The sequence below is a fragment of the Pseudomonas sp. RIT-PI-S genome, assembly GCF_025642975.1.
Classification (GTDB): Bacteria; Pseudomonadota; Gammaproteobacteria; order Pseudomonadales; family Pseudomonadaceae; genus Aquipseudomonas.
The window spans coordinates 282,846-511,897 of sequence record NZ_JANZKJ010000001.1; the positions used below are offsets into that span (position 1 = coordinate 282,846).

Consider the following 229,052-nt stretch of genomic DNA (forward strand, 5'->3'; position numbering starts at 1 on the left):
GCTTGCGTCATGGCTTCGGTCCTTGGTTACCGCTCGCAGCGCTCTGATTCGGCGCCCACGGATGCCCAGATTAGGGCAAGCGCCGGCAGCAGCACCGGTACGGTCGCAAGGAAGTGGGCCGAACTGTACTGTTGGCTGACCATGACAGTGGGGCCTCAAGCGCATGCGTAGCACGGCCCTGCGCCGCTCAAGCCTTCGGTGGTCAATAACGAACAAGCCCGGCGATCGCCGGGCTTGTAGGGGGTTAGCGAACCTCGACAGCGAGGCTTTCAGCGATCTTGTTTTGCCAGATCGCCGGGCCGGTGATGTGCACCGACTCGCCCTTGCTGTCCACGGCGACGGTGACCGGCATGTCGGTCACGTCGAACTCGTAGATCGCTTCCATGCCCAGTTCCTCGAAGGCCACCACACGGGCGCCCTTGATTGCCTGGGCGACCAGGTAGGCAGCGCCGCCCACGGCCATCAGGTACACGGCTTTGTAGTCCTTGATCGCGTCGATGGCGGTTGGGCCGCGCTCGCTTTTGCCGATCATGCCCAGCAGGCCGGTTTGGTCGAGGATCTGCCGGGTGAACTTGTCCATCCGGGTGGCGGTGGTGGGGCCAGCAGGGCCGACCACTTCCTCGCGAACCGGGTCGACCGGGCCCACGTAGTAGATAAAGCGGCCCTTGAGGTCCACTGGCAGGGTTTCGCCCTTGTTGAGCATGTCCACCATGCGCTTGTGCGCGGCATCGCGGCCGGTGAGCATCTTGCCGTTAAGCAGCAGGGTTTCACCGGGCTGCCAGCTCTGCACGTCTTCCGGGGTCACGGTGTCGAGGTTGACCCGGCGCGCGGAGGGGCCGGCTTCCCAGACGATTTCCGGATAAGCGTCCAGGGGCGGTGCCTCCAGCGCGGCCGGGCCGCTGCCGTCGAGCACGAAGTGGGCGTGACGGGTGGCGGCGCAGTTGGGGATCATGCACACCGGCAGCGAGGCGGCGTGGGTCGGGTAGTCCATGATCTTCACGTCCAGCACCGTGGTCAGGCCGCCCAAGCCCTGGGCGCCGATGCCCAGCTGGTTGACCTTCTCGAACAGCTCCAGGCGCATTTCCTCGAGGCGGTTCTGCGGGCCGCGGGCCTTGAGCTCATGGATGTCGATGGGGTCCATCAACACTTCCTTGGCCATCACCGCGGCTTTCTCGGCGGTGCCGCCGATGCCGATGCCCAGCATGCCGGGCGGGCACCAGCCAGCGCCCATGGTCGGAACGGTCTTGAGCACCCAGTCGACGATCGAGTCCGACGGGTTGAGCATGGCCATCTTCGATTTGTTCTCGGAGCCACCGCCTTTGGCGGCGACGTCCACTTCCACGGTGTTGCCAGGCACGATCGAGTAGTGAATGACCGCCGGGGTGTTGTCCTTGGTGTTCTTGCGGCTACCGGCCGGGTCGGCCAGGATCGAGGCGCGCAGCACGTTGTCTGGCAGGTTGTAGGCGCGGCGCACGCCTTCGTTGATCATGTCGTCCACGCCCATGGTGGCGCCATCCCAGCGCACCTCCATGCCTACCCGAACGAAGACGGTGACGATGCCGGTGTCCTGGCAGATCGGCCGGTGGCCGGTGGCGCACATGCGTGAGTTGATCAAGATCTGGGCGATGGAGTCACGTGCCGCGGGGGATTCCTCGCGCAGGTAAGCCTCATGCATCGCCTGGATGAAATCGACGGGGTGGTAGTAGGAAATGTACTGCAGGGCATCGGCGACACTCTGAATGAGGTCGTCTTGCTTGATCACGGTCACGGGCGCGCTCCTCTTTGACACGGGAACATTATCTCGGCCTCGCGCAGGGCACGCGGGGCGACCTCTCCAGGCATTACCACGCGCCGTGGGACTCGGCAAAGGCAGGCGGGGGCTGGGAAAAGGCGCGGCAGTATACCCCGCTCGTGGCGGTCGCACATCCGCCATCGAACGATGGCGTGCGGTAGTCGGCAGCCAGGCAAAACGACCTTGACGACTGGTCTGTCATCGGATGAACGAAAATCCGATGGTCATTTTTGCGTTGGATCACTAAAGTGGCAACTTGCCATAACCGTGGTAAGGGATGGGATCCCTATGAGCACGATGAGTCAACGAGTGACCCAGCACAATCTTCAGAAGCTTTTTATAAAGCGCTTCCTTCTGGCCGCCAGCAGTTATCTGATGATGCTGATGCTGGTGGGCGTCGCTTTTGTGGGCGGCTATTTCAACGGCAGCACCGAAACGGTGATGGCTGGCGGCGCACTGGTGCTGCTCAGCCAGGCGCTGCTGGGGCTGGTGTTTTTCAGCGGTAACAACCTGCGCTTCGCCGATCCTAGCCTCACCGAGGCGCAGATCTGGCTGGCGGTCGGCTGGGAGACCTGGCTGCTCAGCCATCTGGATAGCGCGCGCGGGCCGTTCATGGTCATTTACGTGGTGCCGCTGATGTTCGGTCTGTTTCACTTGTCCAGGGCAGTGTTCCTGCGCTGCGCAGCCTTGGTGTTCGGCAGCTTTGCCATGCTGAACCTGTATGAAGCGGGGCAGGGCCGGTTGGACGAGCCTGGGCTGGCGGCTATCCAGGCCGCCGTGCTGTTTATCGTACTGTTCTGGCTGTGCCTGTATGGCAATTACGTGCAGGCCTCGCGCCAGCGCATGCGCCAGCGGCGCTTCGCCCTCCAGGCGCATCAAGACACCCTGCGCGGCATGATGCGCCAGCTCGAAGACCTGGTGGCTACCGATGAGCTGACCGGGCTGTTCAACCGCCGGCACTTCCTGCGCCTGGCTTCGCGTGAATTGCACGGGTTGCGCCCTGGGCAGACCCACGGCCTGGCGTTAATCGACCTGGACCATTTCAAGCGCATCAACGACGTACATGGCCATGCCGCCGGGGACGCGGTGTTGCAAGGCTTTGCCCAAGTGGCCGCGGCCTGCCTGCGCGAGGGTGATGTATTAGCCCGCTACGGTGGTGAAGAGTTCGTGCTGCTGATGCTCGATTCCGACGCCGATCGCCTGACCCTGTGCTGCGAGCGCCTGCGCCTGGCCTTCGCGGCGGCACGCCCCGCCGATGGTGCGGTGACGTCTTTGAGCCTGTGCGCCGGGATGACCCTGCTCGGCGAGGGTGACCTGCTGGACGACGCCCTGCACCGTGCGGACAAAGCCCTTTACCAAGCCAAGCGGGAAGGGCGCAACCGCTGTGTGGCCGCCTGGGAGTACATCGATGCCTGAGCTGGCCGTTGGCGGCCAGCGTTGGCAGGTAGCTGCGGGGGTTAACCTGCTCGACGCCCTGAACGGCCACGGTGTCGCGGTGCCATCTGGCTGCCGGGCTGGGCATTGCCATAGCTGCCGGGTGCGCTGCATCGGCGGCGAGCCGCACGATCAGCTGCCGCAAGCCCTGCCTAGCAGTGAGCGCGCCGCCGGCTGGCGGTTAGCCTGCCAGTGCCGGGTAGTCGAAGACCTCGAAGTAGTGCCCTATGACCCACGGGCTGATGGCATCGACGCGCAGGTCAGCGCGCTGAGCTGGCCCAGCCCATGCGTGCTGCGCCTCCGGGTGATCCCCGCGCGGCCGTTGCGCTACCAGCCAGGGCAGCACGTATTGCTGTGGAGTGAAGACGGGATAGCCCGGCCGTATTCGCTGGCAAGCCTGCCCGGCGATGCCCCCTGGCTGGAATTTCATCTGCAATGCGCCCGGCCAGGCGCCTTCGCCGACCGCGCCAGGGCGTTGCAGGTAGGGGATCGCTTACGGCTGGGCGAGGTCCTCAGCGGCCCGCTGCATTACGACCCGGCATGGGAAGCCCGGCCGTTATGGTTGCTGGCCAGCGGCACGGGGCTCGCCCCGCTGTGGGCGGTGCTGCGGGAAGCGTTGCGGCAAAACCATCAAGGGCCGATCCGCGTGCTGCACATGGCAGCGCCCGGTGAGCACTACCTGGCCGCTGAATTGCAGGCACTGGCGGCAAGCCATCCGGCGTTGGTAGTGGATTTGCGCGGCCCCGATGCCGACCTGGGCGACCTGCGCCCGTCACGCCAGGCCATTGCCCTGGCCTGCGGCGCGCCTACGAGAGTGGAGGCCATAGCCCGGCGCATGTTCATGGCCGGGCTGCCACGTAATCAGCTGTTTACCGATACCTTCGATAAGAAGCCGGCTGATTCCGTGTAGGCGCTAGCAAATGCGGCAGGCCGGCCATCCAGGCGCGGCGGCTGAACGCAGGTTCGCGGGGCCGCTCTAACTCAACAGCTCCGCGAATGCCTTGTCCGCTTCCAGCACTTGGGGCAGGGCATCGAACAGCAGGTCCAGGTCTACTCCTTTCATCAGCTCGTCGTGCAACTCGGCCTTGGCTTCCTCGGTGGGGCCACCGAATTGCTGCAGGCGGTCGCTGACCTCATCGGCCTGGGCGACCAGCAGCGGCAGCGGCGCGTTGCCCGGTGCCTGGTGGGGCTTGGCCTGGTAGGCAATGCCATCCTGGATCTGCTTAGGCAGGTTCCAGCGCTTGGCAAGCTCGGCGCCCACTTCCGGATAGCCGAAGCCCAGTTGCAGCGTTTCGTCCGCGGCGTGGGCCGGGGAGGTGGTCGGGCGACGTGCATTCAAGCGCTCGACCATTTCCGGCGCGCCGGTTTGAATCAGCAGTTCGCCGATGTTGTGCATCAGCCCGCAGGTGAAGGCGACTTCCGCGTCGGTGCCGCCTTGTTTGGCCAGCACCCGGGCGATGCTCGCCACCTGGAAGCTCTTGAGCCAGAAACCCTTGAGGTTGAACGAAGGTGGGGCGCTGAACGCGCCGGTGACCGCGCTGGCCAGCACCAGGGTGCGCATGGTGTTGAAGCCTAGCCGCATGGCTGCGTCTTCGATGCTCGTGGATTCCCGCGCACCCTTGAAGCGCGCCGAATTGGCCAGCCGCAGGATTTTTGCCGAGATGACCGGGTCCTTCTCGATGTTGCGGGCAATGGCTTCCAGGCTGGACGAAGGGTTGTCGAACTGGGCGATCAGGTCCTGCGCAACCTTCGGAATACTGGGCAAACTGTGCAGCTGGGCGAACAGCTTTTCGATTTCCATGGCTCCCACCTCTTTTACGACGATTCCCACAACGATAGGCAATTTTCGCGACTGTGCGTTCGTCCCCTTTTTCAGCTCGGTCGTTCAATCGGATTCACAGCCAGGCACGCAGGCCGTAAAAGGCCGCCATGCCCAGCACCACGCTGGTCAGCACGCTACGGGTCGCGAGCATCAGGCCAACCGTACACAGCCCGGCCAACAGGTAGGGGTTGCCCAGCGAGAGGTTCAGCCGATGGTCGGGCATGAACACGATAGGCCCGCAGATCGCCGTGAGCATGCCGGGCACGGCAAAGCCCAGGAATTCCTGGGCGCGGCGCCCCAGGCGCAGTGGCAGCCGCGGTTCAAGGAACACATAGCGATTGAAGAACAACACCGCGCCCATGCCAAAGATCACTGCCCAGATCACCGTTCACGCTCCATCAGCCGCTTGCAGCCATACCCCGCCGTCATCGCGCACAGCCCGGCCAATACCAATGCAGACTCCAGCCCCCAGAGGCTGAACAGCACCGAGCACAGCAGCGCCACGGCTACGCAGACCGCCGCCGGAACCGAGCGCACCACCGGGGTAATCAAGGCGATAAAGGTGGCGGCGATGGAAAAGTCCAGCCCCAGGTGTTGCAGCCCGGGAATGTTCTTGCCCAGCACGATGCCAGCGAAGGTGCACAGGTTCCACGCCAGGTAGAACGTGAGCCCTGCCCCCAGTGCGTACCAGCGCTGGAAGTGTTCCGCGCTCTGCTGGCTGGTCAGGGCGAACAGCTCGTCGGTGAGCAGGAAGCCCAGGCCCATTCGCCAGCGCGGCGCCAAGGGCGCGACCCGGGCGCGCATGTGCATGCCGTAGAGCAAGTGCTGCGAGGTAAGCAGCAGGGTCGTGAGCAGAATCGACAGCGCTCCGGCGCCCCCCTTGAACATGCCGATGGCCACCAGTTGCGCCGCGCCGGCAAACACGATGGTGGACAACCCCTGGCTCTGTAAGGGGCTCAGGCCGGCATCCACTGCCAGTGAACCGGCCAGCAGCCCCCAGGGCAGGCAGGCGAGGGAAAGGGGTAACACAGCGACAGCGCCGTGCATGAACGCGGGGCGGTGAGGGGCGGGTACGGGCATGATGAAGCTCGAACGATACCGGGCCGCAAAGGATGTCAGTTTGTGACAGGCTTGTCTTGGGCAAACCGCCGCGAAACCTTGGGTTCGCAGGCCCTGCCTGCTCCTACAGCGCAGTGGCTCACGCTTGGAGGAGCAGGCGGAGCCTGCGAACAGGGCAATTACGAATACCAACCCCAGGGCTCGGCGCTTACGTACTCGGTCACCTGTTTGACCTCCAGGTAGTTCTCCAGCCCCCAGCGCCCCAGCTCGCGGCCGATGCCGCTTTGTTTCATGCCGCCCCAGGGCGCCTCAACGAAGGTGGGTTGCGAGCAGTTGATCCACACGATGCCGGCGCGCAAGCCGTTGGCCACCCGGGTGGCGCGGGCGGGATCGGCACTCATCACCGCCCCGGCCAGGCCGAAGCGGCTGGCGTTGGCCTGGCGCAGCGCATCGGCTTCGTCGGTGAAGCGGCGCACGCACAGCACTGGGCCGAAGATTTCATCGCGCCACAAGGCGCTGTCTTCGGCGGGCTGGTCGAAGATCGTCGGCTGCAGGAAATAGCCCCGGTCCAGGTCTTTCGGGCGCCGGCCGCCGCTGATCAAGCGCGCGCCCTCGGCTTCACCGCGGGCGATCATCTGCAGCACCTTCTCGTACTGGCCGGCGCTCACCAAGGGCCCCAGCAGCATCCCTGGTTCCAGGCCCGGCCCTATGGTGATTTGCCGCGTGGCCGCCACCAGCCGCTCCAGCAGGCGCGGGGCGATACCTTGCTGGACCAGCAAACGTGAGGTGGCGCTGCACACCTGGCCCTGATTCCAGAAAATACCGAACAGAATCCACTCCACCGCCGCTTCGACGTCGGCGTCGTCGAACACGATGAACGCCGATTTGCCACCCAGCTCCAGGCTGATGTTTTTGATGTCGTGTGCCGCCGCGCTCATGATCTTCGCCCCGGTCGGCACGCTGCCGGTAAAGGCCAGCTTGTCCACGCCTGGGTGGGCGCTCAGCGCGCTGCCCGCTTCGGCGCCCAGGCCGGTGACCACGTTCAGCACCCCCGGCGGCAGCCCGCTGCGCTCGGCGGCCACGGCCAGCTCCAGCGCGCTCAGGGGCGTGAGCTCGGAAGGCTTGAGCACTACGGTAGCGCCGGCCGCCAGCGCCGGGGCGACCTTCCAGGCAGCCATCAGCAAGGGGTAATTCCAGGGGATGATCTGCCCCGCCACGCCCACCGGCTCATGCCGCACGTGGCAGCGAAAGCGCGGGTCCGCCAGGGCCAGCGGCTCGTCCTGGCGAGCGTCCAGTTCGCGCGCAAGGCCTGCATAAAAGCGAAAACAGCCAATGGCGTCGGCCACGTCCCATTGGGCCTCGGGTAGCGGCTTGCCGTTGTCGCGTACTTCCAGTTCAGCCAGGGCGGCTTGGTCCTGCTCAAGGGCATCCGCCAGGCTATCCAGCCAACCCGCGCGCTGCTCGCCGCTGGTGCTGCCCCAGGGCCCGTCGAAGGCCGCGCGGGCGGCGCGCACGGCGTTGTCGATGTCTTCCTCGGTGCCCGCGGCCACGCTACCAATCACGTGTTCGGTGGCGGGGTCGATCACCTGCAAGTGCCCACCCAGGTCTGGGCTGACCCACTGGCCGTTGATGTACAGCTGGTCACGCATGGTGTGCCTCCCGGCCGTCAACGCGGCGGTTCTGCAAATAACGTGAAGTGAACAGCAAGGCCAGCGAGGCGCCGATGATCACCGTGGAAATAGCGTTGATCTCCGGCGTGATGCCCCGGCGGATCGACGAGAAGATGTAGATCGGCAAGGTGGTATGCGAGCCGCTCACGAAGAAGGCGATGATGAAGTCGTCGAAACTGAAGGTGAACGCCAGCAGGAACCCGGCAAGAATCGCTGGCGTGATCTGCGGCAGGGTGACCCGGCGGAAGGTTTCCAGAGGCGGCGCATAGAGATCGGCCGAGGCTTCCAGCAATGCCGTATCGAGCGCTTCTACTCGGGTACGGACGATCACCATCACCAGCGCCATGGTGAACAGCGAATGCGCCGCCACCACCGTGAAGTACCCCATGTTCAGCGGCGCGATACCTGGCAGCAGCGCCGCCAGCACGGGGTTGAGCAGGTCGAACAGGCTGATGAAGGCGATCAGCGTGGAGATGCCGATCACGATGCCCGGGATGATGATCGCGCAGTAGGTAAGGGCGTCGAACACCAGGCGCACCCGCGGCCCTACCCGTTGCAGGCCGAACACCGCCAGGGTGCCGAACAGGGTGGCCAACAGCGCCGAGCCCAGGGCGATCATTGCGCTGTTGCCCAGGGCTTCGAGAATGAAGGGGTTGGCGAACGCGCTGCCGAACCACTGGGTGGAGCAACACTGGAAGGCCAGCCCGCTGCGTCCGGCGTTGAACGCGAACACCACGATCAACGCGATGGGCGCGTAAAGGAACAGATAGAGGAAGGTCGAATAACCGCGCAGCCACATGTTAGAGTGCTCCTTCGCCGGGCCGGCCGCCATGCCGGGCCACCAGTTTCAGATACAGGCCGATCACCACCAGCATGATCGCCACCAGGGCCATGGCCACGGCGCTGCCGAACGGCCAGTTACGCGATTGCAGGAACAGGTCCACCAGGGCATTGCCCACGAAAAACACCTTGCCGCCGCCCAGGATTGCCGGGATCAGGAACTCACCCATCAGCAGGATGAACACCAGCATTACGCCGGTGATCACCCCCGGCGCAGACAACGGCAGGGTGATCCGCCGAAAGCCTTCGAAGGCGCTGGCGCCGAGGTCTTGCGAGGCTTCGAGCAGGCGCTTGTCGAGCTTTTCCAGGCTGACGTAGATCGGGAACACCATCAGCGGCAGGTAGCCGTAAACGATGCCGATCAACACTGCGCTGGGCGTGTTGATCAACCGCACGTTTTCCAGCCCCAGGCTGGCGAGCATGGCCGGCAGGCCCTTGCCGCTGAGGATGAAGATCCAGGCGTAGGTGCGGATCAGAAAGCTGGTCCAGAACGGCACGATCACCAGCGTCAGCAACAGTGAGCGGCTGCGCTGCACCTTCACCGCCAGGAAGTACGCCAGCGGGTAGGCGGCCAACAGGCACACCAGGGTGCCCATGGGCGCTAGCAGCAGGGTGTTGCTGAACGCTGCCGCGCGCGAGCCAAGGTTCAGGTAGTTGGCCAGGGTAAGCCCGCCGGCATAGCCGCCCACGGCGCTGCGCTCGCCGAAGCTGAACACCAGGATGATCAGCAGCGGCGTCACCAGCAGCAGCAAGAACCACAGGGTGGAGGGCAACAGCATCAGCACGGTGACGCGCCGGCCTAAGTCGCGCGCCCGGCCTTTGAGCGCGGTGGCGTTCATGGTGTGCACAGCGGTGGACATAACCGCTCCTCGTTCGGGGTCAATGGACGGGCGCCCCGGGCAGGCGGCGCCCGCAACCGTCAGGCGGCCTTGAAGCGCGCCATCAGCTCGGCCCGCAGCGGGCTGGTAAGAGTGGCGGCGGCGCCGAACTCCAGCGGGCTGAGTTGTTCGGCGGCCGGGTACATGATGGGGTCGTCGAGCAGCTTCTGCGGCAGCAGCGCATCGACTCGGCTGTCGCCGCTGGGGTAGCCGTGGGCGAGCACTTCGAGCTTGTTGTGCTGAGGGTCGAGCAGGTAATTGATAAAGGCGTAGGCGGCGTCCTTGTGTTCGCTGCTTTTAGGGATGGCGAAGAAGTCGCTCCAGATCTCGCCGCCTTCCTTGCCCAGGGCGTAATGCATGCTCGGGGTGTCGCGCTGCAGCTGCAAAGCATCGCCGGTCCAACTCATCGCCAGCCAGGCGTCGCCGCTGCGCATGGAGGGCTGGATGTCTGAGTTGATCGCGAACAGGTGCGGCTTGACCTCGATCAGCAATTTTTCCGCCTCGGCCAGCTCCTTGGTGTCCAGCGAGTTGAAGCTATAACCGCAGGCCTTGAGGGCGTTGCCGATGGCCGTGAGCTGGTAGTCGTGAACGATTACCCGGCCGTCAGCCTCGCCCTTGGCCAGCTCCCAGAATTCCTTCCAGCTGGTCGGCCGCGCCTTGAGCTGCGCGCTGTCGTACACCATACCGGTGGTGCCCCAGTTCTTCGGCACCGCATACACCTTGCCGTCTACCGTGCCCTGGGCCATGAAGCGTTGTTGAAAGGCCTTGGGGTCGAAGTTGGGGATGCGGGAGAGGTCCAGAGGCTCGATCAGCCCCAGCTTTACGTAAGTGCTGATGGTGTAGTTGGTGGGCACCAGCACGTCCCAGCCGCTGCCTCCCGCCTGCAGCTTGGCAAGCATTTCTTCATTGGAGCCGAACACGCTCATGCTCACCCGCGCGCCGGTGGCGGTGGCAAAAGCGTCGAGGTTCTGCTGGCTGTGATAATTGGGCCATGTGGCCAGCGCCAGGCGGTCGCCCATGCTGCCTTTTTCCGCCGCATAAGCGCTGCTGGCAAGCAGGCCAGGCATCTGGCTGGCCACGACCGCCGCTGCCACGCCCAGGCCGGTGCGGCCAAGGAAGTCTCGCCGGCTGATCGAGCCGTTCTGCCAGCTGCGCAGGGTGTTGATGAAGGTTTTCTGATCCATATGACGTCTCCCCAAGGCGGTTGAAAAGGCAGTTCAGAAGGTCATTGCAAGGCCACTGGCCTGGTCCCAGCCAACCTGGACCGGCGCGCCGTGTTCCAGCGGCTGGGTTTCCTGTTGGCGAGGCACGCGTACGCAAAGGATGCCGAACGGTTGGGTGCGCACCCGATATTCGGTGGTGTTGCCCAGGTAGATGCGGTCCTCGACCTGGCCGTCCAGGCGCACGTCCCGGGCCAGGGTGCTGCCGGCAGCGCGGATGTCGATGGCTTCCGGCCGAACCGCGATGCAGCCTGGCGCGTTCACCGTCAACGCCTGGCCGCTGGGGGTGGGCGGGCAGTTCAGCTGCAAGCCCTCGGCGGTGCGCAGGCTGACCACGCTGGCGCTGACCGCGCTCACCGTGCCTTCGATCACGTTGGATTCGCCGATAAAGTCCGCCACGTAGCGGCTGGCCGGGGTTTCGTAGAGCTGCTCGGGGGTGGCGGTCTGCACGATAGTGCCGTCGCGCATCACGCTGATGCTGTCGCTCATGGACAGCGCCTCTTCCTGGTCGTGGGTCACCAGCACGAAGGTGATGCCTACTTCGCGCTGCAAGCGCAGCAATTCAGACTGCATCTCCTTGCGCAGCTTGCGGTCGAGCGCCGCCAGCGGCTCGTCGAGCAGCAGCACGGTGGGCTTGTTCACCAGCGCCCGGGCCAGGGCCACACGCTGCTGCTGGCCCCCGGAGAGTTCGCTGGGGCGACGGCTACCGAAGCCGGAGAGGCGGACCATCTCCAGGGCTTCGTCGGCCAGCCGCCGCTGTTGCCGGGTATCGATGCGCGGAGTGCGGTAGCGCAAGCCGTAGGCGATGTTCTCGCTGACGGTCATGTGCGGGAACAGCGCGTAGTGCTGGAACACCATGTTCACCGGGCGCTGGAACGCCGGCACCCCCGCCACGTTGCGCCCGGCCAGCAACACATGGCCTTCGCTGGGCTGCTCGAAACCCGCGATCATTCGCAGGGTCGTGGTTTTGCCGCAGCCTGAGCCGCCGAGGAAGGCGTGGAAGCTGCCGCGGCGCACGGCGAAATTCAGCCCGTCGACCGCCGTGACGCTGCCGTAACGCTTGACCACCTTGCAGAACTCGATGTCGTTGCTGTCGCCCATCGGCGGACCCTCCCATGCCGTGTTGCGGGCCAAGCTAGCGTGGCGCAACGGCACGGGTATATATCCCTTAGGGGATAGTGGTCGTTTTTAGACATGCCTGCCGGGGTTGGCCGGCCCGGCGAGGTCGCGGATGAACAGCCCCAGCAACTCGGACTGGCTATTGATCGCGAGCTTTGCGTAAAGGTGCTTGCGATGGATCTTCACCGTGCCCGGGCTGATGCCCAGCACCTCGGCCACGGAAGCGCTGGAATGCCCGCGCAGCAGCAACTGAACGATCTCCTGCTCGCGCTGGGTCAGGCAGTGGGCGCCGAACTGGTCGAACGCGGCGCGAATGGTGAAGTCCAGATCCTGCGCCGGCCGGGGCGGGCCGGCCTGGTGCAGGGCCCAGGCATCGACGACTACTTGCTCCACCGCCGCTCGCGCGCAGCCGAGCCAGGCCAGGTCGTCTTCACTGAAAGCGACACGGTGGTTGGCGCGCATCAGCGACAACACGCCCCGGGTGCCCTCGCCGAGGTCGACGAAGAACGCCACCTCTTCGGCAAGGCCGGTCTGCTGGTAGTAGGTCAGGTAATACTCGCCCAGGTAGAAGTGGTCCGGCGCGAGCTGCCGCAGGCGCCACAGCCCTGGCGCCTGGCCCCGGGCGCAGGCGAGGTAGATGGGGTCTAGCAGGTAGGGGCCGCTTTGGTAATCGTCCACGTACACCTTGCGCCGTTGCGCCGGGAAGGTGTCGAACAGTGCCAGGGGGCGGTGGTTGCCCTCATAAACGAACAGCACGAAGTGGTCCACCGGCCGCACCCGCCCCAGCCAGGCGCACAAGGCATCGAGGCGCTGCGCAGGGGCGGCGGCAAATACGCGGGTGAGTTCCTCTGTCCAGAGGGCGACATCCTGGGTGTGCATCGATCGGCGCCGGCAGTGAGCTGCGGCACAGGATGCATGTTCCACGCCAGCGGGGCAACGCGTACCCCACTGTGCGGGAGCGGGCATCGCCCGCGAACCATGAGGTCACGCCTGCCCTGGGGCGATAAAGTCGCTGAGCAGGTCGTCACGCAGCGTGATAAAGGCGCTGTCGCTGCGGTTGCGCGGGCGCGGCAGGTCAACGTCCAGCACCCTCCGGATGCGCCCGGGGTTGGGCTGCATGACCACCACGCGGTCGCCTAGGAAGACCGCTTCGTCCACATCGTGGGTTACCAGCACCATAGTGATCCGCTCCCGCGCCCAGATGCCTTGCAGCTCATTCTGCAGGCGGGTACGGGTCAGGGCATCCAGCGCGCCGAAGGGTTCGTCCAGCAGCAACACCGATGGCCGATTCACCAGGCCGCGAGCGATCGCCACGCGCTGCGCCATGCCCCCGGAAATCTGCTGCGGGTAGGCATCGGCGAAGGCTTCCAGCCCCACCAGTGCCAGGTGTTCGCGCACGGCCTCGGTTTTTTCCCGAGCGCTCAAGGGCGAGTTCTTCAGGCCTACCGCGATGTTTTCCCGCACCGTGAGCCAGGGAAACAATCGGTGGTCTTGGAACACGATGCCGCGCTCCAGCCCGGTGCCGCGGATCGGCTTGCCGCCCAGCAGAATCTGCCCATCGAAGGCTTGGTCCAGCCCCAGCAGCAGCCGTAGCAGGGTCGACTTGCCGCAGCCGCTGGCGCCCACGATGCTGACGAACTCCCCAGCGCGCACGTCCAGGCGGATGTTGTCTAACACCCGTAGGGTTTCACCGGGCCGCTGTGGGTTATCGAACTGCTTGCTTACCCGATCCAGCACTAGGCTGTTGCTCTGCATGGGCGCCTCCGTGATTCATTGATAACCGAAGCGCCGGCTCAGGCGACGCTCGCCCAACCGCGCCAAGGCGTTGAGGGACCAGCCGACAATGCCGATCACCAGCATGCCGAACAGCACCAGGTCCATTCGAAAGTGTTCGCTGCCTTCGATCAGCGCATTACCGATGCCTTCCCCCGACACCAGCAGGTATTCCGCGCCGATCGTGGCCAGCCACGAATAGATCAGGCCCAGGTATAGCCCGGTGAAGATCGACGGCAGGGCTGCTGGCAAGCGCACTTCCAGCAGCGTTTGCCAGCGGCTGTAGCCATACACCTGGGCCACTTCCAGCAGCGCGGGCGACACCCGGCGCAAGCCGTCGCAGGTGTTCACCGCCACCGGTACCAGGGCGGCCAGCGAGAGAAACACCACCTTGGCCAGGTCTCCCAGGCCGAACCACACGGAAATCAGCGGAATCCAGGCGAACAGGGAAATCTGCTTGAAGGTGTTGAAGCTTGGGCCGATCAACCGTTGCGCCAGCGGGGACAGCCCTAACAGCGCGCCCAGCAGCAGGCCACCAGCGGTGCCGATGAAGAAGCCGCTGAGGTCCCGCGCCAGGCTAGCCCCCAACGCTCGGGCCAAGTGCCCGCTGCTGATCTCATGCCAGGCGGTGGCCGCCACGGCTTGCGGCGTGACCAGCAAGCGCGAATCGCTCCAGCCCTGCGCCGAGGCTAGCCACCAGAGGGCGACCGCGGCGATTGGCAGCACCCAGCCACGGCGGCGCGAGAAGGCAGACGGGCTCATGCCGGCCGCCCCTTGCTCAAGCGCCGCTCGAGCAGATCGAAACCGCGATCGATTGCCAGGCCGAGGGCACCGACCACCACCACGGCGGCCATCACCAGATCCAGCTGGAACAGCTGGCGCCCATAGACGATCAAGTAGCCCAGGCCTTCGCTGGAGGCCACCAGCTCCACTACCACCAGCGACAACCAGGCCTTGGTGAAGCCCAACCTTAAGCCGGTGAACATAGGCGTGACAGCCGAGGGCAGGACCACGTGGCAGATCAACTGGCGCCGGCTGAACCCATAAGCCTCGCCCACTTCCAACAGGCGCCGCGGCGCCTGATCGAACGCCTGCACCGTCGCCAGGGTGACCGGCACCAGCGCAGCCTTGGCGATCAGCACGTACTTGAGCGGCTCGCCAATGCCGAACAGCAACAGGGCGAAGGGCAGCCAACCCAGCACGGGGATCTGTACCAGCGCGTTGAAGGTCGGCAGCAGGTAGTCGCGCACCGGCCGGAACAGCCCCATCAGCGCGCCCAGCACCAGGCCCAGGCTCGCGCCGAGCGCAAAGCCAACCAGCACCCGTTGCAGGCTGGCAGCGGCGTTGAGCCAGAGGTCACCGCTGCGCACCAGCTCAACCAGGGTTTCCCACACATAACGCGGGGCCGGCAACACCTGTTCGGACACCCAACCCTGGGCTGCACCCACCTGCCATACAGCCAGCAGGCTCAGCGGCAGCAGCCAGGGCAGCACGCGCTGGCCCAGCCGCCACTGACCGATGCGCCAGGTGGGCGGGGCAATGGGGCGGGCTAGTACAGCCGTGCTAGCCCGGCTCATGGCTGGCCTCCTTCGGCGCGGGCACGGCAGCGGTGGCGGCAGTGTCTTGCGCGTGTTTGCCGTCTGGGCCAAAGGCGGTCCAGTAGCCTTGCAGCCCCTTGGCCTTAAGCGCGGCATCCAGGTAGCGGGGCTCGAACCAGCCTTCGGTGGACACCTGCCGGCGGATGAGTTTTTCCTGATAGGCCTGGTCTGCCACGGCCTGGTAGCGGTCGCGAACGAAGCCGTCGAGCAAGGGGGATGCGCGGGTTTTCAAGGATTGCCCGCGGTAATCCGCCTCCCACGACGCTAGCGGCGCGCCAGATTTGGCCCATTCCTGGAACACCGCCTGCTGGTTGCCCGGATCGCTGGTCCACTGCGCCGCATCCACCAATGCATCCACGACCTTCTGTACGTTGCCGGGGTTGTCCTTCTCATAAGCGGCGCGCACCACCAGCGCCGTTTGCCGAGTGAAGCGAGGGTCCTGCTGGCTGTTGTCGTAGATCACGTCCACCAGGCCTTCATCGCGTAGCTTGAACAGCTCGAAGCCGCCGAACGCTGCGTCCACGCCCTTGGCCGCCAGCGCCGCGAGGGTGCTGCCGGTGTCCAGGTTGATGACCTTCAGGTCCCGCTCGGTCAACCCTTCGGTGCCCAGCACGTTGATCGCCACCAAGTGCGCGTTCGTGCCGCGGAAGATCGCCACTTTCTTACCCTTGAGGTCGGCGAGGGTGTGGATGTCCGAACCCTTGGGCACGGCCACGTATACGTTGGCGCGGGTGCCGATGGCGGCCAGCAGGCGGGTGTCCAGGCCGTTGGCCCGGGCCACCACCTGGGGCAGGTCCCCTTCATAGGCGAAGTCGATCTGCTGGTTGGACAGCGCCTCGTTCACCGCCGGCCCCGCCCCTTTGAAGAAGAACCACTGCACCTCGGTACCGCTACCTTCGAAGGCTTTTTCCACAAGCTGTTGGTTACGCGCGATGCCAAGGCTGGAACCGCCGAAGGTGACCGGATCGCCGCCGCCGGCGCTGGCCACGCCAATGCGCAGCACGTCGGCCTGGGCCACGCCAGCGGCCAGGGTGATCGCCAGGCCCAGGGGGGCCAGGCGGCGAAGGCGTGATCTAAACGTAGGGTTTGCCATGGTGCGGTGCTCCTTGTGCCGGGGGTCAGGCGGCGAGGTGTTTCTTGTCTGCTTCGGTGCGCGGCGAGCGCGCCTCCGGGCTGGGCTTGAGTGCGCGGCTGTGCTGGCCATCCACGCTCAGCGGGATGTCGCCGGCGATGGTGGTGCGGCGCACGATGCGTTCGGCGTCGGCGTAATCGTTGACCGCGATGTGTTGGGTGGCGCGGTTGTCCCAGATGGCCACATCGCCCGCCTGCCAGCGCCAGCGCACGGTGTTGTTGAGGTCGGTGATGCGTTGATGGAACAGTTGGAACAGGTGCTTGGAGTCTGCAGTGCTCACGCCTTTGAAATGTTTGACGAAGTGGCCCAGCAACAATGCGCGCTCGCCGGTTTCCGGATGCACATGCACCAGTGGATGTTCCGTTTCATATTCCTGCGCGGTGAACTCTTCGCGGTAGCGTTTGAGCGCGGCTTCTGTCGCATGTCGCGGCGCAACATAGTCATAGAGGTTGCTGTGCACGGCCCATAAGTTGTCGGCCAGCTGTTTGAGTGGCGCGGGTAAGTCTTCATAAGCGGTAGCGGTATTGGCCCACACGGTATCGCCGCCGTAAGGCGGGATAACTACGCCGCGCAGGATGGAAATCTTTGGAAAGTCTGCAACGAAGGTGACATCGGTATGCCAGGAGTTGGCCCGTGCTTCTTTCGAATCGAGGTTCAGCAGCGCGGACGTTTCCCCGGCGGAACGCACGGTAGGGTGTGGCACCTGGTCGCCGAACAGGCGCGAGAAGCGCTCTTGTTCAACATCGGTTAAATGTTGCTGGCGGAAGAACAACACCTTGTGGCGCAACAATGCATTGTGAATAGCATTGAACACTTGCGGGTCCAGGTCACCGCTCAGTGTTACCCCTGAAACTTGAGCGCCAAGTTTGCCGGCGACTGGTTGTATGCTTATAGCCATTTCGTCACTCCTGTGGTGGGTGACCACAGGTTAATTGCATAATGCGTGGCGCTTCCAAGGCTCATTGTTCATAACGTTATGGCCCCGCACGGATCTATCCTTAGACCCGAACAGCGTTGTTGCCGCCACGCAACCTTGCAGGCATTTAACGTTCTCATAAGCGCCATACGCCCATGCTGGTGCTTAATCGCCATTCACAGGACCGCCTGATGCCCTACCGCCCCAACAGAAGAACTTTCGTTAAAAGCATCGCCGCGTTTGGCGCGGTGGGCTGCACCGGCTTGTGGCGCACCCCGGGTTGGGCAGCGCTCGGCCCAGCTGGCGAGTTGGCGGAGCTCAGTGGCGAGCACTTCGAACTGGTGATCGACCAGCGCCAGGTCATGCTCGGCGGCCAGGCGCGCAGCGCGCAGACTATCAACGGCGGGCTGCCTGGCCCGCTGCTGCGCTGGCGCGAAGGGGACACTGTCACGCTCAAGGTGCATAACCGCCTCAGCGAGCCGACCTCGCTGCACTGGCATGGCATCCTGCTGCCGGCCAACATGGACGGCGTGCCGGGCTTGAGCTTCCATGGCATCGCCCCGGGCGAAACCTACGAATACCGCTTCAAGGTCCGCCAGCACGGGACCTACTGGTACCACAGCCATTCGGGGTTCCAAGAGCAGACCGGCGTCTATGGCCCCCTGGTGATCGAGCCCCGGGAACCTGCGCCAACGCCGATGCGCGAGCACGTGCTGATGCTTACGGATTGGACCGACGAAAGCCCGGAGCGGATCTTTGCCCGGCTCAAGAAGGAGCCTGGTTACTACAACCAGAACCCGCGCACCCTCGGTACCTTCATTCACGACGCAGGCGTTCAGGGGCTGGGCGCTACGCTGCGTGAGCGCTGGATGTGGGCGCGCATGCGAATGGACCCCACCGACCTCGCCGACGTCACCGGCCAGGCCTACACCTACCTGGTGAACGGGCGTGCGCCGGACGACAACTTCAATTGCCTGTTTACCCCTGGCGAGCCGCTGCGCTTGCGCTTCATCAACGGCTCGGCGATGACCTACTTCGATGTGCGCATCCCCGGCCTGAAGATGACCGTGGTCGCCGCGGATGGCCAGCCCGTGCAGCCGGTGAGCGTGGACGAGTTCCGCCTGGCCGTGGCCGAAACCCTCGACGTGGAGGTGCGGCCGGAGGCGGAAGGGCCCTACACGGTGTTCGCCCAGGCCATGGACCGCAGCGGCTATGCCCGGGCCACCCTTGGCACCCGCCCCGGCGTGGCCGCGGCGGTGCCCGCCCTGGATGCGCCGGTGGCGGTGAGCATGGCTGACCTGGGCATGGGCCACAGCGAGCACGGCGGTATGCCCGGCATGGACATGAAGGGCATGGATATGGAGGGGATGGACATGAAGGGCATGGACATGCCCCAGGCGCCAGCGACTCATCACCCGGCCAGCGAAAGCGGCAACCCGCTGGTGGACATGCAAGTCACGGCGCCGACGGCCCGCCTGGCTGATCCCGGGATCGGCCTTCGCGACAACGGCCGCCGGGTGCTGACCTACGCCGACCTGCGCAGCACCTTCAGCGACCCCGACGGGCGCGAGCCCAGCCGGGAATTGGAGCTGCACCTCACCGGGCACATGGACAAATACGTGTGGGCGTTCGACGGCGTGAAGTTCGCCGACGCCGAGCCCATCCGGCTCAAGTATGGGGAGCGGGTGCGCATCACCCTGGTCAACGACACCATGATGGCCCACCCCATCCACCTGCACGGCATGTGGAGTGACCTTGAGGATGAACACGGGCGCTTCCTGGTGCGCAAGCACACCATCGACGTGCCCCCCGGTACCCGCCGCAGCTACCGGGTAAGCGCCGACGCCCTGGGCCGCTGGGCGTATCACTGCCATATGCTTTACCACATGGAAGCGGGCATGTTCCGCGAGGTACGTGTCGATGAATAAGCCCGCCGTTTTGTTGCTACTCGGCCTTTGCGCCGGCCACGCCCTGGCCGCTGAAAACGCTCCCATGCCCGGGATGGACCACGGCAGCATGGAGGGCATGGAGGGCATGGAGGGCATGAATCACGGCGCCATGAACGGCATGAGCCACGGCAGCATGGCCGCTCCGGCGCCTGCCGGCCCCCCGCCCTTGCCGGCGCCTACCGCGGCGGAGCGCGCCGCCGCCTTCCCTGATGTTTCGGGCCACGCACTGCACGACAGCGACCTGCGTGCCTATTGGCTGTTCGATCGCCTGGAGTACCAGAAAGCCGACGAGGGGACCGCCTTGGCGTGGGACGCCGAGGGCTGGGTAGGCGGCGATACAGACCGGTTGTGGTTGCGTTCCCAGGGCGAACGCACCAATGGCCACACCGAGAACGCCGAGTTGCAAGCGCTGTACGGCCACGCGGTAAGCCCTTGGTGGACGCTGCTCGGTGGTGTGCGCCAGGACTTCAAGCCCGAAAGCCCACAAACCTGGGCGGCCTTTGGCGTGCAGGGCGAGCCATTGGCGGACCTGGACACCGAAGCCACCCTTTACCTGGGCGAAAACCATCAGTCGTCCCTGCGGCTGGAAGGCGAATACGACCTGGCGATCACCAATTCGCTGGTGCTCCAGCCGCGGATGGAGGCGAACTTCTTCACCCGCAACGATCCGGTACGCCAGCAAGGCGCGGGCTTGTCCACCCTCGAGGCAGGCCTGCGCCTGCGCTACGAGATCATCCCGGAGGTGGCGCCCTATATCGGCGTGAACTGGACCAAAAGCTACGGCCGCACCGCCGACTACGCACGCGACGAAGGCGACGACGTGGAGGAGGGTCGTTTGGTCGTGGGCGTGCGCCTGTGGTACTGACCGCGCAGGGGGCTGAGCGCCAGCCCCGCGTTCACCTCTGCGGCGGCTCGCCAAGAATGGTGTAGGCCAGGCGCACACGTTCGGCGTTGGGGTAGTTCTTGTTTGCCAGGATCACCACCGCCTGCTGTTTCGAAGGGATAAAGGCAACGTAGGCACCGAAACCCCCGGTAGCGCCGGTCTTGTTGAACCAGGCGTTGTCCTGTGCCGGCAGCGCAGGTACCTGTTCCACCGCGGGTACGCTTTCGTAGGCCATGCGGTCGCTGTTGCCCTCTAGCAGGGCCTGGAGCGGCACGGGGTAATCGTAGTGTTCCCAGATCAGGTCCTGGGTGAAGGGGCCGCTTTTGAAGTAGCCCCTGTGGGTAGCCATCACCGCCTCCCTCAGCGGCGCGCCGGCAGGCTGCGGCCATTGGCCCAGGTTGGCTTCGATAAAACGCAGCAAGTCCTGGGCAGTGGTTTTCACACCGTACGCCTGCGCGGCGAGCATCCCTGGTGCCAACCGTACCGGCGCATCGTCCTTGTTGTACCCCTGGGCGTAACGCCCCGCTTCACTGGCGGGAACGTCCAGGTAGGTGGACGTGAGCCCCAGTGGCGAGAACACCGATTGCTGCATCGCCTGCTCGAACGGTAGCTGCAGGCTTTTCGCGGCGATGACCCCGAGCAAACCGATGCTTGGGTTGGCATAGGTGCGGTGCGTGCCTGTGGGGTATTGCGGCGCCCAGGCGCGGAAATAATCCATCAGTTGGGCCTGGTTCTGGATGTCGTCCGGCACTTGCAGCGGGAAGCCCCCAGCGGTGTGCGTGCCCAGGTTCAACAAGCGGACCTGGCCGAGTGGCCGGCCAGCCAGCTCAGGCAGGTAAGCGCTGATCGGGTCGGTTAGCGAAAGCTGCCCCTGGGCCTGCGCGTAGGTGGCGAGGGTGGCAGTGAAGGTTTTGCTGATCGAGCCGATTTCAAACAGGGTGCGTGGCGTTACCGGCTGGCCGGTTTCCTTGGAAGCCACGCCGTAGCTAAAAAAGGACTGTTTGCCGTGGTCGCTGACGGCGATGACCATGCCCGGAATGTGATGGCGCGCCATGACGGCGCGAACGGCAGGTTCCACGGCAGATGGCAGCGGTGCCTGCGGAGGGCTTTGACCCGCAAGGGCGGCTTGGGCCATCAAGCCTGCCATGGCCACGAGGTTGATCAGGCCGCATCGCTGCAAGCGTGAGGAGGGGGAAGAGCGTTGCATCAAGCGTTCCCTGTCTTGGCTAAGGAGCCGGGAAGGGTATCAATGATGGAAATCAGGGCCTATCCCACAATTGCACCACTGGGCGCGCTGTGCTGGCTAGAGAAGGCTAGGCGGGCAACCCCAACCCGGGGTTAGAGGGCTCGGGGCGGAAACGCTTGAACGGTGCTATTTGCCTGGCCGGCCAGCGAGTGCTGGCCGGCAGGCTTCCGCGGTTTTAGTGCTTGGTCTGCAACTCGTAATAAGTCACGCGGCCGCCTTCGGTGGCGTAGCCGCTGTGGTCCAGGGTGTAGTTGCCGGCCTTGAAGAAGAACTGGTAGGTCTTCCACTTGCTGTCGATGGTCGCTTGGGTGGCCACGCCATTGATGATGGCGGTCACCACACCGGTGTTGTTCATCTGGATGCTGTAGGTGAACGGCGTGCCCAGCGGAACGTTCTTGAGGGTGTAGATGATCGGCGACTTATCGTCCCCTGGCTTCTTGCGCCAAGTGATGTCCACGTTGCCAGCGCCCTTGGCCCAGCGATATTGAAGTTTGAGCAAGGGAGAGTCCGCGTCCTTGGCGTGGATCTGCGCCACGACGACTTTCCCCTCGGACGGCACCTGGTTGACCGCGACCTTGCCGCTGATCATGTTGGTCCCGCTGTTCCAGGTCCAGTTACGCTGGCTGCCGCTTTTGCTCACTTCGCGCATTTCGCTGCGCGGATAGTGGCTGCTGCCGGAGTGGGAACCCGTTACCGGCGCCCACAGCACCAGGCCGGTGCCGGTGTTCTGGAAATAGGGGTCGGAGAAGCCGGTCAGCTTGGCTGCCGGAACTTCCTGGGCGGGGCTGCCGATGGGGAGGATAAGGTCCCAGGTGCTCAAATCGATCATGATGGTGGTCCGCAAAAATAGGATAGGGTCTGGGCTCCTTGCCAAGGTCTGTAACCCGGCTATCCGCAGGTGCGGGCATACCTTTAGAACCGTTCGGCGGCTTGGCACAGTGCCATGATGCCTACGCCGCTCGGGTTACTGGCAAAGCCAGGCGGCAGTACTACCCTCACTTCCACCCCGCTATTTCGCTTCGGATCTGCCTGAGACGCGGCGCCATTAAAAGGCCAGCTCATGCCCTGCATGAGGGGTATCATTTGCCGCCGGATACCAAGTGAGGGATCACTATGCGCGACAGAACAGCCGCTACCGAACCGCAATACACGGCCGAGCACAAACGGGTGCAGCAGCGCCGCGAGCAGCTGGGCCTGCCCACCGAGGGCAAGCGCTGGGCGTTGGCGTTGTCTGGCGGCGGGATTCGTAGCGCAACCTTCTCCTTGGGCGTGCTGCAGGCGATGGCCCGCGCGCCGGTGCCGCCTGCCCGCGCCGGGGGGCCAGAGAGCAGCCCGGTGGACGTGCCAGCTGGCAACCTGCTGGCGCATTTCGATTACCTGTCCACGGTCAGCGGGGGCGGTTACATCGGCGCCTTCTTCACCAGCCTGTTCATCCCCGACCGCCTGCGCCAACGGGAGCAGGGCAAGGGCGACGACAGCCTGCACCCCTCACAGACGCCTAAGGCGGCGGCTGAGCAGGCGTACGAGGTGCTCAAGTACGAACCCCCGGAACGCATTCATTCTTCCGCCGACTACGCCCGCGGCCCGGTAGGGCGAGGGCCGCTGGGCTGGCTGCGAGAAAACGGCCGCTACCTGGCCCCCGCCGGGGCCGGCGATGTGTTCTATGTGCTGGCGACCACCTTGCGCAATCTGCTCTCGGTGCACTTCGTGATCGGCATGCCCCTGCTCAGCCTGCTGGCGCTGGTGTCATTGCTCAAGCTGGGGCTGGCGGATCATTTCTGGCCGGGCGCCGTGGCAGCGCTGGCGGCGGGGCCGCTGGAAACCACGCTGTGGTGGTTGCCCTTGCTGTGGTTGCTGGTAGGTACCTTGCCGTTATTGATCGCCTACTGGTTGGGGGTAGCGCGAACCAGCCAGGGCGATCCGGCAAAGCTGGTGAACGTGAGCAGCGTGACCATGGCCGTGGTTGCCAGCGTGGTCACCCTGGTGCCGCTGTGCGTGCGGTGGTTCTCGGTCGCGCTGCCCAGAAGCTTCTTGGTGGTGCTGAGCGTGGCGGCCCTGGTGCTGTGGCTGGCGCTGGTGGCGTTCATCTGGGTTGCCTCGACGTTGCCGAGGCGGGCCGGCAACGATGGCGCCGACAACAGCGTGCGCAACTATCGCATCCAGGTTACCCGCAGGCTCTCCGGGCACATCATCGTGTTGCTGGGGTTGATGTTGCTGGCGGCCCTGGACAGCCTTACCGGCGAGCTGTACCAGGCGCTGGCGGCAGCGAAGCTGTCGCAACTGAGCATGGTCAGCCTTGGCCCGCTGTTGATCGCCCTGGTCCGGCTGGTGGTGAAGTTCAGCGACGGCAACACCCTGCCGCGCTGGATCAGCAAGCTGCCGCTGAGCGTGATCGCCGGCGTGGCGGGGGTTGCGACCTTGCTCTTTGTGGCCCTGCTGTGGGACCTGCTGGTGTATTGGGTGCAGGCCAGCGCGCTGGTGTATGGGGCCGCGACCGCTGTGTATTGCCTTGCGGCGCTGGCACTCGGCGCCTTTGCGCTGGCGGTGTGCACCGGGCAGTTCATGGGGTTCATCAACCTGTCATCCTTGCAGAGCTTCTATGCCAGCCGGCTGGCACGCACGTACCTGGGGGCGTCCAACGGGTTGCGCTTTCGCTACGCAGGCAGGCGCGGCAACCCGATGCTGAGCGTAGTCGACGCAATCAAGGACGACGACATTCAACTGGCGCAGCTGTATTCGGCCACGTGCGCGCCGCTGCACTTGATCAACGTGACCCTCAATATCACCGTCGACCCTTCCGAACAGCTGGTGCAGCGTGATCGCAAGGGCAAGCCGTTGTGCGTGGCTCCGGGCATCCCTGGGGCGGCGGACGCCAGCGGCGCCAGCTTTATTCTCGATGGCGTGTATCGACCGCGCCTGCCACCCAAGCCCAGCCTCTGCGAACTGAACCAGCCGATGAGTGTGTCCTACTGGATAGGCACCTCTGGCGCCGCACTGACCACCGGCCTGGGGCGCGCCACCAGCCTGGGTACCTCGCTGGCGCTGGGCCTGGCCAACGTGCGGCTGGGCACCTGGTGGCCGAGCGCGTTCGCCGAGTGGGCCGCTGGCGGGGGCACCATTGGCCCGGGCGACGCACCGATGCACAAAAGCCTGTCGTTGAGTTTTTCGCGAAGCTTCAAGACGCAAACCTACTTGTTATACGAAATGACCGCGCACTTTCATGGCTTGCGCCGCGAATACCAGTACCTGTCCGACGGTGGCCATTTCGAGAACACCGCCGTGTACGAGCTGTTGCGGCCGCGGCGCGAGATCGAGCTGATCGTGGCATGCGACAACGGCTGCGACCCCGCCTGCCGCTTCGATGACCTGGCCAACCTGGTGCGCCTGGCACGCATCGACCAGGGTGTGGAGCTGGAGGTCGACACCCGCGTGCGCGACCACGCCATACTCGCGCCGTATTTCGCGCATCCGGAAGACTTCGCCGAGCCCGTGCAAGGCCCTGACCGCCGCTGCGCAGTGCTGCTCAATGCCTGGCACGTGGACAGCAACGAGCGCCGGCACCTGCAGGCGCGGGTGCTGTTGCTCAAGCCGCGGCTGATCAGCGGCCTGCCGGTGGACGTGACTAATTACGCGGCCCTGACGCCGAGCTTTCCGAACGAAAGCACCGCTAATCAATTCTTCGATGAAGCGCAATTCGAAAGTTACCGCCAGCTTGGCCTGCACATTGGCCAGGCGCTGTTCGGTAGCCGCGGCGACGCACAGCATTCGGTGGCCAAGGCGTTGTGGGAGTACCTGGAAGCGCCGTTGTAGGCGGCGGGTTCGGCTGTTCGGGGCCGGAAGGTTCCCGGGCTTTGCCCGGGCCACAGCGCCTGGCGTCGATCAGGGGTCTGTGGGAATAGGCCACACCTGCAAAAGCACACTCATAGGCCGCTGGTTCGTTGCTGGTGCCCCGGTATTCCCGAGCTTCGGCCCGCTCCGTAGGGCAAGGCGCAACGCCGGGCTGTACATCGCCATGCCCGACGGCATAATCGCTTCCCCCCTGCCAGTTGGAAGTTCGTTATGCAAGTTGGTAAACCCGTGGATGGCCGTGCCGTGGGCCTGATGACTGTCCTGTGCGCCATCTGGGGTTTTCAGCAGATCACCCTGAAGGCCGCCGCAGCGGACATTGCCCCGGTGTTCCAGCTCGCCTTGCGTTCAGGTGGCGCGGCGCTGCTGGTGCTGCTGTTGATGTGCCTGCGCCGGGAGCGCCCGCAGGTCGCCCAGGGCTTGTGGCGCCCTGGTTTGGCCGTAGGCGTGCTGTTCGCATTGGAGTTTCTGCTGGTGGGGGAGGGCCTGAAACACACCACCGCCTCGCACATGGTGGTGTTCCTCTACACCGCGCCGATCTTCGCCGCGCTGGGGCTGCATTACTTTCTGCCCCATGAGCGGCTGACCGCGGTGCAATGGCTGGGCATCCTCATCGCTTTTGCCGGCACCGCCGCCGCGTTTTCCGCCAAGCTGTTCGAGGCCGGCGGTAGCCAGCAGCTGTTCGGCGACGCCCTGGGCCTGCTCGCCGCCATCGCCTGGGCCGCTACCACGGTCACTGCGCGGTGCACCCGCCTGGCCACCGCCGGCACCACCCAAGTGCTGCTCTACCAACTGGTGGGCGCCTTTGTGCTGTTGCTAGGCGCCAGCGTGCTCACCGGCCAGGCGCATCTGAACCCCACTCCCGTTGCCTTGGCCAGCATCGCGTTTCAGACCCTGGTGGTGTCCTTCGGCAGTTTTCTCGTGTGGTTCTGGCTGCTGGGCCATTACCTGGCGTCGCGGGTGGGGGTGCTCTCGTTCATGACGCCGTTGTTCGGTGTGGTGTTCGGGGTGGTGCTGTTGGGCGAGCCGCTGGAACCCCCGTTCATTGTCGGCGCGCTGTTGGTGATGGCCGGGATTTTACTGGTGAGTGGCCATGAGTACCTGCGCGGGCGGCTGCGCCACAGGGCGGTTTAACCACCCCGCTCGGTAAAACGCCGACCTTCGGTGAGGTCCGAGTGGCGCCAGGCCCTGTAGCCGAGCGCGTTTTGAGTGGCTCAGCGCGGGCGCACCCCTTCGTAGGCGTCCTGCAGCAGCTGGCGGATGCCAGCCGCTTCGATGGGGCGCGGGTTCCAGTAGGGGTTGGAGAGGGCGATATCCGTTGCCCGGTCCAGGTCAGCCTCCGTCAGGCCCAGGTCCTTGAGCCGCGTGGGCGCGCCCAGTGAGCTGGACAGGTCGAACAATGCGCCTGCAGGGCTGCTGTCCGGCGCGTTCAACGCCCGGCAAATGCGGGCCAGGGCAGGGGCGGCGGCTTGGTTGTAGGCAATGGCATGGGGCAGCACGATGGTGTGGGTCTGGGCATGAGGCAGGTTGAAGCTGCCGCCGAGGGTGTGGCAAAGCTTGTGGTGCAGCGCCATGCCCACGTTGCCCAGCACGGTGCCGCACAGCCAGGCGCCATAGAGGCAGTCGGCACGGGCGTCGAGGTCGGCCGGGTTGTCCCGGATAGTCTTCATTCCTTCGGCCAGCGCTCGAATGCCTTCTTCGGCCATAAGCGACATCACCGGGTTGCCGTCTTGGGCGTACAGCCCCTCGGCCGCATGGGCGATGGCATTCATGCCGCTGGTGATGGACAGTTCGATCGGCAGGCTCACGGTGAGCTCCGGATCGTAGATAACCGTTTTAGGTAGCACCCGCGGATCCTTGCCGGTGCGCTTGAGGCCGTTCTCGGTAAGCCCGAACACCGGCGTCATCTCCGAACCGGCATAGGTGGTCGGGATCGCCAGGATGGGCAGCCCGGAATCCATCGCAATGGCCTTGCCAAGCCCAGTGGTCGAACCGCCCCCGATGGCCACCGCGCAGTCCGCGCCCAGTTGGCGCGCCACTTCACGCGCTTCGCGCGCCGTTTCGATGGGCACGTGCATCACGGCCTTGGGGAAAATCCCGGCAGCGCGATCTCCAAGCAACCGGGCGATGTGCTCGGCCTGGGCGTGTTGCTCGGGCGTGCACAACACCAGCGCCCGCTTGGCACCGAGACGGTCGATTTCCGCTTCCAAGTGTTGCAGCGAGCCTTTGCCAAAGATGACGCGTGCCGGCTGGCCGTTATAGATGAACGCTGGCGTTGCCATGGGGCTGTTCTCCTGAGGTTGAAGCGGAGGAAGAGGCTCTGGGTTGTACCGAAGACGTATTCATGGGGCTTCGCAGCGGGAACGTCACTGCGCTCAGGCCGCGGTGCTGCTGGCCAGAACAAAGTCGAACGCCAGGGTGTAAAACGCGGCGGCCGCCGGCGCCCCTGCCACGTTAGTACCTGCCGGGTGCAATACCCAGTCGGCCACCAGCGATGAGCGCACGCCGAACACGGCATCCGAGTCCAGGTAGGGGTCGCCTTCGCGGAACACCTGCGTGGTCACGCGTTGGTAACCCGGTGCACTGACGGTGAACTCCAGGTGTGCCGGGCGCCAAGCATGGCGGTTGAGCGCTGCCAGCAGCTCGCTGACCGGGCCGTTCTCCGCCACGCACTGGCTGCGGGGCGCCGCCACACAAAAGTGGTACTGGCCGCGATCATCAGCCTGCAGCAGCGCATGGCGTGAGCCTTGGCCCTGCTCGGCGGGCACGTTCACTTCGATAGAGGCATACGCTATCGGTGCGCCCTGGGCATCTCGCACGGCGCCTTGCACGTACGCCTTGCTGCCTTCCTGGCCGGGGCTGAGGTCCGCGCCCAGGTCGTGCATCACCGCGGGTTCAGTGACGCCTGGCTGGAATGCCGCCGCCTCGGTGCACTCGGACGGCTTATCGTCGCTCTGGGCCAGCACCAAGGTAGATACCCCCAACACGTGCGAAAGCAACGCGAACTCCTGGCGTTGCGGCGAACAGGCCTTGCCGACCTGGCTCAGGAACTCGATACCCCGGTGCCATTCGGTTTCGGTCAGCCTGATGTCCCGGGCAAAACCATGCAGGTGTTGAACGAGGCTGGTCATGACTTCACACAGGCGCGCATCCGCTGTATTGCGATTGTTCGCCAGCACCGCTTGGGTAATGGTCGTTTCGTCCAAATTGCGCATCTGAGCTCCTCTGAAACTCCTGCGGGCCTATGGCGCAGCGCTTGCCCAGGCAGTGTCGGCAGCGCTGCCGTGCAGGCCCTGTTGGCGCACGTTATAGTTCCGAAAAGTGTAAGAAAAGGCCGTTCGCGGAATTCTTTATTTCATATATGAAAAAGTAGGAAGGGGGTGCACCTTGGATCGGCTTACCGAACTGGAACTGTTTGTGCTTACTGCAGAGGTAGGGACGTTAAGCAAGGCCGCGGAACTGCTGGGGTTGTCCAATGCCGCGGCAAGCCGCCACCTGGTGGCGCTGGAGCAACGGCTGAACACGCGGCTTATCGACCGCAACACGCGGCGCCTGGCGCTGACCAATTCTGGGCATCAGTTCTACACCAGTTGCAAAAGCCTTTTGGGTGAACTCAAAGAAGCCGAAGCCTCTTTGAGCGAGTCCTTGGTGCAGCCGGTGGGCACGCTCACCATCACATCGTCTATTTCGTTTTGCATGCTGCATATCGCGCCGTTGATCCCCGCGTTTCGCAAACAGTACCCGCACATCACGGTCAAGGTGCTAGGCGAGAACCGCTACTTCGAGATCATCGACAGCGAGATCGATCTGGCGATCAGAACACGAGAGTACGAACCCGATTCGAATATCACCATCCGCCGCCTGGCTGAAACACGCCGTGTGCTCGCAGCGTCGCCCGGCTACCTGCAACGCATGGGTACGCCTAAAACGATCGAGGACCTGGCCCGGCATGACCTGCTGATCTACAGCCATGCCAACCAGCCGCGGGTGATGCGCTTTACCAAGGGCCAGGAAGAGATTGCGCTCAAGGTAGATCCCATCCTTGAAACCAACGACGGGCAGATCGTGCGCGCAGCGGCCTTGGCGGGCGGAGGCATCCTGGTGCAGCCCAAGTACATCATCAACACGGACCTGGTCGCCGGGCGGCTGATCCCGGTGCTGGATGACTGGGACCTCCCGCGCCTGACCATCAACATGGCGTTCCAGAGCCGGCGCTACATGCCGGCCAAGCTGCGGGTGTTCATCGACTTCCTCTTGGCCGACTTCGCCCGGCACGACTACGAACGCCACTGGACGCGCTAGCGCAGTTTTCCACCAGCCGGAAAACACATTTGCCGTTTCAGCGTTTGTTTTCCAAATCAATCGCAGTAGTCTCACTTCCACTGAGCGTACCCATAACTTCAATAAAGGTTGACCTCATGCCGAAGGACCAAACCGCCAGCCGCGCGTCGTCGAAAATTCTTTGGCGTATCGCGGTCATCATCACCATGGGCTCGTTGGGGTTCGGGTACGACACCGGGGTCATTTCCGGCGCGCTGCCGTTCATGGCCCTCGATGCCAGCCAGGGAGGCTTGGGGCTCACACCTGTTTCCGAGGGCTTGGTGGCTTGTGCGTTGATCTTCGGCGGCGCCGTCGGCGCCCTTTTCGCAGGCCAACTCTCCGACCGCTACGGGCGCCTCGCCGTGCTCAAGGCCCTGGCGCTGCTGTTTGCCGTAGGTGCCCTGGGCACGGCAATGGCGCCTACGCTCTGGGCCATGGTCGCTACCCGCTTCGTGCTGGGGATCGCAGTAGGTGGTGCCTCCTCTACGGTCCCTGTGTTGATTGCCGAGCTGGCCGCGCCGCAGCATCGCGGCCGGTTGGTGTGCCAGAGCGAAGTGATGGTGGTGTCGGGTCAATGCCTGGCCTACATCGCCAGCGCAGGCTTGGCGCACCTGTTCGACAGCCCATTCATTTGGCGCTACATGCTGGCGATCGCATTGATCCCGGCCGCCTTGCTGTATATCGGCATGCACTTCGTGCCCTCGTCGCCACGCTGGCTGGTGGCCAAGGGGCGAGTCGCAGAGGCCAAAACCACGCTGTCTGGCATCCGCGACTCCTCACGCGAAGTTGATCATGAGCTCAAGGAAATCATCGCCCAATGCGATGTGGAGCGGCGCCACGGCGGGCTGTTCAACATCCTCAAGGAGCCGTGGCTGCTCAAGCTGCTGGGCATCGGCATCGGCCTGGGTTTCGTGTTGCAGTTCACCGGGGTCAATGCGTTTGTGTATTACACGCCGATGATCCTCAAGGAAACCGGCATGGGCACCAACGCGGCGCTGGTGGCCACCATCGGCAATGGCGTGGTGTCGGTGGTCGCTGCACTGATTGGCATGTGGGTGATCAACCGCATCGGCCGGCGCACCATGCTGTTGATGGGCCTGATGGTGGTAGTGCTGGCGCAGGTATTTCTCGGTGTGGTGCTCAACTTCCTTCCGCATTCGCTGGCGCAGAGCTACCTGGCCCTGGGCGGCGTGCTGGTGTTCCTGTTCTTCATGCAGATGTGCATCGGCCCGGTTTATTGGCTGCTGATGTCCGAGCTGTTCCCTACGCGCGCCAGGGGCCTGATGAATGGCATCTCGGTAAGCGTGTTCTGGGTGTTCAACGCCATCGTTGCCTTCCTCTTCCCGGTGCTGCTGAGCGAACTGGGCGGCATGACCTTCTTCCTTTTCGCCGTCATCAATATCGGCTCGATCCTCTTCTGCCTATTGTGGCTGCCGGAAACCAAGGGCCTGACCTTGGAGCAGATCGAGCAGCACATGGAACAGCGCCTCGGCGGGCGCAAATGGCAAGGCAACGAAGCCCCGGCTTATTGAATCAGGCCCTGGCGCTGGGCATCAGCGCCGGCATTCAAGAATAAAAAGCGAGGAGATACAGCCATGACTGCGCATCCGGAAATTGACACGCCCATTGGTGGCCTCTTCGAGGAAGAGCGCTCCGCCGAGATCGTCAACGCCCGCATCAGCGACACGGCAAACCCGCGGCTGCGCGAGGTGATGGCGGTGCTGACCCGGCACCTGCACGCGGCGATCAAGGAAATCGAACCTACCCATGAGGAGTGGTTCAAGGCGGTCGAATTCCTGACCCAGACCGGGCAGATGTGCACCGACTGGCGCCAGGAATACATTCTGCTGTCGGATGTGCTGGGGGCGACCATGCTGGTGGACGCGATCAACCATCGGCGGCCCCAGGGCGCCACGCCCAATACCATCCTCGGCCCTTTCTATGTGGCCGACGCCCCGCGCTACGAGAACGGCGCGAACATCTGCCTGGACGGCAAGGGCGAGCCGACCCTGGTCAGCGGGCGGGTGCTGGACACCAACGGCCGGCCCATCGCAGGCGCTACCCTGGACATCTGGCAGACCAACGACGATGGCTTCTACGACGTTCAGCAAAAAGGCGTACAGCCGGACTACAACCTGCGTGGGTTGTTCACCACCGATGAGCACGGCTGCTATGCGTTTCGCACGGTCAAGCCGCGGCATTACCCGATTCCCGCCGATGGCCCGGTGGGCAAGCTGCTGGGGCAGCTGGGCCGCCACCCCAACCGCGCCGCGCACCTGCACTTCATCGTGACCGCGCCGGGGTATGACCAGGTGATTACCCATATCTTCACGCCGGACTGCCCCTACCTGCACGAAGACACGGTATTTGGCGTGAAGAAGGAACTGATCGCCGAATTCACCACGCAGACCGACGCGGCCTCGGCCCAGCGCTACGACCTGCAAGTGCCTTTTTTAGCGGTGAACTGGGACTTCGTGCTTGCCCCGGCCTGATCCTCCGACCCCTTTGACTTCCGCCACCTGAAAAGTGATCGTCATGCCCGATAAAAGTGTTGAGCTACTTGCCGCGTACTGGACCCTTGCCGGTGACACTTACCCCGGCGCGCCGAGCGAAATCAGCTCGTTCACGCTGCAGGCACGGGCGGAGGCGGCGGCCCGGGCCGGCTGGCGCGGAATGGGCCTGGTGCACGCCGACCTGGCACATAACGTTGCTACGTTGGGGATCTCCACGGTGCGCAATATCTTCAAGGACAACGGCATCAAGCACCTTGAAGTGGAGTTCCTGGTGGACTGGCACCTAGATGGCGCTCGCCGCGCAGCGTCCGACAAGATGCGCGACGAGTTGCTCGAAGTGGCGGGGGAGCTTGGCGCCCGCAGCCTCAAGGTCGCCGGCGGATTGTTCGAAGAAGGCCCGCCCGATGTACCGCGCATGCGCGATGCATTCGCCGTGTTATGCGACCGCGCGCGGCCCTTTGGCGTGAACGTGGTGATTGAGTTCCTGCCGTTTTCCAGTGTGAACACCATCGACCGGGCCCTTGCCGTGACCGAGAACGTGCGCCCGAACGGCGGCTTGCTGATCGATACCTGGCACGTAGCGCGAGGCGGCATGAGCTTCGATGAGATCGCCAAGATCCCGCTCGAGCTGATCAAGTCCATCGAACTGGACGACGCCAACCATGCCATCGTCGAGTCCCTGTTCAACGACTCCACCCACCACCGCAAGTGCTGCGGCGAGGGCGAGCTGGATGTGCCGGGTTTTATCCAGCAGGTGGTCGATGTGGGGTATCGCGGGCCATGGGGCGTGGAGCTGATCAGCGCCGAGCTGCGCAAGCTGCCGCTGGAGGTGGCCGCCAAGCGAGCCTTCGACACCACCATCGCGCAATTCGAGAACGTGAATTTCAACGCTTGATGCTGCCCAAGCGACCTCGTTTGAAAACAACTAACAACAAGTCAGAGGAGCAATAACCATGGTAGGTATCGCAGTGCTCGGCGCCGGCCGTATCGGCAAGATCCACGCCGCCAACGTGGCGGCCAGCAAGTTCGCCAGGCTAGTGGTGGTGGCCGACCCGTTCGCCGAAGCCGCCGCCACGCTGGCCGATGAGCTCGGCGCGCAAGCCATGACTGACTGTGAAGCGGCCATCGACCGCCCTGATGTCGACGCCATCGTGATCGGCACGCCCACCCACACGCATATCCAGTTGATGCTGCATGCCGTGCGCCAGGGCAAGGCCGTGCTGTGCGAGAAGCCCATCGACCTGGACATGGCCAAGAGCCTGGCCGCAGTGGAGGAAGTCGAGCGGCTGAATGGCCGCGTAATGCTGGCCTTCAACCGCCGCTTCGAAACCACCTTCGCCCAGATGCGCGCGGCCATCGACGCCGGGGACATCGGCGAAGTGCGCCAGGTGATCATCAGCAGCCGCGATCCGGGGCTGGCCCCGGAGGGCTACATCGAGCATTCGGGCGGGATCTTCCGCGACATGACCATCCACGACCTGGACATCGGCCGTTGGCTGCTGGGCGAAGAGCCGGTGGAGCTGACCGCCATCGGCAGCCGGCTGATCGATGCGGCGATGATGGAAAAATACGACGACTACGATACGGCGATGGTGCAGATGCAAACCGGCTCGGGCAAGCAGTGCCATATCAACAACTGCCGCCAGGCGGTGTATGGGTACGACCAGCGCATCGAAGTGTTCGGCTCCAAGGGCATGCTGCAGATGGACAACCTGCGGCCCACCACCCTTCGGCGCTGGAGCCAGGACGCCACTGACGCCCGCGAGCCGTTGCTCAATTTCTTCCTCGAGCGTTACCAGCAAGCCTACAAGGCCGAACTCGATGCCTACATCGATGCGCTGGTAAACCACAAGCCCATGCCGACTACGGTGCAAGACGGCCTTCAGGCCCTGCGACTGGCGGACGCTGCGGTGGAATCGGTCAAGACCGGGCGCGCCGTCAGGCTCTGATGCACGCGCAATGCCCCGGATTCACGCATTTGAACACGGAGAATCATCATGCCTTACCTGCTTGAGCGTGGTACCACCCTCGGCGTGGCGTGCCTGGGGATCACCCACCCGCACACCTCGGGGCGCGTCAAGGCCTTCCAGCGCATGGCCGACGTGCAATTCCACGGCGCCTACGATGACAGCCCGTTGCTGGAACCCTTCTGCGATGCGCTGGGCTTGCAGGCCCGCAGCAAGGAAGAGATCCTCGCCGACCCCAACGTGCACGTGGTGCTGGTGCACCCCAAAAGCTACCTGATGGCCGACTGGGCCATCGAAGCACTGGAGGCGGGCAAGGCAGTGCTGTGCGAGAAGCCGGCCGGCCGCGGGACGCAAGACACCGTTCGTATCGTGGAGGCGGTAGAGCGCACCGGCGGTTTGTTCCAGGTGGGGTACTGCTGGCGCTACGCGCCCTCTGTGGAAAAAATGCAGGAAGTGCTGAAAAGCGGCGAGATCGGCAAAGTGCTGCAGGTCCGCGCCCATGCCGGTTGCTCCCACGACGAAGCCGACACCAACCATATGAAGCAGCCGGGCGACCGCGGCGGTGCGTTCTATGTGATCGGCTGCCATACCATCGACCGGATCCTGCTGCACTTCGGAAAACCCAAGTCGGTCAACGCGCGCATCACCAAGTTCGCCGGGCAGATGAGCGACTCTGCGCGCGAAGACGCCGTAGGTGCGGTGCTCAACTACGACGACAAACTGGTCACTATCGATTTTATGTCCTGGGACCCGATGCCCTGGACGGAAAGCTGGGACATCACCGCCTACGGCACCCATGGGGTGATGCATTCCACGCCCATGCCGGCGTCCTACAAGCTCTACCACGATGGCAAGAACGGCCATCAGCAGGGCTGGACGCACTGGAACGAAAACAGCTTTCCGGAGATATGGGCGGTGCGCAAAACCGTGTACTCCCCGGAAATCGCCGAGATCGGTAACCCGGTGTATTTCGACCGGGAGGCCGCGGCCTTCGTGAACTCGCTACGCACCGGCAGCCCCTCGACGGTGCCGGCCACCCAGGCCCACGACATCAACCTGATCCTCGAAGCGTTGTTCGAGTCCGCTGATGCCAATGGCCAGGAAGTCCACCTGGCGCGTTGAACCCCCGCTGTCGCGGTAAGCGAAACGACCTGCTCGGCCCTTGTTGAAGGGCCGAACGGGACCTTGCATCCCCAGCAAAACACCACAACAAGAAGAGGGCGTTATGCACACATTCATCAAGGTTGCCGCAGCGGTTGTGTTGGGCCTGGCCGTGAGCGCGTGTTCCAAAAGCGAAAGCAACACCAAGGGCACGATCGGCATTGCGATGCCTTCGAAAACCGAGGCCCGCTGGGTTTCCGATGGCAGCAATATCGTGGAGTCGTTGAAAAAGCTCGGCTACGACACCGATTTGCAATACGCCCAATACGAAGCGCCGACGCAGCTTTCGCAGATCGAAAACATGATGGTCAAGGGCATCAAGGGGCTGATCGTGGCGCCCATCGACGGCACCACCATGGCGGATGTGCTCAAGCAGGCCAAGGAGAAGGGCATCAAGGTCATCTCTTACGACCGGCTGATCCGCAACTCCAAAAACTTCGACTACTACGTCACCTTCGATAACTACCGCACCGGCGTGCTGCAGGGCCAATCCATCGTCGATGCGCTGGCGCTCAAGGAGGGCAAGGGGCCTTTCAACCTCGAGATCTTTGCCGGCTCCACCGACGACAACAACGCCTATGTGGTGTACGCCGGCGTGATGTCGCAACTCAAGCCTTACCTCGACAGCGGCAAGTTGGTGATCCGCAGCGGCCAGCAGACCATGGATAAAGTCGCCACGCCCAACTGGGACGGCGCGCAGGCCCAGGCGCGCATGGATAACCTGCTCAGCGCCTTCTATGGCACGGCGCACCTCGACGCGGTGCTGGCCATGAATGACCAGATTGCCACTGGCGTGGTGTCGTCGTTGCGCGGCGTGGGCTACGGCAGCGGCAAGGCGGCGATGCCGGTGGTCACTGGGCAGGACGCTGAAATCCCGGCGATCAAGGCGATCATCCGCGGCGACCAGGCCTCGACCGTGTTCAAGGACACCCGCGCGCTGGCGGGCGCCGCAGCCACCATGATGGATGCCACCCTGAGCGGCAAGGCGGTGGCCGTCAACGACAGCACGTCCTATGACAACGGTGCGATGGTCGTGCCTACCCAGCTGCTCACGCCCCAACTGGTCGATGGCAAGAACTGGCAGAAGGTGCTGGTGGACGACACCAAGTTCTATACCCCGGAACAGCTGCACTAGTCGTTCGCATCGGTTGCCGGCCCCGGCTTTGCCGGGTACTGGCCTGGCAGGAGAGAGGAAATGGCTAAAACGATTCTCGACATGCGTGACATCCGTAAGCGCTTCGGCCCGGTCAAGGCGCTCAGTGGGGTCAACCTCAGGGTCGTCGACGGGGAAATCCACGCGATCTGCGGGGAAAACGGCGCGGGCAAATCCACGCTGATGAAAATCCTCAGCGGCGTGTATCCCCATGACAGCTTTGAGGGCGAGATCATCTTCGACGGCGCCGCGCGCGCCTTCAGCAACCTGCGCGACAGCGAGGCGCTGGGGATCTGCATCATTCACCAGGAACTGGCACTGGTGCCGCAGCTGTCGATCACCGAGAACCTCTTTCTGGGCAACGAGATCGCCCGCCGGGGGGTGATCGACTGGGACGCCGCGCACTTGCGTGCCCGCGAGCTGCTGGCCCGAGTTGGCCTGAACGCTCGCCCACAGACGCTGGTGGGCAACCTGGGCGTGGGGCAGCAGCAGATGGTCGAGATCGCCAAGGCGCTGGCCAAGGATGTGCGCTTGCTCATCCTCGACGAGCCGACCGCGAGCCTTAACGAGAAAGACAGCGACACGCTGCTGTTGCTGATGCTCGAGCTCAAGAGCCGCGGCATCACCTCCATCATCATTTCCCACAAGCTCAACGAGATTGGCCGGGTGGCTGACGAGATCACGGTAATCCGCGACGGCAGCACCGTGGATGTCATCGACTGCCGCGCCGAAGGCATCGATGAAGGCCGGGTGGTGCGCTCCATGGTCGGCCGCGAGCTGTCGGACCGCTATCCCACCCGGGTACCGGACATCGGCGAAACCCTGTTCGAGGTCCAGGGATGGTCGGTGGGCGATCCGGAACGGCCCGGCCGGGACCGCATTCGCGACATCAATTTCCATGTGCGCCGTGGCGAGGTGGTAGGCATCGCCGGCTTGATGGGCGCTGGCCGCACCGAGTTCGCCATGAGCGTCTTTGGCCGCTCCTACGGGGTCAACGTGCGCGGTACGGCGCGGATCGAAGGGCGTGAAGTCGACCTCGGCACCGTGCGCAAGGCCATCGACCAAGGCCTTGCCTATGCCACCGAGGACCGCAAGGGCGCGGGCCTGGTGCTAGGCGAAAGCATCACCCGCAACACCACCCTAGCCAACCTGGCGGCGGTTTCCAGGCGCTGGGTGATGAATGAGGTCACCGAAACCGCGGTGGCCGTGGGCTACCGGTCGCAGCTCCGCATCCGCAGCCCAGACGTGACCCAGGCGGTGGAAAAACTGTCCGGCGGCAACCAGCAGAAGGTGGTGCTGGGCAAATGGCTGTTTTCCGACCCCAAGGTGTTGATCCTCGACGAGCCCACGCGCGGTATCGATGTGGGGGCCAAGTACGAGATCTATGGCGTGGTCAACCAGGTCGTCAGCGAGGGCCGTGGCGTGGTGATGATTTCCTCGGAAATGCCTGAGCTGCTCGGGACCTGCGACCGCATTTATGTGATGAACGAAGGGCGCTTCGTGGGCGAGTTTCCAATCGCCGAGGCCTCTCAGGAAAAAATCATGCACGCAATCATGAAAAACGAGGTGGCCCCGTGAGCGACATCAGCATGCCCCTGGCAACCAAACCTACTGCATTCACCTCTTTCAAGCGCGGCGCCCGGGAGTACGGCTTGCTCGGGTCGCTGCTGGTCATCATGGTGTTCTTCCAGGTGGCCACGGGCGGGGCCCTGATGCAACCGCTGAACCTGACCAACCTGCTGCTGCAAAACAGCTACATCGTGGTCATGGCTCTTGGCATGTTGATGGTCATCGTGTGCGGCCACATCGACCTGTCGGTCGGTTCGGTAGTGGGCGTAGTCGGGTCCATCGCTGCGGTACTGATGGTCCAGTACCGGATGGATTTCTACAGCGTTACCTTGATATGCCTCTGCGCCGGGGCGCTGATTGGCGCAGCCCAGGGGTATTGGGTGGCGGTGTGGGGCATGCCGTCGTTCATCGTGACCCTGGCCGGGATGCTGATCTTTCGCGGCGCGACTATCGCCATCTCCCAGGGGCAATCCATCGGGCCATTCCCGCCGGCCTTCTCGGCGATCAGCTCGGGGTTCATTCCAGACTTCTTCGCCAACGAAAGCCTGCGCATCACCTCGCTGCTGCTGGGTGTCGCGGTGGCCTTGGCGTTCTGGGCAGTGGAGTACCGCAGCCGCGCCCGTACCCTCAGCAGTGGCGGCACGGTCGCGCCGATCGGCTTATTCGTGCTCAAGAACGGCGTGGTGGCGGCGCTGATCGTCTACTTCTGCTACCTGCTTTCGACCTACCGCGGCATCCCCACGGTGCTGGTGATCATGAGCGTGCTGATCGGGGTGTATACCTTCGTGATGAACCGCACCGTGCTTGGCCGCTGGGTCTACGCAGTGGGTGGCAACCTCAAGGCGGCGAGGTTGTCTGGCATCAACACTGCGCGGGTGACCTTCTTCGCGTTCGTCAACATGGGCGTGCTGGCCGCCGTGGCCGGGTTGATCTTCGTTGCCCGGCTTAACAGCGCCACGCCGCGCGGCGGCACCGGCTTCGAGCTGGACGTGATCGCTGCGGTGTTCATCGGCGGCGCCTCGGCGTCTGGCGGCGTGGGCAAGGTGGTGGGGGTGGTGATCGGTGCCTTCATCATGGGTGTGCTGAACAACGGCATGTCGATCATGGGCATCGGCATCGATTACCAGCAGATGATCAAGGGCGCCGTGTTGCTCGCAGCGGTCTTCGTGGACGTTTACCAGAAGAGCAAAGGTTGAGATGACAGGCACGGATGACACGGCGGAGAGCGTAATGATCAAGCATATCGTGATGTGGAACCTGGCCGGGGAAACGGCAGAGCGCAACCGCGAGGCCTGCCTGTTCCTCAAGGAACGCTTCGAAGGGCTGGCCGGGTTGATTCCGGGGCTGTTGAAGATCGAAGTAGGTGTGGACATCAGCCAGATCGACTATGCCTGCGACGTGGTGCTTTACACCGAGTTCGCCTCGGCTGAAGCCTTGGCAGCCTATGCCACGCACCCCGAACACTTGAGGGTGAAACAAGAACTGGGTAACTCCCGCATCGCCCGGCATCAGGTGGACTACTTAGTGCAATAAGCCGGCGCGGGGCAGGGCTTTTGTGCGAAAACTGGCGTCAGCGCCTACGCTTCCAGGTAGATGCACACGTGGGGCGCCACCGTTCTGGATCGGTGGCGCCCAGCCAATATGTCTGGATTGACACCCTATAAGTGTGCTCATCCCAAGGATTTGTTGGAGAATCTTCCGGCATGTATCGCTTCCTTGCCTACGGTAGAACCTATTGACCCAGACCCCTGGCCCTTTCGACCGCGCCCTGCCGCGCGCGGTGGCAGCCTGATGCTGCGCCACTTCGGTACCATCCGCGGGCAGATCCTGGCGATCGTGGCTGGCTCCTCGGTGTTGACCTTCCTCGTGTTCATTGCCCTGCTGTTCTACCCAGGCGGCCCGCCTAGCCCGCCATGGCCCTGGCAGACCACTTACCGTGTGGCCAGCCTGGTACAGATGCTGCGCGGAACGCCGCCGGCCGAGCGCGAACGGCTGTTGATCGCGGCACAACCGCTGGGGTTGGCGATGAGGCTGGTACCCGCGGCCAAGCCCTGCGACAACATCGATTTCGACGCCCGCGATTTACAGGCCACCGTGCGCGCCGAACTCGCCGATGACACTGAGGTGGTGGCCCGTTCCTGCGCTGGCACGGGCGCGGTGCCGGATATTCAGCTGCTGGTGCCGTTGGGCGACAGCGTGCTGGAGGTCAGGACTGCCCGCGTCGGGCGTGAGCCGCCGCGGCTTTCGTTTCCTTTTTTCGGCGCGCTGTTATTTCTCTGCATCGGCGTTGCCGCGCTTTCTGCCTGGGCCGCCCTGCGTGTGGTGCGGCCGCTGCGGCGGCTGTCTGACCAGGCTGAGGCGTTCGGCCGGGACATCATCGTCGCGCCCATCCGGGAGGAGGGGCCGCTGGAGATCCGCCGCGCCGCGCATGCTTTCAACCTCATGCAGGAGCGCATTACGGCCTCTATCCAGAGCCGCACGCGGATGCTCGCGGCGGTCAGCCACGACCTGCGCACGCCCCTTACGCGCATGCGCTTGCAACTCGAAACCGACCGCAAGGACATCTCCCGGGAAAAACTGGTGCACGACATCGGCCTGTTGCAGAGCATGGTGACGTCGGCCCTGGCGTTCCTGAGCAGCAGCTCGCAAACCGAAAAAAAGGAGTGGCTCGATCTAGGGGCGTTGCTCTCGACCCTGTGCGATGACTACGAAGACACCGGCGCGCGGATTGCCTACCAGGGCCCAGGCAAAATCCCTTTCCTGTGCCGCCCCGAGGCCATTCAGCGAGTGATGAGCAACCTGATCGACAATGCCTTGGGCTTTGGCACCGTGGTGGAGGTGAGCGCGTCGGTGGTCGGCGAGGTCATCACCATCGAAGTGGCCGACAACGGCCCTGGCATTCCCCCGGAGCGGCTGGCAGACGTGCTCGAGCCGTTCTTCCGCCTAGACCCCTCCCGCAGCGGCCGCCCAGGCAGCGTTGGCCTGGGCCTGTCGATCGTGCATGACATCGTGTTGGCGCATAACGGCACCTTGAGCCTGGCGAACCGCAAGCCCAGCGGGCTAGTGGCGCGCGTGGTGTTCTAAGCAGTTCAAGGGAGGGCGTAAACATCAGCCACCGGGCCATAGCAGTGCCTCGGCAAGCCCGGCCTCACCGCCAGGGGCGCTTCGCTGACCGTCAATAGTCGCCCACAGTGGATTGTTCCGAGCAGTCTCCGGCACATTGACTACAGTGGCGGAGCGATCCCGTTACCGTATTGGAGCCACCATGAGTGCTGAACCTTCAACCGCAGGCCCCTTCACCGCCACCGGCGAATTCGAGGTGAGGATTGAACCGCCCATCGCGGTTAATGTGCCGAGCGCCGCATCGCCGCTAGGCCGGCGAACACTCGAAAAAAACTATCACGGCGCCCTGAGCGGCCGCGCGTCAGGCGAAATGCTAACCAGCGGCGACATGCAAACAGGCGAGGCCACCTATATTGCGCTGGAGTCCTTCATTGGCACGCTCGACGGCCGTGAAGGGGGGTTCACCCTGCGCCACTTCGGTCAGATGCATGCCGGGCAGCAGGCGTTGAGCATCAGCATTACGCCTGGGTCTGGCAGCGGGTTGCTGGTGGGCATTGAGGGGGAACTGCTCATCCGGTGTGAAGGCGGGAAACATTACTACACGCTGAATTATCGGCTGGGCTGAAAGCACGGGCCTGTAGGTGCAAATGCCTTGCGTGCGCGAGTGCCGAAGGAGAGCGCTCTATTGCCTGCTGCGAAGGCGCTTACCCCGGCCAGGGCAGGCTTTTCATCGCCATCACCGCTACCACCCAAAACATCCCGACGAAGCCCGCCACCCCCAGGTAAAACCAAGGGCGATACAGCCTCAGGAATTCGTTCCCCAGGGCTGCACCGCACGCGTCGGCCTGGGCGGCGACTGCTTGCATGCGTTTTTGCAAGATCAATACAGGAAGCCATAGCGCCCCGACTCCGAAGAAGATCAATACACCGCTCAACAGCCATCCGCGGGTCAGATCAAGGCCGGCCATTCTGGCCATCGCATAGCCCGTAGCTAGCTGAAGCACACCTGCTGGTGTGGTAATCCAGTTGTCGAAACGCACCACCATCCCCGCGACTTGGGCGATCACCCGAGGGTCGCCGCTGCGCTTGGCAGCAATCAGGTACAGATAAGAGCCCATGCCGAAGCCAAACAGGAAGATGGCAGCGAGAATGTGCAGGTATTTAACGAACAGATAGCTCATTCAAGCCTGCCCCTCATGGAAGCGCACGCTGTAGCGAACCCTTTGCGGCTCACCAATGGCCGCCATGTATTGAGCGACGCTCAGTTCCCCCACGCACGGGCGTGCACCCGGCGCTGGCTTGTAGCCGCTGGCGACTCTGGCCATCAGCGCAACCGCGGCGCAGCTCGGGATCTCGGGCCCTTTGTCTGCATAAGCGGTCACCTGCGCATATAGAGACAACGATTGGCCGGACTCACCAATGCCTCGCACATCGATATACATCGCGCTTTTGCCATCGCCCCACCGTTCGAAGTGGCTGCCCCAGCGGTGCAGGCGACGCGCCCAGGGCAGGGGCTTGCACACCAGGCCACGCTTCACCGCCTGCGCCAGCAGGGCGTTGGCAAGCCCGCCGAACTTCAGCCCGGAACCCGCCTTGAAAGCCAAGGTGCGCGCACCGTAACGGGTGGCGAAGATGTCCATGTCTGGCACGTCCACGTTGGCCAGCAATCGCCAGCCCAGACCTGGAAGGCGCCGCAACGTCAGGCCGAGCCAGCCGGTGACCTCGTGGCGGTGGCTGTTGCGTAATTGGCTGATCGGCTTCCCGGCATAGGCCAGCACGCCCTCTACCGTGGAAAGCCCCGGCATTTTGGCCGATGAGGAAATGCCGTGCTCGATCGAGTCGATGCGTTGGAAGCGATGACGATGCTCATCGATGATCGCCGAGGATAAGCCTGGTACCGAGCTGCAACCGCTGAGCAGCGTCACGCCGGCTTGCCGGGCCTGCTCGTCGAGGCGGCCTATGTTGTTGACGAAAGCGCGGCAGTCGGACAGGTCGCAATAATTCACGCCAGCGGCGATACAGGCCTCGGCCACCACATAGGGCTGGCTCTGGAACGGCCCGCCGGTGTGGATGACCCACTGGACATCGAGGCGCTTCAGTGCATCGGCGAACCCTGGTGCCAGGGCGTCGCCGCACCAACGATCGCGGAGTGCCCCCGGGGGTGCGGTGAGTTCGGTGAACCGACGCGTGAGTTTTTGCTCGTCGCGGCCGGCGATCACCAGCTCGACTCCGGGCATTTCATTCAAATGCCGGCTAATGATTCGGCCAAAATTTCCATAGGCGCCGATCACCAGAATACTTACTGCCATTGGGCGTTCCCTGTTCCAGGCGGGTATTGGGTCTGAAAGACCGGCCAAGGGTAGGGATTTGGCGGGAAAAGGGAAAGCGTGGCCGCTTAAGGCAGCTCATAACGGTGCAGGCGCCATGCCCTTGCGTGCGGCTGGCGCCTACTCAGCAGCAGGCCCGGCGCTACCGGGCCTTGAGGCCGCTCAATATTTCCAGGTTACCGAGGCAGTGAGGTTGCGGGGGGCACCGTAGTTAGTGGCGGTCTGGCTATACAAGGACAATAGGTATTTACGGTCCGTCACGTTGTTCAGGTTGAGCGACGTGCTCCAGTGATCGTCGATGTCGTAGCTGGTCAGCAGGTCCAACAATGCATAGCTGTTTTGCCGTACATAGCTGAGCGAGTCGTTCTGTATCGCGCTCTGCCAACTTACGCGGGCGCCGACCTTGGCCTGCGGCAGATTCGGCAACCGGTAGGTGGCCAGGCCATGGAAACTATGGGTCGGCACGTATTTGCGGGCCTTGTCGCCGTCTTCATCGTCGATGCGCACATAGGTGTAGCCCGCCAACACGTCCAGCCCCGGCAATGCCTCGCCGGAGGCTTCCAGTTCTACGCCGTGGCTTTTGTAGTCCACACCGTCGTAAACATACTGCGTACCTGCCATGCCCATGTAGAGGGGGACGTTCTGCTGCTCGGTCTTGAACACGGCTGCCGTCAGGTCAAGGCGGTTATCCATCAGCCTGCCCTTCACACCGGCTTCGATGTTCTTGCCTTCCAAAGGTGGCAGCAACGCGTTGTTGGTGCCGAGCACGTACTGCGGGTTATAGATCTTCGTCCAGCTGGTGTAGACGCTCCATTGCTTGGTCAGGTCGTACACCAGGCCAGTGTAAGGCGTGACCTTGCCGTGCTCGCGCGTGTAGTGGTCGGAACCATAGCTGGTGCCTGAGCCGTCGGCGCTGAGCATGCGCGCGCCGGCGATCCAGTGCAGGTCGTCCGCCAGGCTGAAGCGGGCACCGGCGAAGATACTCTTCTGGGAGTCCTCGAAGTTTTGCGTATTCTTGTCGGCGGTCCAAGTGAGCGCCGGTCTTACCGCTGTGCCGGCCAGTAATCCTGCAAAGGAAGTGTCGTAGTTGGCGTTCTCGGCCACATCGTACTCATTGGCCTTTTGATGAGTTTGGCCGTAGTTGGCACCAAAAGTCAGCTCATGTTCGCGGCCGAACAGGCTGAAGGGCCCCGACACCTTCGCTTCTCCAACCAGCTGGTGTGCTTTGCTGCTGGTGTCGCCGACGTACACGTTGGCGACGTCGTCCGTTACCGTCGAGACATAGAACATATTGGTGTCCTGGTACTCGGTAATCCCGGTAGCCGTGACAGTCGCGTTCCAGCCATTGGCGAAGTCATGTTTGAGTTCGGCGAAGGCCCGCTGGGTGTGCATGTTCCAATATGTCCACGGCTGGCCAACGCTGGAGCTGCGGCTGCTGTAGTGGATGGGATTGCCGGCGCTATCCACCAACGGCAAGTTGCCCCAGGTACTGCCGTTGGAGTCGCTGTTGTGCTGGGAAAAGCCGACCGTAAGGGTGTCGGCATCGGACAGGTCAAAGGCCAGCAAACCGGCGGCAACGTTCTTTTCATGGCTGTAGCGGTCCAGCCAGGAATTGCCTTTGTCGTGCGCATAGATAAAGCGCCCGCGTACGTTACCGCTCGGGGTCAGCGGGCCGGATACGTCCACATCCACCCGGCGGTTATCCCAGGAGCCCACGCTGGTGCCTACTTGCGCCTGGAAGGTGTCGGTGGGGCGCTTGCGCACGAAGTTGACCGTGGCCGACGGGTTACCCGCACCGCTCATCAAGCCATTGGCGCCGTGGAGCACGTCGATCTGCTCGTATTCCGCCATGTCCTGGTCGCCGATCAGGGTCGTCTGCGCGAACGGCATGCCCATGCCGTCGTATTCGAAGGTGCCGATATCGAAGCCGCGGGAGGTGAATTCGGTACGGTCCGTTTCGGACTGCTCTACGGTCACCGAGGGCGCGGAACGCAGCGCATCCTTGATGCCGTTGATCTTGAAATCATCCATCTGTTTACGGGTGATCACGGTGATCGCTTGCGGCGTTTGCTGGTTAGTCAGCCCCAGCTTGGTCGTGCTGGAAGACGCCCTGCCTCGATAGCCCTGGGTCTGGGTGTCGTCCTGGCCGACGGTGTCCTGGACCTGGGTAGTCGGCAGGGTCACAACATCGTCGGCATGAACCAGCGGTACGGCGCTGCACGCACCAACCAGCAGCAATGTGGCAGGGAGGCGAGGGGTCAAGGTCGCGATTCCTAGGAGTATGAAAAGATCCTTTTATTCTGCCGTAAACGATAACTATTTCCAAATGTTAGCTAGGTGCGCATGGAAATGCGAGATGATCAAGCCAGCAGGCGGAGTGTGTGTTTCGTATTGGCCTAGCCTGGGGCTGCTAAAGGTCATGCCTCGGGCGCGACGGCACTGAGGCGAACCACTTCAGTGCAAAGAAGGGGAGTTTGTGCATACGCTTGAAAACGAGGCTTGTAGAGTCATCTCCTCACCCTCTTCCCGCAACACTTCGAGCGCACAGTCATGGCAACTCCTCATACGATTCATCGGCCGCCTTTGCCTTTTACCGAGCATGAACTGGCCCAAGCGAGGCGGTTCAACACATGGCTTGCCCGGTTGCCACGTTTCCGGATTCGCAACCGTATTACGCCTCGTTTGATCCAGGCACTGTTGCGCCTTGGCCAGGTCGGTGGTTCGGCCACACTGGTAAAGCACGGGCTCCGGGCTGAAACCAGTGTGGTGGGGGCGGGAGGTGTGCGGGTGCCGGTGCCGGTGCGAATCATTAGGCCCAAAGGGCAAGCCAAGGGCGTGGTGTTGGACATCCACGGCGGCGGCTGGGTTGTTGGCAATGCGCAGATGAACGATGCGCTTAACATCGCGATGGTCGAGCAATGCAGCGTTGCAGTGGTGTCGGTGGATTATCGGCTTGCCGTGGGCACGCCAATCGAAGGTCTGATGGACGATTGCTTGTCTGCCGCCCGCTGGCTGTTGAATCCCGGCAACAGAGAGTTTGCCGAACTGCCGGTGATCGTCGTAGGCGAATCGGCCGGCGGGCATCTTGCCGCGGCAACCCTGTTACGCCTCAAGGCGTGGCCCACCTTGCTGCAACGTATAAGCGGTGCGGTGCTGTACTACGGCGTCTATGACCTTACCGGCACCGCCAGCGTTCGCGCGGCCGGCCCGGAAACCCTGGTGCTGGATGGGCCGGGCATGGTCGACGCGTTTCGCCTGCTCACCCCGGGTTCCGGTGAGCACGAACGCCAGCAGCCGCCGCTATCGCCGCTGTATGGAGACTTCACCGGCTTCCCGCCCGTGCTGATGGTTGCCGGGGAGCTGGATCCGCTTCGCGATGACACCTTTGGGCTAGCTGAGCGATGGCGCCATTGCGCCCCAGTTGAGCTACAGGTTCTGCCGGCGGCACCGCACGGGTTCATTCATTTCCCCACAGCGATGGCGGCCAGGGTGCTGGCGCACGGCCATGCCTGGATATCGAAACGTATCGGCGATACCGACAACGATGGGGCTGCTTCTGAGGCCAAGGTCAACCCAGCAACTGAGTGATCCACTGAACCTGCTGGGTGAGTGCTTGCACCTTGGCCTCAGGCACGGGCTGTCGCGCCTGGGCGAAATCAGCCAGGGTGCGCTGCTTGAGTGGCAACAGGCGCCGCCATTTGGCGAGGAATGCGGGTGTACGCGCCTGCATGTGCAGCGGGCCGAAGTAAAGCTGCGCGGCGGTATACAGCACCGGCCCGGTGCGCTCGGCCACGATGATTTCGTAGTCGAAACGGTTTTCCCGCAGCACCTCCTCACAGAGGATTCGGTAAGTGTTGTCCATCAGCCATTGGCGTAGCGGTTGCTCACCGCCGTTAGGTTGGAGGATCAGGCGTTCTTCGCCATGGAGCCGCGCCTTACCGCTGTCGAGGAGGTCCCGGATCGTTTCGCCGCCCATGCCGCACAAGCTGAGGGCGGTGATTCCGTCTCCCGGCTCGATAGCCTCCAAGCCATTGGCCAGGCGCACGCTGATCCGCTGTTCCAGGCCGTTCTCGCGCACGGTACGTACGGCCGAGTGAAAGGGCGTCAGGGCCACTTCGCCGGCCACTGCCGACGCGATGGCGCCCCGGTTCATCAGCGCTACCGGCAGATACGCATGGTCCGAGCCGATATCGGCCAGGCGCGCGTCAAGGGGCACGTGCGCCGCTACGCGCTCCAGGCGCAGGGATAGGGTGTGTTCGTTCAACTGCAGCCTCTTTTCACCGGGCCCGCGATAGCGCTGGCCGGTCGGGGCGCGATTCTGTCGAGTAAAGGCGAGTGTTTCAAGGTGCCCCGGTCGGCCTGGGTTAAGGCCCCTCAAAGTGCGTGTTAAAGCTCTGAGCGAAGCGGCCGATAAATCATGGATCCATTGCAAACGTTTAGGGCAGCCCGAACGCCACTAATGAGAAGTAATGGCAAAATGCTACATGCGCCACATTTCGGGCGCCATTTTATTTACGGCACTTGCTGGTACGGCTGTAATAACTAGCCTTGCGGCCTAGGGCGCCTCCACCCCGCCGCGTCATTTAAGGAAAAGTGACTGTGATCATCGGTATCGACCTGGGCACCACCAACAGCCTTGTAGCTGCCTGGGATGGCGAACACGCCCGGATACTCCCCAATGCCTTGGGCAACCTGCTCACACCTAGCGTGGTTGGCCTGGACGACCAAGGCGAGCTGGTCGTAGGAGACATTGCCCGCGAACGGCTACACACCCATCCGCAGCTCGCCGCTTCGCTGTTCAAGCGTTACATGGGCAGTGCCCGCGAAACGTTCTTGGGCACGCGCGCCTACCGCGCTGAGGAACTGTCGGCAATGCTGCTGCGCAGCCTCAAGGCGGATGCCGAGCGCGCGTTGGGCCAGCCTGTTCATGAAGCGGTGATTAGCGTGCCGGCGTACTTCAGCGATGCCCAGCGCAAGGCCACGCGCATCGCCGGCGAGCTGGCCGGGCTGAACGTTGCAAAGCTGATCAACGAACCCACCGCTGCCGCCCTAGCCTATGGGCTGGAGCAGCGCGAGGAGGCGACCTTTCTGGTGTTCGACCTCGGCGGTGGCACCTTTGACGTATCCATCCTTGAGCTGTTCGAAGGCGTCATGGAGGTCCGTGCCAGCGCTGGGGACAACTTCCTGGGAGGTGAAGATTTCGATGACCGGCTCGTCGAGCATTTCGTTGCCAAAGTGGGCGCCGCTGACTTGCCAGACACCTCCCTCCCGGCCATCGCTCAGCGCTTGCGCCGCGAGGCGCAGCGGGTTCGCCATGCCCTCGGGCAAGCGCAACTCGCCCGCTTTACCCTGCGCGAGCAAGAACGCGAATGGAGCCTTGAGCTAACCCAGGGCGATCTGGCGGAGATCACCCGGCCCCTGCTGGACCGCTTGCGTGCGCCGATTGACCGCGCGCTTCGGGACGCCCGGATCAAGGTCGCAGACCTGGATGAGATATTGCTGGTGGGCGGCACCACGCGCATGCCGCTGGTGCGCAAGCTGGTCGCTACGCTGTTCGGGCGAATTCCGGCAATGCAGCTCAACCCCGACGAAGTGGTTGCCCAGGGGGCGGCAATCCAGGCGGCCCTACAGGCGCGCCACGCATCGTTAGAAGAAGTAGTGCTCACCGATGTGTGCCCGTACACGCTGGGGATCGAAACTTCGGTACAGCAAGGCGCGGGCTACCAGAGCGGCCATTACCTGCCAATCATCGAGCGTAACACCGTGGTACCGGTCAGCCGTTCGCGCACCGTGTCCACGCTCAGCGACAACCAGAAAGTAGTCCAACTGGGGATCTACCAGGGCGAGAGCCGGCTGGTGAAAAACAACATTTTTCTGGGTGAGCTAGAAATTCCAGTTCCGCCGCGCAAGGCTGGGGAAGTCACCCTGGAAGTGCGCTTCACCTACGATAACAACGGCTTGCTCGAAGCCCAGGTGCATCTGCCGATCAACGGCGAAACCCGCAAGGTGGTGATCGAAAACAACCCCGGCGTGTTAGCGCCGGAGGAAATCGCCAAGCGGCTGGCAGCCCTCGAAGCGCTGAAAGTGCATCCGCGGGACAAGCAGATCAATACCCTGCTGTTGGCCCGGCTGGATCGCCTGTACCAGGAAAGCCTCGGCGACGGTCGGCAGTACATCGCTGGGCTGGCGAACCATTTCCAGCAAATGCTCGACACTCAGGACGAACACCGCATACGCGAAGCGCGTGGCGATATCACACTGCGCCTTGCTCACTTAGAGCAAGAGGGCTAAGCGGTGATGAACCATTGGCATGTGCTGGGCCTCACCCCTGAGGCGGACGAGCGCAGCATCAAGCGCGCCTATGCGCGACTGCTCAAAAGCCATCGCCCGGATGAAGATCCCGAAGGCTTCCAGCGCCTGCGCGAGGCGTATGACGCTTCGCTGGTTGAAGCCCGTTGGCGCGCCGAGGAGGGCGAGCGGGCAAGTGATGCCCTACTGTTCGTCAGCTTGCTGGCCCCGGATGAATCGCCGTTAGCGGCTCCGGTAGTGGTAGCCACTGCGCAGGCCGTGGCGCCTGCCTCGCGGCTTGCCTCACAGGCGCCGCCCGCGTCGGTGGAGATACTTGCCGCACCGGAGCACCATGAGGCCCTGGCCACCATCGACCCGCCGCAACCGGCGTTCTGGCAAATGCAGCAGTGGTTGGCCGAAGGCAAAGACCGCCAGGTGCTGGACGCGCTGCGGGTATGGCTAGCCAGCGACTGGCTGTTGCCCTTCGAGCGCCGGCAGCAATTCGAGCAGGATGTATTGGGCTGGCTTGAATCCGCCCCGCAGTGGTCGCCCGCGTTCTTCGACGCCGTTTGCCAGGCAATTGGCTGGGACGAAACCCGCGGCGATCTGCCCTGCGAGCACTGGCGCTGGAACGCCCTTATCCGACGGTGCGAGGCGCAGGCGCAGGCTGACACTGTGCGCGCCGAGCTCGCCGCGTTCGAGGCTGACAGGTCCCGCGGCTGGGGCGCCGCGCTATTGCTCAAACCCATGGCGGATCGCAAGCGGCGCCAGCTCGCGGATAACCTGATCAGCAATGACTGGCAGCGCTTTGCCGAGCTTGCTCAAACAATCGAATACCAATACCCGGAGCTGCCCAGGCTGGTGGGCGCGGAGCCTTTGAGCAATTGGCGAGACTGGCTGCCGGCCACCAGCTATCGGGGGGTGTATCTGTTCCTTTGGCTTGCGCTCTTTTTAGTGCTGATCGCTTCGGCAATGCTTGGGGGGCAGAAGCACGACGCTTTAGGCGCTCTGGTGATGGCGCCGTTGATGGTGATCGTACTGATCTGGATCGGCATGAAGGCGTACCACGTATGGGCCATGGTCGCGGTGACAGCGGCGCAACTGGATGTGGTGCTCAGCCGTCCATTGCTACCACGCCGCCTTTATCGGGATGGCGCCGGGCTGCTGCTGCTTCGACACATTCTCCCGAGCGCCGTGCCGGCCTTCGTGGCGTATGCATGGTCTGGCCCAGCGCTCTGGCTGCGCTGCGCAAGCCCGGCGCTGGTCATGCTTGGCACCTTGTACTTCACCCACCTGGCACTGAGGGGCGGGAAGGTTTCGTTCGGGGTTCGGGTTTCACGGCTACTGAAGGCGCAACTAGGGCGATTGCCCTGGCACCTGTTGGCGAATGAAGGCCTGCTTGCCGTGATTGCGGTGGCGGTGACGGGAACTTCGATTTACCTGCACATGAAAGGAAGTGTGTAGGGCGCGGCGCGCGGAAAAAGAGGGCGGGTAGGCCCGGTGGGCAGCAACTGCCGAACTTGTTCAACACTTCTTGGCCAACCGGCATGGGCCTGTTGGTCGCTCTAGCACTTCTCTATCAAAGGAATAACGCTTCAATGAAACTGTCTGTCTGGTTGTCGTCACTGGCCATGGTCATTGGTTCCGCCAATACCCTGGCTGCTACCACGCCCTTGTCCAATTTCCTTGGGTGTACCGATCAATCCTTTCCAGTAGTTACGCAGGCGCCGTTCGACAAACTGATTTCCAGCGTGGTCGAAAATGGCCGTATCACGCTAAAAGCCGGCACCAAGAGCGATATGGGCCAGCGTTGGATGTTCGATAAACCTGTAACTGTTAACGGGCTGGTCGTTACCGGTTTTTTTGCCGAGGACATGGACATAAAGGGATCGCGCATCATCAACTGGGGCTTCTATTCACAACAGACGCCGGGCCAGATCGCAGCGCTGCTGAAAACAACTGGTGTTGATCTTCCCGTAGCCGGCGAAGTGCTCGCCCGGCCAGAGATATGGTCGGAACAACACGCCACCTGGCAGTTAGAAACATCTGACGCGACGGCAGGCAAATTGGTGGCGGATACTTCCGAACGCGTCCTTATGGTCGAACCTGCCCCGGAGGATGTGGCAGGCAGTCACGGCATGTTGACCTGTTCGCTGCAGGGGAAAGTGAGCCAGGCGGCCTTGAAGTCTAGCCGGCCCGATCTGCTGGCCAGGTAAAAGCCCGCCGTCGAGGGCGGAGCTGGCTGTGGCCGTCATATCTATTATGACCTGGCGGCCACGAGCTGCGCATGGGCAGCCCAAGGCCGGGGCTATCAGCGCTTGAACTGCATCACCGCATCCGCGAAGCGATGGGCCAGGGCAAGGTCAGTGACAACGGCCTTATACAGGTTGCGGCCCTTGGCGTTGCGCACCAGGACAATGGTGCGGCCACGGTTTTTTTCGATCAGGTCAACCTTGGATACATCCTTGTAATACACCTGCACCTGCACACTCTTGCCAGCAGCTTTTGGCGTTTCGCCATTGGCGGCGGGCTCTGCGTATAGCGGGCCCCGGGCATAACCGAAATAGTCGGGGGTTACGAATACTTTATCCGGCCCACGCTTGCCTGGCAGGCCACGCAGTACTTGTTCGATGCTCGCCCGGCCTAATGCCGGATCAATGGCCGAAGGGGTGTAATCCAGCGTGCGTGCGCCGCAACCGCCGAGAAGAAGGGCTACCGCCAGTACCATCCATGCTTTCATTTGCTACTTCCTTTCAAAAAAGGCGCGCAGAATACCCGTTGTATAAGGTCCCGGCCACCCCTGATGAGTAAGTTTCGAAGTTAAAAAGTTGATTCGTGGAAGCGCAAGGTTTGCTGTTTTCAACAACCCTGTGTAGCGCGGAAAATAAACTACACCCCACCCCTAAAGTTTTTATCGGAAAGGTCGATATAAAGGCGCCGCCCTGCGCATGGCACATGACATCGCCAACACGGTGTTTATATATATCCGTTGCGCTGAATAACAAAGCCCCCTTGAGAGTTGAAACCGCCGGAACGTCTGGCTGACGGGGCGTTGTTATTTAAACCGGGAAGGTATGCGGATGGTGGTCGAAAGTGGCTAGAAGGCCATAACGCAAGAAAACCCGAGAGCCGTCACCGATGCCATGGCCAAGGCGCTGTGACGACCTGTGCTTGCGCTACCGCCGCAAGCGCTTCAGCGAGTGCCCAAACCTGAACGATGCGGGACTCCGTCGCTTTTGCGCGCCGCGCCAGGAAGCGGGGCGCCATCACTGATATTCTTGTGGTTTAGGATCCCAAGCCCAAGCGCTTTCAAGGACGTCGATGAACCCGCAAAACACTGTGCGCTACTGGCATGCCGTCGAGTTGCTGCAGCCCCAGGCTGTACCCAAGCTGAAGAAGCGCGACAGCGACTACCAGCCTTACTTCCAGGACATACCCACCTCCGGCGAAACCCTCCCGTGGATGCCAGGCAACCTGTTGAGCAGACAGCGCCTGCCCAACAAGCGCGTGTGGAGCCACACGCTGTATGCGCATCTTTACGAAAACCTTGATGTGTCTCGTCAGCTGGAGGCCCTGTACGGCGCCGACCAGGGCTACAAGGAGCCGCAGCGCCGGCAGTCGGCCCTTTTTGCATTGAAATTCAACAACGACGGCATGATGGTCGCCGACAGCTTGGCGTTGTCCAGCGAGGCATGGTTCGTGGGCAAGGCCATTCAAGGCATGGACTGGACCCACGGCTTCGACGAAACCCAGCAATTTCTACGAGAACAGGCCAATAGCCTGCTTGGTAGCGTGGTACAGGCCGCCGACCTGGCGCTTATGACAGGCTATGTGCGTAAGGAACTGGGGCTCGACGCGTTCTTTGCTGAAGCCCCGCGCCTGCACCGCTTCCGTTCGGCACCGATCAACCCTAACAAGCCAGAGCAGGAAGACGACCCCCTCAACAGCTTCCTGCTCGGTGACCTCGCCGCCGTGGCCGAGGCCTTGGAGCGTGGCGAGACCAGCGTGCCTTTGGCCCGTTATCTTAGCCAGCACGATGCCAGCCACCGGCTGCATCTGGACCAAGCCGATGCAGACCTCGCCGTGATCGATCGCCTTTCGCCATCGCGCTACGCCCCCGGTTGCTGGCCGGCCGAGCGGCACTTGGGCCTGGTGCATTCCCAGCAACTGGCGGTTAACAGCCTGCTCCAGACCCTGGGCGATGACAGCGGCGTGATGGGCGTCAATGGCCCGCCCGGGACGGGCAAGACTACGCTGCTACGCGACCTGATCGCCGCCGTGGTGACGCAACGGGCCGATGTGCTGGCGTCGCTGAGCAAGGCGTCGGAAGCTTTTGTGCAGAACGGTCGCGAATCTGCCAGCGATGGCGGGCGTGAACGTTGCGCCTACCAGCTTGACCCACGCCTGTTTGGCTTCGAGATGGTGGTGGCCTCGTCCAACAACGGCGCCGTCGAGAACGTGACCCTTGAGTTACCTCAGCGAGACAAGGTAGACCCCTCTTGGTTACCCGAAGCCGAATACTTCAGCCAGCTGGGCGAAACCACCAGCGGCAAGCCGGCCTGGGGCCTGATTTCCGCCGCGTTGGGCAGCAAGGCAAAGCGTACGCAGTTTGTCGATCGCTTTTTCTACGGCCAGCGCCCGCCTACCGCGACCATGCCCAGAAACGAGCCTGTGGTTGCCACCCCGGAATACTCCGACGGCCCAGCTGGAGACGAAGACCTCGAAAGCGGTGAGCCTGGGGGCGATAACCTTGAAGCAGGCAGCGCGGGCAATCAGCCGGCGCCCAAGGGCATGCGCCAATGGTTGAGCGAGCAGGCGCAACAAATGAAGCTGCTCACACCTGCAGACAAAGCCAGCTTATGGCGTGCCGCCGTGAAGCAGTATCAGAGTGCCAAGGACGCCGAACGGGCGGTGCGCGCCCAAGTCAGCGGCATACTGGAGGGGGTTCAGGCCGTGGTCGGTGGCAAGGCGCGGTTAAAGCAGATGGAGCAAGCGCGCGAAACCCATCAGGCACAGCGCCGCGGCCTGGAGGATCAGCACGCGACGCTGGAAGCTCAGCAGCTCATCCCTGCCCGCGAGCAGTTGCACCGTGAGCTCCAGGCCCTGCAGGCCCATTTGATCAGCAAGCCTGGCTTGCTTGCCAACCTCGCCAGCCTGTGGGGCGCTTATCGTGCCTGGGCTGCTAGGCAGCGCCTGCTCGACGGCGCCCATGCCGTGGCCAAAAGCGCTTTCGACAGCGCCCAACGCCAAGCACAGCGGCTTAGTGGCCAGCGTGCGGAGCTTGATCGGCTATTAGCGGCGGACGAACAGCAGATCGACGAAGCCGCGCGGCACCTGGGCCTGCAGATCGAGAAGGCTCGCAGTGCTGCCCAGGCGGGGCAGGCTGAGCACCTGCTGGCTTGGCTTGAAGGGGGGCAACTGGGCCGAGGCAGCGCCATCGAACTGGCCGAACCCTGGATTATCGAAGGCTGGCGCCAGGCCCGGGCGAAGGTGTTCATCGAAGCGCTCAAGCTGCACCGCACGTTCTTCGAGATCGAGGCGTCGCGCCTGGGCTATAACCTAGCCTTCATTACCAGCCTGCTGACCGGCAGCCGTTATCGTGGGGTGTCCCAGGCCGTGGTGCGTTCCGCCTGGGCTTCGCTATTTATGGTGGTTCCGGTACTTAGCAGCACCTTCGCTTCCTTCGCGCGCTCCTTCGGCAGTTTAGGGTGCGGGGAGATCGGATGGTTGCTCGTGGATGAGGCTGGCCAGGCCACTCCGCAAGCGGCGGTCGGAGCCTTGTGGCGGGCACGCCGCGCGGTGCTGGTCGGTGACCCGCTGCAATTGGAGCCCATTTTCACCGTCTCCGATGCCGTGCTCGAACACATGCGCACGCGCTATCAAGTCGATGCCCACTGGCTTCCCAACCGACAATCCGCCCAGACCCTTGCCGACCTCGCCACGCCTTGGGGGCGCATGGCCGGCCCTCAAGGCCAGAAATGCTGGGTGGGCTTGCCACTGGTGGTACACCGCCGCTGCGACAAGCCAATGTTCGAGCTGGCCAACCGCATCGCTTACGATGGCGCCATGGTGTACGGCACTATCGATGCGCACCCTTCGAAGGACACGCCTGCGCGGCTGGCCACCGGCTGGGTACATGCAAGCGGCCGCTCTTCCGGCAACTGGGTCGACAAAGAGGGGCAGGCCCTTGAACGGCTGCTGGCCTTGCTCGATGCCGACGGCGTGGCGCCAGACAGCATCGCCGTCATTACGCCCTTCCAGGACGTTCGCAACCAGCTCAGGGTGCGTTTAGGTGGCAAGATCGTGCACGGCACCATCCATACCATGCAGGGGAAAGAGGCCGCAGTGGTCATCCTCGTGTTGGGCGGCAACAGCGAGAACGGCGGTGCACGCAATTGGGCGGTATCCCAGCCCAACCTGCTGAACGTCGCCGCTACGCGGGCCAAGCGTCGGCTCTATGTGATCGGCGATCGCAATGACTGGGTGCGACGCAACCTCTTCTGCGATGTATCAGACCTGCTCCCCGCTCATCCCCAATTGGCTGTGGATGCCCCGGCTTGAAAAGAGGCGGCGGGTGGATGCGTGAGGGCCGCGAGAGCGAAACAAGGCGGCCCTCAACTTCAGTACCCCGTCATCTCCAGATACCCAACCCCCCGGTGCGTGCCCGCCAAGGTGACAGGCCCCTCCCAATAAGGGATGCGCAGGTTCATCCAGGCCTTGGGGTTCAATGCCGTAGCAGTAATGCTCACGCCCTTGCCAGGGATGTTCAGCGACCAACGGGTCGGCATGTCATGCCCCTCCACCCAAGTGGTGGCCGTGGGCGCCAGCATGATGTCCTCGCTGGCCAAGCTTTGCGTGCTGCCGTCGGCATTGATCCAGGTGCCGGTGAGGTAGGGCGCGCCCTGCCGTTGCCGCATGCGGTAGAGCATCACTTGCGCGCCGCCCTCCAAGTGCAGCGAGAACCAGTCCCAGCCGGTCTGGTTGGGGGTTAGCGGCTGGCTGCTCCACTCACGGTCCAGCCAAGCGGAGCCAGTGACTGTGTAGGTTTTGCCATCGACAGTGATGCTGCCCGTGGCGTCGAAAAATGGCTGGCTGTAGTAATACGACGCCTGGCCTGCCTCGGATTTTTGGCTGAAGCCTTCCTTGCCCTGCAATACCAGTGGGCCAGTTGACGTCAGGTGCAGGCGGTAGCTGAAGCGGGGGTCGCTCGCCTGAAGCTGCATATCGGCAAGCGGGTCGGCCACGCCCGGTTGGCTGCTCAGGAACCAGTCGTCGATCCACGCGGCAAAGGGGGTGAGCGCGACGCCCGCCTGGCCGATGCCGCCACGGGCATAGCGCTCGGCGGCGTAATGGCGGTCAGCGGCGGTGACGGCGGCGTGGCCCATCCACAGGTTGCGGTTGCTCCAGCCTTGGTTGCTGCTGACCACGTTTGCCGAGCGCGGCAGGGCGTTGCGGAACAGTGTCCATTGCACGCCGAATTGCTGGCCTTTGTCGCTCACCAAGTTAGCGGTGATGTACCACCACTCGATGCGGTAGCCGTCGTGCGGGCCGTGGTCTTGGGGGAATTCAAAGCGCTTGCCTGGCGCTACTTGCGCGTAGCTCGCGGCGTCGTCGGCCAGGCCGGCGAAGCCTTTTCCTGGCTCGGGCGTGTGGTCACACCCGGCGATCAGCAGCACCACGCAGGCTATCCAGTTAAGCCTCATTGGCGAAAGTCCTGAGCAGGTCGGCGGGCTGGGTGCGGAACAGCCGATACAGCGGCCACGCCGAGGCCAGCAGTGTCGCCAGCAGTGCCAGCGCCATCAGCTGTAGCAACTGGAGGGGGAACACGTGCAACGGCAGGCGCCAGCCAAAGGCTTGCACGTTGATCACCGCATCCAGGCACCACGCCAGCAGCAGGCCCAGGGGTAACGCCAGCACCAGGGTCAGCACGGCCAGCAGCCAGGTTTGCGCCAGGTTCAGCAGCATCAGTTGGCGCCGCGTGACCCCCAGTGCCCACAGCGGCGCGAGCTGGCCGAGGCGGCTCTGGCTCTGGGTCAGCAGGCTGATGAACAACGCCACGCCGGCCACCCCTAGCGTCAGGCTGTTAAGCGCGGCGGTCGCGGCGAAGGTGCGTTCGAACACTTGCGTCGACCAGCCTTTGAGCTGGGCCTGGTCGATGATATGGCTGTCGTCCAATGCAAAGCGCTCATGCAGCAACCGCAGCAGTTGCGGTACGGCGTCGTGCTGCATGCGCAGGTTAAAGCGGTTGGGCACCAGTTGCCGCCAGTGGGCCAGCAGGTGGTCAGCGTTGACCAGCAGATGCCCCTTAGGGTTGCCGTAATCGGCGTAAATCCCCACCACGCGCAACGGCCACTCCCCCTCAGGGGCCGGGAGTTTCACCTCGTCACCCACCTTGACCTTGAGCCGGCGTGCCAGTTGTTCGCTGAGCATCACGGTTTGTTCGTTGGCCAGTTGCGCCCAGGCATCCCCGCTGGCCGATTCCAGCAGCGGCCAGTGCTGGCGGTAGTTGGGATGGTCGATGATACCGAACAGCTCTGCGGGCCAGCCTTGCAGCTCGACCGACACCTGCCAATTGGGCAACACCGCGCTAATCAGGCTTTGTTGGCTCAACCAGCGTTGCAGCGGCAGCGCCTGGGCGGCATCGGCCGGGTTGATGTACAGCTCGGCCGTGAGGCGCTGCTCCAGCCAGTTGCTGAACGTGTGGCGAAACCCCGAGGTCATGCTGCCCGCGCCGATGTTCGCCGCCATGGCCAGCAGCAGCGCCATCAGCGCTAGGCTCAGCGCGGGCAATTGTTGGCGGCAATCGGCGAGAAACCATTGGCCCAGCACCGAGCGGCTTTTACCGAGTAAGCCGTTGAGCAGCGCATTGAGCAGCACTGGCAGCCCCAGCGCGGCACCCAGTAACAGCCCCGCCATCAATACAAAGCCCATGGCCAGGCTATTGCCCCACAACCCAGCCGCCAGCGCGATGGCCAGCGCCAGCCCGGCGACCCAGCCTTGCCGGCGCAACCAGCGCGCGTGTTCCTCATGCCAGGCCTGGGCATTACCCAGCGCCAGCAGGGGCAAGCGGGCCGCGCGCAGCAAGCTGTTGCCACCGGCTAGCAAGGCCCCGAGCAGGCTCACCCCCACGCCACTCAACCACCACAGCGGGCTGAGGGTCAGTTGCCCGGCCACTTCCGCGCCATACAGGCCCCGCAGGCTCGCGGCCACATTGGGCAGTAGCGCACTCGCTAGCCCATAGCCACTGGCCACGCCGGCGATCCCGCCCAGCACCGCCAACGCGCCCAGCTCCACGATCAGCGCGATGATCAACACGCGGGCGCTCACCCCGCAGGCGCGCAGGTTGCGCAGCAGGCCACGGCGTTGTTCCAGCGCCAGGCCAATGGCCGCATGCACGATAAACAGCCCGACCACGAACGAGAGAAAGCCCAGGGCGCTGAGGTTGAGGTGGAAGCTTTCGGTGAGTTTGCCGAGGTCGTTGTCTTCACCGGTTTGCTTGAGCACCAGTTGCCCGGCAACCTCAGCGGGCAGCGGCGGCATGTGCTTGGCGAAGCCCTTGGGGATCAACAGGCGGGAAAGCTGATCCGGCAGGTTCAGCAGCGGTTGGGCGAAGCCGATGTCCACCAACAGCAGCCCTGGCGCCATGTCTGCCTTGGCCTGCAACGGCGGCAGTGCCTGGCCGGTTTCGCTCAGCGGTCGGTCGCCCTCGTGCAAGCCCAGCGCCTGCAGGGTTTGCGGCGCAATCCAGGTACTGCCCGGTGGGGTAAAAAACTCGACAACCTGCGCCGTGTCCAGTGCCTCCCCAGCCAGCGCGGTGCCGCTAGGCATGGACACCGGTTCGATACCCATCAGTTGTAGGCGCTGGTCCGGTTGGTCTTGTAGGGTAATGCGCCCACGCAGCACAGGCGACACCGGCCAGCCGGCACGACGGAGGCTGACGAACAATGCTTGGGGGAAGGCGGCACCGCTGGCCGGAGCCAAGCTGGCTTGAGGTTCGCCGCCAATCAACTGGCTGGCCTTGGCGTAACTGTCCCGCGCCTGGCTGTTGAGCGCTTGCACGCCGGTGAGCAAGCTCGTTGCCAGCCACAGCCCAGTGAGCACGCTGAAAAACTGCACGGGGTGGCGGCGCCAGTGGCTGACCAGCGCCCGAAGCGCCCAGTAGAAAACCCGCACGTCAGCGCGCTTCGCCAGCGGCGAGTTGCCCGCGCTGCAACACTGCCTGGCGCGATAACCTCCCAGCCACTCTCGGGCTATGGGTCACCATCAACAGGCTGGTGGGGCTGTCGTTCAGTAGCTCTAACAGCAATTGCAGCACGTCATCGCTGGTGGCTTCATCGAGGTTGCCGGTGGGCTCATCGGCCAACAGCAGGGCAGGGCGCGACGCCAGCGCCCGCCCAATGGCCACGCGCTGCTGCTGGCCGCCGGAGAGCTGCTCGGGGTAGCGTTTGAGCAACTCGGCCAGCCCCAGCCGCAGCACCAGTTGTGCTTGCCATTCGGGGTCAAAGCGCCCCGCCAGCCGCGCTTGGAACGCTAGGTTGTCCTCGACCTTGAGGCTGCCGATCAGGTTGAACTGCTGAAACACCAGGCCGATCTGCGTGCGCCGCCAGTTGGCCAGTTGCCCTTCGTTCATCTGGTCCAACCGCTCGCCCGCGATCTCGATGCTGCCGCTGTCCACCCGTTCAAGACCTGCCACCAGGTGCAACAGGGTGCTTTTGCCACTGCCGGACTCGCCCATCAGCGCCAGGCTTTCGCCTTGCTGCATGTGCAGGTTGGCACCGCGTAGCACGGCCAGAGGGCCTTGGGCGGTGGGGTAGGTTTTGAACACGGCATGCACGTGGAGCATGGGGGGATGGCCTGAGACGGGGGCGCAAACTCACCGCCAATCGACGGGTTTTCTCTCCGTGGGACCGGACAGCGTCTGGGAAGATTCCGGCACTCTTTGGGTTTTACGACAGGCATGGCGCAGTGATGCAAACGGGGGCTGTCGCTACAGAGTAGCGCCGAGTGATGCAGCAAGCCCCCGCCGCCCGGTGCTGAACTACTGCCCGTCGGTAGCTTTAAGCAGGTGCAGTTGCAAATCCGCTGGGTTCTCGTTCTGCCACTCCGGCCAGTACTCCATGCTTGGCTTCGAACCGAGACAGGGCCCATGAAGGCTTAAGCATTTCCAATTCGGGGTGAGCAATGAGCGTGCTCACTCATCCCATCGGGTTAAAACCCGATGCAGCGGAGCAGTACCGTTGCCGTGCGGCATTGTCGCTGTCGCTGCCTTGGTGATTCGCTTGCTGGCATTTGTTTCTGACCCAATGCTTGGCGCCTTTACGGCATTCGCGATACGCAATCGAGCCTCTGCCGTACTCTAGGCACACGCTGCTGTACTCGACTTGGTTGTCGCTGACCTGCCACTGAGCCAGATAATTTCCTTTGCCATCCCAACCCGTTATCTCATGCATTTCAGGGTAGGTAGGTCGAGCAGTAGCCCCGCTTGGGCGGGCATCACGCTCAGCTTTGTACTGAGCCAGGTAAGCCGGGGACACCATCCCTTGTGCAGGCGCCGCGCCTGGCTTGGGACGAGGCACCTCGCCGAAGCGGCAACGTAGGACGTCGTCATCGATAACGGTGCCAGCTGCCATGCACTCAGACAGCGGCCTAGGGGAGGAGGGCGCCTCTGCCTGACTTAGTTGTTGAAACCGATCAACTCCCGTGTTTTTAACTGAGTTCGCTGGGCCAGGCGCTGGCGTATCGGCCGCTGCGCCTGGCGAGATCGGATGGTACTGGGAGAAAAGCGTTGGCCAGTTCAGTGCAAGAAGAGCTACCGGCACGAGTAACCAGATCCATAGCATGGGGCCGGCGCTTGGTGCGCTGCGCCGTCGTGCATTGCGTGCGCTGGGCCTGCTGAGCAGCGATTCCCGCTCGTCCGCGGCAAGCGTTTCAGTAGGGTCTTGTAACGGCATGGGGCGGCACCTGGTTCACACGGCGGGCAGGTGATTATCGCTGACCTGCTTTTCCAGTGCCTGTTCTTTAAGCAGTGCTTGCGTGACGTGCTCCACATGGCGCACTGGAAACGTTGAGCGCCGTAGTGACGCTTGCAACCATGCGTATCCCACTGGGCCCATGCTACAAATCCTTTATCCCAGCGCTTTAAGCGCAGTTTTTCTTGAGTGATCTAAGAAAATCTTGATTTCGGGCGGTTATCCTCATTTTTTCTTGAGTCGTCAGCTTTACCTCTGCTAAGGCCCTTCGCCAGAATCTTTGGGTTGGCCAGGAGAATTGGTTGGGAATCGAAGTTCGTACCATACCGAATCCACGATGGCTTTCGAGCTTTCCAGTGCGTGGAGCGTGAGCCAGGCTTTCGAACCGCTTAGCGGGGTTCCCATTGCGGCATCGAGTACCAGTTCGCGGACCTCTGCGAGCAGCTCGGAGGCTTTGTTCAGCGCATAGTTGGCGTCGATGCCCTTGGACAGTTGGAAGAGGTGTAGGCGGTGTTTGGCTAGGCTGAAGGTGGCGTGGCCGGTGAGTAAGCGGTTCGGGTAGTTGGAAGTATGCATGGGCGTAGCTCCTATTGTTGAGGAACTGCCACGGATCGTCGCCAAACGATGAGGGTGGCAGCTGTACGCAGGTTGGCGAACCGGGACAATAGGAACCCGGCAGACCCGAAAGTCTCCCGCGCACAGCCGCCATAACTTGGACTGCGGGCATAAAAAAAGCGCCTGCAATCGCAATGGGGCGCCTATGCGCCTATTGTGCTCGGGTCGCCAAACCCGGCCGCTGAATTTGCAGCGACGACCGGAGCATATCCTCGGGCACGGCTGTGGCGCAACGTTTGCGTCCACGATCACTTATCGTGGGTACATTCATTTCGTGCGGTTTACCCTTACTTGCTTAAAACGCTCGCCATGTCGCAACGAGAGGCCAGCCACTGTGGCCGAGAAGCCTGATATTGAGCAAGTTGAGGTGATCAATATGAGTGGTCAGCGGAGGATTTCGCCAGGGCCAAGCCTGCCCGCGAGATGCTCAAAGGATTGTATGGTCACGTGTTAACCACAACTGCGCCCTGACGAAACCGCTTATGACCTGGCCTACTAGACCCGCGCTACACTCCGATGCTCCGACAATCAGCGAGGTCATCCTCGCCGCGCTGCGAACGACCAATGCCAAGGACTATTCAGCAGAAATTCTCCAGCGCGTGGCGCTCAGTTTTTCCCCGTCAGCCGTCTTGGCGTTGATCAATACGCGCGACGTGTATGTCGCATTGAGCGAAGACGGGATCATCGGCACGGCAAGCTTGGACGGTACGGTGATCAGAACAGTATTTGTCGCGCCGGCCTACCAGGGCAAAGGCGTGGGAACGGCATTGATGACCGCGGTCGAGCAGTTGGCTATCGAGCGAGGTATCACGCGACTGAAGGTGCCCAGCTCGGTGACCGCCGAGATGTTTTATCGGGGGCTTGGCTTTACTGTTGTGCGGGAAGTTATAGAGGAAGGGGAACGGACGATTGTAATGGAGCGTTCTTGTTAGCGTAATTGAGGATGTCAATTAATTATCTTAGGGTTATAAGCGCTTTCCTTCGTTAATTCCCATCGAGACCTCTTGCTGTATGTTTTACTACTTATTTAGCTATCCGCATTCAGCGCTCGGCAGGCTCTCGTAAAATCCGTACTCAATGAATTCTTTAATGTAGAGCGTGTATTAGATAGTCGTGCCTCGATTTGTTCCCGGGTTTTGAATCAATAGCTCGTCAAGCTCCTGTCGACGGCATTTCATAACAAAAGCCACTGCAGCTTCAACGTCTTTTTGGAAAAGCTCAAATCTAAGACGATCTATTTCATAGTATTCTTCATAGTCAACCATCCTGTTACTTACAGGAAAGGAAACATACAATCGGCTTGAAGTTTCTTCGATGCCTAAAGAAAACATTTTTTCACGATTTATAAACGTCGCTTTAAATTTCATGGCATCCATTGGGGGGATGGAAAGGCCTCAAGTCTATATGAATGGGGTTTGTTGTGTTAGTAAAATTTTGCATATAATGATCACCGCAATAGTTTCCTTTTTCTGACGTCTTTGCTATTTATCTCTTACGGCTCGCAGCTTGGACGCTATCTATGTCCTTTATGTCTCAATTTGAACACTCTTAAAGCTTCCGATTCTCCGCCTGTAAGCTCGATGTAGAACGCCGCATAAGCTTCCGATAAATCACTGTGCCCTTGCAGTGTGGTTTCTGTAAGCACCTTATATCCCGGTATGTCTCTGATCTCCACGTCGCTCAAGATCCCGCCTCGCTCGGCGTTATCTAACAAGTCCTGAAGCTGGGCTTTGAGGACGACGGCAACAGGCTCGAATGCTGAGTATTTATCTAATATATGTCGAAGCTTGGTGGCTGTTGACTTTAGTTTTAGTGAGTTCATTTATTCCGCTTTAAAAATAGTACCTAGGAGCATTAGATGATATTTCTGTCGGTAGTGAGATATTTTTCTCATTTTCCCTATAAGCAGGATGGCGCTAGGCTTGGCTGTCGATAATATGACTTAAAGCTTCCCGGAAGCCATAAGGTCCAAAAATTCAGAGCGGTATCCTGCTAAACGATTTTTAGGCAGCCTCGGGGCAACCTTCAATGAAGTCTTATACAGTCATGCATAGGCAGTGATACGCTTGATCAGAAATTCGTAAAAATTTGCCGCATATAATTCATTTTTTCCAGAAGGGAGTCGTAAGAAAATTTTGCATTCTTTATCTTTGTACGTGTCGTAGTTAAAGAAGAATACTTCACCTAAGTCGGTTTCACTAATGACTAATTTATTTGGCGTGGTCAGATTGTTTTTCAGCCCAATTAGATGCTGATGTACGATGTCACCTCCTTCAACACTGTCGAAATCCATACCGTAAATACTATATATTTCTTCACCCCCTATTTCCCCACCAGCGTATTTCTTTAAAAACCACTTATAGGAGCAGGGTAAGTCATGGGCTAGTTTTTTTTCAGCCATCTGTACCCAGTCCTTAGTCACTGCATCCAGTGGGGAACCGAGCTGAGCTATAGCAGGATGCGAACTGATCATGTGTTCCGCGTCTGCTGCTGTCTTATCTGTCATTTTTTCGTTCCATATGTTAAAGCTCGATTGTTATAGTAGTGAGCTTTTCACTTTGGAAGAGTGTTTTTCGATTCTTGGCGGGATTGTATCAGGGTTGATATGTAATGAACTAAAGTCTCGCCCAAAATACACAAGCTCATCGACAGAGTGAAAGTGGGTATTTTGTCGATCAGTCACCTTTATGGGGCATTTGTCGTGTGAGTAGCAGTCTCATACTGCATTGATATATAAGTTCTTATATTTTGACATTGAGTCAGTCAGACGCTGTTTTAAATACCCGTTCACATCGCCAAGGACATCGCAGATGTGGTGAGACTCTGCCAGATACGACACACGCTTTTCATCCCCCCACGTAGCAGGCGCTGATTGAAGGTTTGTGATGCGGTCACATAATTTGATGCAGGCAGCCTCCTGAGAATGCTCTGCAATGCCGCGCAGATATTTTTCCTCGGAGAATGGCGTAATGAGGTTCTTGCTGAGGCATGCAACTGTTGACGCGACCTCAACGCCAAAGACGGCTGCAAGCTCCTCCTGCGTCGTGGGGGTATCTTCGAGCACGTCATGCAATAGCGCAGCCGGCAAGGCGATGTCGAGAATACCTATGGGCTCATTAATGCTGGCGAAAATCAGTTCATTGGCAACCATTGCCACGTGGGTCGCATACGGAAGCTCTGAGCCTTTCATCTTTTGATTTATATGAGCCTGAGAGGCGAACAACCAGGCTTTGTTGTATAGGTGGGGCAGGTTAATTGCATTCATGAAGGTGGTCTCGTTAAAAGCGTCTCTGAGCAACTCGCGCCCTACATTCCCCGCTAAGCTCCAATGAAGCGCTTGGTCATTTGAAAATTTAGCGACGAGGGCGTCCCGCTAAGTATTCCTCTTGCGTTATCTCATCGCCAAAGCAAAGCGCTTCATTGAATAGGCGATTATCGTACGGTACTGTATGGCTACTTTCGGAAGCACCGTAAAATCGCACAAAAACTTTTTTTGAGCGATGATCCCAGCGATACATGACCTCTTCGTAAGGATAGGACACGAAGATATCTTCAAGTTCGAACCGCTCGCCTTTGTTAATGCCCATTGAGACCTCTTACTGCGTTGTAGTATGCCTTGCTCTCCTCGGCAATCGCTTTTGCACTTGCAGCGGAGGGGTCTAGTACTCGCCAATCTTCATAAAGGCGGTGTCCGAGACCACCCGGAACACCTGCCTTGGCTGCAACTGCATCGTAGGTCTCACTGCCAAGCAAATTTCTAGCGAGAGCCTCGGGTTCTTTTGCAAAGATCATCTGAGGAGAGTTCACTTGGATTTCTCCGATAAGGCCCGTCTTGGTCATCATCGAAGAGTTTACCCCGCTGTAGCCTAACGGATGGAGGCTCCCATCGATGCTTTTCACATCGGCGCCACGCTGAGCAAGCTCTGCTGCGACAGCGCTAATTTTTTCTGCAGGCACGACAATGGTATTTCGCGCTAAATCCTTGATGCGTGTGGCGTCGCCGCCATAATCATTCATGATTTTTTGCAAAGCTCGCATTCGCGATTTGATGGGGGCTTTGGCTACTGTCCCACCATACTGAGCGGCAAGGTTATCGGCTAGGGTGTCGATTTCGGCCTTGGTGGCACCAGCCTTCGCATACATCTCTTCAAAGGTGCTCGGCTTCTCTTTGGGAGATTCTTTTCCCTTCTGCTGAGCCAGAGGGGCTGGCTCAACCTTTGCCAAAGGCGCCGGCTCATTCACGCTTAACTCAGGATTAGCTAGCATCTTCTGCTCGTTGCGCGCCAGCCAAGCAGCAAGTTCCTTGTTCGGCATCCCGGCGCGAAGGCTTGCGCTGCGCGTTGCAATGCTCTCCATGCTGCTAAGCACGCCAGCCTTGATCTGCCCCCGCGTCAGGTAAGTAACGATAGCCGTCAGCAGGAGCAGCACCAATTGTTCTTGGCCGCGTGCTAACTGCCGCGCTGCGCGCCCGATGCGTTCATCTTTTAGGGCTGCAGAGCCGCCAGTTGGATCAAGGTCTGGATGCTGTAAACCTTCTTCGGCGTGCCAGGCGCTGGTGATTCCGTCATACAAAGTGGAAAGGCAAGGCATTAGCCCCTTGCAGAAATATTCGCTAATAGCGCCCAGGCCGAGCGCCATCAATATGAGGTTACCCACTTGCAGGCCGATACCGCCTCCGAGCATTGCACCGGGAGCTGCACCCGCACCCAAGGCCATTGAACCTGCGGCGCCACCCGCCAATGCCCCAATCGCCACGCTGCTGCCCACGATCATCACGACTTCACGGATCACCTGCATGAGGACCGGAAGGATTTGCTCAATCTCAATAGACGCCCACTTGCGCATCAGATTGGCCTGGATGATCGGGTAGGATTTCGCCATCGCGAGGCGCACAGCGTCGATACGACTGCCGCCTGCATAGCCATAGGCAAGAGTAGCGGTATTGCTGGCGCGGCGTGTGAAACCGTTCCAGCCGTCATGAGCGCTCTGAAAGCCGCTGTGGACGCTTTGATTCAGCGCGTTGAATGTTTGGTCGAGGTTCCTTTCGACGTCATCCCAGCTCGGGACACTCCTTGAAAAATCCATTTAATTCCTTTGATTCCAGTTTCTGCTCGCGAGCATTGTGTGCTCGCTCCATCTTGGTACCCCAAAGCTTGGTATTTATTGGGATACAAGCGGGAAATACTACGGGAAACAGGGTTAGACGCAGATGATCAGGCACAAAAAAACCGGCTCATTTGGCCGGTTTCTTTTTCGCTGTTCCGTCACCGGAACCGCGCTACAGCTAGATGGTGCCCCGAGGGAGACTCGAACTCCCACTCCTTTCGAAAACGGATTTTGAATCCGCCGCGTCTACCAATTCCGCCATCAGGGCTTGATGGGCGCGAAGTATAGAGAGGGCGCGACCGTTGGTCAATCGTGTTTCATGGTAAAAAATACAGTTTTCCGCTAAGCTTTCCGGCCCTGCTGATCCCCTTGTGCCTACGATGCGTGTCGCTGATTTCTCCTTTGACCTTCCCGATGCCCTGATCGCCCGCCACCCCTTGGCTGAAAGGCGTGCCAGCCGTTTGCTAGTGCTCGATGGCCCCAGCGGCGAGCTGGCGCATAAACAGTTCGCGGACCTGCTTGACTACCTGCGCCCCGGCGACCTGATGGTGTTCAACAACACTCGAGTGATCCCCGCGCGGCTGTTTGGCCAGAAGGCCAGCGGCGGCAAGGTCGAGATACTGGTGGAACGGGTCACCGGCTCGCACCAGGTACTGGCCCATGTGCGCGCCAGCAAAGCGCCCAAGCCGGGCACCACCTTGCTTATAGACGGTGGCGGCCAGGCGCAGATGGTGGCGCGGCATGACACCTTGTTCGAGCTGCAATTCGACGAACCGGTGCTGCCGCTGTTGGAGCGGGTGGGGCATATGCCGTTGCCTCCTTATATAGACCGGCCAGACGAAAGCTCCGACCGCGAGCGTTATCAAACCGTATACGCGCAGCGCGCCGGTGCCGTGGCCGCGCCTACGGCCGGGCTGCATTTCGATGAGCCGCTGCTGGAGGCGATTCGCGCCAAGGGCGTGGGCACGGCCTTCGTGACCCTGCATGTGGGCGCCGGCACCTTCCAGCCCGTGCGGGTCGAGCGGCTTGAAGATCACCAGATGCATAAAGAGTGGCTCGAGGTGAGCGCCGAGGTGGTCGAAGCCGTGGCGGCGTGCAAGGCGAGGGGAGGGCGGGTGATCGCCGTGGGCACCACCAGCGTGCGCTCCCTGGAAAGCGCTGCACGCGATGGCGAGCTCAAGCCGTTCAGCGGCGACACGGACATTTTCTTGTTCCCTGGCCGGCCGTTCCATGTGGTCGACGCCTTGGTCACCAATTTCCATTTGCCGGAATCCACGCTGCTGATGCTGGTTTCCGCGTTCGCAGGTTACCCGCAGACCATGGCCGCCTATGCCGCGGCCATCGCCGGGGAGTACCGCTTCTTCAGTTATGGTGATGCCATGTTCATCACCCGCAATCCGGCGCCCGAGGGTCCTCAGGGTAGTGCCGTCGAGGATCGAGCATGAGTCGCACCTGCCGTATGCAATTCGAGTTGTTGGCCACTGACGGCAAGGCCCGCCGCGGCCGCCTGACCTTCCCCCGTGGCGTGGTGGAAACCCCGGCGTTCATGCCGGTGGGCACCTATGGCACGGTCAAGGGCATGCTGCCGCGGGATATCGAGGCCATTGGCGCGCAGATCATCCTGGGCAATACCTTCCACCTGTGGCTGCGCCCGGGCACCGAAGTGATCAAGGCCCACGGGGACCTGCATGATTTCATGCAATGGAAGGGGCCGATCCTTACGGATTCGGGCGGCTTCCAAGTGTTCAGCCTGGGTGCCATGCGCAAGATCAAGGAAGAAGGCGTGACCTTCGCCTCGCCGGTGGACGGTTCCAAGGTGTTCATGGGCCCGGAAGAATCCATGCAGGTGCAACGCGACCTGGGTTCGGACATCGTGATGATCTTCGACGAATGCACCCCGTACCCGGCCACACATGACGTGGCCCGTACTTCCATGGAGCTGTCGCTGCGCTGGGCGCAGCGTTCCAAGAACGCCCACGCTGACAACACCGCGGCGCTGTTCGGCATCGTCCAGGGCGGCATGCACCAGGACCTGCGCATGCGCTCCTTGGAAGGCTTGGAAAAGATTGGCTTCGATGGGCTGGCCATCGGCGGCCTTTCGGTGGGCGAGCCCAAAGAAGAAATGATCAAGGTGTTAAACTACCTGCCCTCCCAACTGCCCGCGGACAAACCTCGTTACCTTATGGGCGTTGGCAAACCCGAAGACCTCGTTGAGGGTGTGCGCCGGGGCGTCGACATGTTCGACTGCGTGATGCCAACGCGCAATGCGCGCAACGGCCATCTGTTCGTGGACACCGGCGTGCTGAAGATCCGCAACGCGATTCATCGCCACGATGATTCGCCGCTGGACCCAACCTGCGATTGCTACACCTGCACCAACTTCTCCCGCGGCTATCTGCATCACCTGGACAAGTGCGGCGAAATGCTGAGCGGGATGCTCAATACCATCCATAACTTGCGCCATTATCAGCGCCTGATGGCTGGTTTGCGCGAGGCAATCCAACAGGGTAAATTGGCCGCCTTTGTCGACGCCTTCTATGCCCGGCGCGGGCTGCCCGTGCCGTCTCTGGACCCACTTTAATAATTGACGATTCACGTCGAATGGAGCGCTGAATGAGCTTTCTGATCCCCGCCGCCTACGCGGACGCCGCCGCACCTGCGGCCGGCCCGGCCGGTACCGGCTTCGAATGGATTTTCCTGGTCGGCTTCCTGGTGATCTTCTACTTCATGATCTGGCGCCCGCAGGCCAAGCGCGCCAAAGAGCAGAAGAACCTGCTCGGCGGCTTGCAGAAGGGCGACGAAGTGGTCACCACCGGCGGTATTGCCGGCAAGATCATCAAGGTCAGCGACGACTTCGTGGTGCTGGAAGTGTCCGACACCGTCGAGCTGAAATTCCAGAAAGGTGCGATTGCCGCCACCTTGCCCAAGGGCACGCTTAAAGCGATCTGATCCAAGACTTCTACCTTGGCGGGGTGCGCAACGTGCCCCGCGTTTGAACGGGCGGCGTGATGCTGAACAAATACCCTCTGTGGAAATACATCCTGATCGTGGCGGTACTCGCGGTCGGCTTTATCTATTCCGCACCCAACCTCTACCCAGATGACCCGGCTATCCAGCTGTCCGGTGCCAGCACCGCGCTGCAGGTGGGCCAGGGCGACCTGGACAAGGCCACCAAGGCGTTGAGCGATGCCGGCATTGCCGTCAAGGCCGCCAGCCTGACCGGCAATGGCAAGGGCGGCCTGCTGCGCCTGACTCGCCAGGAAGACCAGTTGCCCGCCAAGGATGTGGTCCGCAAGGCCATGGGCGACGACTACGTGGTGGCGGTGAACCTGGCGCGTACCACACCGCAGTGGTTGCGCAATCTGGGTGCCAGCCCAATGAAGCTCGGCCTGGACCTCTCTGGCGGTGTGCACTTCCTGCTGGAAGTGGACATGGACAAAGCCCTCGATGCCCGCATGAAGGTCTATGAAGGCGAAGTGAAGACCTTGCTGCGCAAGGAAAAAGTACGCTACCGCAGCCTGCCCCAGCAGGATGGCGGCATCATGCTGGGCTTCTCCGACGATGCTACCCGCGACCAGGCTCGTGACCTGATCCGCAAGAATTTCAAGGACTTCGACCTCGCCACCACCGAGCGCAACGAGCTGGCGGTGCTGCGCCTGGGGCTGACCCAGGCCAAGGTGTCGGAGATCCGCGACTACGCCATCAAGCAGAACCTCACCACCGTTCGCAACCGGGTGAACGAGCTGGGCGTGGCCGAGCCGCTGGTGCAGCGCCAGGGCGCCAACCGCATCGTGGTCGAGCTGCCCGGCGTGCAAGACACCGCCGAGGCCAAGCGCATTCTCGGCAAGACCGCCAACCTGGAGTTCCGCCTGGCCGCGGGCCCGGATGACAGCCGCGCCACCACCGAGCAGTTCGAGTTCCGTGAAGGCAACCGCCCGGCGGCGACCGTTGAGCGTGGCCTGATCATCACCGGTGACCAGGTGACCGACGCCCAGGCGAGCTACGACGAGCACGGCCGCCCGCAGGTGAACATTCGCCTTGATGGCCATGGCGGCGACCTGATGAGTCGCGCCACCCGCAGCAATGTGGGCCGTGGCATGGCGGTGATCTTCATCGAGCAGAAGCCGACCACCAAATACGTCAAGCAGACCGTGGACGGTGTCGAGCAGGAAGTGGCAGTGCCCACCTTCACCGAAGAGAAGAAAATCATCAGCCTGGCGACCATCCAGTCGCCGCTGGGCAGCCAGTTCCGTATCACCGGCCTGAACGGCCAGGGCGAGTCTTCCGAGCTGGCCCTGCTGCTGCGCGCCGGCGGCCTGGCGGCGCCGATGTACTTCGCCGAAGAACGTACCATCGGCCCGAGCCTCGGCGCGGACAACATCACCAAGGGTATTCATGCTGCCTTGTGGGGCATGCTCTTCGTGTCGCTGTTCATCATCGCGATCTACCGCTTCTTCGGCGTGATCGCCACCGTGGCGCTGGCCTTCAACATGGTCATGCTGTTGGCGTTGATGTCCCTGCTGGGAGCCACCCTGACCCTGCCGGGCATCGCCGGTATCGTGTTGACCATGGGCATGGCGGTGGACGCCAACGTGCTGATCTTCTCGCGTATCCGTGAGGAAATCGCTGCCGGCATGAGTGTGCAGCGGGCCATTCACGAGGGCTTCAACCGTGCCTACACGGCGATTATCGACGCCAACCTGACCAGCCTGCTGGTGGGCGCGATTCTCTTCGCCATGGGTACCGGGCCGGTGAAAGGCTTCGCCGTGACCATGTCCCTCGGGATCTTTACTTCGATGTTCACCGCCATCATGGTGACCCGCGCGATGATCAACCTGATCTACGGCGGCCGTGACGTCAAGAAGCTGTGGATTTGAGGCCACTGCCATGAAAAAGACCATCAACTTCATGGGCGTGCGCAATATTGCGTTCGCCGTCACCTTGCTCCTGACCCTGCTGGCGCTGTTCAGCTGGTTCTACAAGGGGCTCAATTTTGGCTTGGACTTCACCGGCGGTACGCTCATCGAGCTGACCTACGAGAAGCCCGTTGAACTGGGCGGCCTGCGTAAGGAACTGGCCGACGCCGGCTACCACGAAGCGATCGTGCAGAGCTTCGGCGCCGCCACTGATGTGCTGGTGCGCATGCCGGGTGAAGATCCGAAGCTGGGCACCGAGGTCGCCAATGCCTTGCGCAAAGTCAGCGGGGATAACCCGGCGACTCTCAAACGCGTGGAGTTCGTAGGCCCACAGGTGGGCGAAGAGCTTCGCGACCAGGGCGGCCTCGGCATGCTGCTGGCGCTGGGCGGCGTGCTGCTTTACCTGGCCTTCCGCTTCCAATGGAAGTTCGCGGTGGGCGCCATCGTGTCGCTGATCCACGACGTGGTAGTGACCCTGGGTATCCTCTCGTTCTTCCAGGTCACCTTCGACCTGACGGTGCTGGCGGCGGTGCTGGCGATCATCGGTTATTCGCTCAACGACACCATCGTGGTGTTCGACCGGGTTCGTGAAAACTTCCGGGTCATGCGCAAGGCCTCGCTGATCGAAAACATCAACGTGTCCACCACCCAGACGCTGCTGCGGACCATCGCCACGTCGGTGTCGACCTTGTTAGCCATTGGCGCGTTGCTGCTGTTCGGTGGCGACAACCTGTTCGGCTTCTCGCTGGCGTTGTTCATCGGTGTACTGGCGGGTACTTACTCGTCCATCTACATCGCCAACGTGGTGTTGATCTGGCTGAACCTCACCAGCGACGACCTGATCCCGCCGGCTGCCAAGGATACGGTCGACGACCGCCCCTGAGTGCCCGGCAGCGTAAGCTGCGCTAAGTCCTTGAAAACCGGCGGAAGTTGAACTTCCGCCGGTTTTTTTGCTCCAAGGCTAGGCAAAGTGCGAGGCCATCATCCCCCTCGCTATCAGGAGGTTCCCGTGAACAAATCGTTGCTGGTCGGTGCAGTGTTGGGTGCTGTCGGTGTAACTGCCGGGGGTGCTGTCGCTACCTACAGCCTCGTAAGCAACAAGGCTCCGGAGTACGCCCAAGTGTTGGCGGCGGAGCCGATCAATGAACAGATCAAAACCCCGCGTGAGGTCTGTAAGGACGTAGCCGTGACCCGCCAGCGGCCGGTGCAGGATCAGCACCAGATCGTCGGCAGTGTGCTCGGCGCAGTGGCGGGTGGGCTGCTGGGGCACCAGGTCGGCGGTGGGCATGGCAAGCAGCTCGCCACGGTAGCTGGTGCGGTCGGCGGTGGGTATGCAGGTAACAAGGCTCAGGAGCACCTGCAGGCCGGCGATACCTACACCACCACTCAAACCCGTTGCAGCACCGTCAGCGATATCAGCGACAAGCTGGTGGGCTACAACGTGAAGTACCAGCTCAATGGCCAAGTGGGCCAGGTACGCATGGACCACAACCCAGGCGCGCAGATTCCAGTGACCAAGGATGGGCAGTTGGTGCTGACCCAGGCGCCAGCGGCGCAATAGCCTGTGTGAATGGAGGGGGCGGTCATTCGGCAAAGCCCACGAGTGTCAGGTATCGGCACATGAGCGACGGCTGGTTCCCAGGCTTCGCCTGGTCCTACAGGGCACCTGTTCAATCGCCATAGCGCTTGGTACCGGCACAAAAAAAAGCACCCCGCGGGGTGCTTTTTTATTGAGCTAGGGACCGATCAGCGCTTCATCGAAGCCGGCAGGTGCGGTTGGATGGCCGTCAGCACGGCCTTGAAGCATTTGGTGTTGCCCGCAACCACATGACCTTTTTCGAGGAATTCATGGCCGCCGGTGAAGTCGCTCACCAGCCCGCCAGCTTCCTGGATCAGCAGGGCGCCAGCGGCCATGTCCCACTCGGACAGCCCCGATTCCCAGAACGCATCGAAGCGGCCGGCGGCTACATAGGCGAGGTCCAGGCTGGCGGCGCCGGCGCGGCGGATGCCGGCGGTTTCGCCAACCAGCGCACGGAACATGCCCAGGTAGTTGTCCAGGTGCTCCATCTGGTTGTCGCGGAACGGGAAGCCGGTGCCCAGCAGGGCACCTTCCAGGCTGCGGCGTGCGCTGACCCGCAGGCGGCGGCCGTTCAGCGCGGCGCCACGGCCACGGCTGGCGGTGAATTCTTCCTGGCGGACGGGGTCCAGCACGACGGCGTGTTCCAGGCGGCCACGGTATTTGCAGGCAATGCTGACTGCAAAGTGCGGAACGCCGCGCACGAAGTTGGTGGTGCCGTCGAGCGGGTCGATGATCCAGAGGTAATCCTCGCCTTCGCCGCTGCCGGCATGCAGGCCGCTTTCCTCGCCGAGGATCCCGTGGTTCGGGTAGGCCTTGCGTAATGCGGTGATGATCGCTTGCTCGGCAGCGCGGTCGACTTCGCTGACGTAGTCTTTGGCGTCCTTTTCATCGACCTTGATGCTATCCAGCCGCTCGATGGAGCGGAAGATCAGTTCACTGGCGCTGCGGGCGGCGCGCAGCGCGATATTCAGCATGGGCTGCATGGATATTCTTTCACCTGGGTCATTAAAAAGAGCCGGGCATTCTACCAGAAAAGCCAGCACTAAGAAGTGGGCCTTGAGCCTTCATAGCGTTGCTTTCGTCGCTTCTGTAGAATTCGCCCCCTTTCCTTTTACGGGAGCGCCCAAGGTGCTGCAGAACATCCGCATCGTTTTGGTCAACACCAGCCATCCCGGCAATATCGGCGGGGCCGCACGTGCCATGAAAAACATGGGGTTGTCGCGGCTGGTACTGGTGGATCCGCACGTTTTTCCCTCTGATGAAGCCAGCGCTCGCGCTTCGGGGGCCGATGACATTCTCGCCAACGCCCAGGTGGTGCCCACGCTCGAAGAGGCGCTGGTCGGCTGCAGCCTGGTGATGGGGACCAGCGCCCGCGACCGCAGCCTGCCTTGGCCGTTGCTCGATCCGCGGGCTTGCGCCGTCAAGGCCGTGGAGGATGCGCGCGCCGGTGGCGAGGTTGCGTTGGTGTTCGGCCGCGAGCACGCGGGCCTTACCAACGAGGAGCTGCAACGCTGTCATTTCCATGTGCACATCCCTTCGGCGCCGGAGTTCAGCTCGCTGAACCTTGCCGCGGCGGTACAGGTGCTGGCCTACGAAGTGCGCCTGGCGTTCCTTGCCCTGGCGAACGTAACGTCGGCCGCGCCGGCCGAAGCGCCGGCGGAGCTGGCCACCGCCGAGGAGCTGGAAGGCTTTTATGGGCATATGGAGGCCACGCTGGTGGATATCGGCTTCCTCGATCCGGAAAAGCCCCGGCACCTGATGGCTCGCTTGCGCCGTTTATACAGCCGCTGTCGGCTGGAGCGTACCGAGGTGAGTATCCTCCGGGGCATTCTCACGGAAACGCGCAAAACCGCCCGGGGCGAGCCGCACAAGCGCAAGGATCAATAAACGTGCCCTTATGCCGCTCAAGGCAGCCGAGCTCGCTCGCGACCAGGCCTGATGCTCATGCGGCGTCGGTAGCGAATGGCCGATGACAAGCCCAGCGGCGACGGGTCCCATGGCGCATAGGCCTGTGCTATTATCCGTCGCCGCTTCCTGCCTAAACCCGAGTAATACAGTAGGTCTTATAGTTGACTTAAATACTCGGGAATCGCATAATTGCCCCCATCGCGTCCCTATTCGCAAACCGTGGTAACAAAACCGTGCGACTGACAACCAAAGGCCGATATGCCGTAACCGCCATGCTTGATTTGGCGTTACACGCGCAGCGCGGGCCGGTGTCGCTGGCCGATATTTCCGAGCGCCAGGGCATTTCCCTTTCGTATCTCGAGCAACTGTTCGCCAAGCTGCGGCGCGGCAACCTGGTATCCAGCGTGCGTGGGCCTGGTGGCGGCTATCAGTTGTCCCGGGATATGAATGGCATCCAGGTCGCGCAGGTCATCGACGCGGTGAATGAATCGGTGGACGCAACCCGTTGCCAGGGCCTGGGCGATTGCCATGCCGGTGATACCTGCCTGACTCACCACCTGTGGTGCGACCTCAGCCAGCAGATCCACGAGTTCCTCAGTGGCATCAGCCTGGCGGACCTGGTCACCCGCCGCGAAGTGCAGGAAGTCGCCCAGCGCCAAGACCTGCGCCGTTGCGGCCAGGCCGCGAAGCAGGACAAGCCCGTTCTCGAAAAGATTGAAACATCTGCCGTCGACTGACCGCCGTAGAGCGGAGCGCGCCTGATTAGGAGATTCCCGATGAAATTGCCGATTTACCTGGACTATTCCGCGACCACCCCAGTGGACCCCCGCGTTGCCACGAAGATGATCGACTGCCTGACCATGGAGACGAACTTCGGTAACCCGGCGTCGCGTTCCCACGTGTTCGGTTGGAAAGCCGAGGAGGCGGTCGAGAACGCCCGCCGCCAAGTGGCCGACCTGGTCAACGCCGACCCCCGCGAAATCGTCTGGACTTCCGGCGCCACCGAATCGGACAACCTCGCGATCAAGGGCGTTGCCCACTTCTATGCCAGCAAGGGCAAGCACATCATCACCACCAAGATCGAGCACAAGGCGGTCCTGGATACCACTCGCCAGCTCGAGCGCGAAGGTTTCGAAGTCACCTACCTGGAACCAGGCGCGGACGGCTTGATCACCCCGGCGATGGTCGAGGCGGCCCTGCGCGATGACACCATCCTGGTGTCCGTCATGCACGTGAACAACGAGATCGGCACCATCAACGATATTGCTGCCATCGGCGAACTGACCCGTTCCCGCGGCGTGCTGTTCCATGTGGATGCAGCGCAGTCCACCGGCAAGGTGGAAATCGACCTGGCAGCGCTGAAGGTGGACCTGATGTCGTTCTCCGCCCACAAGACTTACGGCCCCAAAGGTATCGGCGCGCTCTACGTGAGCCGCAAGCCGCGTGTTCGCCTCGAAGCCCAGATGCACGGCGGCGGGCACGAGCGCGGCATGCGTTCCGGCACCCTGGCCACGCACCAGATCGTCGGCATGGGTGAAGCCTTCCGCATCGCCAAGGAAGACATGGCCAAGGATCGCGCTCACGTCAAAGCCCTCAGCGACCGCTTCTTCAAGCAGGTCGAGCACCTCGAGGAGCTGTACGTCAACGGCAGCCAGGTTGCCCGCGTGCCGCACAACTTGAACCTGAGCTTCAACTACGTCGAAGGCGAGTCGCTGATCATGGCGCTCAAGGACCTGGCCGTATCCTCCGGTTCCGCGTGCACTTCCGCCTCGCTGGAGCCGTCCTACGTGCTGCGCGCCCTGGGCCGTAACGACGAGCTCGCCCATAGCTCCATTCGTTTCACGTTCGGCCGCTTCACCACCGAGGAGGACGTCGACTACGCCGCCGCCAAGGTCTGCGAGGCGGTAACCAAGCTGCGCGCTTTGTCGCCGCTGTGGGACATGTACAAAGACGGTGTCGACATCTCGAAGATCGAGTGGGCCGCGCACTGATGACCAAAGCCGCCAGAGAGCGGCTTTCGATGAATAGATGAGGAGTACCTGACATGGCTTACAGCGAAAAGGTCATCGACCACTACGAGAACCCACGCAACGTCGGCAAGATGGACGCCGAGGATCCGGACGTGGGTACCGGCATGGTCGGCGCGCCCGCCTGTGGCGACGTGATGCGCCTGCAGATCAAGGTCAACGAGCAGGGCGTGATCGAAGACGCCAAGTTCAAGACCTACGGCTGCGGTTCCGCCATCGCTTCCAGCTCACTCGCCACCGAGTGGATGAAAGGCAAGACCCTCGACGAGGCGGAAACCATCAAGAATACCCAGCTGGCCGAAGAACTGGCGTTGCCGCCGGTGAAGATCCACTGCTCGGTGCTCGCCGAAGACGCCATCAAGGCTGCCGTTCGCGACTACAAGCAGAAGAAAGGCCTGCTTTAATCGCTTGAATCGTATGCTTGCACGCTAGGAGTTCCGATGGCCATCAGCATGACAGAAGCCGCCGCCAACCACGTTCGCCGTTCCCTGCAAGGGCGCGGCAAGGGCGAAGGCATTCGCCTGGGCGTCCGCACCACGGGCTGTTCCGGGCTGGCGTATGTGCTCGAGTTCGTTGACGAGACCGCCGGTGAAGACCAGGTGTTCGAAAGCCATGGCGTCAAGGTGATCATCGATCCCAAGAGCCTGGTTTACCTTGACGGCACCGAACTGGACTTCGTCCGGGAAGGGTTGAACGAAGGCTTCAAGTTCAACAACCCCAACGTGCGCGGTGAGTGTGGCTGCGGCGAAAGCTTCAACGTTTGAGGTCCGCCGTGGGTACTCCCTGTCACTTTGCCCTGTTCGACCTCAAGCCGGCGTTTCGCCTGGACCTCGAGCAGCTAGCGGCGCGCTATCGCGAACTGGCCCGGGTGGTGCATCCGGACCGTTTCGCCGACGCCTCCGCCGCCGAACAGCGCCAGGCGCTGGAGAAGTCCGCCGCGTTGAACGAAGCCTACCAGACCCTCAAGAACGCGCCGCGCCGCGCCCGCTACCTGCTCGCGGTGGGCGGTCATGAGGTGCCGCAAGAAGTGACGGTGCACGATCCGGCGTTTCTTCTGCAGCAGATGCAATGGCGCGAAGAGCTCGAAGACCTGCAAGACAGCGCCGACCTGGCGGGCGTGGGGCGTTTCAAACAGCGCCTGAAGGCAGCGCAAGCTACCCTCGATGACGATTTTGCCGCCTGCTGGGATCAGCCAGCCGAGCGTGAACAGGCCGAGCGCCTGATGCGCCGGATGCAGTTCCTGGACAAGCTTTCACAGGAAGTGCGCCAGCTGGAAGAGCGCCTCGACGATTAACCCCGTGCCACTTCGGTCGCACGCCTGAAAACAGACAAGCATGGCTCTACTTCAGATCGCCGAACCCGGCCTGAGCCCTCAACCGCATCAGCGTCGGCTGGCGGTGGGGATCGACTTGGGCACCACCAATTCACTGGTCGCCGCCTTGCGCAGCGGGCTCTCCGAAACCCTGCCCGATGCGCAGGGCAACGTCATTCTGCCGTCTGCGGTGCGCTACCACGCAGACCGCGTTGAAGTAGGCCTCGCTGCCCGCCAGGCGGCTGCCACCGATCCATTCAACACCATCTTGTCGGTGAAGCGGCTGATGGGGCGCGGCATTGCCGACGTCCACCAGTTGGGTGAGCAACTGCCTTATCGGTTCGCCGAGGGCGAGTCGCACATGCCGTTCATCGAAACGGTGCAAGGGCTCAAAAGCCCGGTGGAAGTCTCTGCCGAGATCTTGCGGGCGCTGCGCCTGCGCGCGGAGGCAAGCTTGGGGGGCGAGCTGGTAGGGGCGGTGATTACGGTGCCCGCCTATTTCGATGATGCCCAACGCCAAGCCACCAAGGACGCCGCCCGGCTGGCCGGGTTGAACGTGCTGCGCCTGCTCAATGAACCAACCGCCGCCGCGGTCGCCTATGGCCTCGATCAACAAGCCGAGGGCTTGGTGGCTATCTACGACCTGGGCGGCGGCACCTTCGATATCTCCATCCTGCGCCTGTCGCGCGGTGTGTTCGAAGTGCTGGCCACGGGCGGCGACAGCGCCTTGGGCGGCGACGACTTCGACCATGCCATCGCCACCTGGATCGTCGAGCAGGCTGGCCTTTCGGCGGACCTCGCTCCAGCCGCCCAACGCGAGTTGCTGCAAGTGGCGTGCGCCGCCAAGGAAGCCCTGAGCGACGCCGACGCCGTGCCGCTGGCCTATGCCGGCTGGGCGGGGGAGCTGTCGCGAGCGACCTTCGAGGCGCTGATCGAGCCTATGCTCGCGCGTAGCCTCAAGGCTTGCCGCCGCGCCGTGCGCGACAGCGGCGTCGAGCTCGAGGAAATAGGCGCCGTGGTGATGGTTGGTGGCTCCACGCGGGTGCCGCGTGTTCGCCAGGCGGTCGGCCAACTGTTCGGGCGCGAGCCGTTGACCAACCTGGACCCCGACCAGGTAGTTGCCATAGGCGCCGCTATCCAGGCCGATACGCTGGCTGGCAACCAGCGCGACGGCGAAGCGCTGCTGCTGCTCGACGTGATTCCGCTGTCGCTCGGCCTGGAGACGATGGGCGGGCTGATGGAAAAGGTCATCCCCCGCAACACCACCATCCCCGTGGCTCGCGCCCAGGAATTCACCACCTACAAGGACGGCCAGACGGCCATGGTGATTCACGTGCTGCAAGGCGAGCGCGAGCTGGTCAGCGATTGCCGCTCGCTGGCGCGGTTCGAGCTGCGCGGCATTCCGCCCATGGTTGCCGGTGCGGCGAAAATCCGCGTGACCTTCCAGGTAGACGCTGACGGCTTGCTGAATGTGGGCGCGCGGGAGCTGGCGTCGGGGGTGGAGTCGAGCATTCAGGTCAAGCCTTCCTATGGCCTGACCGACGGCGAGGTCGCTCGCATGCTCAAGGACTCGTTCGAGTTCGCCGGCCATGACAAGCAGGCGCGCCAGCTGCGCGAACACCAAGTGGATGCCGAGCGCTTGCTCGAAGCCGTCCAGGGCGCGCTGGAGGTCGACGGTGAGCGGTTGCTCGATGCCGAAGAGCGCCTGGCGATCGAGTACCAAATGCAGGAACTACGTGATTTGATTACCGGCACCGATGGCGTAGCCATCGAGCAGCAGACTCGCCGTCTGTCGCAGGTGACCGATGCATTTGCCGCCCGCCGCCTTGATTCGACGGTCAAAGCCGCACTGGCCGGGCGCAACCTGAATGAGATCGAGGAGTAACCGATGCCCCAGGTGAAATTCCTGCCGCACGAGAAGTTCTGCCCGAATGGGCTGGTGGTGGAGGTGCCGCCGGGGACCAACATCCTGGAGCTGGCCCACGAACACCATATCGAGATGGAAAGCGCCTGCGGCGGCGTTTGTGCCTGCACCACCTGCCATTGTGTCGTGCGCCAGGGCTTCGGCTCGCTCGAAGGCGCCGACGAGATGGAAGAGGACATGCTGGACAAGGCGTGGGGGCTCGAAGCGCAGTCGCGCCTGGCTTGCCAGATCAAGGTCGGCAACGAGGACCTCACCATCGAGATTCCCAAGTACTCCCTCAATCACGCCGCCGAGGCGCCACACTGAGCCAGGAGGCGATCATGGTTCTTAAATGGGTGGATGTGCAGGAAATCGCTATCCAGCTGGCCGAGTCTCGGCCAGAGGTCGATCCCCGTACCGTCAGCTTCCCCCGGTTGCGCCAATGGGTGATGGAGTTGCCGGAGTTCGACGACGATCCAAACCGCTCCGGCGAGAAGGTACTGGAGGCGATACAGGCGCACTGGATCGAAGAAGCGGATTGAAATGCTCCTTCGTTAGGAAATACCTCCGAACCCGCGTATAATTCGCGGGTTTAATTTTTGCTTAACTCACTGTTTCTGGAGTGTCACATGGCTGTTCAACGTACCTTCTCCATCATCAAGCCCGATGCCGTCGCCAAGAACGTTATCGGCAAGATCACCACCCGCTTCGAAGACGCTGGCCTGCGCGTCGTTGCCTCCAAGCTCAAGCAACTGTCCAAGGCTGAAGCCGAAGGCTTCTATGCTGAGCACAGCGAGCGCGGCTTCTTCGGTGACCTGGTTGCCTTCATGACCTCCGGCCCGGTTGTCGTTCAGGTGCTGGAAGGCGAGAACGCCATCGCCAAGAACCGTGAGCTGATGGGCGCCACCGATCCGAAGAAAGCCGACGCTGGTACCATCCGCGCCGATTTCGCTGACTCCATCGACGCCAACGCTGTTCACGGTTCGGATTCCGAAGCTGCTGCTGCGCGTGAAATCGCTTACTTCTTCGCCGCTACCGAGGTGACCACTCGCTAAGCAGCGCTTACGAGTGAGGGTGAATCCATGACGACATCTACCGACAAAATCAACTTGTTGGGCCTTACCCGCCAGGAAATGGAAAAATTCTTCGACACGCTCGGGGAAAAGCGCTTCCGCGCCGGTCAGGCGATGAAATGGATTCACCACTTTGGCGTCGATGATTTCGACGCCATGACCGACTTCGGCAAGGCCCTGCGCGCCAAGCTCAAGGCCTGCGCGGAAATCCGCGGCCCCGAAGTGGTCAGCGAAGACATCTCCGCGGACGGTACCCGCAAGTGGGTAGTGCGCGTGGCCTCGGGCAGTTGCGTCGAGACCGTGTACATTCCCCAAGGCAAGCGCGGTACCCTCTGCGTGTCTTCCCAGGCCGGCTGCGCGCTCGATTGCAGTTTCTGCTCCACCGGCAAGCAAGGCTTCAACAGCAACCTCACCGCCGCCGAAGTCATCGGCCAGGTGTGGATCGCGAACAAATCCTTCGGCAGCATCCCCGCCACTGTGGACCGCGCCATCACCAACGTGGTGATGATGGGCATGGGCGAGCCGCTGCTGAACTTCGACAACGTCGTCAGTGCCATGCACCTGATGATGGATGACCTGGGCTATGGCATTTCCAAGCGCCGGGTCACCCTGTCTACCTCCGGCGTAGTGCCGATGATCGACGAGCTGGCCAAGCACATCGACGTGTCGCTGGCCCTGTCGCTGCATGCGCCCAACGACGCGCTGCGTAACGAGCTGGTGCCGATCAACAAGAAGTACCCGCTCAGCGTGGTACTCGATTCGTGCCTGCGCTACATGAGCGCGCTCGGTGAAAAGCGCGTGCTCACCATCGAGTACACCCTGCTCAAGGACGTCAATGACCAACCCGAGCATGCGGTGGAGATGATCGAGCTGCTGCGCAATGTGCCCTGCAAGATCAACCTGATCCCGTTCAACCCTTTCCCGCATTCTGGCTACGAGCGTCCGAGCAACAACGCCATCCGTCGCTTCCAGGATGCGCTGCACCATGCCGGCTACAACGTGACGGTGCGCACCACCCGCGGTGAGGACATCGACGCGGCCTGTGGCCAGTTGGTGGGGCAGGTCATGGATCGTACCCGCCGCAGCGAGCGTTACATCGCCGTGCGCCAGCTCGAGGCCGATGCCGAGGCTGTGGCCCGCACCGGTAGCCGCCCCTGAGCGGACCCTGAGAGAGGAACTCAATGACCCCGCGCAGCGCGCTCCTGCTTGTTCTCGCCCTGGTGCTCACTGGTTGCGTCACCACTGGCAAGGTGAACCCAATGGACACCCGCCAGGGCCGGGATCAGGCGCGTGATGCTTACATTCAGCTTGGGCTGGGTTACCTCAAGCAGGGGGAAACCGAGCGCGCCAAGGTGCCGCTGAAGAAGGCCCTGGAACTCAACGGCTCCGATGCCGACGCCAACGCCGCGCTGGCACTGGTGTTCCAGGCCGAGGGCGAAGGGGACCTGGCCGAGCAGCAGTTCCGCAAGGCGCTTTCAGCGCGCCCAGGCGATGCCCGCATTCTCAACAACTACGGTGGCTTCCTCTACGAGCGCAAGCGCTACAAGGAGGCCTACGAGAAATTCAGCCAAGCCTCCGAAGACAGCCTCTACCCAGAGCGTTCCCGGGTGTTCGAAAACCTCGGGATTACTGCATTGATGCTCGGCAACAAGGCCGAGGCCCGGCAGCTGCTCGACAAGGCCCTGCGCCTGAATAGGCAACAGCCCCGCGCCTTGCTCGAAATGGCCGAGCTATCGTATGAAGCGCAGCAATATGTGCCCGCGCGCGATTACTATGAGCGCTTCAGCCAGCTCAGCGAGCAGAACGCCCGCAGCCTGTTGCTCGGAACGCGACTGGCCAAGCTGTTCGACGATAAGAACCGGGCCGCCAGTTACGGCCTGCAACTGAAACGACTCTATCCCGGCACGCCGGAATATCAGCAATACCTGTCGGAGCAATGATGAAAGCGGCGCATCCCGAAGTTGTAGCAGCGGCTCGCACGAACCCCGGCGAAACCCTGCGCCAGGCCCGCGAAAGCAGAAACTGGTCGTTGCAGGAGGTCGCGGCGCGGCTCAACCTCACCACCACGTCCCTTGCCAACCTCGAGGCCGGTGCGTTCGAGCGCCTGCCCGGGCATACCTTCGCCCGCGGCTACATTCGCGCCTATGCCAAGTTGCTGGGCATGGACCAAACGCCATTGGTGCTGGCCTTCGACCAGTACACCGGTACCAACGCCCAGGGCTCGGACGTCCACGGCCTGGGCCGGATCGAAGAGCCGGTGCGGTTGTCCCATAACATCCTGCGCATCGTCAGTCTGTTGTTGCTGGTGCTGGTGATCGGGGGCGGCTTCCTCTGGTGGCAAGACCAGAACGCCTCGCGCGGCAAGGACCAGGCCGGTACCGCGCTGGAACACGTGGAGGTCGAGAGCGCCGACGGCACCACGCAGATCCACCCGATCGACGAGCCCGAAGACCAGGCCGTCACCGATAGCCAGGCGGTACCAACCCCCGGCCCGACCGAGCCTGCCCAGGTGCCCGTGGAGCCGGCCGGCTCCACTCCGCCAGCCGCTGTCGCACCGGCACCGTCTGCGCCGACAGCGACCCCATCGGCGCCAGCCCCGAGTGGCACCCATGCGCCGACCGCGGCCGCGACGATACCGGCAATCCCGCAGCCTACGACACCCGTGGCCCCCGCCCCAGTGGCGCCGGCAGCCGGGGAGGCCAAGGTGCAGATCCAGTTCACCGCCGACTGCTGGACCCAGGTCACGGACGCTTCCGGCAAGGTGCTGGTGAGCGGCCTCAAGCGCAAAGGCGACAGCATCGACGTCAACGGCAATGCACCTTTCCAGGTGCGCCTGGGTTATGCCCGCGGCGCACAGGTCACGTATAACGGCGAGGCCGTCAACGTGGCCCCGTTCACCTCGGGCGAGACCGCTCGCCTGAAATTGGGGCAATGACAGTCATGCACGGCGAATCTCCGATCAAGCGTCGCGAATCTCGTAAAATCTGGGTCGGCTCGGTGCCGGTGGGCGGCGATGCGCCCATCGCGGTGCAGAGCATGACCAACACCGACACCCTGGACGTGATGTCCACCGTTGCCCAGATCGCCCGGCTCGAAGAGGCCGGCGCCGACATCGTGCGGGTGTCCGTGCCGGACATGGACGCCGCCGAGGCCTTTGGCAAGATCAAGCAGCATGTGAACGTGCCGCTGGTGGCAGACATCCACTTCGACTACCGCATCGCCCTGCGGGTGGCCGAGCTGGGCGTCGACTGCCTGCGCATCAACCCAGGCAACATTGGCCGCGAAGATCGCGTGCGCGCCGTGGTCGATGCCGCGCGCGACCGGGGTATTCCGATCCGCATCGGGGTTAACGCCGGTTCCCTGGAAAAAGACCTGCAGAAGAAATACGGCGAGCCTACCCCCGAGGCACTGGTCGAGTCTGCCCTGCGCCATGTGGAACACCTGGATCGCCTGGACTTCCAGGACTTCAAGGTCAGCGTGAAGGCATCGGACGTATTCATGGCTGTGGCCGCCTACCGCCAGTTGGCCGGGCAGATCATCCAGCCCCTGCACTTGGGAATCACCGAAGCCGGCGGGCTGCGCTCCGGTACGGTGAAGTCCTCGGTGGGCCTGGGCATGCTTCTGGCCGACGGTATCGGCGATACCATCCGGATTTCCCTGGCCGCAGACCCAGTGGAGGAGGTGAAGGTCGGCTTCGACATTCTCAAGTCCCTGCGGCTGCGCTCCCGTGGCATCAATTTCATCGCGTGCCCCAGCTGTTCCCGGCAGAATTTCGACGTGGTGAAAACCATGAACGAGTTGGAAGGGCGGCTGGAAGACCTGCTGGTACCGATGGACGTCGCCGTGATCGGCTGCGTGGTCAACGGCCCGGGCGAGGCCAAGGAGGCCCATGTGGGGCTCACCGGCGGCACGCCGAACCTGATCTACATCGACGGCAAGCCCTCGCACAAGCTGACCAACGACAATCTGGTGGAGCAGCTCGAACGGCTAATCCGCCAAAAGGCGGCGGAAAAAGCCGAAGCCGATGCAGCGCTGATCGCCCGCGGCTGATTGCCGAGGGCAACCGCCGTGGCTAACGAAATCGTTAAGGACACCCCGTGACAAAGTCTCTGCAAGCCATTCGTGGCATGAATGACATCCTGCCCGAGCAGACCCCTCTGTGGCGCTACTTCGAAGGCACGGTGGCCGGGCTGCTCGATGGCTATGGGTATCGCCAGATCCGCATGCCTATCGTCGAGTTCACCGAGCTCTTCAAGCGCTCCATCGGTGAAGTTACCGACATCGTGGAAAAAGAGATGTACACCTTCGAGGACCGCAACGGTGACTCCCTCACCCTGCGCCCGGAAGGGACCGCCGCCTGCGTGCGGGCCGTGCTCGAGCATGGCATCACCGGCAGCGGCCAGCCTCAGAAGCTGTGGTACATCGGGCCGATGTTCCGTCACGAGCGGCCGCAGAAGGGCCGCTACCGCCAGTTTCACCAGATCGGCGTGGAGGTGTTCAACCTCGCCGGCCCGGATATCGACGCCGAGCTGATTGCCCTGACCTGGCGCCTATGGGGCGCATTGGGCATTCGCGATGCAGTCAAGCTCGAACTCAACAGCCTGGGTACCAGCGAAGCGCGCGGGCGCTATCGTGATGCGTTGGTGAGTTTCCTTTCGGCACGGCAGAGCCAGCTGGACGAAGACAGCAAGCGCCGCCTGAACAGCAACCCGCTGCGCATCCTGGACAGCAAGGTGCCGGAAACCCAGGCCTTGCTGGTAGACGCGCCCAAGCTCGCTGATTACCTGGACGAAGAGTCCCGCGTGCATTTCGACGGCCTCAAGGCACGGCTGGATGCGCTCGGGATTCCTTACGTGATCAATCCCAAGCTGGTACGCGGGCTGGATTACTACTCCAAGACGGTGTTCGAATGGGTTACCCACAAGCTCGGCGCCCAGGGCACCGTCTGCGCCGGCGGCCGCTATGATGGCCTGGTCGAGCAGATGGGCGGCAAACCGACCGCTGGCGTAGGCTTTGCCATGGGCATCGAGCGGCTTATCCTGCTGCTCGAAACCCTCGAACAAGTTCCCGAATCGCTTGCCCGCCAGGTGGACGTCTACCTGTGCGCCATCGGCGACGCCGCTGAGCTGGCCGCGCTCAAGCTGTCCGAGCGGTTGCGCACGGAGATGCCGTCGCTGCGCTTGCAGGTCAACGCCGGCAGCGGCAGCTTCAAGAGCCAGTTCAAGAAAGCCGACAAGAGCGGCGCGCTCTTTGCGCTGGTGCTGGGGGAGGACGAGCTGGCCCACGAGGTGGTAGGGTTCAAGCCCCTGCGCGGCCAGGGTGAACAACAGGAAATCGCTTGGACCGCGCTGGCCGATCATCTCGCCAGTGCCTTGCAGGCCTGATCAACTGCCCGCTTGGGCAAGATGTCTATAAAACACAGGAGTATTGGGGTGTCGGGTAGCGATGATGAACAGCTCGTCCAGTTCAAGGACTGGTGGCAGCGCAACGGCAAGCCCTTGGTCACCGGCGGCCTGCTCGCGCTGGTAGTGGTCTTTGGCTGGCAGGGTTGGCAGAAGTATCAGGGCAACCAGGCCCAGGGGGCATCGAGCCTGTACCAGCAATTGCTGGAGACCGCGCTCACCCCCGGCGGCAAGCCTGACCAGGCGAAGGTGGACTACCTGGCCGGCGAGCTGAGCAAGAATTACAGCGGCACGGCCTACGAACAGTACGCCAAGCTGTTCCAGGCGAAGGTCAATGTCGATGCCGGCCGCGCGGATGCCGCCGCCGGGCAGCTCCAGGCCGTGGTGGACAAGCCGTTGAACCCGACCCTCGGCGAAGTCGCCCGGCAGCGGTTGGCCCAGATATTGGCCGCCCAGGGCAAGACCGAAGACGCGCTCAAGCTGCTTGACGGCGAAGCGGACAAAGCCTTCGTGGCCAGCCGCGAGGAACTGCGTGGGGACCTGCTGGCGAAGCTCGGCCGGGCCGATGATGCTGCCGCTGCATACCGCAAGGCCAAGGGTGCACTGGCCGACGATGCCGCGGTAGGTGACCTTCAACTCAAGCTCGACGACCTGGCCAAAGGGGATGCGTGACGTGATTCAGTGGAAACGTGCGGTATTGCTGGCCTTGGCTGTCGCGGTCGTGGGCTGCAGCAGCAACAGCAACAAGGAATTGCCTCCGGCGGAGCTCACCGATTTCAAGGAAGAGGTCTCGCTGAACAAGGTCTGGAGCCGTTCGATCGGTGACGGCCAGGGCGACACCTACAACATGCTGGTGCCAGCAGTGGAGAACAACACCCTCTACGCCGCTGAAACCAATGGCCTGGTCATGGCGATGGACCGCATGAACGGCGACGTTCAGTGGAAAAAGGACATGGAAATGCAGATCTCCGGCGCCGTTGGCGTCGGCTCGGGCATGGTCATGTTCGGCACCCTGCGCGGCGACGTGGTGGCACTGGACGCCAGCAACGGTGAAGAACGCTGGCGCGCCCACGTGAAAGCCGAGGTGCTGGCCCCACCGGCCACCAACGGTAACGTGGTCGTGGTGCAAACCCAGGACGACCGCCTGGTTGGCCTGGACGCCAGCAATGGCAACCAGCTGTGGATCTACGACAGCACCCCTGCCGTACTCACCCTGCGCGGCACCAGCGCGCCGCTGGTGACCAACCAGCTGGCCGTGGCCGGGCTGTCCACCGGCAAGGTAGTTGCCTTGGACGTGCGTAACGGTACCACCGTGTGGGAAACCCGCGTGGCGATCCCGCAGGGCCGTTCCGAGCTGGACCGCGTAGTGGACATCGACGGTGGCTTGCTGCTGTCTGGCGGCACCCTTTACGTATCTACCTATCAGGGCCGCATGGCTGGCCTTGAGCTGGAAAGTGGCCGGGTGTTGTGGCAGCGGGATGCTTCCAGCTATGCCGGCGTCGCCCAGGGCTTTGGCAGCGTTTACGTGGCAGAAGCGTCTGGCACCGTCGAGGGCGTGGATGAGCGTTCCACCACGGCCTTGTGGAGCAACGACTCGCTGGCGCGCCGCCAGCTGACTGCGCCCGAGGTGTTCTCCAGCTACATCGCGGTGGGTGACATGGAAGGCTACCTGCACCTGCTCAGCCAGGTAGATGGCCGCTTCGTCGGCCGTACCAAGATCGACGGCGACGGCCTGCGGGCTCGTCCGCTGGTGGTTGGCGACATGCTCTACGTGTATGCCAACAGCGGCAAGCTCGAGGCGCTGACCATCAAGTAATGCTTGCTATGCTTGAGGCTTGACCGCCCCGGGCGCGCGGGGCGAACCCGCATTCGTTAATGGCCGCTGCCCCGCAGCGGCCTTTGCCTTTCTGAAATTGCAACGTGGAGAGCCGCATGGTTCCCGTAATCGCCCTGGTTGGCCGCCCAAATGTGGGCAAGTCCACCATGTTCAACCGCCTGACCAAGAGCCGCGACGCCATTGTCGGCGACCTCTCGGGCCTGACCCGTGACCGCCAGTATGGCGAAGCCGTGTGGCAGGGCCGCTCGTACATCGTGATCGACACCGGCGGTATCACCGGCGATGAAGCCGGCATGGATGAAAAAATGGCCGAGCAGTCGCTGCTGGCCATCGAGGAAGCCGACCTGGTGCTGTTCATGGTCGACGCTCGCGCAGGCTTCACCGCCGCCGACCAGATGATTGCCGAGCACTTGCGCAAGCGGAACAAGCGCTCTCTGCTGGTCGCCAACAAGGTCGATAACATCGACCCGGAAATGGCCCGCGCCGAGTTCGCGCCGCTGGGCATGGGCAACGCCATCCCGGTTGCCGCGTCCCAAGGCCGTGGCATGAACGCGCTGCTGGAAACAGCCCTGAGCGAATACCCGCGCGACCCTTCCGAAGAGGAGTTCGTCGAGGTCGCCGAAGGCGAAGAAGCGGTCCGTGTTCCTGGCCCGAGCGAAAAGGATGGCGTGAAGATCGCCATCATCGGCCGGCCCAACGTGGGCAAGTCCACGCTGGTCAACCGCATGCTCGGTGAAGAGCGGGTGATCACCTACGATGAACCAGGCACCACGCGGGACAGCATCTACATCCCGTTCGAGCGCGATGGGGACAAGTACACCCTGATCGACACCGCCGGGGTGCGCAAGCGCGGCAAGATCCACGAAGAAGTCGAGAAGTTCTCGGTGGTCAAGACGCTGCAGGCCATCAAGGACGCCAACGTGGTGATCTTCGTGATGGACGCCCGCGAAGGCGTGGTTGATCACGACCTGAACCTGCTGGGCTTTGCCCTGGAAACCGGCCGTGCCATCGTCATCGCGCTGAACAAGTGGGACGGCATGGAGCCGGGCGAGCGTGAGTACGTGAAAACCGAGCTGCAGCGCCGGTTGTTCTTCGTCGACTTCGCCGACATCCACTTCATTTCCGCCCTCCACGGCACCGGCGTTGGCCATCTGTACGGCTCCGTCCAGGCAGCCTTCAAGTCGGCGATCACCCGCTGGCCCACCAGCCGCCTGACGCAGATTCTCGAAGACGCCATCAGCGACCACCAGCCGCCTATGGTCAACGGCCGCCGGATCAAGCTGCGCTATGCCCACCTGGGCGGCGCCAACCCACCGCTGATCGTGATCCACGGCAACCAGGTCGAGAAAGTGCCGCGTTCTTATACGCGCTTCCTGGAGAACACCTACCGGCGCGTGCTCAAGCTGGTGGGTACGCCCATTCGCATCGAATACAAGGGGGGTGAAAACCCTTACGAGGGTAAGAAAAACACCCTCACCGATCGCCAGGTCAACAAGAAACGCCGGTTGATGTCGCACCACAAGAAGGCCGAGAAAAAGCGCAAGGACAAGCGCTAAGCCGCCGCCTGATCGGCTATCCTGCGCTTTCGCCCGGCCATACGGGCGAAAGGCCAGCGGGGGACCCACATGATCGCCAGTAAACTGCCGAATGTCGGCACGACCATCTTCACCACCATGTCGCAGCTCGCCGCGCAAACCGGCGCGCTGAACCTCAGCCAGGGCTTTCCGGACTTCGACAGCCCGCTGGCATTGCGCGAGGCCGTGGCACGGCATGTGATGGAAGGGCACAACCAGTACTCGCCCATGACCGGCCTGCCAGCGCTGCGCGAACAGGTCGCGGCCAAGCTGGCGCGATGCTATGGCGCCCAGGTAAACCCCGATCTGGAGATCACCATCACCCCTGGCGCCACCGAGGCGATTTTCTGCGCGGTGCAGGCGGTGGTGCGCCCGGGCGATGAAGTGATCGTGTTCGATCCCGTGTACGACAGCTATGAGCCCTCGGTGGAGTTGGCCGGCGGGCGCTGCGTGCACGTACAGCTCACCCCAGATACCTTCGCCATCGACTGGGACCAACTGACGGCCGCGTTGAGCCCGCGAACCCGGCTGATCATGCTGAACAGCCCGCACAACCCGAGCGGTGCACTCATCAGCAGCGAAGACCTTGTACGCCTGGCCGATCTAGTGGAGCAACGTGGGCTCTATGTGATCAGCGATGAGGTGTACGAGCACTTGGTTTACGATGGCGCCCGCCACGCCAGTGTGCTGGCCCATCCGAGCTTGTACCAGCGGGCCTTCGTGGTCAGCTCGTTCGGCAAGACCTACCACGTGACCGGCTGGAAAACCGGCTACGTGGTCGCGCCGCCCGTGCTGAGCCTGGAGCTGCGCAAGATCCACCAATACGTCAACTTCTGCGGAGTGACCCCGCTGCAACAGGGGCTGGCGGACTATATGGCCGCGCACCCGGAGCATGTGGACGAGTTGCCCGGCTTCTACCAGGCAAAGCGAGACTTGTTCTGCGACTTGCTCGACCGCTCCCGCTTTACCTTCACCCGCACGCCAGGCACGTATTTCCAGTTGGTGGACTATTCCGCCATTCGCCCAGACCTGAACGACGTAGAGATGTCGCTCTGGCTCACCCGTGAGCATGGCGTTGCGAGCATTCCGATCTCGGTGTTCTACCAGGTACCAGTGGAAGGGCAGCGGTTGGTGCGCCTATGCTTTGCGAAACGGGAAGACACCCTTCGAGCGGCGGCGGAGAAACTATGCGCGATCTGAGTGAATTGCCGGACCTGAAACTGGCATTGGTGCAGAGCGACCTCGCCTGGCACGACCGCCAAGCCAACCTTGGTCGTTTCGCCGAGCTGTTGCAGCAGGCGCGCGGCGCCGATCTGGTGGTACTGCCCGAAATGTTCACCACGGGTTTTTCCATGGATTCGGCAAGCCTTGCCGAGCCGGAGGAAGGGCCGACGCGCGAGTGGATGCTGGGGCAGGCGGCTGAACTCGATGCGGTGGTGACCGGCAGCCTGATAACCCAGGCGGCGGACGGCAGCTTCCGTAATCGGCTGCTGTGGGCCCGCCCAGACGGCACCCTGCTGCACTACGACAAGCGCCATCTGTTCCGAATGGCCGGGGAGCATCAGCATTACACCCCTGGTGAACGGCAGGTGCGCTGGGAGCTCAAGGGCTGGCGAATCCGCCCGCTGATCTGTTACGACCTGCGCTTCCCGGTATGGAGCCGCGACGCTCAAGACACCGACCTGCTGCTGTACACCGCCAACTGGCCCGGGGCTCGCCGCCATCACTGGAATCGCCTGCTACCCGCGCGGGCTATCGAAAATCTCTGTTACGTGGCCGCGGTCAACCGGGTCGGCACCGACGGCAAAGGCTACGCCTATAGCGGCGACAGCCAGGTGCTGGATTTCCACGGCGAAACCCTGCTCAATGCCGGCGATGCCGAAGGCGTATTCCACGTAAGCCTCGGCAGCACTGAGCTCGCCGCCTACCGCACGCGCTTCCCCGCCCACCTGGACGCGGATCGCTTCGAGGTTCTATAAACCAACGGATGCGTCGGTTCGCGGGCTTTGCCCGCTCCCACATGAGGTGCAGGAGTAGGCAGAGCCCGCGAACCGAAGGCGCTGCACGAGGCGATCAGGCCGCCTGGGCGGCGCGTTGGCTCAAGGAGCGGTTCAGGGCGCTGAGCAGTGCCTTGAAGCTGGCAGTGGTGATGTTTTCGTCGATACCAATGCCGTGCACCGGGCGTTCACCCGCCACGCGCAGCTCGATGTAGGCCGCGGCCTTGGCGTTGGTGCCGGAGCTGATGGCGTGTTCGTTGTAGTCCATGATCTCAACGTTGATCGGCAGGCTGCTGACCAGCGCTTCCAGCGCACCATTGCCCTTGCCCTTCCAATGCAGGGTTTCGCCGTCGCTGCTGACCTCGATATACACCTGGCTGCTGCCGTTCTCTTCGGTCAGGCGATGGCTGACCAGCGCGTAGGGAAGGTTGGCCTGCAGGTATTCCTTCTGCAGCAGCTTGTAGATCTGCTCGGCAGACATTTCCAGGCCCAGGCGGTCGGTTTCGCCCTGCACCACTTGGCTGAATTCGATCTGCATGCGGCGGGGGAGGTTGATGCCGTATTCCTGTTCCAGCAAGTACGTGATGCCACCTTTGCCGGACTGGCTGTTCACCCGGATGACCGCCTCGTAGCTGCGGCCGATATCTGCCGGATCGATGGGCAGGTATGGCACCTCCCAGAGCGTACCTTCCTTCTGCTGGGTGAAGCCCTTGCGGATGGCATCTTGGTGGGAACCGGAGAAGGCGGTGTGTACCAAGTCGCCCACATAGGGGTGACGCGGGTGAACCGGCAACTGGTTGCATTCCTCCACGACCTTGCGCACGCCGTCGATGTCGGAGAAATCCAGCTGCGGGTCGATGCCCTGGGTGTAGAGGTTCAGGGCCAGGGTCACCAGGTCCACGTTGCCGGTGCGCTCGCCGTTGCCGAACAGGCAGCCTTCCACGCGGTCGGCGCCGGCCATAAGGCCCAGCTCGGTGGCAGCGACGCCAGTGCCACGGTCGTTGTGGGTGTGCAGGCTGATCAACACGCTGTCGCGGCGATTGACGTGGCGGCAGAACCATTCGATCTGGTCGGCATACACGTTAGGGGTAGACACCTCGACCGTCGCCGGCAGGTTAAGGATGATCTTGTGCTCGGGGGTAGGGTTCCACACCTCGATCACCGCGTCGCACACCTCTTTGGCGAACTCCAGCTCGGTGGCGCTGAAGGTTTCCGGCGAATACTGGAACGTCCATTGGGTTTCCGGCTGCTGGGCCGCGTATTTCACGAACAGCTTGGCCGCATTGACCGCGATCTCCTTCACACCTTGCTTGTCTTGGTTGAAGACGATCCGGCGGAAAGATGGCGAAGTGGCATTGTACAAATGCACGATGGCTTTCTTGGCGCCGCGCAGGGATTCGAAGGTGCGGGCGATCAAATCCTCCCGCGCCTGGGTGAGCACCTGAATGGTGGTGTCCGCCGGCACGTGGCCGCCTTCTATCAGCGTGCGGATAAAGTCGAAATCGGTTTGCGAAGCCGAAGGGAAGGCCGCTTCGATTTCCTTCACGCCCACCTTGACCAGCGTCTTCCAGAACCGCAGTTTTTTCTCGGCGTCCATCGGCTCGATCAGCGATTGGTTGCCGTCGCGCAGGTCCGAGCTGCACCAGATCGGTGTTTCGGTGATCGCCTTCGAGGGCCAGGTGCGGTCTGGCAAGTCGATGGTGGGGAATGCGCGGTATTTGCTGGACGGATCTTTAAGCATGGTCATGGGGTAGTCCTTCGAAGCCGGCCAAGACGCCGGGCGGGCCATTTAAAACAAAAGAGTACGAGACGCTCCGGTCGCTGATGGCCTCGCCATTAAACGGCACCGAGGCAAGGAATTGGCGTGCCAGCAACGTAGGATTTAGCCGTGTTATGACTTCACCGTACTCAGCTGTGAAGCCAATGGCAAGCAACTCAAAAAAATTGGAATAAATGACCGAAAAATCGAAATCGGCGTTTTTTTATTCTTAAAAAAATTGATTTTCTATTTTTTTATTGCGTGCTCTGAGCTCATTGCGCAAGGCAGGGGCTTGGGCGAAAGGCAGGCCCCTCACTTCGGTTGACCACTGCGCCGGTGCCTGGGATGGCGCGCGACGCTCGCCCGAATCATGAAAAACCCTGAAATGTTCTGACGCGCGCCTGTCTTGCGTGAGCTGTGCTGGCCAAGCCTCCCAATGCCCGTTCGTCGTTGCAACACTGCTGGCCATTCCTGGTCACCGCGTTGCCAGGCCGCTGCTTGTGAAAAAGAGCAGCATCCATGCGATGCAACCGGTAAGTGCCGTTTCGTTTGCATACTGAATATGGGTTTGCCATGTGTAGGTTTTTCATCTTGGTCGGGCTGTGGTTAAGCCTTATAGCTGGGGCTCAGGCATCGCCGGCAATCAATCCTGGGGCGATGTTCAACTTCCTCGACGACGGCAAGAGCGCCTTGCTCAAGCGCGTGTACAACGCCGGCACCAGTACGGCCTTTATCAAGGTCACGGTGCAGGAGATTCTCATAGACGAACAGGGCAACCAGCGCGAACTGCCGCCCCAAGCGCTGGGCAGTGCGCCGCTTGTGCAGCACAACACCCTGATCGCCAGCCCGGCGCGGTTGATCGTTCCGGCAGGCGGTAGGCAATCCACCCGCTTGCTGTTCCTCGGGCAGCGGCCCAAGGAGCGCTATTTCCGGGTGCGCTTCATGCCGGTATTGCCCAATAACGCCGATCGGTTCGACCTCAGCGATGCGCAGCAGCAAGCCTATAAGCAGGCACTTTCCGCCGGGGTCACGGTGCTGTCGGGTTTTGGAACCGTGCTGTTCGTGCGGCCAGACCAAGTGACCTACAACACTCGGCTGCTAGATGAGGCCAACGGCTACAGCGTGCACAACACTGGCAACTCCGTCGTGGTCCTCGATCACTTCAAAGACTGCGCTCTGAAAGACCCCACCAACTGCAAGCCGCTGACCCAACACTACGTGCTGCCAGGCCATCGGTTTCGCTTCACCAAGTTACCCGACCGCGCCTACAGCTTTGTGCTGCAGGAAGGCGAGAAGGAACAGCCCGTGACGGTCGGCCACGCCGCTGACTCGTCATTGGCGGCCACATCCGCACCTCAACTCCAAAGGAAGTAACCATGCTGAAGAAAGCACTTAACCTGACCCCCGTCGCCGCGGCCCTGGCCCTTGGCGTCTTCGCAGGCAGCGCCATCGCCGCCGATACCGTGGTCGAGCATCAAGTACAACTGATCGCGACCGTGCCCACCAGCACCTTTTACGTTCAGCCGGCTGACAGTGGCTGGATCGGCCTGCCGCAGCGCATGGAGTGGAACCTGGTACAGGAAACCCTAGACAAGTTCCGTAAGCCCTTCGACATCAAGCACACGGCCGGGTCTATCCAGGCCCGCCTGACCGATACCGATGCCTACTTGAGCAATGGCACCAATACCATTCCGCTGATCGTCAAGTTCAACGACAAGGTATTGAGCAGCACCACCCCGATCGAGATAGCCAGCGCCAGCGAAGCCGCCGCTGGGCAACGGGTGAACCTGGAGATCGCGCCCGGCGCCAAGCCTGCCGGCGGGTTCGCTCCAGGCAACTACTCGGGCAACGTCAACATGACCTTCGACGCCATGGTCACTCCGTAACGGCACAGCCGCCTTGCTCAGCTGGCCCGCCCGGTGCTCCGCCGCTGGTGGGCCACTGCTCAGAGATCAAGCGCCTCGCAAGAGGCTCGCGACGTTCGCCCAGACGAGAAAACAATGTTCAACAACGCACCTATACGTGCCTTGCTGGCGTGCTGTTGCCTGGTGGTGTTGCCGCAACATCTGGCGCACGCCGCAGGTGCCGGCGCCCACCTGCCTGTGCTTAACCAGGCCGCCGAACTGCCAGAGGGGTTCGAGGAGCACTTTTTCGACGTCCCTTTGGCGATGCGTATCGAAGTCGATGGCCGCTTTCTGGGCGACGCCCTGGGCATTGTCAGCCGCGATGAAACCGTTCGTTTGCTTAGCTTCACCGACACCCAGGACAGCACCGTTCCAGAAGCAGAGCGTGGGCTTTGGACGCAGGCCCTGGCAGGGGATACCCCCCTGGGCACCTGTACCCGCAACTGTCCCAACGGGCTGATCGCCATTCACTACCAGTTGGAAGATTCACAACTGTTCATCCTGACCGAAAACGTTGAGCGCGGCGCGGCGCCGGCGCGTTATCACAGCCTCCCGGACGGGGGCAGCTATGGCCTGGTCGTACAAAACCAGTTGAACGTCGCTGCCGGCGACGGTGAAAACGCTGGCCGCTACTACCTGCAAGGCAGCGCCAGCCTGGGCAACTGGAGCCAGACAGCGACGGCCCAGCTAGCCAAAACCGGCGAGCCAGGCACGCCTGTGTACCATTCGATCAACGAGCTTTATACCCAGCGCGAACTGCAAGGGCAGTTTTTTCGCTTGGGTTACTTTACCCCCGATGCACTTGGCCTTTACCGCCGGCCCCGGCAGTTTGGCGGTAGCCCGGACACTACCTTGGGCCTGATGTATGGCAGCAGCGACAGCCTGGCCATCGATACCGCCAGCCCCAGCACCTACCCTGTGTATGTGACGCCCGCTCGTGCCGGCGTGGTGGAAATTTATCGCAACGGCGTGTTGGTCGATAGCCAGGCGGTGCAGGCGGGGTTGCAGGCCATCGACACCCGCAAATTGCCCAGCGGTATCTACCCAGTGGACGTGCGGCTGATCGAAGATGGGATCGTGACGTCTAGTACCGAAGAAGTGATCTACAAGCCCAGCAACTGGCGCAATGCCGACCAGCGCTGGCGCTACAACCTCTATGCCGGGCGCGCCGTCCAATTGCTCAATAACTGGGGCGACGGTGACCCGCAAGGCAATACGCTCGGCGCGATGGTGAATTACCTGGCGCACCCTCGGGTGGTGCTTGGGCTGTCGGCGCAGCGGATCGCGGAAAAAAACCAGCTCGGCACCTCCATAGACTGGAGCCTCAGCGACCGTGCCAGCGTGTACGCCAACGTTTATCAGACCCGCCAGCTCGGCACCGGCATAGACCTGCAAAGCATGTATCAGTACGGCAGCGGTAGCCTGTCGTTCAGCCACAACCGCTCATGGCTCGATACCCGCCGCACGTATGATTACTTCAATGGCGTTGCCGTGCGCCGCCGTAACCCCTACAACGGCCAAACCCAGACCTCATCGTTTTCCCTCAATCAGCGCCTGAGCATGGACAGCAGCGTCAACGCCCGGATTGCCCACAGCGCCGGGAATGTTCAGGGGGTTTCAATGGACCTGAGCTGGTTGCGCAACGGCAAGCTGTTTGGCAGCGCTGCCAACTGGCGCGTGTCGCTGTTCGACCGGCCCGCCACCGTGACCACCGGCAGCCAGCGCAACCGGGGCATCGAGTTGGGCATCAACATGGCGCTCGGTGGGGCCGGCAGTAATATATCCGCCAGCCTGGGCACCCGTACCGGGCCGGATGGCAGCCGTGACCTCAATGCTTCGCTGGGCTATCAGCACAGCAACGAGGAGGGGCTGCTGCGTGGCTATTCGGCCAACGTGACGGCCGATGTTTATGGCACCGGCTTGTCTGGCCAGGCCTATTTCCAGACCGACCAGCTCAATGGCGATCTGTATGCGCAACGCTCCTCGTACAACGATGCACTCAGTGGCGGGTTGAACCTGGACAGCACCGTGGCGTTCGGTGGTGGGCAGGTCGCCGCCAGCGGGCGCTACTACGGCAGCCAGGCAGCAATGATCGTCGATGTGGACTCCGACCTGCCTAGCCTCACCCTGCGAGCGGACGACCTCGGCGGTGGGCATAGCGGCATGCTCAAGCCGGGGCGCAACCTGATCCCGGTCGGCGCGTTCAAGAGCGGGGCGGTACAGTTCGATTTCGACAGCACGGCCGCCCATGCCGCGCACATCCAGCCTTCCCTGAGTCGCTACCACCTCAACAAGGGCGCGGTGCAATACCAGCGGTTGCGTGTCTTCAAGACGGTTTCGGTACTGGGCCGCCTGCTCGACCCCCAAGGGCGACCCCTGCGTGGCGCGCGCATCCAGAACCACGCCAGCTCTAGCGTGACCGAAGCCGATGGCTTTTTCGTGCTGGAAATGAGCGAGTCCACGCCCACCTTGGAAGTTAGCCATGGCGGCCAGCCAGCCTGCACCATCGTGCTCGACCCCAGCGCGCATAGGCGCGAGAACGACGTGCTGATGGTCGCCGACCTGACCTGCCGAGCGGATACCCCAACCGTTGCCCGGCAGGAGGGATGAGGTGCGAAAGCCCAGCGTGAACAACCGCCGGCTTCAGGCACTGATGCAAATGGCGCGTTCAGTCATTCAAGGAGACACCATGCGTACCGCTACCGTGCTGGCCTTCGTCAGCCTTTTCGCCTGGGTGTGCGCGCCAGCCGCCAAGGCTGCCCAGGTAAACATCACCGCGACCTATTCCCCTAACAAGGCCAACCCCACGCATAACTCATTCGTCAACACCACGCCCCAGGCTGGGTATTGCCAATGGTATCCGGCCGCCTGCGCCAACCTATTCAGTATCGCGCTGCCGATAACCTTCACTTCGCTCCTGGACATCCAACCGCCTGCTGTCCAGCCTGACCCCCGCATGGGCGCCTATTTTCGCATGCCGTCCAGTTTCCGCACGGTCATGGTCACCCATGAAAAAAACGGTACAACGGCGGAGCTTAAGTTCAGGGTATCCGGCTTTGGAGGGGCGTATCGGTTATCGATGCCCAATCCTCCAGCGCATGCAGCGCTCTGGGACAGAACGTGGGTAAACGCACCAGCGCCTTGCAGGACATCAGGCAGTGGCTACTATAGCCGGGTCGAATACCGTTGGTTCTGGTTACTCCCCGAAGGGGCTGGCGCATGTATCAAGAAAGCCAAGGTAACCATTCCTCGGCCCTTTAAGTACAAAGATATGACCATCTCCTACGAGCTTATTACCCCAGACCCGCTCAATATGGACCTAGGCCGCTATCATGGCAGCCTGACGCTGGGGGTTGGCCCTGATCGAGACCTAGACACCGGCTACGTAATGACGGCATCGGACGACACCGTCACGATTAACTTCAATTTATTAGTCAACCATTTGCTTAAGATCGAATTTGCGCCAGGCTCGGAACGGGCGATCCTCCAGCCGCCACAAGGCTGGCAGGCCTGGATGAACACGGGCAGGAACCCTCCGAGCCTGAGCGCCAGCCAGCGCTTTAATCTCTCCAGCTCGGGCAAATTCCGTATTTATCTGGAATGTGAATATTCGTTGACCGACACCTGTGCGATCCAGGAAGCGAGCGCGCGATCAAAGGTGCCGGTGGATATTTCGATCACCTTGCCCTACGGCGTGGTGAAGCGTGGAAGCCAGCAGCCAGTGCAGCGGCAGAGGCTGCGAATGGGCAGTGCCAATGCTGAAGAATTCCAGAGTGTGCAGGCCCAGTTCGATCGGGTCGCCAGTTTGCATTACGACGTAGCCGCCAGCGCTACGGCGCAAATGGTGGCGTACGCCGGGCAAACCTATAGAGGGACAGCCACGGTGGTGTTCGACGCCAGCTTTTAACACAGGGAAGCCAGCACAATGCCCGTGCTGGCGAGCGTACATGGTAGTTTCCTTGGCGCAGGATGTAGGGCGAGGGATTGCGTGTTAGCCGCTGCAATGCCCTAGGGAGGCCCGCGCATGACGCGCTATGTGATAGACAGCACTACCCTCTTTGACGACGAAACCTTCGAATTATCGCCCACCGCGGATCCAGCCTGCGCGGTGCTGCTAGGCGCCGCGGCCAGCCGGTGCCTCTCGGCTTTGCTTGAAGCCCAAGGCACCATCGTGACCAAAAAGGCGTTGCTTTACCAAGGGTGGGAGCGCTATGGCCAGCAAGTTTCTGGCAATAGCGTGAACCAGGCGGTAGCGCAGGTCCGCCGCTGCCTGGCAAACCTTGGACAGTCGTCGGAGTGGCTGGTTACCGTGCCGCGCATTGGCTACAAAGTGGCCGATGGGCTGGCCATCGACAAGGAGAGCGCCGAACATGCACAGCGCCTCATCATTGCGCCAAGCGTCGATGGCGCGCCGCCGATAGCGCCGCCCGCCGCGCCAACCGAGGTGGAAGCGGACGCTGCCATTTTCGTTGAAGATGCGCGGCGCCTTCGCCGGCTTTGGCCGCATGCGCGCCTGCCGGCTTACGTGTGTGCATTCCTGGGCCTCAATGCTGCCTTGGCGCTGGGTTGGGACGCGCGGCGTGGCTTATCGCCACTGGCCAGCGAGGTGTCCGCGCCTTATGTGGCGGCGGGCAGTGATGCCCAGCAGCAATTTTTCGTAGGGGCAACGTTGGCGGGCAAGCCCGATACCATTGCGCAGCACATTGCGCGGTTGCAGCGCCAGCCACCGAGCACGGTTTCGTTGGCCGAACGCCCCTATGTGTATATAAACGGTACGCTGCGCAGCGACGTTTATAGCTATTTCCTCTGCGTGGCGCCGATTGAGCGAGCGCGAGCCCACTGCTTGTCGTATTTGATCGTGGATGAGCGCTCATGACCAACGGCTTGCTTTGCCTGTTACGGGCCGGCTGCATGGTAATACTGAGCGTCGCGCCCTGGCTATTCACCACCGGGCCGTTCGCTCACGCACGGGTTGAGTGGCAATGCGATACTCCGTTCGAGTTGCTACGGTTTTCGCCGCAAGCGCAGGAGAGCCGCGTGCTGGGCCTGCTGAGCCAGTTCTATCATGGAGATGGGCGTGGCCTGGCGCGGTTAAACGGCCGGTTGGAAACCCTTGACCAGAACCAAACGCCACAACGCCAGACGTTCCACCGGGTAGCCGAGTTCGTATACGGCCCGGCCGGGCCCTACTTCAAGAAGCGTATCGACCAGGTATCCCAAGGCATGGGGGACACCATGCCGGCCCAATGGGCATTGGAGTATTTCCACGAGCCTGGCAGCGACTATTACCTGCAGGTGATGCGGCTGGGCGGCCAGGGCCGGGCGCTTGGCGCCATCGGCATGCCTCGGTTGTATTGTTCGGACCCGTAGCTGCCCAGGTTAGTTAAGCGAAAAGGTCCGAAAGTTTGCGACCCAACGCAGTTGCTACGCAGATCGAAGGGCGCGGCGCTATCAGGCGGGCGGGGCGTTGACCGTGTAGGAGCGGGCCCAGCCCGCGAAGCTTTTTGCTAGCGCTAGCCCCAACGGGGCAGCGCTGGCTGCACTGGCGCGCCCAGCGCAGGCAGTGCCTGGCGCCCGCCGTTAGCCCAAGGGCTTGCTGCACTCGCCTGCTCAGTCGAACAACGGCAGCGTCACCGGCGCCAGGCTGTTGTCCTCCACTCGCACCGCCAATTCCCCTTCGCCCAGCTTTGCCGTCAACCGTTGGCCAGGCTGGGCCTGGCTGGCGCTACGGATCGCGTGGCCACGGGCGTCCAGCAAAATGCTGTAGCCGCGCCCAAGGGTGGCCAAGGGGCTGACGATATTGAGTGCCTGGGCCTGGGCCTGCAGGCGCAGCCGGTCTGAGCGCAGCCGCTCCTGCATGACCTTCGGTAGCTGCTGGCGTAGCTGGTCCAGGCGCTGGCGCAACAAGGCCAGCGCCCGCCCCGGGTGTTGCGCCGCCAAGCGCGCGTCCAGGTGAATAAGGCGCTGGCGGCGGTGCTGCAGCGTGGCATCGAAGGCGCGGCGCAGGCGCATGTCCAGGTCGTCCAGGCGTTGTGCCTGTTGGCGCACCTTCTCGCCGGGATGGCGCAGGCGCCGGGTGAGGCCCTCCAGGCGCAGCCGGTCGTGGGCCAGCCGGTGCTGGATACGCAACAGCAAGCGGCGCTGCAAGCCGGCCAACTGACGCTGCAGGTCGTTGCTGTCTGGCGCCAGCAGCTCGGCCGCCGCGGTAGGGGTGGGGGCGCGAACGTCGGCGACGAAATCGCTGATGGACACATCCGTTTCATGGCCTACCGCGCTGACTACGGGGGTCACGCACGCGTCGATGGCCCGGGCTACGGCTTCTTCGTTGAAGCACCACAGGTCTTCCAGCGAGCCCCCGCCACGGGCCAGGATGATTGCATCGAAGCCGTGGCGGTCGGCCAGGCCCAGCGCCCGGACGATCTGCCCGATGGCTTCGCGACCTTGCACCGCGGTGGGGATGACCGTTAACCGCACTTGCGGCGCTCGACGGCGGAACACGCTGATGATGTCACGGATCACCGCGCCGCCCGGCGAGGTGACGATGCCGATGCGCCGCGGGTGCGCCGGCAGGCCTAGTTTGCGCTCGGCGCTGAACAGCCCCTCGGCGTCGAGTTTTTCTTTCAACGCTTCGAAGGCCAGGCGCAGCGCGCCATCGCCAGCGGGCTCCACGGTGTCGAGGATCAGTTGATAATCCCCACGCCCCTCGAACAGCGATACCTTGCCCCGGACCTTCACCGCCAACCCATCGCGCAGCGCCTGGCGCACCCGGGTCGCGTTCTGCCGGAACAGCGCGCAGCGAACCTGGGCGCCGGCGTCTTTGAGGGTGAAATAAATGTGCCCGGAGGCGGGCCGCGCCAAGTTGGAGATTTCCCCCTCGACCCACACACTGCTGAACACGTCTTCGAGCAGCACGCGGGCGCGGCCGTTGAGTTGGGAGACGGTGAGAACCTGCCGGTCCAGGCCGAGCCTGGCAAAGGGATCGTTATTCATGCGCCGATGATAAGGCCAACCCCGGCAACTGTCGCGGGTTACCTCAGCGGTTGCACCAGGCGCAGCACGTCGCGCCCGAACCCGGCCCTTTCGTACATCTCCGCAGCTCGGCGGTTGTCCTCGAAGACTGAAATGGTCAGCCATTGAAAGCCTTGTTCGGTCGCCCAGGCGCGGGCGGCGTCGAGCAGCAAGCGGCCCACGCCATGGCCTTCATGCGCGGGCGCCACGACGATATCCGACACATGCCCATGGGGCGCGTCCCGATAGTGGTCCTTGAGGCTATGGACGTGCACGAACCCTGCGACCTCGCCGCCTAGGGTTGCGACCATCACTTTCGGGTCTTCGCCTTGAGCCTGGAGCGCCGCGGCGATCCTTCTTTTATCCACGATCACCATCTGCTCTGCATTGCGCCATGCCGGTGGACCGAATTCGACCAGGCGCTCGACCAGCTCAAGCACTTTGTCTTCATCGGCGGTTGCCGCGCGGCGGATAGTCACCTGACCTGTTGTCATTATTAGGGCCCTCTAGTGGTGCATCAAGACTATGCAGAATAGCCTGGCCATTACGGCCGCCAGCCCGTGTGGTGATAGAATCAGCCACCGTTCCGTCGTTGTATGGCGCCCCCATGGCCTCGCAAAGCATCCTCGTTCCACAGCTCTCCACCGTTCCCAATCACGAAGGCGCCGCCAGCCTGATGTTGCGCTGGCTGGTGCATAAAAACGTGGTGGACGGTCAGCTCAGCACCTGCTGCCGCGGCGGCAATGGCATGGGCTACGCCATTGCCGAGGGGGCTCGGCGGGTGGTCAGGCACCCGGACCGGTTGCCCTTCGATGAAAAGCTCAACGGGCTGCGCATCGTCACTCATCGCTGCATCTATACCCCGCAAAAGGGCTTTCTCGAAGAAGCCGGCTGCCCCAATTGCCGCCGCGAAGTGGGCGAGCCGCTGTTCGAAAGCCTCGATGAGTGGTACCCCGGCTACACCAATAACTTCACGTGCCCGCTGTGCGGCTTCGAGGATGACATCAACGGCTTTTTATTCTTGCAGCCGTGCGGTTTCTCCAACCTTGGCTTTATTTTCGAAGGCTGGGGCGAGGCGCGCTTCACCGAAAAATTCGTGGCGGATTTCGCCGAGCGGCTGGATTGGCCAGTGCGGCAGGTAGAGGTACACTTTTAAAACGCGCGCTCATTGAGCCACATGGCATGTATAGGTATAATGGCGCGCTTCCATTTTTCCCGCCCGGGAGCCCCCGCGATGCTGCGTATCAGCCAAGAAGCCCTGACTTTCGACGACATTCTTTTGGTCCCCGGTTACTCCGAGGTCCTGCCTAACGAAGTCAGCCTCAAGACCCGTTTGACCCGTGGCATCGAGCTGAACATTCCCCTGGTGTCCGCCGCCATGGACACCGTGACCGAAGCCCGCCTCGCCATCGCCATGGCCCAGGAAGGCGGCATCGGCATCATCCACAAGAACATGACCATCGAACAGCAGGCCGCGGAAGTCCGCAAGGTCAAGAAGTTCGAGGCCGGTGTGGTGAAGGACCCGATCACCATCGAGGCCGGCGCCACGGTTCGCGATCTGTTCGACCTGACCCGCCAGCACAACATTTCCGGCGTGCCCGTGCTGCATGACGGCGACCTGGTAGGCATCGTCACTTCCCGCGACGTGCGATTCGAGAACCGTCTGGACATCCCGGTACGCGAGGTCATGACTCCGCGTGATCGCCTGGTGACCGTGCGTGAAGGCGCCACCAAGGAAGAAGTCCGCCAGTTGCTGCACAAGCATCGGTTGGAGAAGGTGCTGATCGTCGACGCGGACTTCCAGCTCAAAGGCATGATGACCGTCAAGGACATCGAAAAAGCCAAGGCGTATCCGCTGGCCAGCAAGGATGACCAAGGTCGCCTGCGCGTGGGCGCCGCGGTCGGGACCGGCAAGGATACCGGCGAGCGTGTAGCCGCCCTGGTAGCCGCCGGCGTGGACGTGGTGGTGGTGGACACCGCCCACGGCCATTCCAAGGGCGTGATCGACCGCGTGCGCTGGGTCAAGCAGAACTTCCCGCAGGTGCAGGTCATCGGAGGCAACATCGCTACCGGCGCCGCTGCCCGTGCCCTGGTGGAGGCGGGTGCCGATGGCGTCAAGGTCGGTATCGGCCCTGGGTCCATCTGCACCACCCGTATTGTCGCGGGTGTGGGCGTGCCGCAGATCAGCGCGGTGGCCAATGTAGCTGAAGCATTGAAGGACACCGACGTTCCACTGGTCGCCGACGGCGGTATCCGCTTCTCGGGTGACCTGTCCAAGGCCATTGTGGCCGGTGCCTATTGCGTGATGATGGGCTCGATGTTCGCCGGTACCGAAGAAGCGCCGGGCGAGATCGAACTGTTCCAGGGTCGCTCCTACAAAGCCTATCGCGGCATGGGCTCGCTGGGCGCAATGGCCCAGGCGCAAGGGTCTTCGGACCGCTACTTCCAGGATTCGTCCGCTGGCGCCGAGAAGCTGGTGCCCGAAGGGATCGAAGGCCGCGTGCCGTACAAAGGCGTGCTTTCGGCGATCATCCATCAGTTGATGGGTGGCCTGCGTTCGTCCATGGGCTACACCGGCAGCGCCGATATCCACGAGATGCGCACCAAGCCGGAATTCGTGCGCATCACTGGCGCCGGGATGGCCGAGTCCCATGTGCACGACGTGCAGATCACCAAGGAAGCGCCTAACTATCGCGTAGGCTGATAGCCAGGTGTTTATTGAGCGGGGCTGTTGCGACACAGCCCCGTTTTATTTTTTGTTCTCGAGAGAATGAGTCATGGCCCTCGATATTCACGCTCACCGCATCCTGATCCTCGACTTCGGTTCCCAGTACACCCAGCTGATTGCCCGCCGCGTTCGGGAAATTGGCGTGTATTGCGAACTGCATCCGTTCGACATGAGCGATGACGCGATCCGCGAATTCGCCCCGCGCGGGATCATCCTCGCCGGCGGCCCGGAATCCGTGCACATGGCCAACAGCCCGCGCGCACCGCAGGCCGTGTTCGACCTGAACGTGCCGCTGTTGGGCATTTGCTACGGCATGCAGACCATGGCCGAGCAGCTGGGCGGCCGTGTGGAAGGTTCGAACCTGCGTGAATTCGGCTATGCCCGCGTGGACGTGGTCGGCAAGAGCCGCCTGCTCGATGGCATCGAAGACCATGTAGATGCCGACGGCGTGCTGGGCCTGGATGTGTGGATGAGCCACGGTGATAAGGTCACCGAGATCCCTTCGACCTTCCACGTGCTGGCCAGCACCCCAAGCTGCCCGATCGCCGGCATGGCGGACGACACCCGTGGCTACTACGGCGTGCAGTTCCACCCGGAAGTGACCCACACCAAACAAGGCGGCCGCATGCTGTCGCGCTTCGTGCTGGATATCTGCGGTTGCGAAGCCCTGTGGACGCCATCGCGCATTGCTGACGACGCCATCGAGCAGATCCGTGCCCAGGTCGGCGACGCCAACGTCTTGCTGGGCCTGTCCGGCGGTGTGGACTCATCCGTGGTCGCGGCCTTGCTGCACAAGGCCATCGGTGACCAGCTCACCTGCGTGTTCGTAGACAACGGCCTGCTGCGCTTGCATGAAGGCGAGCAGGTCATGGCTATGTTCGCCGAGAACATGGGCGTGAAGGTCATCCGCGCCAACGCCGAGGCGCAATTCCTGGATAACCTTGCCGGCGAGGCGGACCCAGAGAAAAAACGCAAGATCATCGGCCGCACTTTCATCGACGTGTTCGATGCCGAGGCCAGCAAACTGCATAACATCCAGTTCCTGGCCCAGGGCACCATCTACCCGGACGTGATCGAGTCGGCTGGCGCTAAGAGCGGCAAGGCGCACGTGATCAAGTCGCACCACAACGTGGGCGGCCTGCCGGAGGAAATGAACCTCAAGCTGGTCGAACCGCTGCGTGAGCTGTTCAAGGACGAAGTGCGCCGCCTCGGCCTGGAACTGGGCCTGCCTTACGACATGGTCTACCGTCATCCCTTCCCAGGCCCGGGCCTGGGCGTGCGGATTCTTGGTGAAGTGAAGAAGGAATACGCCGACCTGCTGCGCTTGGCGGACCACATCTTCATCGAAGAGCTGCGCAACGCCGATTGGTACCACAAGGTCAGCCAGGCCTTCGTGGTGTTCCAGCCAGTGAAATCAGTGGGTGTGGTCGGCGACGGCCGCCGTTACGCCTGGGTCGTAGCCCTGCGCGCGGTAGAAACCATCGACTTCATGACCGCCCGCTGGGCGCACCTGCCTTACGAGCTGCTGGAAAAAGTCAGCGGGCGCATCATCAACGAGATCGAAGGCATCTCGCGGGTGACGTACGACGTGAGCAGCAAGCCGCCGGCGACTATTGAGTGGGAATGATCGGGCGTCCGGCACGATCTAGCAAAAAATGCCCTGAAGCCCGCGTAATTGCGGGCTTTTGGCTTTTTGGGTCTGGCAAGTTCAGGTAGCGTTCTGCATCGCCAAGCATGGTTTTTTTATGGCATGGTACGGGGTACCAACTGCATCCGATGCCATGCATGACGCTTGATACCATGTCCCTTGTTTCAGGATGGGCGTGGTATCGGGATAGCCAAGAGGCCCGGTTTTACTGGGTTAAGCCCCATTCTTCCGCGCTTTTCAGAGCATGGTATTTTTTCATGGAATAAATGAAAGCCATGCTCACTGATACCAAGCTTCGAAACCTCAAGCCGCAAGACAAGCTCTACAAGGTGATTGACCGCGATGGTTTGTACGTGGCGGTTACACCGGCCGGCTCAATCTCCTTCCGCTACAACTACTCCATCAATGGCCGGCAGGAGACCATCACCTTCGGTCGTTATGGCTTGGGCGGGATCACCCTGGCAGAGGCACGTGAGCGGCTAGGAGAGGCGAAGAGGATGATCGCCGCAGGTAAGTCGCCTGCTAAGGAGAAGGCGCGCGCGAAGGCTCGCACGAAGGGCGCAGAGACCTTTGATGATTGGGCTGAAAAATGGCTGCGCGGCTATCAGATGGCGGACTCGACACGAGATATGCGCCGGTCAGTCTATGAGCGCGAATTGAAGCCGAAGTTTGGCAATCAGAAGCTCGCTGAAATCACTCATGAGGATCTGCGAGGACTGACCGACGCGATAGTGGAGCGGGGTGCGCCTGCAACCGCTGTCCATTCGCGTGAGATCGTGCTGCAGGTCTTTCGTTGGGCCATTGAGCGTGGTCAGAAAGTTGAAAACCCCGCGGATCTAGTAAGGTCTGCCAGCATCGCTAAATTCGAGCCACGTGACCGGGCGTTGACGCCTGATGAAATTGCGCTGATGTATCAGTACATGGACAGGATTGGTACCGCTACTTCTGTTCGCGCCGCAGCCAAGCTCCTTCTGCTGACGATGGTGCGCAAGAGCGAGCTGACCAACGCGACGTGGAGTGAAATCAATTTCAGCGAGGCGCTATGGACGATCCCCAAAGAGCGTATGAAGCGCCGAAATCCTCATTTGGTGTTCCTGTCCCGGCAGGCACTGGATTTCTTCATCGCGTTGAAGACCCTGGCTGGAGGTTCTGAGTACGTGCTTCCGTCACGCTATGACACCGATTTACCAATGAGTGCGGCCACGATCAACCAGGTACTGACGCTCACTTATCGCCTTGCTCAAAAGGAAGGGGTGCCTCTGGGAAAGTTCGGCCCCCATGACCTACGCCGCACGGCCAGCACGCTGTTGCATGAGGCGGGCTACAACTCCGACTGGATCGAGAAGTGTCTCGCGCACGAGCAGAAAGGTGTGCGGGCCGTTTACAACAAGGCAGAGTACCGCGATCAGCGTCGTGCGATGTTGCAGGATTGGGCCGACATGATTGATGAATGGACGCTTAAGAAACCTCGGAAAACTAATGGGTAGCTTGCGTAATCGCCTCTCGTTTCAGCCATCGTTTGATGGAAAATTGCACTGCACTTGACCACTGATTTCACCAGTGCAGACGAACCATTCATCAAGCCGGCAGAAGTATCCATGCTGTTCCTTGTTTATACATGTAGCCACATGTATCCAGGAGCGATGGTGTTTTAAGGCGTACCTTTTCTTACGATTGCTAGTCTCTAGAAATAGAAAAGCCGACACGCAGCCGGCTTTCTTCTCAATGCTTTATCTCTATAGGTTTTTGAGCAATTCACAGGCATCTGCCCAAGAGTACGCGCCTTCCAATGGGCTGTGCTCAAAGACCATCAGGTAGCGAAAATTCCGCCCAGCACACCTTTCCCAATACTTCCCAAGCTCGATTTTCGCGCTGGAGTCCGAGTTATCTCGGTCACTACCCTTTGTCTCCAGGAGGATAATGAGACCTGAGCGCAGTTTCAGAACGAAATCAGGATAGTGGTTGATCGGTCCATTAAGAACGAACCCCCGGCCGCTTGAATTCCGATGCCACCAACGGACATTCTCACAGTCCGACAGGAATTCGGACATGCGCTCTTCAAGACCATTACCCTTCTCTTCACGAACGTACAGAGAGTTCTCTGCCGCGAGTGGAGCCTTCTGACGTGGGGCAATCTCCAGTGGCAGTTGATAGGAAGGTCGTGTGTCCACTTTGTTCAGGTCGATCCATTGCTTGAAGCGCCTGCGCGAGAAGCCCAACATTTCGCTACGAACACGCTGCTTGATGCTCTCGACATAGGCATGCTGCTGTTCAAGCACCTCATCCAATTGACCGGCACTCAGCCTAGCCAGAATCTTACGGATGTATGCCTGCAAATCTGCTTCAGCCAGTGGCGGCATCTTGCCCAGCCAGTTGCCTACCAATCCTGTGAGCTGACGCCGCTTGCCCTCGGAATCCAGGCTGGACAGGTAGTCCTTCAGCTTGCGAATCTCGTTGTCCTTCAGCTGAATCTTCGTAGGTTCGTAATCACCTTGCGAGCTACCTACGCGAAGGAGGTCGAGCTTTACTAAGCCGCCGCTCACAGGAGTAACTGCAAAGTCGTTCACGTCGCAATCTGCCAGACGAAACTCTTGGTCGAGCAATTGAGATTTGTCGAGTAGAACGCCGCCGTCTTCGTCAGCAAAAATCAGCCCCGAAGGCGCTTTCCGGTAGAACTGGGGAAGTTTGAGTGCCTTGATCTCATCAACGAATTCTGGCCTGACGGAAAACAGTTCCATTGCGCCTCTCACTTCATTTGGGATGTGCTTGCCGCCGTTGGTGGCCGTAGCTACCAGCTCTGCATTGGCTTGGCGCGCAGCCTCCAGCGTCGATTCAAGCAATTCTTCACCACTCAGCTCGCTGCCATCACCCAGTTCACTACTGCCACTCGATGACAGCTCGAAAGCGTCTGAATCCCCATCAAAGGAGTGCGTGAATAACAGCCCTGGCTGAGATTTTGTTAGCTCAGACGTAGCTGTCTTTGAGGTCTGAGTATCTGACTTAGGATCGCTTGAAACGAGATCTGGCGTCCTGAAATCCGCACGGCTGAAACCAGCCCTGTTTAGACCGACAACAATCCTTTCTAGCGTCTGACTGAATACGCTGGAAGCCGTCAGCACATAGCTCATGTTGAGTGGTTCCTGGCCATGAGCGCGAACGTATGGCTGTCGCAAAATTCGACCAAGAATCTGCTCTACATCCACCGCAGACGACCTGTCAGCCAGCGTGGCGAGAATGTAGGCAAACGGGCAGTCCCAACCTTCTTTCAAGGCGTTCACGGTGATGATGAATCGAACTGGACAGAACGGGGACATGAGGTCCAAACCGCTCAGCTCATCCTTGTCGGCAGTTTTGATCTTGATCCAGTCTTCGGCAATGCCATGCTCTAGTAGCTCAGCCTTCACCAGCTCGAAGGTTTTGGCATCAGCCTTGATTTTGCTTTCAGCTTGTAGCAACACGATAGGTCTGATGTACGTACGACCAGACTGCTCTTCTGCCTTCGCCTCAGCTTCGAGACGAGCCCTCAAATCAATTGCATGGGCAATGACGGAGGTACGGCTTGGAAGGTTTCTCACGATGACCGGGAGCTTGACCATGTGTTGATCACGCATCACCAGAGCATCTACGAAACTGATGATGTTCGCTCCGCTTCTTGGGGTTGCTGTCAACTCAAACACAAAGCTAGGGTTAAGGTTGCGAAGCATGTCTTGGGACAGGCTGCTAGTCACGTTGTGGCTTTCATCAACGACGATGACTGGCTTCAAACCTGCCATTGAGGCGACAAGAGAGTAAGGGTCTACGCCCTCACCAACCACCACGGCCGTGGACGCCAAGTCGTCCAGCGCACTGTTCTCTTGGTAAAGCTTTCTGTCATCTTTGTTGCGCGCTTTCAAGCTGTCATAGGTCAGCACAGCGACGACAAGCCCGTCTTCCACCTCATCGCGAGACAGGAATCCAGACAGCAAATCGCTCTTATCCATGATACTCACGCGGCCTTCAAACAAACGATTCAAAGCCTGTCGGTAAGGATGTGTTGGATTACGCAGCGCCCGCAGAACCTGATCCAAGATGGAAAGCGAAGGGACGAGCCACAGGCATAGCCGAGCGTCACCTTGGCGCTTCTGCAGCGCACTGAAAATGCTCGAAACAGCATGAAGCCCGATAAAGGTTTTACCACCGGCAGTCGGCACCTTTGCACATACCTGTGGAGCGCCATGTGGGGCTGGTTGATAGCCAGGCATCTTGGTCGCGCCCAGTGCATCCCAGTGAGCGCGATAGGCTAACTGAGGATCATCACAAGCAGTCCAGCGACGAAGGAACAGCTCAAGATCTTCAATGACCTGACTCTGATAGGTGTTCAACTGCATTTTCCAAATCCTCAGAGTCGAGCAATGTCGCGTGGAATTTTCTTGAAGCCAATGCCGTGCCGGCGCATGAAGTCTTCACCCAATGCCAGCTGGTCGGCGTAAACCAGTACAGGTCCAGCGACCTTCACCAGCTCAGCCAGAAGTTCTAAGTCAAGCGTCGTTACGGAGTGCTCTTCATACGCAAAAAAGACTCGCAGACCATTTGCTTCTCCAAGCCAGTAGCGGTGCTGGCTTTCAGCAAATTGCGAACCAGTACCCTCAACGACTCCTTCCTGCCATGCTACATAGCTACGGATTGCATCGATTCCAGCAGCAGGGTTCAGGTTGCCGTATTCCACAAACAGCGGTTCACCCAGTGCGTAATAGGTGAAGCCACCACCCAATCCTGCGACTGCCTTGCTCTTGTCGCCATAGCCATTAGCTACCCGCTTGATGCGTTCAGCGGTAAGCGATTCGGCGTAGTCCATCATCTCAATCAGGATGAAGCGCCGAGTACCCTCGTCCTGGGCGTTCGCCTTCAAAACGGCGTGTCCGGTTGTACCAGACCCAGCATAGGAATCGAGGATGATGGAGTCGCTATCAGCCGCAATGTCCAAAATTCGACCGATCAGGCTACTTGGCTTGGGGGTGTCGAAAGACGATGAGCCAGAGAAGATAGCCCGCATTTCGTTTTTCGAGCTGCGATTGCTACCCACGTCTTTTTTCCACAATGTGCGGGGCACTAGGTCACCCACCTCACTGAGATACCGTTTAATGCTTGGCCGGGCATCCCCGGTTGGCCCCCACCAGACGCGACCCTCAGCGTCGAGAGCGCGCAGCTTTTCCTCGGAGACCCGCCAGAACCGTCCTGGAGGTGGAGAGAAATCACGCCCAGTGGGACCTGTGATGGTGAACAGACCTTTGGAGTAGGGCTTGTTGGCAAAGGGATCGCCCGCAATCCAAGGGCCGTTAGGATCGTCATCTGGATTGTCATAGATGGAATCCGATTCAGCGGTACGAGCCAGCCGAGCAGGAACCCAGTTCGGACGTTTGGAGTAGACCAGGATGTAGTCATGGTCTGTAGAGAATTGGCTAGCGGAGTTTCGTGGAGAATCCGCTTTTTCCCAAATCACGCAGGTCACGAAATTCGCAGCGCCGAATATCTCATCCAGAACCGGGCGAAGGATACCCACCGCGTTGTCATCTATCGAAACCCAAATTGACCCATCTTCGGAAAGCAGTCGATGAAGGAGCTTTAGACGCGGATACATCATGCAGAGCCATTTGTCTTGACGACTCATATCCTCGTTTTCTTTGCCAACTATCTTTCCAAGCCATTTTTTGATCCTTGGGTCGTTAACGTTGTCGTTGTAGACCCAGTTTTCATTGCCTGTGTTGTACGGTGGATCGATGTAAACGCATTTCACTTTTCCCTCATACTCAGGCAGCAAGCTTTTGAGAGCTTCCAGATTATCGCCATGGATAATCTTGTTATCGATGCTGTTCTTCGGCAGGCTCTCTTGAGCTGAAAAAGTGAATTGTTTGCGCAGAACGCGATAGGTTACATCCCGATGATGGTTTCGGACTTGATCCTTTCCGACCCAGTGCAATGTAGGCATGATGCTAGCCTTGTCCTCGAAAAATGAAGCAGAAACCTGCCTCCGAAGGCAGCCGGTGATTTGACACCATGATCCCCTCCAAGGCAAGCGAGGACTGGCTCTCTAGGCGCTGCCGACGAGTCTCCCATGGCGCGTAACGTGCTTGGGGCGTTAGGGGTCACGCCTCTGGATTTCTGTGTGGCATACCTCAGTATTCATTCGTCAGCTGCCAGTCGTGGATTTCGCTTTCGGCCTTAGCCATGCGAAAGACTGGTCAGATCGAATGCAGCTGGCCGGACATGTTGAATGCAAGCGTTTGATCAGGTGTGTGTAATACCCAGCTGCACGCACTCATACTGTTGGAAGCCGGAAGCAGTCAGGAATTGAGCTGATAGCTTTGGATACTGCCTGGCGCTCGATCTCCAGCCTGCGCGCAATTTCTGACTGATTGAAACCGAGTTTCTGGAGCACAACTATCTGCTTCTTTCGGTCAGAAAATCGTGTGTCGACCATCAGGCGAGCGATATTTCTGAGCTCTGCCTCATCAGCCACCTGAACCGTCTGGCTGAGCATGTACTGAAAGAAGTATGAGTCGACAAGCTCGTCACCTGATTTGGCTTGAGGCTTCGCTCGTATAGCGCACTGTCTGCTCAATCTCGCGAGTTCAATGTCAAACTGCGCTACGGCTCTCTTTGCTTGCCTGTACGCGGGATTCCAGCTGCCATCATGCGTTTTTGGACGATGCGTTGTGCAGTAAAGGTTGCTCAGGCGTAGGTGCTCGTCTGCGTCGCGCTGACCCTCTCCAGTAGCGAAGGATGCGAGCTCGGCTTGAGTGCCACAAAACCTACAAAAGCCCTTCAAACGCTGGTTGTTTAAGCCGTCTACATCTTCAGATGATGGTTTCTTTCGCTTACATGCCATCACCAATTCGATCAGCGTCTCAAGCGTCGCAATAAAGCTGCGGTCTTTCTTCGACTGTTGGTCGCGGGTCAAAACAAACGCGCGTAGGAGTTGGCGCTGCAAGCGGATCATGGCGGGAAACCCTACCAGTTTCATGATTGCACTGAATGCCACGCCTGTACCGGCTCCGGGTATATGTCCTTGGTAGCGAGCAGGAATTTCTTCGGCGTACGCCGCGACGGCTGGGTCGATGAGTTCCTCTACTAGCCTCGCGATTGGATAGCGTTTCGAGGCAGTGGAGTAGGCGCTCCAGCGACCACCGAACTGTTTTATGGCCTCTGAAACGGTGGCGTCACACCCTTCCCAAATGGCTATGGTTGATTGTTTTTTCATGTCAACCATTTTAGCCAATCATTCCGTCGAAGCAATAGGCACCCAAAGGCACCATCAGGCACTCATTCGCAGTGACTGGTAGGGCCTAGCAATGCATGCATTGAATAGAAAACTCATCAACAAAAAGACGCTCCTGACGATGATTCCGCTGTGTGAGCGCACGATCTATAACTTTGAGATGAAGGGGAAGTTCCCGCGCCGAATTGCGTTGAGTAGCCGCAAGGTCGTCTGGGATTTAGCTGAGGTTGAACAGTGGATAGATACATGCAAGGAGGCAGGCCCCGCGCGTAGGCCGGGAAGGGCGGTCTAAGCGGTGCGGGATGCTATCCCGCAGCTTGCGCTGTTCAGTCCCGGCGACGAGGCGCAGATGTATCACGATAGTACTAGGAGCGGTTTTTTCTCATTGCTCGTCGATTCTCGTGGTGGAAAGCGGCAGTCCTCTCATCGCTTGGCCGACATGCCAAAAGTGCTCAATCTGTTGGACAAAAAGATTGACACTTGGATTTCGCAGGCTGAGTTCATCCGGCCCAATCGGCGCGTCGTCAATCTGTTGCGGCTGGGCCTTCTGTTCGCTGACCTCGATACCTACCGCGTGCCCGCGTTGGCTAGCCGCAAGCCCGACGAGCTGGCAGCTTCCGTGCTGTTCCTTTGCGCCGACACGGGGTTGCCCGCGCCCTCGATACTGATCTACAGCGGCCGAGGCATACAAGCCAAATGGCTGCTTGAGGGCACGATACCTCGCCAAGCCTTACCCCGCTGGAACGCCTGCCAACGCTACCTTGTAGATCGCCTTGCCCACGTTGGCGCCGACCCCATGGCCAAGGACGCTAGCCGCGTGCTGCGCACCGTGGAGACAGTCAACAGCAAGAGCGGCGAGGTCTGCCGCGTGATTTACGTCCAGACGGGAACCGATGGCCAGCCAATCCGCTACAACTTCGAGTATCTGGCCGAGACACTGCTACCGGCAGCCCGCTGGACTATCGAGCAGCAACGGCAGGAACAGGCCGAGAGCCGCACCAAGAAAAAGCCTTTCCTTTTGGTGCCCGGAGGCAAAGCCGACAACCTGCGCGGATTCTCAGGTCGAAAGCTTGCTTGGGATCGCCTCGAAGACCTGCGCAAGCTGGCCGAGCTGCGCGGCGGCGTCGCAGAAGGCAGCCGGATGCAGCACCTATTCTGGCGGCTCAACTTCCTGCTGCTGTCCGGGGCGACCAACAGCAAGCAGATGTACCACGAAGCCGCAGCGCTGGCCCGCGAACTCGATCCGCAGTGGAACAGCCGTTCCAAAGAGCTGATGACGCTGTTCAGCAAGGCCAAAGCCTATGAGGCCGGGGAGAAAGTCACCTTTGGCGGCAAGGAGTTCACGCCCCTTTACACGCCCAAGAACGACACCCTCATCAACCTGTTCAGGATCACCACCGAGGAACAGCGGCACCTTAAGACCATAATTGGCACGGCGATGGCACGAGAGCGCGACAGGAAGCGTCATGCAGTTCGAAGGCGTTCCAATGGTGCGCTGGACCGAGATACGTATGAAGGTAATTCCCTAAGTCGTAAGCGGCCTTGGGAAGACCTTGGGATGAGTCGCGCCACTTGGTATCGCGCTGGTAAGCCACCAGTCGATGGAAATGTGTGAGACAAGTCCGTCCGTATTACTAATGGCGAAGCCCCTGTGCTTTTTTCAGTCAGGTTTTCACTTGGCTGTCGACTTCGGCTGGGCTTACGGTCGGCAGGAAGCGAAGCTGAGACAGGTTCATGCGTATTACTAATGCTGGCGTCAGCAGGGGCTGAGCGGCGAGTTTGGGTGTCGTCATTGTCCGTCTGGTGGGCGAGCAACGTGTTCAATGTCCGTGCGTATTACTAACGGCGGCCGGTTGCGGCGTATCTATCCTTAAAAGGCGCTGGTTGAATGTGCTTCTCTCACTGCGCTGGCATGGATTTCGATCTTTGTCTGAGAGCGATACCCCGCACAGATGCGGGGTGCCCTTGGAGAGTAGCGGCTAGTGATTGCTGGCTGTCTCTCGCCTTTGAGCTTCCTGCGCCGCTCGTATGGCCATCGCAATTTGTTGGGCCTGGGCTGCACTGTTCTTGCTACCCAGCAAAGGGAGGCGATTCAGGTGCTGCGGTCCGGAAAACATGTGAAAGGAGGCCGAAAGGGCCAGCGGGCTAACTCGAAGCTGCAAAGCAGTCCATTGTTGATCCAGTTTATCGAGCAATGGTCCATAGCCTTTGCTCCGTAGCCACCTACCGAGCGCCCAGAAGGCGATTGCGGAGGTTGATGCGAACACGGCGAATCCTGCGAACTTCAAAATTGCCATCATGGTTGTTCCTCCGGTTGGTCGTTGCTCGAGGCCATTCCTGGCACATTTAGTGATGTCAGTTGGCCGGGGGTGGAATTGCTTTCAGAGGCCGGACGGATAAGGTTGGACTCTGCTTCTGCAGCATCTCCGCTTTGGGGCGGAACGGTCGTATTGGACTCATCAGAAGCTGGTGATGAAGATCCGGCACCAAGAGAGAAAGAGTGCGCGTTTTCCATGCCCGGCACGGCCATTGATGCCATCACTCCGAGTGCCTTTGCTCCGCCATTGGCTGCTTGGGAAAGTGCGCTGCCGGAGCTTACAACGCTCTCTTGCTGTGTCGCTTGTTGGTCTTTGTCATTGCTGCCCTGGGCGTTTTTTCCAGCCTGCTCGGTGGCCTGCTTAGCACTGCTTGCCGTTTGCTGTGGTGCCGCGCTCCCACCTACTCGAGCACCGGACGCCGTTGCTCCTTTGGCTGCTGCTTGTCCGCCCGTGCTTGTACCGATGCCAGCGGTTGCACTGCCGCTGGAGGCAGTCGCCGCAGGCGCACCGGCAAAGCTGGAGTTGATCGAGGTAGCCAGACCGCCGCCAGCCCCACTGGCACCGGCGGCAACGCCAGTCCCAGAAGCGCTGAGAGCACCTGCAGCAGGAGCGGCAGCCCCAGCTGTGGCGATAGTGGCCGCTGCAGCTGCCGCCCCTGCAGCACCAGCCACTGCCATCCCACCAATGGCCGAGCCGCCGCCCATTGACGTGCCGCTAATCATGCCGCCAATTAGGTCAGGAATCGTCTTCGTCAGGTAGCAGCACACCAAGGCTAAACCGACCATTGTCATCACTGAGGCTTCGTCGTTGGTGTAAGCAGCTAACCATTCTTTGGCCGACTGTACGATCAGCCCGACGATCAGAGTCAAGACGAACAATTTAGCGCCGATTGCCACAGTGAACCGCATGGGCGCAATCGCGAAATCGCGTGTCCATTGCGAGCCGCCAAGACCGTAGAACAGCGCTGACGCGTTGATGATTACGTAGGCCTCTACGAGCGTCACAAACATAAACGCTGCGATAAAGGCGAAGCACGCCAAGACCAGTACCGCGCATACTGCAATCAGAACTCCTTTGCCCGGAGAGAACACTGAAATGCCCTTCACCATAGTGCGGCCGAAGTCCAGGGCTACCGCGAGCATATCGCCGGGTTCTAACGCTCGGCCAAGACCGCTCGCTGATGCGGCCGCGTCGCGGAAGCTGTCAACAATGGCTGTCGACCATTCCACGGAGTAGGTCATTACCGCCAGGAAGAAACCGATCACCATGATGAAGCGCAGCAGCTCTCCGACTATCTCGCCCAAGTCAGCTTGTTTCATGACCAGAGGCATAAACGTCCAGATGAACTGGATAGTGGCGAGCAGCCAAAATAATCTTATGGCGTAGTCGTACAGCTTTCCTGACCACTGGTGAGACTGCTGCAAAACGAGATCTAGCAGGCCCTGAACTGAGGTGTCGGCATGAGAAAGGTCTGTAGCAGCCATAGCATTTCCGGCCAAGAGCATGCTTGCTAGGGCAATAGACAGCAGCAAGCGACGTTCCATAAGTCAGTACCCCTTCACGCCGCCGCGAGAGTTAGGACATGCCTCAAAAGCGGCATCTGCGTCATGCGGCTTCCTCTGTTGCTCAGTCGCTACAGCACAGTCGCTATCGCTTTGAATGACCACCGTGGTAACCGAGCCCACCATCGCGGCCCCGGCGCAAATGAGGGTCATGAACCATTTCGAGATAACCATCCTCAGTACCCCTTTACACCGCCGCGTTTACTTTCACGCGCTTCAAACTGTTGCTCGGATGCTTCGCTAGCGGCTTTTCGGTCGCTTTGCTGAGCCAAATAATTGCCCTGCATATTGATTTGCGTGGCCACCAGATCGCGCAGCTTTTTGCAGTTGTTGCACGTTCTGCGAGGCTATTTCGTTGCCCGCCTGAATAGCTTGCATCCGTCCTACGGCGCTTTGCGAACTTGCCACCATGCGGTTGAGCAGGGCGTCTTCTGATTGGAAAGTGCTCGTATTGAGGTTTGCCGCTTCCATTGCTATTTTGACGTTGTCACGGCCTTGCTCCGACCATTCTTTATAACGATCTCGCATCGGAGTTTCTGCCGAGTTTGCCGCTTGTTGAAGGTAGGATTTGAAGCCTGGAAACGCAGCATTGAACTGTGCATCCATGTCCTCAATTTGACGGCCCAACGCCTGCGAACGTTTATAGATATTGACCACGCTTTTAAGATCGGCCGCGATGCTCCCAAACATCGAGTTGGGTAGCCCAGTGCCTTGTGTAACCATGTTTTGGTACTGCTGTATCTGCGTTTGAAGTTGCTCTGCCGTATTTAGTGCTGTGTTGACCTGTTCGGCATACTCAAACATCTGTTGATAGAACGTAGAGCAATTTGCGCAATAGATGGCATAAGCAGGGGAGGGCGCAGTGTATATACCCACTCCGAAGAATGTGCTTGCCATCGCGATAGCAAGCTTTACGTTCCGACCTAACTTTCGGGGGGCATAAGCCAAGGGTTTTCCTGATCCAGCTCCATATCGGGGTCCTCATCTGTGACGCTCGAGTTTTGATTATTCACTGATATGGAGAGGTTATAAATATGCGGATAGTTTTCTATCCGTCTTCATTTGGCTGGAGAGTCCCGAAAGTGTACCGAAATCAACAGAGGGGAGGCGCCCTTGGTCTGCGTTCTTAATTGGGTGTGACAGTTTTTAAGTAAGGCAATTTAGTGCAATTTAGCGAAATTAAACGCAACTCAAGGCAACGCAAGTAAACTCAAGTATAAAAAGCTTGGGTTTGAGGAGGTTTTTGGCGATGTAATGCTGTAAAGAACTGAAGGTTGCCCTGAATTTACTTGAGCTGCATATATTCAGACGGCAAGATGTGTGTTGTGGGCCCACAAGCTCCGCTTGTTGACCCCCACCACCCTGCCTTACTCGCCTTCGGCTCGACGGTATCTTGCTCTGCGAGGCCCACTGTCGCTACCGCGACTCTCTGATCAGAGCGAGGAGCATTGATGTGAAGAAAGACAGGACACCAAAAGGTGAGACTGAGCGGCTGCGCCGCGAGGTTCCACCTATCAAGGTTTTTGTGACGGACGAGGAGAAAGCAGAGCTGTCTAGACGAGCAGCGTCGTGCGGCTTATCTAATGCCGCATTTATGAGAGCTGCCGGCCTGAACCATCCTGTAAAGGCGCGGGCCGATCTTGAAGCTGTTCGCGAGCTGGTGAAGGTGAATGGCGACCTTGGCCGAGTCGCTGGACTTTTGAAACTCTGGCTTGCGGAGAAACGTGGCCAAGGAGCGAGCCCCGTTGAGGTTGAGCGTATGATGATTGAATTTCACGAATTGCAGTCGTGTATTCGAGAAAAAATGAGCGCTATTGTTTATGTAAAAAATGGAGACGGCACCATACGCTGATTCTAGGCTGCCAGTCTGATACTAAGCTTTTAAAGTCTCGAATGTCCTATCTGCGTTATTGTATTGAGCTATCCATGGCAAGGTGCTGGATGTCGAGCCCACAGAGGTTCGACATCCAGCAATTGAATGCTCACGTTGGTAAGACGTTTAGTCTAGTCTGTCAACAGGGGGTCAGTTGTTTTTTGCTGGGCTATATAAAAATCTATTGCTTGGTACGTATTCTTTCCTTTGCATTAAGTTTATGATTTTGACATTTTCTCCATGCTTTAAATATTTATAAGTAAAATATCTGGCAACTTTTTCTTCGTGCGTGGAAAGGACAATTTGCTTCTCGCTGAAGTCATTGCGCAATACTTCGACCAGAGATGCCATATTTATGTCATCCATAGTCTGGACTGGGTCGTCAATTAAGATACTTGAGAATTTTGTGGAGTAGACTCTATGTAATGCGAGGGTTAGAGCGATGACGACGGCAGATATTTGGCCGGAGCTCATAGTGTTAAGAATGTCGTGATCGCTCTCCCAGTTTGAAACTAAGCGCACGTTCCTCAGTTCATCCTCGCCTGTAGGGTCTTTGATGAAAATACCATGTCCAAGCCCAGCTTGGTGCGTTTGGAGAATTTTACCGGAATAAATATAGAAAGGGATTTCGATGTCGGTGATGAGCTTTTTTCTATACTGTCGGATTTGAGTTCGAACTTTTGTGATAAGTTCGCCTAAGTCGTCAGTCGCACGCTCTAAGTTATCATGTTGTTTCGTTAGTTTTTTGAGCTTTTCAGAGATGTCTTTTAGTGAGCTGAAATAGAGCGTTTTGATGTATTGTTCTTTCTTTTCTAAAAGAGCAACGGTTACCAGGGAGATTTTTTCCTGTTCGCTGTTGAAGTAGTCTCTGTAGATTCTTTCAAATATATTGCTACCATTCGCCTCGTAATAGCCTTCTGGTGCTACGCCGATTGCCGAGCGTATCCGCTCACATAATTTGTCTGTTGCCTCTGTAATATAATCTTCTCTACCGGTTACTGGAAACGTTGTTGCAAGCAAATCGTTGTACTCAATCTTTTCAGATAGCAGCCATTTGCTGAGCTTTTCAAATCGATCTTTTGCTGCCAGCGCCTTAGAAAGTGAGAGTAAGTCTTCTTGTGTAGGAGCAGTAGTTTTTTCTAGGTAGGTGCGGCAAGCCTGAATCAAAGGAGACAAGAAATCTGTGTTGAATTTATCCCTGACTAATACTAACTGCCTGTCTTGCCCGGAAAGTTGTGACCGAATCAGGTGGCCATGCTGAGAAATTGCCCGAGTTAGTAAGTCATGAGTCTGGTAGTCATGACCACAAAGCAAGCAGGCAGCTTCGTTTGGCACGCTTTGAAGCCCAGCAGACATGGCATCATGATGTTTGAGTAGTTCGGAGTAAATGGAGCTTAAACCACTCGTTTTTTCTTCTTCCTCAATGAGTGTTTGGACGGCAGATTTATATGATTCACTACTATCATAGGCCAACGCTTGGAAGATAGAATCGAGATTGGTGGTGTTGCGGATTTGCTTAAGGTCACCACTTTTCAGTATTGAGTGGAATTGCTGTATTGACTGATACAGGCTATTTGTTGAGACATATAGGTCATGATGGTTAATTGAGTTGTAGTAGCCAACATAAAGCTTGAGAACTTCTCTTTGGAGCGCAGCATTCTCAAATCGACGGTTTCTGATAAAAAAGAGCTGATGCGTAAGAAGGTTTTTGACATTGTTAATTTCTTCCAGGGAGCTGTTGAGTTTTTCCTGATTCAACTCAGAAATCGTGACTGCATCCCAGAAGACCTCCTTGTTGTCCTCGGCTAACCACGGAAAGACATAGGCATGCGGCTCAGTGGTGCCAGTTGTGATGTTGGTGTTGTTATCAATCTTATACAATTGCTTAATGCTTTCGATCTGCGACGTAACACTTCTTTTCGAGGTGGCTATCTTGCGAGAAATTTCCGTCAGCTTACTAAGCTTTTCATCGGCATCACGTGTATTGCCGAAAAGCTGGGCAAGTTCTTCAGCTCGTTGTGTTTCGTTGTTCGTTTTAAGGAATCTAGAGGTTTCTTCCTGCTGTACATAATGAAATAGCAGAAAGTCTCGTGAAAAATCCTTGCTGCCAAAATATTGCTCTAGAGCATTTTTTTGCGCGGGGATAGCTTTTCCATCTATTATTTCATTTATTTCCCAAAGCTCTGCGAATCTAGATATTCTCTTCGATGTGTTAGGGATTCGGTCTTTTAGCTTTCGCTGGAATACTCTAATTTTAGAGTCTTTATCTTTGAACTCTAAGATGATCTCAACGGTTGTTGCGCCTTTGTGAGCAACAACTATATCTGCAGGATTTTGGCGGCTCTCTAGAGAAATAAGTCGAGTAATATTTCCTGTAAGACCTAATTCGATTGCGTCGAAGACAGAGGTCTTTCCATATCCATTTGGTCCGTCGAGCAGTACGAGATTATTATCTTCAAAGTTAATGGTGTATGGCTCATCGCCAAATATCTTGAAGTTCTTGAGGGTTATTTTGTTGAGGTTAATCATACCAATTTCTCCCACACTTCTTCGACTCGTTGATGAATGTTTTCATCGGTCCAGTCCGAATCGTATGCCATCAACTGGCTGTAGATTGAGGATTGGTATAAGGATAGAGATTTGTCTATCTCGTCATTCAGATTGGTGAGTTGCTGTTCTTGAGGCGTGTAGGTAATGAATGGAAGCTTGAGTGCGGTTTTTAATATAAGTGAGTAATAGTCTTTTTTGTTGGTATGATCGTTTTTGAATGTTAGGAATTTCCTTCCGGAATTTGAGTTTATTATCTCACTTATGATGTTGTTGGTTATTTTTTCTATTCCAGTTTCGATGATGTAGGATTCTAAGCTCTCTAGCTCTTTTAATGTGTAGGTGATGACGTTTTTCTTGAAATTGTAATGGTCTTCTTCAAGCGCAAGTATTGTTTGTCTACTGATTTTTTCTTCTTCGTGGCAAATAAGTAAGGTGCAGTTTTTTTCGAAAGGGCGGTCTACTTTTCCAGAGTTGCTGATTTCTTCAAACAATATCTGCGCTTTTTCATGTAGTAACTCTTGCGCTGCGGTATCAGATTGCTTCTGAAGTTGAATGGTTACAAAGTATTCTTCTCTCTTGTTTCCTTCGGGTAAACAGAAGGCATAAAAAATTTCATTGGAAGACGACGGTTCTATGTCTAGACGCTCGTAGCCATTGCTGGAAAGGATTTTGTTGATGAGTGTGATCATTATTTTAGTGCATCCTTTGCATTAGCGATGGGGACAAGAGTTATAAGTTTTAATACTTCGTCTCTTTTAGAGCGAGGATCTGAGTCCTCTGCTTTCGGAGCTTCTGTATGCACTGCCAATGTGGGGGAGAATAGGTAGGGTTCTAATCCATCGTAAATTAGGTTTGGAACTTCATAAAGTATCTCGCTCATACTTGGATTAGTTATGATTTTTCTCTCAATCTGCGTCGGTCGTGCAATTCCTGTAATGGTTGTTGGCAGATAATGCTGATGCGGTAGCGTGGTTGTGCGATAGGTGAATTTATACTTTGGTGCGTTGTGAGTGGCGCGCTCAAAGTTGATTGTGTGTAAAATTTTTATTAGTACATGACGGATGCCTTCATGGTTTGCGGAGAAAGCATTATCCGTATTGTTATCATGCTGGAGATAAATTTGAGGGGAGAAGCTACGATAGTGTCTCCAGAGATCGATCGCGCTCAGGCCTAGAAAAAGTTTTCTTGCTTCTTTTAGGTTGCAGTATTTATCTTGGTTTGAGTTGTTGTAGTCCTCTGGGTCGCCCATGTACTCATCGATTAAATGGGCAAAGCCTTCTTTGAATTTACAGGCTAAATATTCTTCACCAACATCTTCATGGTCAATTTCAAGAGCTTGAACTATTTCTTCAAAGGTTATAGGGGTTTTTGTGTTTGATTGTTTGGTCTTGTGTCGATGAATGATATGTCGATCTATCATTCCAAGAAAACAGTGAAAGGTTTTATCTAGATGCTCAGGCGTAATGATGCCATTTCTGCTGGCTAGTGAGTTAGATATCTCACACTTTATTTTGGTGTTAATATCATCTAGGCTGCAGAATTTATTGCCGTCATCATACTGGTAAGAGTCAAGTCTTGCGAGAGCATCATTTTGGCCGCTCAAGATAGATGCTAGAATTTCATGTAATTGATCTGCAGTATTTCCTTTGAAAGCGGCTCTCAGTATGGCTGCTGGCTTAGAAATCTTACTTTCATCAGAAGCGGCTTTTTCGAGTGTGGTGCTTCCGTCTTTGGGGTTTTTAGTTTGGTATTGAATTGTTATGGTTCTTAGATCGTCCTGTATGGACGCTCTTAAGTCTTGGAAGGATGGCTTGGCATTTATCGGCTTCCAAGTGTGGATTTTTCCGGAGGTGCCCGGTTGTTTATATAATTCTAAAGCTATTCCGAGTAGGGCGTCGGAATACTCACTGTAAGTACTAGAGTTATATGCCTTTACTTGATGAAACGAGATTGGGTCTCCGCCGCGCTTGATCTCGAAGTCTTCAGTAGACTCTAGTATCAAACTGTAACTCGACAGATCTGCACCCACGGGCTCTGCGTTTATCAGCTTTAGGGCGTAGTAGAGAGCGACTTTACCTTGGTAATTGAAGCCACTCCAAGACGGCGACGCATCGAAAGCCATTAGAGAACTCCTGCACTGCATCCGTGAAAAATATGCGTACGGAAAGGACGACAGCGAGGTCATGGCGTTTCCTTACGCGCGTGCCATATTAGGCAAAATCTCATGTCATAATGCCACTTTTTGGTTGGTTCAGCGGACATCTGTCGCTTCGAGAATCCAAATTCTCTGACGGGGCATTGTGAGAGGCTGGACGATATGGATTTCGATTGCATCGTGCTCACGGCTAAGCCGGCTGTTGAGGGGCTGTGGGCAATGTCAGCGCTTGGCTACAGCTCTTGTAGCTGGCTGGACGCAGCGGTATCCATTGGGATAGTCAAGGATAGGTAATTCTACGGGGCTGCGTTGAATGACCTCAGCGAAGCATTAAACGCGCTGAAAAATTGTCAGGAATGTCCTGTAGGATCGTGAAGGTCACGCGGTTTACTTACGCCCAAGCGCAGAGGTAGAGGATGAAAGATCGCAGTCACGATGAGGCAATGGCAGAGCTTTTCAAGGCTGATCCATTTTATGCCCTTGAATTGCTTGTCGAAATCTGCGCTGACGGTGCCGCTGATGAGCTTGCGGTACTGATGCGTCAGCTTTCTATCGGCGTTGCCTCGACGGTCATGCCTTCTGGCGGCACAAGCACGCCAGGATGATTTTGAGGTCTCATGGTATTTTTCATGGATTTAAGTATCTGTTTGTCTTGTGTTTCCTGATTTTTGGGGGGATGCAAGGGGCTATTGATAATAAAGTGGAATGATCATCCACCGCTTGGCGCGATGAACCTAAGTGACGGTATCGCCCAACGATACCGTCACTCCCTCTCTGACGCCCCTACCCGTCATCGTTTCTCAATCATCGAAGCGGATCACCAAACGCCCCACCCGGGTACTGGTCGCACATGAACTCGACGAAGGCCCGAACCTTAGGGCTCTGCAAGCGGCGGGAGGTGTGCAGCACCCAAAGCTCGGCTTCGCCGGCCACGCCCCACGCCGCCAGTTCGCCCTTCTCTAGCAAGCTCCCCACGATGGAATGCGGCAACATCGCCGCCCCCGCGCCGGCGGCGATAGCATCGCGGACCATCAGCAGCGAAGACAGGCGTAGAACAGGCTGCGGTTCAACAACGAGCTGTCCGCCATCGACGGACCACAGGTCGCCGTCGCGATAGGACGGCATGACGACTGCCGGCACCCGAACAGGCCTGCCATCCCCCTTCGGCATCTCGATGCAAGGTGCGGCGGTGAGGATCAGCCTGTCCTTGGCAAAGCACCTGCCCACTAATTCGCTGTCTTTGTGTGGGTTGATACGGATGGCGACATCGAAATGCTCGTCAACGAGGTTGACGAAACGGTCCTCCGCCACAACTTCGATCTGCACGTCCGGATAGCTCGCAAAGAACCGAGCGGCAAGGCGCCCCAGTGCCAACTGGGAAAATAGGATCGGCGCGGCGATCCGTAAGCGGCCTCGCGGTTTTGCCACGCCATCCCGCGCGGCCGCCACTGCTTCAGCGACTTCATGCATTGGCCCCTGTGTTCGGCTAAGCAACTGTTGCCCGGCCTCGGTCAACTTCAGGCCCTGGGCGCTTCGCTCGATCAGCCGGATGCCCAAGGCTTCCTCGAGGTCGGCGACCCGGCGGGAGAGGGTGGCCTTGGACCGGCCGCTGGCGCGGCTGGCTCTGCCGAAGCCCCCATGCGCGGCCACTAGCTGGAAGTCCTCAAGGGCATTGAGATCCATGGTGTCTCACTTTTGGTACGAGGGGTCTGAAGTTTAGGGTCTTCGTTTTGGAAGCGGAACTACCTATTGTTCTTCTCACCCATCCAAACGAAGGAATCATGCCCATGACCATTCTAGTTACCGGCGCTACTGGCAACATTGGCGGCCACGTTGTCGACCATCTGGTGAAGCGCGGCGCTGACGTTCGTGCGCTCGTTCGCGATCCCTCGAAGGCGGACTTGCCGGCGGGCGTCGACGTCGTTCAAGGGGACCTGCTCAATGTCGATTCGCTCCGCAGCGCCTTCTCAGGCGTCACCACGCTGTTCCTGCTGAACGCAGTGGTGGCCGATGAGTACACCCAGGCGCTGATCGCGCTTAACGTCGCCCGTGAGGCTGGCATCGAGCGGATCGTCTACCTGTCGGTGATCCACAGCGACCTTTATGTGAACGTGCCGCACTTTGCCGGCAAGTTCGGCGTGGAACGCATGATCGAGCAAATGGGGCTCAACGCGACCATCCTGCGCCCCGCCTACTTTATCAACAACGACATCTCCCTCAAGGACGTAGTGACCGGCCACGGGGTGTATCCGATGCCCATCGGCAGCAAGGGCCTGGCGATGGTCGATGCGCGCGACGTTGGCGAGGTCGCCGCCCTGGAGCTGATCCGCCGTGAACAGTCCGCCGCCCCGTTGCCGCTGGAGCGGATCAACGTGGTCGGCCCTGACGTGCTCACCGGCGCGAAGGTGGCCGCGATCTGGATGCAAGTGCTGGGCCGCCCGGTCGCCTACCCAGGCGATGACACCGCGGCGTTCGAACACAACCTTCGGCAGTTCATGCCGAGCTGGATGGCCTTCGACATGAGGCTAATGTGCGAGCGTTTCCTCACCGAGGGCATGACCCCGGATGCTGGCGACGTCGAGCGCCTGAGCGCGCTCCTTGGGCGGCCACTGCGCTCGTACCGCGACTTTGCGGCCGAAATCGCCTCAGCCTGATACCGGGCGTGTCACGTGGCAGTTCAGGGCTGCAACGCGGCGATCAGCCTCGCGTCTCAGTTCGCGGGTACTGGCTTGAGTTTGGCGGAATCGATATGCCAGCGCAGTTGGCCGGCAGTGGCACCCTCTACACCGTTAACCCGGCGAAGGGTATAGGTGCCACGCCAGCGCTGCGGGGTGCCGTCGTCGAGCCTGGCCTGCACCGTTACCGGGACCGTCTGGTAAACCGACCCCGCCGCCGCTTCCCCCGGTTTCAGCGCCCCGACCGTCACCTGTGTGGAGCGGGTTCGCGCGAAGCCCGCCTTGAATTGCGCTGCGGTTTGATGAGGCGGGCCGTCGTCTCCCCACTGCGCCCACGCCGTGTCGTAATCCCGCGCATTGAGGGCCGAATAATAGCGTTTCACTACCGCCGCCGCGGCTTCAGCGCTCTTAGGGGAGGGCGCGCAACCTTCCATGGGAGCGCCCTGGCCATCGAACAAGGCACAACTGCGCGCTATCTCATTGTCGATGCTGGCGCAGCTGTTGGCTGAATTGCACGGAGGGTGGGTGGCGGGCGATACGTTGCGGCATACCTCGGCGCGGCGCTCGGCGGCGCTTGCGCCAACTTCGGCGGCACAGGAAAGGATTGCCCCGGCGCTAACGCTATGGGCCTGCTCGGCGCTGCTGGCGTAAGTCGCGACTCCACACAGCCCTAGGCCCGCGAGAGCGCTCGATACCAGAGTACGTTTCACATTCATCGTTCGTTTCCGTTCTTTCAGCTTCGGGGGAGGGCAGGTGCGCCCTTACTCCACCGTCAGCACGATCTTGCCTTCGATGTGGCCTTCGGCCGCGCGTTCGTGTGCCTTGCGCGCGTCCGCCAGCGCGAAAGTGCTGTCAACGGCTACGCGAATCGTTCCGTCATCCAGCAAGCGGCCTAGTTCCGCTAACTGAGCGCCGTTCGATCGCACCTGGGTCATCGACACCGTAAAGCCCTGCTTGGCAGCGTCTTCTGCGCCGGTAAAGCCCAGGGGGAATACTGGATAAAGGGCGCCACCGGGCTTGAGGGTGCTCAGAAAGCGCCCAGTGGTGGGGCCGCCCAAGGTATCGAGGACGAGGTCGACACCGCGCACGGTGTCCTCAGGCTTGCCTTTTGTGTAGTCGATGAATTCGTCTGCGCCGATGCCTCGCAGGAACGCTTCATGCTCTCCCGAGGCGACCGCGATAACGTGGGCGCCCTTGAGTTTCGCCACCTGTACGGCGAAGTGCCCTACGCCGCCTGCGGCGCCGTTGACCAGCACGGTCTTGCCCTGGAGCGGCACCGGGTGATGTGGCTGCGGCTGCAGCGGGTTGGGTTCATCGTGGCCTACCTCAACCAAGAACTGCCACGCGGTGAGCAGGCTCATCGGCGCGCCGGCGGCCTGTACGTGATCGACGCCTGGCGGCTTAAGCGCGAGGTCCGCCACCGGTACCGTGACGTACTCGGCATACGCGGCGCTGTCGCCGTAGCTGGGGAAGCGAACCATTGCGAACACCTCGTCGCCGACGCGCAAGCCCTGCACATCCCCGGCCACGGCCTCGATCACGCCAGACACATCCGATCCCACGATCAGCGGGAACGTCACTTGCGGGCGCCATTCGGGCGGCAACTTGCGGTAACCGTCGCGCAGGTACCAATCGGGCGGGTTGATGCCCACCGCATGGGCACGAACCAGCACTTCTCCAGGCTTGGGCTCAGGCCTTGGGGCGTCTTCGTAACGCAGCACTTCAGGGCCACCGAATGCGTGCAGTCGTACGGCCTTCATCGTGTCAATCGGCATTGCGTTCCTCCTCGGGCATGGGGCAGCGTTATCGCCGGCGCAGCCGACGGATCCAGCAACGAAGGTTAGTCGAAGCGCCAGCGAGCGGTGAGGCCGCGGCACATTGGCTTAAATTTCCGGGGCGGGCGGTGTATCGTGTCGCCCCTCTGCGGGCTAGCCCGCCCCGTTATAGAAGGTCCATGTTCAATGTCGTTCACTCGCCGCCAAATCCTCGCGGGCCTTTCGGGCCTGGCTGTCGTAGGGCTGGGCGTCGGTGGCGGCGCCCGGTATTGGCTGGGCCGTAAGGAGGCACCAAGTGGCCACGATTACGAACTGATCGCCGCGCCGCTGGACCTTGAACTTGTGCCCGGCCATCAGACCCCAGCCTGGGCATTCGGCGGGGCGGCGCCTGGCATGGAGCTACGCGCCCGCCAGGGTGAATGGCTGCGCGTGCGCTTCATCAACAAACTGGCAGTGCCAACCACCATTCATTGGCATGGCATCCGCCTACCGCTTGAAATGGACGGCGTGCCCTATGTTTCCCAGTTGCCGGTGTTGCCTGGCGAGCACTTCGATTACCGCTTCCGCGTGCCGGATGCCGGCAGTTACTGGTACCACCCACATGTGAACAGCAGCGAACAGCTGGGCCGTGGGCTGGTGGGGCCGTTGATCGTGGAGGAGCGCGAGCCCACCGGTTTTGCCCACGAGCGCACCCTCAGCCTGAAAAACTGGCACGTGGATGAACAGGGTGGCTTTTTGCCGTTCAGCGTGCCGCGTGAGGCGGCGCGTAATGGCACTCTGGGGCGCCTGTCCACCATCAACGGCGAGGCTAACCCTATCCTGGACTTGCCCGCCGGGCAGATCGTGCGGCTGCGCCTGCTCAACCTCGATAACACCGCCACCTACCGGCTGAACCTCAAGGGCCTTGGTGAAGCACGTATCTATGCGCTGGACGGCAACCCGGTCGAACCTCGGCCACTGGGCGAGGATTACTGGCTGGGGCCGGGCATGCGCATCTGCCTGGCCCTGCGCGTGCCTGCCGCTGGCGAGGAAATAGCCTTGCGTGACGGCCCGGTACGCCTGGGCACCTTGCGCGCCGTGCCCGCCGAGGGAGCTACGGTGGGCTGGCCCGCGGCCTTGCCCGCCAACCCTGTCGCCGAACCGGACCTGGCCAACGCCGAGAAGCTCAACTTCAATTTCGAGTGGGTCGGCACCACGCCGGCGGCGGGTGAAACAGCGGCGCCCAGCCTCTGGCAGATCAACGGCGTAGCCTGGGACATCAACGATAAAACCTGCGCGGATCGGCCCATCGCACGCCTCAAGCAAGGTAAGAGCTATATTTTCGAACTCAAGAACATGACCCAATACCAGCACCCGGTGCACCTGCACGGCATGAGCTTCAAGGTGATCGCCTCCAATCGCCGCAAGATCATTCCTTACTTCACCGACACGTTTTTGCTCGGCCGCAACGAGCGGGCGCAGGTCGCACTGGTGGCCGATAACCCGGGCACCTGGATGTTCCACTGCCATGTGATCGACCACATGGAAACCGGCCTGATGGCCGCCATCGAGGTGGCTTGATGCGCCGGCCAATGATCGTCGACCGCAGCCTGGACCAGCACTTCATGCAAATGGCCCTGGCCTTGGCAGAACAGGGCGCGGCGTTGGGCGAGGTGCCGGTAGGGGCGTTGGTAGTCCAGGCTGGGGAGGTAATCGGCAAAGGTTTCAACTGCCCGATCAGCACCAGCGACCCCAGTGCCCATGCCGAAGTGGTTGCCATTCGTGACGCGGCCCAGGCCCTGGGCAATTACCGGCTGCCTGGTACCACCTTGTACGTCACGCTGGAGCCTTGCAGCATGTGCGCCGGCTTGATCGTTCACTCGCGCATCGCCCGGGTGGTGTTTGGTGCCACCGAGCCCAAGGCGGGCGTTGCCCAGAGCCAGGGGCGTTTCTTTGACCAATTGTTCCTCAATCATCGGCCCCTGTTGGAAGGGGGCGTACTGGCCGAAGCCTGCGCGGCAGCCTTGAGCACGTTTTTCAAGAACAGGCGCAGCGGCGGCGCCCGCTAGGCCCGTTCTTTTTCGCCAGCGGGTCAGCGCACAGCCACAAGCCCCATCATGTGCAGTGCCGTCAATAGCTCATCGAGCCCGGCGTAGCGGCGGCCGCTAATCTGTGGCCATTGCGCGCGGTTGATGAAATACCGGCCAGCCTCTTCGAAGATGGGCGTGTACACCAACTCCCCCGTTCGGCTGCGATGGATGATTTCCAGGTGGCTGCCTTGGCGGGCGATCAAATACTGGCCAGGTTGCGCGACCTTATGCGCCGGCGACAATGTCGACGTTCTGCTTGCCGAGCTGTCGGCGACAGTGGCCCGCAGGCGCAGGTCGCTCTTGATCAATAGGGGCGGCCCTTCGGGCTTGGCAATGATCAGGCCGGGGTCCTCGCCAATGCCGGCGGGGACCCCGGGCGGCACGTCTTCTACACGCAGGCTGGCCACTGCTTCCAGATCGGCCATGCCGGATACACCCAGGTAATTGTCGGTGTGCGAATTGCCCATCAACGCCACCCATTTACCTTTTGGCGGGTCGGCGTTGATCACCTGATGGGCGTAGTAGTTCATCAGTTGCTGGCGGGTGGTATCGCTTGGGTTAAGGCTATGGGTACGCCCCTTATAGCTGGCCGCGCAGTCCAGTGCCTTGACCCGTATGCGGTTGTCGGCGGCCGCTTTGACCACATTGGTAAAGGTATAGCGACCGGTGGGGTCAGTCTCATGGCCGCTGTCGAGCACCTTCAGGTAGCGGCGCAGGCGGTCTGGCCACTTGCCGCTGGTGGCCAGGGTATCGAGGTCAGCCTGGTGCGCGTCGGTCAGCAGGTGCTCCATGTAGAGCGTGTCTACCCCTTCCTTGGCAAGCCGCGGCATCTGTTCGATCAGCAGCTGCTTGGCGCCGATCTGATAGTGCGCTTCGCCTATCACCAGCCCCTTGCCCTGGGCGAGGATCGTGCGCAGCGTTTGCTTGACGGGAGCGTTGGCGGCCGGAACAGGGACGGGCGGGCGCGCCAGCGCATGTTCCTGGGCGAAGAAGGTCTGGGCATCGGCTATGAGCTTGGTTTGTGCTTCGCGAAAGGCGGAGGCTATGCCGGAGCTGGGTTTTGAAAGATCAACGTAGCCTTCCAGTACCCTGCTGGAGGGGTTGAGCATGATTCCAGCCAACTCTTCGTGAAATTGGCTCGGCAGATCGTAGGCGGTGGGAACGTGTGGCGCCACGTCGGCCAACCTGGGCCGGCGCGCCCACGGCAGTAACCAGTCAAGCTTGCCCCCGCCCTTCAGGCCGGGACGGGGGAGCACCTCCCACTGGCCCACTTCGGTACGCCGCAGCGGCACTGTGCGGTAGAACGAGAAAGGGTTTTGCGGATCGACGATCACCCACGTTCGCAGCTCCTGCGCATAGCGGACCACATACGCGGCGCCATCAATGCTGACGTAGGTCTGCCCATCGGGCAGCGTATAGATGCCTCCGGGGCCCGGCGTGAAGGCGTCAAGCAGCGTATTGCTCTCAAACGGTGCCAGCTCGTTGTTGGCAGCCACGTACACGGGGCCAACGGGCAGCTCTTCGACGCCCGGCAAGGCGGCGGGATCGACTGCGGCGGTGGGCCCTCCGCCTGCTGGCGCCACGTTTTCAGACGGCAAGGTCTCTACTTCAATAGCGGCTTCGGCTGCCGCGCTACTGGCCCATGCGCCCCACAGGTACAGGCTGTTGAACAGGGTGTCGACACTCGCCGCGATGGCCCCGACCACCCCTGCCTTGCGTTCGGCCGAGGTAGGGCCATTGACGGCTTGGTCTATGTTCAGGCCGGTTTCGGCCAGCCCTGCGCCAACGACTGCCAATGCCACCGGCCAGTCGATTGCAGCCATCGGGCCGAAGACTCGGCTGAAAGCACCGAGATAGCCCAGCCAGATGTTCTCGCGCTGCTCATGGTTGCTGTGCAACACCAGCCGGGCATCGGCGGGCATTCGTTCCCGTGCCCGTTGGGCCAGGTGCGTGAACGCATCCGTGGCCAGGCGTTGCTCAGGGTGGTGGAACAATGCCGCGCCGTTCTCACTTCCCCAGCTTGAATAAAGCAGGTCGATGGTGTGGTTAAGCCCACTCGGGCGGCCGATAGCCGTGTAAGTGTCCAGAGCGAAGTGCAACATGAAGCGCGCTCGCGGCTCGGCGTCATTGTTCTGCGCCAACAGCCACCAGTGCAGCGCCTGGATAGAGCTGAATTTCTGCACGCTAAGCGCTTCGCCAGGCATCCATACGAAATGCTGCCCGGCGGAATCTTCCACGCAGAGGATGTCGGTGGAGCGGTAGCTGCCAAGCTGTAACAGGTACACCCGCGCCTCGGGCGGCGCCGTGCATTGCTGCGCCAGGGTGGAGAGCGTGAGCGGGGCAGTAGCGCCGCCTATCAGCGCTTTGAATAGAAAAGCCACGTCATCGTTGTTCAGCGCCTTGGCCTGGCGCTCCTCTAGCACCTGCGCCATGAAATGAGCCTTGGCCAACAGGCGGAAATCCTGCTGGTGTTGCTGCCAGAACCGATCGACCTGGCGCAGAAAACCCGGCTTGAAGTCGATCTTCCATAGCCAGGCCAGCAGTTGGCGCGGCAGCAGCCGTACCTCATTACTTTCGTCGAAATGGCCAGCCTCTCGGCTGGCGGTGTAGAAGCCGCTCATTATGTCGAGCTCGTCGGCGGCGTCCTGGTCGTTGACGTTGAAGCGGTGCATGACCAGCTGCACCAGCGTCATCGACTCCACGGGCGCCTGGTAATGAGCCCAGCCACTGAAGGCGCGAGGGCTGCTGGTCGCTTCGGCGAAACGGTGCCAGTGAACCCGTTCAGGGTCGAGGTGGGTGATGCCGTTTTCCTGAAGGAATAACAGCGCCATCCGCCGTACCTGATCGCGCAGGTCGGGGCAGGCTCGGGCGATAACGCCGGCCAGGTTTCGCAGATGGGCCTGTACGTCAGGTGTGGCGGGGAGGTCAGGTTGTGCCATGGGAGTATCCTCGAACAAGGGAGGTCGAGGGTGGCGGCCCCTGGGCAGGGGCGGTCGTACATAATGCTTTCGCTGAGGCCACGGGCCGGCGGTATGCGCCTGGTTTAAAGTGGCGGCGAACTCTGCGCCGGGGTGGGGTGGGTCTTGTCCACGCCAGGCACATGCAGGTTGTTGTCCGCCACCTGGCCGCCTTCGGTCTGCGGCTGGGTTACCCAGGTAAGGATGTCGTAATAGCGGCGGATGTTGGCCACGAAGTGCACGGGCTCGCCGCCGCGGGCGTAACCATAACGGGTTTTGCTGTACCACTTCTTTTGCGAGAGCCGCGGCAGCATTTTTTTAACGTCCAGCCACTTGTTCGGGTCCAGCCCTTCATCCACGGCCAGCTTGCGGGCATCGTCCAGGTGAGCGGTGCCGATGTTGTAGGCGGCCAACGCGAACCAGGTGCGGTCGGGTTCCTGGATGCTCTCGTCGAGCTGATCCTTGATCAGCGCGAAGTACTTGGTTCCGCCATAGATGCTCTGGCGGGCGTCCAGGCGGTTCGCCACCCCCATTGCCTGGGCGGTGCTTTGGGTCAGCATCATCAGGCCACGCACGCCGGTCTTGGACGTCACCGCCGCCTGCCACATCGATTCCTGATAACCGATCGCCGCCAGCAGGCGCCAGTCCACCCGTTCCTGGCGGGCCGCGGCCTGGAAGTGTTTTTCGAAGCGCGGCAGGCGCTCCTGCAAGTGCTGGGCGAAGGTGTAGGCACCCACATAGCCGAGCACGTCGACGTGGCCGTAATAGCGGTCCTTCAGGCGCTGCAGGGTGCCGTTGCGACGGACCTTGTCGAGAAAGGCGTCGATTTCGTGGAGCAGGCTGTTGTCGTCCCCGGAGGCCACGGCCCAACGCTGGTCGCGGGCGTCGCCCAGGTCGAAGGCCACCCGGACGTTAGGGAAGTACACCTGGTTCATCGCCACTTCGTTGGAGTCGACCAGGGTGTAGTCGATCTGCCCTTCGTCGACCATCCGCAGCAGGTCGACCACCTCGACGGCGTCCGACTCTTCGTATTCCAAGCCGGGGTTCTGTTGCTTGAGCTCGGCCAGCTGCTCGGCGTGCGTGCTGCCCTTGAGCACCGTGATCTTCTTGCCGATCAGGTCCTTGGCCTCGGTCGGCCGGGCCTGCCCGTTGCGGTAGATGATCTGCGGAGTGACTTCAAGGTAGGGGTGGGAAAAGCGCGCCGTTTGCTGGCGGGCGGCGCTGCTGATCAGGCCCGCGGCGGCCAGGACCGGGCCATTGGGCTGGCCGAGGCGGTTGAAGAGGTCGTCCAGGTTGTCGGCGGTCTGGATTTCCAGCTTCACGCCCAGGTCGTCGGCGAAACGCTTGACCAGCTCGTATTCGAAGCCCGTTTCGCCGTTGCGGTCCTGGAAGTAGGTGGCCGGGCTATTGCGGGTGATTACGCGCAGCACGCCGTCCTCCTTGATACGCTCCAGTGTGCTGGGTTTTTCCACACAGCCGCTGAGCATCAACAGGAAACCGGTTGCAAGGAGCCACGCCGCATGGCGCAGGTGGGGAACAATCGAGGCGAACATGGGTGCAGTATACGCAAAGCGCCTTCGCGACCATATCTCGACAGTGCGTCAGGGTTCTGCTAGGGCTGGGGAGGGACAGGGCGGCCGACCGTCTACCCTTTGCCAGCGCCGCTACGGGTGCCTCCGGCGATGGTTTAGGCTAGAATGCACGACCCAATCTACACCCCTCCCGAGGCTGTCCCCACGATGTTGATCCTGCGCGGCGCTCCTGCCCTTTCTGCCTTTCGCCACGGTAAATTACTGGAGCAACTGAGCCAGAAGGTCCCCGCTGTCACCGGCCTGTACGCCGAGTTCGCCCACTTTGCCGAACTCAAGGCGGACCTCAACGACGAACAGCTGCAAGTGCTGGCTCGCTTGCTCAAGTACGGGCCGAGCGTGCCGGTGCAGGAGCCGGTTGGGCGCCTGTTCCTGGTAGTACCGCGTGCTGGCACCATCTCGCCCTGGTCGAGCAAGGCCAGCGACATCGCCCATAACTGTGGCCTTGCGGATGTGGAGCGGCTGGAGCGCGGGATCGCCTACTACGTGCAGGGTGAGTTGAGCGACGAGCAGGTCGGCGAAGTCGTCGCGGCCCTGCACGACCGCATGACCCAGCGGGTGCTGGAGCGCCTCGAGGATGCCGCGGCGCTGTTCAGCCATGCCGAGCCAAGGCCCATGGCCTCGGTAGACGTGCTCGGCGGCGGCCGCGCGGCCCTCGAAGCCGCCAACCTGAGCCTGGGCCTGGCCCTGGCCGAGGACGAAATCGACTATCTGGTTCGCAGTTTCCAAGGCTTGGGGCGCAACCCCAATGACATCGAGCTGATGATGTTCGCCCAGGCGAACTCCGAGCACTGCCGCCATAAGATCTTCAACGCCAGCTGGGACATCGACGGCGAGGGGCAGGAAAAAAGCCTGTTCGGCATGATCAAGAACACCTACCAGATGCATGGCGAAGGTGTGCTGTCCGCCTACAAGGACAACGCCGCGGTGATCGTCGGCCCCGAGGCCGGGCGCTTCTTCCCCAACCCGGACAGCCGCGAATACGGCGCGGTACGCGAACCCGTGCACATTCTGATGAAGGTCGAGACGCACAACCACCCGACCGCCATCGCGCCGTTCCCGGGCGCTTCCACCGGCTCCGGCGGGGAGATCCGCGACGAGGGCGCGACTGGCCGCGGCGCCAAGCCCAAGGCGGGCCTGACCGGCTTTACCGTATCGAACCTCAACATTCCCGGTTTCGAACAGCCCTGGGAAAAACCTTACGGCAAGCCCGAGCGAATCGTCACCCCGCTCGACATCATGATCGAGGGCCCACTCGGTGGCGCCGCCTTCAACAATGAGTTCGGCCGCCCGGCCCTCACCGGTTACTTCCGTACCTTCGAGCAGGCGGTGAACAGCCCGCGTGGTGAAGAGGTGCGTGGCTATCACAAGCCCATCATGCTCGCTGGCGGCCTGGGCAACATCCGCGCCGAGCACGTGCAGAAGGGTGAGATCCCGGTGGGCGCCAAGCTGATCGTGCTCGGCGGCCCGGCGATGCTGATCGGGCTCGGCGGCGGTGCCGCGTCGTCCATGGCCACCGGCGCCAGCTCGGCGGACCTGGACTTCGCCTCCGTGCAACGGGAGAACCCGGAAATGGAGCGCCGTTGCCAGGAAGTGATCGACCGCTGCTGGCAGCTGGGCGAGGCCAACCCTATCTGCTTCATCCACGACGTGGGCGCCGGCGGCTTGTCCAACGCCTTCCCGGAGCTGGTCAACGACGGCGGCCGCGGTGGCCGCTTCGAGCTGCGCAATGTGCCCAACGACGAGCCGGGCATGGCGCCGCACGAAATCTGGAGCAACGAATCCCAGGAGCGCTACGTGATGGCCGTGGCCGCGGAGGACTTCCCGCGCTTCGAAGCGATCTGCGAACGCGAGCGTTGCCCGTTCGCGGTCGTGGGCGAGGCCACCGAAGCGTTGCAACTGACGGTCACCGACAGCCACTTTGGCAACAGCCCCGTGGACATGCCGCTTGAAGTGTTGCTCGGCAAGGCGCCGCGCATGCACCGCGCGGTTACCCGTGAGGCAGAGCAGGGCGATGATTTCGACCCCGCCACCCTTGAGCTGGCCGACGCGGTCACCCGGGTACTGCGCCATCCGGCCGTGGCCAGCAAGAGCTTCCTGATTACCATTGGTGACCGCACCATCACCGGCCTGGTCGCCCGCGACCAGATGGTCGGCCCGTGGCAGGTACCGGTAGCCGACTGTGCCGTGACCGCCACCAGCTTCGACGTGCACACCGGTGAGGCCATGGCCCTGGGTGAGCGTACGCCGCTGGCCTTGCTGGACGCCCCGGCTTCCGGCCGCATGGCGATCGGCGAAACCCTGACCAACCTGGCGGCCTCGGCCATCGCCCAGCTTTCGGACATCAAGCTCTCCGCCAACTGGATGGCCGCCGCCGGCCATCCGGGCGAGGATGCGCGCCTATACGACACGGTCAAGGCGGTGGGCATGGAGCTGTGCCCGGCACTGGGCATCACCATTCCGGTCGGCAAGGACTCGATGTCCATGCAAACCCGCTGGCGCGACGAGGGCGCGGAAAAATCCGTGACCTCACCGCTGTCGCTGATCGTCAGCGGCTTCGCCCCGGTTACCGATATCCGTAAAACCCTGACCCCGCAGCTGCGCCTGGACAAAGGCGAGACGGACCTGATCCTGATCGACCTGGGCCGCGGCAAGAACCGCATGGGCGCCTCGATTCTCGCCCAGGTGCACGGCAAGCTGGGCCAGAGCGCGCCAGACGTGGACGACGCAGAAGACCTCAAGGCCTTCTTCGCGGTGATCCAGGGCCTGAACGCCGATGGCCACCTGCTGGCGTACCACGACCGTTCCGACGGCGGCCTGCTGGTCACTGCGCTGGAAATGGCATTCGCCGGCCATTGTGGCCTGGAGCTGCGCCTGGACACCCTTGCCCAGGCCCGCGAAGAAGCGGCGGCGGTGCTGTTCAACGAGGAGTTGGGCGCGGTGATCCAGGTACGTCACGACGCCACCCCGGAAATCCTCACCCAGTTCAGCGCCGCGGGCCTGGAAGACTGCGTGATGGTCATCGGCAAGCCGGTCAACAACGGTCACGTGACCATTCGCCTGGCTGAAGAAACCCTCTTCGAGGGCGAGCGTCGCCTGCTGCAGCGCCAGTGGGCCGAAACCAGCTACCGCATCCAGCGGTTGCGCGACAACGCCAGCTGCGCCGATCAGGAATTCGACACCCTGCTCGAGGAAGACAACCCTGGCCTGCATGCCAAGCTGTCGTTCGATGTCAACGAAAACGTCAGCGCGCCTTACATTAAGACCGGTGTTCGGCCGAAAGTAGCGGTGCTGCGCGAGCAAGGCGTGAACGGCCAGGTGGAAATGGCCGCTGCGTTCGACCGCGCGGGCTTCAGCGCGCTGGACGTGCACATGAGCGACATCCTCGCCGGCCGGGTGGACCTGAACGAGTTCAAGGGCCTGGTGGCTTGCGGTGGCTTCTCCTACGGCGACGTGCTCGGCGCGGGCGAGGGCTGGGCCAAGTCCGCGCTGTTCAACAGCCGCGCGCGCGAGGCGTTCCAGGCGTTCTTCGAGCGCAACGACAGCTTTGCCCTGGGCGTGTGCAACGGGTGCCAGATGATGTCCAACCTGCACGAGCTGATCCCTGGCAGCGAAAGCTGGCCGCACTTCGTCCGCAACCGCTCCGAGCAATTCGAGGCACGGGTGGCGATGGTCCAGGTGCAAGAGTCCAACTCTATCTTCCTGCAGGGCATGGCCGGTTCGCGCATGCCGATCGCCATCGCCCACGGCGAAGGTCACGCGGAGTTCGCCAGCGAGCGGGCGTTGATCGAAGCGGACGTGTCCGGTTGCGTGGCGCTACGCTTCGTCGACAACCACGGCAAGGTCACCGAAACCTACCCGGCCAACCCTAATGGTTCGCCGCGCGGTATCACTGGCCTGACCACCCGGGACGGTCGCGTGACCATCATGATGCCGCACCCGGAGCGGGTGTTCCGCGCTGTGCAGAACTCCTGGTACTCCGACGAGTGGAGCGAGGACGGCGGCTGGATGCGCATGTTCCGCAACGCACGGGTGTGGGTGAACTGACCCCCTGGAGGCACGAATGTACAAACTGTGCTTTTTCGTGCCGCCGAGCCATCTGGAGCAGGTCAAGGCTGCCGTATTCGCCGCCGGTGGCGGTCGAATCGGCAGCTATGACCATTGCAGCTGGCAGGTGTTGGGCCAGGGCCAGTTCCGCCCGCTGGACGGCAGCCAGCCGTTCATTGGCAAGCCTGGCGCCGTCGAGACGGTCCAGGAGTGGCGGGTGGAACTGGTGGTGGCGGACGAGCTGATCGAGGCGGTAGTGACCGCACTCAAAGGCAGCCACCCTTATGAAACGCCCGCATACGAAGCCTGGCGGCTGGCGGATTTATAAATCCCACAACCCTTGAGTACCCAGGTTCGCCGGCTGGCGCCAGCTCCTACAACGTTTGTAGGAGCGTGCGAAGCCCGCGAACTTACGGCGCTGGAGGTTCGCCGGCTGGCGCCAGCTCCGGCAGAGTTTTGTAGGAGCGGGCGAAGACCGCGAACCTGCGGCATTGAAGGTTCGCAGGCTAGCGCCAGCTCCTACAGAGTTTTGTAGGAGCGTGCGAAGACCGCGAACCTGCGGCGTTGAAGGTTCGCCGGCTAGCGCCAGCTCCGGCAGAGTTTTGTAGGAGCGTGCGAAGCCCGCGAACCTGCGGCGCCTGGGGTCGCGGCCGTCGCCGGGGCGCTGGCCGCCCGGTGCCTACCGGGTAGCCGGCAACCCTCATTGTGCTGTCTAGCGCCGCTGCTCCACGGCGGCGCTTACCGTTTGCTGCTTGTCATGCCCTCCGGTACGAATCACCCCCAGGTTGCCATGCTCATCGGCCTTGGCCTGTTCGCTGCGGCTGGCGGTGAACTCGCTGATCACATTGCTCAGCAGGTCCGCGGGGCCCGTGGTTGCATTGATGCTCACATCGGCGCGGTAATCCCGGCCGTTGAGGTCGGCCAACTGCACTTCGCTACTGCCAAGCGCTACCTTGCCTTGCCCTGAGCGCAGCTTGGCTCCGGTCAGGCGGGTATCGCCTGCCACGTCCAGGTCGATCCCCTCACGGCCGCTGAGGGACGTGGCCTGAGCCACCTGTTCCCGCTGCTCGCGGACCACATCCAGCAATAGGGTAGGGGTCCAGTTGGCATCCAGCGCCTGTACTGGCTTACCGATCTTTTCCTTGGCCTTGCCTGCCAGCGGCCCGGTCACCGCGCTCAAGCCGTTGAGCAAGCCTTGAGGGTTGGCTTCCTTGCCTAGGCGGGCGTCGGCGTTTACCTGGGTGGAATACACCTGGTCCTGCGCGCTGCTTAAGATCAAGTCCCTGCCCACGCTGCCGCCGACCTTGTTCGCCGCCACAGTGGCGCCGTGCAGGCGTAGGTCCATGGCCGCGTTCACTTCAAGCGTTTTCAGGCGGACGTCTGCGTTTTGGTAGGTGGTGCTATCGATGTTATCGACGTTCACCTTGGCACGGGCATAAACGGCGGAGGCGTCGTCGGCCTTGTTCAGCCCACGGCTCCCATTAACGCCAGCGCCGGCAGCGATCGTCAGGTTGTCTTTCTCTTCCCGCGTGCGGGCCGCTTCGATGGCCACGCCGCCATTAGGGGCATCGATTCGCAAGGCGTCACCGGCCAGCTGCGTGCCTTCCAGGCGTACCGCCAGCGCATCATGGGCCAGGGAACTGACGCTTAGCTCCTTGACCTTGAGGTTATCCGCGCGGCGGCTTTCCGAGTGTTCGCTCACGCGGCCGATGTCGATATGTCCGCCCAGCGCTCCGCCCACTTGTTTGGCATCGGCGGCGGGGTTACGGCTGGCACCCAGTTGCAATGCCCCGCCCAGATGCTGGCCGCTGGCTTCATGGCTATCGACCATGGCGGTCAGGTGGGCAGTGCCCCCGGCGTTCACATCGAAGCGCTCAGTCGCCTTGGTGCCGTTGTTGATCGCGACGCCTTGCAGCAACGCGTTACCCTCGACATCTAATTGGCCTTTGCTGGTTTGGATGCTGCCACCCAAGCCTTGGGTATCAGTGATGGTGAGCGTTTTATGGGTCAAGCCGCCCATCAGCAACGCGTTCTTGCCGCTGGGCCCCGTGCCGCCCTTGGCCAGGCCGTAGCCATCGGTGCGGGTTTCCTCGGTGTGCTGGCGGTTCTCGGCTTGCACCATCCGCACATCGCCACCGGCCTTGATCGCTAGCGCGCCATCGCCGCTGTTCCACTGCGTGCCTTCGTACCTGCCGTCGGTGCCCAACTGCACCGCCACGCCGCCCTTGGCGTGTACGGTCATGGGCACCGCCACGTCGGTTTGCGCGAGGGTATGCACCGAGCCGCCGCTGCCGTTGAGCCGTGCGTTCACGTCATGGCCGGTGAGGGTATCCACCCGCAGGCCGCCCTCGGCGTCGACGCGGCCGAGGGTTTCTATACGTTTCTCAGCGGCGGCAAGGCCCTGATGCTCGCCAACGGTGATAGCTAGGGTGCTTTCGCTGCTGTATTTGGTGCCCCTGTCATACAGCAGCCCTTCGACCTGAGTGGTTACCTGCGTGCCGCGGACCTGGGTCACGTGCGGCTGCTCAGTACGCAGCCCCTGTTCGCGGTTGATGTGGGTCACCATGCCGTCGGCCCCCAGTGAAGGAGGCGCCAAGGCGTCTTCCACGCCTTGCTGCTGGAAGCGGGTCTGCTCCTGGCCATTGATCGCTTTCTCGATAGGCCGCAGCAGTTCTTTCCATTCGATACTGGCGCCTAGCTCGCCCTTCCAGCCGCTCTTGTGCTCCTGCTTGTCGTCCACCTCAACCAGCTCCTCGCGACGGATGTTTTCGCTGGTTTCATTGACGTTGCCCTTGGCCTCGACCAGCGCGCCCTTGTAGGCGATACGTTCGCTGACCCCAAGGTTGATGTCCCCCTCTGCCGCGAGGGTCGCTGTGGCCGCCTTGGCCTGCTCGGCTTGCACGGTGTTCCGTTCATGGCTGCCGGTGAACGCGCTGCCCACGCGGTCCATGCCGCCCGTGATCTGCAAGCCGCCGCCGCTGGTGGCGTTATCGGTATGGGTACGGGTTTCGTTCAGCCCGGAGATGACCTCCAATTGGTCGGCAACGATGCCCAGATCGCCCTGGCTGGCCTTCACCTCGGAGGCATGAACAGCAACGGTGTCGCCAGCGGTCAGGCTGACGGCAGCGCCAGTGACTAAGGACTTCTCCAGCGCTGCGGTGGTGCGCGCTGCGGTTTCGTTCTGCCGCTGATAGCCCACCGATGCCTGCCATTGCTTGGAGCCTGCCTTGCCGTCCTCGGCCTGGCGGGTTTCGCCTGCACTCGCCACCAGCGAACCGGTGCGCTGCGCGCTCTGCTCGGCCAGGGTACGTTTTGCCGGCAGGATGTTCAGGTTGCCCTTGGCCTCTAGAACGGCCTTACCCCCCGCGGCGACCTTGGACCCTTCGATCCGTATGTCTTTGGCGCTGAGGGCGATAAGATCGCCAGCGCTGCCCAGCACAGCGCCCACTGGCTGTTCGCTGGCGTGGGAGCTGGTCTGCCTGGTGCCGAAAATGCCGCCCACCTGGGTGTTGCTGCGACGCTCTTTCACATGGGTCACTTGCGACACGCTTTCGATGATCACCGCCTCTTTCTCGCCCACGGTCCGGGTGCCTTTCTGGCCAAAGACGTTGCTGCCGCTGATTCGCACGTCGTCGGACACCAGCGTCAGCGTGCCGTCCGTATGAAGGTCGCTTCCGCGTTGGCGGGTACCGGTTTCTTCCCGGTCGCCCGTGTTGCCCCAGAAAAAACCGCTCGTGAGATCGCCGCGGTACTCGTCATGGGTGGCGTTGCGCTCGAGCGCCTGGCTGTCGATGTTGATGCTTTGCGCGTGAACGGCCAGGTCGCCCCGGCTGGTCATGTCGCTGCCGCGGATCACTGCCTTGCCGCCGGCGGTTATGTCGATGTTCCCTGCGCTCAGCTTAGAGGGCACTGCCTTTTCCTCAGCGCTGTGTTCGTTTTTGTCACCGCGCCACAGGTGCTTACGGTGGTGGGTTTCGCGGGTGAGTGTGGTGCGTTCCACCCCGGCATCAATGGTGACCTCCTCGCCTCCTTGGAGGCGCAGTGCCTGGTCGGCGTGAATATCGGTGGCGCGCAGCCTCAGGTGCCTGCCTGCGCTCAACTCAGCGTCCCGATCCGCCGTGAGAATGTTGCCCTGTGGCCGGGTGTGGGTTTCTTTCGTCTCCCGCGCGAAGGTTTCAGTGGTGATGAACCAGGCCTTCTTGTCCCAGGCTTCGCGCCGTTGCTGCAGTTTTTCGTGGCTGGTCGCATCCAGCGTCAGGTCGCGCCCGGCGTGAGCGCGCAGAGCCCGCCCCGCCAGGCGGCCGCCACTGATATTCAGATCTCGGTTGGCGTTTAGGCTCACCTCGCCCAGAGCCGCAGCGACCCGTGCCAGGCCGTTGCCATCGCCGCGGCTGATGGCCAGGTCCCCGGCGGAGCTGACGGAGACGCCGTTTCGGCCGATCGCCTCGGGGCCTGCCAGGCGAATCCCGGCCCCTTCGCGGGTGCTCACCATGCGGATGCGCCCGGCGCGCATGGCGCCGAGCACGTTCAGGTCGATACCAGCGGCCTGGCCAGGCGCCTGGCGGGTTTCCATCAGCTCCAGGCTGTCGGCATTCACCCGGTTGCGCCCGGCGATGGCAGTGAGCTGGGGGCCGGCTTGCACATTGCCCTGGCTGTCGATACGAGGGGCGATCAAATCCACCGCGGCGGCTGTGGTCAGCCCCTGGCCGCTGATGCGCAGGTCCCCAGGGGCTTCAAAAGTGTTGAGGCCCGTTAGCCGGCCGTCCTGGATTTCCGGCGTGCCTACCAGAAAGACCGCTCGCGGTGTGTTGACGAAGCCTACGCCCTGGATATGGATGCCGTTCGGGTTCGCCAGCACGTAATCGGCTGCCTGGCCGAAGATTTCCTGGGTGCCGCGAATGTTCGACGGCAGTTGGCCCACTACCTCGTTGAGGATGCTGGTGGCTGCCTGGCCATTGAGTTGCGGGTTGGCTCCCAACTGCCCGGCCAGCTGAGAGGCCCCCGGGGCCAGGGCATTGTTCAGTACCAGCCCTTGCACTGGCACGTTGTAGTCGCTGAAGTGGTTGTGTGACAGCCCGCTGGCGTTGGGCGCGACGATGGCGATCACCGGCACGCCCTGTTGCTCGCCCACCAACGCGGTGCCCCCGGGGCCGGCGATGGGAGCGATGCCGTTGCCGAGCGCCAGCATGGGTTGGATCAACAGGGCCGCGGCGATGGACCAGCGTAGCGGGTCAGGCTGCAGGTAGAACGACGGAGAACCTTTGCTTTTTTTCATTGGGGTTTCTCGGGTTGGGGATCAGAAGCGCAGCTGTAGCGCCAAGCGCCAAAAGCCGGGCTCGCGCGGGGCATTGCGGCGGTAGAGGCTGCGTTGGTACTCGGCGGCGAGGCTGCCAGAGGGGTGGTCCAGGCTCATGCCGAAGCTGGCGCCAAGCAGGTGGTCGCCGCGCGCTTGGCCCTGGCCTTCGAGCCAACCGGCATCCAGGCCCAGGCTGGGGTTAAGGCGCAGCCCCTGGGGAAGTGCGAGGGGCAGGGAAAGGGTGTTGCGCCAGGCCAGGCCGCTATCGCCCTGGGCTGCGCGCCGCTCGAAGCCGCGCACGATACTGCCGCTCGCCAGGGGCAAGCTTTCGAGCTGAGGCATCCGCTGGGCGCTGTACTGGCCTTGCCAGATGCTGGCCAGTGTCCAGTTCAGCCCGGCCCAGCTAAGGCTGGCGGTACGTGACACGTTGGCGCGCCACTTGCCATAGCGGGCACTTTGCGCGCCCGGCTGCTTCACTTTCAGGCCGTCGTTGCCGCTCCAACCGCCCAGGCCACGGCTGTAACCCAGGTAAACCACCCAGGTCGCTTCGCCCAGCCATAGGGCATTGAGGCCAGCTTCCAGGCTGTGGTAGCGGGGGCTTTGCACGGGCAAGCGTTGGCCTGAGAGGCGTCCTTCGGCGCGTTTATCGTCAAGGCGCAGCGTTGCGCTCAACAGGCTGTTCTGATCACGCCATAGGGCGCGCTCCACCGAGTAGCTCAGCAGGGTCGTGGACCCGCTGAGTGCAAGCGACCCTCGCAGGCCCTCGGCTACGGAGCGGTGACGGAAGTGGTTGGCCCCGAGCGAAACGCTCCACGGCCCCCAGGGCAGGCTGTAATAGCCGCCGACCGTCTCGCTGCCGGCAGCGTCGCCCACGCGGCTATGAACCCCGTAGAGGCTGAAAAAATCGTTGTGCTCCAGAGGGCTATCCAGCGCCAGGCTGAAGTGGCTGCGATGGCGGCCGGTGCTTGCGCTGCCGCCGTTGTCCAGGCCGCCGCTGGCCTGCCAGCGAGGCAAGCGGCTCAAGCTGCGCAGCACGATCCGCGAGCCCCCGCGCCACTGGCCCGGTTCGATATCCGCGGTGAGGTCGATCGAGCGCAGGCGGTTGAGTTGGTCCAGCCCTTGCTCCAGCGCGCGCAATTGCAGGGGCTCGCCGAGCATGTCGGGAAAGGCGGCGCCCAGGCTTATCGGCAGGTCCTGGTCCGCCAGCTCCACCGCTTCCACAAAGCCTTCTTCAATCGCCAGCTCCAGTGCCTGGCCGTCCGCGGGCGGGGCCAGCAGCAGCGGGCGGCTCGCCACGTAGCCGGCAGCGGTATACAGGCTGGTGATCGTCGCCAGGATCTGGTTGATTCGGCCGGGGCCCAGGCAGGGCGCAAGCAAGGGGGCGATGGCTGTGCGGATCGCTGCGTCGTCGATCAGTTGGTTACCGCTCAGGCTTACCCCGCTGAGGTACCAGCAGGGCGCCTCCGGAGCTTCTGCGCCATCGGCTGTGCGGATTGCCGGCACCCTGGCCGGCGCAGGCTCCCGGCGCAACTGCCGCTGCCGCTGATCTTGTTCGATGGCCTCACGACGCTGTTGCGCTTCGTGCAGGAACAGGCTGGGTTCCTGAGCTGGCGTTTGCAGCGACGCATTACCAGAGGCAGACGCTGCATGCAGGGTGCAGGCGACCGCGACAATCAAATGAATATTTTTTACGCCGAACATTAGGTAATAGCCATTCTTTTGAATGGCTTAACATTACCTTCAGGTGTCTCGACGAGGCGTTAAGGCATTTCCCACAGGCAGGCAGGAAATGTTTGAGAGGCGGGCATGAAATATCTGAGGATGAGCGGTGCCAACCCTGGCCCTCAGGGGCGAATTTCGATCAAGGTACCGTCCTTGACCAGGCTCCAGACCTCCTGCATGTCCACGTTAGTGAGGGCGATGCAGCCGTCGGTCCAATCCAGCGACTGGAAATACCACTCCGGGTAGTCCTCGCTGGCAGGGGTGCCGTGGATCATGATCATGCTTCCCGGGTCTACCCCCGCCTCGCGGGCCTTGGCGGCATCCCGGATATTGGGATAGGACAGGTGCAGGGCCAGGTTGTAGCGATCGCTGACCTTGCGCCAGTCGACCCAGTACAGCCCTTCAGGGGTGCGCTTGTCGCCTTCGCGTTCTTTCGGCCCGCGCGGCTGCTTGCCCAGGGATACGCGATAGGTTTTGACAGCAACCCCATGGCTCAGCAACTGCAGCTGCCGGGCGGACTTGATCACCAGCAGCTTGTCTACCGTTGCGTTCGGTGCCAGGGGGGCCAGGGCAGGCGACGCCGCGGGGGCATTCAATGGGCGGGTAATGATGGTCTGGGTAAAGGTGGCATTGGCCACGCTCGCGAACGACAGGCACACAATCGCAAACAGCACACGCATGGACAGATGAAACCCCGGGGTCGCCAGCTAGGTGGATAGGCCTTTCGGCGGCTGCATGCGCAGCGGCGGCAAGGCCTCGTTGCGAACCGGGAAAATACCTTCCCGGCGGTCGCTGAAAAAGCATTCTAAAGTACGCGCGACCGTGCGGAAAGCCAGCTCCGACCAAGGAATCTCGCTTTCATGGAACAGCCGGGTTTCCAGGCTCTCGGCGCCGGCGGCGAAGTCGATGTCTGCCAACTGGCCCATAAAAAACACATGGACCTGGTTGATGTGCGGCAGGTCGAACAAGGTATAGAGCTTCAGGTTGCCCAGGCGGGCGCAGGCTTCCTCTTCGGTCTCCCGCGCCGCTGCCTGTTCCATGGTCTCGCCGTTCTCCATGAAACCTGCCGGGAGTGTCCAGAAACCGCTACGCGGCTCGATCGCGCGCCGGCATAGCAACACCTGCTCGCCCCACACTGGCACGGTGCCGGCAACGATATTGGGGTTCTGGTAATGGACCTGTGAACACGCCCCGCAAACATAGCGCAAGCGGGTGTCACCTTCGGGGATGACCTGGGAAACGGCATGGCCGCACTGGTTGCAGAATTTCATGATTGCCTCGCAGTTATCGGGCCATCTTGGCGGGCCTTGGCTGGCTCGGCAACCTCGCAACCCGCACATTTTTTGGGGTTGGGCAATACGCGGCTTTGTTGCATGATGGAGGCCGGGCCAAGCAGCGAGGAAGATCATGCTCGAGGAGTTGTTGCGCCGTATCGGCAGTCATGTTCCGCGTACCCTGGAAACCGACAAGCGGTTCCCCGAGGCGGCGGTACTGATGCCCATCACGCGCGGCGAGTCGCCGGAGATCATCCTCACCCTGCGCGCGAAGGGGCTCTCGACCCACGGTGGCGAAGTGGCTTTCCCCGGGGGCCGGCGAGATCCGGAAGACCCGGACCTGACCTTCACCGCCCTGCGTGAAGCCGAAGAAGAAATCGGCCTGCCGCCTGGGCTGGTCGAGGTGGTCGGCCCGTTGAGCCCGTTGATTTCCGTGCATGGCCTGAAGGTTACGCCGATCGTCGGGCTGATACCGGATTTCGTTGAATACCGCCCCAACGATGCCGAGATCGCCGCCGTGTTTTCCGTACCGTTGGAGTTCTTCCGCGAAGATCCCCGTGAGCATACCCACCGTATCGATTACCGGGGCCGGAGCTGCTATGTGCCGTGCTACCGCTATGAAAATTTCAAGATATGGGGGCTGACGGCGGTCATGATCGTCGAGTTGGTGAACCTGCTTTACGATGCAGGCATCAATATGGACCGGCCCACCGGGCCATTTAGCTCGCCCTGACCTGCAAGGAGTGCCCATTGAAATACCGTCTCGGCCAAGCCTGCGTAGAGGCGCACCCGGAGAGTTGGATCGCCCCTGGTGCCGCCGTCATCGGCAAGGTCCGCCTGCGCGCCGGTGCCAGTGTGTGGTTTGGCGCCGTGCTGCGTGGTGACAACGAACTGATCGACATCGGTGAAAACAGCAACGTCCAGGACGGCACCGTGATGCATACGGACGAAGGCATTCCCCTGAACATCGGCACCGGGGTCACCATCGGCCACAACGCCATGCTGCACGGCTGCACCGTGGGCGACTACAGCCTCATCGGCATCAATGCCGTGGTGCTCAATGGCGCGGTAATCGGAAAGCATTGCCTCATCGGTGCCAACACGCTCATCCCCGAAGGCAAGGTCATTCCAGACGGCTCCCTGGTAATGGGCTCGCCCGGCAAGGTGGTGCGCGAACTCACTGGCGAGCAGAAGGCGCGGCTCGAGGCCAGCGCGGCGCACTATGTCGAGAATGCCGCGCGTTATGCCCGCGATCTGGCGGAACAGGCCCCGTGAAGGTGGACGCTGAACGCCCGGTGCGCTCGCCCTGCGTTAATGTGTGCGCGCTGGACGACAACGACCTGTGCATCGGTTGTCAGCGCACCGCCGAGGAAATCACCCGCTGGGGCCGCATGAGCAACGACGAGCGCCGCCGGGTGATTGCCCTGGCGGTGGAGCGGGCGAGGGCACAAGGCGTGATGCTCTGATAGGCTTCGCGGTTTCCCCGCGCCATCGTCGGTGGAGCTAACCCGCGCAAGGCCTGTGACATGCCGTATCTGCTTCTGTATATCGCCAGCGTTGTGCTGATCAACTACGCGTTCGCCGCGGCGCCAGGGCTGGACGTGCTCTGGTCTGCCTGGGGCGGGCTGGTGTTCATCCTGCGTGACATGGTGCAAACCCGCTTCGGCCATGGCGCGCTGCTGGCGATGCTCGTGGCCCTGGTGCTGTCCTATGCCACCTCGGACCCTACCATCGCCCTGGCGAGCGCCGTTGCCTTTGGCGTGTCCGAATGCATCGACTGGATCGTGTTCAGCATCACCCGTCGCCCCTTGCATGATCGGCTGTGGCTCAGTTCCGCCTTGAGCATACCGGTCGATACGCTGCTGTTCTTCGGCATGATCGATGCCATGACCGTTGCGGTGGTCGGCACCTCGCTGCTGTCCAAGTTCGCCGGTGTTTCCGTGGTGTGGCTGCTGCTGGCCTGGCGGCGAAAGGGCGCCGCCAGCCAGGACGCTTGATGTAGAATGCGCGCCTTTGCGGGGTTGCGAACCGGGCGGCCCTCGATCCACCTACCTAGATCCATCTACCTTGAGGACATGTCATGACCCGTATCGGAACGCCACTGTCGCCGACGGCCACCCGTGTATTGCTCTGCGGCTCCGGCGAGCTGGGCAAGGAGGTGGTGATCGAGCTGCAACGCCTGGGCGTGGAAGTCATTGCCGTGGACCGTTACGCCAATGCACCGGCCATGCAGGTGGCGCACCGTAGCCACGTGATCAACATGCTCGACGGGGCTGCCCTGCGCGCGGTCATCGAAGCCGAAAAGCCGCATTACATCGTGCCGGAAATCGAAGCCATCGCTACCGCTACCCTGGTGGAGCTGGAAAACGAAGGCTTCACCGTCATCCCTACCGCCCGCGCGGCGCAGCTGACCATGAACCGCGAAGGCATCCGTCGCCTGGCCGCTGAAGAGCTTGGCCTGCCGACGTCACCGTATCGCTTCGCCGACACCTTCGAGGATTATCACGCGGCAGTTTTGGCGCTGGGCTTCCCCTGTGTGGTCAAGCCGGTGATGAGTTCGTCTGGCAAGGGCCAGAGCCTGCTCAAAGGCGAGGCAGACGTTCAACGTGCCTGGGAGTACGCCCAGGAAGGCGGCCGAGCAGGCAAGGGCCGGGTCATCGTCGAGGGCTTCATCGACTTCGACTACGAAATCACTTTGCTGACGGTGCGGCATGCCGACGGCACCACGTTCTGCGAGCCAGTGGGCCACCGCCAGGAGAAGGGCGATTACCAAGAGTCCTGGCAGCCACAGGCCATGACCGAGCAGGCCCTCGAGGCATCTCGCGAAGTCGCCCGAGCGGTGACCGAGGCCCTCGGCGGGCGTGGCATGTTCGGCGTGGAGTTGTTCGTCAAGGGCGACCAGGTCTGGTTCAGCGAAGTGTCCCCGCGCCCTCACGATACCGGCCTGGTCACCCTGATCTCTCAGGACCTGTCGCAGTTCGCCTTGCATGCCCGCGCCATCCTTGGCCTGCCGGTGCCGGTGATTCGCCAGTTCGGGCCTTCGGCTTCGGCCGTGGTGCTGGTCGAAGGCAGCTCTCAGCAAACCGCATTCGCCAACCTGGGCGAGGCGCTCCGCGAACCCGACACTGCCTTGCGGCTGTTCGGCAAGCCGGAGGTCAATGGCCAGCGGCGCATGGGCGTGGCGCTGGCCCGGGACGAGTCCATCGAAGCCGCCCGCGCCAAAGCGACCCGCGCGGCCCAGGCGGTAAAGGTGGATTTGGGCTGAGGCCCTTTCGCGGGCAAGCCCCGATGCCAGTCAATTAAGCCACCCTCCGTAGCAGCCGAGCTTGCTCGCGATCCGGCGCAACACCGGTTCAAGGCCCATCGTGCCAGGGCCAGCTGTTACGGCTCCGCTGGTTTCACAATGACCGGTCGCGGGTTTCCTTCAGGCATAGCACCGCCAGCAGGCTGATCAGGGCGGCGGCGGATACGTAGCCGCCGACCCAGCTCAGGCCACCCATCGCCACCAGCTTCTGGGCGAAAAAAGGCGCCGCCGACGCGCCGACGATGCCGCCCAGGTTGTAGGCAGCAGACGCGCCGGTATAACGCACCCGAGTGGGAAATAATTCTGGCAGCAAGGCGCCCATGGGCGCGAAGGTCGCGCCCATCAGCAACAGCTCGATGCTCAGGAACAGCACCACGCCAGCCGTGGAGCCTTGGGTCAGCAAGGGCTCCATCGCGAAGCCCGATAGCAGTGCCAGCACCCCGCTGATCAGCAGTACCGGCTTGCGCCCGTAGCGGTCACTGAGCCAGGCCGATATCGGCGTAGCGGCGGCCATGAACAGCACGGCGAAACACAGCATGGCCAGAAACGCCTGGCGGCTGTACCCCAGGCTGGTCACGCCGTAGCTCAGTGAAAACACCGTCGAGATGTAAAACAGCGCGTAGCACACCACCATCGCCGCCGCGCCCAACAGCACCGGCCGCCAGTGCTTGGCAAACAGCTCGATCACTGGAACCCGCGCGGTTTCGTGGCGGGCCAGCGCGGCTGCGAACACTGGCGTTTCCGCCAGCTTCAGGCGCACGTATAGGCCGACCACCACCAGCACGGCGCTGAGCAGGAACGGCAAACGCCAGCCCCAGGTGCGAAATTGCTCATCATCGAGCCCCAGCGCCAGGCCGAGGAACAGCCCGTTAGCCAGCAAAAAGCCAATCGAAGGCCCAAGCTGCGGAAACATGCCGAACCAGCCTCGCTTGCCCTTGGGCGCGTTCTCCGTGGCTAGCAAGGCCGCGCCGCCCCATTCGCCCCCTAGCCCCAAGCCTTGGCCAAAGCGCAACACGCACAGCAGCACCGGTGCCCAGAGGCCGATCTGCTGATGCCCTGGAAGCACCCCGATCAAAGTGGTGCACACCCCCATCAGCAATAGCGAAGCCACCAGGGTTGCCTTGCGCCCGACCCTGTCGCCGAAGTGCCCGAACAACGCCGAGCCCAGAGGGCGGGCGAGAAACGCAATGCCGAAGGTCAAAAAGGCCGACAGCATCTGCGCAGTGCCGGAGCTCTGCGGGAAGAACACCGGGCCAATCACCAGCGCAGCGGCGGTGGCATACACATAAAAGTCATAGAACTCGATCGCGGTGCCAATGAAACTCGCGGTGGCAACGCGGGCAGGGGAGTTGAGCGGGCGCTCTGCCGCCAGCTCATCGGGCGTTAGGGTGGTCGTGGTCATGGGTGTCTCGACAGTCAAGGGCCATGGGCGGCGGTGCCGCGCTGGCGGATTATTGTGATCCTCGTCGAGCGCTGTCCCGGATCGGGCGCATACCGATCCCTTCGGGTTGGAGGGGGAGGGCGCTGCGTTCAACTGGGCTGACTGGCCGGTTAACGGCGGTGCGGGTGGCACCTGTTTCGGCGGGCTGGGTAAGCCGGGTGAGTATAGGAACCGCACACGGCCTGGGCAATGTTCAGGCGGGCGGCGGCGAAGCCGTGTGTTGCCAGGCCAGCAGGCGCTTGACCCGGTTTTCTTCGGTTTCGAGGATTTCCATGCGGTAACGGCCGATCTTCAGGCATACGGCGCGTTCGGGGATCGATTCCAGCGCTTCGGTCACCAAGCCATTCAGCGTCTTGGGGCCGTCGCTAGGCAGGTGCCAGCCCAACACTTTATTGAGGTCGCGAAGGCTGGCCGCGCCGTCGAGAATGTACCGCCCGTCTGCCTGGGGAAAAACGTGAGGGTGGCTGCCAACCTGTTCGCTTTCGAATTCGCCGACGATCTCTTCCAGGATGTCCTCCAGCGTCACCAGGCCCAGCACCTCGCCGTACTCGTCCACTACCATGCCTAAGCGCCGCTGCTGCTTGTGGAAGTTGAGCAATTGGATGTGCAGCGGCGTCCCCTCGGGCACGAAGTAGGCGTCGTAGCACGCAGCCATCAATGCTGCTTCGGTCAGGCTCCGGCTGGGCAGCAGGTGGCTGATTTGCCGGGTATTCACCACCTTGTCGACTTGGTTGATGTCGCCACGGAACACCGGTAACCGGGTATGCCGGCTGATCATCAATTGGTCGATGATCTGCTCGAGCGGGTCGTCCAGGTCCAGGCCGTCCACTTCGTGGCGCGGCACCAGGATGTCGTTCACGGTCATCCGGTCAAGGCCCATGATGCCGGTGGTCACCCCTTGCCTGGAGGCTCGCGCCTCGGCTTCCTGGGCCTCATTCAGCGCCGTGCTTTGCGCCGCGGAGCCGTTGCCCTTGTGCGGGCGCGCCGAAAGGCCTGCGCCTGTTGGCGTGGCCAGGCGCTGTTGCAGGCCCGCCACCGGCGCCAGCAGCCGCACCGGCAGCCACAACAAGCGGCCCGGCGCCTCGAAAGCACTGGCGTGGCGCTGCGCCAACCAGCGGGGAAGGGCCGTGGTGAACAGGACGATCGCCAGCCAGGCGAGCGCCGCGCCCGCCATCACGCCTGCCGCACCCCCGGCCTGTTCACCGAGCAATACCGCGACGCTGACAATCACCACCTGGAACAGCAGCCGGGCCAGTGCGAGGCCACCTCGCTCACTGTCGCTAGCTTGCTGGCCACGCGGCTGGCGCGCGCGGCGGGCATGGTCGACGGCGCCAAGGCCGGCCGACCACAACAGGGCCAGGAAGATCGCGCCTGCCGCAGGTGCCACGGGCATGGGCATCATGGCCGGCTCTCAGATATGCAGAATGTATTCACGGACCAGCTTGCTGCCGAAGTAAGCGAGCATCAACAGCACGAAGCCTGCGAGGGTCCAGCGTATGGCCACATGGCCACGCCAGCCAAGGCGGGTGCGGCCCCACAGCAAAACGCTGAACACCACCCACGCCAGGCACGAGAGCAGGGTCTTGTGTGCCAGGTGCTGGGCGAACATGTTCTCCAGGAACAGCCAGCCGGAGATCAGCGACAGCGACAGCAGCACCCAGCCAGCCCAGAGAAAGCCGAACAGCAGGCTTTCCATGGTTTGCAGCGGCGGGAAAGCGCGGATCGGCCCGGAAGGGTGCTTGTGCTTGAGCTGGTGATCCTGAACCAGCAGCAGCAATGCCTGGAAGGCGGCGATGGTGAACACCCCATACGCCAGGATCGACAGCAGGATATGGGTAAGGATGCCAGGCTCGTCGTCGATCCGCGGGACCGTACCGGCCGGCACGAACTGCGCCACCAAGGTGGTAACGAACCCCAGGGGGTATAGCAGCACCAGCAGGTTTTCCACGGGCAGCGAAGCACAGGCAAGCAGAGTGAGGGCGATCACTGCAGCGGCGATGAGGCTGGCGGCCGTGATGAAGTCCAGGTTCAGCCCGCTAGGCGCGAGCATCTGCGAAGACAGCGCCAGCGCATGCATCAGCACCGCGAACACACCCGCGCCGCACAGCAGGCGCTTGTTTGACTTCGCCCCATGCGCCAGCCGTACGCCCTGATAGGCCGTGACCGCGGCATAGATCAGGGCTGAGGCGAGGCTTGGAAGCAAACTGGAGGGCAAGGGAAGCATAGGTTTGACGGGCGGCCACTAAAGGCGCGAGTGTGGCATAGAACCTTTGCCGGGATAAAGTAGGCCCCTGTGTCGGGCCAGGCAACTTCCCGTTATAATCGCCGGTCTTCCCTTGCCCGTGGCCAGAGCACATCGGCAGGCCGCATGCCACTTCGGTTCGACGGAGCCTGTAAGGATCGCCCATGTTTGAAAATCTTTCCGATCGTCTCTCGCAGACGCTTCGCCATGTCACCGGCAAGGCGAAGCTGACCGAAGACAACATCAAAGACACCCTGCGTGAAGTGCGCATGGCGTTGCTCGAGGCCGACGTTGCCCTGCCGGTGGTCAAGGACTTCGTCAACGCGATCAAGGAGCGCGCGGTCGGCACCGAAGTGTCGCGTAGCCTGACGCCGGGCCAGGCGTTCGTGAAAATCGTTCGCGCCGAACTCGAGTCGGTGATGGGCGCGGCCAACGAAGACCTGATGCTCAACGTGGCGCCCCCAGCGGTGGTCCTCATGGCCGGCCTGCAGGGCGCGGGCAAGACCACTACGGCGGCCAAGCTGGCGCGCTTCCTCAAGGAACGCAAGAAAAAATCCGTGATGGTGGTGTCGGCGGACGTATACCGCCCGGCGGCGATCAAGCAGCTCGAAACGCTCGCCAATGAAGTTGGCGTGACCTTCTTCCCGTCGGACATCAGCCAGAAGCCGGTGGCCATCGCCGAGGCCGCGATCCGCGAGGCGAAGCTCAAGTTCATCGACGTGGTGATCCTCGACACCGCGGGGCGCCTGCACATCGATGCCGACATGATGGCGGAGATCCAGGCCCTGCACGCGGCGGTCAAGCCGGTGGAAACGCTGTTCGTGGTCGATGCCATGACTGGCCAGGACGCGGCCAACACCGCCAAGGCGTTTGGTGATGCGCTGCCGCTCACCGGCGTGGTGCTGACCAAGGTCGATGGCGACGCTCGCGGCGGTGCCGCGCTGTCCGTGCGCTCGATCACCGGCAAGCCGATCAAGTTCATCGGCATGGGCGAGAAAACCGAGGCGTTGGAGCCATTCCATCCGGACCGTATCGCCTCGCGCATCCTGGGCATGGGCGACGTGCTCAGCCTGATCGAGCAGGCCGAGCAGAACCTGGATCGGGAAAAAGCCGACAAGCTCGCCAAGAAGATCAAGAAGGGCAAGGGCTTTGACCTTGAAGACTTCCGCGATCAGCTGCAACAGATGAAGACCATGGGCGGCCTCGGCAGCCTGATGGAAAAACTGCCCAATATCGGCGGCGTCAACCTTTCCCAGATGGGCAATGCCCAGGGGGCGGCCGAGAAGCAGTTCAAGCAGATGGAAGCGATCATCAACTCGATGACCCCGGCCGAGCGGCGCGATCCCGACATGATCAGCGGTTCGAGAAAGCGGCGTATCGCCCTGGGCTCGGGCACGCAGGTGCAGGACGTGGGCCGGATGCTCAAGCAGCACAAGCAGATGCAGAAGATGATGAAGAAATTCTCCGCCAAGGGTGGCATGGCCAAGATGATGCGTGGCCTGGGCGGCATGATGCCCGGCGGCATGCCACGGCTTTGATCCGGCTGGCCGGCGGGCGCCGGGGTTTTCCGACGCCGTGCCTGGCCCAAGGGTAAAAGAGGTTTGCAAAAACTCGTGCATTCCCTGAGAATATGCGGCCTTTCGGGCACCCATGCCCGCTGTGCCTTATAGATTTGCAGCACCGACAACAGGAACGATGTTCACATGGTAACCATCCGTCTTGCCCGTGGCGGCTCCAAAAAGCGCCCGTTTTACCACCTGACCGTGACCGACAGCCGCAATGCGCGCGACGGTCGTTTCAACGAGCGTGTTGGCTTCTTCAACCCGATCGCCAACGGTGGCGAAGTTCGCCTGTCCGTCAACCAGGAGCGCGTTAGCTACTGGCTGTCCCAGGGCGCACAGCCGTCTGAGCGCGTTGCTCAGCTGCTGAAGGACGCTGCCAAGGCATCCGCCTGAGCAGTATGAACGCGACGCCAGACTCCGCAGATGACCTCATCGTCATCGGCAAGATTGTTTCGGTGCACGGCGTTCGTGGCGAGGTGAAGGTGTATTCCTTTACCGATCCGATTGAAAACCTGCTGCAGTACAAAAGCTGGACGCTTCGGCTCGAAGGCAACGTCAAGCAGGTTGAGATGATCAGCGGCCGTTCTCAGAACAAGGTCCTGGTCGCGAAGTTGAAAGGTCTTGACGACCGCGAAGAGGCTCGCCTTCTCGCCGGCTACGAGATCTGCATCGCGCGCAGCCTGCTGCCCGACCTCACCGACGGCGATTACTACTGGTATCAGCTCGAGGGTTTACAGGTCATCAACGGCGAAGGGCAGGTATTGGGCAAGGTTGATCACCTGCTCGAAACCGGCGCGAACGATGTAATGGTGGTCAAGCCCTGTGCGGGTAGCCTGGATGATCGCGAGCGCCTGTTGCCCTATACGGACGACTGCGTGCAAGCCATCGACCTGGACGCCGGTATCATGCGGGTTGAGTGGGATGCGGATTTCTAGGCCATGGCGAGCCTGCGCATAGAAGTCATCACCCTGTTTCCCGAGATGTTTTCGGCCATCAGCGATTACGGCATTACCAGCCGCGCGGTAAAGCAGGGCTTGCTCGAGTTGACCTGCAGGAACCCGCGGGCCTACACCACGGACCGTCACCACACAGTGGATGATCGCCCGTTTGGCGGTGGGCCGGGAATGGTAATGAAGATCAAGCCACTGGAAGATGCCCTGGTCGATGCCAGGCAGGCAACCGGAGGCTCGGCGAAGGTGATTTACCTTTCGCCACAAGGCCGGCGCCTGACTCAGGCGGCGGTGAAGGAACTGGCGACGGCGGATGCATTGATCCTGATCGCCGGGCGTTATGAAGGCGTCGACGAGCGGTTCATTGAAGCGCATGTCGACGAAGAGTGGTCGATCGGTGATTACGTGTTGTCCGGTGGCGAGTTGCCGGCCATGGTGCTGATCGATGCGGTTACGCGTTTGCTGCCTGGAGCTTTAGGGCATGCGGACTCCGCGGAGGAGGATTCCTTCACGGACGGCCTGCTTGATTGCCCGCACTACACCCGGCCTGAGGTGTATGCGGAACGGCGTGTACCCGACGTGTTGCTTAGCGGCAACCATGCACATATCCGGCGCTGGCGTTTGCAGCAGTCCCTTGGGCGGACCTACGAACGACGTGCCGATCTTCTGGAAAGTCGCTCACTTTCTGGAGAAGAGCAGAAGCTGCTCGCGGAGTACCTTCGCGAGCGGGACGATAGTTAACGTATCGATGGCAAATGAAATATTTGCCTTAGGAGCACAGCATGACCAACAAGATTATTCTTCAGCTCGAAGCCGAGCAGATGAACAAGGAAATCCCGGCCTTCGCACCAGGCGACACCGTTGTCGTTCAAGTGAAGGTGAAGGAAGGCGAGCGTACTCGTCTGCAGGCCTTCGAGGGTGTTGTCATCGGCAAGCGCAACCGCGGCATCAACAGCGCATTCACCGTTCGCAAGATCTCCAACGGTGTTGGCGTTGAGCGTACCTTCCAGACCTACAGCCCGCAGATCGACAGCATGTCCGTGAAACGTCGTGGTGACGTGCGTAAGGCCAAGCTGTACTACCTGCGCGAACTGTCCGGCAAGGCCGCCCGCATCAAGGAAAAACTGTCCTGATAGCGGCTTGAGCTCCGGCTCCCAAGAAAACCCCGGCCTTTGTGCCGGGGTTTTCTGTTTATGGGCACTGTGTAAACGCTGAGCCGTGTAGGCGCCCGGAAAGCTGGCGAACCGGGTTCTAAATCAGGATCATGGCCGCCTGGCGGCCGCTTTCGCGAGCTGTCGCGCGCACCTACCAATCTTTGCTGAGTTCAAGGCCCATGCCCGCCCTCGATCACGCCCTTATCGACCAATTCCTTGACGCGCTCTGGCTAGAGAAGGGGCTGTCCGAGAACAGCCGTAGTGCGTACCGGAGCGACCTGGCCCATTTCAATGGCTGGCTGGCCGAGCGCGGGGCCCAATTGCAAGCGGCGGGCAGGGATGCGCTGCTCGACTATCTCGCCTGGCGTGTAGATAACCAGTACAAGCCGCGCTCGACCGCACGGTTTCTCTCGGGGGCGCGAGGGTTTTACCGCTATCTGCTGCGTGAGGAAATCATCGCCGTCGACCCTTCGCTGCTGGTAGAGATGCCCCAGTTGGGCAAGCCGCTGCCCAAGACCCTGTCAGAGGCGGACGTCGAGGCGCTTTTGGCTGCCCCTGACTTGAGCGAAGCGATCGGCCAGCGTGACCGGGCCATGCTCGAGGTGCTCTATGCCTGCGGCTTGCGGGTCACCGAGCTGGTAAGCCTGACGCTGGACCAGCTCAACCTGCGCCAAGGGGTCGTCCGGGTAATGGGCAAAGGCAGCAAGGAGCGGCTGGTGCCCATGGGTGAGGTAGCCATCAGCTGGGTGACGCGCTACCTGCGTGACGGCCGCGCCGAGCTGTTGAATGGCCGCCCCAGCGATGTGGTGTTTCCCAGCCAGCGCGGCGAACAGATGACCCGCCAGACCTTCTGGCATCGGATCAAGCAGCACGCGCGGGGTGCGGGGATTGGCAAGGCACTGTCCCCGCATACCCTGCGTCATGCCTTCGCCACTCACCTGCTCAATCACGGCGCGGACCTACGTTCGGTGCAGCTGTTGCTTGGCCACGCGGACCTGTCCACCACGCAGATATACACCCACGTGGCCAAGGCTCGGTTGCAGGAACTGCATGCGCTTCACCACCCGCGCGGATAACCGCCGTGACGCATGCCCGCTGACGTCTGCCGCAGTCGGCCACGCGTGCCTTATGTGGTAGGCTTGGCCCTCAGTTTTGCCCGATGCCATTGCCCGGTAGCTTCCCCCTGGCCGCATCGGGCGCCCGTCCGCCGCCTTAGGAGTTCTCATGCGCGTGACACGCCTTTTCGCCGCCGCTGCGTTGGCGTTGGCCAGTACCTTCGCACTGGCCGACGATGCCGAGCAGGCTATTCGCAAGACCCTCGACACCCTGCAACTTGACGTGCCCATCGAAGCGGTTTCCAGCAGCCCGCTCAACGGCCTTTATGAAGTGCGCCTCAAGGGTGGCCGGGTGCTCTATGCCAGCGCCGACGGCCAATTCGTGATGCAGGGTTACCTGTATCAAATGCAAGACGGCAAGCCGGTCAACCTCACTGAAAAAACCGAGCGCGCGGCCATCGCCAAGGCGATCAACGCCATTCCCGCCAATGAAATGGTCGTGTACCCCGCCGAGGGCGAGGCCAAGGCGCACATCACCGTCTTTACCGATACCACCTGCCCCTATTGCCAGAAGCTTCACGCCGAGGTGCCTGAGCTCAACCGCCGTGGCATCGAGGTGCGCTACCTGGCATTCCCGCGTCAGGGGCCAGGTTCCGAGGGCGACCAGCAACTGCAAGCCGTCTGGTGCTCTTCAGACCGCCGTGCTTCGTTGAACAAGATGATCAGCGGCAAGTCCGTGGACGCCGCCAAGTGCGCCAACCCGGTGAGCAAGCAGTTCGCCCTGGGCCAGAGCATGGGTGTCAGCGGTACGCCGGCGATCATCCTGCAGGATGGGCAAATCATTCCCGGCTACCAGCCGGCGCCACAGGTGGCCAAGCTGGCCCTGGCGGCACAGTGACAGGCTGTTCAAATAAAAGGCCGCGATAATCGCGGCGCACCGCGGCCGGCGTCAGCGCCGGCCGTTTCATGGGGAGTCAAGAGTGAAACCGGTCAAAGTAGGCATCTGTGGGTTAGGTACCGTCGGTGGCGGCACCTTCAACGTACTTCAGCGCAACGCCGAGGAGATTGCCCGCCGCGCCGGGCGTGGAATCCAGGTCGCGCAGATCGCGATGCGTTCGCCTAACCTCGACTGCCAGATTACCGGTACACCCATTACCCCAGACGTATTCGAAGTCGCCAGTAACCCCGAGATCGACATCGTCATCGAGCTCATCGGCGGCTATACCGTTGCCCGCGAGCTGGTGCTCAAAGCCATCGAAAATGGCAAGCACGTGGTCACCGCCAACAAGGCGCTGATCGCGGTGCACGGTAACGAGATCTTCGCCAAGGCGCGCGAAAAGGGAGTCATCGTCGCCTTCGAAGCCGCCGTGGCCGGCGGCATCCCGGTGATCAAGGCTATCCGTGAAGGCTTGTCGGCCAACCGCATCAACTGGGTAGCTGGCATCATCAATGGCACCGGTAACTTCATTCTCACCGAAATGCGCGAAAAGGGCCGCACCTTCCCCGATGTGCTGGCTGAAGCCCAGGCACTGGGTTACGCCGAGGCAGACCCGACGTTCGACGTCGAGGGTATCGACGCTGCGCACAAGCTGACCATCCTGGCCTCCATCGCTTTCGGCATTCCGCTGCAATTCGACAAGGCGTATACCGAGGGTATTTCCAAGCTCACCACGGCGGACGTGAACTACGCCGAAGCGCTGGGCTACCGCATCAAGCACCTGGGCGTGGCGCGCAGCACCGCCAGCGGCATCGAGTTGCGCGTACACCCCACGCTGATACCGGCCGACCGCCTGATCGCCAACGTCAACGGCGTTATGAATGCCGTGATGGTCAATGGCGATGCTGTCGGTTCGACGCTCTTCTACGGCGCCGGCGCGGGCATGGAGCCCACCGCTTCTTCCGTAGTGGCGGACCTGGTCGACGTGGTGCGGGCGATGACGTCCGACCCAGAGAACCGCGTGCCCCACCTGGCGTTCCAGCCAGACGCATTGTCGGCGCACCCTATCCTGCCTATCGATGCCTGCGAGAGCGCGTATTACCTGCGTATCCAGGCCAAGGACCATCCCGGCGTGCTCGCTCAGGTGGCCAGTATCCTGTCCGCGCGGGGTATCAATATCGAGTCGATCATGCAGAAGGAAGCCGAGGAGCACGACGGCTTGGTGCCGATGATTCTGCTGACCCACAAGGTGGTGGAGAAACGCATCAACGACGCCATCACCGCGCTCGAGGCCCTCGATGATGTGGTCGGCAGCGTGGTCCGCATTCGCGTTGAACATCTGGCCTGAAGCTGCAAGCTTCAAGCCCCAAGCGGCAAGCAGAAGCAGGACCGTATCGGCCGCCCGCTTGCCGCCTTGACATAAACCCAGCGGCATCAAGGCAGACCGCAGCTACTGACAGCGCAGAGAACGCTCGTTCTTGTAGCTTGCCACTTGCAACTTGCCGCTAAGAACCAAAGGTTTGACCAACATGCGCTACATCAGTACCCGCGGCCAGGCCCCCGCGCTTAATTTCGAAGACGTGCTGCTTGCCGGCCTCGCCAGCGATGGCGGCTTGTATGTGCCGGAAAACCTGCCGCGCTTCACCCAGGAAGAAATCGCTTCCTGGGCTGGCCTTCCGTACCACGAGCTGGCCTTCCGGGTGATGCGCCCCTTCGTGACCGGCAGCATCGCCGACGCGGATTTCAAACAGATCCTGCAGGAAACCTACGCCACGTTCGCCCACTCGGCCGTTGCGCCGTTGCGCCAGCTCAATGGCAACGAATGGGTGCTGGAGCTGTTCCACGGCCCCACCCTGGCGTTCAAGGACTTCGCTCTGCAACTGCTCGGCCGCCTGCTCGACCATGTGCTGGCCAAGCGCGGCGAGCGCGTGGTGATCATCGGTGCCACCAGCGGCGACACCGGCTCGGCGGCCATCGAAGGCTGCAAGCATTGCGAGAACGTCGACATCTTTATCTTGCACCCGCACCAGCGGGTGTCGGAAGTCCAGCGGCGGCAGATGACCACGCTGTTCGGCGACAACATCCATAACCTTGCGGTGGAAGGCAATTTCGACGACTGCCAGGAAATGGTCAAGGCGAGCTTCGCCGACCAGAGCTTCCTCAAGGGCACCCGGCTGGTGGCGGTCAACTCGATCAACTGGGCGCGGATCATGGCCCAGATCGTTTACTACTTCCATGCGGCATTGCAATTGGGCGGCCCACATCGCTCGGTGGCCTTCTCAGTGCCCACGGGCAATTTCGGCGACATTTTCGCCGGTTACCTGGCTCGCAACATGGGCTTGCCGATCAGCCAGCTGATCGTCGCTACCAACCGTAACGACATCCTGCACCGCTTCATGAGCGGCAACCAGTATGTGAAGGATGAACTGCATCCGACCCTCTCGCCGTCCATGGACATCATGGTGTCTTCGAACTTCGAGCGGCTGCTGTTCGACCTGCACGGGCGCAATGGCACCGCCATCGCTCAGCTGATGTCCAGCTTCAAGCTTGGCGGCGGCTTCAGCGTGGAGGAGGACCGCTGGACTGAAGCTAGGCGCCTGTTCGATTCCCTGGCCGTCAGCGACGAGCAAACCTGCGAGACCATCGCTGAGGTGTTCGCCGCCACCGGCGAGGTGCTGGACCCGCACACGGCCATCGGCGTGCGGGCCGCGCGTGAATGCCGGCGCAGCCTGGATACCCCCATGGTGGTGCTCGGCACCGCTCACCCGGTCAAATTCCCCGAAGCGGTGGAGAAGGCCGGCGTTGGCAAGGCCCTGCACTTGCCTGCCCACCTGGAAGACCTGTTCCATCGAGAAGAGCGTTGCACCGTGCTGCCAAACGATATCGCCGCAATACAGGCGTTCGTCAGTGCCCACGGCAACCGCGGCAAGCCCCTTTAACGGCTGGCCCGTATGAGATAGTGGGGGGCATGACACCCCCTTGAGCTATCCCCCGTAGCAACGAGCTTGCTCGCGACCAGGCGCACTATCGATTCATGCCTGGTCGCGAGCAAGCGTAGTGCTACAAGCGGCCTTCTACTCACGCTTCGCGGTGAATTTTCATACAAGCTTTTCAGACCATTCCCATTTAGTTGCCTGTTTGCCTTCCTTACTGTGGCGCCTCTTCTTTTTCTGGAGGCCGCCCATGCGTTCGCTCAAGGTCCTAATCGTCGAGCAGCATCCCGCCCGTTTGCTGCAGTTGCATCAGATGCTCAACGCCTGTGGCGTCTTCGGCGTTCGGGTTGCCGAAGATTGCGGCGCCGCCCGGCGCAGCCTGGAGCGCCATGGGCCGGTCGATATCGTGCTCTTCGGTAGCCAGGCGACTTCCGCGCTAGTGTTTCTCGACAATCTGGCCGAGGCTGGCCACGCCGCCGCGCTGGTTATCCAGGGGCGCATGGAATGCGCCGAAACCACCAACGCGGTACGCCGGGCGCGTCATGCCGGTTTGTGGGTACTGGGTGTGCTGGCACCCGGCGAAGCCACCTGCGCACTGCATGGCATGTTGCAACGCTTTAGGGTCCATTGCGCCGAACCGCTTATCGCCTGACCGTCATTTTGGCTGCCGTTGCGCTTGGTCGCGCACTGGTGCCCCGAACTTTTCCGAACCGATGATGGTCATTTACTGGCACTGAAACGAATTTCGGGTAAATAAGGGTGATCGAGATGGAAAACATCAGCTTGTTGCTCAGTGATGCGCTGGCGCCATACTGCGTCAGCCTGGCTCCGTCGGATCGCCATGGCCGGTTACGCCTGACGGTGAGCGACCAAGCCGGCGCGGCTATCCTGCACCGCGACGTCGCCCAATCCCAGTTGGCAGACAAACGCGCGCTTACCGATGTAGTCGATGGCCTGCACCGCGACCTGATGATCGCCGAAGGCCGCCTTGAACCGAGCATGATCGCTGCGCTGCGCGCCGCCTGTGCTGGCGGGCAATTTGCGGTCGAAATGCACTAAGGCGGGAACCTTCCCGAAGGCCCGGCCTCTTACTTTACAAGGACGCTTGAACGGCATTGTGCTCCGGTGCCGCTCAGTCGTCCGGTGACCCGGATGGGTCATGTTTGCCCCGGCCGGCCTCCCCACCGGCCGGGGTTTCTTTTATCTGCTATCTGCGTACTGACGATGACGTGCATCGCCGCGTGCATCAGGTAGACTGTCGCCCCCCTCGCGATCCCGAGCCCGCCATGGCCCAGCCTTCCACGACCTACAAGTTCGAACTCAACCTAACGGACCTCGACCGTGGGGTTTACGAAACCATCAAGCAAACCATCGCCCGGCACCCTTCGGAAACCGAAGAGCGCATGACTGTGCGTTTGCTGGCCTATGCCCTCTGGTACAACGAAAACCTGAGCTTCGGGCGGGGGCTGTCGGATGTGGACGAGCCTGCACTCTGGGAAAAGAGCCTCGACGACCGCGTGTTGCACTGGATCGAAGTAGGCCAGCCTGACCTCGATCGGTTGACCTGGTGCTCGCGCCGGACCGAGCGTACCAGCTTGTTGGCCTATGGCAGCCTGCGTGTGTGGCAAGGCAAGGTGGTCGACGCCGCCAAGCCCTTGCGTAACGTGAACATCGCCGCGGTGCCCCAGGAGGTGTTGGAGGTGTTGGCCAAGGACATGCCACGCGTCATCAAGTGGGATGTAATGATCAGCGAGGGCACCCTGTTCGTGACCGATGATCGGGGCCAGCATGAAGTACAGCTGGAATGGTTGCTGGGGGAGCGGGGGTAGGGCATGGTGGCCCACATCTTGAAATCACCCGCCGCCTGACCTGAGACCTCCGCCACACATGCGTATCGAGCCCCGCCCGCTGCCTTCTGAACTGCCGTTTCTGGGCGACTTGCCACCCTTGCTGACCCGCCTGTATGCCGCCCGCGGCGTGCAAAACCAGGCCGAGCTGGACAAAGGGCTAGCGCGGCTGATTCCGTTCCAGCAGCTCAAGGGAATGGACGCCGCGGTCGATCTGCTGGTGGCGGCCATAGACCGCCGCCAGCGCATTCTGGTGGTCGGTGATTTCGACGCCGATGGCGCCACCGCCAGCACCGTGGCGGTGCTCGGCCTGCGCTTGCTGGGCGCTGCCCATGTGGACTACCTAGTCCCGAACCGTTTCACCTATGGCTATGGCCTTACCCCGGAAATCGTCGCCGTGGCGCTGGAACGCCAACCCGACCTGCTGGTGACCGTGGATAACGGTATTTCCAGCGTGGAAGGCGTGGAAGCGGCGCGCAGCGCCGGGCTCCAGGTGTTGATCACCGACCATCACTTGCCGGGCGCGCATTTGCCCCAGGCTGAAGCCATCGTCAACCCGAACCAGCCAGGCTGTGAATTCCCCAGCAAGGCCTTGGCGGGCGTGGGCGTGATCTTTTACGTATTGATGGCGCTGCGCGCCCGCTTGCGCGCTCTTGGCCGCTATGCCAACGCGCCTCAACCGAACATTGGCGAGCTGCTAGACCTGGTGGCCCTGGGCAGCGTGGCCGACGTGGTACCCCTGGACGCCAATAACCGTATCCTGGTGCATCAAGGGCTGGAGCGCATCCGCGCCGGCCGCGCCCGCGCGGGGATCATGGCGCTGCTGGAAGTGGCACGCCGCGATCATCGCCGGCTGACATCCACGGACCTGGGTTTCATTCTTGGCCCTCGGCTCAACGCCGCCGGGCGCATGGATGACATGAGCCTTGGCATCGAATGCTTGCTCAGCGAGGACCTCGCCCAGGCGCGGGACATCGCCACGCGGCTCGATGGCCTCAACCAGGACCGCAAGTCGGTGGAGCAGGGCATGCAGCGCGAAGCCCTGGCCCAGCTCAAGGACCTGCCCCTGGCTTCAATGCCTTTCGGCCTATGCCTGTTCGAGCCGGACTGGCACCAAGGCGTCATTGGCATCCTGGCCTCACGGCTCAAGGAGCGTTACCACCGGCCCACCATCGCCTTCGCCGATGCCGGAGACGGCTTGCTCAAAGGCTCGGCGCGTTCCGTGCCGGGCTTTCATATCCGCGATGCACTCGACGCCGTCGCGGCGCGCCACCCACAGCTGATCACTAAGTTCGGTGGGCATGCCATGGCCGCCGGGTTGTCGCTGCCCGCAGAACATTTCCAGGCCTTCGCCGACGCGTTCGACGCCCAGGTGCGTGAACACCTGTGCGAGGACGACCTCACTGGCCGCTTGCTGTCCGACGGTTGCCTGGCGGTCGAGGAGTTCCACCTGGAACTGGCTCGCGCGCTACGCAATGCCGGCCCCTGGGGGCAGCATTTCCCCGAGCCGCTGTTCCACGGCATTTTCGAGCTGGTGGAACAACGGGTCGTTGGCGAGCGGCATTTGAAAGTGGTGCTCAAGAGCGAATGCGGCAGCCTGCGCCTGGACGGCATCGCCTTTGGCGTGGACCGCGAAGTGTGGCCTAACCCCAGCACACGCTGGGTGGAAATGGCCTACAAGCTGGACGTGAACGAGTACCGCGGAGTGGAAAGCGTGCAGCTGATGATCGCGCACATGAATCCGCGCTGACCGCAGCAGCGTACGCGCACACGCGTGGAATCTGCCGCCTCCCTTGTGGGTCTACTACGCTCATACGATGACCGACCCACTTGAGAGGTGCTTCATGAGCCAGCTGTTGGAACCCTATACCCTGCGTGGGCTGACCTTGCGCAATCGCATCGTCGTTTCCCCCATGTGCCAGTATTCGTCCGAAGATGGCCTGGCCAACGATTGGCATCTGGTGCACCTGGGAAGCCGCGCCGTGGGCGGCGCCGGGCTGGTCATGTTCGAAGCCACCGCAGTCACTGCTAACGGCCGCATCACCCCCGAAGACCTCGGCCTCTGGAAAGACGCGCACATCGAAGGCCTGCAACGCATCACCCGCTTCATAAGCGCTCAAGGGGCGGTTCCCGGCATCCAGCTCGCCCACGCCGGGCGCAAAGCCAGCACCTGGCGGCCCTGGCTAGGGAAGCACGGCAGCGTGACCCTGGACGATGGCGGCTGGATCCCCGTCGCCCCATCGCCCATCCCCTTCGATCCCGAGCACACCCGCCCCACCGAATTGACCGAAAGCGACATCGCGGAGGTGGTCGAGGCCTTCGTGGCGGCAGCACGGCGCGCGCTTGTGGCGAACTTCAAAGTGGTGGAGATCCATGCCGCCCATGGCTATCTACTGCATCAATTCATGTCTCCGCTGAGCAACCGGCGCACGGACCAGTACGGCGGCAGTTTCGATAACCGCGTGCGGCTGGTGCTGGACGTGACCCGCGCTGTGCGAGAAGTGTGGCCGCAAGACCTGCCTGTGTTCGTTCGCGTGTCGGCGACCGACTGGGTAGAGGATGGCTGGAATCCGGATGAAACCGTGGAGCTGGCGCGGCGCCTGAAAATGCTGGGGGTGGACCTGGTCGATGTGTCGTCTGGCGGCACCGCGGCCAATGCGGAAATCCCGACCGGGCCGGGTTACCAGACGCGCTTTGCCGAGCGGGTGCGCAAGGAGTCGGAAATTGCCACCGGCACCGTAGGCATGATTACCGACCCTGCCCAGGCCGAGCACATTCTGCGCACCGGCCAGGCCGACCTGATCCTGCTGGCGCGGGAACTGCTGCGCGACCCGTACTGGCCGTTGCACGCCGACGACGATCTGGGCGGGCGCAAGGCCACCTGGCCTGCCCAGTACCAACGCGCCACCCACCGCGACCAGCCGATCCACGAGTCCGACCTGCGCGACTAAACAGCCTGTTGGAGCTGGCGCAGCCTGCGAACCGGTGTTGCCCACGTTCGCAGGCTGGCGCCAGCCCCTACAGCGTCACACGTACTTACGTTTTTCCGGCGCTGGGGGGAAATATTGGTACAGCCAGGTTTCGCTGAGCGTGCGGTCGCTGGTGCGGATGAACAGGCGCATTTCCACCGGGTCCACGGCGTCGCTGCTCGGGTACCAGTCGAAGGTCACCCGGTAGCCCTTGATGTCGGGCAGCACCAGCACGTTGAAGTCTTGCACCTTGCCGGTGGACACCGTCACCACCGGTTCGATGCCAGTGCCTTCGGGTAGCCGATCCAGGCCGCCGCCGGTGAAGTCGATGGCGAAGCGCCGAGCCCATTTCTCTGGGTAGTGCTCGCCTGGCGCCCAGCCTTCCAGGAAGCCGCCCATCCCTGAGCGGGTGGCATGCACGCGCGCCAGTGGGGTGCCGGTCGGGGGCAGGGCGCTCCAGTAGAGCTTGTAGCCAAAGGCCAGGGTATCGCCGGCGGCCACGGGTTTTTTCGGTGACCAGAAGGCGACGATGTTGTCCAGGGTCTCGCCGGTGGTGGGAATTTCAAGCAAGTCGATAGAGCCCTCGCCCCACGCCGTAGTAGGTTCTACCCACAGGCTTGGGCGCTTGCTGTACCAGTCGACGGTGTCTTGATAGCTGGTGAACTCGTGGTCCGTCTGCACCAGGCCAAAGCCTTTCGGGTCGGTGTCGGCGAAAGCATTGAACTGCAACTTGGCCGGGTTGTTCAGTGGGCGGCAGATCCACTCGCCGTTGCCTCGCCACATGGCCAGGCGGTCGGAGTCGTGAATCTCCGGGTGAATGGTGTCGCACATGCGCCGCTCGTGGGTGCCGCAGCTGAACATGCTGGTCATCGGGGCGATGCCCAGCTGCTTGATCGCGGTGCGGGCGGTCATCTGCATGTCGATGGCCATGACCACCTGCTCGGCCTGGCAATCGATATCGAAGCGGTACGCGCCCGTCGCGCTGGGCGACTCGAGCAGGGCATAGACCACGAAGCGGGTAGCGTCCTTGCTTGGGGTTTCGAACCAGAACTTGGTGAAGTCAGGGAATTCTTCCGGGTGCCCAGCGTAGGTGTCCACCGCCAGGCCACGGGCCGAGAGACCGTATTGCTTGGTCGAGTCCACCGCGCGGAAGTAGCTGGCGCCAAGGAAGGACACGATGTCGTGCTGGTTGATTTCCGGGGCCTTGAACAGCTTGAAGCCGGAAAAGCCCAGGTCGCCCTTGAGCTGCTTCTGATCGACCTTGCTGTCGTTGTAGTTGAACAGCTCCGGGCGGAAGTGCACTTCCCGCGCCTGGCGGCTGGCGGTATCCACGCTGTACATGCGTACCGGCGTGCGGAAGCCCATGCCCACGTGGAAGAACTGCACGTCCAGCTGGCCGTTGATGTCCTTCCAGAGGGAATGGTTGGCATCGTACTGAATGGCATTGAACTGCTGTGGCGTCATGCTCGCCAGCGTCGGCGGCAGTTGCTGCTTGCGGTCGGTGTAGGGCTGCGCGGCCAGTGCCTTGGCCTGAGCCTTGAGGCCTTCGAAGTCGAAATACTCGGCGTCGCCGTTGGCCGTCGCGGCCAGGGCCCGGGCCGAGAACAGCGTGCTCGACGATAGGCCGGTGTAGGCCGCCAGGGCCATGGAGGCTTTCAACAGACTTCTGCGGTGCATAAGCAACCCTTTACTGGAAATTACGAACGTTAGCCAAGGAAGGGTACCGGACGCAATCGCAAAGGGGTCGAATGTGTCGCGGCTCTCCTTTGCTCCACGGGCTTTGTAGAGCGACGAAAGCCGCGATGGTTCACGAACTCAATGTTTGAACATCACATGGCGAATGACCGTGTAGTCCTCCAGGCCATACATGGACATGTCCTTCCCGTAGCCCGAATGCTTCTGCCCGCCGTGGGGCATTTCGCTCACCAGCATGAAGTGGGTGTTCACCCAGGTGCAGCCATATTGCAGCCGCGCGGCGAGGCGGTGGGCGCGGCCCAGGTCCTGGGTCCACACCGATGATGCCAGGCCGTAGTCCGAGTCATTGGCCCACTCCAGCGCCTGCGCTTCGTCACTGAAGGGCGTGACCGTCACCACTGGGCCGAACACTTCCCGCCGAAGGATTTCATCGTCCTGCTGCACGTCGGCCAGCACCGTAGGCTCGAAGAAGAAGCCGTCGCCTTCGATCACCTTGCCGCCGGTCACCAGGCGGATGTGCGGCTGAGCAGCCGCGCGGGTGACGAAGCCGGCCACGCGGTCGCGCTGCTGCGCACTGATCAGCGGGCCCAGCTCGGTGTCCTCGGCGTCCTGCGGGCCATGGCGCAGGCTGCCCACGGCCTCCCCGAGTTTTTCAACGAAACGTTCATACACGCCTTGCTGGGCATACACCCGGCATGCAGCAGTGCAGTCCTGCCCGGCGTTATAGAAGCCGAAGGTGCGGATGCCTTCCACCGCGGCATCGATGTCGGCGTCGTCGAAGATGATCACCGGCGCCTTGCCGCCCAGCTCCATGTGCATGCGCTTGACCTGCGCCGCCGTGCTGGAAATGATCTGCGAGCCGGTGGCGATGGAGCCGGTGAGCGACACCATGCGTACCTTGGGATGCTCCACCAACGGCGCGCCCACGCTGGCGCCGCGGCCGAACAACACATTGAGCACGCCGGCCGGGAAGATGCCTGCGGCCAGCTCCGCCAGCTTCAGCGCGGTGAGCGGGGTCAGCTCCGAAGGCTTGAGCACCACGGTATTGCCCGCGGCCAGCGCCGGGGCGATTTTCCAGGCGACCATCATCAGCGGGTAGTTCCAGGGCGCGATGGAAGCAACCACCCCAACCGGATCGCGGCGGATCATCGAGGTGTGCCCGGGCAGGTACTCGCCCGCGGCCGAGCCATTGAGGCAGCGCGCGGCGCCGGCGAAGAAGCGGAACACATCGGCAATGGCTGGGAGCTCGTCATTGCGCGCCGCCGTCAATGGCTTCCCGCAATTGGCCGACTCCAACCGCGCCAGCTCATCGGCGTGGGCGTCGATGGCGTCGGCCAGCTTGAGCAGCGCCAGCGCGCGGTCTTTCGGAGGCATTTGCGCCCAGCCGTCGAAAGCGGCATCGGCGGCGCGCACGGCGGCATCCACCTGGGCCTCGCTGGCTTCGGCGATCTCTGCCAGAACGCTGCCCCGGGCGGGGTCCAGTACCGGCTGCGGCGCCCCTTCACCCGCGACCAGTTGGCCATTGATCAGCAGTTGAGTTTGCATGGTGCGATCTCCTTGGGTCATTTGCCGCTGCCGGCAACGCTTTCGCCGCCGCGGGTCAGGTAATAGGCGCCGAGAATGGGCAGCATGGTGACCAGCATCACCAGCATGGCGACCACGTTGGTCACCGGCACGTCCCGGGGCCTGGCGAGTTGATTAAGCAACCAGATCGGCAGGGTGCGTTCGTTGCCGGCGGTAAAGGTGGTGACGATGATCTCGTCGAACGACAGCGCGAAGGCGAGCATGCCGCCGGCCAGCAACGCCGAGCCCAGGTTCGGCAGCATGATGTAGCGGAAGGTCTGCCAGCCATCGGCGCCCAGGTCCATGGACGCTTCGATCAGGCTGTGGGAGGTCCGCCGCAGGCGGGCGATAACGTTGTTGTAGACGATCACCACACAGAAGGTGGCATGGCCGATCACGATCGTCAGCAGCCCCGGTTCGATCCCCAGCACCTTGAAGGCCGAGAGCAGCGCCAGGCCAGTCACGATACCCGGCAAGGCGATCGGCAGGATCAGCATCAGCGAGATCGCGTCCTTGCCGAAGAACTGCCGCCGGTACAACGCCGCCGAGGCCAGGGTGCCCAGCACCAAGGCCAGTGCCGTGGCCAGGCAGGCCACCTGCAGCGACAGCTTGATCGCCTCCAGCACGTCCTGGCGGGCGAAGGCCACGCTGAACCATTTGAGGGTCAGGCCCTTGGGCGGGAAGCTGAAGGCAGCGTCCTCGGTGTTGAAGGCGTAGAGAAAGATCACCAGGATCGGCACATGCAGGAAGGCCAGCCCGCCCCAGGCGGCGATCCGCAGGCTCAAGGGCGCTTTGTCAGAGTGCATCGAAGGCTCCCAGGCGGCGGACGACAGACAGGTAAACCGCGATCAGCACGATAGGCACCAAGGTGAACGCGGCGGCCATGGGCAAATTACCGATGGCGCCTTGCTGGGCATACACCATGCTGCCGATGAAGTACCCAGGCGGGCCCACCAGCTGGGGGACGATAAAATCTCCCAGGGTGAGCGAGAAGGTGAAGATCGACCCGGCCGCGATACCGGGTATCGACAGCGGCAGCACCACCTGCAAAAAGGTTTGCCGCGGGCTCGCGCCCAAGTCGGCGGACGCTTGCAGCAATGACGGCGGCAGCCGTTCAAGAGCTGCCTGGATCGGCAGGATCATGAACGGCAACCAGATGTACACGAACACCAGAAAACGCCCCAGGTGTGAGGTCGACAGGGTACTGCCGCCCACCCCGGGTACCTCCATCAGCCAGGCCAGCGCACCCGCCAGCCCCAGATGCTGCACGAACCACTGGACCACGCCGCCCTTGGCCAGCAGCAGCGTCCAGGCATAGGCCTTGACGATGTAGCTGGCCCACATCGGCAGCATCACTGCGATGTAGAAGAACGCCTTGGTCCGCCCGCTGGTGTAGCGCGCCATGTAATAGGCAATGGGGAACGCCACCACCGCGCTGGCGATGGATACGGCAACCGCCATGCCCAGGGTGCGCAGGATGATGTCCAGGTTCGCCGGCACGAACAGCGCTTGCAGGTTGGCCACGGTCAGGTCTGGCGTGACCGTCATGCTGAAGTCGTCGAAGGTATACAGGCCCTGCCACAGCAGGTTGAGCAGGCTGCCCAGGTAGACCACCCCGAACCACAGCAGTGGCGGCACCAGCAGCAGCGCCAGGTACAGGCTGGGGCGGCGATACAATAGGTCGGCCAGCCGCCGCAGTGGCGGCGCCGTGATGCGGGCTTCGAAGGTTGCGGCCATGCTCACACCTCGTCCAGCAGCGGGACCATCGCCCCGCGCGGCCAACTGAGGGTCAGGCGCTGGCCTGGCTGAAGCGCCAACGCCTCCGGCTGCCAGTTGTGGTTGGCCTGGCTCACGCTGATCGACTGGCCGTTGCCCAGGCGCGCTTCGTAACGCGTCGCGCTGCCTTGGTACTGGATGTCCTGCAGGATGCCTTCCAGGCTGACCTCATCCGCCGCCTTGGGCAGGCCGAGGCGGATGTGCTCCGGGCGGATGGAAAACGCCCCGGGCACGCCCCGCAGTTGCGCCGCCAGGTCGCCGCGCAGCACATTGGACGTGCCCACGAACTCCGCGACGAATGCCGTCGCCGGCTTCATATACAGGTTGCGCGGGCTATCACACTGCTCGATGCGGCCTTTGTTGAATACCGCCACCCGGTCGCTCATCGACAGCGCCTCGGTCTGGTCGTGGGTCACGAACACAAAGGTGATGCCCAGCTGGCGCTGGAGCTTTTTCAGTTCGCTTTGCATTTGTTCGCGCAGTTTCAGATCCAGCGCGCCGAGCGGCTCATCCAGCAGCAGCACCCGCGGGCGGTTCACCAGTGCCCGTGCCAACGCTACCCGCTGCCGCTGCCCACCGGAAAGTTGCGCCGGCTTGCGCTCGCCGAAGCCGGCCAGCGCGACCATGGCCAGTGCTTCCTCCGCGCGGCCCAGGCGCTCACCCTTGCCGACGCCCTTGACCTTCAGGCCGTAGGCCACGTTGTCGCGCACGTTCATGTGCGGGAACAGGGCGTAATCCTGAAACACCGTATTCACATCGCGGCGGTAGGGCGGCAGGCCCGCGGCCTCTACCCCATGGATGCGGATCGAGCCAGCGCTAGGCTGCTCGAAGCCTGCGATCAGCCGCAGGCAGGTGGTCTTGCCCGAGCCGGAGGGGCCGAGCATGGAAAAAAACTCGCCATCGCGGATGTCGATCGACACCCGGTCCACGGCCTTGACCTCGCCGAACAGGCGAGACACTTCGGTAAATTGCACAGCAGCGGTCATGGTTTGGCCTTCAATGCCGTTGGGGTATTGCACCGGGTGGGTTCGCGGGCTTCGCCCGCTCCCACAGTGCCCGGCTTTTGTAGGGGGAGCTGGCGAAGCCTTCGAGCCTCTATCGCCCGCCCATGATCGCGATGTAGTCCTGCGTCCAGCGGCTATAGGGCACGAACTTGCCGCCTTCGGCCTGCGGGGTCTTCCAGAAGGCGATCTTGTCGAACAGGTCGAAGCCATTAGTGGCGCAACCCTCGGCCCCTAGCAGCTCGCTGGCCTTGCAGCCTTCTGGCACCGCCGGCAGCGAACCGAACCAGGCGGCCACGTCGCCTTGCACCTTCGGTTGCAGGGACCAGTCCATCCACTTGTAGGCGCAGTTGGGGTGTTTGGCGTCGGCATGCAGCATGGTGGTGTCCGCCCACCCCGTAGCGCCTTCCTTCGGCACCGTGGAAGCCACCGGCTGGTTATCGGTCTTCAGCCCGTTAACCATGTAGCCCCACGAGCTGGTCGCGGCCACGCCTTCGTTCTTCACGTCGCTCATCTGCACGGTCGCGTCATGCCAGTAGCGGTGGATCAGCGGCTTCTGCTGGCGCAGCAGGTCGAGCACCGCCTTGTATTGAGCCTCGGTCAGCTGGTACGGGTCCTTGATGCCCAGCTCCGGCTTGCTGCCCTTGAGGTACAGCGCCGCGTCGGCGATGTAGATCGGCCCGTCATAGGCTTGCACCCGGCCCTTGTTCGGCTTGCCGTCGGGGAAGTTCTGTGGCTCGAACAGCACGCCCCAGCTGGTGGGCGCAGTCTTGAACACCTCGGTGTTGTACAGCAGCACGTTCGGGCCCCACTGGTAAGGGGTGCCGTACACCTGCTTGTTGACCACGAACCAGTCGCCGCCGGCCAGGCGCGGGTCCACGTTCTTCCAGTTGGGAATCAGCGCGGTATTGATCGGCTGCACCCGCTTGCCCGCGATCAGCCGCAGCGAGGCGTCGCCGGATGCGGTGACCAGGTCGTAGCCCCCCTTGGCCATGAGGCTGACCATTTCGTCCGAGGTAGCGGCGGTTTTCACCTCGACCTTGCAGCCGGTTTCCTTTTCGAAACCAGTGACCCAGTCATAGCTCTTGTCGCTCTCGCCGCGCTCGATGTAGCCGGGCCAGGCGATGATATCCAGGTGCCCTTCACCGGCGCCGAGGGCCTGGGGCAAGTCGGCAGCCTGGATGCCGGCGGTGGCCAGCATGGCGGTGGTCAGTGCGCTGAGTAACGCGATCTTGGGGGCGGACATGTGATTCCCTCTTCTTCAAATTATCGTCGGGGCAGTGGCAAGCAGGTGCAGCGTTGATCTTGATTATTGGAGTGGGCAGCCGCTAACGCCGGGGTCAGCTCAATACCTCGCGGTGCCGCGCCATGATGTGGCGCACCACGCTGTAGTCTTGCAACGAATCGCTGGACAGGTCCTTGCCGTAGCCGGAGCGCTTGAGGCCGCCATGGGGCATCTCGCTGGCGAGCATGAAGTGGCTGTTGATCCAGGTGCAGCCGTATTGCAGCCGCGAGGCGAATTGCATGGCTTTGTCCAGGTCGCGCGTCCATACCGACGACGCCAGGCCATATTCGGATTCGTTTGCCCAGGCCAGCGCCTGGCTTGGCTCATCGAACCGGGTCACTGTGACCACTGGGCCGAACACTTCTCGTTGCACGATCTCGTCCTGCTGGCGGCAGCCGGCCAACAGGGTAGGTTGGTAGAAAAAGCCCGGCCCGGAATGCGCCGCGGCGCCGGTGATGCGCTCGATGTGAGGCTGGCTGAGGGCACGCTGCACGAAGCTGGCCACGCGATCCCGCTGGCGGGCGCTGATCAACGGGCCGAGTTCGTTGTCCTGGTCGCGCTTGCCAGCAAAGCGCAGGCTGGCGACGGCGCTGCCCAGCTCGGCCACCAGCCGATCATGTATGCCGGCCTGGGCATAGATACGGCACGCGGCAGTGCAATCCTGGCCGGCGTTGTAATAGCCATAGGTGCGCACCCCTTCGACCACCGCCTCCAGATCAGCATCGTCGCAGACGATAACCGGCGCCTTGCCGCCCAGTTCCAAGTGGGTGCGTTTGAGCGTTCTGGCGGCCGCCTGGAGGATCTTCTGCCCAGTGACCGTATCGCCGGTGAGCGACACCATGCGCACCCGCGGGTCGCTCACCAGCTGGCCGCCCACCCCCTCACCGCCGCCACACACCACGTTGAGCACGCCGGCAGGCAGCAGCTCCGCCAGGCTGGGCACCAGCGCCAGGATGGACAGCGGCGTGTGCTCGGACGGCTTGAACACCACGGTGTTGCCGGCCGCCAGTGCAGGCGCCAGCTTCCAGGCGGCCATCATCAGCGGGTAGTTCCAGGGCGCGATGGACGCCACCACCCCGACCGGATCCCGGCGCACCATGCTGGTGTACCCGGGCAGGTATTCGCCGGCCAACTGGCCAGTCTGGCAGCGCACGGCGCCGGCGAAGAAACGGAACACGTCGATGCAGGCGGTGAGGTCATCCTGACGAGCGAGATGCAAAGGCTTGCCGCAGTTCAACGCCTCGATATGCGCCAGCTCATCAGCCTGCCGCTCGATGCTGTCAGCGATGGCCAGCAGGCGAGCGGCGCGCTGTTGAGGGGTTGTGCGCGACCAACTGGCGAAGGCGTTGTTGGCAGCGGCGATGGCGGCCTCTACCTGGCCTGCGCTGGCCTCGGCCACTTGCGCCAACGGCTCGCCGTTACGAGGGTCGATGATAGTTTCCAGCGGGCCCTGGCCTACTTCGGGCCGGCCGTCGATCAGCAGGGCGGTGCGCAGCGGCTCGGGCAAGGCGGACAGCGGCATACGCGAAGTCTCTGGCGGGCGTGGTGGCTAGAGACTAGTGGGGCGCTTCGTTGGCTAACAAATACCTAATATCGAATGCGGCATTCGATTAAACCGAATGCTTGCGCGCGTGCTGTTCCCGGGCAACCGTGAGAAAGGGGTCTACCAGCACCGGGCGCGCGCTGCCTCGGCGCCAGGCCAGGCCCACATCCAGCGTGCGGGTCAGGTCGACCACGCTGCGTGCCTCGATAATGTCCCCCTCCAGCGACCACGGTCGATAGGTCATGTCTGGCTGGATCGACAACCCCAGCCCTGCGGCGACCAGGCTCCGCACTGCTTCGGTGCTAGCGCTGCGCAAGCTGATGCAAGGGCGCAGCCCGGCCCCGGCCCAGATGCGCTGGGCGTTGCGGTCCATCTCATCGACGTTCAGCTCGATCAACGGCTCGCTGGCGACATCGGCCAGGGATATGTCATCGCGCTCCAACAAGGGGTGCTGCGCGGGCAGCCACAGGCGGTGGGGCGAATGAGTGAGCACTTCGGTTTGCAGCGCATGACGGTCTTCCAGGTTGGAAAGGATCAACACGCCGACGTCGATTTCTCCGTTGAGCAGCAGGTGCTCGATGTACGGGCGCTCGTCTTCCATCACCCGGATGACCACGTTGGGGTAGGCGCGCTGAAAACGCGTCAGCAGGTTAGCCAGGTAATACCCGGCCACCAGGCTGGTGACCCCGATGGTCAGGGTGCCGCTGATCTGCTCGGTGCTCTGTTGCAGGCTGCGCTTGGCGTTGTCCACCGTGGCCAGGATCAAATGCGCCTGGCGCAGGAACTGGTGGCCCTGGTGGGTCAGGCTCATGCCTTTGGCGTGGCGGTTGAACAGCGTAACGCCAATTTCTTCCTCCAGTTGCTGGATCGCCCCGGTCAATGTGGATTGGGAAATGAACACGGCCTGGGCGGCGGCGGAGATCGACCCGGTTTCGGCGACCGCGATGAAGTGGCGAATCTGGCGAAGGGTCATCATCGGCGTGTTCGCTATCTGCTGAAGGCGAGTGGGTAGCTGTTATATCGGAAAAAGCGAACCCTGTAGAGCGCCGCTTCAAAGGATGCCGAGGCCTCGAAGCGCCTGTTCCACCTGCTCGATGAAGGCATGGATCTTACGGGTGGCGCGCCTGTGGCTGGGGTAAACGGCCAGGATGCGCAGCCCGAAGGCGTCCGGGTCGAAATAATAGTCATCGAGCACGCTGCACAGCTGGCCGCTGCTCAGGTAGGGCTGCGCGCCCCAAAGGGGGAAGGGCAGCAGCCCGTGCCCCTTGAGGCAGGCAGCTACCAGGAGGTCATGGTTGTCACTAACCAGGCGCCCGCAGCCGGGCGTGGAATAGCGCTGGCCATCACGCTCCAGCCACCAACGGGTGTCCAACGCAGGATGCCGATAATTCAAGCGGTCATGCGCGGCCAGGTCCGCGGGGCGCTCGGGGCGGCCGCGTCGAGCCAGGTAACCGGCGCTGGCGCAGATCACTATCCGATTGTGCGCCAATGGCCGGGCGATCAGGCCCGGAAGGTCGCAGTGGCCGAGGCGCAGGGCGAGGTCATAGCGGCCGTCGAGCAGGTCTACGTAAGCGTCGCTCAAGTCGACCTGCAAGCGCATGTTTGGGTGCGCATCGAGGAAACTCGTGCACACCTCGTTGAGAAAGGCGGCCCCGAACGCCACCGGCGCGGTAACCCGCAAGGTACCGCGCATGCTCTGCTGCAGTTGGCCGATTTCCTCGTGAATCTCGTGCATGCGCGAAAGCACTTCACGGGCGCGCTCAAGGTACAAATGGCCGGCTTCGGTCAGCGCCATGCTGCGCGTGGTGCGCTCGAACAGCCGAGTGCCCAGGGTGGCTTCCAGCTGGCCGATGGCCTTGGTCACCGCCGAGGGGCTTTTGCTCAGTTGCTCGGCGGCCCGGCTGAAGCTGCCGGTTTCGGCACAGGCCACGAACAGGTTGAGGCCGCTTAGCTTGTCCATATTCTTTCTCTTTTTTCACAAGTCTTGTGCTCCCGCTCGGCTTCCAGTGCACCGATCAGCCCCCGTAGCCTCTGGCCAACACCCATAACAAGAAAGGAGAAAGCCATGCGAAGGCTTATCACGGGGGCAGTCGCTGCCGCAATCGCGCTGGGCACGTTGGACGTTCAGGCACAAACCGCCGACCTTATCCTGTACAACGCCAAGGTGTTCACGGCTGAGCCTGGGCAGCCGCTACAGCAAGCGGTCGCCATTGCTGGCGACAAGGTGCTCCAGGTGGGCACCAACGAGAGCATCAGTGCCCTGGCCGATACCCATAGCAAGCGGGTGGACCTACAAGGCAAGTTGCTGATGCCAGGGTTTATCGACAGCCATTCGCATGCGATCGACGGCGGCATGGAGCTGGTGTCGGCGAGCATGAAGGACGAGCAAGTCAGCCTGGATGAACTCGCCCAGCGCCTGCGCGCGGCTCGCGACAGCGGCAAGGCCAGAATGGGCGACATCTTGGTGATGAACGGCATGCACTCCAGTTATTGGTCCCAAGCCAAGGGGCTGGCGGAGCGTTTCAACACCGGCGAGTGGGCTCAAGTGCCCGTCGTGTTCACCGGCAGTGACTACCACACCGCCTGGGCCAACACCGCCATGCTTCGTCGCGCCGGGCTGGACGCGAAGTTGCTACGTTCGCTGCCCGCCGCGCAACAGCGGAACATCGCCCATGACAAGGCGTTCACGCCTACCGGCTTTTTGGTCGACGCAGGGTTCGACCGGGTGATCGCAGCCATGCCCGCGCCGGACCTGCCACTGCTCCATCGCGCGGGCCTGGCGGCGGTGAACTACAACAACAGCCTGGGCGTTACCGCCTGGATGGACGCCGCCGCCAACGGCCGCCCCGGCCAACCGGTGTATGACATCAGGCCCACCGCGCAGACGCTCGGCGTGCTGCCCGCCTACCGGGAGCTTGCCCGTAATGGCGAACTCAGCGCTCACGTGGCCGCCTTGCTGGTGGTCAATCCCAAGAGCCGCCCAGCGGACCTCGCCGTGATCGACGAAGTGCGCCAGCAATTCCAAGGCATCCCGAACCTGAGCCTGCCGGGCATCAAGGTGTTCGCCGACGGTGTGGTGGAGTACCCAGCGCAGTCCGCGGCGCTGCTGAAGAACTACCGCAACCAGCATTCCGCCGGCGAGCTGCTGCTCGACCCCACGCATTTCGGGGAGTTGGTGAGCGCGGCTGACGCCCGGGGCTGGCTGGTGCACATCCACGCCATCGGCGATCGAGCGGTGCGCGAATCACTCAACGGCATTGCCCAGGCGCGCAAGGATCGGCAAAGCGGCGTCACCCACTCCATCACCCACCTGGAGCTGGTGAACCCCGCGGATTTCCCGCGCTTCAAGCAGCTCAACGTGATCGCGTCGATGCAGCTGGAGTGGGCGCTTGCCGACGACTACACCGTGGACCTGGTACAGCCTTACGTGGCCGCCGATGCCTACCGCTATATGTACCCGGCCAAGTCGCTGCTCGATGCCGGCGCCACCATCGCCGGTGCCAGCGACTGGCCGGTGTCCACCCCAGACCCGCTCAAAGCCATGTATCAGGCGGTCACCCGGCAGGGGCCCAAAGGTGTGCTCAATGGCGAGCAACGCATTGGCCGGGAGGTGATGTTCTACGCCTACACCCGCAACGCCGCGAAAACCATCGGCCTGGAAGACACGATCGGCAGCCTGGCGCCAGGCAAGCAGGCGGACCTGGTTGTGCTCGACCGCGACCTGTTCACTGTCCCGGAGGCTGAGCTCAAAGAGGCTCGGGTGCTGCGGACCCTGTTCGGTGGCCGCGAGGTGTATCGCGCCGGCGATCAATCGCCGCTCTGACCTCTCCGTGCCTACCCTGTAGGCGTAACGCTGCGCGTGCATGGGCGCATGCACGTGCGCGGTACTGGTATTCACATGCCATATCGCCGAAAGTACGCGTCTCGCTTGAAACGCCCTGGTCTATACTGCCGGGCTTTCGCTTGCGCGCTTACCTTCGAGGAGTGAATGTGAAGAATTGGACCCTGCGCCATCGGATCCTGGCGAGCTTCGCTGTAGTGGTCGCCATTATGCTGTCGATGGTTCTGACCGCTTATACGCGCCTGGTGATGATCGAACAGGAGGCCAACAGCCTTCGCAGCGACAGCATCCCAGGCGTGTACTCCAGTTCGATGATGCGCAGCGCCTGGTCGGACAGCTACCTTTATACCCAGCAGCTGCTGGGGTTGAGCTACCAGCGAGAACTGATCACCTCGGACGAGGAGCAGTACAAAGGCTTCGCCGACCGCCTGGCCACGCAGATGGCCGCTTTCAGCACTACCCTGCACACCGACGAAGAAAAAGCCGCCTTCGCCGAATTCGAGCGCTGGCGCGGCACCTATCAGCAAGCCCTGAAGCACACCCTCGCCGCCTACCAGCAGCGCCATTTCACCGAAGCGATGGACCTGCTCGAACAGGAACTGACCCCTGCCTGGACCGCCGGCCGCAAGCAGTTGAACGTGGTGGTGGACCTCAACCGCAAGGCCGCCGAGGAAGCAGGCGCGTCCATCGAGCATTCGGTAGGGACCACCAAGCTGGTCATGCTCGGCTGCCTGCTGGTGGCCTTGATCGCCGCGATCACCTGTGGCTTGTTGCTGTTGCGCAACATCATGGCGCCCACCAACAAGCTGCTGCGGATCCTCGACGTGATGCGCGCGGGGGACCTGAGCGTGCGTCTGAACCTGGGCCGCAGGGACGAATTCAACGCCATCGAAACCGGCTTCAACGCCATGATGGACGAGCTCAATGCACTGGTGTCTCAGGCGCAGCGATCCTCGGTGCAGGTCACTACCTCGGTGACCGAGATTGCCGCCACCTCCCGTCAGCAGCAGGCCACCGCTACCGAAACCGCGGCCACTACCAGCGAAATCGGCGCGACCTCGCGGGAAATCGCCGCCACCTCCCGGGACCTGGTGCGCACCATGGGTGAAGTGACCGGCGCCGCCGACCAGGCTTCCCTGCTGGCGGGGAACGGCCAGCAAGGGCTGGCGCGCATGGCCGACACCATGCAACAGGTGATGGGCGCCGCGGACCTGGTCAACGCCAAGCTGGCCACCCTCAACGAGAAGGCCGGCAACATCAATCAAGTGGTAGTGACCATCGTCAAGGTGGCAGACCAGACCAACCTGCTGTCGCTCAACGCCGCCATCGAGGCGGAGAAGGCTGGCGAATACGGCCGGGGTTTCGCGGTAGTCGCCACCGAGGTACGCCGCCTGGCCGACCAGACCGCCGTGGCCACCTACGACATCGAGCAGATGGTGCGCGAGATCCAGTCGGCGGTGTCGGCAGGCGTGATGGGGATGGACAAGTTCTCTGAAGAAGTGCGCCGGGGAATGCTCGAGGTGACGCAGGTGGGCGAGCAACTGAACCAGATCATCGGCCAGGTGCAGGCCCTGGCGCCCAGGGTGCTGATGGTCAACGAAGGCATGCAGGCGCAAGCCACCGGCGCCGAACAGATCAACCATGCCCTGAGCCAGCTTAGCGACGCCAGCAGCCAGACGGTCGACTCCTTGCGCCAGGCCAGCGCTGCCATCGACGAGCTGAGCCAGGTCGCCGTCGGCCTGCGCGGCGGCGTGTCTCGCTTCAAGGTCTGATGGCCAGCCCTCCCGAGAACGGCGCCGTCACGCCGGTGGGCAAGCCGGCCGGCATGCTGTTTTTATTGTTCACCCTCGGCGAGCAGCGCTTCGCCCTGCCTGCCCGCGACATCGTCGAGGTGCTGCCGCTGGTGCCGCTCAAGCCCATCCCTCACGCTCCAAGCTGGGTAGGCGGGGTGTTCGCTTATCGCGGCCAGGTGGTGCCGGTGATTGACGTGCGCGCGCTGGCGCTGGGCGCCCCCGCGGTGCGCCGGACCAGCACCCGGGTAGTGCTGGTGAGCCACGCTCCGGGCCAAACGTTGGGCCTGGTGCTCGAGCACGCCAGCGAAACCCTGCGCTGCGACCCAGCGCAGTTCAAACCCTATGGCCTGCACAACGCCCAGGCCCGCTACCTGGGGCCTATTCGTGAAGACGAGCGTGGTTTGCTGCAATGGATCAGCGTGGGCGAACTGCTCGACGAACGCGCCCGGTCGCTGCTCTATACGCCGGACAACGCCGGCCTGCTCGGCGGAGAAGGCGCATGAGCCTGGCCCCGCATTTCTTTGAATTCCTCCACCAGCGCATCGGCCTGGACGCCGAATCCGTGGGCCCGGCAATGATCGAACGCGCCGTGCGCCAGCGCCAGGTACAGGCCCAGGCTCCGAGCCTGGAGGCCTATTGGGGGCTGCTGGGGGAGTCCGCGCAGGAGCAGCAGGCGCTGATCGAAGCGGTGATCGTGCCGGAAACCTGGTTCATGCGTTACCCCGAGTCTTTCGCCGCCCTTGGCCGCCTGGCACGCACGCGCTGGAGCGAACTCGGTGGAGCACGGCCGCTGCGCTTGCTCAGCCTGCCGTGCTCCACCGGTGAGGAGCCTTATTCCATGGCCATGGCACTGTTCGAAGCTGGCCTGCCCGCATCGGCGTTCGTCATCCATGGCGTGGACGTGAGCCCTAACTCGCTGGTCAAGGCGCGCCGGGCGCTCTATGGGCGCAATTCGTTCCGTGGCGATTACAAGGCCATCCAGGGCCGGCACTTTAACGCCGAGGCCGATGGCTATCTATTGCAGCCGCGGATCGTGGCGCAGGTACGGCTGCAGCCCGGCAACGTGCTCGACCCTTCATTGCTTGCGGGCGAGGCACCTTACGACTTCGTGTTCTGCCGCAACCTGCTGATCTATTTCGACGTACCGACCCAGCGTCAGGTGGTTGCTGCCCTCAAAACCCTCACCCGCGATGACGGGGTAGTGTTTATCGGCCCCGCCGAGGGCAGCCTGTTGACCTCCAGTGGCATGCGCCCGCTAGGCATCCCCCAAGCCTTCGCCTTCGTTCGTGCGCCTGGCCCGGCCCCTGTGCCAGCGCCGGTAATAGCCCCGCCTCCGCTGCCAACCCCGGCCTCGCAGAGCTTTAAAAACGCCACGCCCCGCGCTGTAGCAGCGGGCCTTAGCCCGCGAACCACGCCTGTGCCCCCAACGCCGAGCGCGCCCATCGCCGAGCCCGCCACCCTGCTCGCGCAGATCGCCACCCTGGCCAATGCCGGCCAGAGCGCTGAAGCCCGGGCGGCCTGCGAGCGCTATCTGCGCGACCATCCGCCGGAGGCCCAGGTGTTCTACTGGCTGGGGCTGCTCAGCGACGCCGGGGGGAACTCGCTGGAGGCCCAAGGCTTCTACCGCAAGGCGTTGTACCTGGCCCCGCAGCACGCCGAGGCGCTGGCGCATCTGGCAGCGCTGTTGGCCGCCCAGGGCGACCTGGACGGCGCCCGGCGATTGCAGGCGCGAGCCGCGCGGGCGCTAAAGGAGCCTAAGGCATGAATGATAACCACGGCCCTGGCTTGACCTATTTGCCCGAGGACGGTGCGGCGGGCGCCGAGGCGCTCGATACCTGCTGGAACATCATTGGTGTGCGCGGCGACAACTCCTGCCCGCGGTTGGTGGAGTACATCCGCTGCCTCAACTGCCCGGTGTTCGCCAACGCCGCTACCGTGCTGCTCGACCGCTACAGCCTCCAGCGCGAACCCGGCGAGCTGGTTTACGCGCCCGCCCCGGAAGCCGTACCAACACGCTCGCTGGTGGTGTTTCGCCTCGGCGGCGAATGGCTGGGGCTGGCCACGCGCTGCCTGGTCGAGGTGGCGCCGCATCAGCCCGTGCATTCCGTGCCCCATCAACGCTCGCGTACCCTCTTGGGGGTAGCTAACGTCCGCGGGGCGCTGGTGCCCTGTATTGCTCTTCATGAGCTACTCGGCGTGGAGCAGGCGCAGGCCCCGGCGACGCCTGGGCGGGTACTGCCACGCATGTTGATTCTTGCCGCGCAGGGCGGTTCGGTGGTGGCGCCGGTGGACGAAATCGACGGCATTCGGCGCTTCGAACAGCGGTTGATCGATGCCGGTGCCAGCGAGGACAGCAACCGCTTCACCGCCTCGGTGCTCACCGATGGCCAGCGCACGCTGAGAGTGCTCGACGAGCAGGCATTGATGGCCGCCATTACCCGGAGCCTGACATGACCCCCGAACAAATGCGTGACGCCTCGTTGCTGGAGCTGTTTGCGCTGGAAGCCGAGGCCCAGACCAGCGTGCTCAGTGCAGGGCTGTTGGACCTGGAACGTAACCCGGCCGATCCCGCGCAGCTGGAGGCCTGCATGCGCGCGGCGCATTCGCTCAAGGGTGCGGCGCGGATCGTCGGCGTGGATGCCGGTGTTCGGGTAGCCCATGTGATGGAAGATTGCCTGGTGGCCGCCCAGGCCGGCGACCTGCGCCTGCGCCCCGAGCATATCGATGCCTTGCTGCAGGGCACGGACCTGCTGATGCGGATCGCGCTACCGGACAAAGCCCCGGGCGCCGCCGATATCGACGCCTTCCTGGCGCAGCTGGCGGCGGCGCTGGACCCGTCCCAGGCGCCTGCGGGCCGATTGCCCGGCGCCGCGCCAGCCTTGCCCGCGGCGCCTGCCCACGCTCCGCCGCCCGCGGTGCCGAGCACTGACGCACGGCCCGACGGCGCCTTGGCCGCCAGCGAGGACGGCAGTTCGGAAACCGCCGGCCAGCGCCGTGCCGGGGAGGGCGAGCGGGTGTTGCGGGTCACCGCCGAACGCCTCAATGCGTTGCTCGACCTGGCCAGCAAGGCCATGGTCGAGACCGGGCGGCTCAAGCCCTACCTGGCTAGCCTGCAGCGGCTCAAGCGTATGCAGGCGCAAAGCCTGCGCGCGCTGGACGAACTCAAGGACAGCCTCGATGCCGCCCACCCCCTGGAGGACGTGCGCGCGGCGCTGAGCCAGGCCCGGGGGCTGCTGGGCGAAACCCAGCAGATCCTGCTGTGCCAGGCGGCGGAGCTGGACGACTACGGCTGGGAAGCGGCGCAGCGTGCGCAGCAGCTATACGACACTGCCCTGGCCTGCCGCATGCGGCCGTTCGCCGACGTGCTCGGCGGGCAGGCGCGGATGGTCCGTGACCTGGGCCGCAGCCTCGGCAAGCAGGTGCGGCTGGAGGTCGAAGGTGAAAAGACCCAGGTCGACCGCGATGTGCTCGAGCGCCTGGAAGGGCCGTTGACGCACCTGCTGCGCAACGCGGTAGACCACGGCATCGAGGCGCCTGAGCTCAGGTTGCTGGCGGGCAAGCCGGCCGAAGGCACTATTCGCCTGCGCGCCTCCCATCAGGCCGGGCAGTTGGTGCTGGAGCTAAGCGACGACGGCGCTGGCGTCGATCTGGCCCGCTTGCGCCAGAGCGTGGTGCAGCGCCAGCTGGCCACGGCCGAAACCGCCGAGCGCCTGAGTGAGGAGGAGCTGCTGGCGTTCCTGTTCCTGCCGGCCTTCAGCCTGCGCGACACCGTGACCGAGGTGTCTGGCCGCGGCGTGGGCCTGGATGCCGTTCAGCACATGGTGCGCGAGGTCCGCGGCTCGATTGAGATGACCCAGCAGCGAGGGCAGGGCAGCCGCTTCTTGCTGGAGGTGCCGCTGACCCTCTCGGTGGTGCGTAGCCTGGTAGTCGATGTGGGCGGCGAAGCCTACGCGTTCCCGCTGGCGCACATCGAGCACAGCCTTAACCTGGCCACGGACGATATCGTCCAGCTCGAAGGCCGCCAGCACTTCTTCCACCACGGCCGCCAAGTGGGGTTGGTCGCGGCCAGCCAGTTGCTTCAGCGGCCGCCCAGCCAGCAGCACGGCGAGAGCATCCGCGTGGTGGTGGTGCGCGAGCGCGACGCCCTCTATGGCATCGCCGTGGAGCGCTTCATCGGGGAGCGGGTGCTGGCGGTGCTGCCGCTGGACTCGCGCCTGGGCAAGGTCCAGGACATCTCCGCCGGCGCCCTGCTCGACGACGGCTCGGTGGTGCTGATCGTGGACGTAGAGGACATGGTCCGCTCGGTAGACAAACTGCTCAGCAGCGGCCGCCTGGAGCGCATCGACCGCCCGGCCGGGGCGGCCAGCCAGCGGGCCGGCAAGCGCGTGCTGGTAGTGGATGACTCGCTCACGGTGCGCGAGCTCCAGCGCAAGCTGCTGCTGGCCGCCGGCTACGAGGTCGCGGTGGCGGTCGATGGCATGGACGGCTGGAACGCGCTGCGCGGCGAAGCCTTCGACCTGTTGATCACCGACATCGACATGCCGCGCATGGACGGGATCGAACTGGTGACCCTGTTGCGCCGCGACAACCGCCTGCACTCGTTGCCAGTGATGGTCGTGTCCTACAAGGACCGGGAAGAGGACCGCCAGCGTGGCCTGGAAGCCGGCGCCGACTACTATTTGGCAAAAGCCAGCTTCCATGACGACGCGTTACTCGATGCGGTCGCCGAGCTGATCGGAGGAGCCCAAGGATGAACGTGGCATGAAAGTAGCCATCGTCAACGACATGCCGTTGGCCGTGGAGGCCTTACGCCGCGCGCTGGCCTACGAGCCGGCGCACGAGGTGATCTGGGTCGCCTTCGATGGCGAGGAGGCGGTTCGCCGCTGCGCCGAGCAACGCCCGGACGTGCTGCTCATGGATTTGATCATGCCGAAGATGGACGGCGTGGAAGCGACCCGGCAGATCATGGCGAGCACCCCTTGCCCGATCGTGATCGTCACCGTTGACCGTGAGCAGAACGTGCACCGGGTGTTCGAAGCCATGGGCCATGGCGCGCTCGACGTAGTCGACACGCCCGCCCTTGGCGCCGGGGACGGGCGTGAGGCAGCCGCCCCGTTGCTGCGCAAGATCGTCAACATTGGCTGGCTGGTAGGCCAGCGCAGCGCCCCGGTAAAGCGCCGCGAGGTCGCCGCGCGCAGTGGCAGCCAGGCGCTCGGCCTTGTGGCTATCGGCTCTTCCGCAGGTGGCCCGGCCGCCCTGGAAGCACTGCTCAAGGGCCTGCCGCTGAATTTTCCCGCCGCCGTGGTGCTGGTGCAGCATGTGGACGAAGTGTTCGCCGCCGGCATGGCCGAATGGCTCGGCACGGCCTCGCGCCGGCCGGTGCGGCTGGCCCGCGAAGGCGACCGTTTGCAGCCAGGCGACGTGCTGCTGGCCGGCACCAATAACCACCTGCGCCTTACCCGCGACGGTGCGCTGGCGTACACGGCCGAGCCGGTCAACGAAATCTACCGGCCCTCGATCAACGTGTTTTTCGAAAGCGTTGCCCGCCACTGGCAAGGCGATGCCGTTGGGGTACTGCTCACCGGCATGGGCCGCGATGGCGCGCAAGGGCTCAAGCTGATGCGCCAGCGTGGCTACCTCACCATTGCCCAGGATCAACAGAGCTGCGCGGTATTCGGGATGCCCAAGGCTGCCGTGGCCATCGATGCCGCGGTCGAAGTACGGCCCTTGGAGCGCATCGCGTCGCGCCTGATGGAAACCTTCTCACAATGACTTCATGCATTTGCCCAAGCCGGCACACAGGCAGTAATCAGGTGACAACGCAATGATTGATCTGCAGATCGAACAGTTCAGATCCACCGACGAAAACAAGGCCATGGTGTTGCTGGTGGACGATCAGGCCATGATCGGCGAGGCGATCCGGCGGAGCCTGGCGGCCGAGCTCAATATCGACTTCCACTTCTGCGCCGACCCTCACCAGGCCATTGCCCAGGCGGTACGCATTCGCCCCACGGTGATCCTGCAAGACCTGGTGATGCCCGGGCTGGATGGCCTGACCCTGGTGCGCGAGTACCGTAATCACCCCTCCACCCGGGACATCCCGATCATCGTGCTTTCCACCAAGGAAGATGCGGTGGTCAAGAGCGCGGCCTTCGCCGCCGGCGCCAACGATTACCTGGTGAAGCTGCCGGATACCATCGAGCTGGTGGCCCGCATCCGCTATCACTCCCGGTCCTACCTGACCCTGCTGCAACGCGACGAAGCCTACCGGGCACTGCGGGTCAGCCAGCAGCAGTTGCTGGACACCAACCTGGTGCTGCAACGGTTGATGAACTCCGATGGCCTGACTGGCCTGTCCAACCGCCGCCACTTCGATGAATACCTGGAGTTGGAGTGGCGCCGGGCGATGCGCGACCAGACGCAGCTCTCGCTGCTGATGATCGATGTGGACTATTTCAAGTCTTATAACGATAACTTTGGCCACCTGGAAGGGGACGAGGCGCTGCGCAAGGTGGCTGATACCATCCGCGACGCGTCCAGCCGTTCCAGCGACCTGCCGGCGCGCTACGGGGGCGAGGAGTTCGCCCTGGTACTGCCCAGCACCTCGCCAGGCGGCGCGCGGCTGGTGGCCGAGAAGCTGCGGCAAAGCATCGCTGCGCTGGGCATCTGGCACAACGCGCCGGAGCCGGCGTCGCCGCTCACCGTGAGCGTTGGCCTGGCCACCATGACCCCGGCGCCGGGCACCAATTGCCGGCTGCTGATCCTGGCGGCGGACAAGGGCCTGTACATGGCCAAGCACAGCGGGCGCAATCAGGTGGTGGTGGCGGAGTGAGCTCCCACGGAAATACCGCCTGGCCCCGGGGATGCAGGCGGAGCCCGCGAACCGAGCGTGCCCCGGTTCGCAGCCTGTCGCCGGCTCCTACAGCCCTTGATGGCCATGCTATACTCCGCGGCTTTTGATGTGAGTGCGCAGCCGCCATGGAAATCAATCCAATCCTCAACATGATCAAGGACCTTCGCGACCGCTCCGAAACCATTCGGGGGTATCTTTGACTACGATCAAAAGGCTGAACGCCTGACCGAAGTCAACCGCGAGCTCGAAGACCCGAACGTCTGGAACAACCCCGAATACGCCCAGAACCTGGGCCGTGAACGCGCTACCCTGGCCGCCATCGTCGAGACCCTCGACGAGCTTTCCGGCGGCCTGGCCGATAGCCGCGAGCTGCTGGATATGGCCGTCGAGGAAGACGACGAAGGTGCCGTGGCCGACGTGGTCAGCGAGCTCGAACGTCTGCGCGGCTCGCTGGAGCAGCTCGAATTCCGCCGCATGTTCAGCGGCGAGATGGATGCCAACAACGCCTACCTGGACATCCAGGCCGGCTCTGGCGGCACCGAGGCACAAGACTGGGCCAACATGCTGCTGCGCATGTACCTGCGCTGGGCCGACAAACGCGGCTTCGACACCACCATCATGGAGCTGTCCGAGGGCGAGGTTGCCGGCATCAAGGGCGCTACGCTGCACATCAAGGGCGAATACGCGTTCGGCTGGCTGCGTACGGAAATCGGCGTGCACCGCCTGGTTCGCAAAAGCCCGTTCGACTCCGGCAACCGTCGGCATACCTCGTTCACAGCGGTGTTCGTGTCGCCGGAAATCGACGACAACATCGAGATCGAGATCAACCCGGCGGACCTGCGCATCGACACCTACCGGTCGTCCGGTGCCGGTGGCCAGCACGTAAACACCACCGACTCGGCGGTGCGGATCACCCACGTGCCGACCAACACCGTGGTCAGCTGCCAGAACGAACGTTCCCAGCACGCCAACAAGGACACCGCCATGAAAATGCTGCGGGCCAAGTTGTACGAGCAGGAAGTGCAGAAGCGTAACGCCGCCTCCCAGGCGCTGGAAGACACCAAGTCCGATATTGGCTGGGGCCACCAGATTCGTTCCTACGTACTGGATCAGTCCCGCATCAAGGACCTGCGCACCAACGTCGAGCGCAGCGACTGCGACAAGGTATTGGACGGCGACCTCGACGAGTACCTCGAGGCCAGCCTCAAGCAGGGGCTCTGACAAGCCGCAAGCTGTAAGCGGCGAGCTGCAAGCGCAAGCGGCGGGCGTTGCCCGGCTTCTGCAGTGCAGCTTTTGATTTTACTTGCAGCTTGAAGCCTGCCGCTTGAAGCTCAAAAAGACTTTTATGGATGTGACATGAGCGACCAACCACTCGACCCGCAAGACCTGCAACAGGAAGAAAACAACCTGATCGCCCTGCGCAAGGAAAAGCTTGCCGCCGTGCGTGCCAAGGGCCAGGCCTTCCCCAACGACTTCCGTCGCGACAACTACGCAGGCGACCTGCAGAAGCAGTACGTCGACAAAACCAAGGAAGAGCTGGAAGCGGCGGCGATTCCGGTCAAGGTCGCCGGTCGCATCATGCTCAACCGCGGTTCGTTCATGGTGATCCAGGACATGACCGGGCGCATCCAGGTCTACGTCAACCGCAAGACCTTGCCCGAAGACACCCTGGCCCAGGTGAAAACCTGGGACATGGGCGACATCATCGCCGCCGTCGGCACCCTGGCCCGCTCCGGCAAGGGCGACCTCTACGTCGAAATGACCAGCGTGCGCCTGCTGACCAAATCCTTGCGCCCGTTGCCGGACAAGCACCACGGGCTGACCGACACCGAGCAGCGCTATCGCCAGCGCTACGTTGACCTGATGGTCAACGAAGAGGTGCGCGAGACGTTCCGCGTACGCTCGCAGGTCATCGCTCATATCCGCAGCTTCCTGATGAAGCGCGACTTCCTCGAAGTCGAAACGCCGATGCTGCAGACCATCCCTGGCGGCGCCGCGGCCAAGCCGTTCGAAACCCACCACAACGCCCTGGACATGGAAATGTTCCTGCGCATCGCGCCGGAGCTGTACCTCAAGCGGCTGGTGGTCGGCGGTTTCGAAAAAGTCTTCGAGATCAACCGCAACTTCCGTAACGAAGGCGTTTCGACCCGGCACAACCCCGAGTTCACCATGCTCGAGTTCTACCAGGCCTACGCCGACTACGAAGACAACATGGACCTCACCGAAGAGCTGTTCCGCGAGTTGGCGCAACTGGTGCTCGGCACCACGGACGTGCCCTACGGCGACAAGGTCTTCCACTTCGGCGAGCCGTTCGCGCGCTTGTCGGTGTTCGACTCGATCCTCAAATACAACCCGGACATCAGCGCCGCGGACCTCGAAGACATCGACACGGCCCGCGCCATCGCCAAGAAGGCCGGGGCCAAGGTGCTGGGCTTCGAAGGCCTGGGTAAATTGCAGGTGATGATTTTCGAAGAGCTGGTCGAGCACAAGCTCGAGCAGCCGCACTTCATTACCCAATACCCCTTCGAAGTGTCGCCGCTGGCCCGCCGTAACGATGACAACCCCAACGTCACCGACCGCTTCGAGCTGTTCATTGGTGGCCGCGAAATCGCCAACGCCTACTCGGAGCTCAACGACGCGGAAGACCAGGCCGAGCGCTTCATGCGCCAGGTGGCCGATAAGGACGCCGGCGACGACGAAGCCATGCATTACGATGCGGACTTCGTGCGCGCGCTGGAGTACGGCATGCCCCCCACCGCCGGCGAAGGCATCGGCATCGACCGGTTGGTGATGCTGCTGACCAATTCGCCGTCGATCCGCGACGTGATCCTCTTCCCGCATATGCGGCCACAAGCGTAAGCGCTCACACGAAGCCGCCCTACGGGGCGGCTTTTTTGTGTCGGCTGGGGCGAATTGGCCGTCTTGGTACAAACGCCAGCGGCGCGGTTGAGCGCATGTTCTCGCTGGCGGTGGATGCGTCAGGAAAAGGGATAGGCAGTGGAACCGCAAATCGTTACAACAGGGGCCGCGGGCGTCGCCAGCGCCGTGGCCAGAAGCGTTCAATACGAAGGCCGCAAGCCGGCACGGCTGGGCAGCGAACAGCGGCGCCAGGCAATTCTCGATGCGGCGATGCGCATCGTGGTGCGTGACGGCGTGCGCGGCGTGCGTCATCGCGCCGTGGCCGCCGAGGCGGGCGTGCCGCTGTCGGCGACCACTTATTACTTCAAGGACATCGAAGACCTGCTCGCCGACAGCTTCGCCCGCTATGTGGAGCGTAGCGCCGCGCACATGGCCAAGTTATGGGCCAGCAGCGAGGAACTGCTGCGCCAGCTGCTCGCCGCCTCCAGCGAAACGAGCGACGCGCGTGGCCGCCTGGCCGATGCCATCGCGCGGATGACCGCCGATTATGTGCTCCGCCAACTCAACACACGCCGCGACTACCTGATGGCCGAGCAAGCCTTTCGCCAGGAGGCATTGCTCACCCCACGCCTGGCCGGGCTCGTGCTGTCGCACCAGCGAATCCTCCACGAAGGGGCCTGCCAGATGCTGCGAGTGCTAGGCTCGCGTTGCCCGGAGCAGGATGCACAAGTGTTGACGGCGCTGATCGGGCAGATGGAATATCAGGCGCTATTGGCTCCGGCGCCGACCGCGCACGATAACGGCATGCTCGACATACTTACCCGCTACATGCACCTGGTGCTGGCCGCGGCCTGAAGAGGACCTTTCCCGGATGAATGCCTGGCGCAAGCTGCTCGCCCTCGCTCTGCTCAGTGCCCTGCTCGCTGGCTGCCTGGCGACCTTCGACGAACCCTTCGCGCCTGGCGAGAAGGCGCCTGCCGCCATGCTCGGCCAATGGCAGGCCCGGGATGCCTGGGGCGAGCACCTCAAGCTCACTATCCAGGCAGCGCCCAATGGGCACTACACCGCCATCAGCTATCAAAAAGGCTCGCCTGCCCCCCGCGACCAGGCCACCTTCACCGTCAGCCGCCACGGTGGCCGCTGGTATGCCGCGGCGCCCATGCCCAAGGCCTACGGCGGTCGCTTTGCCCTCGTGGGTTTCGAACTGAGCGATGCCGGTGAGCTGGTGGTCTATAACCTTGACCTGGAGCGCTTGCAGCAAGCCATCGCCCAGGGCGCCATGGTCGGCGAGCGGTCCGATACCCGGGAAGGCCAGGGTGTTGCCGTGCGCTCGACACCGGCGCAAGTGTTCGCCTGGCTGGACGATCCGGCCAATTCGGACGTGTTCGTGGAAATCGCCCGCTACAAGCGGGCAGCACATTGACTGCAAAGGAGGGCTGATGGACGACTACCAGCAGACGGTGCGCGCGCTGTCTGACCGTATTGTCGCGGCGCAAACCCCGATCCGCATCCTCGACGCGGTGAAGTGGGACGACAACATCCGCCAGGCCTTCCTCAAAGCCAAGGGCAAGGCGATGCCCGAGGTCGATCGGGCCTGGTACCAGAGCCGCCCGCTGGCGTTCGACGCCGCTACGATCAAGCTCGAATTCCAGTACATCGAACGCGACGTCACTCGCCAGTTGGGGCAGTTCAACCCCGTGGGGCAGATCATGCGGCGCATGTGCCGCGAATATCGGATGGTGGTGCGCATGCTCGAGGCGCGCGGCACCGATGATTTCGGGTTGATCTCCCAGGAGCTGTACGGCGCCGCCTCGGACGCCTTCCATGCCGGAGACCCGACGCTTGCGGACCTGGGGATGATGCTGTCGGACTACCTCAACAAGATCGACGGCCGCGGCGACCTCAAGGACGAAGCCAAGAACCTGACTGCCAAGGAAGCAGTGGCCATGCTGCAAAGCCGGCTCAATCGGGTGTTCGGCGAGACCGAGGAAACCATCCGGGTGTTCGAGTCCGACGGCATAGTCGCGGACGCAGCCGCTGGGGCCGACTACATCAAAGTGCGCGCCGATGCCATGTTCAATGAGCGCGACGTGCGTGCGCTGGAAGTGCACGAGGGGCTGGTGCATGTCGGCACCACCCTCAACGGCCTGAACCAGCCCATTTGCACGTTCCTGGCCAAGGGGCCGCCGTCCTCGACGGTTACCCAGGAAGGCCTGGCTATCCTGATGGAGGTCATCGCCTTCGCGTCCTATCCCAGCCGCTTGCGCAAGCTGACCAACCGCACCCGCGCCATCCATATGGTCGAGGAGGGCGCGGATTTTCTGCAGGTGTATGAATTCTTCCGCGAGCAAGGCTTCAGCATGGCGGAGAGCTACGGCAACGCCAGCCGCGTGTTCCGTGGGTCCACCCCCACCGGTTTGCCCTTCACCAAGGACCTGTCCTACTTGAAGGGTTTCATCATGGTCTACAACTACATCCAGCTAGCGGTGCGCAAGGGCAAGTTGGAGCAGGTGCAGTTGCTGTTCTGCGGCAAAACAACGCTCGAAGACATGCGCATCCTGCGCCAGCTGGTAGATGAGGGCCTGGTGACGCCACCTAAATACCTTCCGGAGCAATTCCGCGACATGAATGCACTGTCCGCCTGGATGTGCTTCTCCAACTTCCTCAACCACCTGAGCCTGGACCGGATTGAAGCGGATTACGCGAACATCCTTTAAGCGGCTAGGGCGCCTGGCCGCGCTGGTGGCGTGCCTAAGCGCCGCCGGTTGCAGCACATGGCTGTTCTACCCTGAGCCGGGCGAGCCGTTTACCCCGGCTGCCGCCCACCTGGCCTGGCAGCCGGTGACCCTGCTAAGTGCCGATGGCGTGCGCTTGCATGCCTGGTGGCTTCCGGCCAAGGCGGGGGTAGCGGTCAAGGGCACGGTGTTGCACTTGCATGGCAACGGCGGCAATCTTTCGCGCCACTTGGGTGGCAGTTGGTGGTTGCCGGCCGACGGTTACCAGGTGCTATTGCTTGACTACCGTGGTTACGGGCTGTCCGAAGGCAGCGCGAGGTTGCCGCAGGTGTACCTGGACGTCCAGGCGGCACTGGATTGGCTGCATCAGGCGCCGGAGGTCCAGGGTAAACCGCTGGTGCTGCTGGGGCAGAGCGTGGGCGGGGCGCTGGCGATTCACCACTTGGCGGCCCACCCTGAGGAAGCGGCGCGGTTTCAGGCGCTGATCTTCGATGGTGCGCCGGCCAGTTACCGCAAGGTCGGCCGTTACGCCCTGGGCACCTCATGGCTTACCTGGCCCTTCCAGGTGCCGCTCTCATGGTGGGTGCCGGACGCCGATAGTGCGATTACCGCGGCGCCGCGGCTCACAGGGGTACCCAAGTTGGTGTTCCAGAGCATGGACGACACCGTTGTACCGCTGGAAAACGGCATTGCCCTGTACCAGGCGCTGCCGCCGCCGCGGGTGTTGCAACTGACCCGCGGCGCCCATGTGCAAACCTTCGCCGACCCGACCTACCGGCAGGTGATGCTTAAGTTTCTCGAAGACCCTGGGCACTTCAATGGCCTGCGCAGGTTGGGTGAGATTCCCAATTATCCCTAGGCGAATGCCGGGAGCCGCTGTGTATCTGGTGGCGTGGGTTCCGGGCTTTGCCCGGCCTCACGGGTGGTGATCTTCAGGAACGAACAAGTAGCACGGAGCGGGCAAAAAAACGCCAGCAATGCTGGCGTTTTTTTTTTCAGCGAGGGCGCTTACTTCATCGAAGAACGCGGCGCAACCGGCTGGTTGTCGTTGGAAATGGTCACTTCCACACGACGGTTCATGGCACGCCCCGAGGCGCTGGAGTTTTCAGCCACAGGGTATTCCTTGCCATAGCCTTGGGCGACGATGCGCTTGGCGTCCACACCCTGGCGTACCAGCGCGGCCATCACGGAAGTGGCGCGGCGCTCCGACAGGCTTTGGTTGTACGAGTCCGAACCGGTGCTGTCGGTGTAGCCTTCGATGATCACTTGGCGGTCTGGGTTGTCCTTGAGGAACTGCGCCAGCTGGATCACGTTGGTCGTGGCGCTGGCCTTGAGTTCGGAGCGGTTCACGTCGAACAGGACGTCGCCGAAGGTGACCAGGGTGCCGCGCTCGGTCTGCTTGGCGTTGAGGCTGTCTTGCAGCTTCTTGATCTGGGCGTCGCGAGCGTCCAGCTGCGCCTTGGCACGCAGGGCGGCAGCGTTCTTGATCTCGTCTTCGGAGGTGCGCAGGGCGATGGTCTGCTTGGCAAACTCAACGCGCTGGTTGGTCAGGTAGGCCAACTGGTCGACCTTCTTCTCATCATCGCCGTCGCGATAGGCTTTGTCAGCCTTGTCCAGCCACTCAGACGCGTCCTTGGTTTCCAGGGCCGCGAGGGTGGCCGATTTCGGGTTGGTCTGCAGCGACGAGAAGTTGGTGCGGGCGCTTTCCAGGTTGGCGTTCGGGTCGTGCGAGCAGGCGCTCAGGCTTACGGCCACGGCCAGCAGGGCAGGGATCATCAATTGTTTACGCATGGGGTTCTTCCTTATCTGTCCGAAATGCACTCAGTAGCGATTACTGGGCGTTGCGCAGGCCTTCCTGGCGCAGGTCTTCCACGCCTTGGTGCGCGTCGTCCACGGCCTTCTGAGCTTTCGCCGCCTGGGCCTTGCGTTCTGCTACGCGAGCGTCCCACTCGGCCTGTTCGGCCAGTACGCGGGCTTTTTCGTAGTTTTCGTCGTGCATGGCGATTTCAGCCGCCTTGAACTTGTCCTGGGCCGACTTGGTTTCGACTGCGGCGTATTCAGTACCACCCGCGCTCACTGCGCTGTTGACGGCCGATTGGGCCAGGGCGTACTGCTCGGTAGGCGGGTTACCCGCGCAGCCGGCCAGGATGAAGCTGCTGCCCAGCGCCAGTGCGGCGAGCTTGAGCCCACGGACAACGTTGGACGAGGGTTTGGCAGTGCAAGTCTTCATGATCTTCAACTCCATAGGAGGGCTCCTCAAAACACTATTTCCATGGCAACGGCTGGCCTGGCTATGCAAACGACCGCTTGGCTGCGATGGCTAATGTTTGGGACTCAAGTGTTTTTTGAATAGTTCACAAAACTGGCCGATTGGATCGTTTTTTTACAAACCAATGGCTCTGCAAAGGGCTTTACAGCGCTTGCTGGGACGGTTCGCCAGCCTGCGCGGACGTTTCGGTACGGTTCATTTCTTCCAGATGGCGGCGTGAAAGCGCCAGGAATCGCGGGGTGGGCCCTACATCCTCGTACATCGGATCGCCTTCCTCGTCGGTGGCGATAACCCGCGTACCGCGCACGTAGGGAAAGCTGGTTTCCAGTTCTTCCAGGGCGGCACCGATCAATTCGCCGAGCAGCTCCTCCGCATGATGCTTGGGGTACATCTCCTGCAGCGCCGCCAGGCGAGCCGCGGATTCGACGTCCAGATGGATGCTGTAGGCGGTCTTGGTCAGGCGGCCTTTGGCGTTCTGTTCCCAATGGCGGGCAAGCTCACGGATTTTCATGGGCACCTCATGGGTCGGATGGAACATTGCCGGTCGCAACTGCACGTCGCAAGCACGGCCGTGTGGTCGGTACAAGAGTATTGAGCGGTTTTTCCAGGCCGCGTTCATTTGCCGCTGCGCTATCCTGCCTGCGTCGCCGGCCCTTTGGAGAGTGGAACATGAGCGAGATCGACGCGCGTTTGCGCGAACGGGTCCATGTGTTGGGCGAGTTGCTCGGCACAACCATTGCCCAACAATACGGCCAGGCCTTCCTCGACAAGATCGAGCGGATCCGCAAGGGGGCCAAGGCTGACCGCCGCAGTGCCAAGGGAGGTACCGCGCAAACGCGCGACAGTGGCGATAGCCTTGGAAACAGCCTCGGCGACAGCCTCGGCGACAGCCTCGACGACCTCAGCGAAGACGAGCTGCTGCCGGTGGCACGGGCGTTCAACCAGTTTCTCAACCTGGCCAATATCGCTGAGCAGTATCAACTTATCCGCCGTCATACCGACGAAGATCCTGCCCGCACGCCGGTCAGTGGCGCGACCGCCGACGCCCTGGATGCCGCGCTTCTTCCGGACCTCCTCGCCCGGCTCGGCGCCGCTGGGCATGACGCCGATCACTTGGCCCGCCAGGTGGGGCGGCTGGACATCGAGCTGGTGCTCACCGCTCACCCCACCGAGGTCGCCCGGCGTACCTTGATTCAGAAATACGACGCCATCGCCGCCCAACTCGCCGCGCTGGACCACCGCGACCTCACCGAGGCCGAGCAGGCGGCCATCCACAGCCGGTTGGAGAGGCTGATCGCCGAAGCCTGGCACACCGATGAAATCCGCCGCACCCGGCCTACGCCGGTGGATGAAGCGAAGTGGGGCTTTGCGGTGATCGAGCATTCGTTGTGGCACGCCGTGCCTAGCCACCTGCGCAAGGTCGACGCCGCGCTGCACGCGGCCACCGGCCTGCGCCTGCCGCTGGAGGCGGCGCCGATCCGCTTCGCCTCCTGGATGGGTGGCGACCGCGACGGCAACCCCAATGTCACTGCCACAGTGACCCGCGAGGTGCTGCTGTTGGCGCGCTGGATGGCCGCGGACCTGTTCCTGCGGGACGTGGACCACCTGGCCGCGGAACTCTCGATGCAGCAGGCAAGCGATGCTCTGCGCCAGCACAGCGCGGACAGTGCAGAGCCGTACCGGCATGTGCTCAAGCAGCTACGCGAGCGCCTGCGAGCAACCCGTGCCTGGGCCCAGGCCTCGCTCAAAGGGCCTCACCCCGCGGATGGCGAGGTGTTGCAAGACAACCGCGAGTTGCTGGCGCCGCTATTGCTTTGCTTTGAATCCCTGCATGAGTGCGGCATGGGCGTGATCGCCGACGGGCCGCTGCTCGATTGCATCCGCCGCGCCGTCACCTTCGGCCTGTTCCTGGTGCGCCTGGATGTGCGCCAGGATGCCGCCCGCCATTGCGCGGCGATGAGCGAAATCACCGATTACCTGGGCCTTGGTCGCTACGCCGACTGGAGCGAAGACGACCGTGTCAAGTTCCTGCTGGCGGAACTGGGCAACCGCCGGCCGCTGCTGCCAGCGCACTTCAGGCCCTCGGACGAAACCGCCGAGGTGCTCGCCACCTGCCGCGAAGTGGCCAGTGCGCCAGCGGCGTCGTTGGGCTCTTATGTGATCTCCATGGCCGGCGCGGCCTCAGATGTGCTCGCCGTTCAACTGTTGCTCAAGGAAACCGGGCTGTTACGGCCCATGCGCGTGGTGCCGCTGTTCGAGACCCTGGCCGACCTGGACAACGCCGGGCCGGTGATCGAACGCCTGCTGATGCTGCCTGGCTACCGCGCCAGGTTGCATGGCCCGCAGGAAGTGATGATTGGTTACTCGGACTCCGCCAAGGATGCTGGCACCACTGCGGCGGCCTGGGCGCAATACCGTGCCCAGGAAACGTTGGTGAACATCTGCCGGGAGCAGGGCGTGGAGCTGTTGCTGTTCCATGGCCGCGGCGGCACCGTGGGGCGCGGCGGTGGCCCCGCCCATGCGGCCATTTTGTCGCAACCACCGGGCTCGGTGGCCGGGCGCTTCCGTACCACTGAGCAAGGGGAAATGATTCGTTTCAAATTCGGCCTGCCGGATATTGCCGAGCAGAACCTCAACCTTTACCTGGCTGCGGTGCTCGAGGCGACCCTGCTGCCGCCGCCGTTGCCCGAGCCCGCCTGGCGCACCCTCATGGACCAACTCGCTGGCGATGGCGTGCAGGCTTACCGCAAGGTGGTGCGTGAACATCCCCAGTTCGTTGAATACTTCCGCCAGTCCACGCCTGAGCAGGAGCTGGGCCGCCTGCCGTTAGGCAGCCGCCCGGCGAAACGGCGCCAGGGCGGCATCGAGAGCTTGCGGGCGATTCCGTGGATCTTCGGCTGGACGCAAACCCGCCTGATGCTACCGGCCTGGCTTGGCTGGGAAGCCGCGCTGGGCCAGGCGCTCGCCCGCGGGGACGGGCCTTTGCTGGAGGCGATGCGCGAACGCTGGCCCTTCTTCCGAACCCGCATCGACATGCTCGAAATGGTCTTGGCCAAGGCCGACGCGGAAATCGCCCGGCAGTACGACGAGCGCTTGGTCGATGATGCATTCAAGCCGTTGGGCGAAGAGTTGCGCGACCTATTGTCGCAGTGTGCCCGCCAAGTGCTAACCGTGACCGGTCAGCCGAAACTGCTGGCCAGCAGCCCGGAGACGCTTGAGTTCTTCGCCCTGCGCAACACGTACCTGGACCCGCTCCATCGCCTGCAAACCGAGCTGCTGGCGCGCTCGCGGGCTCGCCAGGGCGCGCCCGACAGCGGCCTTGAGCAGGCGCTGCTGGTCACGGTGGCTGGCATCGCCGCCGGGCTGCGCAACACCGGCTGAGCACCAGGTGGGCGCTCGCCGCCCCGGGGTAACCGGCGGCGCCCGCGAACCAGGGGCGGTCGCGCCGGGTTGCACCCGGCCGCCATGGCTGGGTTCCTGCGACCTTCGACGGCTTGTCTGGCCCGGGGCGGCTGTGTATCTTGATCAGCCTTTTGGCCGATTTTTCGGTCACCCGATTTTTTTCGATGGCTCACCGGTAGTTAGGTTTTCTCCAGGGCCATCGGCGTTGTTATATAAAAAAACATTTGAGGAGCACATCGATGCGCGTGATTCTGCTAGGAGCTCCCGGAGCCGGGAAAGGTACGCAGGCCAAGTTCATCACCGAAAAATTCGGTATTCCGCAGATCTCCACGGGCGACATGCTCCGCGCAGCGGTCAAGGCCGGTACCGAGCTGGGCCTGAAGGCCAAGAGCGTGATGGACAGCGGTGGGCTGGTGTCCGACGACCTGATCATCGCCCTGGTCAAGGAACGTATCGCCCAGCCTGACTGCGCCACAGGTTTCCTGTTCGACGGCTTCCCACGCACCATTCCCCAGGCCGAAGCGCTGGTTTCTGCCAACGTCATCCTCGACTACGTGGTGGAAATCCATGTAGACGACGAGGACATCGTTCAGCGCATTGCCGGGCGCCGGGTGCACGAGGCTTCCGGCCGCGTGTACCACACCGTCTATAACCCGCCCAAGGTCGCTGGCAAGGATGACCTGACCGGTGAGGAGCTGGTACAGCGCCCGGACGACACCGAAGCAACCGTACGCCACCGCCTGGGGGTGTACCACTCGCAGACCGAGCCGTTGGTGGCGTTCTATCAGCACCTATCGGTCGAGCAGGGCAAGCCCAAGTATGCCCGCATCGAAGGCGTTGGTAGCGTCGCCGAAATCACCGAGCGGCTGGTTCAAGAGCTCAAGTAACGGGTTTACAAGCTCAAGTAGCATTGCCTGATCAGCGCAGGCCCGTTCGCGGGCCTTCGTCGTTTATACTGCACGCCTTTTTTTGCCCTTGCCGGATACCGCAATGCCCACCCTGCTGGCCCTCGATACCGCAACCGAAGCCTGTTCCGTCGCCTTGCTGCACGATGGCCGGGTGCTGAGCCACTATGAAGTGATTCCCCGCCTGCACGCGCAGAAACTGCTGCCGATGATCCAGCAGATCATGGGCGAGGCGGGTATTGCCATGGGTGCGCTGGACGCCATCGCGTTTGGGCGCGGCCCGGGAGCCTTCACCGGGGTGCGCATCGCGATCGGCGTGGTCCAAGGCCTGGCGTTCGCCCTGGACCGCCCCGTTGTCGGGGTGTCCAACCTGGCGGCGCTGGCTCAAGGCGCCTGGCGGCGCCATGGGCAGGCGCAAGTGGCCGCAGCCATCGACGCCCGCATGGATGAGGTGTACTGGGGCTGCTACCGCGAGCAGGCGGGCGAGATGCGCCTGTGTGGCGCCGAGGCGGTGCTGCCCCCTCATGCTGTGCGCTTGCCCGCCGATAACCAGGAAGCGTGGTACGGCGCCGGCACCGGTTGGGGCTATGCCGATCGCCTGGCCGTGCGCCCCCGGCACTTTGACGCTGCCGCGTTGCCTCATGCAGAAGACGTGCTTGCCTTGGCAGGTTTTGCCTGGGCACGGGGCGAAGCGATCGGCGCGGAACAGGCCCAGCCGGTGTACCTGCGGGATAACGTCGCCACACCCAAGGCAGCGCCAGCAGCCTGATATCTCGCTGGAGCGCCCGGCCTTTTTTCAGACTTTCCGATGGAAAGGGCGTTGTGGCGCCCTTTTTCGACGACGAGTTGTAAACCTTTTGCAATTTATGTGGTCCAGTTATCACCGACACAACCTGTGGCTCGATACAGTGCCATAGGGCTGATATCACCTAACCGAGTACCTGTATGCGCATAGACGGAGTCGCATCGCGGTCGTACCCCATCAAGCGCAAGCCACGCACAGGGCTGGCGCGGGTGGACGACGCGGTCGACGAACAGGAAGGCGAAATCGAGGTCATCGAGGCCCGCCAGCGTCCTGCTGCTGGTGGCGGTCGGGGTACGCTCGTGGCCAGCTTTTCTCCGCGCCAGCAGGAAGAAATGTTTCGGGGCGTGAACGCGCGAGTGGCCACCGCGCTGGCCAGCTACCTGACCACTGCCAGTTTCGTCGAATGGGACGGAGAAGTGCTCGGGCTGGACGTTCACATCTGAGTTCGCTCGGCCTGCCTTATTACCTCGGCTGCCCTTCATGGAGCGATGTCGCCTGGCGTGGCAGCTTCTATCCCGCCGATTCCGGCCCGAGCGAATGGCTCGCGCTTTATGCCGAAACGTTCAACGCCGTGGAAGGCAACACCACCTTTTACGCCTGGCCCGCTGAAAGCGTCCTTGCCCGTTGGGCCCAGGACATGCCTGCGCACTTTCGCTTCACCGCTAAATTCCCTGGTGACATCAGCCATTCGAGCAACCTGCTAGGCCAGCTCGAGGCCGCGGGAAATTTCCTGCGCCTGCTGGCCCCGTTAGGTACGCGAGTATCGCCGGTCTGGCTGCAATTGCCCGCAGGCTTCGGCCCTCAGCGCCTCGCGGAGCTGGCAGGGTTTATCGACGCGCAAAGCCGGCCGCTAGCAGTGGAAGTGCGGCACCCAGCATTCTTTGCCAAGGGCGACGACGAGCGTGCGCTCAACCGCCTGCTGCGTGATAGCGGCACAGAGCGGATCTGCCTGGACCCAAGAGCATTGTTCAGCGTGAACTCCAGCGATCCGGCCATCCGCCATGCCCAAGATAAAAAGCCCCGGGTGCCGCCACGCCCCGCGGCCTTCACCCGCCACCCCCAAGTGCGGTTTATCGGCCTGCCCGAGGTGGAGCAGAACGAGACATTCCTGACGCCCTGGGTCGAGAAAGTGGCGGCCTGGATCGAAGAGGGGCTCAGCCCTTATGTGTTCTTGCATACCGCAGACAATCGCCAGGCGCCGGCCTTGGCGCGGCACTTTCATGCACGTTTGACGGCGCGGTTACCTGGGCTGCCGGCGCTGACGGAGCCGCCGCAACCGGCGCAACTAGGCTTGCTCTGAGCGAGGCGCGGACCGATGCGTGGATGGCTATCACTGGTGGCAATTGCCCTGATGCTGGCGCTCGGTTGGTCGGCCTGGCCCATAGCACCGCGCTGGAACCCTTGGGCGCCGCTTGACGTTGAAGAAGCCCCGAATTGGCTGACCCGTTACAAACTGCTGCGCCTGCGCGGTGACCCACAGGTATGTAGGGCAGCGCTGGCCACCTCCAAGCTGCAATACCGGCCTCAAGCAAACTCGCCGCCTGGTGATCGCTGCCCGCTGCTCGACGTGGTTCGGGTGACGGGTGGGCCGGTGCGCCTCAGTAGTGGCTTTCTCGCCAGCTGCCCTCTGGCGGTAGCGTTTGCGATGTTCGAGCGCCATGGGCTACAGCCAGCGGCCCAGGCTACCTTCGGGATGCCGGTGACCGGCGTGGAGCATCTGGGAAGCTTCGCCTGCCGCAATGTGTACAACCGCAGCCAGGGCCGGCTAAGCCAGCACGCAAGCGCCAATGCCTTGGATATTGCGGCGATACGCTTGGCCGATGGTCGGCGTATCAGCGTAGTGCAAGGCTGGGCCGGCGGCGGGAAGGAGGCGCAATTCCTGCGTCAGGTGCGCGACGCCGCATGCCAAAGCTTCAGCACGGTGCTTGGCCCAGACTATAACGCCGCCCACCGCGATCACTTCCACGTGGACATGGGCGGCTGGGCGGTCTGTCGCTGAATAGAAGTATTTCGGCGTATTTCTATCACCGCACTGCAGTAGAATCGCACAGTCTGACGTTATGCAGACTTCCCCACTGCGGTCCCGGAGGCCGCCCCATGTATCCCAAACTCTTGCTGATCGCTTCGCTGGGAACGCTGCTTGGAGCCTGCGTGCCTTACGCCACTGACGGCTACGTACAAACGCAAGTGTATAGCGTACAAGCCCCCGCCTATGAGTACCGACCCTATGTGCCAGCGTATGGGTATAGCAGCGGCTACTACGTAACGCCCGCGCCACGGTATTACGTGGCGCCCCCGCAATACTATCGGCCACCGCCACCCCTCTGGCGCCCGGGCCCGCCCATGGGCTGGCACGGAGGGCCGCCGCCGTATTGGCGGCAGGACCGCGGGCCAAACTGGCGTGACCACGGCCGGGGCGGGCCAGACCGAGGGCGGTGGGGCCACGACGGGCCGGGGCGCGGGCCGGGAGGGTATCGGTAAAGCGTGAGGTGCGCGGCCGGCGCCCATGGGAGCCGGCGTTAACCTGAGGGCGGGGCGGTTATAAATCCGCCAGTGGATGCTCGCCGTCCCAAGCCCTGCTGAAGTGGGCATTGACCACCGCGTCTGGAATCGCGGCGACGTCTGGCCAGTGCCAGTGCGGGGTGTTGTCTTTGTCCACCAGGCGGGCGCGCACGCCTTCACTGAACTCAGGATGGCGGCAGCAGTTAAGGCTCATGCCGTACTCCATGCGCAGCACATCGGGCAGCGACATCTGGCGTGCGCGCTTGAGCTGATGCCAGGCGAGGTGCGCGGTCAACGGGCAACCGCCGATCAGGTTCTGCGCGGCTTTGGCCAGGTCTGAGTCGGCATGGTCGCGCCAGCGGGCGATCGCCTTCCAGGCGTGGACTGGCCCGTGGACGTCGAGCAGGTCGTCTATCGCAGCGCGCCGGGCTAGCCAGCGCGGCGCGGGCCGCTCCGCCACAGCTTCGTGTTCCAGTGCGCGCAACAAGCTGATCAGTTGCAAGTCGCTGTCTTCCTGCCAGTTCAGTTGCACCAGGCCATCGATCAATGCGTCCTGCTGGTCATCGCGCAAGAAGCGATCGGCCAGGCCCAACTCCACTGCATCGCTGCCGTTGACCTGGGCCCCGGTCAGGGCCAGAAACAGCCCAAGCTTGCCGGGCAGGCGGTTATAGAACCAGCCAGCGCCAACGTCCGGATAAAGGCCGATGCTCACTTCTGGCATGGCCAGGCGGCTGCTTGGCGTGACCACGCGGATAGCGGCCCCTTGCAGCAGCCCCATGCCTCCGCCCAGCACATAGCCATGGCCCCAGCAGATCACTGGGCGTGAATAGCAGTGCAGGCGGTAATCCAAGCGGTATTCAGCCTCGAAGAAACGCGCCGCCAATGCCGGCACTTCGCCCGGGTGAGCACGGCAGGCTTCTACCAGGCTGCGCACGTCGCCGCCGGCACAAAAGGCCTTGGGGCCATTGCCCCGCAGCACTACACAGGCGATGCGCGGGTTGCGTTCCCAGGCGTCGAGCTTGTCGAGCAGGGCCTCGATCATTGGCAGCGACAGTGCGTTCAAGGACTTCGGGGCATCGAGGGTGGCAATGCCAATATGGGCGCCATTGACCCCGATAAGCTCTTCAAAACTCAGATTCATCGCAACCTCTGTTCAGCGCTTGTTGGAATTATGGACCGCGACGGGTCGGTTCGATTGACAACAGAGAACGTCTTTCCTAGTGTCCCGGGATTGTTCCATGGACTGCCACATGACCACCACAGCCTCCGAAGAAGACCGTATTAAACTTGAGCCGAGCTGGAAGCAGGCGCTCAAAGAAGAGTTCGACCAGCCATACATGCGCCAGTTGCGTGAGTTCCTGCGCCACGAGAAGGCCGCCGGCAAAGAGGTCTATCCACCCGGGCCGCTGATCTTCAATGCCCTGAACCTTACTCCACTGGACCAGGTGAAGGTCGTGATTCTTGGCCAGGACCCTTACCACGGCCCAGGGCAGGCCCATGGCCTTTGCTTCTCGGTGCAGCCGGGCATCGCCACGCCACCGTCGCTCGTCAACATTTATAAAGAGCTCAAGCGCGACCTGAACATCGACATCCCCGCCCACGGCTGCTTGCAGCATTGGGCGGAGCAGGGCGTGTTGCTGCTTAACACCACCCTGACCGTGGAGCGCGGCGTGGCGGCATCCCATGCCAAGCGCGGCTGGGAGCCGTTCACCGACCGCATCATCGAAACCGTCAGCGCTCGTTGCGAGCATGTGGTGTTCTTGCTATGGGGCGCCCATGCGCAGAGCAAGCGTAAGCTCATCGATCCTACTCGGCATCTGATTCTGGCCTCGGTACACCCTTCGCCGCTGTCGGCTCACCGTGGCTTTATCGGCAATGGGCACTTCAGCAAGACCAACCGCTTCCTGGAGGACCACGGCATCGCGCCAGTCGACTGGAAGCTATAAGGTCCGCTGGGCGTTGCGGCTCCAGCGGCGGAACAAGGGTTCGGCGAGAAACAGCACGAACATCAGCCGCATGACTTGCAGCGCGGTGACCAGCGGCACCGATAGCTGCAAGGTTTCCGCGGTCAGGCTCATCTCGGCGATGCCGCCGGGCATCATCCCCAAGGTGAGCGAGCGCAGGTCCAGGTTCGTGGCGTTGCTCAGCAGCCAGGCAGCCAGGCCGGCAATCAGCATGGTCAGCAAGGTCCCCACCACGGTACGGCCGAGAAACGATGGCGCCCTACGGAAAAACGCGCGGTTGAAGTGGCAGCCCAGGCCGCTACCGATCAGCCACTGGCCGAGTTGACTGGCGCCGGGTGGCAAGCCGCCATGTAACGAAAAGCCAATGCTGAGCACGGCGGTTACCAGCAGCGGGCCGAACAGCCAGGGGTTGGGTTGCTCGAACCGCTGCCAGGCCAGCGCGGCGCCGGCCCCTAGGGTTCCAATCAGCAGCAGCCAGCCCCAGCCTATTTGACCGCCATGCTGGATCACCGCGCCTTCACCGAGCAGGTACTTGAACAGTGCCGGCACCAGCAGTACCACCAGCAGCACCCGCAGGCTCTGGCCCGCCGCAACCTGGCTGAGATTGGCGCCGTTGCGCGCCCCCAGGTTGACCATCTCTCCCGACCCACCCGGCATGCTGGCGAAAAACGCCGTGGCGCGGTCTTCACCCGTGCGCAGCAGCAGCCACACACTGACCAGGCTAGAGAGGCTGGTGACCAGGGCGCCGCACAGGATCAGCAGCCAATGCTCTGCCACCTGCTCCAGCACGAACGGGGTGAAGTGCAGGCCGATGCCGATGATCCACTGCCCGCAACGCCGGCCGTTGGGGATCTCGCGCAATTGCCAAGGGGTAGCGCAGCGCACCAGGATGACCGCCAGCAACGCGCCGGTCATCCAGGGCAGGGGCCAGCCGATCTTGCTCGCCAGCCAGCCACCGGCCAGCCCCGCCAGGCCGGTGAGCCACCAGGGCGGGCTGTTTCGTTCAGGCATTGGCGGCCTGCCGCGGGCGATTACGGTTGCGCCACAGGCGCACTAGCGGCAGCACTAACATGACCGCGGTCAGCGCCCAGGCACCGACGGTGATCGGGCTGGCGGCCAGGATGTGCAGGTCGCCGTTAGAGATCGACAATGCCCGGCGCAGGTTCTGCTCCATCAGCCCCCCAAGGATGAAGCCCAGCAGCAATGGGGAGAGGGGGAAGTCCAGCTTGCGCAGGATGTAGCCGAAGATGCCGATGCCCACCATCAGGAACAGGTCGAAAGTGGTGGCATGCACCGCATACACACCAATGCCGGTGATGATGGCGATGATCGGCACCAGCGCCCAGTTCGGCACCGCAAGGATCCGGGTGAACACACGGATCATCGGGATGTTGAGGATCACCAGCATCACGTTGGCGATGAACAGCGAGGCGATCAGCCCCCAGACGATGTCGGGCTGCTGCTCGAACAGCAACGGGCCAGGGGTGATGTTGTAGAGGCTGAGTGCGCCGATCATCACCGCGGTGGTGCCAGAGCCCGGCACGCCGAGGGTCAGCATGGGTACCAGGGCGCCGCAGGCGGTGGCGCCGATCGCGGTTTCCGGCGCCGCCAGGCCACGCAGGTCGCCCTGGCCGAAGCGCCCGCTCGCACCCGCCAGGCGCTTCTCGGTCATGTAGGCCACGGCGCTGGCCAGGGTCGCGCCGGCGCCGGGCAGCACACCCAGGATAAAGCCGAGCAGGCCGCAGCGAACGTTCACCATCCACACACTGGCCGCCTCCTTGAGGTTGAACAGCATGCGCCCGGTGGCTTTGGCGGCCACGTGGCCGTGATGGGTTTTCTCCAGCAGCAGGAGAATCTCCGACACCGAGAACAGCCCCAGCACCAGCACCACGAACTGCACGCCGTCGGCCAGGTGCACGCTGTCGCCGGTGAAACGGTATACGCCGCTGTTGGCATCGATGCCCACGGTGGAGAGGAACAAGCCGATCAGCGCCGCGATAAACGTTTTGAGCGGGCGGTTGCCGGCCATGCCGCCCAGGCAAACGATGGCAAACACCATCAGCACGAAATACTCCGCCGGGCCGAAGGCAATGGCCCATTTGGCCAGTAGCGGGGCGAACAGCACCATGCCGCAGGTGGCGATCAGCGCGCCGATGAACGAGCTCCACGCCGACAGCGACAACGCCACGCCGGCCAGGCCCTGGCGGGCGAGCGGATAGCCGTCCAGGGTGGTCATCACCGTGGAGGCTTCGCCAGGAATGTTGAGCAGGATCGAACTGATCCGCCCGCCATATTCGCAGCCCAGGTACACCGCCGCGCAGAGGATCAGCGCGGACTCTGGCGGCAGGCCCAGGGCGAAGGCGATGGGTATCAGCAAGGCCACGCCGTTGATCGGGCCAAGCCCCGGCAGCAGCCCGACCACGGTGCCGATCAGCGTGCCGATCAGCGCCGTGATCAAGTTGTAGGGGGAGAGGGCGACGCCGAAGCCCTGCCCAAGATAACCGAGTGTGTCCATGTCAGTTCTCCAGTACGTCGAGCAGGCCCATGGGTAGCGGAACGTCCATCACGCGGTCGAACAGCACATAAAGGCCAATGGTCGCCAGGGGGATCACCACCAGTGCCGGCAGCCAGCGGCCGCCATATAGCCGTGCCATGGGCACGCCGATCAGCAGGCTGCTGAGGATGAAACCCAGCGGTTCGAACAGCCCGGCGAACACCAGCAATAGCCCTACACAGGCGGCAATCTTGCCCAGGCTGTGGCGGTCTAGCGCTGGTTCGTCCTCGCTATGCACGATGGCGGCAGGGCGCAGCAGCATGTACAGCAGCGCCAGGCTCATCAAGGCGAGCAGCAACAGGGGATAGGCCCGAGGGCCCACAGGTTCGTAGGAAAAAGCTGCCTGGTAGGGCCAGGCCATGACCGCCAGTGCCGCGCACACCACCAGCAGCGCCGCGGCGAATAGCCGTTGCAGTGTTTTCATGGTTTTCTCCGGCGCGCCCGGGTGTCCCGGGCGGAGGGGTCACTGGATCAGGCCGAACTCTTTGGCGAGCGTTTTGTAGTCCGCTACCTGTTTCTTTACGTAGCTATCCAGCTCCGCGCCGGTGAGGGCGAAGGGGAAGAGCTCGCGCTGGTCTCGCAGCTGGGCGAATTCTTCGTTGGCCAGCAGCTTGTCGAAGGTGTCCTTCCACCAAGCGTATTCTTCATCGCTGACCTTCGGCCCCAGGTAGAAACCGCGCACCACTGGCCATTGGATGTCGTAGCCCTGTTCCTTGGCAGTGGGGATGTTCTTCATGTCCGGTTCGTCCAGGCGCTTGTCTGAAAACACCGCGAGGATGCGCATGTCGCCGGCGAGAATATGCGGCATGGAGTCCGAGATGTCCGTGCTGCCCACCTGGATATGCCCGCCGAGCAATGCCGTGGCGATCTCGCCGCCCCCTTCGAGCGCCACATAGCGCAGCTCGCGCGGGTTGATTCCGGCGGCCTTGGCAATGAGCGCGGTTTGCATCCAGTCCTGGCTACCGACGGTACCGCCGGAGCCGATCACTACCTTGCTGGGGTCTTTCTTCAGCGCCTGCACCAGGTCGTCGAGGTTCTTGTACGGGGAGTCACTCTTCACGGCGATGGCGCCGTAACTGGTGCCCACGGCAGCCAGCCAGCGCACGGCATTTTCATCGAACCGGCCGAACTTGCCCTGAGCCAGGTTGAGCAGTGAACCGCTGGACCACGCAACCAACGTGCCGCCGTCGGCTGGGCGTTGCGCCACCACCGCGTTATAAGCCACGGCGCCTACGCCGCCCGGCATGTAGGTCACGCGCATGGGCTTGCTGAGGATCTTCTGATTGAGCAGGGCGCTCTGCACCAGCTTGCAGGTCAGGTCGAAGCCGCCGCCTGGAGAGGCCGGGGCGATGCATTCAGGGCGTTTGGGTTCGTCGGCCAGCGCAGAGGTGGCCAGCGCCAGGCACGTGACGGCCAGCGCGAGGGGGCGCAGTATCGGGTTCATGGTGACTCCACTTTTGTTGTTTTTGTTCGGCAGGTGGTACCGGCCATCGCTGAGCCTAGGGGGTCAAGCTTTCACCAGGCTTTCAACGCAGCGGGCGCCGTGCCTGTGGGCGAATCCGACCGGTTTTGCCCCGGCAAGCATCGCCAACGGCGAGCGAATCAGGGACACTGCGCCACCGCGTGCCGCTCAACGAGGGAGACCGATGCGCATCTTGCTGGTAGAAGACCATCTGCAACTGTCGCAGAGCATTGCCCAAGCCTTGAAGGCTGCCGGGCTTACCGTCGACGTATTGCATGACGGCGTGGCGGCGGACCTGGCCCTGGCCAGCGAAGACTACGCCATGGCCATCCTTGACGTAGGCTTGCCGCGCCTGGACGGGTTCGAGGTGCTGGCGCGCCTGCGCGACCGAGGGCGGAACCTGCCGGTGCTGATGCTCACCGCGCGCAGTGACGTCAAGGACCGGGTTCACGGCCTTAACCTTGGCGCCGATGACTACCTCGCCAAGCCCTTCGAACTCAGTGAGCTGGAGGCCCGGGTCAAGGCGCTGCTGCGCCGAACCCTGCTTGGCGGCGAGCGTCAGCAGCGCTGTGGGCCTCTGGTCTATGACCTGGATGCCCGGCGCTTCAGCATCGGCGAGCTGCCACTGCTGCTGACTTCCCGTGAGCAGGCGGTGCTGGAAGCCTTGATCGCCCGGCCGGGGCGAGTGATGAGCAAGGACCAGCTGGCGGCGCAGGTATTTGGCCTGGACGAAGACGCCAGCGCCGAGGCGATCGAAATCTACATTCATCGGTTGCGCAAAAAGCTCGATGGCCAGGGCGTGGCTATCGTGACTTTCCGCGGCCTGGGTTATCTGCTCGAGGGGCGCGATGCCTAGGCCGGCCAGCCTGCGCTGGCGCCTGCTGGGCAACCTGGCCTCGCTACTGATTCTGCTGATGTTGGCCAGCGGGCTCAGCGCGTATTGGAACGGCCGTGAGGCCGCTGACGTTGCCTATGATCGAACCTTGCTGGCCTCGGCGCGGACCATCGCCGCCGGGTTGTTCGAACGCGATGGCAAGCTCAGCCTGGACGTACCCTACGTAGCGCTCGACACCTTCGCCTACGACAGCGCCGGGCGCATCTACTACCAGGTCAACGGCGTGGACCAGCAGTTGATCTCCGGTTATGAAAACCTCCCGCCCCCGCCCCCGGGCACCCCGCGCACCGACGCCTATCCGGCGCTGGCGAAGTTCTACAACGGCACCTACCGAGGCCAGGACGTGCGCGTAGTCAGCCTGCTCAAGGCAGTCAGCGAGCCGAGCATGAACGGAATGGCGGAGATCCGCGTGGCGGAGACCGACGAAGCCCGGGTCAGCATGGCACGCGGGCTGATGACCGACACCTTGCTGCGCTTGGGCATGCTCGGCGGTGGGGCGCTGCTGCTGGTGTGGTTCACCGTGAGTGGCGCCTTGCGGCCGCTGGAGCGCTTGCGCGGCGCGGTCGAAGCGCGTCGCCCGGACGACCTGCGGCCGCTGCCGCGGGAAGCGGTGCAACATGAATTGCTGCCCTTGGTGGAGTCCATCGACCATTTCACCGAGCGGCTGCGCGTGCAGTTCGAGCGCCAGAGCCAGTTCATCGCCGATGCCGCCCATGAGCTGCGCACTCCGCTGGCAGCGCTCAAGGCACGGGTGGAGCTGGGCCTGCGCAGCGAAGATGCCGCCGAGCTCAAAACAGCCTTGGTCGATGGCCGCCAAGGCATCGATCGCCTCACCCACCTGGCGAACCAACTGCTGTCCCTGGCGCGCATCGAGCACGGCGCGCAGGCGGTTGCCGAGGGCGGGGCCGAGCACATCGACCTCTCGCACTTGGCGCTCGAGCTGGGCCTGGCCATGGCACCGCTAGCGCACGCTCGCGGCATTGCCCTGGCGCTCGAGGCCGAGCAGCCGGTCTACGTTCGCGGCGAGCCCACTCTGCTCAGCGAGCTGCTCAGCAACCTGCTGGACAACGCCTTAGCCCACACGCCCGCAGGCGGCACCGTGGTGCTGAGAGTGTTGCCGCAGGGCCTGCTCGAAGTCGAGGACGATGGTCCCGGTATCCCGCCCGAAGCCCGTGCGCGAGTGTTCGAGCGCTTCTACCGCGGCGGGCATCAGGGGACCGGGTTGGGCCTGGCGATCGTCGGCGAAATCTGTCGTGCACACCAAGCCAGCATTTCGCTTCACGATGGCGCCCAGGGTGGGCTCAGGGTAAGGGTTGAATTCGAGGGTGCTAGCGACCACTCCAGCGCCTGATCCTGAACGCCGGCAAGCCGTTTGCTACGCCAGCATCACCCGCGCGTCTTCGAGCTCGCTGCCCAGCAGCGGCGGGTCGAGGCGGTCCATGCCCAAGCGGGCGTAGGCGGGGAGGTTGCTGATCGACGGGCGGCGGGTCACTGGGATATTCAGCAAGGAGGCGATCTGCACCACGTCGGAGTAATCCGCCGTCGCCTGCTCGCGCTCGTAGTCCAGGTGGAACAGCGGCACGTCCGACAGGGCCCGGGGGAAGTCCCAGGATTTGAGAATGCGCGCGCCGATCACCGGGTGGATGTTATCGATCACGTGGTTCAGGCACACCGGGTCGCTGAGCAGGTCGTTATGTTCCTCGGCGTAGGTGAGGATCGGCAGTACGCCGATCAAGTGCACCATGCCGGCGAGGGCGCCCTGGTCGGGCTTGAGGTGGGGCTGCCGGCGGCAGATTTCATAGCCGATGCCGGCCACTTCAATGCTTCTGGTCCAGATTTCCCGCAGCTTGGCTTCCACCACGGGCAGGCGTGCGTTGAAAATCTGTTCGATCACCAGCCCGATCGCCAGGTTGCAGGTGTAGTTAACACCCAGCCGGGTAATGGCGGCCTGCAGACTGGTGACCTCGACCTGGCTGCGCATCAAGGGGCTGTTGACCACTTTGATCAACCGCGCGCTGAGTGCTGGGTCGCGGCCTACCACGCGGCTCAACTGGCTGACGCTGACCTCGCTGTTCTCCGCGGCCTCACGGATTTCGAACGCTACCTCAGGCAGTGTCGGCAGCATGAGGTCGTCCCGGTCGATGGCGACCAGTAAATTTTCTTGAACCGCTTGGGCCAACTGAATCATGAGGCCTCTCGGGCTTCCAAAGGCTAGCGCTGGATTTCGCGGTCGCGGTCGAGTTCATAGGGCAGGTCGAGCAGCGCCAGGCGAGGGCCATCGGCCGCGCCCAGATGGACCTCGCCGTGCTCGGCGGCGTCTGCCTGCAGTACCGCCAACAGTTCCACGCCGGTTGCGGCGGGGGCGGCCATTACTACCTCGCCAACCGAGCTGGCATGCACGGGTGAAAACAACGCCGTGCCCGGCGCGGGCACATCGCCCTCGGGCAGCGCCAACCGGTACTGGCGGCGCTTGAGCTTGCCCAGGTATTGCATGCGAGCGACGATTTCCTGGCCGGTGTAGCAGCCTTTCTTGAAGCTTACGCCGCCAACCGCTTGCAGGTTAAGCATTTGCGGGATGAACAGCTCGCGGGTAGCGCCGAACACCTGGCCGATGCCGGCGCGAACCTGGCCCAGTAGCCAGGCACGCACATCCGCTTGCGGCAAGGCATTGGCCAGCTTGGCCTGGAACGCCGGAGCCTGTTCGGCCGGCAGCCAGGCTTCGACGCGGCCGGGGGACACCCGAATAAACAAGGCGTCTCCCAGGCTGGCCATGGCATGGGCTTCGGCGGGCAGCTCCAGGCCCAGCGTGGCAAGCAGTGCGTCGCCCTGGCTGATACCGAAGCGCGCCCAGCGCCCGGACTCGTCCGTCAGCGTGGCCTTGGAAAACACCGCGTACTTTTTCAGGTCCGCCAGCTGCGGCTCGATCAGCTCGCGGGCCATGGCCAACAGGCAGCCGTCCCCCTGCGCCAGAATGCGGAAGCTGGACTGCATGCGGCCCTTTGGCGTGCAGCGGGCGCCAAGGCTGCTGGTGTGAGGGTTAAGGTAATTGAGGTTGCACGTCAGCTGGCCTTGCAGGAACTTGCTGGCATCCGAGCCACGAACCGCAAGAACGCCCTCATGGGTGAGAGCGCAGAAAAAGGCAGAATCGGACATGGGGCACTTTGCTGTACATGAAGGTGCTCATCATAGTGCCCCGCGCGAAAAATAAACAGGCGCGGTACATCCGCTCACAGCGGGCAGGGTGCCGTGCCACGGCCTGCTCTGTATACTGGCGGCCTTTTCGAGGAGCCCCCCCATGGTCGCGGACATAGAACTCAATCGCCTCTACTGGCACAGCCGCCGTGGCATGCTGGAACTGGACGTGCTGCTGGTACCGTTCGTCAAAGAGGTGTACCCCAGCCTCAACGAAACCGACCGGGCCCTTTATGTACGCCTGCTGGCGTGCGAAGACCAGGACATGTTCGGCTGGTTCATGGAGCGCAGCGAATCCGAAGATCCTGAGCTGCAGCGCATGGTTCGGATGATTCTGGACCGTGTTCAACCCAAATGAATGCTTCGAATGCCGCTGGCGCCCGTCGCGCCGGCTGTTCGCCGGGTACTGCACTGCCCAACTGCTGGCCATTTGCTCAGCGTTGACCCTCCAACTGCCCTCACCACTGGGCTTTGCCCTATTGCTCGGCTGCCTTGCGCATGGGGCCTGGGTGCTGCCTCGGCAGGTGCTGCTCACCTCCGCCCATGCTGTCACCGGCCTGCGCCGATCACCCGAGGGCTGGGCACTGTTCAACCGCGCCAAAGGTTGGCAGCCCGCGCAACTGCGCCGCGACAGCATGGCCCTGCCGGGCGTGGTCATCCTGCGGTATCGCTTGCCCGGCCAGTGGTGGTCGCGGTCGGTGTGCATCCCAGCGGATTCGCTAAGCCGCGAAACCCATCGCCGCTTGCGCCTGCGGCTGCGGTTTTCCCGCAAGCGGTTCGCCGCACCCTTGTAGGGATTGGTGCAGCCCGTGCCCCATGCGCCGGGGTTCGCAGGCCGTGCCAGCCTATGCCGCGGGGTCCAGCACCGTATCCTTCGCCTCGTCCAGCTGTTGCGGGTAATCCAGTGTGTAATGCAACCCGCGGGACTCCTTGCGCAGCAGCGCACAGCGGATCATCAAATCGGCCACCTGGGCCAGGTTGCGCAGCTCGATCAGGTCGCGGCTGACCTTGTAGTTGCTGTAGAACTCGTCGATCTCGCTCAACAGCAAACGTACCCGGTGCTGGGCGCGTTGCAGGCGCTTGCTGGTGCGCACGATGCCCACGTAGTCCCACATGAACCGCCGCAGCTCATCCCAGTTGTGGGCGATCACCACGTCTTCGTCGGAGTCGGTGACCTGGCTGGCGTCCCAGGTGGGTAGGGCCTGGGGCAGTGCCACGCTTTCAAGCTGGCCTTGGATATGTTCCGCCGCTGAGCGGCCATAGACGAAGCACTCGAGCAAAGAGTTGCTGGCCATGCGGTTGGCGCCGTGCAGGCCGGTGAAGGTGGTCTCGCCAATGGCATACAGGCCCGGTACGTCGGTGCGGCCGTCGCTGTCGACCATTACCCCGCCGCAGGTGTAGTGCGCTGCGGGTACCACTGGGATGGCTTCCCGGGTGATGTCGATGCCGAACGCCAGGCACCGCTCATACACGGTGGGGAAGTGCCCGCGAACGAACTCGGCGGGCTTGTGGCTGATGTCCAGGTAAACGCAGTCCGCGCCCAGGCGCTTCATCTCATGGTCGATGGCGCGCGCGACAATGTCGCGTGGGGCCAGCTCGGCGCGGGGGTCGAACCGCGGCATGAAGCGCTCGCCATTGGGCAGCTTGAGCACGGCGCCTTCGCCACGCAGGGCTTCGGTGATCAGAAAGCTCTTGGCTTGAGGATGGTACAGGCAGGTGGGGTGGAACTGGTTGAACTCAAGGTTCGCGACCCGGCAGCCCGCTCGCCACGCCATGGCGATGCCATCCCCGCATGCGCCGTCCGGGTTGCTGGTATAGAGGTAAACCTTCGCCGCGCCGCCGGTGGCCAGTACCGTGAAGCGCGCGGCGAAGGTATCGACCTCGCCGGTCTTGCGGTTCAGCACGTAGGCGCCCAGGCAGCGATCGCCGCCACGCCCCAGGCGTCGCTCGGTGATCAAGTCCACGGCAACGCGCTGCTCCAGCAGCTCGATGTTCGGCCGCTGCCGCGCCTGAGCGAGCAGGGTATTGAAAATGGCCGCGCCGGTGGCGTCTGCGGCGTGAATGATGCGCCGATGGCTATGGCCGCCTTCGCGCGTCAGGTGGAACTCGAACTGGCCCTCTTCGGCGCCAGCCGTATCGTCACGGGTAAAGGGCACGCCCTGGTCGATCAGCCACTGGATGGCCTCGCGGCTGTGTTCCACGGTAAAGCGAACGGCATCTTCGTGGCACAGGCCGCCGCCGGCCACCAGCGTGTCGCGCACGTGTGAATCCACCGTATCGGCGTCATCCAGCACCGCGGCAACCCCACCTTGCGCCCAGTAGGTCGAGCCGTTGGACAGCTGGCCCTTGCTCAGCACGGCGACGCGCAAGTGCGCGGGAAGATTCAACGCCAGGCTCAAGCCTGCCGCACCGCTGCCGATGACCAGTACGTCGTGTTGCAAATGCTGACTCATGTGGCTGGGTGCTCCCGCGGCTCAAGCGGCCGCTTCTCGATGGCGAGGCGCAACGGCGGCATGGGAACTGGCCAACGGCCGCAGCCCTGTGCAGAATCCCGCCTCGGCGATATGGCAAAATGGAACTATTGAACGTATCGGGTGGTCGACATTTATACCAGCGGTGCATCCCCGGGGCCACGTTAATGTCCCGAGGAGCGATCGCGGCGCTAGACCGAGTGCTTGGTTTTGTAGGAAATTGGCTATTCGGTGATGGGAACTTTCCTAAATGGAGCACAATCCATAGGTGGTTACCAAAAAACACGGCACGACGACGGCACACCCCCAAAGGGCTGTTTTTCGCCAGTAGCCGGATATCCAGATTGTTTACGCAGCAGGTCGGTGCCTGGTGTGTTTTTTTCTTGTACCCGGCTTTACGGGCAGGAAACTTGCGTGGAGGGGAGAACTTTTGCACAAAGCCCGAGTCTATGGTTGCAAGCCTGAACGATGGCTCTTGCAGCGCTCCTTGGAGCACAACGAGGAGTGTTCATGCTAACCCAGGAAGAAGATCAGCAGTTGGTCGAACGCGTTCAGCGCGGTGACCGGCGAGCGTTCGATCTGTTGGTGCTGAAGTATCAGCACAAGATTCTCGGGCTGATCGTGCGCTTTGTGCACGACACCCACGAGGCGCAGGACGTCGCTCAGGAAGCATTCATCAAGGCCTATCGGGCGTTGGGGAATTTCCGCGGAGACAGCGCCTTCTACACCTGGCTGTACCGGATCGCCATCAACACGGCGAAGAATTACCTGGTGTCCCGAGGAAGACGGCCGCCAGATAGCGACGTCAGCTCCGAAGACGCTGAGTTCTACGATGGCGATCATGGCCTCAAGGACCTCGAATCGCCAGAGCGGTCGTTGCTGAGGGATGAGATCGAGGGCACTGTGCATCGGACCATCCAGCAACTGCCCGAAGACCTTCGCACGGCGTTGACCCTGCGAGAGTTCGACGGCCTGAGTTATGAGGACATTGCGAGCGTCATGCAATGCCCGGTAGGTACCGTGAGGTCGCGAATTTTCCGTGCCCGCGAAGCCATAGACAAAGCTCTGCAGCCTTTGCTGCAGGAAACCTGAGACAGCGGCGACAGCCAAGAGAGGAACCGCAATGAGTCGTGAAGCCCTGCAGGAATCGCTGTCCGCGGTGATGGATAACGAAGCGGACGAACTGGAATTACGTCGTGTATTGAGCGCTGTGGAAAGCAGCGACGCACGTGCCACCTGGTCGCGTTACCAGGTTGCCCGCGCCGCCATGCACAAAGAGTTGCTCAATCCACAACTGGATCTGGCTGCTGCTGTATCTGCCGCGCTGGCCGACGAAGCAGCCCCTGCACGCTCAGCGCCTCGTCCATGGCGTAGCCTGGGTCGCCTGGCAGTGGCGGCCTCGGTGACGCTTGCGGTGCTGGCAGGTGTTCGCCTGTACAACCAGAATGACATCAGCGGCACGCAATTGGCCCAGCAAGCACCGCAGCCTGCTTTGGTCGCCCCGCAGGCCCAAGGCCCGGCGGTACTGGCCGGCTATACCGAAAGCAACGAACAAGTCAAAGCCCCAGCCCTGCAGAACCAGGCTGGCTGGCAAGACGAGAAACTGCCAGGGTATGTGCGCCAGCACGCTCAAGAGTCGGCGGCCAAAGGCGCTGAGAACACGCTCCCTTATGCGCGCTCCGCTAGCATGGAAAACCGCTAAGGAGGAACATGCGCGTCCTCCCGCTTGCCGCACTCTTGTGCGGCAGTTGGTTGTCCCTTCCGGCGTTGGCCACCACCGACGCCTCGCAATGGCTCGATCGGATCGATCGGGCCGAGCAGCAGCGAACCTTCCAAGGCACCTTCGTTTACGAGCGTAGCGGTAGCTTTTCTACTCACGCGATCTGGCATCGCGCGAGCGCGGGACACGTGGTGGAGCGCGTGCTTCAGCTCGATGGCCTGCCTCAGGAAGTGCTTCGCAACGATGGCCATACCCAATGCAGCAGCGCGGCGCCTGAAGGCGGCGTGAGCACTGCTGGCGGCAATGCCCGCCTCTACGACGCGCTCAAGCTTATGTCCTGGTACGACCTTAAGGTCGCCGGGGATTCGCGCGTGGCCGGGCGTGCGGCGGTGGTGCTCAGCCTGACCCCGAAAGACCGCGACCGCTACGCACTCGAGTTGCATCTGGACCGGGAAACCGGGTTGCCGCTCAAGTCGCTATTACTTAATGCCAGCGGCCAGTTGCTCGAGCGTTTTCAGTTCACCCGCTTTGTCACCGAAGCGCCTGCCGAAGGGGATCTCAGGCCGAGCGGCGGTTGCCTCGCGGTCACCGCGAACCCGTCATCGGCACCCGTCGCGGTACCCTGGCGGGCTGACTGGTTGCCCCCAGGGTTTGAAGTGATCAGTTCGGGAAGCCAGCAGGATGAGCATGGTACCCGCGTGGACCGCATGCTGTTCGATGACGGCCTGGCGAAATTCTCCGTGTTCATCGAGCCCGTGAAAACGCCGGACGCTACCGACGGCCGTACCCAGCTGGGTCCCACCGCCGCGGTTTCGCGCAGGTTAAATACTGCCCAAGGTGATGTGATGGTCACGGTTGTGGGTGAAATTCCCATGGGCACCGCTGAGCGCATTGCGTTGTCTATTCGTGCTCAGCCACTGCCTGCCAAGCAATGATGGCGTGGAACCGGCCGCGCCCAGCCTGCTTGGGGGGCGTCGGTGGGTATTAAATTCTGGTTTACGTTTCAAATTGCAACATGAAAGTTCTGCTGTTCCAGTTGCAAAGCACCTCGGTTTTTCTTATAGGTCACTGCCACCAGGGGCGTGTCTTGCGTTGGCCAGTTGCGAGCGCCTGGCTCGGTTCGGACCGCTGCTTGCCCCTTCGCTTAACCATGCTCGTAATGTACGGGAGCCGTATGTCGATACCACGCTTGAAATCCTGCCTTTCGCTGTTCGCGGCGGTACTGATGCTGGGGCAGGTCGTTACCGCCCAGGCTGAAGCGCTGCCAGATTTCACAACCCTGGTGGAGCAGGCCTCCCCGGCGGTGGTCAACATCAGCACCACGCAAAAGCTGCCCGACCGTGGCGTGGCGGACAGCCAGATGCCGGACCTGCAAGGCCTGCCGCCGATGTTCCGAGAATTCTTCGAGCGCAATATGCCGCGCAATAACCCGCGCGCGCCACGCGGCGATCGTCAGCGTGAAGCCCAGTCGCTAGGCTCTGGCTTCATCATTTCCCCCGACGGCTACGTAATGACCAACAACCACGTGGTCGCCGACGCCGACGAAATCATCGTGCGCTTGTCCGATCGCAGTGAGCTCAAGGCCAAGCTGGTGGGTACCGATACCCGCACCGACGTAGCCCTTTTGAAAATCGACGGCAAGAACCTGCCTACGGTCAAGCTGGGGGATTCGGACAAGCTCAAGGTTGGTGAGTGGGTCTTGGCCATCGGTTCGCCGTTCGGCTTCGATCATTCGGTGACCAAGGGCATCGTCAGCGCCAAGGGCCGTACACTCCCGAACGATTCCTACGTGCCGTTTATCCAGACCGACGTGGCGATCAACCCCGGTAACTCCGGTGGCCCGTTGTTCAACATGGACGGCGAGGTGGTGGGTATCAACTCGCAGATCTTCACCCGCTCCGGTGGCTTCATGGGCCTCTCGTTCGCTATCCCGATCGACGTGGCCCTGGACGTGTCCAACCAATTGAAGAAAGACGGCAAGGTAAGCCGTGGTTGGCTGGGCGTGGTGATTCAGGAAGTGAACAAGGACCTGGCTGAATCCTTCGGCCTGGAAAAACCTGCCGGCGCACTGGTTGCGCAGGTCATGCAGGACGGCCCGGCCGCCAAGGGTGGGCTACAGGTGGGGGACGTGATCCTGAGCATGAACGGCCAGCCGATCGTCATGTCTGCCGACCTGCCGCACTTGGTCGGTGGCCTCAAGGCGGGTGCCAAGGCTTCTTTGGAAATCATTCGTGACGGCAAGCGGCAAAACCTCGACCTGACCGTGGGCGCGCTGCCAGAAGACGACGATGCCGACGCAGCCACCGGCGCCGATGGCCAGCCAGAGCGCGCCAGCAACCGCCTGGGCGTAGCCGTGGCCGACCTCACCGACGAGCAGAAGAAAGCCGCGGACCTCAAGGGCGGCGTGCTGATCAAGGACGTGCAGGACGGCCCGGCAGCAATGATCGGCCTGCAGCCAGGCGATGTGATCACTCACCTGAACAACCAGGCGATCACCTCTGCCAAGCAGTTCACCGACGTGGCCAAGGGCTTGCCGAAGAACCGTTCGGTGTCCATGCGCGTGCTGCGTCAAGGTCGCGCCAGCTTCATTACCTTCAAACTGGCCGAGTAAACGCGGCCACCCTGGAAAAGGCGATCCTCGGATCGCCTTTTTTCATGGTCGCCCTCCAACCCTGGTTGACCTGACGCAATGGGCGACGCAGGGCCCTCCCACAAGGAGCGCGGCATCAGGTACAATGCCCGGCTATTTTTTGTCGGGCGCCCGGCCCAAGGCCTTCTTGAGTGTTGATCCGTGAGTGATTTGAGTCATATCCGCAATTTCTCCATCATCGCCCACATCGACCATGGCAAGTCGACCCTGGCCGATCGGTTCATCCAGATGTGCGGTGGCTTGGCCGACCGTGAGATGGAAGCCCAGGTGCTCGATTCGATGGACCTGGAGCGTGAGCGCGGGATCACCATCAAGGCGCATAGCGTTACCCTCCATTACAAGGCCAAAGACGGCCAGACGTACCAGCTGAACTTCATCGACACCCCCGGCCACGTGGACTTCACCTATGAAGTCAGCCGTTCGCTGGCCGCATGCGAAGGCGCCTTGCTGGTAGTCGACGCCGGCCAAGGGGTGGAGGCGCAATCGGTCGCCAACTGCTACACCGCCATCGAGCAGGGCCTGGAAGTCATGCCGGTGCTCAACAAGATGGACCTGCCCCAGGCGGACCCGGACCGGGTGAAGGAAGAGATCGAGAAGATCATCGGCATCGACGCCACCGATGCCGTGGCGTGCAGCGCCAAGAGCGGCATGGGCGTGGACGAGGTGCTCGAGCGCCTGGTGCAGACCATTCCCGCGCCGGAAGGCAATATCGACGCTCCCTTGCAGGCGCTGATCATCGACTCCTGGTTCGACAACTACCTGGGCGTGGTCTCGCTGGTGCGCGTGCGCCATGGCCGGGTGAAGAAGGGTGACAAGATCCTCGTCAAGTCCACCGGCAAGACCCACCTGGTGGACAGCGTAGGGGTGTTCACGCCCAAGCACACGCCCACCGCGGACCTGAAAGCCGGGGAAGTGGGCTTCATCATCGGCAGCATCAAGGACATCCACGGCGCGCCAGTGGGCGACACCCTGACGCTGTCCACCACGCCGGATGTGGAAGTGCTACCAGGCTTCAAGCGCATCCAGCCGCAGGTCTACGCCGGCCTGTTCCCGACCAGCTCGGACGATTTCGAAGACTTCCGCGAAGCGCTGCAAAAGCTGACCCTCAACGACTCTTCGCTGCAATACCAGCCGGAGAGTTCCGACGCCCTGGGCTTCGGTTTCCGTTGCGGGTTCCTCGGCATGCTGCACATGGAGATCATCCAGGAGCGCCTGGAGCGCGAATACGACCTGGACCTGATCACCACCGCGCCGAGCGTGATCTACGAAGTGAAGATGAAGAACGGTGAGACGATCTACGTCGACAACCCATCCAAGCTTCCCGACGTATCCTCGGTAGAGGACTTCCGCGAACCGATCGTCGACGCGACCATTCTTGTGCCTCAGGAGCACCTGGGGAACGTCATCACCCTGTGCATCGAAAAACGCGGTGTTCAGCGCGACATGCAGTTCCTGGGTAGCCAGGTGCAGGTGCGCTACGACTTGCCGATGAACGAAGTGGTGCTGGATTTCTTCGACCGCTTGAAGTCGACCAGCCGGGGCTATGCCTCGCTCGACTACCACTTCGACCGTTATCAGTCGGCGAACCTGGTGAAGCTGGACGTGCTGATCAACGGCGACAAGGTGGATGCCCTGGCCTTGATCGTGCACCGCGATAACGCCCACTACAAAGGCCGTGCGCTGACCGAGAAGATGAAAGAACTCATCCCCCGGCAGATGTTCGACGTTGCGATCCAGGCCGCCATTGGTGGCCAGATCATCGCGCGGACAACCGTCAAGGCGTTGCGCAAGAACGTTCTGGCCAAGTGCTACGGCGGCGACGTGAGCCGTAAGCGCAAGCTGCTGGAGAAGCAGAAGGCTGGTAAAAAACGTATGAAACAGGTCGGCAACGTGGAAATTCCACAAGAAGCCTTCCTTGCCGTGCTCAGGTTGGAATGATCAGGTCCTATGTCTCTTAACTTCCCGCTGTTGTTGGTTATCCTCGTTGCCGTGTGCGGCTTGCTGGGTCTGATTGACCTTGTGTACTTCGCCCCGCGGCGCCGCAACGCCATTGCGAACTACCAGGGCAGCGTGGCTCAGCCCGAGCCCGCCGTGGTGGACAAACTGAACAAGGAGCCATTGCTGGTCGAGTACGGCAAGTCCTTCTTCCCGGTGCTGTTCATCGTACTGGTGCTGCGCTCGTTCCTGGTGGAACCGTTCCAGATCCCTTCCGGTTCGATGAAGCCAACCCTGGAGGTAGGCGATTTCATTCTGGTGAATAAATTCTCCTACGGTATTCGCTTGCCGGTGCTGGATACCAAGGTGATCGAAATAGGCGACCCGCAGCGCGGCGACGTCATGGTCTTCCGTTACCCCAGCGACCCGTCGGTCAACTACATCAAGCGAGTCATCGGCGTGCCGGGCGACAACATCCGCTATACCTCCGACAAGCACCTGTACGTCAATGGCGTGCTGGTGGACGAGCAGATGGTAGGTACTACCTTCGATCCGCACCTGGGCGAAGTAGGCGTCTACAAGGAGCACATCGGTGAAGCCGAACACTTGATCCACCAGCAGATGGCAGCCTACCGCATGCTGCCAGGCGGCCAGTGGACGGTGCCCGACGGGCACTACTTCATGATGGGTGACAACCGCGACAACTCCAACGACAGCCGTTACTGGGACGATGCCCGTATCCCCAAAGACCTGTTGGGGATGGTTCCTGACCGCAATATCGTCGGCAAGGCGTTCGCCGTATGGATGAGCTGGCCGGAGCCGAAAATGCGGCACATGCCGACCCTTGATCGGGTAGGGCTGATCAAGTAACCCCTTTTTCCGGGCGCTGCCACGGGCGCCCTTGGGTTTTATCCGCGAGGGTCTAGCATGAATGCAATACGGTCCCAGCGAGGGGCGTCCTTGATTGGCGGCCTGTTGCTGCTGGTCGCAGTCGGCCTGCTGGCCCTCGCCGGCTTACGGCTCGCCCCCCATTACATGGATTTCTGGGCATTGAACAAAGCCATGGATAAGGCCGCTACCGACACTGCCACCAAGGTCGAAGACGCCGACGATTATTTCGCTTACGTCAGCCGCAGTATGCAGATCAACAACATCCGGGATCTGGATTTGAAAAACGCGTTGAAAATCACCGAACAACAAGGCGGCATGGTCGCTCGCCTGGCCTACGAAAGGCGTGAACACCTGCTAGGCAATATCGACCTGGTGGTGAGCTTCGATCATCAAACCAGCGTGCGTTTCCAGTGAGCCAGTCACCTCTGAACCGCCTTGAGCGTCAGCTCGGCTACAACTTCAAAAACAAGGAACTGATGCTGCTTGCGCTGACGCACCGCAGTTTCGCTGGCCGCAACAATGAGCGGCTGGAATTCCTTGGCGATGCCATCCTCAACTTCGTGGCCGGCGAGGCACTGTACGAGCGCTTCCCCCAGGCCCGCGAAGGCCAGCTGTCGCGCCTGCGCGCCCGCTTGGTGAAAGGTGAAACACTGGCGCTGCTGGCCCGCGGCTTCGACCTGGGCGAATACCTGCGGTTGGGGTCCGGCGAACTCAAGAGCGGTGGCTTCCGGCGTGAGTCCATCCTCGCCGATGCCCTGGAGGCCCTGATCGGCGCGATCTATCTGGACGCCGATATGGACACCGCGCGCGAGCGCGTGCTGGCGTGGCTGGCCGGCGAGTTCGACAGCCTCACGCTGGTTGATACCAACAAGGACCCCAAAACCCGCCTGCAGGAGTTTCTGCAGTCCCGTGCCTGTGAATTGCCGCGTTACGAGGTGGTCGATATTCAGGGTGAACCGCATTGCCGCACCTTCTTCGTCGAATGCGAAGTGGCTTTGCTCAATGAAAAAAGCCGAGGGCAGGGCGTAAGCCGGCGCATCGCCGAGCAAGTTGCCGCCGCCGCCGCCTTGATCGCCCTCGGCGTGGAGAATGGCAATGACTGATACCTCGGTGACTACCTCGGCGACCACCCCGGCAACCCGTTGCGGCTATGTGGCCATCGTTGGCCGGCCCAACGTCGGCAAGTCGACGCTGATCAACCACATCCTCGGGCAGAAGCTGGCGATCACCTCGCGCAAGCCACAGACGACCCGCCACACCATGCTCGGGATCAAGACCGAAGGTGATGTTCAGGCCATCTACGTCGACACCCCTGGCATGCACAAGGCAAACGACAAGGCCTTGAACCGCTATATGAACCGGACCGCCTCGGCTGCGCTCAAGGACGTCGACGTGGTGATCTTCGTGGTCGACCGCACCCGCTGGACCGACGAAGACCAACTGGTGCTCGAGCGCGTGCAGTATGTGGAAGGGCCGGTGATCCTGGCCATCAACAAGACGGACCGCCTCGAAGACAAGGCCGCGCTGCTGACTCACCTGGAGTGGCTGCAGCAGCAATTGCCCAAGGCCGAAGTGGTGCCGATTTCCGCTCAGCAGGGCCATAACCTCGAAACCCTCGAAGCACTGATCGGCAATTACCTGCCCGAGAACGAGCACTTCTTCCCGGAAGACCAGATCACCGACCGTAGCAGCCGCTTCCTGGCGGCCGAGCTCGTTCGGGAAAAGATCATGCGCCAGCTCGGTGCCGAGCTGCCGTACCAAATCACCGTGGAGATCGAGGAGTTCAAGCAGCAGGGTGCGACCCTGCATATCCATGCGTTGATCCTCGTGGAGCGCGACGGGCAGAAGAAAATCATCATTGGCGACAAGGGCGAGCGCATCAAGCGCATCGGCATGGAAGCGCGCAAGGACATGGAGCAGATGTTCGACGCCAAGGTCATGCTTAACCTCTGGGTCAAGGTAAAAGGCGGCTGGTCCGATGACGAACGAGCGCTACGCTCGCTTGGTTACGGTGACGCCTGATCCCCACCCGCGCGGCGCCTGGCCAGGCGCCCTCGGGCTCGCCTTTACCGCGACCCTGTGCCGCGAATGAGCGGCGCGCAACCCCAGCAGCCTGCCTATGTGCTGCATTCCCGCCCGTATCGAGAAACCAGTGCACTGGTGGATTTCTTCACACCCGCTGGCCGGGTGCGTGGCGTATTACGCGGCGCGCGGGGCAAGGCCGGTAGCCTGGCAAGGCCGTTCGTGCCGCTGGCTGTGGAGTTTCGCGGCAAGGGCGAACTGCGCAGCGTGGGCCGCCTGGAAAGCGCCGGCGCCAGCCCTTGGTTGGTAGGCGAGGCACTGTTCAGCGGGCTTTACCTGAACGAACTGTTGGTGCGCTTGCTGCCGCTGGAAGACGCCCACCCTGGCCTTTACGAGCATTACAGCCTGACCCTGGAAGCGCTCGCCCTTGGCCGCCCGCTGGAGCCTCTGTTGCGGGCCTTCGAATGGTGCCTGCTCGATGAGCTCGGCTACGCCTTCGCCCTGGATCAAGACAGCAGGGGCAACCCGGTGGTCAACGACGGCCTCTATCGGCTGCGTGCCGAAGAAGGGCTGGAACGGGTAGTCAGCTTTGCCCCCGGCCTGTTCAACGGCGCCGACCTATTGGCCATGGCTGCGGCGGATTGGGCTGCGGCTGGCGCGCTGCTCGCCGCCAAGCGGTTGATGCGCCAAGCCCTGGCCGTGCACCTGGGTGGCAAGCCCTTAATGAGCCGCGAGCTTTTCCGCAAGCCGTAAGGCAGAGGTTCGCTGGCTGGCACCAGCTCCGACACTCCTGTCAGTGTCGGCAATGCGTCCTCCTACACCACCCTACCCAGCCCCCTACGAGCCACGTATCCTGTGCCGACCTATTGCCAGGAGAGTTCCCGTGACCACCAGCAACCGCATCCTACTGGGCGTTAACATCGATCACGTTGCCACCTTGCGCCAGGCGCGTGGCACCCGTTACCCGGACCCAGTAAAGGCTGCCTTGGACGCGGAGCAGGCGGGCGCGGACGGCATCACCGTGCACCTGCGTGAAGACCGCCGGCATATTCAGGAGCGGGACGTGCTCCTGCTCAAGGATGTGCTGCAAACCCGCATGAACTTTGAAATGGGCGTTACCGAAGCGATGCTCGCGTTCGCCGAGCAGCTCCGCCC

At 62.3% G+C, this 229,052-nt stretch carries 205 protein-coding genes, 1 tRNA gene and 1 pseudogene (2 of these 207 cut by a window edge); 124 read left to right on the forward strand and 83 right to left on the reverse strand.

The window, feature by feature from the left end; translation table 11 throughout:
* Both OGL93_RS01300 and OGL93_RS01305 read right to left on the reverse strand, forming a co-directional pair.
* On the reverse strand, positions 1-11 hold the beginning of the coding sequence (locus OGL93_RS01300; RefSeq protein ID WP_263260530.1) for a DMT family transporter. The gene continues 898 nt to the left of window position 1, outside the view; the window shows 11 of its 909 coding nt (coding positions 1-11); its start codon is at positions 9-11; its stop codon lies off the left edge, out of view.
* Positions 12-244: 233 nt separating this feature from the next.
* On the reverse strand, positions 245-1,768 hold the full coding sequence (locus tag OGL93_RS01305) for a fumarate hydratase (RefSeq protein ID WP_263260531.1): 1,524 nt from the start codon (positions 1,766-1,768) through the stop codon (positions 245-247).
* Positions 1,769-2,101: 333 nt separating this feature from the next.
* On the opposite strand from OGL93_RS01305, the gene OGL93_RS01310 reads away from it, so the two are divergent.
* Together OGL93_RS01310 and OGL93_RS01315 are read left to right on the forward strand one after the other, a co-directional pair.
* Positions 2,102-3,208, forward strand: coding sequence for a GGDEF domain-containing protein (locus OGL93_RS01310; protein ID WP_263261088.1), 1,107 nt, complete (start codon positions 2,102-2,104; stop codon positions 3,206-3,208).
* A complete protein-coding gene (locus OGL93_RS01315; RefSeq protein ID WP_263260532.1) occupies positions 3,201-4,136 on the forward strand; it encodes an iron-sulfur-binding ferredoxin reductase in 936 nt (311 codons plus the stop codon). The genes OGL93_RS01310 and OGL93_RS01315 overlap by 8 nt, the downstream gene beginning before the upstream one ends.
* Before the next feature lie 66 nt (positions 4,137-4,202).
* Here the strand turns inward: OGL93_RS01315 and OGL93_RS01320 are convergent, their stop codons facing one another.
* The 14 genes from OGL93_RS01320 to OGL93_RS01385 form a co-directional block, all read right to left on the reverse strand.
* A complete protein-coding gene (locus OGL93_RS01320) occupies positions 4,203-5,027 on the reverse strand; it encodes an HDOD domain-containing protein (RefSeq protein WP_263260533.1) in 825 nt (274 codons plus the stop codon).
* A 94-nt stretch (positions 5,028-5,121) separates the two neighbouring features.
* A complete protein-coding gene (locus tag OGL93_RS01325) occupies positions 5,122-5,433 on the reverse strand; it encodes an AzlD domain-containing protein (RefSeq protein ID WP_263260535.1) in 312 nt (103 codons plus the stop codon).
* On the reverse strand, positions 5,430-6,128 hold the full coding sequence (locus OGL93_RS01330; RefSeq protein WP_263260536.1) for an AzlC family ABC transporter permease: 699 nt from the start codon (positions 6,126-6,128) through the stop codon (positions 5,430-5,432). The genes OGL93_RS01325 and OGL93_RS01330 overlap by 4 nt, the downstream gene beginning before the upstream one ends.
* Positions 6,129-6,286: 158 nt before the next feature.
* Positions 6,287-7,756: an aldehyde dehydrogenase family protein gene (locus OGL93_RS01335; RefSeq protein WP_263260537.1), complete on the reverse strand. Its 1,470-nt coding sequence runs from the start codon at positions 7,754-7,756 to the stop codon at positions 6,287-6,289.
* Positions 7,749-8,576, reverse strand: a complete 828-nt coding sequence (locus tag OGL93_RS01340) for an ABC transporter permease (protein WP_263260538.1) — start codon at positions 8,574-8,576, stop codon at positions 7,749-7,751. The genes OGL93_RS01335 and OGL93_RS01340 overlap by 8 nt, the downstream gene beginning before the upstream one ends.
* A gap of 1 nt (position 8,577) precedes the next feature.
* Positions 8,578-9,477, reverse strand: a complete 900-nt coding sequence (locus OGL93_RS01345) for an ABC transporter permease (RefSeq protein WP_263260540.1) — start codon at positions 9,475-9,477, stop codon at positions 8,578-8,580.
* A 59-nt stretch (positions 9,478-9,536) separates the two neighbouring features.
* Positions 9,537-10,679 (reverse strand): extracellular solute-binding protein, encoded by a 1,143-nt coding sequence (locus OGL93_RS01350; protein ID WP_263260542.1) that lies wholly within the window; start codon positions 10,677-10,679, stop codon positions 9,537-9,539.
* Between the two features lie 33 nt (positions 10,680-10,712).
* Positions 10,713-11,816, reverse strand: coding sequence for an ABC transporter ATP-binding protein (locus OGL93_RS01355; protein ID WP_263260543.1), 1,104 nt, complete (start codon positions 11,814-11,816; stop codon positions 10,713-10,715).
* Positions 11,817-11,903: 87 nt separating this feature from the next.
* Positions 11,904-12,713 (reverse strand): helix-turn-helix transcriptional regulator, encoded by an 810-nt coding sequence (locus OGL93_RS01360; RefSeq protein ID WP_263260545.1) that lies wholly within the window; start codon positions 12,711-12,713, stop codon positions 11,904-11,906.
* 105 nt (positions 12,714-12,818) lie between these two features.
* Positions 12,819-13,589 (reverse strand): ABC transporter ATP-binding protein, encoded by a 771-nt coding sequence (locus tag OGL93_RS01365; protein ID WP_263260547.1) that lies wholly within the window; start codon positions 13,587-13,589, stop codon positions 12,819-12,821.
* 15 nt (positions 13,590-13,604) lie between these two features.
* Positions 13,605-14,369, reverse strand: a complete 765-nt coding sequence (locus OGL93_RS01370; protein ID WP_263260549.1) for an ABC transporter permease — start codon at positions 14,367-14,369, stop codon at positions 13,605-13,607.
* Positions 14,366-15,184: an ABC transporter permease gene (locus tag OGL93_RS01375; protein WP_263260550.1), complete on the reverse strand. Its 819-nt coding sequence runs from the start codon at positions 15,182-15,184 to the stop codon at positions 14,366-14,368. Before OGL93_RS01375 ends, OGL93_RS01370 begins: the two co-directional genes overlap by 4 nt.
* Positions 15,171-16,298 (reverse strand): ABC transporter substrate-binding protein, encoded by a 1,128-nt coding sequence (locus OGL93_RS01380; protein ID WP_263260552.1) that lies wholly within the window; start codon positions 16,296-16,298, stop codon positions 15,171-15,173. Before OGL93_RS01380 ends, OGL93_RS01375 begins: the two co-directional genes overlap by 14 nt.
* 25 nt (positions 16,299-16,323) lie before the next feature.
* Positions 16,324-17,235: a TauD/TfdA family dioxygenase gene (locus OGL93_RS01385; RefSeq protein ID WP_263260554.1), complete on the reverse strand. Its 912-nt coding sequence runs from the start codon at positions 17,233-17,235 to the stop codon at positions 16,324-16,326.
* Positions 17,236-17,444: 209 nt separating this feature from the next.
* Between OGL93_RS01385 and OGL93_RS01390 the strand changes: the two genes are divergently transcribed.
* Positions 17,445-19,181, forward strand: a complete 1,737-nt coding sequence (locus OGL93_RS01390; RefSeq protein WP_263260555.1) for a copper resistance system multicopper oxidase — start codon at positions 17,445-17,447, stop codon at positions 19,179-19,181.
* The gene (locus tag OGL93_RS01395) at positions 19,174-20,067 is read left to right on the forward strand and encodes a copper resistance protein B (protein WP_263260556.1); all 894 of its coding nucleotides are present in this window, start codon (positions 19,174-19,176) and stop codon (positions 20,065-20,067) included. The genes OGL93_RS01390 and OGL93_RS01395 overlap by 8 nt, the downstream gene beginning before the upstream one ends.
* 31 nt (positions 20,068-20,098) lie before the next feature.
* On the opposite strand, the gene ampC is transcribed toward OGL93_RS01395, so the two are convergent.
* Both ampC and OGL93_RS01405 read right to left on the reverse strand, forming a co-directional pair.
* Complete coding sequence (gene ampC, locus OGL93_RS01400) at positions 20,099-21,292, reverse strand: class C beta-lactamase (protein ID WP_263260557.1); 1,194 nt, start codon at positions 21,290-21,292, stop codon at positions 20,099-20,101.
* Positions 21,293-21,506: 214 nt separating this feature from the next.
* Complete coding sequence (locus tag OGL93_RS01405; protein WP_263260558.1) at positions 21,507-22,160, reverse strand: polysaccharide lyase family 7 protein; 654 nt, start codon at positions 22,158-22,160, stop codon at positions 21,507-21,509.
* A 284-nt stretch (positions 22,161-22,444) separates the two neighbouring features.
* On the opposite strand from OGL93_RS01405, the gene OGL93_RS01410 reads away from it, so the two are divergent.
* Together OGL93_RS01410 and OGL93_RS01415 are read left to right on the forward strand one after the other, a co-directional pair.
* Positions 22,445-25,141, forward strand: a complete 2,697-nt coding sequence (locus tag OGL93_RS01410) for a patatin-like phospholipase family protein (protein WP_263260559.1) — start codon at positions 22,445-22,447, stop codon at positions 25,139-25,141.
* Positions 25,142-25,390: 249 nt separating this feature from the next.
* Positions 25,391-26,311, forward strand: a complete 921-nt coding sequence (locus tag OGL93_RS01415) for a DMT family transporter (RefSeq protein WP_263260560.1) — start codon at positions 25,391-25,393, stop codon at positions 26,309-26,311.
* Positions 26,312-26,391: 80 nt separating this feature from the next.
* On the opposite strand, the gene OGL93_RS01420 is transcribed toward OGL93_RS01415, so the two are convergent.
* Both OGL93_RS01420 and OGL93_RS01425 read right to left on the reverse strand, forming a co-directional pair.
* The gene (locus OGL93_RS01420) at positions 26,392-27,459 is read right to left on the reverse strand and encodes a maleylacetate reductase (RefSeq protein ID WP_263260561.1); all 1,068 of its coding nucleotides are present in this window, start codon (positions 27,457-27,459) and stop codon (positions 26,392-26,394) included.
* 93 nt (positions 27,460-27,552) lie between these two features.
* A complete protein-coding gene (locus OGL93_RS01425) occupies positions 27,553-28,392 on the reverse strand; it encodes a dioxygenase (RefSeq protein ID WP_263260563.1) in 840 nt (279 codons plus the stop codon).
* 172 nt (positions 28,393-28,564) lie between these two features.
* On the opposite strand from OGL93_RS01425, the gene OGL93_RS01430 reads away from it, so the two are divergent.
* From OGL93_RS01430 to OGL93_RS01485, 12 genes are all read left to right on the forward strand, one after another.
* Entirely contained in the window at positions 28,565-29,479 is a 915-nt protein-coding gene (locus tag OGL93_RS01430; RefSeq protein ID WP_263260564.1) for a LysR family transcriptional regulator, read from the forward strand.
* Between the two features lie 116 nt (positions 29,480-29,595).
* Positions 29,596-31,029: a sugar porter family MFS transporter gene (locus OGL93_RS01435; protein WP_263260566.1), complete on the forward strand. Its 1,434-nt coding sequence runs from the start codon at positions 29,596-29,598 to the stop codon at positions 31,027-31,029.
* A 63-nt stretch (positions 31,030-31,092) separates the two neighbouring features.
* Entirely contained in the window at positions 31,093-31,989 is an 897-nt protein-coding gene (locus OGL93_RS01440; protein ID WP_263260567.1) for an intradiol ring-cleavage dioxygenase, read from the forward strand.
* 43 nt (positions 31,990-32,032) lie between these two features.
* A complete protein-coding gene (locus OGL93_RS01445; RefSeq protein ID WP_263260569.1) occupies positions 32,033-32,905 on the forward strand; it encodes a sugar phosphate isomerase/epimerase in 873 nt (290 codons plus the stop codon).
* Positions 32,906-32,963: 58 nt separating this feature from the next.
* Positions 32,964-33,959, forward strand: coding sequence for an inositol 2-dehydrogenase (gene iolG, locus OGL93_RS01450; protein ID WP_263260570.1), 996 nt, complete (start codon positions 32,964-32,966; stop codon positions 33,957-33,959).
* A gap of 48 nt (positions 33,960-34,007) precedes the next feature.
* A complete protein-coding gene (locus OGL93_RS01455; protein WP_263260572.1) occupies positions 34,008-35,099 on the forward strand; it encodes a Gfo/Idh/MocA family oxidoreductase in 1,092 nt (363 codons plus the stop codon).
* Between the two features lie 103 nt (positions 35,100-35,202).
* A complete protein-coding gene (gene chvE, locus OGL93_RS01460; RefSeq protein ID WP_263260573.1) occupies positions 35,203-36,273 on the forward strand; it encodes a multiple monosaccharide ABC transporter substrate-binding protein in 1,071 nt (356 codons plus the stop codon).
* Between the two features lie 60 nt (positions 36,274-36,333).
* On the forward strand, positions 36,334-37,869 hold the full coding sequence (gene mmsA, locus OGL93_RS01465; RefSeq protein ID WP_263260574.1) for a multiple monosaccharide ABC transporter ATP-binding protein: 1,536 nt from the start codon (positions 36,334-36,336) through the stop codon (positions 37,867-37,869).
* Entirely contained in the window at positions 37,866-39,056 is a 1,191-nt protein-coding gene (mmsB, locus tag OGL93_RS01470) for a multiple monosaccharide ABC transporter permease (protein WP_346659621.1), read from the forward strand. Before mmsA ends, mmsB begins: the two co-directional genes overlap by 4 nt.
* A gap of 34 nt (positions 39,057-39,090) precedes the next feature.
* Complete coding sequence (locus tag OGL93_RS01475) at positions 39,091-39,393, forward strand: Dabb family protein (RefSeq protein ID WP_263260576.1); 303 nt, start codon at positions 39,091-39,093, stop codon at positions 39,391-39,393.
* Positions 39,394-39,651: 258 nt separating this feature from the next.
* Positions 39,652-40,944, forward strand: a complete 1,293-nt coding sequence (locus OGL93_RS01480) for an ATP-binding protein (protein ID WP_263260578.1) — start codon at positions 39,652-39,654, stop codon at positions 40,942-40,944.
* A gap of 181 nt (positions 40,945-41,125) precedes the next feature.
* Complete coding sequence (locus OGL93_RS01485) at positions 41,126-41,548, forward strand: DUF3224 domain-containing protein (RefSeq protein WP_263260579.1); 423 nt, start codon at positions 41,126-41,128, stop codon at positions 41,546-41,548.
* 79 nt (positions 41,549-41,627) lie between these two features.
* Here OGL93_RS01485 and OGL93_RS01490 read toward each other — a convergent pair whose 3' ends face one another.
* From OGL93_RS01490 to OGL93_RS01500, 3 genes are all read right to left on the reverse strand, one after another.
* Positions 41,628-42,104 carry a DUF2269 domain-containing protein gene (locus OGL93_RS01490; RefSeq protein WP_263260581.1) on the reverse strand — a complete coding sequence of 159 codons (477 nt, stop codon included), beginning with the start codon at positions 42,102-42,104 and terminating at the stop codon, positions 41,628-41,630.
* Positions 42,105-43,232 (reverse strand): saccharopine dehydrogenase NADP-binding domain-containing protein, encoded by a 1,128-nt coding sequence (locus tag OGL93_RS01495; RefSeq protein WP_263260584.1) that lies wholly within the window; start codon positions 43,230-43,232, stop codon positions 42,105-42,107.
* 180 nt (positions 43,233-43,412) lie between these two features.
* On the reverse strand, positions 43,413-45,512 hold the full coding sequence (locus OGL93_RS01500; protein ID WP_263260585.1) for a TonB-dependent siderophore receptor: 2,100 nt from the start codon (positions 45,510-45,512) through the stop codon (positions 43,413-43,415).
* Positions 45,513-45,800: 288 nt separating this feature from the next.
* Here OGL93_RS01500 and OGL93_RS01505 point away from each other — a divergent pair, with 288 nt between their 5' ends.
* Complete coding sequence (locus tag OGL93_RS01505; protein WP_263260586.1) at positions 45,801-46,838, forward strand: alpha/beta hydrolase; 1,038 nt, start codon at positions 45,801-45,803, stop codon at positions 46,836-46,838.
* Here the strand turns inward: OGL93_RS01505 and OGL93_RS01510 are convergent.
* Positions 46,819-47,514 carry a tRNA (adenine(22)-N(1))-methyltransferase TrmK gene (locus OGL93_RS01510; protein WP_346659622.1) on the reverse strand — a complete coding sequence of 232 codons (696 nt, stop codon included), beginning with the start codon at positions 47,512-47,514 and terminating at the stop codon, positions 46,819-46,821. The two genes, OGL93_RS01505 and OGL93_RS01510, sit on opposite strands and share 20 nt — an antisense overlap.
* Positions 47,515-47,849: 335 nt before the next feature.
* On the opposite strand from OGL93_RS01510, the gene OGL93_RS01515 reads away from it, so the two are divergent.
* The 3 genes from OGL93_RS01515 (at position 47,850) to OGL93_RS01525 (ending at position 51,754) form a co-directional block, all read left to right on the forward strand.
* Positions 47,850-49,541 carry a molecular chaperone HscC gene (locus OGL93_RS01515; RefSeq protein ID WP_263260588.1) on the forward strand — a complete coding sequence of 564 codons (1,692 nt, stop codon included), beginning with the start codon at positions 47,850-47,852 and terminating at the stop codon, positions 49,539-49,541.
* Between the two features lie 6 nt (positions 49,542-49,547).
* Complete coding sequence (locus OGL93_RS01520; protein WP_263260589.1) at positions 49,548-51,002, forward strand: J domain-containing protein; 1,455 nt, start codon at positions 49,548-49,550, stop codon at positions 51,000-51,002.
* 134 nt (positions 51,003-51,136) lie between these two features.
* A complete protein-coding gene (locus OGL93_RS01525) occupies positions 51,137-51,754 on the forward strand; it encodes a hypothetical protein (RefSeq protein WP_263260590.1) in 618 nt (205 codons plus the stop codon).
* A 95-nt stretch (positions 51,755-51,849) separates the two neighbouring features.
* Here the strand turns inward: OGL93_RS01525 and OGL93_RS01530 are convergent, their stop codons facing one another.
* Complete coding sequence (locus OGL93_RS01530; protein ID WP_263260591.1) at positions 51,850-52,278, reverse strand: hypothetical protein; 429 nt, start codon at positions 52,276-52,278, stop codon at positions 51,850-51,852.
* Between the two features lie 581 nt (positions 52,279-52,859).
* Here OGL93_RS01530 and OGL93_RS01535 point away from each other — a divergent pair.
* The gene (locus tag OGL93_RS01535; RefSeq protein WP_263260593.1) at positions 52,860-56,099 is read left to right on the forward strand and encodes an AAA domain-containing protein; all 3,240 of its coding nucleotides are present in this window, start codon (positions 52,860-52,862) and stop codon (positions 56,097-56,099) included.
* Positions 56,100-56,158: 59 nt separating this feature from the next.
* Here the strand turns inward: OGL93_RS01535 and OGL93_RS01540 are convergent, their stop codons facing one another.
* The 5 genes from OGL93_RS01540 to OGL93_RS01560 all read right to left on the reverse strand — a co-directional run bounded on the left by OGL93_RS01540 (position 56,159) and on the right by OGL93_RS01560 (position 62,083).
* On the reverse strand, positions 56,159-57,241 hold the full coding sequence (locus OGL93_RS01540; RefSeq protein ID WP_263260594.1) for a lipocalin-like domain-containing protein: 1,083 nt from the start codon (positions 57,239-57,241) through the stop codon (positions 56,159-56,161).
* Positions 57,231-59,711, reverse strand: a complete 2,481-nt coding sequence (locus tag OGL93_RS01545; protein WP_263260596.1) for an ABC transporter permease — start codon at positions 59,709-59,711, stop codon at positions 57,231-57,233. Before OGL93_RS01545 ends, OGL93_RS01540 begins: the two co-directional genes overlap by 11 nt.
* Position 59,712: 1 nt before the next feature.
* Entirely contained in the window at positions 59,713-60,381 is a 669-nt protein-coding gene (locus OGL93_RS01550; RefSeq protein ID WP_263260598.1) for an ABC transporter ATP-binding protein, read from the reverse strand.
* 1,123 nt (positions 60,382-61,504) lie between these two features.
* Positions 61,505-61,651, reverse strand: coding sequence for a hypothetical protein (locus OGL93_RS01555; protein WP_263260599.1), 147 nt, complete (start codon positions 61,649-61,651; stop codon positions 61,505-61,507).
* A 114-nt stretch (positions 61,652-61,765) separates the two neighbouring features.
* Positions 61,766-62,083 (reverse strand): DUF3077 domain-containing protein, encoded by a 318-nt coding sequence (locus tag OGL93_RS01560; protein WP_263260600.1) that lies wholly within the window; start codon positions 62,081-62,083, stop codon positions 61,766-61,768.
* Positions 62,084-62,604: 521 nt separating this feature from the next.
* On the opposite strand from OGL93_RS01560, the gene OGL93_RS01565 reads away from it, so the two are divergent.
* Positions 62,605-63,054 carry a GNAT family N-acetyltransferase gene (locus tag OGL93_RS01565; protein ID WP_263260602.1) on the forward strand — a complete coding sequence of 150 codons (450 nt, stop codon included), beginning with the start codon at positions 62,605-62,607 and terminating at the stop codon, positions 63,052-63,054.
* A gap of 171 nt (positions 63,055-63,225) precedes the next feature.
* Here the strand turns inward: OGL93_RS01565 and OGL93_RS01570 are convergent, their stop codons facing one another.
* The 7 genes from OGL93_RS01570 to OGL93_RS01600 all read right to left on the reverse strand — a co-directional run bounded on the left by OGL93_RS01570 (position 63,226) and on the right by OGL93_RS01600 (position 67,496).
* A complete protein-coding gene (locus OGL93_RS01570) occupies positions 63,226-63,489 on the reverse strand; it encodes a hypothetical protein (protein ID WP_263260604.1) in 264 nt (87 codons plus the stop codon).
* 146 nt (positions 63,490-63,635) lie between these two features.
* Positions 63,636-63,944, reverse strand: coding sequence for a hypothetical protein (locus OGL93_RS01575; protein WP_263260606.1), 309 nt, complete (start codon positions 63,942-63,944; stop codon positions 63,636-63,638).
* 222 nt (positions 63,945-64,166) lie between these two features.
* Positions 64,167-64,628, reverse strand: coding sequence for an SMI1/KNR4 family protein (locus tag OGL93_RS01580; protein ID WP_263260607.1), 462 nt, complete (start codon positions 64,626-64,628; stop codon positions 64,167-64,169).
* Between the two features lie 210 nt (positions 64,629-64,838).
* Positions 64,839-65,387 (reverse strand): HD domain-containing protein, encoded by a 549-nt coding sequence (locus OGL93_RS01585; protein ID WP_263260609.1) that lies wholly within the window; start codon positions 65,385-65,387, stop codon positions 64,839-64,841.
* An 88-nt stretch (positions 65,388-65,475) separates the two neighbouring features.
* Positions 65,476-65,709, reverse strand: a complete 234-nt coding sequence (locus OGL93_RS01590; RefSeq protein ID WP_263260611.1) for a hypothetical protein — start codon at positions 65,707-65,709, stop codon at positions 65,476-65,478.
* A complete protein-coding gene (locus tag OGL93_RS01595) occupies positions 65,699-67,207 on the reverse strand; it encodes a DUF6861 domain-containing protein (RefSeq protein ID WP_263260613.1) in 1,509 nt (502 codons plus the stop codon). Before OGL93_RS01595 ends, OGL93_RS01590 begins: the two co-directional genes overlap by 11 nt.
* A 204-nt stretch (positions 67,208-67,411) precedes the next feature.
* Positions 67,412-67,496 (reverse strand) — tRNA-Leu (locus OGL93_RS01600).
* A 112-nt stretch (positions 67,497-67,608) separates the two neighbouring features.
* Between OGL93_RS01600 and queA the strand changes: the two genes are divergently transcribed.
* The 6 genes from queA (at position 67,609) to OGL93_RS01630 (ending at position 73,705) form a co-directional block, all read left to right on the forward strand.
* A complete protein-coding gene (gene queA, locus OGL93_RS01605) occupies positions 67,609-68,673 on the forward strand; it encodes a tRNA preQ1(34) S-adenosylmethionine ribosyltransferase-isomerase QueA (RefSeq protein ID WP_263260615.1) in 1,065 nt (354 codons plus the stop codon).
* A gap of 14 nt (positions 68,674-68,687) precedes the next feature.
* Complete coding sequence (gene tgt / locus OGL93_RS01610) at positions 68,688-69,809, forward strand: tRNA guanosine(34) transglycosylase Tgt (protein WP_263261091.1); 1,122 nt, start codon at positions 68,688-68,690, stop codon at positions 69,807-69,809.
* 32 nt (positions 69,810-69,841) lie between these two features.
* Positions 69,842-70,177 carry a preprotein translocase subunit YajC gene (gene yajC, locus OGL93_RS01615; protein WP_263260617.1) on the forward strand — a complete coding sequence of 112 codons (336 nt, stop codon included), beginning with the start codon at positions 69,842-69,844 and terminating at the stop codon, positions 70,175-70,177.
* Positions 70,178-70,236: 59 nt separating this feature from the next.
* Positions 70,237-72,105, forward strand: coding sequence for a protein translocase subunit SecD (gene secD, locus OGL93_RS01620; RefSeq protein ID WP_263260618.1), 1,869 nt, complete (start codon positions 70,237-70,239; stop codon positions 72,103-72,105).
* 10 nt (positions 72,106-72,115) lie between these two features.
* A complete protein-coding gene (gene secF, locus OGL93_RS01625) occupies positions 72,116-73,027 on the forward strand; it encodes a protein translocase subunit SecF (protein WP_263260619.1) in 912 nt (303 codons plus the stop codon).
* A 126-nt stretch (positions 73,028-73,153) separates the two neighbouring features.
* Positions 73,154-73,705: a glycine zipper 2TM domain-containing protein gene (locus OGL93_RS01630; protein WP_263260621.1), complete on the forward strand. Its 552-nt coding sequence runs from the start codon at positions 73,154-73,156 to the stop codon at positions 73,703-73,705.
* A 185-nt stretch (positions 73,706-73,890) separates the two neighbouring features.
* On the opposite strand, the gene suhB is transcribed toward OGL93_RS01630, so the two are convergent.
* Positions 73,891-74,706, reverse strand: a complete 816-nt coding sequence (suhB, locus tag OGL93_RS01635; protein ID WP_263260623.1) for an inositol-phosphate phosphatase — start codon at positions 74,704-74,706, stop codon at positions 73,891-73,893.
* A gap of 145 nt (positions 74,707-74,851) precedes the next feature.
* Between suhB and trmJ the strand changes: the two genes are divergently transcribed.
* The 20 genes from trmJ to OGL93_RS01735 all read left to right on the forward strand — a co-directional run bounded on the left by trmJ (position 74,852) and on the right by OGL93_RS01735 (position 92,738).
* Positions 74,852-75,610 (forward strand): tRNA (cytosine(32)/uridine(32)-2'-O)-methyltransferase TrmJ, encoded by a 759-nt coding sequence (trmJ, locus tag OGL93_RS01640; protein WP_263260625.1) that lies wholly within the window; start codon positions 74,852-74,854, stop codon positions 75,608-75,610.
* A gap of 254 nt (positions 75,611-75,864) precedes the next feature.
* Positions 75,865-76,368, forward strand: coding sequence for a Fe-S cluster assembly transcriptional regulator IscR (iscR, locus tag OGL93_RS01645; RefSeq protein WP_263260627.1), 504 nt, complete (start codon positions 75,865-75,867; stop codon positions 76,366-76,368).
* A 39-nt stretch (positions 76,369-76,407) separates the two neighbouring features.
* Positions 76,408-77,622, forward strand: a complete 1,215-nt coding sequence (locus OGL93_RS01650; protein ID WP_263260629.1) for an IscS subfamily cysteine desulfurase — start codon at positions 76,408-76,410, stop codon at positions 77,620-77,622.
* Between the two features lie 53 nt (positions 77,623-77,675).
* Complete coding sequence (gene iscU / locus OGL93_RS01655; protein WP_040261926.1) at positions 77,676-78,062, forward strand: Fe-S cluster assembly scaffold IscU; 387 nt, start codon at positions 77,676-77,678, stop codon at positions 78,060-78,062.
* Positions 78,063-78,098: 36 nt separating this feature from the next.
* The gene (gene iscA / locus OGL93_RS01660) at positions 78,099-78,422 is read left to right on the forward strand and encodes an iron-sulfur cluster assembly protein IscA (protein WP_263260630.1); all 324 of its coding nucleotides are present in this window, start codon (positions 78,099-78,101) and stop codon (positions 78,420-78,422) included.
* Positions 78,423-78,430: 8 nt separating this feature from the next.
* Entirely contained in the window at positions 78,431-78,952 is a 522-nt protein-coding gene (gene hscB, locus OGL93_RS01665; RefSeq protein ID WP_263260631.1) for a co-chaperone HscB, read from the forward strand.
* Between the two features lie 40 nt (positions 78,953-78,992).
* A complete protein-coding gene (hscA, locus tag OGL93_RS01670) occupies positions 78,993-80,855 on the forward strand; it encodes a Fe-S protein assembly chaperone HscA (RefSeq protein WP_263260632.1) in 1,863 nt (620 codons plus the stop codon).
* Between the two features lie 3 nt (positions 80,856-80,858).
* Positions 80,859-81,200, forward strand: a complete 342-nt coding sequence (gene fdx / locus OGL93_RS01675) for an ISC system 2Fe-2S type ferredoxin (protein ID WP_263260633.1) — start codon at positions 80,859-80,861, stop codon at positions 81,198-81,200.
* Positions 81,201-81,214: 14 nt separating this feature from the next.
* Positions 81,215-81,415 carry a Fe-S cluster assembly protein IscX gene (gene iscX, locus OGL93_RS01680; RefSeq protein ID WP_263260634.1) on the forward strand — a complete coding sequence of 67 codons (201 nt, stop codon included), beginning with the start codon at positions 81,215-81,217 and terminating at the stop codon, positions 81,413-81,415.
* An 87-nt stretch (positions 81,416-81,502) separates the two neighbouring features.
* On the forward strand, positions 81,503-81,928 hold the full coding sequence (ndk, locus tag OGL93_RS01685) for a nucleoside-diphosphate kinase (RefSeq protein ID WP_263260635.1): 426 nt from the start codon (positions 81,503-81,505) through the stop codon (positions 81,926-81,928).
* 27 nt (positions 81,929-81,955) lie between these two features.
* The gene (gene rlmN / locus OGL93_RS01690) at positions 81,956-83,104 is read left to right on the forward strand and encodes a 23S rRNA (adenine(2503)-C(2))-methyltransferase RlmN (protein ID WP_263260636.1); all 1,149 of its coding nucleotides are present in this window, start codon (positions 81,956-81,958) and stop codon (positions 83,102-83,104) included.
* Positions 83,105-83,127: 23 nt separating this feature from the next.
* Positions 83,128-83,886, forward strand: coding sequence for a type IV pilus biogenesis/stability protein PilW (pilW, locus tag OGL93_RS01695; RefSeq protein ID WP_263260637.1), 759 nt, complete (start codon positions 83,128-83,130; stop codon positions 83,884-83,886).
* Positions 83,886-84,881 carry a RodZ family helix-turn-helix domain-containing protein gene (locus OGL93_RS01700; protein ID WP_263260638.1) on the forward strand — a complete coding sequence of 332 codons (996 nt, stop codon included), beginning with the start codon at positions 83,886-83,888 and terminating at the stop codon, positions 84,879-84,881. Before pilW ends, OGL93_RS01700 begins: the two co-directional genes overlap by 1 nt.
* Before the next feature lie 5 nt (positions 84,882-84,886).
* The gene (gene ispG, locus OGL93_RS01705) at positions 84,887-85,996 is read left to right on the forward strand and encodes a flavodoxin-dependent (E)-4-hydroxy-3-methylbut-2-enyl-diphosphate synthase (RefSeq protein ID WP_263261092.1); all 1,110 of its coding nucleotides are present in this window, start codon (positions 84,887-84,889) and stop codon (positions 85,994-85,996) included.
* A gap of 47 nt (positions 85,997-86,043) precedes the next feature.
* A complete protein-coding gene (hisS, locus tag OGL93_RS01710; RefSeq protein WP_263260639.1) occupies positions 86,044-87,330 on the forward strand; it encodes a histidine--tRNA ligase in 1,287 nt (428 codons plus the stop codon).
* Positions 87,331-87,378: 48 nt separating this feature from the next.
* The gene (locus OGL93_RS01715; RefSeq protein WP_263260640.1) at positions 87,379-88,020 is read left to right on the forward strand and encodes a tetratricopeptide repeat protein; all 642 of its coding nucleotides are present in this window, start codon (positions 87,379-87,381) and stop codon (positions 88,018-88,020) included.
* On the forward strand, positions 88,013-89,164 hold the full coding sequence (bamB, locus tag OGL93_RS01720) for an outer membrane protein assembly factor BamB (RefSeq protein ID WP_263260641.1): 1,152 nt from the start codon (positions 88,013-88,015) through the stop codon (positions 89,162-89,164). Before OGL93_RS01715 ends, bamB begins: the two co-directional genes overlap by 8 nt.
* 116 nt (positions 89,165-89,280) lie before the next feature.
* Positions 89,281-90,741: a ribosome biogenesis GTPase Der gene (gene der, locus OGL93_RS01725; protein WP_263260642.1), complete on the forward strand. Its 1,461-nt coding sequence runs from the start codon at positions 89,281-89,283 to the stop codon at positions 90,739-90,741.
* A 69-nt stretch (positions 90,742-90,810) separates the two neighbouring features.
* Positions 90,811-91,959, forward strand: coding sequence for a pyridoxal phosphate-dependent aminotransferase (locus OGL93_RS01730; protein ID WP_263260643.1), 1,149 nt, complete (start codon positions 90,811-90,813; stop codon positions 91,957-91,959).
* Entirely contained in the window at positions 91,947-92,738 is a 792-nt protein-coding gene (locus OGL93_RS01735; RefSeq protein WP_263260644.1) for an amidohydrolase, read from the forward strand. The genes OGL93_RS01730 and OGL93_RS01735 overlap by 13 nt, the downstream gene beginning before the upstream one ends.
* A 94-nt stretch (positions 92,739-92,832) precedes the next feature.
* On the opposite strand, the gene leuA is transcribed toward OGL93_RS01735, so the two are convergent.
* A complete protein-coding gene (leuA, locus tag OGL93_RS01740) occupies positions 92,833-94,503 on the reverse strand; it encodes a 2-isopropylmalate synthase (RefSeq protein ID WP_263260645.1) in 1,671 nt (556 codons plus the stop codon).
* A 669-nt stretch (positions 94,504-95,172) separates the two neighbouring features.
* On the opposite strand from leuA, the gene OGL93_RS01745 reads away from it, so the two are divergent.
* The 6 genes from OGL93_RS01745 (at position 95,173) to OGL93_RS01770 (ending at position 101,789) form a co-directional block, all read left to right on the forward strand.
* A complete protein-coding gene (locus tag OGL93_RS01745) occupies positions 95,173-95,889 on the forward strand; it encodes a hypothetical protein (RefSeq protein ID WP_263260646.1) in 717 nt (238 codons plus the stop codon).
* 2 nt (positions 95,890-95,891) lie between these two features.
* Entirely contained in the window at positions 95,892-96,401 is a 510-nt protein-coding gene (locus OGL93_RS01750; protein WP_263260647.1) for a fimbrial protein, read from the forward strand.
* A gap of 114 nt (positions 96,402-96,515) precedes the next feature.
* On the forward strand, positions 96,516-99,029 hold the full coding sequence (locus OGL93_RS01755; RefSeq protein WP_263260648.1) for a TcfC E-set like domain-containing protein: 2,514 nt from the start codon (positions 96,516-96,518) through the stop codon (positions 99,027-99,029).
* Positions 99,030-99,108: 79 nt separating this feature from the next.
* Complete coding sequence (locus OGL93_RS01760; RefSeq protein WP_263260649.1) at positions 99,109-100,326, forward strand: hypothetical protein; 1,218 nt, start codon at positions 99,109-99,111, stop codon at positions 100,324-100,326.
* A 117-nt stretch (positions 100,327-100,443) separates the two neighbouring features.
* Entirely contained in the window at positions 100,444-101,295 is an 852-nt protein-coding gene (locus tag OGL93_RS01765) for a winged helix-turn-helix domain-containing protein (protein WP_263260650.1), read from the forward strand.
* On the forward strand, positions 101,292-101,789 hold the full coding sequence (locus OGL93_RS01770) for a hypothetical protein (RefSeq protein ID WP_263260651.1): 498 nt from the start codon (positions 101,292-101,294) through the stop codon (positions 101,787-101,789). The genes OGL93_RS01765 and OGL93_RS01770 overlap by 4 nt, the downstream gene beginning before the upstream one ends.
* Before the next feature lie 240 nt (positions 101,790-102,029).
* Here OGL93_RS01770 and xseA read toward each other — a convergent pair whose 3' ends face one another.
* Both xseA and OGL93_RS01780 read right to left on the reverse strand, forming a co-directional pair.
* Positions 102,030-103,409 (reverse strand): exodeoxyribonuclease VII large subunit, encoded by a 1,380-nt coding sequence (xseA, locus tag OGL93_RS01775; protein ID WP_263260652.1) that lies wholly within the window; start codon positions 103,407-103,409, stop codon positions 102,030-102,032.
* A 38-nt stretch (positions 103,410-103,447) separates the two neighbouring features.
* Complete coding sequence (locus OGL93_RS01780) at positions 103,448-103,921, reverse strand: GNAT family N-acetyltransferase (RefSeq protein WP_263260653.1); 474 nt, start codon at positions 103,919-103,921, stop codon at positions 103,448-103,450.
* A gap of 113 nt (positions 103,922-104,034) precedes the next feature.
* On the opposite strand from OGL93_RS01780, the gene OGL93_RS01785 reads away from it, so the two are divergent.
* The 4 genes from OGL93_RS01785 to OGL93_RS01800 all read left to right on the forward strand — a co-directional run bounded on the left by OGL93_RS01785 (position 104,035) and on the right by OGL93_RS01800 (position 109,290).
* Positions 104,035-104,583, forward strand: a complete 549-nt coding sequence (locus OGL93_RS01785; protein WP_263260654.1) for a sugar ABC transporter ATPase — start codon at positions 104,035-104,037, stop codon at positions 104,581-104,583.
* Between the two features lie 78 nt (positions 104,584-104,661).
* A complete protein-coding gene (guaB, locus tag OGL93_RS01790) occupies positions 104,662-106,131 on the forward strand; it encodes an IMP dehydrogenase (protein ID WP_263260655.1) in 1,470 nt (489 codons plus the stop codon).
* A gap of 73 nt (positions 106,132-106,204) precedes the next feature.
* Positions 106,205-107,782: a glutamine-hydrolyzing GMP synthase gene (gene guaA, locus OGL93_RS01795; RefSeq protein ID WP_263260656.1), complete on the forward strand. Its 1,578-nt coding sequence runs from the start codon at positions 106,205-106,207 to the stop codon at positions 107,780-107,782.
* Between the two features lie 296 nt (positions 107,783-108,078).
* Positions 108,079-109,290: a site-specific integrase gene (locus OGL93_RS01800; protein WP_263261093.1), complete on the forward strand. Its 1,212-nt coding sequence runs from the start codon at positions 108,079-108,081 to the stop codon at positions 109,288-109,290.
* Between the two features lie 249 nt (positions 109,291-109,539).
* Here the strand turns inward: OGL93_RS01800 and OGL93_RS01805 are convergent, their stop codons facing one another.
* The 3 genes from OGL93_RS01805 to OGL93_RS01815 all read right to left on the reverse strand — a co-directional run bounded on the left by OGL93_RS01805 (position 109,540) and on the right by OGL93_RS01815 (position 115,049).
* Positions 109,540-112,170 carry a DEAD/DEAH box helicase family protein gene (locus OGL93_RS01805; RefSeq protein ID WP_263260657.1) on the reverse strand — a complete coding sequence of 877 codons (2,631 nt, stop codon included), beginning with the start codon at positions 112,168-112,170 and terminating at the stop codon, positions 109,540-109,542.
* A gap of 11 nt (positions 112,171-112,181) precedes the next feature.
* Positions 112,182-113,768 carry a site-specific DNA-methyltransferase gene (locus OGL93_RS01810; RefSeq protein ID WP_263260658.1) on the reverse strand — a complete coding sequence of 529 codons (1,587 nt, stop codon included), beginning with the start codon at positions 113,766-113,768 and terminating at the stop codon, positions 112,182-112,184.
* Between the two features lie 330 nt (positions 113,769-114,098).
* Complete coding sequence (locus OGL93_RS01815; RefSeq protein ID WP_263260659.1) at positions 114,099-115,049, reverse strand: LuxR family transcriptional regulator; 951 nt, start codon at positions 115,047-115,049, stop codon at positions 114,099-114,101.
* 82 nt (positions 115,050-115,131) lie between these two features.
* On the opposite strand from OGL93_RS01815, the gene OGL93_RS01820 reads away from it, so the two are divergent.
* Together OGL93_RS01820 and OGL93_RS01825 are read left to right on the forward strand one after the other, a co-directional pair.
* Positions 115,132-115,350, forward strand: a complete 219-nt coding sequence (locus OGL93_RS01820; protein WP_263260660.1) for an AlpA family transcriptional regulator — start codon at positions 115,132-115,134, stop codon at positions 115,348-115,350.
* Positions 115,351-115,407: 57 nt separating this feature from the next.
* Positions 115,408-116,673 carry a replication protein gene (locus OGL93_RS01825; RefSeq protein WP_263260661.1) on the forward strand — a complete coding sequence of 422 codons (1,266 nt, stop codon included), beginning with the start codon at positions 115,408-115,410 and terminating at the stop codon, positions 116,671-116,673.
* Positions 116,674-116,722: 49 nt separating this feature from the next.
* On the opposite strand, the gene OGL93_RS01830 is transcribed toward OGL93_RS01825, so the two are convergent.
* The 4 genes and pseudogenes from OGL93_RS01830 to trbJ form a co-directional block, all read right to left on the reverse strand.
* Positions 116,723-116,851 carry a hypothetical protein gene (locus OGL93_RS01830; RefSeq protein ID WP_263260662.1) on the reverse strand — a complete coding sequence of 43 codons (129 nt, stop codon included), beginning with the start codon at positions 116,849-116,851 and terminating at the stop codon, positions 116,723-116,725.
* A 186-nt stretch (positions 116,852-117,037) separates the two neighbouring features.
* A complete protein-coding gene (locus OGL93_RS01835) occupies positions 117,038-117,358 on the reverse strand; it encodes a hypothetical protein (protein WP_263260663.1) in 321 nt (106 codons plus the stop codon).
* Complete coding sequence (gene trbL / locus OGL93_RS01840; RefSeq protein ID WP_263260664.1) at positions 117,355-118,920, reverse strand: P-type conjugative transfer protein TrbL; 1,566 nt, start codon at positions 118,918-118,920, stop codon at positions 117,355-117,357. The genes OGL93_RS01835 and trbL overlap by 4 nt, the downstream gene beginning before the upstream one ends.
* Positions 118,921-119,114: 194 nt before the next feature.
* A pseudogene (gene trbJ, locus OGL93_RS01845) lies at positions 119,115-119,835 on the reverse strand (P-type conjugative transfer protein TrbJ).
* A 556-nt stretch (positions 119,836-120,391) separates the two neighbouring features.
* Here trbJ and OGL93_RS01850 point away from each other — a divergent pair.
* Positions 120,392-120,790: a CopG family transcriptional regulator gene (locus tag OGL93_RS01850; protein WP_263260665.1), complete on the forward strand. Its 399-nt coding sequence runs from the start codon at positions 120,392-120,394 to the stop codon at positions 120,788-120,790.
* Between the two features lie 171 nt (positions 120,791-120,961).
* On the opposite strand, the gene OGL93_RS01855 is transcribed toward OGL93_RS01850, so the two are convergent.
* From OGL93_RS01855 to OGL93_RS01865, 3 genes are read right to left on the reverse strand one after another with little or no spacing between them, the layout of a single operon-like run.
* Positions 120,962-123,340, reverse strand: coding sequence for an AAA family ATPase (locus OGL93_RS01855; RefSeq protein ID WP_263260666.1), 2,379 nt, complete (start codon positions 123,338-123,340; stop codon positions 120,962-120,964).
* A complete protein-coding gene (locus OGL93_RS01860) occupies positions 123,337-124,050 on the reverse strand; it encodes an ABC-three component system middle component 1 (protein WP_263260667.1) in 714 nt (237 codons plus the stop codon). The genes OGL93_RS01855 and OGL93_RS01860 overlap by 4 nt, the downstream gene beginning before the upstream one ends.
* Positions 124,050-125,483 carry an ABC-three component system protein gene (locus OGL93_RS01865; RefSeq protein ID WP_263260668.1) on the reverse strand — a complete coding sequence of 478 codons (1,434 nt, stop codon included), beginning with the start codon at positions 125,481-125,483 and terminating at the stop codon, positions 124,050-124,052. Before OGL93_RS01865 ends, OGL93_RS01860 begins: the two co-directional genes overlap by 1 nt.
* 449 nt (positions 125,484-125,932) lie before the next feature.
* On the opposite strand from OGL93_RS01865, the gene OGL93_RS01870 reads away from it, so the two are divergent.
* On the forward strand, positions 125,933-126,121 hold the full coding sequence (locus tag OGL93_RS01870) for a hypothetical protein (RefSeq protein WP_263260669.1): 189 nt from the start codon (positions 125,933-125,935) through the stop codon (positions 126,119-126,121).
* Between the two features lie 199 nt (positions 126,122-126,320).
* Here the strand turns inward: OGL93_RS01870 and OGL93_RS01875 are convergent, their stop codons facing one another.
* Positions 126,321-127,199 (reverse strand): LysR substrate-binding domain-containing protein, encoded by an 879-nt coding sequence (locus OGL93_RS01875; RefSeq protein WP_263260670.1) that lies wholly within the window; start codon positions 127,197-127,199, stop codon positions 126,321-126,323.
* Positions 127,200-127,303: 104 nt separating this feature from the next.
* Between OGL93_RS01875 and OGL93_RS01880 the strand changes: the two genes are divergently transcribed.
* Positions 127,304-128,170 (forward strand): NmrA/HSCARG family protein, encoded by an 867-nt coding sequence (locus OGL93_RS01880; protein ID WP_263260671.1) that lies wholly within the window; start codon positions 127,304-127,306, stop codon positions 128,168-128,170.
* Positions 128,171-128,226: 56 nt separating this feature from the next.
* Here the strand turns inward: OGL93_RS01880 and OGL93_RS01885 are convergent, their stop codons facing one another.
* On the reverse strand, positions 128,227-128,907 hold the full coding sequence (locus tag OGL93_RS01885) for a hypothetical protein (protein ID WP_263260672.1): 681 nt from the start codon (positions 128,905-128,907) through the stop codon (positions 128,227-128,229).
* A 45-nt stretch (positions 128,908-128,952) separates the two neighbouring features.
* Positions 128,953-129,966 carry an NADP-dependent oxidoreductase gene (locus OGL93_RS01890; protein WP_263260673.1) on the reverse strand — a complete coding sequence of 338 codons (1,014 nt, stop codon included), beginning with the start codon at positions 129,964-129,966 and terminating at the stop codon, positions 128,953-128,955.
* A 186-nt stretch (positions 129,967-130,152) separates the two neighbouring features.
* Between OGL93_RS01890 and OGL93_RS01895 the strand changes: the two genes are divergently transcribed.
* Both OGL93_RS01895 and tadA read left to right on the forward strand, forming a co-directional pair.
* Positions 130,153-131,526 (forward strand): multicopper oxidase family protein, encoded by a 1,374-nt coding sequence (locus tag OGL93_RS01895; protein ID WP_263260674.1) that lies wholly within the window; start codon positions 130,153-130,155, stop codon positions 131,524-131,526.
* On the forward strand, positions 131,526-132,014 hold the full coding sequence (gene tadA / locus OGL93_RS01900; protein WP_263260675.1) for a tRNA adenosine(34) deaminase TadA: 489 nt from the start codon (positions 131,526-131,528) through the stop codon (positions 132,012-132,014). The genes OGL93_RS01895 and tadA overlap by 1 nt, the downstream gene beginning before the upstream one ends.
* Before the next feature lie 23 nt (positions 132,015-132,037).
* On the opposite strand, the gene OGL93_RS01905 is transcribed toward tadA, so the two are convergent.
* Both OGL93_RS01905 and mltF read right to left on the reverse strand, forming a co-directional pair.
* A complete protein-coding gene (locus tag OGL93_RS01905; protein ID WP_263260676.1) occupies positions 132,038-134,974 on the reverse strand; it encodes a membrane-targeted effector domain-containing toxin in 2,937 nt (978 codons plus the stop codon).
* 104 nt (positions 134,975-135,078) lie between these two features.
* Positions 135,079-136,545, reverse strand: coding sequence for a membrane-bound lytic murein transglycosylase MltF (mltF, locus tag OGL93_RS01910; protein WP_263260677.1), 1,467 nt, complete (start codon positions 136,543-136,545; stop codon positions 135,079-135,081).
* 186 nt (positions 136,546-136,731) lie between these two features.
* On the opposite strand from mltF, the gene purL reads away from it, so the two are divergent.
* Both purL and OGL93_RS01920 read left to right on the forward strand, forming a co-directional pair.
* Positions 136,732-140,628 (forward strand): phosphoribosylformylglycinamidine synthase, encoded by a 3,897-nt coding sequence (gene purL, locus OGL93_RS01915; RefSeq protein ID WP_263261094.1) that lies wholly within the window; start codon positions 136,732-136,734, stop codon positions 140,626-140,628.
* A 16-nt stretch (positions 140,629-140,644) separates the two neighbouring features.
* Positions 140,645-140,956 (forward strand): YqfO family protein, encoded by a 312-nt coding sequence (locus OGL93_RS01920; RefSeq protein WP_263260678.1) that lies wholly within the window; start codon positions 140,645-140,647, stop codon positions 140,954-140,956.
* A 384-nt stretch (positions 140,957-141,340) separates the two neighbouring features.
* Here OGL93_RS01920 and OGL93_RS01925 read toward each other — a convergent pair whose 3' ends face one another.
* The 4 genes from OGL93_RS01925 to OGL93_RS01940 form a co-directional block, all read right to left on the reverse strand.
* A complete protein-coding gene (locus tag OGL93_RS01925) occupies positions 141,341-145,903 on the reverse strand; it encodes a hemagglutinin repeat-containing protein (protein ID WP_263260679.1) in 4,563 nt (1,520 codons plus the stop codon).
* Positions 145,904-145,924: 21 nt separating this feature from the next.
* Positions 145,925-147,625: a ShlB/FhaC/HecB family hemolysin secretion/activation protein gene (locus OGL93_RS01930; RefSeq protein WP_263260680.1), complete on the reverse strand. Its 1,701-nt coding sequence runs from the start codon at positions 147,623-147,625 to the stop codon at positions 145,925-145,927.
* 143 nt (positions 147,626-147,768) lie between these two features.
* Positions 147,769-148,326, reverse strand: a complete 558-nt coding sequence (locus tag OGL93_RS01935) for a L,D-transpeptidase family protein (RefSeq protein ID WP_263260681.1) — start codon at positions 148,324-148,326, stop codon at positions 147,769-147,771.
* A gap of 27 nt (positions 148,327-148,353) precedes the next feature.
* Positions 148,354-148,917, reverse strand: a complete 564-nt coding sequence (locus OGL93_RS01940) for an NUDIX hydrolase (RefSeq protein WP_263260682.1) — start codon at positions 148,915-148,917, stop codon at positions 148,354-148,356.
* Positions 148,918-149,053: 136 nt separating this feature from the next.
* Here OGL93_RS01940 and OGL93_RS01945 point away from each other — a divergent pair, with 136 nt between their 5' ends.
* The 5 genes from OGL93_RS01945 to purT all read left to right on the forward strand — a co-directional run bounded on the left by OGL93_RS01945 (position 149,054) and on the right by purT (position 152,185).
* Positions 149,054-149,653, forward strand: a complete 600-nt coding sequence (locus OGL93_RS01945) for a CoA pyrophosphatase (protein WP_263260683.1) — start codon at positions 149,054-149,056, stop codon at positions 149,651-149,653.
* A 17-nt stretch (positions 149,654-149,670) separates the two neighbouring features.
* A complete protein-coding gene (locus OGL93_RS01950) occupies positions 149,671-150,195 on the forward strand; it encodes a gamma carbonic anhydrase family protein (protein ID WP_263260684.1) in 525 nt (174 codons plus the stop codon).
* Between the two features lie 2 nt (positions 150,196-150,197).
* Positions 150,198-150,386 carry a DUF1289 domain-containing protein gene (locus OGL93_RS01955; protein ID WP_263261095.1) on the forward strand — a complete coding sequence of 63 codons (189 nt, stop codon included), beginning with the start codon at positions 150,198-150,200 and terminating at the stop codon, positions 150,384-150,386.
* A gap of 60 nt (positions 150,387-150,446) precedes the next feature.
* Positions 150,447-150,917 carry a VUT family protein gene (locus OGL93_RS01960; protein WP_263260685.1) on the forward strand — a complete coding sequence of 157 codons (471 nt, stop codon included), beginning with the start codon at positions 150,447-150,449 and terminating at the stop codon, positions 150,915-150,917.
* 83 nt (positions 150,918-151,000) lie between these two features.
* Positions 151,001-152,185 carry a formate-dependent phosphoribosylglycinamide formyltransferase gene (gene purT, locus OGL93_RS01965; protein ID WP_263260686.1) on the forward strand — a complete coding sequence of 395 codons (1,185 nt, stop codon included), beginning with the start codon at positions 151,001-151,003 and terminating at the stop codon, positions 152,183-152,185.
* Between the two features lie 133 nt (positions 152,186-152,318).
* On the opposite strand, the gene OGL93_RS01970 is transcribed toward purT, so the two are convergent.
* The 3 genes from OGL93_RS01970 to ccsA all read right to left on the reverse strand — a co-directional run bounded on the left by OGL93_RS01970 (position 152,319) and on the right by ccsA (position 155,889).
* The gene (locus OGL93_RS01970; protein WP_263260687.1) at positions 152,319-153,626 is read right to left on the reverse strand and encodes an MFS transporter; all 1,308 of its coding nucleotides are present in this window, start codon (positions 153,624-153,626) and stop codon (positions 152,319-152,321) included.
* A gap of 232 nt (positions 153,627-153,858) precedes the next feature.
* Positions 153,859-155,067 carry a transporter associated domain-containing protein gene (locus tag OGL93_RS01975; RefSeq protein WP_263260688.1) on the reverse strand — a complete coding sequence of 403 codons (1,209 nt, stop codon included), beginning with the start codon at positions 155,065-155,067 and terminating at the stop codon, positions 153,859-153,861.
* A 9-nt stretch (positions 155,068-155,076) separates the two neighbouring features.
* Positions 155,077-155,889 carry a cytochrome c biogenesis protein CcsA gene (gene ccsA / locus OGL93_RS01980; protein ID WP_263260689.1) on the reverse strand — a complete coding sequence of 271 codons (813 nt, stop codon included), beginning with the start codon at positions 155,887-155,889 and terminating at the stop codon, positions 155,077-155,079.
* Positions 155,890-156,071: 182 nt separating this feature from the next.
* Between ccsA and ffh the strand changes: the two genes are divergently transcribed.
* The 14 genes from ffh to OGL93_RS02050 all read left to right on the forward strand — a co-directional run bounded on the left by ffh (position 156,072) and on the right by OGL93_RS02050 (position 169,296).
* A complete protein-coding gene (gene ffh, locus OGL93_RS01985) occupies positions 156,072-157,445 on the forward strand; it encodes a signal recognition particle protein (protein ID WP_263260690.1) in 1,374 nt (457 codons plus the stop codon).
* Between the two features lie 165 nt (positions 157,446-157,610).
* The gene (rpsP, locus tag OGL93_RS01990) at positions 157,611-157,862 is read left to right on the forward strand and encodes a 30S ribosomal protein S16 (protein WP_109262361.1); all 252 of its coding nucleotides are present in this window, start codon (positions 157,611-157,613) and stop codon (positions 157,860-157,862) included.
* Between the two features lie 5 nt (positions 157,863-157,867).
* Complete coding sequence (gene rimM / locus OGL93_RS01995; RefSeq protein WP_263260691.1) at positions 157,868-158,404, forward strand: ribosome maturation factor RimM; 537 nt, start codon at positions 157,868-157,870, stop codon at positions 158,402-158,404.
* A 3-nt stretch (positions 158,405-158,407) separates the two neighbouring features.
* Positions 158,408-159,160: a tRNA (guanosine(37)-N1)-methyltransferase TrmD gene (trmD, locus tag OGL93_RS02000; protein ID WP_263260692.1), complete on the forward strand. Its 753-nt coding sequence runs from the start codon at positions 158,408-158,410 to the stop codon at positions 159,158-159,160.
* Between the two features lie 41 nt (positions 159,161-159,201).
* Positions 159,202-159,552: a 50S ribosomal protein L19 gene (gene rplS / locus OGL93_RS02005; RefSeq protein ID WP_263260693.1), complete on the forward strand. Its 351-nt coding sequence runs from the start codon at positions 159,202-159,204 to the stop codon at positions 159,550-159,552.
* 200 nt (positions 159,553-159,752) lie between these two features.
* Positions 159,753-160,649 (forward strand): site-specific tyrosine recombinase XerD, encoded by an 897-nt coding sequence (gene xerD / locus OGL93_RS02010; RefSeq protein WP_263260694.1) that lies wholly within the window; start codon positions 159,753-159,755, stop codon positions 160,647-160,649.
* Positions 160,650-160,797: 148 nt separating this feature from the next.
* Positions 160,798-161,526, forward strand: coding sequence for a DsbC family protein (locus tag OGL93_RS02015; RefSeq protein WP_263260695.1), 729 nt, complete (start codon positions 160,798-160,800; stop codon positions 161,524-161,526).
* A gap of 82 nt (positions 161,527-161,608) precedes the next feature.
* The gene (locus tag OGL93_RS02020) at positions 161,609-162,913 is read left to right on the forward strand and encodes a homoserine dehydrogenase (RefSeq protein ID WP_263260696.1); all 1,305 of its coding nucleotides are present in this window, start codon (positions 161,609-161,611) and stop codon (positions 162,911-162,913) included.
* Between the two features lie 181 nt (positions 162,914-163,094).
* Positions 163,095-164,504, forward strand: a complete 1,410-nt coding sequence (gene thrC, locus OGL93_RS02025) for a threonine synthase (protein WP_263260697.1) — start codon at positions 163,095-163,097, stop codon at positions 164,502-164,504.
* A 244-nt stretch (positions 164,505-164,748) separates the two neighbouring features.
* Positions 164,749-165,150, forward strand: a complete 402-nt coding sequence (locus OGL93_RS02030) for a hypothetical protein (protein ID WP_263260698.1) — start codon at positions 164,749-164,751, stop codon at positions 165,148-165,150.
* Between the two features lie 116 nt (positions 165,151-165,266).
* Positions 165,267-165,557 carry a DUF3509 domain-containing protein gene (locus OGL93_RS02035; protein WP_263260699.1) on the forward strand — a complete coding sequence of 97 codons (291 nt, stop codon included), beginning with the start codon at positions 165,267-165,269 and terminating at the stop codon, positions 165,555-165,557.
* Positions 165,558-165,784: 227 nt separating this feature from the next.
* Positions 165,785-166,327 (forward strand): YaeQ family protein, encoded by a 543-nt coding sequence (locus OGL93_RS02040; RefSeq protein ID WP_263260700.1) that lies wholly within the window; start codon positions 165,785-165,787, stop codon positions 166,325-166,327.
* A gap of 58 nt (positions 166,328-166,385) precedes the next feature.
* Positions 166,386-168,095 carry a single-stranded-DNA-specific exonuclease RecJ gene (recJ, locus tag OGL93_RS02045; RefSeq protein ID WP_263260701.1) on the forward strand — a complete coding sequence of 570 codons (1,710 nt, stop codon included), beginning with the start codon at positions 166,386-166,388 and terminating at the stop codon, positions 168,093-168,095.
* A gap of 94 nt (positions 168,096-168,189) precedes the next feature.
* Entirely contained in the window at positions 168,190-169,296 is a 1,107-nt protein-coding gene (locus OGL93_RS02050; RefSeq protein ID WP_263260702.1) for an NADH:flavin oxidoreductase/NADH oxidase, read from the forward strand.
* 75 nt (positions 169,297-169,371) lie between these two features.
* On the opposite strand, the gene OGL93_RS02055 is transcribed toward OGL93_RS02050, so the two are convergent.
* The 9 genes from OGL93_RS02055 to OGL93_RS02095 form a co-directional block, all read right to left on the reverse strand.
* The gene (locus OGL93_RS02055; RefSeq protein ID WP_263260703.1) at positions 169,372-170,991 is read right to left on the reverse strand and encodes a glucan biosynthesis protein D; all 1,620 of its coding nucleotides are present in this window, start codon (positions 170,989-170,991) and stop codon (positions 169,372-169,374) included.
* A 138-nt stretch (positions 170,992-171,129) separates the two neighbouring features.
* A complete protein-coding gene (locus OGL93_RS02060) occupies positions 171,130-172,554 on the reverse strand; it encodes a gamma-aminobutyraldehyde dehydrogenase (RefSeq protein ID WP_263260704.1) in 1,425 nt (474 codons plus the stop codon).
* Between the two features lie 17 nt (positions 172,555-172,571).
* Complete coding sequence (locus OGL93_RS02065; RefSeq protein ID WP_263260705.1) at positions 172,572-173,378, reverse strand: ABC transporter permease; 807 nt, start codon at positions 173,376-173,378, stop codon at positions 172,572-172,574.
* Positions 173,368-174,309, reverse strand: a complete 942-nt coding sequence (locus tag OGL93_RS02070; protein ID WP_263260706.1) for an ABC transporter permease — start codon at positions 174,307-174,309, stop codon at positions 173,368-173,370. Before OGL93_RS02070 ends, OGL93_RS02065 begins: the two co-directional genes overlap by 11 nt.
* Positions 174,310-174,311: 2 nt before the next feature.
* Positions 174,312-175,334 (reverse strand): ABC transporter ATP-binding protein, encoded by a 1,023-nt coding sequence (locus tag OGL93_RS02075; RefSeq protein ID WP_263260707.1) that lies wholly within the window; start codon positions 175,332-175,334, stop codon positions 174,312-174,314.
* A gap of 109 nt (positions 175,335-175,443) precedes the next feature.
* Entirely contained in the window at positions 175,444-176,595 is a 1,152-nt protein-coding gene (gene ydcS, locus OGL93_RS02080; protein ID WP_263260708.1) for a putative ABC transporter substrate-binding protein YdcS, read from the reverse strand.
* Positions 176,596-176,689: 94 nt separating this feature from the next.
* Positions 176,690-178,156, reverse strand: a complete 1,467-nt coding sequence (locus tag OGL93_RS02085; protein ID WP_263260709.1) for a gamma-aminobutyraldehyde dehydrogenase — start codon at positions 178,154-178,156, stop codon at positions 176,690-176,692.
* A gap of 88 nt (positions 178,157-178,244) precedes the next feature.
* Complete coding sequence (locus tag OGL93_RS02090) at positions 178,245-179,153, reverse strand: LysR substrate-binding domain-containing protein (protein WP_263260710.1); 909 nt, start codon at positions 179,151-179,153, stop codon at positions 178,245-178,247.
* 75 nt (positions 179,154-179,228) lie between these two features.
* Complete coding sequence (locus OGL93_RS02095; RefSeq protein WP_263260711.1) at positions 179,229-180,137, reverse strand: LysR family transcriptional regulator; 909 nt, start codon at positions 180,135-180,137, stop codon at positions 179,229-179,231.
* A 105-nt stretch (positions 180,138-180,242) separates the two neighbouring features.
* On the opposite strand from OGL93_RS02095, the gene OGL93_RS02100 reads away from it, so the two are divergent.
* From OGL93_RS02100 to OGL93_RS02165, 14 genes are all read left to right on the forward strand, one after another.
* Positions 180,243-182,000 (forward strand): amidohydrolase, encoded by a 1,758-nt coding sequence (locus OGL93_RS02100; protein ID WP_263260712.1) that lies wholly within the window; start codon positions 180,243-180,245, stop codon positions 181,998-182,000.
* Between the two features lie 167 nt (positions 182,001-182,167).
* A complete protein-coding gene (locus tag OGL93_RS02105; RefSeq protein WP_263260713.1) occupies positions 182,168-183,790 on the forward strand; it encodes a methyl-accepting chemotaxis protein in 1,623 nt (540 codons plus the stop codon).
* Entirely contained in the window at positions 183,790-184,314 is a 525-nt protein-coding gene (locus OGL93_RS02110) for a chemotaxis protein CheW (RefSeq protein WP_263260714.1), read from the forward strand. Before OGL93_RS02105 ends, OGL93_RS02110 begins: the two co-directional genes overlap by 1 nt.
* On the forward strand, positions 184,311-185,576 hold the full coding sequence (locus tag OGL93_RS02115) for a protein-glutamate O-methyltransferase CheR (protein ID WP_263260715.1): 1,266 nt from the start codon (positions 184,311-184,313) through the stop codon (positions 185,574-185,576). Before OGL93_RS02110 ends, OGL93_RS02115 begins: the two co-directional genes overlap by 4 nt.
* A complete protein-coding gene (locus OGL93_RS02120) occupies positions 185,573-186,265 on the forward strand; it encodes a chemotaxis protein CheW (protein WP_263260716.1) in 693 nt (230 codons plus the stop codon). Before OGL93_RS02115 ends, OGL93_RS02120 begins: the two co-directional genes overlap by 4 nt.
* Complete coding sequence (locus tag OGL93_RS02125; protein WP_263260717.1) at positions 186,262-188,565, forward strand: hybrid sensor histidine kinase/response regulator; 2,304 nt, start codon at positions 186,262-186,264, stop codon at positions 188,563-188,565. The genes OGL93_RS02120 and OGL93_RS02125 overlap by 4 nt, the downstream gene beginning before the upstream one ends.
* Before the next feature lie 7 nt (positions 188,566-188,572).
* On the forward strand, positions 188,573-189,583 hold the full coding sequence (locus OGL93_RS02130) for a chemotaxis response regulator protein-glutamate methylesterase (protein ID WP_263260718.1): 1,011 nt from the start codon (positions 188,573-188,575) through the stop codon (positions 189,581-189,583).
* 52 nt (positions 189,584-189,635) lie between these two features.
* Positions 189,636-190,643, forward strand: a complete 1,008-nt coding sequence (locus OGL93_RS02135) for a diguanylate cyclase (RefSeq protein WP_263260719.1) — start codon at positions 189,636-189,638, stop codon at positions 190,641-190,643.
* Positions 190,644-190,789: 146 nt separating this feature from the next.
* Positions 190,790-191,885, forward strand: a protein-coding gene (prfB, locus tag OGL93_RS02140; RefSeq protein WP_263260720.1) for a peptide chain release factor 2 whose coding sequence is annotated in 2 segments (ribosomal slippage) — positions 190,790-190,861 and positions 190,863-191,885 — 1,095 coding nt in all. Because the reading frame shifts where the segments join, the coding sequence is not laid out codon by codon here.
* A 135-nt stretch (positions 191,886-192,020) separates the two neighbouring features.
* Positions 192,021-193,523, forward strand: coding sequence for a lysine--tRNA ligase (lysS, locus tag OGL93_RS02145; protein WP_263260721.1), 1,503 nt, complete (start codon positions 192,021-192,023; stop codon positions 193,521-193,523).
* A 150-nt stretch (positions 193,524-193,673) separates the two neighbouring features.
* A complete protein-coding gene (locus tag OGL93_RS02150; RefSeq protein WP_263261096.1) occupies positions 193,674-194,378 on the forward strand; it encodes a TetR family transcriptional regulator in 705 nt (234 codons plus the stop codon).
* Positions 194,379-194,394: 16 nt separating this feature from the next.
* A complete protein-coding gene (locus OGL93_RS02155) occupies positions 194,395-194,946 on the forward strand; it encodes a hypothetical protein (protein ID WP_263260722.1) in 552 nt (183 codons plus the stop codon).
* A gap of 16 nt (positions 194,947-194,962) precedes the next feature.
* On the forward strand, positions 194,963-196,240 hold the full coding sequence (locus tag OGL93_RS02160; RefSeq protein ID WP_263260723.1) for a flavohemoglobin expression-modulating QEGLA motif protein: 1,278 nt from the start codon (positions 194,963-194,965) through the stop codon (positions 196,238-196,240).
* Between the two features lie 25 nt (positions 196,241-196,265).
* Positions 196,266-197,117, forward strand: a complete 852-nt coding sequence (locus OGL93_RS02165) for an alpha/beta hydrolase (protein WP_263260724.1) — start codon at positions 196,266-196,268, stop codon at positions 197,115-197,117.
* A gap of 149 nt (positions 197,118-197,266) precedes the next feature.
* Here OGL93_RS02165 and OGL93_RS02170 read toward each other — a convergent pair whose 3' ends face one another.
* The 3 genes from OGL93_RS02170 to OGL93_RS02180 all read right to left on the reverse strand — a co-directional run bounded on the left by OGL93_RS02170 (position 197,267) and on the right by OGL93_RS02180 (position 199,038).
* Positions 197,267-198,049 (reverse strand): OmpA family protein, encoded by a 783-nt coding sequence (locus OGL93_RS02170; RefSeq protein ID WP_263260725.1) that lies wholly within the window; start codon positions 198,047-198,049, stop codon positions 197,267-197,269.
* A 40-nt stretch (positions 198,050-198,089) separates the two neighbouring features.
* Positions 198,090-198,503, reverse strand: coding sequence for a DUF4398 domain-containing protein (locus OGL93_RS02175; RefSeq protein WP_263260726.1), 414 nt, complete (start codon positions 198,501-198,503; stop codon positions 198,090-198,092).
* A 166-nt stretch (positions 198,504-198,669) separates the two neighbouring features.
* Positions 198,670-199,038: a pilin assembly protein gene (locus OGL93_RS02180; protein ID WP_263260727.1), complete on the reverse strand. Its 369-nt coding sequence runs from the start codon at positions 199,036-199,038 to the stop codon at positions 198,670-198,672.
* A 158-nt stretch (positions 199,039-199,196) separates the two neighbouring features.
* On the opposite strand from OGL93_RS02180, the gene ppc reads away from it, so the two are divergent.
* The 6 genes from ppc (at position 199,197) to OGL93_RS02210 (ending at position 205,638) form a co-directional block, all read left to right on the forward strand.
* Positions 199,197-201,908: a phosphoenolpyruvate carboxylase gene (ppc, locus tag OGL93_RS02185; RefSeq protein WP_263260728.1), complete on the forward strand. Its 2,712-nt coding sequence runs from the start codon at positions 199,197-199,199 to the stop codon at positions 201,906-201,908.
* A 260-nt stretch (positions 201,909-202,168) separates the two neighbouring features.
* The gene (adk, locus tag OGL93_RS02190; protein ID WP_263260729.1) at positions 202,169-202,816 is read left to right on the forward strand and encodes an adenylate kinase; all 648 of its coding nucleotides are present in this window, start codon (positions 202,169-202,171) and stop codon (positions 202,814-202,816) included.
* Positions 202,817-202,919: 103 nt separating this feature from the next.
* A complete protein-coding gene (tsaB, locus tag OGL93_RS02195; RefSeq protein ID WP_263260730.1) occupies positions 202,920-203,603 on the forward strand; it encodes a tRNA (adenosine(37)-N6)-threonylcarbamoyltransferase complex dimerization subunit type 1 TsaB in 684 nt (227 codons plus the stop codon).
* Positions 203,604-203,779: 176 nt separating this feature from the next.
* On the forward strand, positions 203,780-204,082 hold the full coding sequence (locus tag OGL93_RS02200; RefSeq protein WP_263260731.1) for a hypothetical protein: 303 nt from the start codon (positions 203,780-203,782) through the stop codon (positions 204,080-204,082).
* Complete coding sequence (locus OGL93_RS02205) at positions 204,043-204,939, forward strand: DUF72 domain-containing protein (RefSeq protein ID WP_263260732.1); 897 nt, start codon at positions 204,043-204,045, stop codon at positions 204,937-204,939. Before OGL93_RS02200 ends, OGL93_RS02205 begins: the two co-directional genes overlap by 40 nt.
* Positions 204,940-204,954: 15 nt before the next feature.
* Positions 204,955-205,638, forward strand: a complete 684-nt coding sequence (locus OGL93_RS02210; protein WP_263260733.1) for an extensin family protein — start codon at positions 204,955-204,957, stop codon at positions 205,636-205,638.
* 540 nt (positions 205,639-206,178) lie between these two features.
* Here the strand turns inward: OGL93_RS02210 and OGL93_RS02215 are convergent.
* Complete coding sequence (locus OGL93_RS02215) at positions 206,179-207,282, reverse strand: enoyl-CoA hydratase/isomerase family protein (protein ID WP_263260734.1); 1,104 nt, start codon at positions 207,280-207,282, stop codon at positions 206,179-206,181.
* Positions 207,283-207,391: 109 nt separating this feature from the next.
* On the opposite strand from OGL93_RS02215, the gene ung reads away from it, so the two are divergent.
* Positions 207,392-208,087, forward strand: a complete 696-nt coding sequence (ung, locus tag OGL93_RS02220) for a uracil-DNA glycosylase (protein WP_263260735.1) — start codon at positions 207,392-207,394, stop codon at positions 208,085-208,087.
* Here the strand turns inward: ung and OGL93_RS02225 are convergent.
* Genes OGL93_RS02225 through OGL93_RS02240 form a run of 4 tightly spaced genes read right to left on the reverse strand, consistent with a single transcriptional unit; the run spans position 208,082 to position 212,103 of the window.
* Positions 208,082-209,116, reverse strand: a complete 1,035-nt coding sequence (locus OGL93_RS02225; RefSeq protein WP_263260736.1) for an AbrB family transcriptional regulator — start codon at positions 209,114-209,116, stop codon at positions 208,082-208,084. The two genes, ung and OGL93_RS02225, sit on opposite strands and share 6 nt — an antisense overlap.
* Positions 209,109-210,620 (reverse strand): tripartite tricarboxylate transporter permease, encoded by a 1,512-nt coding sequence (locus tag OGL93_RS02230; RefSeq protein ID WP_263260737.1) that lies wholly within the window; start codon positions 210,618-210,620, stop codon positions 209,109-209,111. The genes OGL93_RS02225 and OGL93_RS02230 overlap by 8 nt, the downstream gene beginning before the upstream one ends.
* A 1-nt stretch (position 210,621) precedes the next feature.
* A complete protein-coding gene (locus tag OGL93_RS02235; RefSeq protein WP_263260738.1) occupies positions 210,622-211,083 on the reverse strand; it encodes a tripartite tricarboxylate transporter TctB family protein in 462 nt (153 codons plus the stop codon).
* Between the two features lie 39 nt (positions 211,084-211,122).
* Positions 211,123-212,103, reverse strand: a complete 981-nt coding sequence (locus OGL93_RS02240) for a tripartite tricarboxylate transporter substrate binding protein (protein ID WP_263260739.1) — start codon at positions 212,101-212,103, stop codon at positions 211,123-211,125.
* A 202-nt stretch (positions 212,104-212,305) separates the two neighbouring features.
* On the opposite strand from OGL93_RS02240, the gene OGL93_RS02245 reads away from it, so the two are divergent.
* Both OGL93_RS02245 and OGL93_RS02250 read left to right on the forward strand, forming a co-directional pair.
* Positions 212,306-212,977, forward strand: coding sequence for a response regulator (locus tag OGL93_RS02245; protein WP_263260740.1), 672 nt, complete (start codon positions 212,306-212,308; stop codon positions 212,975-212,977).
* Positions 212,970-214,367 (forward strand): sensor histidine kinase, encoded by a 1,398-nt coding sequence (locus OGL93_RS02250; RefSeq protein WP_263260741.1) that lies wholly within the window; start codon positions 212,970-212,972, stop codon positions 214,365-214,367. The genes OGL93_RS02245 and OGL93_RS02250 overlap by 8 nt, the downstream gene beginning before the upstream one ends.
* Positions 214,368-214,391: 24 nt before the next feature.
* On the opposite strand, the gene OGL93_RS02255 is transcribed toward OGL93_RS02250, so the two are convergent.
* Together OGL93_RS02255 and OGL93_RS02260 are read right to left on the reverse strand one after the other, a co-directional pair.
* Complete coding sequence (locus OGL93_RS02255; RefSeq protein WP_263260742.1) at positions 214,392-215,204, reverse strand: HDOD domain-containing protein; 813 nt, start codon at positions 215,202-215,204, stop codon at positions 214,392-214,394.
* Positions 215,205-215,227: 23 nt separating this feature from the next.
* A complete protein-coding gene (locus tag OGL93_RS02260; RefSeq protein ID WP_263260743.1) occupies positions 215,228-216,169 on the reverse strand; it encodes a folate-binding protein YgfZ in 942 nt (313 codons plus the stop codon).
* 142 nt (positions 216,170-216,311) lie between these two features.
* Between OGL93_RS02260 and OGL93_RS02265 the strand changes: the two genes are divergently transcribed.
* Together OGL93_RS02265 and OGL93_RS02270 are read left to right on the forward strand one after the other, a co-directional pair.
* A complete protein-coding gene (locus tag OGL93_RS02265) occupies positions 216,312-216,566 on the forward strand; it encodes a succinate dehydrogenase assembly factor 2 (protein ID WP_263260744.1) in 255 nt (84 codons plus the stop codon).
* Positions 216,550-217,002: a protein YgfX gene (locus tag OGL93_RS02270; RefSeq protein ID WP_263260745.1), complete on the forward strand. Its 453-nt coding sequence runs from the start codon at positions 216,550-216,552 to the stop codon at positions 217,000-217,002. Before OGL93_RS02265 ends, OGL93_RS02270 begins: the two co-directional genes overlap by 17 nt.
* A 51-nt stretch (positions 217,003-217,053) precedes the next feature.
* Here the strand turns inward: OGL93_RS02270 and nadB are convergent, their stop codons facing one another.
* Positions 217,054-218,661 carry an L-aspartate oxidase gene (gene nadB, locus OGL93_RS02275; RefSeq protein WP_263260746.1) on the reverse strand — a complete coding sequence of 536 codons (1,608 nt, stop codon included), beginning with the start codon at positions 218,659-218,661 and terminating at the stop codon, positions 217,054-217,056.
* Between the two features lie 528 nt (positions 218,662-219,189).
* On the opposite strand from nadB, the gene rpoE reads away from it, so the two are divergent.
* The 11 genes from rpoE to pdxJ all read left to right on the forward strand — a co-directional run.
* The gene (gene rpoE / locus OGL93_RS02280) at positions 219,190-219,771 is read left to right on the forward strand and encodes an RNA polymerase sigma factor RpoE (RefSeq protein ID WP_003252049.1); all 582 of its coding nucleotides are present in this window, start codon (positions 219,190-219,192) and stop codon (positions 219,769-219,771) included.
* A 31-nt stretch (positions 219,772-219,802) separates the two neighbouring features.
* Entirely contained in the window at positions 219,803-220,381 is a 579-nt protein-coding gene (locus OGL93_RS02285; RefSeq protein ID WP_263260747.1) for an RseA family anti-sigma factor, read from the forward strand.
* An 8-nt stretch (positions 220,382-220,389) separates the two neighbouring features.
* Entirely contained in the window at positions 220,390-221,334 is a 945-nt protein-coding gene (locus tag OGL93_RS02290; protein ID WP_263260748.1) for a MucB/RseB C-terminal domain-containing protein, read from the forward strand.
* A gap of 245 nt (positions 221,335-221,579) precedes the next feature.
* Positions 221,580-223,010: a DegQ family serine endoprotease gene (locus tag OGL93_RS02295; protein WP_263261097.1), complete on the forward strand. Its 1,431-nt coding sequence runs from the start codon at positions 221,580-221,582 to the stop codon at positions 223,008-223,010.
* Between the two features lie 180 nt (positions 223,011-223,190).
* Positions 223,191-224,987: a translation elongation factor 4 gene (lepA, locus tag OGL93_RS02300; RefSeq protein ID WP_263260749.1), complete on the forward strand. Its 1,797-nt coding sequence runs from the start codon at positions 223,191-223,193 to the stop codon at positions 224,985-224,987.
* A gap of 9 nt (positions 224,988-224,996) precedes the next feature.
* Positions 224,997-225,854 carry a signal peptidase I gene (lepB, locus tag OGL93_RS02305; protein ID WP_263260750.1) on the forward strand — a complete coding sequence of 286 codons (858 nt, stop codon included), beginning with the start codon at positions 224,997-224,999 and terminating at the stop codon, positions 225,852-225,854.
* A 57-nt stretch (positions 225,855-225,911) separates the two neighbouring features.
* Positions 225,912-226,289 carry a DUF4845 domain-containing protein gene (locus tag OGL93_RS02310; protein WP_263260751.1) on the forward strand — a complete coding sequence of 126 codons (378 nt, stop codon included), beginning with the start codon at positions 225,912-225,914 and terminating at the stop codon, positions 226,287-226,289.
* An 11-nt stretch (positions 226,290-226,300) separates the two neighbouring features.
* Positions 226,301-226,978, forward strand: coding sequence for a ribonuclease III (rnc, locus tag OGL93_RS02315; RefSeq protein WP_263261098.1), 678 nt, complete (start codon positions 226,301-226,303; stop codon positions 226,976-226,978).
* The gene (gene era, locus OGL93_RS02320) at positions 226,971-227,897 is read left to right on the forward strand and encodes a GTPase Era (RefSeq protein ID WP_263260752.1); all 927 of its coding nucleotides are present in this window, start codon (positions 226,971-226,973) and stop codon (positions 227,895-227,897) included. Before rnc ends, era begins: the two co-directional genes overlap by 8 nt.
* Before the next feature lie 66 nt (positions 227,898-227,963).
* Positions 227,964-228,650 (forward strand): DNA repair protein RecO, encoded by a 687-nt coding sequence (recO, locus tag OGL93_RS02325; RefSeq protein ID WP_263260753.1) that lies wholly within the window; start codon positions 227,964-227,966, stop codon positions 228,648-228,650.
* A gap of 130 nt (positions 228,651-228,780) precedes the next feature.
* Positions 228,781-229,052: the start of a pyridoxine 5'-phosphate synthase gene (gene pdxJ, locus OGL93_RS02330; protein WP_263260754.1), read on the forward strand. 481 nt of this gene lie beyond the right edge of the window; only the first 272 of its 753 coding nucleotides appear in the window; its start codon is at positions 228,781-228,783; its stop codon lies beyond the right edge, outside the window.

What these genes read in the sequence shown, in the direction of transcription:
- OGL93_RS01930 (WP_263260680.1), bottom strand. Translation starts at nt 147,625, where the DNA reads ATGTTCGGCGTAAAAAATATTCATTTGATTGTCGCGGTCGCCTGCACC.
- yajC (WP_263260617.1), top strand. Translation starts at nt 69,842, where the DNA reads ATGAGCTTTCTGATCCCCGCCGCCTACGCGGACGCCGCCGCACCTGCG.
- OGL93_RS02180 (WP_263260727.1), bottom strand. Translation starts at nt 199,038, where the DNA reads ATGAAAATCCGTGAGCTTGCCCGCCATTGGGAACAGAACGCCAAAGGC.
- OGL93_RS01440 (WP_263260567.1), top strand. Translation starts at nt 31,093, where the DNA reads ATGACTGCGCATCCGGAAATTGACACGCCCATTGGTGGCCTCTTCGAG.
- queA (WP_263260615.1), top strand. Translation starts at nt 67,609, where the DNA reads ATGCGTGTCGCTGATTTCTCCTTTGACCTTCCCGATGCCCTGATCGCC.
- OGL93_RS01820 (WP_263260660.1), top strand. Translation starts at nt 115,132, where the DNA reads ATGCATGCATTGAATAGAAAACTCATCAACAAAAAGACGCTCCTGACG.
- OGL93_RS01860 (WP_263260667.1), bottom strand. Translation starts at nt 124,050, where the DNA reads ATGATCACACTCATCAACAAAATCCTTTCCAGCAATGGCTACGAGCGT.
- OGL93_RS02170 (WP_263260725.1), bottom strand. Translation starts at nt 198,049, where the DNA reads ATGCGTAAACAATTGATGATCCCTGCCCTGCTGGCCGTGGCCGTAAGC.
- OGL93_RS01925 (WP_263260679.1), bottom strand. Translation starts at nt 145,903, where the DNA reads ATGAAAAAAAGCAAAGGTTCTCCGTCGTTCTACCTGCAGCCTGACCCG.
- purT (WP_263260686.1), top strand. Translation starts at nt 151,001, where the DNA reads ATGACCCGTATCGGAACGCCACTGTCGCCGACGGCCACCCGTGTATTG.
- mmsA (WP_263260574.1), top strand. Translation starts at nt 36,334, where the DNA reads ATGGCTAAAACGATTCTCGACATGCGTGACATCCGTAAGCGCTTCGGC.
- OGL93_RS01700 (WP_263260638.1), top strand. Translation starts at nt 83,886, where the DNA reads ATGAAAGCGGCGCATCCCGAAGTTGTAGCAGCGGCTCGCACGAACCCC.
- OGL93_RS01580 (WP_263260607.1), bottom strand. Translation starts at nt 64,628, where the DNA reads ATGACAGATAAGACAGCAGCAGACGCGGAACACATGATCAGTTCGCAT.
- OGL93_RS01445 (WP_263260569.1), top strand. Translation starts at nt 32,033, where the DNA reads ATGCCCGATAAAAGTGTTGAGCTACTTGCCGCGTACTGGACCCTTGCC.
- OGL93_RS01330 (WP_263260536.1), bottom strand. Translation starts at nt 6,128, where the DNA reads ATGCCCGTACCCGCCCCTCACCGCCCCGCGTTCATGCACGGCGCTGTC.
- OGL93_RS01855 (WP_263260666.1), bottom strand. Translation starts at nt 123,340, where the DNA reads ATGATTAACCTCAACAAAATAACCCTCAAGAACTTCAAGATATTTGGC.
- OGL93_RS01760 (WP_263260649.1), top strand. Translation starts at nt 99,109, where the DNA reads ATGCGTACCGCTACCGTGCTGGCCTTCGTCAGCCTTTTCGCCTGGGTG.
- lysS (WP_263260721.1), top strand. Translation starts at nt 192,021, where the DNA reads ATGAGCGACCAACCACTCGACCCGCAAGACCTGCAACAGGAAGAAAAC.
- secD (WP_263260618.1), top strand. Translation starts at nt 70,237, where the DNA reads ATGCTGAACAAATACCCTCTGTGGAAATACATCCTGATCGTGGCGGTA.
- OGL93_RS02100 (WP_263260712.1), top strand. Translation starts at nt 180,243, where the DNA reads ATGCGAAGGCTTATCACGGGGGCAGTCGCTGCCGCAATCGCGCTGGGC.
- rpoE (WP_003252049.1), top strand. Translation starts at nt 219,190, where the DNA reads ATGCTAACCCAGGAAGAAGATCAGCAGTTGGTCGAACGCGTTCAGCGC.
- OGL93_RS01540 (WP_263260594.1), bottom strand. Translation starts at nt 57,241, where the DNA reads ATGAGGCTTAACTGGATAGCCTGCGTGGTGCTGCTGATCGCCGGGTGT.
- ndk (WP_263260635.1), top strand. Translation starts at nt 81,503, where the DNA reads ATGGCTGTTCAACGTACCTTCTCCATCATCAAGCCCGATGCCGTCGCC.
- iscX (WP_263260634.1), top strand. Translation starts at nt 81,215, where the DNA reads ATGGTTCTTAAATGGGTGGATGTGCAGGAAATCGCTATCCAGCTGGCC.
- OGL93_RS01945 (WP_263260683.1), top strand. Translation starts at nt 149,054, where the DNA reads ATGCTCGAGGAGTTGTTGCGCCGTATCGGCAGTCATGTTCCGCGTACC.
- ispG (WP_263261092.1), top strand. Translation starts at nt 84,887, where the DNA reads ATGCACGGCGAATCTCCGATCAAGCGTCGCGAATCTCGTAAAATCTGG.
- OGL93_RS02065 (WP_263260705.1), bottom strand. Translation starts at nt 173,378, where the DNA reads ATGCACTCTGACAAAGCGCCCTTGAGCCTGCGGATCGCCGCCTGGGGC.
- OGL93_RS01395 (WP_263260556.1), top strand. Translation starts at nt 19,174, where the DNA reads ATGAATAAGCCCGCCGTTTTGTTGCTACTCGGCCTTTGCGCCGGCCAC.
- OGL93_RS01345 (WP_263260540.1), bottom strand. Translation starts at nt 9,477, where the DNA reads ATGTCCACCGCTGTGCACACCATGAACGCCACCGCGCTCAAAGGCCGG.
- OGL93_RS01880 (WP_263260671.1), top strand. Translation starts at nt 127,304, where the DNA reads ATGACCATTCTAGTTACCGGCGCTACTGGCAACATTGGCGGCCACGTT.
- ffh (WP_263260690.1), top strand. Translation starts at nt 156,072, where the DNA reads ATGTTTGAAAATCTTTCCGATCGTCTCTCGCAGACGCTTCGCCATGTC.
- OGL93_RS01355 (WP_263260543.1), bottom strand. Translation starts at nt 11,816, where the DNA reads ATGGGCGACAGCAACGACATCGAGTTCTGCAAGGTGGTCAAGCGTTAC.
- OGL93_RS02015 (WP_263260695.1), top strand. Translation starts at nt 160,798, where the DNA reads ATGCGCGTGACACGCCTTTTCGCCGCCGCTGCGTTGGCGTTGGCCAGT.
- purL (WP_263261094.1), top strand. Translation starts at nt 136,732, where the DNA reads ATGTTGATCCTGCGCGGCGCTCCTGCCCTTTCTGCCTTTCGCCACGGT.
- tgt (WP_263261091.1), top strand. Translation starts at nt 68,688, where the DNA reads ATGCAATTCGAGTTGTTGGCCACTGACGGCAAGGCCCGCCGCGGCCGC.
- OGL93_RS02095 (WP_263260711.1), bottom strand. Translation starts at nt 180,137, where the DNA reads ATGGACAAGCTAAGCGGCCTCAACCTGTTCGTGGCCTGTGCCGAAACC.
- guaA (WP_263260656.1), top strand. Translation starts at nt 106,205, where the DNA reads ATGGCCCTCGATATTCACGCTCACCGCATCCTGATCCTCGACTTCGGT.
- OGL93_RS01810 (WP_263260658.1), bottom strand. Translation starts at nt 113,768, where the DNA reads ATGCCTACATTGCACTGGGTCGGAAAGGATCAAGTCCGAAACCATCAT.
- OGL93_RS02255 (WP_263260742.1), bottom strand. Translation starts at nt 215,204, where the DNA reads ATGATTCAGTTGGCCCAAGCGGTTCAAGAAAATTTACTGGTCGCCATC.
- OGL93_RS02070 (WP_263260706.1), bottom strand. Translation starts at nt 174,309, where the DNA reads ATGGCCGCAACCTTCGAAGCCCGCATCACGGCGCCGCCACTGCGGCGG.
- OGL93_RS01550 (WP_263260598.1), bottom strand. Translation starts at nt 60,381, where the DNA reads ATGCTCCACGTGCATGCCGTGTTCAAAACCTACCCCACCGCCCAAGGC.
- OGL93_RS01830 (WP_263260662.1), bottom strand. Translation starts at nt 116,851, where the DNA reads ATGACGACACCCAAACTCGCCGCTCAGCCCCTGCTGACGCCAGCATTA.
- OGL93_RS02125 (WP_263260717.1), top strand. Translation starts at nt 186,262, where the DNA reads ATGACCCCCGAACAAATGCGTGACGCCTCGTTGCTGGAGCTGTTTGCG.
- OGL93_RS02160 (WP_263260723.1), top strand. Translation starts at nt 194,963, where the DNA reads ATGGACGACTACCAGCAGACGGTGCGCGCGCTGTCTGACCGTATTGTC.
- rlmN (WP_263260636.1), top strand. Translation starts at nt 81,956, where the DNA reads ATGACGACATCTACCGACAAAATCAACTTGTTGGGCCTTACCCGCCAG.
- OGL93_RS01555 (WP_263260599.1), bottom strand. Translation starts at nt 61,651, where the DNA reads ATGGGCCCAGTGGGATACGCATGGTTGCAAGCGTCACTACGGCGCTCA.
- OGL93_RS01335 (WP_263260537.1), bottom strand. Translation starts at nt 7,756, where the DNA reads ATGCGTGACCAGCTGTACATCAACGGCCAGTGGGTCAGCCCAGACCTG.
- recJ (WP_263260701.1), top strand. Translation starts at nt 166,386, where the DNA reads ATGCGTATCGAGCCCCGCCCGCTGCCTTCTGAACTGCCGTTTCTGGGC.
- suhB (WP_263260623.1), bottom strand. Translation starts at nt 74,706, where the DNA reads ATGCAGCCCATGCTGAATATCGCGCTGCGCGCCGCCCGCAGCGCCAGT.
- OGL93_RS02200 (WP_263260731.1), top strand. Translation starts at nt 203,780, where the DNA reads ATGCGCATAGACGGAGTCGCATCGCGGTCGTACCCCATCAAGCGCAAG.
- OGL93_RS02175 (WP_263260726.1), bottom strand. Translation starts at nt 198,503, where the DNA reads ATGGAGTTGAAGATCATGAAGACTTGCACTGCCAAACCCTCGTCCAAC.
- OGL93_RS01420 (WP_263260561.1), bottom strand. Translation starts at nt 27,459, where the DNA reads ATGGCAACGCCAGCGTTCATCTATAACGGCCAGCCGGCACGCGTCATC.
- xseA (WP_263260652.1), bottom strand. Translation starts at nt 103,409, where the DNA reads ATGAATAACGATCCCTTTGCCAGGCTCGGCCTGGACCGGCAGGTTCTC.
- OGL93_RS02240 (WP_263260739.1), bottom strand. Translation starts at nt 212,103, where the DNA reads ATGAACCCGATACTGCGCCCCCTCGCGCTGGCCGTCACGTGCCTGGCG.
- OGL93_RS02205 (WP_263260732.1), top strand. Translation starts at nt 204,043, where the DNA reads ATGGGACGGAGAAGTGCTCGGGCTGGACGTTCACATCTGAGTTCGCTC.
- OGL93_RS01935 (WP_263260681.1), bottom strand. Translation starts at nt 148,326, where the DNA reads ATGCGTGTGCTGTTTGCGATTGTGTGCCTGTCGTTCGCGAGCGTGGCC.
- OGL93_RS02060 (WP_263260704.1), bottom strand. Translation starts at nt 172,554, where the DNA reads ATGCAAACTCAACTGCTGATCAATGGCCAACTGGTCGCGGGTGAAGGG.
- OGL93_RS01730 (WP_263260643.1), top strand. Translation starts at nt 90,811, where the DNA reads ATGATCGCCAGTAAACTGCCGAATGTCGGCACGACCATCTTCACCACC.
- OGL93_RS02225 (WP_263260736.1), bottom strand. Translation starts at nt 209,116, where the DNA reads ATGCCTGAACGAAACAGCCCGCCCTGGTGGCTCACCGGCCTGGCGGGG.
- OGL93_RS02120 (WP_263260716.1), top strand. Translation starts at nt 185,573, where the DNA reads ATGAATGATAACCACGGCCCTGGCTTGACCTATTTGCCCGAGGACGGT.
- OGL93_RS01480 (WP_263260578.1), top strand. Translation starts at nt 39,652, where the DNA reads ATGCTGCGCCACTTCGGTACCATCCGCGGGCAGATCCTGGCGATCGTG.
- OGL93_RS01340 (WP_263260538.1), bottom strand. Translation starts at nt 8,576, where the DNA reads ATGTGGCTGCGCGGTTATTCGACCTTCCTCTATCTGTTCCTTTACGCG.
- OGL93_RS01940 (WP_263260682.1), bottom strand. Translation starts at nt 148,917, where the DNA reads ATGAAATTCTGCAACCAGTGCGGCCATGCCGTTTCCCAGGTCATCCCC.
- OGL93_RS02110 (WP_263260714.1), top strand. Translation starts at nt 183,790, where the DNA reads ATGGCCAGCCCTCCCGAGAACGGCGCCGTCACGCCGGTGGGCAAGCCG.
- iolG (WP_263260570.1), top strand. Translation starts at nt 32,964, where the DNA reads ATGGTAGGTATCGCAGTGCTCGGCGCCGGCCGTATCGGCAAGATCCAC.
- OGL93_RS01485 (WP_263260579.1), top strand. Translation starts at nt 41,126, where the DNA reads ATGAGTGCTGAACCTTCAACCGCAGGCCCCTTCACCGCCACCGGCGAA.
- OGL93_RS01595 (WP_263260613.1), bottom strand. Translation starts at nt 67,207, where the DNA reads ATGGATTTTTCAAGGAGTGTCCCGAGCTGGGATGACGTCGAAAGGAAC.
- trbL (WP_263260664.1), bottom strand. Translation starts at nt 118,920, where the DNA reads ATGGAACGTCGCTTGCTGCTGTCTATTGCCCTAGCAAGCATGCTCTTG.
- ung (WP_263260735.1), top strand. Translation starts at nt 207,392, where the DNA reads ATGACCACCACAGCCTCCGAAGAAGACCGTATTAAACTTGAGCCGAGC.
- era (WP_263260752.1), top strand. Translation starts at nt 226,971, where the DNA reads ATGACTGATACCTCGGTGACTACCTCGGCGACCACCCCGGCAACCCGT.
- OGL93_RS01895 (WP_263260674.1), top strand. Translation starts at nt 130,153, where the DNA reads ATGTCGTTCACTCGCCGCCAAATCCTCGCGGGCCTTTCGGGCCTGGCT.
- OGL93_RS02075 (WP_263260707.1), bottom strand. Translation starts at nt 175,334, where the DNA reads ATGACCGCTGCTGTGCAATTTACCGAAGTGTCTCGCCTGTTCGGCGAG.
- OGL93_RS02310 (WP_263260751.1), top strand. Translation starts at nt 225,912, where the DNA reads ATGAATGCAATACGGTCCCAGCGAGGGGCGTCCTTGATTGGCGGCCTG.
- adk (WP_263260729.1), top strand. Translation starts at nt 202,169, where the DNA reads ATGCGCGTGATTCTGCTAGGAGCTCCCGGAGCCGGGAAAGGTACGCAG.
- OGL93_RS02090 (WP_263260710.1), bottom strand. Translation starts at nt 179,153, where the DNA reads ATGATGACCCTTCGCCAGATTCGCCACTTCATCGCGGTCGCCGAAACC.
- OGL93_RS01905 (WP_263260676.1), bottom strand. Translation starts at nt 134,974, where the DNA reads ATGGCACAACCTGACCTCCCCGCCACACCTGACGTACAGGCCCATCTG.
- OGL93_RS01885 (WP_263260672.1), bottom strand. Translation starts at nt 128,907, where the DNA reads ATGAATGTGAAACGTACTCTGGTATCGAGCGCTCTCGCGGGCCTAGGG.
- OGL93_RS01375 (WP_263260550.1), bottom strand. Translation starts at nt 15,184, where the DNA reads ATGAGCCGGGCTAGCACGGCTGTACTAGCCCGCCCCATTGCCCCGCCC.
- lepB (WP_263260750.1), top strand. Translation starts at nt 224,997, where the DNA reads ATGTCTCTTAACTTCCCGCTGTTGTTGGTTATCCTCGTTGCCGTGTGC.
- OGL93_RS01890 (WP_263260673.1), bottom strand. Translation starts at nt 129,966, where the DNA reads ATGCCGATTGACACGATGAAGGCCGTACGACTGCACGCATTCGGTGGC.
- recO (WP_263260753.1), top strand. Translation starts at nt 227,964, where the DNA reads ATGAGCGGCGCGCAACCCCAGCAGCCTGCCTATGTGCTGCATTCCCGC.
- ppc (WP_263260728.1), top strand. Translation starts at nt 199,197, where the DNA reads ATGAGCGAGATCGACGCGCGTTTGCGCGAACGGGTCCATGTGTTGGGC.
- OGL93_RS01870 (WP_263260669.1), top strand. Translation starts at nt 125,933, where the DNA reads ATGAAAGATCGCAGTCACGATGAGGCAATGGCAGAGCTTTTCAAGGCT.
- OGL93_RS01570 (WP_263260604.1), bottom strand. Translation starts at nt 63,489, where the DNA reads ATGAAATTTAAAGCGACGTTTATAAATCGTGAAAAAATGTTTTCTTTA.
- OGL93_RS01380 (WP_263260552.1), bottom strand. Translation starts at nt 16,298, where the DNA reads ATGGCAAACCCTACGTTTAGATCACGCCTTCGCCGCCTGGCCCCCCTG.
- rimM (WP_263260691.1), top strand. Translation starts at nt 157,868, where the DNA reads ATGAACGCGACGCCAGACTCCGCAGATGACCTCATCGTCATCGGCAAG.
- OGL93_RS01750 (WP_263260647.1), top strand. Translation starts at nt 95,892, where the DNA reads ATGCTGAAGAAAGCACTTAACCTGACCCCCGTCGCCGCGGCCCTGGCC.
- OGL93_RS01365 (WP_263260547.1), bottom strand. Translation starts at nt 13,589, where the DNA reads ATGCAGAGCAACAGCCTAGTGCTGGATCGGGTAAGCAAGCAGTTCGAT.
- ydcS (WP_263260708.1), bottom strand. Translation starts at nt 176,595, where the DNA reads ATGTCCGCCCCCAAGATCGCGTTACTCAGCGCACTGACCACCGCCATG.
- OGL93_RS01865 (WP_263260668.1), bottom strand. Translation starts at nt 125,483, where the DNA reads ATGGCTTTCGATGCGTCGCCGTCTTGGAGTGGCTTCAATTACCAAGGT.
- OGL93_RS01825 (WP_263260661.1), top strand. Translation starts at nt 115,408, where the DNA reads ATGTATCACGATAGTACTAGGAGCGGTTTTTTCTCATTGCTCGTCGAT.
- OGL93_RS01575 (WP_263260606.1), bottom strand. Translation starts at nt 63,944, where the DNA reads ATGAACTCACTAAAACTAAAGTCAACAGCCACCAAGCTTCGACATATA.
- OGL93_RS01415 (WP_263260560.1), top strand. Translation starts at nt 25,391, where the DNA reads ATGCAAGTTGGTAAACCCGTGGATGGCCGTGCCGTGGGCCTGATGACT.
- tadA (WP_263260675.1), top strand. Translation starts at nt 131,526, where the DNA reads ATGCGCCGGCCAATGATCGTCGACCGCAGCCTGGACCAGCACTTCATG.
- OGL93_RS01755 (WP_263260648.1), top strand. Translation starts at nt 96,516, where the DNA reads ATGTTCAACAACGCACCTATACGTGCCTTGCTGGCGTGCTGTTGCCTG.
- OGL93_RS01320 (WP_263260533.1), bottom strand. Translation starts at nt 5,027, where the DNA reads ATGGAAATCGAAAAGCTGTTCGCCCAGCTGCACAGTTTGCCCAGTATT.
- thrC (WP_263260697.1), top strand. Translation starts at nt 163,095, where the DNA reads ATGCGCTACATCAGTACCCGCGGCCAGGCCCCCGCGCTTAATTTCGAA.
- OGL93_RS01505 (WP_263260586.1), top strand. Translation starts at nt 45,801, where the DNA reads ATGGCAACTCCTCATACGATTCATCGGCCGCCTTTGCCTTTTACCGAG.
- nadB (WP_263260746.1), bottom strand. Translation starts at nt 218,661, where the DNA reads ATGAGTCAGCATTTGCAACACGACGTACTGGTCATCGGCAGCGGTGCG.
- OGL93_RS01835 (WP_263260663.1), bottom strand. Translation starts at nt 117,358, where the DNA reads ATGATGGCAATTTTGAAGTTCGCAGGATTCGCCGTGTTCGCATCAACC.
- rpsP (WP_109262361.1), top strand. Translation starts at nt 157,611, where the DNA reads ATGGTAACCATCCGTCTTGCCCGTGGCGGCTCCAAAAAGCGCCCGTTT.
- leuA (WP_263260645.1), bottom strand. Translation starts at nt 94,503, where the DNA reads ATGACCATGCTTAAAGATCCGTCCAGCAAATACCGCGCATTCCCCACC.
- OGL93_RS02250 (WP_263260741.1), top strand. Translation starts at nt 212,970, where the DNA reads ATGCCTAGGCCGGCCAGCCTGCGCTGGCGCCTGCTGGGCAACCTGGCC.
- OGL93_RS01495 (WP_263260584.1), bottom strand. Translation starts at nt 43,232, where the DNA reads ATGGCAGTAAGTATTCTGGTGATCGGCGCCTATGGAAATTTTGGCCGA.
- OGL93_RS01455 (WP_263260572.1), top strand. Translation starts at nt 34,008, where the DNA reads ATGCCTTACCTGCTTGAGCGTGGTACCACCCTCGGCGTGGCGTGCCTG.
- OGL93_RS01535 (WP_263260593.1), top strand. Translation starts at nt 52,860, where the DNA reads ATGAACCCGCAAAACACTGTGCGCTACTGGCATGCCGTCGAGTTGCTG.
- der (WP_263260642.1), top strand. Translation starts at nt 89,281, where the DNA reads ATGGTTCCCGTAATCGCCCTGGTTGGCCGCCCAAATGTGGGCAAGTCC.
- OGL93_RS01525 (WP_263260590.1), top strand. Translation starts at nt 51,137, where the DNA reads ATGAAACTGTCTGTCTGGTTGTCGTCACTGGCCATGGTCATTGGTTCC.
- OGL93_RS01785 (WP_263260654.1), top strand. Translation starts at nt 104,035, where the DNA reads ATGGCCTCGCAAAGCATCCTCGTTCCACAGCTCTCCACCGTTCCCAAT.
- xerD (WP_263260694.1), top strand. Translation starts at nt 159,753, where the DNA reads ATGCCCGCCCTCGATCACGCCCTTATCGACCAATTCCTTGACGCGCTC.
- OGL93_RS01970 (WP_263260687.1), bottom strand. Translation starts at nt 153,626, where the DNA reads ATGACCACGACCACCCTAACGCCCGATGAGCTGGCGGCAGAGCGCCCG.
- OGL93_RS02055 (WP_263260703.1), bottom strand. Translation starts at nt 170,991, where the DNA reads ATGCACCGCAGAAGTCTGTTGAAAGCCTCCATGGCCCTGGCGGCCTAC.
- OGL93_RS01585 (WP_263260609.1), bottom strand. Translation starts at nt 65,387, where the DNA reads ATGAATGCAATTAACCTGCCCCACCTATACAACAAAGCCTGGTTGTTC.
- OGL93_RS01530 (WP_263260591.1), bottom strand. Translation starts at nt 52,278, where the DNA reads ATGAAAGCATGGATGGTACTGGCGGTAGCCCTTCTTCTCGGCGGTTGC.
- OGL93_RS02260 (WP_263260743.1), bottom strand. Translation starts at nt 216,169, where the DNA reads ATGTCCGATTCTGCCTTTTTCTGCGCTCTCACCCATGAGGGCGTTCTT.
- OGL93_RS01350 (WP_263260542.1), bottom strand. Translation starts at nt 10,679, where the DNA reads ATGGATCAGAAAACCTTCATCAACACCCTGCGCAGCTGGCAGAACGGC.
- OGL93_RS01650 (WP_263260629.1), top strand. Translation starts at nt 76,408, where the DNA reads ATGAAATTGCCGATTTACCTGGACTATTCCGCGACCACCCCAGTGGAC.
- ccsA (WP_263260689.1), bottom strand. Translation starts at nt 155,889, where the DNA reads ATGCTTCCCTTGCCCTCCAGTTTGCTTCCAAGCCTCGCCTCAGCCCTG.
- OGL93_RS02050 (WP_263260702.1), top strand. Translation starts at nt 168,190, where the DNA reads ATGAGCCAGCTGTTGGAACCCTATACCCTGCGTGGGCTGACCTTGCGC.
- OGL93_RS02035 (WP_263260699.1), top strand. Translation starts at nt 165,267, where the DNA reads ATGGAAAACATCAGCTTGTTGCTCAGTGATGCGCTGGCGCCATACTGC.
- fdx (WP_263260633.1), top strand. Translation starts at nt 80,859, where the DNA reads ATGCCCCAGGTGAAATTCCTGCCGCACGAGAAGTTCTGCCCGAATGGG.
- OGL93_RS01765 (WP_263260650.1), top strand. Translation starts at nt 100,444, where the DNA reads ATGACGCGCTATGTGATAGACAGCACTACCCTCTTTGACGACGAAACC.
- OGL93_RS02230 (WP_263260737.1), bottom strand. Translation starts at nt 210,620, where the DNA reads ATGGACACACTCGGTTATCTTGGGCAGGGCTTCGGCGTCGCCCTCTCC.
- OGL93_RS02040 (WP_263260700.1), top strand. Translation starts at nt 165,785, where the DNA reads ATGGCCCAGCCTTCCACGACCTACAAGTTCGAACTCAACCTAACGGAC.
- OGL93_RS01875 (WP_263260670.1), bottom strand. Translation starts at nt 127,199, where the DNA reads ATGGATCTCAATGCCCTTGAGGACTTCCAGCTAGTGGCCGCGCATGGG.
- chvE (WP_263260573.1), top strand. Translation starts at nt 35,203, where the DNA reads ATGCACACATTCATCAAGGTTGCCGCAGCGGTTGTGTTGGGCCTGGCC.
- mltF (WP_263260677.1), bottom strand. Translation starts at nt 136,545, where the DNA reads ATGTTCGCCTCGATTGTTCCCCACCTGCGCCATGCGGCGTGGCTCCTT.
- OGL93_RS01475 (WP_263260576.1), top strand. Translation starts at nt 39,091, where the DNA reads ATGATCAAGCATATCGTGATGTGGAACCTGGCCGGGGAAACGGCAGAG.
- OGL93_RS01425 (WP_263260563.1), bottom strand. Translation starts at nt 28,392, where the DNA reads ATGCGCAATTTGGACGAAACGACCATTACCCAAGCGGTGCTGGCGAAC.
- OGL93_RS01390 (WP_263260555.1), top strand. Translation starts at nt 17,445, where the DNA reads ATGCCCTACCGCCCCAACAGAAGAACTTTCGTTAAAAGCATCGCCGCG.
- OGL93_RS02265 (WP_263260744.1), top strand. Translation starts at nt 216,312, where the DNA reads ATGGTCGCGGACATAGAACTCAATCGCCTCTACTGGCACAGCCGCCGT.
- OGL93_RS02290 (WP_263260748.1), top strand. Translation starts at nt 220,390, where the DNA reads ATGCGCGTCCTCCCGCTTGCCGCACTCTTGTGCGGCAGTTGGTTGTCC.
- OGL93_RS01800 (WP_263261093.1), top strand. Translation starts at nt 108,079, where the DNA reads ATGCTCACTGATACCAAGCTTCGAAACCTCAAGCCGCAAGACAAGCTC.
- OGL93_RS01770 (WP_263260651.1), top strand. Translation starts at nt 101,292, where the DNA reads ATGACCAACGGCTTGCTTTGCCTGTTACGGGCCGGCTGCATGGTAATA.
- OGL93_RS01560 (WP_263260600.1), bottom strand. Translation starts at nt 62,083, where the DNA reads ATGCATACTTCCAACTACCCGAACCGCTTACTCACCGGCCACGCCACC.
- tsaB (WP_263260730.1), top strand. Translation starts at nt 202,920, where the DNA reads ATGCCCACCCTGCTGGCCCTCGATACCGCAACCGAAGCCTGTTCCGTC.
- OGL93_RS02085 (WP_263260709.1), bottom strand. Translation starts at nt 178,156, where the DNA reads ATGCCGCTGTCCGCCTTGCCCGAGCCGCTGCGCACCGCCCTGCTGATC.
- OGL93_RS01410 (WP_263260559.1), top strand. Translation starts at nt 22,445, where the DNA reads ATGCGCGACAGAACAGCCGCTACCGAACCGCAATACACGGCCGAGCAC.
- OGL93_RS01735 (WP_263260644.1), top strand. Translation starts at nt 91,947, where the DNA reads ATGCGCGATCTGAGTGAATTGCCGGACCTGAAACTGGCATTGGTGCAG.
- OGL93_RS02245 (WP_263260740.1), top strand. Translation starts at nt 212,306, where the DNA reads ATGCGCATCTTGCTGGTAGAAGACCATCTGCAACTGTCGCAGAGCATT.
- OGL93_RS01435 (WP_263260566.1), top strand. Translation starts at nt 29,596, where the DNA reads ATGCCGAAGGACCAAACCGCCAGCCGCGCGTCGTCGAAAATTCTTTGG.
- iscA (WP_263260630.1), top strand. Translation starts at nt 78,099, where the DNA reads ATGGCCATCAGCATGACAGAAGCCGCCGCCAACCACGTTCGCCGTTCC.
- OGL93_RS01920 (WP_263260678.1), top strand. Translation starts at nt 140,645, where the DNA reads ATGTACAAACTGTGCTTTTTCGTGCCGCCGAGCCATCTGGAGCAGGTC.
- OGL93_RS01745 (WP_263260646.1), top strand. Translation starts at nt 95,173, where the DNA reads ATGTTCAACTTCCTCGACGACGGCAAGAGCGCCTTGCTCAAGCGCGTG.
- trmD (WP_263260692.1), top strand. Translation starts at nt 158,408, where the DNA reads ATGGCGAGCCTGCGCATAGAAGTCATCACCCTGTTTCCCGAGATGTTT.
- OGL93_RS02030 (WP_263260698.1), top strand. Translation starts at nt 164,749, where the DNA reads ATGCGTTCGCTCAAGGTCCTAATCGTCGAGCAGCATCCCGCCCGTTTG.
- OGL93_RS02215 (WP_263260734.1), bottom strand. Translation starts at nt 207,282, where the DNA reads ATGAATCTGAGTTTTGAAGAGCTTATCGGGGTCAATGGCGCCCATATT.
- OGL93_RS02235 (WP_263260738.1), bottom strand. Translation starts at nt 211,083, where the DNA reads ATGAAAACACTGCAACGGCTATTCGCCGCGGCGCTGCTGGTGGTGTGC.
- OGL93_RS02130 (WP_263260718.1), top strand. Translation starts at nt 188,573, where the DNA reads ATGAAAGTAGCCATCGTCAACGACATGCCGTTGGCCGTGGAGGCCTTA.
- OGL93_RS02155 (WP_263260722.1), top strand. Translation starts at nt 194,395, where the DNA reads ATGAATGCCTGGCGCAAGCTGCTCGCCCTCGCTCTGCTCAGTGCCCTG.
- iscU (WP_040261926.1), top strand. Translation starts at nt 77,676, where the DNA reads ATGGCTTACAGCGAAAAGGTCATCGACCACTACGAGAACCCACGCAAC.
- OGL93_RS02285 (WP_263260747.1), top strand. Translation starts at nt 219,803, where the DNA reads ATGAGTCGTGAAGCCCTGCAGGAATCGCTGTCCGCGGTGATGGATAAC.
- OGL93_RS01370 (WP_263260549.1), bottom strand. Translation starts at nt 14,369, where the DNA reads ATGAGCCCGTCTGCCTTCTCGCGCCGCCGTGGCTGGGTGCTGCCAATC.
- OGL93_RS01360 (WP_263260545.1), bottom strand. Translation starts at nt 12,713, where the DNA reads ATGCACACCCAGGATGTCGCCCTCTGGACAGAGGAACTCACCCGCGTA.
- OGL93_RS01565 (WP_263260602.1), top strand. Translation starts at nt 62,605, where the DNA reads ATGACCTGGCCTACTAGACCCGCGCTACACTCCGATGCTCCGACAATC.
- guaB (WP_263260655.1), top strand. Translation starts at nt 104,662, where the DNA reads ATGCTGCGTATCAGCCAAGAAGCCCTGACTTTCGACGACATTCTTTTG.
- OGL93_RS02135 (WP_263260719.1), top strand. Translation starts at nt 189,636, where the DNA reads ATGATTGATCTGCAGATCGAACAGTTCAGATCCACCGACGAAAACAAG.
- OGL93_RS02115 (WP_263260715.1), top strand. Translation starts at nt 184,311, where the DNA reads ATGAGCCTGGCCCCGCATTTCTTTGAATTCCTCCACCAGCGCATCGGC.
- OGL93_RS01590 (WP_263260611.1), bottom strand. Translation starts at nt 65,709, where the DNA reads ATGGGCATTAACAAAGGCGAGCGGTTCGAACTTGAAGATATCTTCGTG.
- OGL93_RS01490 (WP_263260581.1), bottom strand. Translation starts at nt 42,104, where the DNA reads ATGAGCTATCTGTTCGTTAAATACCTGCACATTCTCGCTGCCATCTTC.
- OGL93_RS01780 (WP_263260653.1), bottom strand. Translation starts at nt 103,921, where the DNA reads ATGACAACAGGTCAGGTGACTATCCGCCGCGCGGCAACCGCCGATGAA.
- OGL93_RS02210 (WP_263260733.1), top strand. Translation starts at nt 204,955, where the DNA reads ATGCGTGGATGGCTATCACTGGTGGCAATTGCCCTGATGCTGGCGCTC.
- OGL93_RS01960 (WP_263260685.1), top strand. Translation starts at nt 150,447, where the DNA reads ATGCCGTATCTGCTTCTGTATATCGCCAGCGTTGTGCTGATCAACTAC.
- pilW (WP_263260637.1), top strand. Translation starts at nt 83,128, where the DNA reads ATGACCCCGCGCAGCGCGCTCCTGCTTGTTCTCGCCCTGGTGCTCACT.
- bamB (WP_263260641.1), top strand. Translation starts at nt 88,013, where the DNA reads ATGCGTGACGTGATTCAGTGGAAACGTGCGGTATTGCTGGCCTTGGCT.
- hscA (WP_263260632.1), top strand. Translation starts at nt 78,993, where the DNA reads ATGGCTCTACTTCAGATCGCCGAACCCGGCCTGAGCCCTCAACCGCAT.
- OGL93_RS01815 (WP_263260659.1), bottom strand. Translation starts at nt 115,049, where the DNA reads ATGGTTGACATGAAAAAACAATCAACCATAGCCATTTGGGAAGGGTGT.
- OGL93_RS01975 (WP_263260688.1), bottom strand. Translation starts at nt 155,067, where the DNA reads ATGATGCCCATGCCCGTGGCACCTGCGGCAGGCGCGATCTTCCTGGCC.
- OGL93_RS01805 (WP_263260657.1), bottom strand. Translation starts at nt 112,170, where the DNA reads ATGCAGTTGAACACCTATCAGAGTCAGGTCATTGAAGATCTTGAGCTG.
- OGL93_RS01405 (WP_263260558.1), bottom strand. Translation starts at nt 22,160, where the DNA reads ATGATCGATTTGAGCACCTGGGACCTTATCCTCCCCATCGGCAGCCCC.
- OGL93_RS01315 (WP_263260532.1), top strand. Translation starts at nt 3,201, where the DNA reads ATGCCTGAGCTGGCCGTTGGCGGCCAGCGTTGGCAGGTAGCTGCGGGG.
- secF (WP_263260619.1), top strand. Translation starts at nt 72,116, where the DNA reads ATGAAAAAGACCATCAACTTCATGGGCGTGCGCAATATTGCGTTCGCC.
- OGL93_RS01385 (WP_263260554.1), bottom strand. Translation starts at nt 17,235, where the DNA reads ATGGCTATAAGCATACAACCAGTCGCCGGCAAACTTGGCGCTCAAGTT.
- ampC (WP_263260557.1), bottom strand. Translation starts at nt 21,292, where the DNA reads ATGCAACGCTCTTCCCCCTCCTCACGCTTGCAGCGATGCGGCCTGATC.
- OGL93_RS01520 (WP_263260589.1), top strand. Translation starts at nt 49,548, where the DNA reads ATGAACCATTGGCATGTGCTGGGCCTCACCCCTGAGGCGGACGAGCGC.
- rplS (WP_263260693.1), top strand. Translation starts at nt 159,202, where the DNA reads ATGACCAACAAGATTATTCTTCAGCTCGAAGCCGAGCAGATGAACAAG.